Origin of the sequence: Gallibacter sp. Marseille-QA0791 (assembly GCF_965119705.1) — a bacterium.
Classification (GTDB): Bacteria; Bacillota; Clostridia; order Peptostreptococcales; family Anaerovoracaceae; genus Lentihominibacter; species Lentihominibacter excrementipullorum.
The window spans coordinates 1,094,645-1,325,330 of record NZ_CBCPMH010000001.1; the positions used below are offsets into that span (position 1 = coordinate 1,094,645).

Annotated in this window: 208 protein-coding genes, 20 tRNA genes, 2 pseudogenes and 1 riboswitch (1 of these 231 only partly in view); of the genes and pseudogenes, 47 read left to right on the forward strand and 183 right to left on the reverse strand. The window is 46.5% G+C overall.

Annotated features, from left to right (window positions below):
* The 15 genes from ACQY69_RS05015 to ACQY69_RS05085 all read right to left on the reverse strand — a co-directional run.
* Positions 1–379, reverse strand: partial view of an aminoglycoside 3'-phosphotransferase gene (locus tag ACQY69_RS05015; RefSeq protein WP_428259143.1) — the start only. 416 nt of this gene lie to the left of the window's left edge; only the first 379 of its 795 coding nucleotides appear in the window; its start codon is at positions 377–379; its stop codon lies beyond the left edge, outside the window.
* 81 nt (positions 380–460) lie between these two features.
* On the reverse strand, positions 461–1,414 hold the full coding sequence (locus tag ACQY69_RS05020; RefSeq protein ID WP_428259144.1) for a DUF4062 domain-containing protein: 954 nt from the start codon (positions 1,412–1,414) through the stop codon (positions 461–463).
* A gap of 27 nt (positions 1,415–1,441) precedes the next feature.
* On the reverse strand, positions 1,442–2,296 hold the full coding sequence (locus tag ACQY69_RS05025) for a KilA-N domain-containing protein (protein ID WP_428259146.1): 855 nt from the start codon (positions 2,294–2,296) through the stop codon (positions 1,442–1,444).
* Positions 2,280–2,570, reverse strand: coding sequence for a hypothetical protein (locus ACQY69_RS05030; RefSeq protein ID WP_428259147.1), 291 nt, complete (start codon positions 2,568–2,570; stop codon positions 2,280–2,282). The genes ACQY69_RS05025 and ACQY69_RS05030 overlap by 17 nt, the downstream gene beginning before the upstream one ends.
* Positions 2,571–2,933 (reverse strand): RNA methyltransferase, encoded by a 363-nt coding sequence (locus tag ACQY69_RS05035; protein ID WP_428259149.1) that lies wholly within the window; start codon positions 2,931–2,933, stop codon positions 2,571–2,573.
* 69 nt (positions 2,934–3,002) lie between these two features.
* On the reverse strand, positions 3,003–4,022 hold the full coding sequence (locus ACQY69_RS05040; protein WP_428259151.1) for a virulence RhuM family protein: 1,020 nt from the start codon (positions 4,020–4,022) through the stop codon (positions 3,003–3,005).
* A gap of 215 nt (positions 4,023–4,237) precedes the next feature.
* Positions 4,238–5,977 carry a UvrD-helicase domain-containing protein gene (locus ACQY69_RS05045; protein ID WP_428259152.1) on the reverse strand — a complete coding sequence of 580 codons (1,740 nt, stop codon included), beginning with the start codon at positions 5,975–5,977 and terminating at the stop codon, positions 4,238–4,240.
* A complete protein-coding gene (locus tag ACQY69_RS05050) occupies positions 5,977–8,139 on the reverse strand; it encodes an ATP-dependent nuclease (protein WP_428259154.1) in 2,163 nt (720 codons plus the stop codon). Before ACQY69_RS05050 ends, ACQY69_RS05045 begins: the two co-directional genes overlap by 1 nt.
* 95 nt (positions 8,140–8,234) lie before the next feature.
* A complete protein-coding gene (locus tag ACQY69_RS05055) occupies positions 8,235–10,238 on the reverse strand; it encodes a class I SAM-dependent RNA methyltransferase (protein ID WP_428259155.1) in 2,004 nt (667 codons plus the stop codon).
* A 2-nt stretch (positions 10,239–10,240) separates the two neighbouring features.
* Positions 10,241–11,104 (reverse strand): CorA family divalent cation transporter, encoded by an 864-nt coding sequence (locus ACQY69_RS05060; RefSeq protein ID WP_428259157.1) that lies wholly within the window; start codon positions 11,102–11,104, stop codon positions 10,241–10,243.
* A gap of 21 nt (positions 11,105–11,125) precedes the next feature.
* Positions 11,126–12,067, reverse strand: a complete 942-nt coding sequence (gene whiA, locus ACQY69_RS05065; protein ID WP_428259158.1) for a DNA-binding protein WhiA — start codon at positions 12,065–12,067, stop codon at positions 11,126–11,128.
* A 109-nt stretch (positions 12,068–12,176) separates the two neighbouring features.
* A complete protein-coding gene (rapZ, locus tag ACQY69_RS05070; protein ID WP_428259160.1) occupies positions 12,177–13,022 on the reverse strand; it encodes an RNase adapter RapZ in 846 nt (281 codons plus the stop codon).
* 51 nt (positions 13,023–13,073) lie between these two features.
* Complete coding sequence (locus tag ACQY69_RS05075; protein WP_428259162.1) at positions 13,074–13,823, reverse strand: PHP domain-containing protein; 750 nt, start codon at positions 13,821–13,823, stop codon at positions 13,074–13,076.
* Entirely contained in the window at positions 13,816–14,736 is a 921-nt protein-coding gene (murB, locus tag ACQY69_RS05080) for a UDP-N-acetylmuramate dehydrogenase (RefSeq protein ID WP_428259163.1), read from the reverse strand. Before murB ends, ACQY69_RS05075 begins: the two co-directional genes overlap by 8 nt.
* A complete protein-coding gene (locus ACQY69_RS05085; RefSeq protein WP_428259165.1) occupies positions 14,733–15,998 on the reverse strand; it encodes an AI-2E family transporter in 1,266 nt (421 codons plus the stop codon). The genes murB and ACQY69_RS05085 overlap by 4 nt, the downstream gene beginning before the upstream one ends.
* Positions 15,999–16,201: 203 nt before the next feature.
* Between ACQY69_RS05085 and ACQY69_RS05090 the strand changes: the two genes are divergently transcribed.
* The 6 genes from ACQY69_RS05090 to ACQY69_RS05115 all read left to right on the forward strand — a co-directional run bounded on the left by ACQY69_RS05090 (position 16,202) and on the right by ACQY69_RS05115 (position 22,251).
* Positions 16,202–17,470 carry an argininosuccinate synthase gene (locus ACQY69_RS05090; protein WP_428259166.1) on the forward strand — a complete coding sequence of 423 codons (1,269 nt, stop codon included), beginning with the start codon at positions 16,202–16,204 and terminating at the stop codon, positions 17,468–17,470.
* Positions 17,421–18,800, forward strand: a complete 1,380-nt coding sequence (gene argH, locus ACQY69_RS05095) for an argininosuccinate lyase (protein WP_428259168.1) — start codon at positions 17,421–17,423, stop codon at positions 18,798–18,800. The genes ACQY69_RS05090 and argH overlap by 50 nt, the downstream gene beginning before the upstream one ends.
* Position 18,801: 1 nt before the next feature.
* Positions 18,802–19,464, forward strand: coding sequence for a response regulator transcription factor (locus tag ACQY69_RS05100; protein ID WP_428261018.1), 663 nt, complete (start codon positions 18,802–18,804; stop codon positions 19,462–19,464).
* Between the two features lie 105 nt (positions 19,465–19,569).
* Positions 19,570–20,487 (forward strand): ABC transporter ATP-binding protein, encoded by a 918-nt coding sequence (locus tag ACQY69_RS05105; protein WP_428259169.1) that lies wholly within the window; start codon positions 19,570–19,572, stop codon positions 20,485–20,487.
* Positions 20,480–21,331 (forward strand): ABC transporter permease subunit, encoded by an 852-nt coding sequence (locus tag ACQY69_RS05110; RefSeq protein ID WP_428259171.1) that lies wholly within the window; start codon positions 20,480–20,482, stop codon positions 21,329–21,331. Before ACQY69_RS05105 ends, ACQY69_RS05110 begins: the two co-directional genes overlap by 8 nt.
* 11 nt (positions 21,332–21,342) lie before the next feature.
* The gene (locus ACQY69_RS05115; protein WP_428259173.1) at positions 21,343–22,251 is read left to right on the forward strand and encodes a sensor histidine kinase; all 909 of its coding nucleotides are present in this window, start codon (positions 21,343–21,345) and stop codon (positions 22,249–22,251) included.
* Here the strand turns inward: ACQY69_RS05115 and ACQY69_RS05120 are convergent.
* Both ACQY69_RS05120 and ACQY69_RS05125 read right to left on the reverse strand, forming a co-directional pair.
* A complete protein-coding gene (locus tag ACQY69_RS05120; RefSeq protein ID WP_428259174.1) occupies positions 22,233–22,979 on the reverse strand; it encodes a Fic family protein in 747 nt (248 codons plus the stop codon). The genes ACQY69_RS05115 and ACQY69_RS05120 overlap by 19 nt on opposite strands.
* An 11-nt stretch (positions 22,980–22,990) precedes the next feature.
* Entirely contained in the window at positions 22,991–23,419 is a 429-nt protein-coding gene (locus ACQY69_RS05125) for a hypothetical protein (RefSeq protein WP_428259176.1), read from the reverse strand.
* Positions 23,420–23,513: 94 nt separating this feature from the next.
* On the opposite strand from ACQY69_RS05125, the gene ACQY69_RS05130 reads away from it, so the two are divergent.
* The gene (locus ACQY69_RS05130) at positions 23,514–24,062 is read left to right on the forward strand and encodes a metallophosphoesterase family protein (protein WP_428259177.1); all 549 of its coding nucleotides are present in this window, start codon (positions 23,514–23,516) and stop codon (positions 24,060–24,062) included.
* Between the two features lie 136 nt (positions 24,063–24,198).
* Here the strand turns inward: ACQY69_RS05130 and ACQY69_RS05135 are convergent, their stop codons facing one another.
* From ACQY69_RS05135 to ACQY69_RS05155, 5 genes are all read right to left on the reverse strand, one after another.
* On the reverse strand, positions 24,199–25,821 hold the full coding sequence (locus ACQY69_RS05135) for an amidohydrolase (RefSeq protein WP_428259179.1): 1,623 nt from the start codon (positions 25,819–25,821) through the stop codon (positions 24,199–24,201).
* Between the two features lie 11 nt (positions 25,822–25,832).
* On the reverse strand, positions 25,833–27,254 hold the full coding sequence (locus ACQY69_RS05140) for an MFS transporter (RefSeq protein WP_428259180.1): 1,422 nt from the start codon (positions 27,252–27,254) through the stop codon (positions 25,833–25,835).
* Positions 27,255–27,389: 135 nt separating this feature from the next.
* Positions 27,390–28,157, reverse strand: coding sequence for a helix-turn-helix domain-containing protein (locus ACQY69_RS05145; protein ID WP_428259182.1), 768 nt, complete (start codon positions 28,155–28,157; stop codon positions 27,390–27,392).
* The gene (locus ACQY69_RS05150; RefSeq protein ID WP_428259183.1) at positions 28,129–28,494 is read right to left on the reverse strand and encodes an AraC family ligand binding domain-containing protein; all 366 of its coding nucleotides are present in this window, start codon (positions 28,492–28,494) and stop codon (positions 28,129–28,131) included. The genes ACQY69_RS05145 and ACQY69_RS05150 overlap by 29 nt, the downstream gene beginning before the upstream one ends.
* A 12-nt stretch (positions 28,495–28,506) precedes the next feature.
* Positions 28,507–29,946: a sigma-54 interaction domain-containing protein gene (locus ACQY69_RS05155; protein WP_428259184.1), complete on the reverse strand. Its 1,440-nt coding sequence runs from the start codon at positions 29,944–29,946 to the stop codon at positions 28,507–28,509.
* A gap of 221 nt (positions 29,947–30,167) precedes the next feature.
* Here ACQY69_RS05155 and ACQY69_RS05160 point away from each other — a divergent pair, with 221 nt between their 5' ends.
* The 3 genes from ACQY69_RS05160 to ACQY69_RS05170 all read left to right on the forward strand — a co-directional run bounded on the left by ACQY69_RS05160 (position 30,168) and on the right by ACQY69_RS05170 (position 32,964).
* The gene (locus ACQY69_RS05160; protein WP_428259186.1) at positions 30,168–30,614 is read left to right on the forward strand and encodes an SDR family NAD(P)-dependent oxidoreductase; all 447 of its coding nucleotides are present in this window, start codon (positions 30,168–30,170) and stop codon (positions 30,612–30,614) included.
* 37 nt (positions 30,615–30,651) lie between these two features.
* A complete protein-coding gene (locus ACQY69_RS05165) occupies positions 30,652–31,452 on the forward strand; it encodes an SDR family NAD(P)-dependent oxidoreductase (RefSeq protein ID WP_428259187.1) in 801 nt (266 codons plus the stop codon).
* A 108-nt stretch (positions 31,453–31,560) separates the two neighbouring features.
* Entirely contained in the window at positions 31,561–32,964 is a 1,404-nt protein-coding gene (locus tag ACQY69_RS05170; protein ID WP_428259188.1) for a transaminase, read from the forward strand.
* Positions 32,965–33,425: 461 nt separating this feature from the next.
* Here the strand turns inward: ACQY69_RS05170 and ACQY69_RS05175 are convergent, their stop codons facing one another.
* Positions 33,426–35,660 carry a M28 family peptidase gene (locus tag ACQY69_RS05175; protein ID WP_428259190.1) on the reverse strand — a complete coding sequence of 745 codons (2,235 nt, stop codon included), beginning with the start codon at positions 35,658–35,660 and terminating at the stop codon, positions 33,426–33,428.
* A gap of 303 nt (positions 35,661–35,963) precedes the next feature.
* Here ACQY69_RS05175 and ACQY69_RS05180 point away from each other — a divergent pair, with 303 nt between their 5' ends.
* Positions 35,964–37,481 (forward strand): hypothetical protein, encoded by a 1,518-nt coding sequence (locus tag ACQY69_RS05180; RefSeq protein ID WP_428259192.1) that lies wholly within the window; start codon positions 35,964–35,966, stop codon positions 37,479–37,481.
* A 109-nt stretch (positions 37,482–37,590) separates the two neighbouring features.
* Positions 37,591–38,352 carry a Na-translocating system protein MpsC family protein gene (locus ACQY69_RS05185; protein WP_428259194.1) on the forward strand — a complete coding sequence of 254 codons (762 nt, stop codon included), beginning with the start codon at positions 37,591–37,593 and terminating at the stop codon, positions 38,350–38,352.
* Here ACQY69_RS05185 and ACQY69_RS05190 read toward each other — a convergent pair.
* The 11 genes and pseudogenes from ACQY69_RS05190 to murC all read right to left on the reverse strand — a co-directional run.
* Positions 38,346–39,209: pseudogene (locus ACQY69_RS05190) on the reverse strand (TerC/Alx family metal homeostasis membrane protein); the annotation flags it as partial. The gene ACQY69_RS05185 and the pseudogene ACQY69_RS05190 sit on opposite strands and share 7 nt — an antisense overlap.
* A gap of 565 nt (positions 39,210–39,774) precedes the next feature.
* Positions 39,775–39,963, reverse strand: coding sequence for a hypothetical protein (locus tag ACQY69_RS05195; protein WP_428259195.1), 189 nt, complete (start codon positions 39,961–39,963; stop codon positions 39,775–39,777).
* 79 nt (positions 39,964–40,042) lie between these two features.
* Positions 40,043–43,243 carry a carbamoyl-phosphate synthase (glutamine-hydrolyzing) large subunit gene (gene carB / locus ACQY69_RS05200; protein WP_428259196.1) on the reverse strand — a complete coding sequence of 1,067 codons (3,201 nt, stop codon included), beginning with the start codon at positions 43,241–43,243 and terminating at the stop codon, positions 40,043–40,045.
* On the reverse strand, positions 43,236–44,375 hold the full coding sequence (gene carA, locus ACQY69_RS05205; RefSeq protein ID WP_428259197.1) for a glutamine-hydrolyzing carbamoyl-phosphate synthase small subunit: 1,140 nt from the start codon (positions 44,373–44,375) through the stop codon (positions 43,236–43,238). Before carA ends, carB begins: the two co-directional genes overlap by 8 nt.
* 124 nt (positions 44,376–44,499) lie before the next feature.
* Entirely contained in the window at positions 44,500–44,985 is a 486-nt protein-coding gene (locus ACQY69_RS05210) for a PaaI family thioesterase (protein WP_428259198.1), read from the reverse strand.
* A gap of 283 nt (positions 44,986–45,268) precedes the next feature.
* Positions 45,269–46,030, reverse strand: coding sequence for a 4-hydroxy-tetrahydrodipicolinate reductase (gene dapB, locus ACQY69_RS05215; RefSeq protein ID WP_428259200.1), 762 nt, complete (start codon positions 46,028–46,030; stop codon positions 45,269–45,271).
* Between the two features lie 20 nt (positions 46,031–46,050).
* Entirely contained in the window at positions 46,051–49,464 is a 3,414-nt protein-coding gene (gene mfd / locus ACQY69_RS05220; protein WP_428259201.1) for a transcription-repair coupling factor, read from the reverse strand.
* Positions 49,424–50,032 (reverse strand): aminoacyl-tRNA hydrolase, encoded by a 609-nt coding sequence (pth, locus tag ACQY69_RS05225; RefSeq protein WP_428259203.1) that lies wholly within the window; start codon positions 50,030–50,032, stop codon positions 49,424–49,426. The genes mfd and pth overlap by 41 nt, the downstream gene beginning before the upstream one ends.
* A 25-nt stretch (positions 50,033–50,057) precedes the next feature.
* The gene (locus tag ACQY69_RS05230) at positions 50,058–51,008 is read right to left on the reverse strand and encodes a ribose-phosphate diphosphokinase (RefSeq protein WP_428259204.1); all 951 of its coding nucleotides are present in this window, start codon (positions 51,006–51,008) and stop codon (positions 50,058–50,060) included.
* Between the two features lie 43 nt (positions 51,009–51,051).
* Entirely contained in the window at positions 51,052–51,744 is a 693-nt protein-coding gene (locus tag ACQY69_RS05235) for a DapH/DapD/GlmU-related protein (RefSeq protein ID WP_428259206.1), read from the reverse strand.
* A 37-nt stretch (positions 51,745–51,781) separates the two neighbouring features.
* Positions 51,782–53,170 (reverse strand): UDP-N-acetylmuramate--L-alanine ligase, encoded by a 1,389-nt coding sequence (gene murC, locus ACQY69_RS05240; RefSeq protein ID WP_428259208.1) that lies wholly within the window; start codon positions 53,168–53,170, stop codon positions 51,782–51,784.
* 178 nt (positions 53,171–53,348) lie between these two features.
* On the opposite strand from murC, the gene purR reads away from it, so the two are divergent.
* On the forward strand, positions 53,349–54,158 hold the full coding sequence (gene purR / locus ACQY69_RS05245) for a pur operon repressor (protein ID WP_428259210.1): 810 nt from the start codon (positions 53,349–53,351) through the stop codon (positions 54,156–54,158).
* Between the two features lie 102 nt (positions 54,159–54,260).
* Positions 54,261–54,557, forward strand: a complete 297-nt coding sequence (gene spoVG / locus ACQY69_RS05250) for a septation regulator SpoVG (RefSeq protein WP_428259212.1) — start codon at positions 54,261–54,263, stop codon at positions 54,555–54,557.
* Positions 54,558–54,678: 121 nt separating this feature from the next.
* Here the strand turns inward: spoVG and pyk are convergent, their stop codons facing one another.
* The 3 genes from pyk to ACQY69_RS05265 are packed head-to-tail and all read right to left on the reverse strand — an operon-like array spanning position 54,679 to position 58,273.
* A complete protein-coding gene (pyk, locus tag ACQY69_RS05255) occupies positions 54,679–56,100 on the reverse strand; it encodes a pyruvate kinase (RefSeq protein WP_428259214.1) in 1,422 nt (473 codons plus the stop codon).
* A gap of 35 nt (positions 56,101–56,135) precedes the next feature.
* Positions 56,136–56,897: a hypothetical protein gene (locus ACQY69_RS05260; RefSeq protein ID WP_428259216.1), complete on the reverse strand. Its 762-nt coding sequence runs from the start codon at positions 56,895–56,897 to the stop codon at positions 56,136–56,138.
* Complete coding sequence (locus ACQY69_RS05265) at positions 56,894–58,273, reverse strand: MurT ligase domain-containing protein (protein WP_428259218.1); 1,380 nt, start codon at positions 58,271–58,273, stop codon at positions 56,894–56,896. The genes ACQY69_RS05260 and ACQY69_RS05265 overlap by 4 nt, the downstream gene beginning before the upstream one ends.
* Before the next feature lie 183 nt (positions 58,274–58,456).
* On the opposite strand from ACQY69_RS05265, the gene ACQY69_RS05270 reads away from it, so the two are divergent.
* The gene (locus ACQY69_RS05270) at positions 58,457–59,449 is read left to right on the forward strand and encodes a sugar-transfer associated ATP-grasp domain-containing protein (protein WP_428259220.1); all 993 of its coding nucleotides are present in this window, start codon (positions 58,457–58,459) and stop codon (positions 59,447–59,449) included.
* A gap of 128 nt (positions 59,450–59,577) precedes the next feature.
* Here the strand turns inward: ACQY69_RS05270 and ACQY69_RS05275 are convergent, their stop codons facing one another.
* The 3 genes from ACQY69_RS05275 to ACQY69_RS05285 form a co-directional block, all read right to left on the reverse strand.
* The gene (locus ACQY69_RS05275) at positions 59,578–60,276 is read right to left on the reverse strand and encodes a hypothetical protein (RefSeq protein ID WP_428259221.1); all 699 of its coding nucleotides are present in this window, start codon (positions 60,274–60,276) and stop codon (positions 59,578–59,580) included.
* Complete coding sequence (locus ACQY69_RS05280; protein WP_428259223.1) at positions 60,273–61,655, reverse strand: MurT ligase domain-containing protein; 1,383 nt, start codon at positions 61,653–61,655, stop codon at positions 60,273–60,275. Before ACQY69_RS05280 ends, ACQY69_RS05275 begins: the two co-directional genes overlap by 4 nt.
* Positions 61,656–61,792: 137 nt before the next feature.
* On the reverse strand, positions 61,793–62,200 hold the full coding sequence (locus ACQY69_RS05285; protein ID WP_428259225.1) for a VOC family protein: 408 nt from the start codon (positions 62,198–62,200) through the stop codon (positions 61,793–61,795).
* Positions 62,201–62,519: 319 nt separating this feature from the next.
* Between ACQY69_RS05285 and ACQY69_RS05290 the strand changes: the two genes are divergently transcribed.
* Positions 62,520–63,077, forward strand: a complete 558-nt coding sequence (locus tag ACQY69_RS05290) for a DUF3793 family protein (protein WP_428259227.1) — start codon at positions 62,520–62,522, stop codon at positions 63,075–63,077.
* Positions 63,078–63,104: 27 nt separating this feature from the next.
* A complete protein-coding gene (locus ACQY69_RS05295; RefSeq protein WP_428259228.1) occupies positions 63,105–63,527 on the forward strand; it encodes a flavodoxin in 423 nt (140 codons plus the stop codon).
* On the opposite strand, the gene feoB is transcribed toward ACQY69_RS05295, so the two are convergent.
* Both feoB and ACQY69_RS05305 read right to left on the reverse strand, forming a co-directional pair.
* Positions 63,519–65,327, reverse strand: coding sequence for a ferrous iron transporter B (gene feoB, locus ACQY69_RS05300; RefSeq protein ID WP_428259229.1), 1,809 nt, complete (start codon positions 65,325–65,327; stop codon positions 63,519–63,521). The two genes, ACQY69_RS05295 and feoB, sit on opposite strands and share 9 nt — an antisense overlap.
* A 65-nt stretch (positions 65,328–65,392) precedes the next feature.
* A complete protein-coding gene (locus tag ACQY69_RS05305; protein ID WP_428259230.1) occupies positions 65,393–65,641 on the reverse strand; it encodes a FeoA family protein in 249 nt (82 codons plus the stop codon).
* Positions 65,642–65,798: 157 nt separating this feature from the next.
* On the opposite strand from ACQY69_RS05305, the gene ACQY69_RS05310 reads away from it, so the two are divergent.
* The 6 genes from ACQY69_RS05310 to ACQY69_RS05335 all read left to right on the forward strand — a co-directional run bounded on the left by ACQY69_RS05310 (position 65,799) and on the right by ACQY69_RS05335 (position 66,367).
* Positions 65,799–65,875 (forward strand) — tRNA-Met (locus ACQY69_RS05310).
* A gap of 23 nt (positions 65,876–65,898) precedes the next feature.
* Positions 65,899–65,974, forward strand: a tRNA-Val gene (locus ACQY69_RS05315).
* 7 nt (positions 65,975–65,981) lie between these two features.
* Positions 65,982–66,058 (forward strand) — tRNA-Asp (locus tag ACQY69_RS05320).
* Between the two features lie 28 nt (positions 66,059–66,086).
* Positions 66,087–66,161 (forward strand) — tRNA-Cys (locus tag ACQY69_RS05325).
* Between the two features lie 34 nt (positions 66,162–66,195).
* A tRNA-His gene (locus ACQY69_RS05330) sits at positions 66,196–66,271 on the forward strand.
* A gap of 21 nt (positions 66,272–66,292) precedes the next feature.
* A tRNA-Gln gene (locus ACQY69_RS05335) sits at positions 66,293–66,367 on the forward strand.
* A gap of 104 nt (positions 66,368–66,471) precedes the next feature.
* Here ACQY69_RS05335 and ACQY69_RS05340 read toward each other — a convergent pair.
* The 5 genes from ACQY69_RS05340 to ACQY69_RS05360 all read right to left on the reverse strand — a co-directional run bounded on the left by ACQY69_RS05340 (position 66,472) and on the right by ACQY69_RS05360 (position 70,969).
* Positions 66,472–68,544 carry a heavy metal translocating P-type ATPase gene (locus ACQY69_RS05340; RefSeq protein ID WP_428259232.1) on the reverse strand — a complete coding sequence of 691 codons (2,073 nt, stop codon included), beginning with the start codon at positions 68,542–68,544 and terminating at the stop codon, positions 66,472–66,474.
* A 62-nt stretch (positions 68,545–68,606) separates the two neighbouring features.
* A complete protein-coding gene (locus ACQY69_RS05345; RefSeq protein WP_428259234.1) occupies positions 68,607–68,918 on the reverse strand; it encodes a DUF6110 family protein in 312 nt (103 codons plus the stop codon).
* 198 nt (positions 68,919–69,116) lie between these two features.
* Positions 69,117–69,578, reverse strand: a complete 462-nt coding sequence (locus ACQY69_RS05350; protein ID WP_428259236.1) for a transcriptional repressor — start codon at positions 69,576–69,578, stop codon at positions 69,117–69,119.
* 213 nt (positions 69,579–69,791) lie between these two features.
* Complete coding sequence (locus tag ACQY69_RS05355; protein ID WP_428259237.1) at positions 69,792–70,304, reverse strand: hypothetical protein; 513 nt, start codon at positions 70,302–70,304, stop codon at positions 69,792–69,794.
* A gap of 104 nt (positions 70,305–70,408) precedes the next feature.
* A complete protein-coding gene (locus ACQY69_RS05360; RefSeq protein ID WP_428259239.1) occupies positions 70,409–70,969 on the reverse strand; it encodes a CarD family transcriptional regulator in 561 nt (186 codons plus the stop codon).
* Between the two features lie 810 nt (positions 70,970–71,779).
* On the opposite strand from ACQY69_RS05360, the gene ACQY69_RS05365 reads away from it, so the two are divergent.
* Positions 71,780–73,180, forward strand: a complete 1,401-nt coding sequence (locus ACQY69_RS05365) for an APC family permease (RefSeq protein ID WP_428259240.1) — start codon at positions 71,780–71,782, stop codon at positions 73,178–73,180.
* A 109-nt stretch (positions 73,181–73,289) separates the two neighbouring features.
* Here the strand turns inward: ACQY69_RS05365 and ACQY69_RS05370 are convergent.
* The 7 genes from ACQY69_RS05370 to rny form a co-directional block, all read right to left on the reverse strand.
* Positions 73,290–73,366: transfer RNA gene (locus ACQY69_RS05370), tRNA-Arg, on the reverse strand.
* A gap of 69 nt (positions 73,367–73,435) precedes the next feature.
* Complete coding sequence (locus tag ACQY69_RS05375; RefSeq protein ID WP_428259242.1) at positions 73,436–74,176, reverse strand: sigma-70 family RNA polymerase sigma factor; 741 nt, start codon at positions 74,174–74,176, stop codon at positions 73,436–73,438.
* Positions 74,166–74,612 carry an anti-sigma F factor gene (gene spoIIAB / locus ACQY69_RS05380; protein ID WP_428259244.1) on the reverse strand — a complete coding sequence of 149 codons (447 nt, stop codon included), beginning with the start codon at positions 74,610–74,612 and terminating at the stop codon, positions 74,166–74,168. Before spoIIAB ends, ACQY69_RS05375 begins: the two co-directional genes overlap by 11 nt.
* Positions 74,613–74,615: 3 nt before the next feature.
* Complete coding sequence (locus ACQY69_RS05385; RefSeq protein ID WP_428259246.1) at positions 74,616–74,981, reverse strand: STAS domain-containing protein; 366 nt, start codon at positions 74,979–74,981, stop codon at positions 74,616–74,618.
* Between the two features lie 101 nt (positions 74,982–75,082).
* Positions 75,083–76,267, reverse strand: a complete 1,185-nt coding sequence (gene thiI, locus ACQY69_RS05390; protein ID WP_428259248.1) for a tRNA uracil 4-sulfurtransferase ThiI — start codon at positions 76,265–76,267, stop codon at positions 75,083–75,085.
* 95 nt (positions 76,268–76,362) lie between these two features.
* Positions 76,363–77,526, reverse strand: a complete 1,164-nt coding sequence (locus tag ACQY69_RS05395) for a cysteine desulfurase family protein (protein WP_428259249.1) — start codon at positions 77,524–77,526, stop codon at positions 76,363–76,365.
* 107 nt (positions 77,527–77,633) lie between these two features.
* Positions 77,634–79,178, reverse strand: a complete 1,545-nt coding sequence (gene rny / locus ACQY69_RS05400; protein WP_428259251.1) for a ribonuclease Y — start codon at positions 79,176–79,178, stop codon at positions 77,634–77,636.
* Between the two features lie 159 nt (positions 79,179–79,337).
* Between rny and ACQY69_RS05405 the strand changes: the two genes are divergently transcribed.
* The gene (locus ACQY69_RS05405) at positions 79,338–80,438 is read left to right on the forward strand and encodes an FtsW/RodA/SpoVE family cell cycle protein (RefSeq protein ID WP_428259253.1); all 1,101 of its coding nucleotides are present in this window, start codon (positions 79,338–79,340) and stop codon (positions 80,436–80,438) included.
* A gap of 78 nt (positions 80,439–80,516) precedes the next feature.
* Here ACQY69_RS05405 and minD read toward each other — a convergent pair whose 3' ends face one another.
* From minD to radC, 3 genes are read right to left on the reverse strand one after another with little or no spacing between them, the layout of a single operon-like run.
* A complete protein-coding gene (gene minD, locus ACQY69_RS05410; protein WP_428259254.1) occupies positions 80,517–81,242 on the reverse strand; it encodes a septum site-determining protein MinD in 726 nt (241 codons plus the stop codon).
* Positions 81,224–83,566, reverse strand: a complete 2,343-nt coding sequence (locus tag ACQY69_RS05415; protein WP_428259255.1) for a peptidoglycan D,D-transpeptidase FtsI family protein — start codon at positions 83,564–83,566, stop codon at positions 81,224–81,226. The genes minD and ACQY69_RS05415 overlap by 19 nt, the downstream gene beginning before the upstream one ends.
* A gap of 24 nt (positions 83,567–83,590) precedes the next feature.
* Positions 83,591–84,268: a RadC family protein gene (gene radC / locus ACQY69_RS05420; RefSeq protein ID WP_428259257.1), complete on the reverse strand. Its 678-nt coding sequence runs from the start codon at positions 84,266–84,268 to the stop codon at positions 83,591–83,593.
* A 171-nt stretch (positions 84,269–84,439) separates the two neighbouring features.
* Here radC and ACQY69_RS05425 point away from each other — a divergent pair, with 171 nt between their 5' ends.
* Together ACQY69_RS05425 and sigK are read left to right on the forward strand one after the other, a co-directional pair.
* On the forward strand, positions 84,440–84,598 hold the full coding sequence (locus tag ACQY69_RS05425) for a DUF1540 domain-containing protein (protein ID WP_428259259.1): 159 nt from the start codon (positions 84,440–84,442) through the stop codon (positions 84,596–84,598).
* Between the two features lie 91 nt (positions 84,599–84,689).
* A complete protein-coding gene (gene sigK / locus ACQY69_RS05430) occupies positions 84,690–85,319 on the forward strand; it encodes an RNA polymerase sporulation sigma factor SigK (protein WP_428259261.1) in 630 nt (209 codons plus the stop codon).
* A 6-nt stretch (positions 85,320–85,325) separates the two neighbouring features.
* Here sigK and ACQY69_RS05435 read toward each other — a convergent pair whose 3' ends face one another.
* The 11 genes from ACQY69_RS05435 to ACQY69_RS05485 form a co-directional block, all read right to left on the reverse strand.
* The gene (locus ACQY69_RS05435) at positions 85,326–86,954 is read right to left on the reverse strand and encodes a peptidoglycan D,D-transpeptidase FtsI family protein (protein WP_428259262.1); all 1,629 of its coding nucleotides are present in this window, start codon (positions 86,952–86,954) and stop codon (positions 85,326–85,328) included.
* A 67-nt stretch (positions 86,955–87,021) separates the two neighbouring features.
* Positions 87,022–88,266 carry a DUF1015 domain-containing protein gene (locus ACQY69_RS05440; RefSeq protein WP_428259264.1) on the reverse strand — a complete coding sequence of 415 codons (1,245 nt, stop codon included), beginning with the start codon at positions 88,264–88,266 and terminating at the stop codon, positions 87,022–87,024.
* A complete protein-coding gene (gene cmk, locus ACQY69_RS05445) occupies positions 88,266–88,916 on the reverse strand; it encodes a (d)CMP kinase (RefSeq protein WP_428261019.1) in 651 nt (216 codons plus the stop codon). The genes ACQY69_RS05440 and cmk overlap by 1 nt, the downstream gene beginning before the upstream one ends.
* 11 nt (positions 88,917–88,927) lie before the next feature.
* Positions 88,928–89,395 carry a transcriptional regulator NrdR gene (gene nrdR / locus ACQY69_RS05450; protein ID WP_428259266.1) on the reverse strand — a complete coding sequence of 156 codons (468 nt, stop codon included), beginning with the start codon at positions 89,393–89,395 and terminating at the stop codon, positions 88,928–88,930.
* 72 nt (positions 89,396–89,467) lie between these two features.
* A complete protein-coding gene (locus tag ACQY69_RS05455) occupies positions 89,468–89,716 on the reverse strand; it encodes a YlmC/YmxH family sporulation protein (RefSeq protein ID WP_428259267.1) in 249 nt (82 codons plus the stop codon).
* Between the two features lie 150 nt (positions 89,717–89,866).
* The gene (locus ACQY69_RS05460; protein WP_428259269.1) at positions 89,867–91,297 is read right to left on the reverse strand and encodes an alanine/glycine:cation symporter family protein; all 1,431 of its coding nucleotides are present in this window, start codon (positions 91,295–91,297) and stop codon (positions 89,867–89,869) included.
* A 92-nt stretch (positions 91,298–91,389) separates the two neighbouring features.
* Positions 91,390–91,500, reverse strand: a riboswitch (glycine riboswitch).
* A 134-nt stretch (positions 91,501–91,634) separates the two neighbouring features.
* Positions 91,635–92,714 carry a trigger factor gene (gene tig / locus ACQY69_RS05465; protein WP_428259270.1) on the reverse strand — a complete coding sequence of 360 codons (1,080 nt, stop codon included), beginning with the start codon at positions 92,712–92,714 and terminating at the stop codon, positions 91,635–91,637.
* Between the two features lie 49 nt (positions 92,715–92,763).
* A complete protein-coding gene (locus ACQY69_RS05470) occupies positions 92,764–93,438 on the reverse strand; it encodes a GTP pyrophosphokinase (RefSeq protein ID WP_428259272.1) in 675 nt (224 codons plus the stop codon).
* Positions 93,439–93,632: 194 nt separating this feature from the next.
* Positions 93,633–95,135, reverse strand: coding sequence for an amino acid permease (locus ACQY69_RS05475; RefSeq protein ID WP_428259273.1), 1,503 nt, complete (start codon positions 95,133–95,135; stop codon positions 93,633–93,635).
* Positions 95,136–95,383: 248 nt separating this feature from the next.
* Positions 95,384–96,154: an RNA polymerase sporulation sigma factor SigG gene (gene sigG, locus ACQY69_RS05480; protein ID WP_428259275.1), complete on the reverse strand. Its 771-nt coding sequence runs from the start codon at positions 96,152–96,154 to the stop codon at positions 95,384–95,386.
* A 117-nt stretch (positions 96,155–96,271) separates the two neighbouring features.
* Positions 96,272–97,303 carry a YeiH family protein gene (locus tag ACQY69_RS05485; RefSeq protein WP_428259276.1) on the reverse strand — a complete coding sequence of 344 codons (1,032 nt, stop codon included), beginning with the start codon at positions 97,301–97,303 and terminating at the stop codon, positions 96,272–96,274.
* A 139-nt stretch (positions 97,304–97,442) separates the two neighbouring features.
* Between ACQY69_RS05485 and ACQY69_RS05490 the strand changes: the two genes are divergently transcribed.
* Entirely contained in the window at positions 97,443–98,321 is an 879-nt protein-coding gene (locus ACQY69_RS05490; protein WP_428259278.1) for a LysR family transcriptional regulator, read from the forward strand.
* Between the two features lie 116 nt (positions 98,322–98,437).
* On the opposite strand, the gene ACQY69_RS05495 is transcribed toward ACQY69_RS05490, so the two are convergent.
* From ACQY69_RS05495 to trxA, 11 genes are all read right to left on the reverse strand, one after another.
* Entirely contained in the window at positions 98,438–99,607 is a 1,170-nt protein-coding gene (locus ACQY69_RS05495) for an aspartate aminotransferase family protein (protein WP_428259280.1), read from the reverse strand.
* Positions 99,594–100,490 (reverse strand): acetylglutamate kinase, encoded by an 897-nt coding sequence (gene argB, locus ACQY69_RS05500; protein ID WP_428259282.1) that lies wholly within the window; start codon positions 100,488–100,490, stop codon positions 99,594–99,596. Before argB ends, ACQY69_RS05495 begins: the two co-directional genes overlap by 14 nt.
* 2 nt (positions 100,491–100,492) lie before the next feature.
* Positions 100,493–101,719 (reverse strand): bifunctional glutamate N-acetyltransferase/amino-acid acetyltransferase ArgJ, encoded by a 1,227-nt coding sequence (argJ, locus tag ACQY69_RS05505; RefSeq protein ID WP_428259284.1) that lies wholly within the window; start codon positions 101,717–101,719, stop codon positions 100,493–100,495.
* Positions 101,720–102,661, reverse strand: a complete 942-nt coding sequence (gene argC / locus ACQY69_RS05510; protein WP_428259285.1) for an N-acetyl-gamma-glutamyl-phosphate reductase — start codon at positions 102,659–102,661, stop codon at positions 101,720–101,722.
* Between the two features lie 114 nt (positions 102,662–102,775).
* Positions 102,776–103,480 carry an RNA polymerase sporulation sigma factor SigE gene (sigE, locus tag ACQY69_RS05515; RefSeq protein WP_428261020.1) on the reverse strand — a complete coding sequence of 235 codons (705 nt, stop codon included), beginning with the start codon at positions 103,478–103,480 and terminating at the stop codon, positions 102,776–102,778.
* A 10-nt stretch (positions 103,481–103,490) separates the two neighbouring features.
* Positions 103,491–104,336: a sigma-E processing peptidase SpoIIGA gene (locus ACQY69_RS05520; RefSeq protein ID WP_428259286.1), complete on the reverse strand. Its 846-nt coding sequence runs from the start codon at positions 104,334–104,336 to the stop codon at positions 103,491–103,493.
* A gap of 465 nt (positions 104,337–104,801) precedes the next feature.
* Complete coding sequence (gene rplT / locus ACQY69_RS05525; protein WP_428259287.1) at positions 104,802–105,155, reverse strand: 50S ribosomal protein L20; 354 nt, start codon at positions 105,153–105,155, stop codon at positions 104,802–104,804.
* A gap of 12 nt (positions 105,156–105,167) precedes the next feature.
* Positions 105,168–105,368: a 50S ribosomal protein L35 gene (gene rpmI, locus ACQY69_RS05530; protein WP_147593857.1), complete on the reverse strand. Its 201-nt coding sequence runs from the start codon at positions 105,366–105,368 to the stop codon at positions 105,168–105,170.
* A 29-nt stretch (positions 105,369–105,397) separates the two neighbouring features.
* Complete coding sequence (gene infC, locus ACQY69_RS05535; RefSeq protein ID WP_428259289.1) at positions 105,398–105,898, reverse strand: translation initiation factor IF-3; 501 nt, start codon at positions 105,896–105,898, stop codon at positions 105,398–105,400.
* 404 nt (positions 105,899–106,302) lie between these two features.
* Positions 106,303–106,695 carry a desulfoferrodoxin family protein gene (locus ACQY69_RS05540; RefSeq protein WP_428259290.1) on the reverse strand — a complete coding sequence of 131 codons (393 nt, stop codon included), beginning with the start codon at positions 106,693–106,695 and terminating at the stop codon, positions 106,303–106,305.
* A 109-nt stretch (positions 106,696–106,804) separates the two neighbouring features.
* Complete coding sequence (gene trxA / locus ACQY69_RS05545) at positions 106,805–107,116, reverse strand: thioredoxin (RefSeq protein ID WP_428261021.1); 312 nt, start codon at positions 107,114–107,116, stop codon at positions 106,805–106,807.
* Between the two features lie 199 nt (positions 107,117–107,315).
* On the opposite strand from trxA, the gene ACQY69_RS05550 reads away from it, so the two are divergent.
* The 3 genes from ACQY69_RS05550 (at position 107,316) to lexA (ending at position 111,354) form a co-directional block, all read left to right on the forward strand.
* Positions 107,316–108,743, forward strand: a complete 1,428-nt coding sequence (locus ACQY69_RS05550; protein WP_428259292.1) for an aldehyde dehydrogenase family protein — start codon at positions 107,316–107,318, stop codon at positions 108,741–108,743.
* A 36-nt stretch (positions 108,744–108,779) separates the two neighbouring features.
* Entirely contained in the window at positions 108,780–110,105 is a 1,326-nt protein-coding gene (locus ACQY69_RS05555) for an aminotransferase class III-fold pyridoxal phosphate-dependent enzyme (RefSeq protein WP_428259293.1), read from the forward strand.
* Positions 110,106–110,706: 601 nt separating this feature from the next.
* The gene (gene lexA / locus ACQY69_RS05560; RefSeq protein WP_428259295.1) at positions 110,707–111,354 is read left to right on the forward strand and encodes a transcriptional repressor LexA; all 648 of its coding nucleotides are present in this window, start codon (positions 110,707–110,709) and stop codon (positions 111,352–111,354) included.
* Between the two features lie 133 nt (positions 111,355–111,487).
* On the opposite strand, the gene yhbY is transcribed toward lexA, so the two are convergent.
* From yhbY to ACQY69_RS05590, 6 genes are all read right to left on the reverse strand, one after another.
* Complete coding sequence (yhbY, locus tag ACQY69_RS05565; RefSeq protein ID WP_428259297.1) at positions 111,488–111,784, reverse strand: ribosome assembly RNA-binding protein YhbY; 297 nt, start codon at positions 111,782–111,784, stop codon at positions 111,488–111,490.
* Between the two features lie 108 nt (positions 111,785–111,892).
* A complete protein-coding gene (locus ACQY69_RS05570) occupies positions 111,893–113,266 on the reverse strand; it encodes a PhoH family protein (RefSeq protein WP_428259299.1) in 1,374 nt (457 codons plus the stop codon).
* A 167-nt stretch (positions 113,267–113,433) separates the two neighbouring features.
* Complete coding sequence (locus tag ACQY69_RS05575) at positions 113,434–114,627, reverse strand: vWA domain-containing protein (RefSeq protein ID WP_428259301.1); 1,194 nt, start codon at positions 114,625–114,627, stop codon at positions 113,434–113,436.
* Between the two features lie 4 nt (positions 114,628–114,631).
* Positions 114,632–115,465 (reverse strand): AAA family ATPase, encoded by an 834-nt coding sequence (locus ACQY69_RS05580; protein ID WP_428261022.1) that lies wholly within the window; start codon positions 115,463–115,465, stop codon positions 114,632–114,634.
* An 85-nt stretch (positions 115,466–115,550) separates the two neighbouring features.
* Positions 115,551–116,177, reverse strand: coding sequence for a hypothetical protein (locus ACQY69_RS05585; protein WP_428259302.1), 627 nt, complete (start codon positions 116,175–116,177; stop codon positions 115,551–115,553).
* On the reverse strand, positions 116,170–117,288 hold the full coding sequence (locus ACQY69_RS05590; RefSeq protein WP_428259304.1) for a CDP-glycerol glycerophosphotransferase family protein: 1,119 nt from the start codon (positions 117,286–117,288) through the stop codon (positions 116,170–116,172). The genes ACQY69_RS05585 and ACQY69_RS05590 overlap by 8 nt, the downstream gene beginning before the upstream one ends.
* Before the next feature lie 282 nt (positions 117,289–117,570).
* Here ACQY69_RS05590 and ACQY69_RS05595 point away from each other — a divergent pair, with 282 nt between their 5' ends.
* Positions 117,571–117,906 (forward strand): hypothetical protein, encoded by a 336-nt coding sequence (locus ACQY69_RS05595; RefSeq protein ID WP_428259305.1) that lies wholly within the window; start codon positions 117,571–117,573, stop codon positions 117,904–117,906.
* Positions 117,903–118,271 (forward strand): sporulation initiation factor Spo0A C-terminal domain-containing protein, encoded by a 369-nt coding sequence (locus tag ACQY69_RS05600; protein ID WP_428259306.1) that lies wholly within the window; start codon positions 117,903–117,905, stop codon positions 118,269–118,271. Before ACQY69_RS05595 ends, ACQY69_RS05600 begins: the two co-directional genes overlap by 4 nt.
* 227 nt (positions 118,272–118,498) lie before the next feature.
* Here ACQY69_RS05600 and ACQY69_RS05605 read toward each other — a convergent pair whose 3' ends face one another.
* Together ACQY69_RS05605 and ACQY69_RS05610 are read right to left on the reverse strand one after the other, a co-directional pair.
* Positions 118,499–119,275: a hypothetical protein gene (locus ACQY69_RS05605; protein WP_428259308.1), complete on the reverse strand. Its 777-nt coding sequence runs from the start codon at positions 119,273–119,275 to the stop codon at positions 118,499–118,501.
* Between the two features lie 82 nt (positions 119,276–119,357).
* Positions 119,358–119,867, reverse strand: a complete 510-nt coding sequence (locus ACQY69_RS05610) for a hypothetical protein (protein WP_428259310.1) — start codon at positions 119,865–119,867, stop codon at positions 119,358–119,360.
* A 178-nt stretch (positions 119,868–120,045) separates the two neighbouring features.
* On the opposite strand from ACQY69_RS05610, the gene ACQY69_RS05615 reads away from it, so the two are divergent.
* Positions 120,046–120,252 carry a hypothetical protein gene (locus ACQY69_RS05615; protein WP_428259312.1) on the forward strand — a complete coding sequence of 69 codons (207 nt, stop codon included), beginning with the start codon at positions 120,046–120,048 and terminating at the stop codon, positions 120,250–120,252.
* A gap of 44 nt (positions 120,253–120,296) precedes the next feature.
* Here the strand turns inward: ACQY69_RS05615 and ACQY69_RS05620 are convergent, their stop codons facing one another.
* The 30 genes from ACQY69_RS05620 to ACQY69_RS05765 all read right to left on the reverse strand — a co-directional run bounded on the left by ACQY69_RS05620 (position 120,297) and on the right by ACQY69_RS05765 (position 156,687).
* A complete protein-coding gene (locus tag ACQY69_RS05620; RefSeq protein WP_428259314.1) occupies positions 120,297–122,018 on the reverse strand; it encodes a glycosyltransferase in 1,722 nt (573 codons plus the stop codon).
* 21 nt (positions 122,019–122,039) lie between these two features.
* Entirely contained in the window at positions 122,040–123,065 is a 1,026-nt protein-coding gene (locus tag ACQY69_RS05625; RefSeq protein ID WP_428259316.1) for an alcohol dehydrogenase catalytic domain-containing protein, read from the reverse strand.
* Position 123,066: 1 nt separating this feature from the next.
* The gene (locus ACQY69_RS05630) at positions 123,067–123,771 is read right to left on the reverse strand and encodes an IspD/TarI family cytidylyltransferase (RefSeq protein WP_428259318.1); all 705 of its coding nucleotides are present in this window, start codon (positions 123,769–123,771) and stop codon (positions 123,067–123,069) included.
* A 46-nt stretch (positions 123,772–123,817) separates the two neighbouring features.
* Positions 123,818–125,077: an ATP-binding protein gene (locus ACQY69_RS05635; protein ID WP_428259320.1), complete on the reverse strand. Its 1,260-nt coding sequence runs from the start codon at positions 125,075–125,077 to the stop codon at positions 123,818–123,820.
* A gap of 157 nt (positions 125,078–125,234) precedes the next feature.
* Complete coding sequence (locus ACQY69_RS05640) at positions 125,235–128,105, reverse strand: hypothetical protein (protein ID WP_428259322.1); 2,871 nt, start codon at positions 128,103–128,105, stop codon at positions 125,235–125,237.
* Positions 128,071–128,643, reverse strand: coding sequence for a hypothetical protein (locus ACQY69_RS05645; RefSeq protein WP_428259323.1), 573 nt, complete (start codon positions 128,641–128,643; stop codon positions 128,071–128,073). The genes ACQY69_RS05640 and ACQY69_RS05645 overlap by 35 nt, the downstream gene beginning before the upstream one ends.
* Before the next feature lie 2 nt (positions 128,644–128,645).
* The gene (locus tag ACQY69_RS05650; protein WP_428259324.1) at positions 128,646–129,215 is read right to left on the reverse strand and encodes an HIT domain-containing protein; all 570 of its coding nucleotides are present in this window, start codon (positions 129,213–129,215) and stop codon (positions 128,646–128,648) included.
* Positions 129,216–129,297: 82 nt separating this feature from the next.
* Complete coding sequence (locus ACQY69_RS05655; protein WP_428259325.1) at positions 129,298–130,164, reverse strand: DNA adenine methylase; 867 nt, start codon at positions 130,162–130,164, stop codon at positions 129,298–129,300.
* Between the two features lie 102 nt (positions 130,165–130,266).
* On the reverse strand, positions 130,267–131,208 hold the full coding sequence (locus tag ACQY69_RS05660) for a DDE-type integrase/transposase/recombinase (RefSeq protein ID WP_428258995.1): 942 nt from the start codon (positions 131,206–131,208) through the stop codon (positions 130,267–130,269).
* 211 nt (positions 131,209–131,419) lie between these two features.
* Positions 131,420–132,274, reverse strand: coding sequence for a polysaccharide deacetylase family protein (locus tag ACQY69_RS05665; protein ID WP_428259327.1), 855 nt, complete (start codon positions 132,272–132,274; stop codon positions 131,420–131,422).
* Positions 132,275–132,333: 59 nt separating this feature from the next.
* Positions 132,334–133,629 (reverse strand): O-antigen ligase family protein, encoded by a 1,296-nt coding sequence (locus tag ACQY69_RS05670; protein WP_428259329.1) that lies wholly within the window; start codon positions 133,627–133,629, stop codon positions 132,334–132,336.
* A gap of 352 nt (positions 133,630–133,981) precedes the next feature.
* Entirely contained in the window at positions 133,982–135,097 is a 1,116-nt protein-coding gene (locus tag ACQY69_RS05675) for a hypothetical protein (RefSeq protein ID WP_428259331.1), read from the reverse strand.
* A 56-nt stretch (positions 135,098–135,153) separates the two neighbouring features.
* Positions 135,154–135,447 carry a hypothetical protein gene (locus ACQY69_RS05680; RefSeq protein WP_428259332.1) on the reverse strand — a complete coding sequence of 98 codons (294 nt, stop codon included), beginning with the start codon at positions 135,445–135,447 and terminating at the stop codon, positions 135,154–135,156.
* Positions 135,448–135,515: 68 nt separating this feature from the next.
* Positions 135,516–136,937 carry a lipopolysaccharide biosynthesis protein gene (locus ACQY69_RS05685; protein WP_428259334.1) on the reverse strand — a complete coding sequence of 474 codons (1,422 nt, stop codon included), beginning with the start codon at positions 136,935–136,937 and terminating at the stop codon, positions 135,516–135,518.
* A gap of 12 nt (positions 136,938–136,949) precedes the next feature.
* A complete protein-coding gene (locus tag ACQY69_RS05690; RefSeq protein WP_428259335.1) occupies positions 136,950–138,065 on the reverse strand; it encodes a DegT/DnrJ/EryC1/StrS family aminotransferase in 1,116 nt (371 codons plus the stop codon).
* Between the two features lies 1 nt (position 138,066).
* Positions 138,067–139,050: a Gfo/Idh/MocA family protein gene (locus ACQY69_RS05695; RefSeq protein ID WP_428259337.1), complete on the reverse strand. Its 984-nt coding sequence runs from the start codon at positions 139,048–139,050 to the stop codon at positions 138,067–138,069.
* Between the two features lie 10 nt (positions 139,051–139,060).
* On the reverse strand, positions 139,061–140,104 hold the full coding sequence (locus tag ACQY69_RS05700) for a glycosyltransferase (RefSeq protein WP_428259339.1): 1,044 nt from the start codon (positions 140,102–140,104) through the stop codon (positions 139,061–139,063).
* A 2-nt stretch (positions 140,105–140,106) separates the two neighbouring features.
* Complete coding sequence (locus tag ACQY69_RS05705) at positions 140,107–141,180, reverse strand: Gfo/Idh/MocA family protein (protein ID WP_428259341.1); 1,074 nt, start codon at positions 141,178–141,180, stop codon at positions 140,107–140,109.
* Positions 141,181–141,204: 24 nt separating this feature from the next.
* A complete protein-coding gene (locus ACQY69_RS05710) occupies positions 141,205–142,305 on the reverse strand; it encodes a glycosyltransferase (protein WP_428259343.1) in 1,101 nt (366 codons plus the stop codon).
* The gene (locus tag ACQY69_RS05715) at positions 142,302–142,862 is read right to left on the reverse strand and encodes an acyltransferase (protein ID WP_428259344.1); all 561 of its coding nucleotides are present in this window, start codon (positions 142,860–142,862) and stop codon (positions 142,302–142,304) included. Before ACQY69_RS05715 ends, ACQY69_RS05710 begins: the two co-directional genes overlap by 4 nt.
* A 479-nt stretch (positions 142,863–143,341) precedes the next feature.
* Positions 143,342–144,424 (reverse strand): Gfo/Idh/MocA family protein, encoded by a 1,083-nt coding sequence (locus ACQY69_RS05720; protein ID WP_428259346.1) that lies wholly within the window; start codon positions 144,422–144,424, stop codon positions 143,342–143,344.
* A gap of 12 nt (positions 144,425–144,436) precedes the next feature.
* Entirely contained in the window at positions 144,437–145,000 is a 564-nt protein-coding gene (locus ACQY69_RS05725) for a DapH/DapD/GlmU-related protein (protein WP_428259347.1), read from the reverse strand.
* Positions 145,000–146,310: a nucleotide sugar dehydrogenase gene (locus ACQY69_RS05730; protein ID WP_428259349.1), complete on the reverse strand. Its 1,311-nt coding sequence runs from the start codon at positions 146,308–146,310 to the stop codon at positions 145,000–145,002. The genes ACQY69_RS05725 and ACQY69_RS05730 overlap by 1 nt, the downstream gene beginning before the upstream one ends.
* A complete protein-coding gene (gene wecB / locus ACQY69_RS05735; protein ID WP_428259350.1) occupies positions 146,307–147,395 on the reverse strand; it encodes a non-hydrolyzing UDP-N-acetylglucosamine 2-epimerase in 1,089 nt (362 codons plus the stop codon). Before wecB ends, ACQY69_RS05730 begins: the two co-directional genes overlap by 4 nt.
* 18 nt (positions 147,396–147,413) lie before the next feature.
* Positions 147,414–148,640 (reverse strand): glycosyltransferase family 4 protein, encoded by a 1,227-nt coding sequence (locus ACQY69_RS05740; RefSeq protein ID WP_428259352.1) that lies wholly within the window; start codon positions 148,638–148,640, stop codon positions 147,414–147,416.
* Positions 148,641–148,654: 14 nt separating this feature from the next.
* Complete coding sequence (locus tag ACQY69_RS05745; RefSeq protein WP_428259354.1) at positions 148,655–149,350, reverse strand: sugar transferase; 696 nt, start codon at positions 149,348–149,350, stop codon at positions 148,655–148,657.
* 2 nt (positions 149,351–149,352) lie between these two features.
* A complete protein-coding gene (locus tag ACQY69_RS05750) occupies positions 149,353–150,561 on the reverse strand; it encodes a DegT/DnrJ/EryC1/StrS family aminotransferase (RefSeq protein WP_428259355.1) in 1,209 nt (402 codons plus the stop codon).
* A 14-nt stretch (positions 150,562–150,575) separates the two neighbouring features.
* Complete coding sequence (locus ACQY69_RS05755; RefSeq protein ID WP_428259357.1) at positions 150,576–152,402, reverse strand: polysaccharide biosynthesis protein; 1,827 nt, start codon at positions 152,400–152,402, stop codon at positions 150,576–150,578.
* Between the two features lie 210 nt (positions 152,403–152,612).
* Positions 152,613–155,822, reverse strand: coding sequence for an N-acetylmuramoyl-L-alanine amidase (locus ACQY69_RS05760; RefSeq protein ID WP_428259359.1), 3,210 nt, complete (start codon positions 155,820–155,822; stop codon positions 152,613–152,615).
* A gap of 178 nt (positions 155,823–156,000) precedes the next feature.
* Complete coding sequence (locus tag ACQY69_RS05765) at positions 156,001–156,687, reverse strand: DUF4276 family protein (RefSeq protein ID WP_428261023.1); 687 nt, start codon at positions 156,685–156,687, stop codon at positions 156,001–156,003.
* 88 nt (positions 156,688–156,775) lie between these two features.
* Here ACQY69_RS05765 and ACQY69_RS05770 point away from each other — a divergent pair, with 88 nt between their 5' ends.
* Positions 156,776–157,192 carry an HTH domain-containing protein gene (locus ACQY69_RS05770; protein WP_428259360.1) on the forward strand — a complete coding sequence of 139 codons (417 nt, stop codon included), beginning with the start codon at positions 156,776–156,778 and terminating at the stop codon, positions 157,190–157,192.
* A gap of 2 nt (positions 157,193–157,194) precedes the next feature.
* The gene (locus ACQY69_RS05775; protein ID WP_428259361.1) at positions 157,195–158,121 is read left to right on the forward strand and encodes an IS3 family transposase; all 927 of its coding nucleotides are present in this window, start codon (positions 157,195–157,197) and stop codon (positions 158,119–158,121) included.
* Between the two features lie 180 nt (positions 158,122–158,301).
* Here ACQY69_RS05775 and ACQY69_RS05780 read toward each other — a convergent pair whose 3' ends face one another.
* From ACQY69_RS05780 to ACQY69_RS05830, 11 genes and pseudogenes are all read right to left on the reverse strand, one after another.
* Positions 158,302–159,522, reverse strand: a complete 1,221-nt coding sequence (locus ACQY69_RS05780) for an AAA family ATPase (protein WP_428259363.1) — start codon at positions 159,520–159,522, stop codon at positions 158,302–158,304.
* A 98-nt stretch (positions 159,523–159,620) separates the two neighbouring features.
* Positions 159,621–160,799 carry a CDP-glycerol glycerophosphotransferase family protein gene (locus ACQY69_RS05785; protein ID WP_428259365.1) on the reverse strand — a complete coding sequence of 393 codons (1,179 nt, stop codon included), beginning with the start codon at positions 160,797–160,799 and terminating at the stop codon, positions 159,621–159,623.
* 22 nt (positions 160,800–160,821) lie between these two features.
* On the reverse strand, positions 160,822–162,372 hold the full coding sequence (locus ACQY69_RS05790) for a lipopolysaccharide biosynthesis protein (protein ID WP_428259367.1): 1,551 nt from the start codon (positions 162,370–162,372) through the stop codon (positions 160,822–160,824).
* Between the two features lie 69 nt (positions 162,373–162,441).
* Positions 162,442–162,952: pseudogene (tnpA, locus tag ACQY69_RS05795) on the reverse strand (IS200/IS605 family transposase).
* Between the two features lie 184 nt (positions 162,953–163,136).
* Positions 163,137–163,961: a MetQ/NlpA family ABC transporter substrate-binding protein gene (locus ACQY69_RS05800; RefSeq protein ID WP_428259369.1), complete on the reverse strand. Its 825-nt coding sequence runs from the start codon at positions 163,959–163,961 to the stop codon at positions 163,137–163,139.
* 2 nt (positions 163,962–163,963) lie between these two features.
* The gene (locus ACQY69_RS05805) at positions 163,964–164,428 is read right to left on the reverse strand and encodes an OsmC family protein (RefSeq protein WP_428259371.1); all 465 of its coding nucleotides are present in this window, start codon (positions 164,426–164,428) and stop codon (positions 163,964–163,966) included.
* A 91-nt stretch (positions 164,429–164,519) separates the two neighbouring features.
* Positions 164,520–165,179 (reverse strand): methionine ABC transporter permease, encoded by a 660-nt coding sequence (locus tag ACQY69_RS05810; protein ID WP_428259373.1) that lies wholly within the window; start codon positions 165,177–165,179, stop codon positions 164,520–164,522.
* Complete coding sequence (locus ACQY69_RS05815; protein WP_428259375.1) at positions 165,169–166,140, reverse strand: methionine ABC transporter ATP-binding protein; 972 nt, start codon at positions 166,138–166,140, stop codon at positions 165,169–165,171. Before ACQY69_RS05815 ends, ACQY69_RS05810 begins: the two co-directional genes overlap by 11 nt.
* A gap of 253 nt (positions 166,141–166,393) precedes the next feature.
* Positions 166,394–167,686 carry a group II intron reverse transcriptase/maturase gene (gene ltrA, locus ACQY69_RS05820; RefSeq protein ID WP_428259376.1) on the reverse strand — a complete coding sequence of 431 codons (1,293 nt, stop codon included), beginning with the start codon at positions 167,684–167,686 and terminating at the stop codon, positions 166,394–166,396.
* 547 nt (positions 167,687–168,233) lie between these two features.
* Positions 168,234–168,327 (reverse strand) — tRNA-Sec (locus ACQY69_RS05825).
* 143 nt (positions 168,328–168,470) lie between these two features.
* Positions 168,471–169,352, reverse strand: coding sequence for a site-specific tyrosine recombinase (locus tag ACQY69_RS05830; protein WP_428259378.1), 882 nt, complete (start codon positions 169,350–169,352; stop codon positions 168,471–168,473).
* 509 nt (positions 169,353–169,861) lie between these two features.
* On the opposite strand from ACQY69_RS05830, the gene ACQY69_RS05835 reads away from it, so the two are divergent.
* Positions 169,862–170,398, forward strand: a complete 537-nt coding sequence (locus tag ACQY69_RS05835; RefSeq protein WP_428259380.1) for a stage II sporulation protein M — start codon at positions 169,862–169,864, stop codon at positions 170,396–170,398.
* Here the strand turns inward: ACQY69_RS05835 and ACQY69_RS05840 are convergent.
* From ACQY69_RS05840 to ACQY69_RS05860, 5 genes are all read right to left on the reverse strand, one after another.
* Positions 170,364–170,912, reverse strand: a complete 549-nt coding sequence (locus tag ACQY69_RS05840) for an NUDIX domain-containing protein (RefSeq protein WP_428259382.1) — start codon at positions 170,910–170,912, stop codon at positions 170,364–170,366. The two genes, ACQY69_RS05835 and ACQY69_RS05840, sit on opposite strands and share 35 nt — an antisense overlap.
* Positions 170,909–171,724, reverse strand: coding sequence for a pyrroline-5-carboxylate reductase (proC, locus tag ACQY69_RS05845; RefSeq protein ID WP_428259383.1), 816 nt, complete (start codon positions 171,722–171,724; stop codon positions 170,909–170,911). The genes ACQY69_RS05840 and proC overlap by 4 nt, the downstream gene beginning before the upstream one ends.
* A 49-nt stretch (positions 171,725–171,773) precedes the next feature.
* Complete coding sequence (gene proB, locus ACQY69_RS05850; protein WP_428259385.1) at positions 171,774–172,580, reverse strand: glutamate 5-kinase; 807 nt, start codon at positions 172,578–172,580, stop codon at positions 171,774–171,776.
* A gap of 89 nt (positions 172,581–172,669) precedes the next feature.
* Positions 172,670–173,611 carry a DDE-type integrase/transposase/recombinase gene (locus ACQY69_RS05855; RefSeq protein WP_428257935.1) on the reverse strand — a complete coding sequence of 314 codons (942 nt, stop codon included), beginning with the start codon at positions 173,609–173,611 and terminating at the stop codon, positions 172,670–172,672.
* 225 nt (positions 173,612–173,836) lie between these two features.
* Positions 173,837–174,097, reverse strand: coding sequence for a stage V sporulation protein S (locus ACQY69_RS05860; RefSeq protein WP_147593236.1), 261 nt, complete (start codon positions 174,095–174,097; stop codon positions 173,837–173,839).
* A gap of 346 nt (positions 174,098–174,443) precedes the next feature.
* Here ACQY69_RS05860 and ACQY69_RS05865 point away from each other — a divergent pair, with 346 nt between their 5' ends.
* On the forward strand, positions 174,444–175,415 hold the full coding sequence (locus ACQY69_RS05865; RefSeq protein ID WP_428259386.1) for a ribonuclease H-like domain-containing protein: 972 nt from the start codon (positions 174,444–174,446) through the stop codon (positions 175,413–175,415).
* 14 nt (positions 175,416–175,429) lie between these two features.
* A complete protein-coding gene (locus ACQY69_RS05870; RefSeq protein WP_428259387.1) occupies positions 175,430–176,707 on the forward strand; it encodes a glutamate-5-semialdehyde dehydrogenase in 1,278 nt (425 codons plus the stop codon).
* A gap of 143 nt (positions 176,708–176,850) precedes the next feature.
* Here ACQY69_RS05870 and ACQY69_RS05875 read toward each other — a convergent pair whose 3' ends face one another.
* Complete coding sequence (locus ACQY69_RS05875; RefSeq protein WP_428259389.1) at positions 176,851–178,239, reverse strand: sigma-54 interaction domain-containing protein; 1,389 nt, start codon at positions 178,237–178,239, stop codon at positions 176,851–176,853.
* Between the two features lie 482 nt (positions 178,240–178,721).
* Between ACQY69_RS05875 and ACQY69_RS05880 the strand changes: the two genes are divergently transcribed.
* The 6 genes from ACQY69_RS05880 (at position 178,722) to tnpA (ACQY69_RS05905) (ending at position 183,759) form a co-directional block, all read left to right on the forward strand.
* Positions 178,722–179,450 (forward strand): hypothetical protein, encoded by a 729-nt coding sequence (locus ACQY69_RS05880; RefSeq protein ID WP_428259390.1) that lies wholly within the window; start codon positions 178,722–178,724, stop codon positions 179,448–179,450.
* 2 nt (positions 179,451–179,452) lie between these two features.
* A complete protein-coding gene (locus tag ACQY69_RS05885) occupies positions 179,453–179,974 on the forward strand; it encodes an ester cyclase (protein ID WP_428259392.1) in 522 nt (173 codons plus the stop codon).
* A 38-nt stretch (positions 179,975–180,012) separates the two neighbouring features.
* Positions 180,013–181,221 (forward strand): MFS transporter, encoded by a 1,209-nt coding sequence (locus ACQY69_RS05890; RefSeq protein WP_428259394.1) that lies wholly within the window; start codon positions 180,013–180,015, stop codon positions 181,219–181,221.
* Positions 181,222–181,270: 49 nt separating this feature from the next.
* The gene (locus ACQY69_RS05895) at positions 181,271–182,491 is read left to right on the forward strand and encodes an MFS transporter (protein ID WP_428259395.1); all 1,221 of its coding nucleotides are present in this window, start codon (positions 181,271–181,273) and stop codon (positions 182,489–182,491) included.
* Between the two features lie 28 nt (positions 182,492–182,519).
* Positions 182,520–183,068, forward strand: coding sequence for a hypothetical protein (locus ACQY69_RS05900; protein ID WP_428259397.1), 549 nt, complete (start codon positions 182,520–182,522; stop codon positions 183,066–183,068).
* 220 nt (positions 183,069–183,288) lie between these two features.
* Positions 183,289–183,759 (forward strand): IS200/IS605 family transposase, encoded by a 471-nt coding sequence (tnpA, locus tag ACQY69_RS05905; protein ID WP_428259399.1) that lies wholly within the window; start codon positions 183,289–183,291, stop codon positions 183,757–183,759.
* 145 nt (positions 183,760–183,904) lie between these two features.
* On the opposite strand, the gene ACQY69_RS05910 is transcribed toward tnpA (ACQY69_RS05905), so the two are convergent.
* Genes ACQY69_RS05910 through ACQY69_RS05920 form a run of 3 tightly spaced genes read right to left on the reverse strand, consistent with a single transcriptional unit; the run spans position 183,905 to position 186,021 of the window.
* The gene (locus ACQY69_RS05910; RefSeq protein WP_428259400.1) at positions 183,905–184,336 is read right to left on the reverse strand and encodes a DUF3842 family protein; all 432 of its coding nucleotides are present in this window, start codon (positions 184,334–184,336) and stop codon (positions 183,905–183,907) included.
* A 49-nt stretch (positions 184,337–184,385) separates the two neighbouring features.
* Entirely contained in the window at positions 184,386–184,925 is a 540-nt protein-coding gene (locus ACQY69_RS05915; RefSeq protein WP_428259401.1) for an FmdE family protein, read from the reverse strand.
* 13 nt (positions 184,926–184,938) lie between these two features.
* On the reverse strand, positions 184,939–186,021 hold the full coding sequence (locus ACQY69_RS05920; RefSeq protein ID WP_428259402.1) for a PTS transporter subunit IIC: 1,083 nt from the start codon (positions 186,019–186,021) through the stop codon (positions 184,939–184,941).
* Positions 186,022–186,229: 208 nt separating this feature from the next.
* Here ACQY69_RS05920 and ACQY69_RS05925 point away from each other — a divergent pair, with 208 nt between their 5' ends.
* The gene (locus ACQY69_RS05925; protein ID WP_428259404.1) at positions 186,230–186,778 is read left to right on the forward strand and encodes a transcription repressor NadR; all 549 of its coding nucleotides are present in this window, start codon (positions 186,230–186,232) and stop codon (positions 186,776–186,778) included.
* Here ACQY69_RS05925 and ACQY69_RS05930 read toward each other — a convergent pair.
* The 32 genes from ACQY69_RS05930 to ACQY69_RS06085 form a co-directional block, all read right to left on the reverse strand.
* Positions 186,771–188,132 carry an MATE family efflux transporter gene (locus ACQY69_RS05930; RefSeq protein WP_428259405.1) on the reverse strand — a complete coding sequence of 454 codons (1,362 nt, stop codon included), beginning with the start codon at positions 188,130–188,132 and terminating at the stop codon, positions 186,771–186,773. The two genes, ACQY69_RS05925 and ACQY69_RS05930, sit on opposite strands and share 8 nt — an antisense overlap.
* A 145-nt stretch (positions 188,133–188,277) precedes the next feature.
* The gene (locus ACQY69_RS05935) at positions 188,278–189,633 is read right to left on the reverse strand and encodes an aspartate aminotransferase family protein (protein ID WP_428259407.1); all 1,356 of its coding nucleotides are present in this window, start codon (positions 189,631–189,633) and stop codon (positions 188,278–188,280) included.
* Positions 189,634–189,666: 33 nt separating this feature from the next.
* Positions 189,667–191,457, reverse strand: coding sequence for a sigma 54-interacting transcriptional regulator (locus ACQY69_RS05940; protein ID WP_428259409.1), 1,791 nt, complete (start codon positions 191,455–191,457; stop codon positions 189,667–189,669).
* A 128-nt stretch (positions 191,458–191,585) separates the two neighbouring features.
* Positions 191,586–193,277 carry an MBL fold metallo-hydrolase RNA specificity domain-containing protein gene (locus ACQY69_RS05945; protein WP_428259410.1) on the reverse strand — a complete coding sequence of 564 codons (1,692 nt, stop codon included), beginning with the start codon at positions 193,275–193,277 and terminating at the stop codon, positions 191,586–191,588.
* An 84-nt stretch (positions 193,278–193,361) separates the two neighbouring features.
* Positions 193,362–193,571 (reverse strand): hypothetical protein, encoded by a 210-nt coding sequence (locus ACQY69_RS05950; RefSeq protein WP_428259411.1) that lies wholly within the window; start codon positions 193,569–193,571, stop codon positions 193,362–193,364.
* A gap of 291 nt (positions 193,572–193,862) precedes the next feature.
* Positions 193,863–194,471, reverse strand: a complete 609-nt coding sequence (locus ACQY69_RS05955; protein WP_428259413.1) for a DUF3267 domain-containing protein — start codon at positions 194,469–194,471, stop codon at positions 193,863–193,865.
* A gap of 23 nt (positions 194,472–194,494) precedes the next feature.
* The gene (locus ACQY69_RS05960; protein WP_428259414.1) at positions 194,495–195,724 is read right to left on the reverse strand and encodes a saccharopine dehydrogenase family protein; all 1,230 of its coding nucleotides are present in this window, start codon (positions 195,722–195,724) and stop codon (positions 194,495–194,497) included.
* A gap of 63 nt (positions 195,725–195,787) precedes the next feature.
* Positions 195,788–197,152: a Na+/H+ antiporter NhaC family protein gene (locus ACQY69_RS05965; protein WP_428259416.1), complete on the reverse strand. Its 1,365-nt coding sequence runs from the start codon at positions 197,150–197,152 to the stop codon at positions 195,788–195,790.
* Between the two features lie 390 nt (positions 197,153–197,542).
* Positions 197,543–198,934 carry a sigma-54 interaction domain-containing protein gene (locus ACQY69_RS05970; protein ID WP_428259417.1) on the reverse strand — a complete coding sequence of 464 codons (1,392 nt, stop codon included), beginning with the start codon at positions 198,932–198,934 and terminating at the stop codon, positions 197,543–197,545.
* Positions 198,935–199,064: 130 nt separating this feature from the next.
* Positions 199,065–200,357, reverse strand: a complete 1,293-nt coding sequence (hisD, locus tag ACQY69_RS05975; RefSeq protein WP_428259419.1) for a histidinol dehydrogenase — start codon at positions 200,355–200,357, stop codon at positions 199,065–199,067.
* A gap of 177 nt (positions 200,358–200,534) precedes the next feature.
* Positions 200,535–202,016: an MFS transporter gene (locus ACQY69_RS05980; RefSeq protein ID WP_428259420.1), complete on the reverse strand. Its 1,482-nt coding sequence runs from the start codon at positions 202,014–202,016 to the stop codon at positions 200,535–200,537.
* On the reverse strand, positions 202,001–203,479 hold the full coding sequence (gene spoIVA / locus ACQY69_RS05985; protein WP_428259422.1) for a stage IV sporulation protein A: 1,479 nt from the start codon (positions 203,477–203,479) through the stop codon (positions 202,001–202,003). The genes ACQY69_RS05980 and spoIVA overlap by 16 nt, the downstream gene beginning before the upstream one ends.
* A 76-nt stretch (positions 203,480–203,555) precedes the next feature.
* On the reverse strand, positions 203,556–205,418 hold the full coding sequence (locus tag ACQY69_RS05990; protein ID WP_428259424.1) for a DUF975 family protein: 1,863 nt from the start codon (positions 205,416–205,418) through the stop codon (positions 203,556–203,558).
* A 33-nt stretch (positions 205,419–205,451) separates the two neighbouring features.
* Positions 205,452–206,810 carry a tRNA (N6-isopentenyl adenosine(37)-C2)-methylthiotransferase MiaB gene (miaB, locus tag ACQY69_RS05995; RefSeq protein WP_428259426.1) on the reverse strand — a complete coding sequence of 453 codons (1,359 nt, stop codon included), beginning with the start codon at positions 206,808–206,810 and terminating at the stop codon, positions 205,452–205,454.
* Entirely contained in the window at positions 206,797–207,792 is a 996-nt protein-coding gene (locus ACQY69_RS06000; protein WP_428259427.1) for an NAD(P)H-dependent glycerol-3-phosphate dehydrogenase, read from the reverse strand. The genes miaB and ACQY69_RS06000 overlap by 14 nt, the downstream gene beginning before the upstream one ends.
* Complete coding sequence (plsY, locus tag ACQY69_RS06005) at positions 207,793–208,416, reverse strand: glycerol-3-phosphate 1-O-acyltransferase PlsY (protein ID WP_428259428.1); 624 nt, start codon at positions 208,414–208,416, stop codon at positions 207,793–207,795. It lies immediately after the preceding gene.
* The gene (gene der / locus ACQY69_RS06010) at positions 208,409–209,734 is read right to left on the reverse strand and encodes a ribosome biogenesis GTPase Der (protein WP_428259430.1); all 1,326 of its coding nucleotides are present in this window, start codon (positions 209,732–209,734) and stop codon (positions 208,409–208,411) included. The genes plsY and der overlap by 8 nt, the downstream gene beginning before the upstream one ends.
* Positions 209,727–210,626 carry a signal recognition particle-docking protein FtsY gene (ftsY, locus tag ACQY69_RS06015; RefSeq protein WP_428259432.1) on the reverse strand — a complete coding sequence of 300 codons (900 nt, stop codon included), beginning with the start codon at positions 210,624–210,626 and terminating at the stop codon, positions 209,727–209,729. The genes der and ftsY overlap by 8 nt, the downstream gene beginning before the upstream one ends.
* A 16-nt stretch (positions 210,627–210,642) precedes the next feature.
* Positions 210,643–214,185: a chromosome segregation protein SMC gene (smc, locus tag ACQY69_RS06020; RefSeq protein WP_428259433.1), complete on the reverse strand. Its 3,543-nt coding sequence runs from the start codon at positions 214,183–214,185 to the stop codon at positions 210,643–210,645.
* A gap of 5 nt (positions 214,186–214,190) precedes the next feature.
* Entirely contained in the window at positions 214,191–214,877 is a 687-nt protein-coding gene (gene rnc / locus ACQY69_RS06025; protein WP_428259434.1) for a ribonuclease III, read from the reverse strand.
* 8 nt (positions 214,878–214,885) lie between these two features.
* Entirely contained in the window at positions 214,886–215,908 is a 1,023-nt protein-coding gene (gene plsX / locus ACQY69_RS06030; RefSeq protein ID WP_428259436.1) for a phosphate acyltransferase PlsX, read from the reverse strand.
* Between the two features lie 28 nt (positions 215,909–215,936).
* On the reverse strand, positions 215,937–216,596 hold the full coding sequence (gene rpe / locus ACQY69_RS06035; RefSeq protein ID WP_428259438.1) for a ribulose-phosphate 3-epimerase: 660 nt from the start codon (positions 216,594–216,596) through the stop codon (positions 215,937–215,939).
* Positions 216,597–216,649: 53 nt separating this feature from the next.
* A complete protein-coding gene (gene rsgA / locus ACQY69_RS06040) occupies positions 216,650–217,600 on the reverse strand; it encodes a ribosome small subunit-dependent GTPase A (RefSeq protein WP_428259440.1) in 951 nt (316 codons plus the stop codon).
* Positions 217,590–219,338 carry a Stk1 family PASTA domain-containing Ser/Thr kinase gene (gene pknB / locus ACQY69_RS06045; protein ID WP_428259442.1) on the reverse strand — a complete coding sequence of 583 codons (1,749 nt, stop codon included), beginning with the start codon at positions 219,336–219,338 and terminating at the stop codon, positions 217,590–217,592. The genes rsgA and pknB overlap by 11 nt, the downstream gene beginning before the upstream one ends.
* Before the next feature lie 19 nt (positions 219,339–219,357).
* Entirely contained in the window at positions 219,358–220,086 is a 729-nt protein-coding gene (locus tag ACQY69_RS06050; protein ID WP_428259444.1) for a Stp1/IreP family PP2C-type Ser/Thr phosphatase, read from the reverse strand.
* A 42-nt stretch (positions 220,087–220,128) separates the two neighbouring features.
* Complete coding sequence (gene rsmB, locus ACQY69_RS06055; RefSeq protein ID WP_428259445.1) at positions 220,129–221,421, reverse strand: 16S rRNA (cytosine(967)-C(5))-methyltransferase RsmB; 1,293 nt, start codon at positions 221,419–221,421, stop codon at positions 220,129–220,131.
* Positions 221,421–222,125, reverse strand: a complete 705-nt coding sequence (locus tag ACQY69_RS06060; protein WP_428259446.1) for a zinc metallopeptidase — start codon at positions 222,123–222,125, stop codon at positions 221,421–221,423. Before ACQY69_RS06060 ends, rsmB begins: the two co-directional genes overlap by 1 nt.
* A gap of 23 nt (positions 222,126–222,148) precedes the next feature.
* A complete protein-coding gene (gene fmt / locus ACQY69_RS06065; RefSeq protein ID WP_428259448.1) occupies positions 222,149–223,072 on the reverse strand; it encodes a methionyl-tRNA formyltransferase in 924 nt (307 codons plus the stop codon).
* Complete coding sequence (def, locus tag ACQY69_RS06070; protein WP_428259449.1) at positions 223,069–223,566, reverse strand: peptide deformylase; 498 nt, start codon at positions 223,564–223,566, stop codon at positions 223,069–223,071. Before def ends, fmt begins: the two co-directional genes overlap by 4 nt.
* A 12-nt stretch (positions 223,567–223,578) precedes the next feature.
* A complete protein-coding gene (priA, locus tag ACQY69_RS06075; RefSeq protein ID WP_428259451.1) occupies positions 223,579–225,603 on the reverse strand; it encodes a replication restart helicase PriA in 2,025 nt (674 codons plus the stop codon).
* A gap of 3 nt (positions 225,604–225,606) precedes the next feature.
* Positions 225,607–226,617, reverse strand: a complete 1,011-nt coding sequence (asnA, locus tag ACQY69_RS06080; RefSeq protein ID WP_428259452.1) for an aspartate--ammonia ligase — start codon at positions 226,615–226,617, stop codon at positions 225,607–225,609.
* 1 nt (position 226,618) lies between these two features.
* Complete coding sequence (locus ACQY69_RS06085) at positions 226,619–227,263, reverse strand: epoxyqueuosine reductase QueH (RefSeq protein ID WP_428259454.1); 645 nt, start codon at positions 227,261–227,263, stop codon at positions 226,619–226,621.
* Between the two features lie 74 nt (positions 227,264–227,337).
* Between ACQY69_RS06085 and ACQY69_RS06090 the strand changes: the two genes are divergently transcribed.
* Complete coding sequence (locus ACQY69_RS06090; protein WP_428259456.1) at positions 227,338–228,309, forward strand: TIGR01212 family radical SAM protein; 972 nt, start codon at positions 227,338–227,340, stop codon at positions 228,307–228,309.
* Here ACQY69_RS06090 and ACQY69_RS06095 read toward each other — a convergent pair.
* The 14 genes from ACQY69_RS06095 to ACQY69_RS06160 form a co-directional block, all read right to left on the reverse strand.
* On the reverse strand, positions 228,299–228,883 hold the full coding sequence (locus ACQY69_RS06095) for a thymidine kinase (protein ID WP_428259458.1): 585 nt from the start codon (positions 228,881–228,883) through the stop codon (positions 228,299–228,301). The two genes, ACQY69_RS06090 and ACQY69_RS06095, sit on opposite strands and share 11 nt — an antisense overlap.
* Positions 228,884–228,919: 36 nt before the next feature.
* The gene (locus ACQY69_RS06100; protein WP_428259459.1) at positions 228,920–229,315 is read right to left on the reverse strand and encodes a small multi-drug export protein; all 396 of its coding nucleotides are present in this window, start codon (positions 229,313–229,315) and stop codon (positions 228,920–228,922) included.
* 105 nt (positions 229,316–229,420) lie between these two features.
* Positions 229,421–229,496 (reverse strand) — tRNA-Phe (locus tag ACQY69_RS06105).
* Positions 229,497–229,517: 21 nt separating this feature from the next.
* A tRNA-Ile gene (locus tag ACQY69_RS06110) sits at positions 229,518–229,594 on the reverse strand.
* Positions 229,595–229,610: 16 nt separating this feature from the next.
* A tRNA-Pro gene (locus ACQY69_RS06115) sits at positions 229,611–229,687 on the reverse strand.
* Between the two features lie 17 nt (positions 229,688–229,704).
* Positions 229,705–229,780, reverse strand: a tRNA-Trp gene (locus ACQY69_RS06120).
* 42 nt (positions 229,781–229,822) lie between these two features.
* Positions 229,823–229,913 (reverse strand) — tRNA-Ser (locus tag ACQY69_RS06125).
* Between the two features lie 107 nt (positions 229,914–230,020).
* Positions 230,021–230,109 (reverse strand) — tRNA-Ser (locus tag ACQY69_RS06130).
* A 57-nt stretch (positions 230,110–230,166) separates the two neighbouring features.
* A tRNA-Lys gene (locus tag ACQY69_RS06135) sits at positions 230,167–230,242 on the reverse strand.
* Between the two features lie 4 nt (positions 230,243–230,246).
* A tRNA-Gln gene (locus tag ACQY69_RS06140) sits at positions 230,247–230,322 on the reverse strand.
* Between the two features lie 11 nt (positions 230,323–230,333).
* A tRNA-Arg gene (locus ACQY69_RS06145) sits at positions 230,334–230,410 on the reverse strand.
* A 9-nt stretch (positions 230,411–230,419) separates the two neighbouring features.
* Positions 230,420–230,493 (reverse strand) — tRNA-Gly (locus tag ACQY69_RS06150).
* Between the two features lie 5 nt (positions 230,494–230,498).
* Positions 230,499–230,573 (reverse strand) — tRNA-Gly (locus tag ACQY69_RS06155).
* Between the two features lie 6 nt (positions 230,574–230,579).
* Positions 230,580–230,664: transfer RNA gene (locus ACQY69_RS06160), tRNA-Tyr, on the reverse strand.
* Positions 230,665–230,686: the final 22 nt, after the last annotated feature.

Sequence of the window (230,686 nt, forward strand, 5' to 3'; positions counted from 1 at the left end):
AGCCGGCATAATCTGTTTCGTGCAATTTCCTCAATTCACACGCAATAGTATCACATAAACGTCTGGGATCCTTAAGATACTCTTCGTGTACGCAGTCCTCCCCTATAACAGCGGCTGTTAAAAGCCAATCGCGGTCATTTGAGATATAGCTCAATATCTCTGCGCCAAGTCCCTTTGAGTAAAAATACTCTGCCATTTCAGCTTCTTTTTCGAGCTCACCGCTGTCCGAACATTTTAAATAGTATCCATTCCCCTTGTCAATGAAATACACTCTTGCTTCGGGCGAACAAGAGCTATCGTAAATGCTTGCCCCTGACAAAAAACGCAAGATCTCCTGCGGCACATCGTTTGGGATCTGATACAACAATGTTTTTTTCATCCACCATTCTCCTGTTTGTGGGAAAGCAGTACAACCGTCTCGACGGTATTACCAGATTCCCACAAACCTCTACCTAGCTCTCTAAATTTTTTCTGATACTTCATAGCCCAATCTAGTAAGTTGAAATATTTCATTTTTATTTCCTACGGCCATTATCAATTGATTATTCTGAAGTTCGCTTACTGCTTTTTTCCATATAGTCGCAGATTTTCCTATTTTATCAGTATTCATTATCTTATTATTAGTTTGTATATCTACTCCTTCAAGTGAGTTTATTACCAGAATTTGACCGACAGCGTCTTTTGCCGCTTCTGTTAAAAGACATTTTGCTTCATCTGATAAAATTGGTATCTTCAATTCTTTCTTTTCTGAACTAAACATTGCATCTACTTCTTCTTTAGAAATAGGTTCCCATTTCATTTGTGTCTGCTCAACCTTCTCCAAAATTGTATTTTGTATCTTCTCTAATTGTCTTTGTAAATCTCGAATTCCATCGGTATCTCCTGCTGTCGCAATTGCTTTTTCTGCTTGATCAGCTCTTACCCAGCCCGGCATAGGGGCATCATTTATAATTTTAGGCATTGCCATAGCAATTTTATATTTTAATTCGTCTTCGTTAGAATAGAAATTCACTAATCTTCCTGCCTCTTTAACAGTATTATGAAAATTTTTTACTCTTTCTCTTTCTTCATCTGTTGCTCCCACTTTAATCGCAGGAAGCGAATCAATATTTTTATGCAAAAATGCTAATATAGGCATTTTTTTATGGATAGCATATCTATACTCTTTTTCCGTATAACTTATATTCTCCTCAGGATCAATAGAACCATATTTTCCTGCAACAATCAAAAGATAATAATCGCTCATATCAATCATCTTCTTAATGTATTCCCATTGGCTCAATGAACTTGCCGGAAATTGTTCCATTCCTACTGGAATACAATTCATATCAAGTAAGCAACTTATTGCTGCTTGTCTCTCCGTTTTCAAGTCTTCATATGTAGAACTTATGAAGACTTGATATTTTCTTTCCATGTACATCTCCCTTTTCCACTTGTATTATTAGTCTATTGTTTCATTTTCCAATTTCGGCAAATTATTTAAACTCACCTTCTCCAACGTTTGTAACTGCTGTACTGCTAACTGCCGCAACAATTCCATCCGTTCCTTCTGATTTTTACCCTGATTAATTAAAACGGCATTATAGCTTTCTAAATTCGCAAGTACCAGTAATTGATTCAGAGTTGCTACATCCCGCATATTCCCTTTAACAGTCGGATTTTCATCTTTCCATTGCTTAGCCGTCTTTCCAAACAAAACAACATTCAGCATATCTGCTTCATTTGCATAGGTATGCGCTACCTGTGCGGGTGTTAATTCTGGCGGTATCAAATTATCGTTAATCGCATCAGTATGTATCCTGTAATTCAACTTAGAAATCTCTCTGTTCAAATTCCAATTCAGAGATAGCCGACTATTCTCATCAGTCTTTAATCTCCTGTAGTCTTTCATGATATATAACTGGAACTCTGGAGAAATCCATGTTGCAAAAGACATGGCAATATCGCTATGAGCATATGTTCCTCCATAGCGTCCTGCTTTTGAAACAATACCGATAGCATTCATCTGCGTAATCCACTTTTTCGGTGTCATAACAAAACGATTTAATCCAGCCTCATTTTTAACCGTCTCGAATTGCACACGGTTAAAATCTGGATTATGCAATTCTTCCCATACGCCTAAAAACTCAATCGTATTTCTATTTCGCATCCAGTTTTGAATCACAAATCGCGGGTCGTCCTCATTTCGATATTTTGCAATATCCGTTAATGAAATAAATTCATTTTCGAAATTTGTAGTATAGATTCCTATGTCAATACCTTTTGCATGGATAGTCTCCTTAACAATTTTCGCCATAAGTATCCTCCTCTCCCCACATTTCCCGATATGCTTCAATATAATCCCTAATACAACCGGGATATACATCCAAATACTTTCTACATACCCTTTTGTACAATCCCAGGATTTTTTCATCACACGCAAAGTCCAGTAAATAATCTAACAAATGTGACAATTCATCTTCCGACACAGTTCTGCTGCACACATCTTCAACCAATGGAAAATAAACCTCATAGGCTTTCTGATGTAATTGGACTATCTGCTCTGCAATCTGGTAAATATTTTCATCCATTTAGATTACCTCAAAATGCTCAAGCGCCTCCATGATCGCTTCTGCCTTTTCTTTCGGCGGATGTTTCCTTGGCTGTTTCAATTCCTCTGCCGCATTAGGCGCATCATATGACAGTCCCAGAGACCTTTTCACCTCCGCAATATAAGCAGTATGTACCTTGAATCCATACTTCTTCTCTACATATTCCTGTATCATCTTATATGTGATTTTCGGTTTCGGCTGATACTTCTTCGCCCGTTCTGCAATCGTATCCAACGATATCTTATCGTCGCCTTCTCCAAATTCTACCTTTACGTTAATAACGCTATCTGGTGATTTGTAGGACAAAAGTACTACCGTCTCCACATGTTCTTCATTGTCCAAACTAATCTTTTCACTGTTCTTCCAAAAATCTCTTCAACTTTGATATTTGCATGGAAGCATCATGTTCTATTAGTTATTATCTTTTTTCTTTACTATGCTTTGAATATTTTTAATGCTTTCCAAATATTCCTCTTCAACCGGTGACAAATTCTGTACCTGATATTTTCTATACTCTTCTGTTGCCTTCTCAATTGCCTGCGCATGACTGATTGTACCGGCACCCTGCAGCACCTTTTCCCCGGTAGTCTTCAAAACATTATCAAGATGTTCCACATAATCTGACATATACATAGGATGATGACGCATAGCCTGAATTTCTGCAAAATCAAAATATCCCGATACAATATTATTCAATATTTTTAATTCTTCATCATTAAGGTAATTCTTTGCAATGCCTATATCCTTTAAAGTAGGAAAGTCACCAGAAAAACTCTTCAATCCCATAAAAGGCTGGCTTGCATCCGCACGCTCGTATATAACCTCCGCTGCTGTATGTCCATGCGCTGCATAATGCAATTTGTTCTGCACCATTTTAAAAAAGGCAATAGATTCACTGCTCTTGGGATCATAGTCAACACTCGTTGCATAAAGGTCAAGGACCTGTCGGTACATAACCTTTTCAGACGAACGTATATCCCGTATGCGGTCTAACAGTTCTTTCCAGTAATTACCACCGCCCAGATTTTTCAGGCGCTCATCATCCATTGTAAAGCCCTTTATCATGTACTCTTTTAATCGTTCGGTAGCCCAGCGACGAAAATTTGTGGCAATTTTTGATTTCACTCTATACCCAAGAGAAATGATCATATCAAGATTATAATGTATTGTATTATATTTTTTCCCGTCAGCAGCAGTTGTTCGGAATTTCCGAACAACTGAAGTTTCTTCCAGTTCGCCCTCTTCAAAAATGTGTTTAATATGCTCACTGATATTGGATTTACTGGTTTGATAGAGTTCGCATAATTGCGCCTGTGTAAGCCAAACTGTCTCTTCTTCGAATTTAACATCTATTTTCGTCTGTCCGTCTTCCGTTTGATAGATGAGAATTTCGTTCTCTACTATATGTAATCTATCTTCTGATTTCTTCATTTTTCACCGTCCTGTCATCCCAAACAATTAATTGATTTTTCTCTAAAAGAAATACGATTAATAAAGCAGTTATTTTCCATATATGATACTGCAATATTTTCTCTTACTGTTAAAAGTCCATATTTCCATAATCGGCATCTCATCCTGATTTATCAATGTCATAGTAATCTAAACAAAATTTCCTTTTTTCTTCCAACGACTCACTGTCTTGATATTTATATCAAACTGTCATACTCATAATCAATTGCTAATATCTCATCCGTTGATAGTAACGGAACTCCCTTTTGCGTAGTACGACCTTGTTCCGAAAATAAATATAGATTGTTCTTTGCTCGTGAACAAACAACATATAATAGCTTTTTTGTTTCAGCTTCTCGATAATCAAGTGATTCATTTTTTATAATATCCCAATGTGGAATATAGCCATTTAATATTCCAAACGCAATAACTGTAGTATATTCCTCACCCTTTACACCGTGAAATGTATTAATAACTACTCCCTCTTTTTCTTTAAAGCATTGTTTAAACACATCAATATCTGTAGATAAATGGTTATTTTTTACCCTATCTTTAACCTTTGCCATAAAATCCTCATATGCCTTATACAAAGATGCTTCTATACTTAAATCAATCCCAAGTTCCATAAGAAATCTTGTTATCACTTCCTCTAAATAGACAATTGCATTTTCATTAATTTTAGATACAGAATTAATAATTTTTAATACCCTGTATGAATCAATTTTTTCGGATAAACAGATCTTATATTCTTCTGTCAAAATTTCTATTATCTCATTTGCAACTCTCTTTCTTAACTTTATCCTTCGCCCTGACTCTGTAAAAAGTAATTTTGAAATAAGATAAAAGACATTCATGGGATCATATTTTATCGGTGTAATATCAGGTGCATCAAATTTTACATCTGGTAATAATTCCTTCATCTTTTTAGATAAAGGAAAAAGCAACCACCACTGAGGTGCAATAATGCATATTTCATTATCCGGAATTCCTTTGGAGAGTTCATCTTTTATAATATAAGCAATTTTTTCAAACAGTTCAGATTTATTTATGGTATTATCATAAACTAAGTGCCCTGTTTCATCCTTTATATCTGATACCGCTTGTATCATCATACTTTTTAATTGGAAGTTTGAATAATAATCAACTATCCGCTGAGTTGAACGATAACAGCCATCTAATTCTCTTTCTTGAAACTTTATTCCAAACTCCTTTTGCAATTCATCACACGTCTTTGCAACTCCGCCAAGCCCTCCATATATTGCCTGATCTGTATCCCCTACAAAAGTTACTTGTATCTTCTTATCAGCCATTACAACACTACTCAATATTTTATATTGAAGCTCATTTGTATCTTGATATTCATCTACAAGAATCGTTCTGATTATTCCAGAAAGATTCTCTGCAATAAATTTTTTATTATTTACCAAGTCAAATGATATACTTAAAATATCATTAAAATCTATTTCTTTTTCATCTAACAATTTTTTTTGATACTTCTCTAATATTTCCGGGTAATCAAAAGGTTTATTATATCCAATATAAATTCCAAGTTCTTCCATTATTTCTTCAATATATTGCTTGGTAACATATTCATCTATGATATGATATCCTTTTCGCAAACGTTCATGATACATCGTATATGGTCTAATAACAAATTCTAGGCAAAACTGATGTATAGTCCCTACCCAAACCTTATCCTCTGGAATTTCTAATTTTTCTAATCTCTCCCTAATTTCGTCTGCGGCTCTGTTTGTATATGTTATTGCAATATTAAGTTTTTTTGAAGAAATATATTTTTGCGCTAAATATGCTAATTTATAAGTCAACGTCCTTGTCTTTCCACTTCCCGGACACGCCTTGAGCAATATGTTTCTCTCATCAATACAAACTTGTTTTTGCTGTGGATTTAGTTTATTCAAAAAAGACATATTATCCATTATTTACACCAATCCCCACAATACCAATCAACTGCTTCCAAAAATTTTGTAACTACATCTTCTTCGTATTCTTTTCTAAATTGTTTAATGCAATTCCTCTTTTCCTCTTGTGTTATAGCTTTTTCAATTTTCTTTTCCAATTCACTATCATCTTTTTCTTCATATTCACTTATTGAATATTCTACCATCTTAAAAACAATATCTATTGAAATCACTTCTCTGCTCGCAAATGCAACTGCTTCCAAAATATATTGCGGAACGCTAACTGCCACATCAATATAATTTGAAAGAGTAGTAGCATACCACCCTTTTCCCATATCTCTGGCTAATGTTAGAACGGTTTTTGCACATGCTGCATCTGTTCCTTGTTTTAAATTTTCCTTATGTTTTTTAATAGTATTCGAATCAACATAATTCAAGTCTATTATTTCGCTAATATAATCACTATTCGCCCTCTCATCAACTAGGGCAAAGTCAACCTCTAAGGTATGTGGCGCATAAAATGATTCTACCCAAGGATTCTGGCCATATAAAGTTTCCAACTTTTTCTTTCTATTCTTTCCTCTCGCCTCTGCTTCTGCCTTATATAATTTACTATCTGCTTCTACAATCTGCACATCTTCATCCGTAACAATAGCACATGATCTCTGAATTCTTTCTTCACTAAACAAACTGGCAATATACTCAAATGAAACGCTACCCACATTAACCAGACCAATTCCCAGCTCATCCAAAGATACCCCTAGTGCAGTCTTAATAATATTGGGTATCAATATTTCTTCTCCGTCACCCTCTACCAATACTACTCCCTTTGAAAACAGCAACACAGAACGTTTGGAATCCAAATAACGTTCAACACAGTCAGATAATGTTAAATTCTTTAACTGCAAATTCTTCTTTCCAAATTCATCAAGCCCCTGACTTGGTTGCATTGAAATACTCTTACTTCCAATTGATTTAAGGATATTAACATTTCTTATCTCCGATACTTCTGCCAAATGAGTAGAATGAGTAGTTGTTATAATCTGTGTATAATCTTTGGTTATTTTTAATTTATCAAATAAAGTTCTCTGAATATGCGTGTGTATATGTGCTTCTGGTTCTTCAATTATCATAATATTTATCAATTCTCGTGTCCTATTCATCTCGTATTCAACAATTTTTAAAGCCATATAAATCATATTTAAATGGCCTAACCCTAAAGAATCAATATCATTCTGTTTTGACGGCTTCATAAATAAATATCGTGATAAAGAATTTATATCATCCTTCAATCCAGACTCTAAAATTATCTCTGGTGAATACACCATTCCTATCATATCAAGCAGTTTCTCATTAATTTTTTTCCCTACTAACTTGACCTGATCGACTTCTGATATAGATTTATTTAACTTTACAATTTCTGATTTAATTGCATCTATTTCTGATTCCTTTATTAAGGATTCTACTGATTCTATAATTCTTCTAATTGGATTTTTCGGCTTTCTTAATTCATTTGCTACATCACGCAATGCGTCAATAAATACTACTGAAATATGATCCTGCACATCAGCAATATTCAATTTACAGCCTAAAATTTCATCATCATCTTCATCAGGATTAGAACATTCCCCATTTTCCAAATCTCCAACAATGCTCTTATAAATATCTTTGTCGGTAAAATCAGTCTGTGATCTACTCGTATAATAAAATTCATAATCAGATAGCTTTATCTTATTTCTCTCTTTTTCAAACTCTACAACATCTGTAATTTCACTCAGTTTTTTCCGCACTTGTTTTTGTGGACGAATAAAAAGAGAAATTACACCAATATTATCTGCTCCACTCTTGATATAAGACTTTAAAAAATCTTCATTTTCTTTTTCTGGCACAATTCCAGCACATACCTCTGTTTCTTTGTCTTCAGAAGTAATCTTTCCAAATACTGCTGAAAGAATAATCCAGTGTCCCTTCCAATTACTTAACAAATCAGAAAAGTCATTTTCCTTTAACCTTTTAGTATTATAATAATATGTATCATCCAGCAAAATTCTCAAAGCCGTCATTGCATTAGATTTTCCCGAATCATTTTCGCCAATAACTGTATTCACACCTTCAGTAAAAGAAAAACGTGTAGAACTAAGATTTTTATAATTCACTATTTGTAAATAATTTAAAAACAAAGCTAATTCCTCCCATGAAAATTTCCCACAAAAATATATTATATAAAGGCTCAAATATATAAATTTTAGAAAAATAATCCACCTTTAAGATGTTATCAAATCATGCGAAAATGGGCTAATGCTTCCCTTATAACTGCCTCTTTCTCTGGCGGACATTTCGTCTGTCTGGAATTTTCCGATTTCGGCAGGTTATAATTTACCCTCTCAATAATGCCGTATTTCTGCTTTACTTGTGCAATATACACGTTACTGACTTTCAATCCGCTTTGCTTCAAAACATAATCCTTGATTTCCCCATAAGTGGCTTTACTTTCCGCAGTTGTTAAATCAAGCTCATCTATATCCAATTCCACATCGATATGTTTATCTGTTTTAAGTTTGGAAAGCAAACACACAGTTTCCACATGCCCTGTATGCGGAAACATGTCCACAGGAGTCCCCTCCACGAATTCATATCCCAAGTCCCCAAGCAGTCTCACATCCCGCGCCAAAGTAGCCGGGTCGCAGGACACGTAGATTATTTTTCCAACGCCTACGGAAGCCACTGCTTCCAAAAGCTCAGGCCTGCAGCCTGCTCTCGGCGGATCCAGTATAGCTATGTCGGCACGGCGTATCTGAGCCGCCAGTTCTTCATCGACAGCAGCCGTGTCGCCATCTGTTTTTCCTGCCGCCTTCACACAGGCCGGCAATACCTCCTCTGCTCTGCCGCATATATATCGCGCATTGACGATTCCATTGATGACGGCGTTCCTGTTGGCGTCGATAACGGCTTCCTTCACCGACTCTATGCCGACGACGGCCTCAGCCTCATCGGCGCAGTAAAGGCCTATGGTACCGACACCGCAATATATATCCAGTACCACGGGTTTACTGCCTCCCGGGGCCAAGTCGCCGTTCGGGGCCGTGGCGCTTGCGGCCGCCTCTGTCTCCGGCCCGGCCGCCGGATTGTCCGGGTCGGGGGCGGCCATATCCCGGAACTCGTCCGGGCGGCCGAACCCACAGTACTCCCTCACCTTATCGTATAGCCTCTTCATCTGTACCGGGTTCACCTGATAAAAACTGGCCGGCGATATCTCCAGTTCAAGGCTGCCCAGCCTGTCGTTTATCACCGGTTTCCCGGCTGCCACTACATTCTTATCGCCCATGATACTGCGATTGTCCCCGGAGCCGGAAATTTGAACATCGCCTATGCCTCTCATGCTTCCCATATCGCGACGGTCGCCGCGGCCCTTGCCGTTACCGGCCTTTTTTCCGCCTGGCGTAGTGATGCCTTTGCTCTTTTTGATACTGAGGACAACGCTCTCAAGAGAATATCCCACATCATATATAGCTTCATCCATCATCTCTATCAGCTTCTGGACGTTAGGTATCCCGTTGCCGTTGATGACCAGTATCACCATCACTTCTCCGCTGGAAAATCCGGTTTTCACGATAAGATGACGCATCAGACCTTTCTCCCATCTGGGATCCCACGCAGTGATGTTATCCTCCGCCATGAAACGCCTGAGAGCGTCGGCAGCCGCCATAGCTGGCAGCGACTGGAGGTAACAATCTCCGCAATCCACCACCAGGTGACTCCTGGCCTGGAAAAATCCAACAGCCGGCTCTCCCAGATTTTCCACGATACCGCCCTTCCTGGTGATTATGCCTCCCGTACTGATGGGAAATTGCGCCTTATTCCTGTATCTGAACGTCCCACTGCCATCGTTGTCGCTCTCATCCATGCCGATGATAGGCATCACAACCGGTTCTTTCAGCCCTGCCAGCCGCTGCAGCTTTTCCCGCACCTGGCGCTCCTTGAGTTTAAGCTGCTGAGGATACTCCAGTTTTCCATATGGACAGCCGCCGCACCCCTCATCGAAAAAAACGCAATCGAATTCACCGGACCGATACGGCGATGTCTCTACCATCTCCACCATATCTGCGAATCCATAGTTCTTCTTGACTCTGGTCATCTCCGCCTTCACCTTGTCCCCCACCACGGTTCCCGGGACAAACACTACGAATCCATCGGCCTTTCCTATACCCTGGCCTTCACCGCTCATATCCTCTATTACGATCTCGACGCTGTCACCCTTTTTCAAATCATTCCTCTCCATTTCTAAAACCACTTTTTCTTCTTGAATATAATTATCTCCACAATGACGACGATGACAGCCGCCGCGATGACGATGCCATACGCCCAAGGCATATCAAGCTCAGGCATATTGCGGAAGTTCATGCCATACCATCCCGTTATCAGTGTGAGCGGCATGAATATGGTCGTCACGATGGTCAGTATCTGCATCACCTTGTTCTGCTGGGCGTTGATCCTGGACTGATGGATATCCCTTATCTGCATCACGTATTCAGCCATCCCCATGACGTCCTGATAAAGCCTGTCTATCCTGTTGCCAAGGTAAGCGAAGAACTGCCGGTCTCTCTCGTTTCCTGTCCTCGACATGAACGCCTCCAGCTCATCCACCACATCGGCCAGCAATTTGTAATAGCTGGCCAGGTCCCGCAGATTCTTCCTGTGCTGCGACAGATATCCGTCAAAATCATCAGGTATCCCGCGACTACCGTCGGTCACCATGTCCTCCACCGCGTCCAGCTTTTTATCATATCCATCAAGGAACAACAGATCGTCCCTTATCACATATTCGATCAGAGAAAACATGATGAAGGCGGCTCCCGCCCCATCTATGCTGCCGCCATCCTGCACCTCTCTCATTATCTTTTCGGCCTGTCCGTCATCGTCTATTATCAGCAGCCTGTCCCCGTCCAGCCGGAATCCGCATCTGAGCCTGACCTTTTCCGTATCCTTCTTGTCAGGTATCAGCAGAGTTCCTGCTACGCAGTCACCAAACACGTTGGCGCTGCAGTGTTTCACGGCAGCAGGGCGCCCGAACATCAGTCTTTGTCCGGCCAATTCTCCGTATTTACTGAAGAAGTCGTCAGCCGACATGATCTCAAAGTTTTCCATATGTATAACAGCTCCTCTGTATCACAGCTCTTTCGCTATCTCCTCTATCCGCCTCAATCTGTTGTTCATCCCAGATTTGGAAAGCGGGGGCGTCATCATTTTCCCCAGCTCCTCTATCCCCACGTCAGGGTTTTCCAGCCGCAGCTCCGCCGCCTCCCGCAGCTTAGCCGACAGAAAGTCCAGCCCTCGCTCTTCTATTATTCTTCTTATACTGAGTATCTGCTTTTCGGCAGCCTTTATGGACTTGTCGATGTTGGCGTTGTCAATGTTGTTGAGCCTGTATGTCTGAGACCTGAGCCCCTTCATCATCATTATCTCGTCAAACTTGAAGAACTGGCTTGATGCCCCCATTATACCAATAGCGTCACGCACCTGTTCTCCTGCCTTGAGATATACGCCGTACCCCTTCTTTCGATTTACTATCTTCGCGTTTATATCGGCAAAGCTGTTCAGGAGCTTCCGCATATCCTTTGCAAGCGTTTCCGTACCAGTGCTTATCTCGAAGTGATACTCCTTCTCCGGATTGTTGACGGTGCCGGATCCAAGGAATGCCCCTCTGAGATACGACTTTCGGCAGCATTTCGTCCTTACAAGTCCGTCATATATGCCGTCACTGATGAAATTCATACCTTCCTTGACCATCAGTATCCCCGTTTCCCTGAGTATTTGTTCGCTGAGATTTTCCGGCCCTATGGAAAGCATATACGAATGTCCCTTCTTGGGTGAACTTTCCTGTCCCATGCCTACCGTCGTATCGACGGAAAAATATGTCTTTATCAATGTCTTGTAATGTCTGGCCACAGCCGGGTTGGATGTGGTCATCACTATCCTGAACTTGCCGCCCCCTGCCAGGTGTATACTCCCGGCAAAACGTATGAACCCTGCTATCTCGGCCAGCATACAACATTTCTTCTCCGGCATGATGCGTGCCAGCTCATTTTTAGTCTCCGATGAAAAAGACATACTTCACCATTCCTTTCTCCCCTTCCACATATTGAAAAGGCTGCCGCCCGGACGTCTCACCATCCCTCATGCGGCAGCCTGCCTGTCATCTCATCTATCGCCTCTTCGCCTATAAGTCTCTGTGTTCCAGCGTCGTACGTCTGCCGCTGTCCCGAAGCCGCCTGTGGAGCTCATTTGCCACCGCCACGGAGCGATGATGTCCTCCGGTACATCCGATGCAGACATTGAGGCTGTACTTCCCCTCTTTGATGTAAAACGGTATCAGCATATCTATCATATCCATGGCCTTTTCGATGAAATCGTTGGTGACCTTGTGCTTGAGCACATACTTGCTCACTTTGGCGTTGTTGCCTGTAAGTGGTCTCAGGGATTTCACGTAATACGGATTGGGGATGAAACGCATATCAAACACCATATCGGCAGCCATCGGAGTCCCTCTCTTGTATCCGAAGGACATGATATTGATGATAAACGTATCGCTGGTTTCCTCCGATGTGAGAAGGTGCTTTATCTCCGCCCACAGCTGGGCTGACTTCATGTTGGATGTATCGATGACATAATCAGCCTGCTTTCGCAATTCCTCCAGCATTTCACGCTCTCTGTGCAGCCCTACCGCCACCGGTCCGCCTTCCGAAAGAGGATGGCTCCTTCTGGTCTCATTATACCTTCTAAGCAACGTATCGTCCGATGCCTCCAGATACAATATCTTGAAATCCATCTCATCTTTCTTCATCTCTTCCAGTGATTCTTTCAGATCGTCAAAGAGCTTTCCGCCTCTGACATCTATGACAAAAGCTGCCTTATCTATACCTTTGCCGTTTCCCGCCAGGTCTATGAAACTCTTGATGAGAGCCGGCGGCATATTGTCCACACAGTAATACCCCATATCTTCCAGGCAGTCCACCGCCTGGGTCTTTCCCGCTCCCGAAAGTCCTGTAACTATTATCGCTTTCATTGCTCTTCCCCCTTGCACCGCCGGGTCTCCGCGGCCACACAGCTCATGCAGCTATATTTCCTCTATATTAACTATTCTTTTAAGATCCAGACCTGCCTCCGCGGCTCTCTCTATCCCTTCCTTATAATCCCCCACCCTGTCGGGAGTATGGGCGTCGCTGCTGATGATGAACTTCACATCTTCCACCTGCGCGGCTATCTTTATCTCCTCCACCGTCATATGACCGTGCCATGTGTTTATCTCCATCAGAGTATCAGTCTCCGCGCAGACTTCGGCGATTGCCCGTATATCAAAGGGGCCCTTGTCTCCTGGGTGGGTCAGGATGGCTATATCGTTTTCCTTCAGAGACCTTATCACCATATCCGTATTGATCTTTTTCAGCTTGTCCTCACCGCTCCTGAAGCCCTTGTTCCAGAGCCAGTTCCTGATGCAGTGACAGCCGAACAACCCGTAATGATATCCGGCTATGACGAAATCGAATTCCTCGAACTCCTCCGGCGTGATGTCCAGTCCATTGCCGCCTTCCACGATATTGGCTTCCACGCTCATCTTCACGTTGAGCTTGGGATACTTGACATTCATCCTCTCGATATCGTTTCTCATATTGACTATTTCGTTCCTGTTGATGCCGTAGAACAGATGACCCGGCCCGTGGTCAGAAATGGCGATGAACTCCAGCTTCCTGTTGAACGCCTCCCTGACGTTATCCTCTACAGACCCCTTCCCATGGGAATATGTGGTATGGGTATGTAGATCATAGACGAGTCTGTACCTGTCCGAAATCTTCTCATTGCTACCCAATTATCCTTACCTCCATCTCCAGTCTCACCCCGGATTCATCGTACACTCTGGCCTGGATGATCTCCGCCAACTGCAGGATGTCCGATGCCGTGGCTCCCCCTTTGTTTATTATAAATCCACTGTGAAGCTCCGATACCTGAGCTCCCCCTACGACGAGACCTTTAAGTCCCGCGTCCTGTATCAGCTTTCCGGCGAAATACCCTTCAGGCCTCTTGAAAAAGCTTCCTGCACTGGGAAAATTGACAGGCTGTTTCGAATTTCTCCGCTTCATCAGCTGACTCATCTCTTCCTTTATCTCTTTCTGATCGCCTTTCCTGAGCTTCAGCTCCGCTTCGACTACCACATCACCTGTTTCATGTAATATCGTATGCCTGTACCCCATATCCAGCTCACGTCCGGTCACATAGCGCTCGTTTTTTCCATCCTTGGAGATCAGTCTGGCTCCTGCCAGGATATCCCGCAGCTCTCCGCCATAGGCTCCGGCATTCATGAATACCGCCCCTCCAATAGAGCCCGGTATTCCCGACGCGAACTCGAACCCCGTGAGGCTTTCCTCCAGCGCCGCTCTGGCTACTGCCGACATCAGCGCACCGCTTCCGCAGATCAGGTTTTCCCCTTCCCGTCTGATATTATCCAGACCTTTTCCTATCCTGACCATGACACCGTCATATCCACTGTCCTTCACCAGTATATTGGAGCCGTTTCCGAATATCATATATCTGCAGCCTGATTCCGACAATACTCTCAGCATATCCTTGAGCTGCTCCGCATCACGCGGGCTTACCATAAGTCTGGCCTTCCCGCCTGCTCTGAATGACGTATACTCCGCCATAGGCGCATCTTCCACTATGATCTCAGCCGCGGCGTCCCCTGCCAAATCCGTCAGTGCCTTCTTCAATTCATCTATCTTCATCGTTTTTCCCGCCTTTTTCTCATCTTAAGTGGCCTCATTCTTTCCGTCTTCCGTCTTACCGTATAATTATCCACCTTGTATTCCGCCAGATCCGTAGCCAACCCTCGCTTTTCCAGTCTGTTGTTTATCGCTCTTGAAACATATGCGTAGATGACAGCGAACATAGGGATACCTATGACCATACCTATGAAGCCGAATAAGCCTCCTCCTACCAGCACAGCGAACAATACCCAGAAACTGGCCAGCCCCGTGCTGCTGCCCTGTATCTTAGGTATCAGTATGTTCCCGTCAAATTGCTGCAATATGATTATGAATATAACGAAGTATATGCACTGCCTCGTATCCACCATCAGGAGCAGTAACGCCGACGGTATTGCGCCGATGAACGGCCCGAAAAACGGGATTATATTAGTTATTCCTATTATACAACTTATAAGAAGAGTATATTCCCATCCGAACAAGGTCATCACGATAAAACATATGAGCCCTATTATGAACGAATCTATTATCTGCCCGTTTATGAATCCTCCGAATGTCCTGTTGGTGAAATGAGCGCCCTGGACGATCTCATCGGCTGCCTTCCTGCTGAATACGGCCATGATTATTTTCTTCATCTGCGCAGCGAAATTCTCCTTGCTGTTGAGGAAATACACGCATATTATTATCCCCAGGAAAAAGTTCTTCACCACATTGAAGACTCCCATAACACCCTCGGATATGCCTGCCGCTATGGAACTGTACTCCGGCAGCAGCCTCTCGGTGACGAACGCTATGGCGTTTTCAGTAAAGTTGTTTATCCATCCGTTCAGAACGGCCTGAGCTTCCGGCCATCCGACCAGCTTGACATCCAGCCAGCTCCTGAGAGAATCCATACTGTCAGGCAACAGCTGTATGATGTTGGCGATGCTCTCCACCAGGCCCGGGATGATCATCCACAATATCCCCGTTATGACCACCAGCAGCACTATGATAGAAACAAGACTGGCCACCGCTTTAGAAACCGTCAACGGCCTTGGGATATTGACATTTACCCGCTTTGTAAGAGCATATATGCTCCTCACGGTAAAATTGTATACAGGGCAAAGAAGATATGCCATCACCAGCCCATATATGAATGGAGTGAGTATAGCCAATATCACATTGATGACTTCACTGACGTCCCGCAATCTGTATATCGCAAAAAATACAATAATACTGCATAAAACGACCAGAAACGCAGTAAGCCCCCATTTTATATGTTTTTCCTCAAAACGGATCTTCATTTCCCCACCTCTATAGTTCTATTCTACAATAATTTATATGCAAAGTCTCCATATTTTTTAGCCATCACATAATTTTTATATTTTTTTCATCAATAGGGTTGAATTTACCATTTTCTAATGTATAATAATAACCAGTTGTAAATTTTTATTCATTCTTAGAGTAATAACATACAAATAAAAAACGTTTACAGGAGGAAAAGAAAATGGCTAAGGAAAAAGTTATACTGGCTTATTCGGGCGGACTGGACACATCGGTCCTGGCCTGCTGGCTCAAGGAGACTTACGACTACGACGTAATCGCCGTATGCTGCAACGCGGGACAGAAGGAAGACTTCGATGCCGTGGAAAAGAAAGCGCTGGCAACAGGTGCGGTAAAAGCGTACACTTTAGATATAAGAGAGGAATTCATAACCGATTACATATGGCCTACCCTGAAAGCAGGCGCCATCTACGAAGGCCAGTATATGCTGGGAACATCCATGGCAAGGCCTCTTATGGCTAAGAAACTGGTGGAGATCGCCGAAAAAGAGGAAGCCTTCTACATCGCTCATGGCTGTACAGGTAAAGGAAACGACCAGGTTCGTTTCGAGACCACCATCAAGGCCCTCAATCCTGCGATCAAGATCATCGCACCATGGAGATTCTGGGATTTCAGCTCCAGGGAAGATCTGATCGAATACGCCAAGGCTCACGACATTCCTATCAGCCAGACTACAGAAAAAATATACAGCCGTGACGAGAATATCTGGCACATCAGTCACGAAGGCGGCGAACTGGAAAACCCATGGAACGAGCATCTCGACACTATCCATGTGCTGAGTGTACCACCTGAAAAGGCTCCTGATAAGCCGACTTATGTAGACATAGATTTCGAGCAGGGCATCCCTGTCGCTCTCGATGGGAAAAAGATGGATCCCATCTCACTGCTGACGAAACTCAACGAACTGGGAAGCGCCAACGGTGTAGGAACCATCGACATCATAGAAAACCGTCTGGTCGGCATGAAGTCCAGAGGCGTATATGAGACTCCCGGAGGGACCATCCTCTTCGCAGCTCACTCAGGCCTGGAACAGCTGATCCTGGACAGGGATACGACTCAATACAAGAACATCGTGGCTCAGAAATTCGCTCAGCTGGTCTACGACGGCCTCTGGTTCACACCTGTAAGAGAAGCCATCAGCGCCTTCGTGGACGTAACCCAGAAGGAAGTGACCGGCACCGTCAAGATGAAGCTGTACAAAGGCAGCGCTACAGTAGCGGCGAGAAAGTCCCCTTATTCCCTCTACAACGAGGAATTCGCCACATTCAGCAAGGACGAGGTGTACGACCAGCACGATGCGGAAGGGTTCATAAACCTGTTCTCGCTGCCGCTTAAAATACGAGCTATTCAGAAACAGACCGTAGAAGGAGGAGCCAAGGAACATGAAGCTTTGGAAAGGAAGGTTCTCAAAGGCGGCGACTTCGTCCGCTGATGAATTCAACGCTTCCATTGAGTTCGACCAGAGACTGTACAGAGAAGATATAACGGGAAGCATCGCCCACGCCAGGATGCTGGGGAAGCAAGGCATCATAACGCCTGACGAATCCCTCCTGATAGTTGAAACGCTGCAGGATATCCTGAAAGACATCGAGGAGGGCAAGGTGGAGTTCACCATCGAATCTGAGGATATCCACATGAACATCGAGTCCATCCTCACAGAGAGGATAGGCGATGTCGGCAAGAAGCTCCACACGGCAAGGAGTCGTAACGATCAGGTCGCCGTTGACATACGCCTCTATCTCAAGAAAGAAACTGCCGCCGTCAGGTCCGTGCTTACAGAGCTGGAAGACGCGCTGGAAAAACTGGCGAAGGAACACACCGATACTGTAATGCCAGGCTATACCCATTTACAGCGTGCTCAGCCGGTGACCCTGGCCTACCATCTGTTGGCTTACTATCAGATGTTCTCCAGAGACATGGAAAGATTCGACGATTGTCTCCAAAGGATAGACAGGCTGCCTCTGGGCAGCGGCGCCCTTGCCGGCACCACTTACGATACCGACAGAGATTTTCTGGCAAAAGAGCTGGGTTTTGCCCAGGTGCTGCCCAATGGTATGGATGCGGTGGCCGACAGAGACTTCGCCATCGAATTCATAAATTGCTGCGCCATCACCATGATGCACCTTTCCCGTTTCTGCGAGGAGCTTATCCTGTGGAGCTCGGCCGAATTCGACTTTGTCGAGATCGACGATTCCTTCTCGACAGGGAGCAGCATCATGCCTCAGAAAAAGAATCCTGACATGGCAGAACTGATACGCGGCAAGACCGGCCGTGTATACGGCGATCTGATGAGTCTGCTGACCATATGCAAAGGTCTTCCAATGGCCTACAACAAAGACCTTCAGGAAGATAAAATACCGGTATTCGATGCAGCAGATACTCTCAAGGCTTCCGTCAGCATCTTCACCGAAATGATACTGACCATGAAGGTGAAGACCGGAAATATGGAAAAGGCGGCCAAGTACGGATACATGAACGCTACCGACGCGGCAGACTATCTGGTTTCCAAGGGACTTCCTTTCAGGGATTGTCATGAAATAATCGGCCGGATGGTCCTGTACTGCATCAACAAAGGCATCGCGCTGGACGAACTGACCATGGAGGAATTCAAGTCCTTCTCCGATAAGTTCGACGACGACATCTACGACAAGATAGCTGTCAGGAGCTGTATAAAGGCCAAGAGATCCAAGGGCTCCACGTCCTTTGAAAGTGTCGAGGCTCAACTGGCGGATATCGATGAAAAGAAAAACGAAAGAAGCTGAAATGAAAACCATAGCTATAATAGATGACGACCAATATATAGGCGATATGCTGGAAGAAATACTGAAGCGCGAAGGCTACGACTGCCTTCGCGCTTATTCCGGTACGGAAGCCGTCTACCTTCTCTCGGAAAACAGACCGGATCTGATACTTCTGGATCTGATGTTGCCCGGACTCACAGGCGAAGAGGTACTCAAACATATCACCGGTATCCCGGTGATCGTCGTCAGTGCCAAGGCGGCCATCGACGATAAAGTCAGCCTCCTGTCGGAAGGCGCAATAGATTACGTCACAAAACCCTTTGATATCAGAGAACTGCTGGCCAGGATAGCGGTCCATCTCCGCCCGTCAAAAAATATCCCATCATCGATATTATCAGTGAAAGACCTTAAGCTGGATATCCTTTCACACAGTGTATCCGCAGGTGGCAAAGAGATAAAGCTGACCAAGACCGAATACGCCATATTGAAGCTGTTGATGCTCAATCCCGGCCAAGTTATCTCCAAATCATCCATCCTGGACAGGATAAGCGCCGATACTCCAGATTGTACCGAGACCTCTCTCAAGATACATATCAGCAACATCCGCAAGAAACTTCGCCAGGTGTCGGATGACGAATATATCGAATCAGTATGGGGCATCGGTTTCAGAGCGATAGACGGCTGATCGCGCCTGCCCTCATATCTTTACCAATTCTTTACCTTTTTCTTTACCGCTGTCTTTACGGTCAGGTGCTAGACTGCATCTATCAAAGACAAGGAGGTAATACTTATGGAATACGTTCTGTCCGCCGATGGACTGAGCAAATCATACAGAGATTTCAAGGCTCTCAACGGACTTTCCATCCATGTCCCCAAGGGCTCTATCTACGGATTCGTAGGAAAAAACGGAGCAGGCAAGACGACGCTGATACGTCTCATATGTGGACTGCAGCAGCCGACTTCCGGCAGCTTTTCCCTCTACGGCGCCGGAAACAACTGCGTAAAAGATATGGAAATGGCCAGAAGGCGCATAGGCGCCGTTGTCGAAACGCCTTCTATCTATCCCGATATGGGAGCCATCGACAATCTGAAAATGCAGTACCGAGTCCTGGGAATACCGTCATACAGCACTATCCCGGAGCTTCTGGAACTGGTAGGTCTTGAGAACACCGGGAAAAAGAAAGCTAAACATTTTTCTCTTGGCATGCGTCAACGACTGGGGATAGCCATAGCCCTGGCAGGAGATCCGGATTTTCTCGTACTGGACGAACCTGTCAACGGCCTTGATCCTCAAGGTATCATCGAGATACGGGAACTGATACTCAAGCTCAACAGGGAACGGCAGATAACGGTCCTCATCTCCAGCCACATCCTGTCGGAACTGTCCCGGCTGGCCACTCACTATGGGTTCATCGACAGAGGACAGATGATCAAAGAGATAAGCGCCCGTGAACTGGAGGCGGCCTGCCGCAAGTGTGTCCGGGTAAAAGTATCCGACATACGGATCCTATGCCGGGTTCTCGATGATATGGATATCCAGTACAGCGTCCTGGAAAACTCACAGGCCGACATTTTCGCCCAGGTGAGCGTTTCCAGGCTGGACTCCGCTCTGGCGGAAAAAGGATGTGAATTGCTATCCATGCAGGAACGTGACGAAAGCCTGGAGAGCTACTACGTTAACCTGATAGGAGGTGGCCACGATGAATAAACTCTTATCCGCCGGATTTTTCCGCCTCAAGAAAAACCTACTGTTCTGGCTATCCATGGTTTTTATGGCCATTGCCGGCATATCCTTCCCACTGGCCGCCTATGCTGATTCCCAGAAATATGGACTGGTGTACACACTGGAAGGAAACTTCTTCACATCAGCCGTCTTCGCCGTGATATTATCATCGGTATTCTGCAGCCTGTTTATCGGCGCCGATTACAGCAGCGGGACTATCAGGAACAAGGTGATAGCCGGACACAACAGGGTCAGCCTTTATCTGGCCAATCTGGTGATCTGCATCGCTGCATGTCTGCTGATGACTGCTGCCTACTCGGCCGCCTATCTAGCCACAGGGCTGCCGCTCCTGGGAACATTCACCATATCGGCAAAAACGGTGATGACCTTCGTCGCGATACTGCTGTGCCTCATCATAGCTGCGTCAGCACTGTTCACAGTGATATCCATGCTCATCAGCAGCAAAGCATCATCGGCCGTCACATGTATTCTGCTGGCCTTCATCCTGCTCTTCGCCGGGACATATCTCAACGCCAGGCTGAACGAAGAAGAAATGTACCCTGTCTATGACTATGGAGAAGAATATGGATATTACAGCAGCGAAAACGGTCCGCCTGACGCGACTATGATAAAAAACCCTAATTACCTGGAAGGGACCGAACGCCAGGTCTATCAGTTCCTCTACGACTTCCTGCCGGGAGGTCAGATGATACAGTGCGCCTCCGGAGATGCTCTCCATCCGAAGAGGATGCCTGCCTATTCTCTCATCATCGCAGTAGCCTCCACAGGCATCGGCCTGTTTTTCTTCCGAAGGAAGGACATGAAATAAGGAGAAAAAACATGGAAATCCTGCTCTGGACCGCTATCGCAGTCCTGCTGTGCATCGTCGCAGCGCTCTCTTTGAAAATATTTCTCATGAAAAAATCCGTGCGTACAGTCAGCCGGGAATTTTCCCGGCGGCTTACCACGGATACAAATACCCTTATAGATATTCCCCATCAGGACAGCGCCGTCAGGGAGCTGGCCGGGAATATAAACGAACAGCTGCGCCTCCTTCGAAAAGAGCGGCGCAGGTTCCAACAGGGCGATATAGAGTTGAAAGAAGCTGTCACCGATATCTCACACGACCTGAGGACACCGCTGACAGCAATCTGCGGTTATCTGGAACTGTTGCGGCAGGAAGAGACCACGGTTGACGGGAAACGCTATCTAAATCAGGTGGAAAACAGAGTTGAGGCGATGAAAAAGCTTACGGAAGAGCTGTTCCGTTACTCTCTCATGTCCTCTTCACGACAGCTGCGTCCTGAAAAACTGGATATGAAAATCGCCCTGGAGGACAGTCTCCTGTCCTTTTACGGTACGATAAAACAGAAGGGCCTTGCGCCGGATATCTCATTTCCCGAAACACCCGTCTATCGCTTTCTCGACCCTTCTCTCCTCAATAGAATATTCGGCAATATAATAAGCAATGCGTTGAAATACAGCGACAGCGATCTTCATGTATATCTCGATGAAACCGGAACCGTTACCTTTTCCAATGAAGCGTCTGGTCTGGATCCCATTTCCGCCGGACGGCTCCTGGATCGTTTCTATACCGTGGAAAACGCCAGGGATTCCACAGGTCTGGGTCTTTCCATAGCAAAAATGCTGAGCCAGCAGATGGGAGGCTCTCTCAAATCAGAATACCACGACGGACGGCTTTTCATCATCCTGTCTTTTCCTGAAGACAGTCAGCGCTCTTCCGTCTGAGGATTTTTAAGATATTCCTCGCAGGCGTCGATAGTGCCCTGCATCTTGTCGTAGACGGCTCTGCACAGGAAATGATAGAATTCTTCCTGTCTCTGCCCCTTCAGGCAGTCGCCGACTATATTGAAGTAATCCTCTCTGGAGAGAGGCATATGTATAGGCGCCAGCCCGTTTTCCATGAGATAGTAATTCATGGCAAACACCGCCAACTCCCCGCTGTACTCGCTGAAAGGATATATCTCTATCAGTTTATTGTGGATGTACATGGCTTTGAGGATGACATTATTGCCTGCTTCGGGACTGTAGACCCGCCGCAGTGACTCATCCAGCTTCTCCTCCACGTCCAGCGAATAGGTCGGCACGTGGTTGAAGGAGTACACTACCGGATTAGTCTTTCTGAAATAGCCGTTTTCATCCTCCGCCAGTATCCTGTAGGCGCTTATCAGCAGATACTTGTCCAGATAATTGCCCATTTCGAGACAATTGTAGGCTACGTTTATCACCTTGCAAAAGTTCTCTATGAAGACGTAATCCTTTACCGGTACATCCCTCGGCAGCTCTCCTTTCAGGATCTCATCCACGGCTATCTCATCGTGCTTAGGGTTTCTCACTATCAGCGAACCCCTTATCATGTCTATCTTGTTCACTTCCTTCACCGCGGACCTGAGAAGTCTGTCGCTCCTGAGAAGGCCGGCCAACTCTTTTTTCATGTTGTACAGCTTTTCATGCATATATCATTCTCCTAATCCTTGATGAATCCGATGCGGCCTACAGCCATAGGGTATTTGTACATCTCCACTTCGCCAGAGGCCCCGTCTATCTTCCTGAGAGCGGGCATTTTTTCCTTCAATATCCCATAATCTATCGTCGGGAGAAATACGATATCACACCTGTGCTGCAGCGTAAGCTGAAGGAAATCCAACACCTCGTCATCGTTGAATCCCTCCGTTATGGCTACATCCAGCCTTACCGCCAGCTGCTGGTCTATCGCGCCGTTTATCCCGTCTATCACCGTCTGCAATGATTTTCCTTCGCTGATATCGTGATATCTTGTGTGATTGAGTGTATCCAGTCTCACTATCACGCCGGTGATCCCCGCTTCCCTGAACTCCGCGGCTTTTCCCGCCAGCTCCTGGCCGTCTATCTTTATTACTTTGCTTTTCTCTGACATATCCTGACCAATTCTTTCCTTTTTTTCGTTATTTTTAATTTTATATGAAAATATCGACCTAGTCAACGCCACTTAGTTGTGTTAAACTGATTTTATGAAAATTTTAGCCATAAGCGACACTCACGGAAAACTTGATAAGGTACGGGATATCTGGCCGAAGCTGACCGATATCGACATGATAATACATGCAGGGGATTTCATACGCGACGGAAAGGCTCTGTCCAAAGAGCTGAAGGTTCCCGTCGTCACCGTAAAAGGCAACTGTGACAACGGCTACAGCCATGATGATTTTGAGACGGTCGCCACTGAATATGGGGATATACTGGTGACCCACGGCCATATGGAAAACGTCAAATACCGGCTGGATAATCTGCTGTACAAGGCGCTGGAAAACGATTGCCGCGCCGTCGTCTTCGGCCACACTCACAGGGCCTTCGTCGGCGAGGACAAGGGGATACATCTGATCAATCCCGGCAGCCTCACCCTGCCGAGGGACGGCAGCGACGGCTCCTATGCCATCATCAGGACGTCAAAGGACAGCTTCGACGCCTCTATCGTCTATTACTCTACTATCATGGGTGGACGCAAACCGCCTCAGTCAGGTTTTCTGAGAAATCTCCTCAATTACAGCGACAGATTTTGATGACAGGATCTGCGGCGATTGCGCCGCCGGGCGGATTCGTGTCTTTCACCTGTTGGAATGTGCGCCCGGCAGACGCCCGTTCTGTAAAAATCCTGACAGAACGGGCTGCTCACATGCTGTATGTCTGCATAAGACTTTATTTCCGGCCGTCTTTTTCGTACACGATCTCTCCGTCTGAGATAGTCATATATACATTTGTCTCGAACAGCTTCTCGGGAGCTGTCTGGAATACATCCTGCTCCATCACCACTATGTCAGCGCATTTGCCTGCTTCCAGGCTTCCTGTAACATCGCTTATACCCATGGTCACGGCGCCGTTTAGCGTAAATGCGTCCAGCCCCTGCTCCAGCGTGATTTTCTCGGCAGCGCCGAGGACCTTTTCCGGATCGAGATGATCTTCCTCCGGAAGAGTCCTGAGCATGGCCAGCTGTATCCCTTCCATAGGATAAGGTCTAGGCGTTACCGCATAATCGCTTCCGGCCGATACGACAAGCCCCATATCGAAAAAGGACTTCATCGGATACTCTGTTTCAGCCCTCTTTCCCAGGAACGGAAGCTCGATATCCTCATAATATCCGGGAGCTTTCACGAACCAGTAAGGGTTTGACGATACCCTGATATCAAGTTCCTTCAACTTGTCGTAATCAGCAGGATCCACTATCTGCATATGGGCGGCCACAGTATTCCTGGCCCGGCTGCCGTTTTCCTGCTTCACATATTCCATAGCCTCGATCACCTGCTGTACCGCTGCGTCTCCGATGACATGGAAATGCAGATCATATCCCAGCCGATCGACTTCCGCACAGAAATCATTGAGCGTATCCTGGCTCCACAACGGTCTGCCGCAATAGCCCTCCTGATTGCAATAGTCTTCTTTAAGGCAAGCGGTCCCGCCTTCCACTACTCCGTCTATGAACACCTTGACGAAGGTCCCTTCCGTAAGCTTCCCGTTTTTTAACGGTCTTCCCTTCCGGTACCCCTCGAGGGACCCCTCAGGATCCTCCGGCATGCTGGAATATGCCAGAGCGAATTTCATTTTGAGTCTTCCCTCTTCGTTCATCCTCCTGTAAGCCTTGTTGAGATTACCATCAAAGGCTACCAACGGATCGAAGACAGCCGTATGACCGTAAGACACCATCATATCCTGGAAGCCTTCGATCGCTTCCATGAATTCTTCCACCGTGGGCTCTGGTATCAACGCCAGCATGATTTCCTGGGCCTGATCCCTGAATGTTCCGTGAGTGGAACCATCCTCGTTCCTCTCTATCGTGCCGCCGTCAGGATCAGGTGTTTCATCCGTTATCCCTGCCATCTCTATGGCCTTTGAATTGGCCCATACAGAATGGCCGTCTCCCGATCGCAATATCACAGGTCGGTCGTCACAGATCCTGTCCAATGACTCCTTATCCGGTCCCAATGCGTCAAAAGCAGGGTTGAGCCAGCCCATCCCTGAGTACATTCGTTTATCCGGATGAGCCTTTACAAAGTCTTCTACCGTCTTAAGGTACTCCTCTTTTGTTTCATCAGCATACAGATCTATGTTGCTCTTCTGCTCAAAGGACAAAGGTCCGTGAGCGTGAGAGTCTACGAAACCCGGCAATACCAGTCTGCCTTCCAGATCTATATACTTGTCCCCATGGCCTGCCATGGCTCTTATCTCTTCGTTACTGCCTGTAGCGACGATGTTTTTCCCATCTATGAGCAACGCCTGACAAAATCCGTCCTTTGAATAGATTTTTCCATTATACAATATCATCATATCTGTCACCTTTATACTATCCTTTCCAAACCTTCCTCGTCATTTTTCTCTCCGGCCCTTTTCTTCTCCAGCTCGCTCATCAGCTTTTCAAAAGTTTTTTTCGACATCGGATATATTATACAACATATGGCCGCCAGTATGAATACGATAACAGGTATTCCTATAACTATAGCGGATATACCACTTACTGTTCCTTCCGACTGCGCGGTGAGAGACGGATCGTATCCTGCCGCAATCATGGTCAGCGTCAGTACCTGAGTTCCCAGTGCCGTCGAAAGAGTGAATATGACTCCATAAAGGGACATCAGGGCGCCTTCCTTCCTCTTCCCATATTTATACTCATACAGTTCAGCCAGATCATAGACGATCGGATAGATGATCAGCCAGTAAGCGCCGTTTCCCAGACCGAATATCAGCAGCAGCACGATAAGCATGGCAAATGAGTGAACTCCCGTAAAGTACAACACTGTCATGCCCGCCGCGCTTATCAGGAAACAGAATGCCATCCCGTTCTTTTTATTCATCTTTGTCGCTATAAACGAGATCACTACCGTCCAGCCCATTCCTATGAACACATATATGAACATGGCCGTCGAATACTGAGCCTCCGTAAGTCCTGCACAATACAGCACATAGTATACCAATCCGGACTGGAACACCATATACCCTATAGCGAACAGCACCAGTATAGCGATTATGTATTTGAAAGGCTTCATTTTAAGTATCTGCCAGAAAGTCCTCAGCGGATTGATTTCCTTTCTCTCCTCTTCCAGTTTTTCCGGAGGCATCTCCTTGCCCTTTGTTGTCATAAATGTTATGAAAAGCGCCAGAAAACATGCCGCTCCAACGATGATGGCAAAGTAATTCCATGCTGACCCTTCAGACGAACCACGGCCCACGAATATTCCCACTACCGTAAGTGGCAATGATATCCCGATGATATTCCCGACACAATTCATGAACGTAGCCGGTGTTCTCAGCTTGGTACGCTCATCGTAATCATCGGTGAGCTCAGCTCCCAGCGCATTATACGGCACCAGAAACGCCCCGTACGCCAGGTTCACTATGATGAACATACACAGATAATACGCGAACTGCGCGCCTCCGGACAGATCGACAGGTCTGAAAAACAGCGTCAAGCCTATAAGCATCAGGATCCCTCCGGCTAATATATATGGCCTCCTTCTCCCGAGTCTGCTCTTGGTATTGTCGCTGAGCGGCCCTATGACCAATCCGAATACCGATGATATGACGGTAGCTGCCGAAATGATGATACCAGCCCTTCCGGCGCCCATGCCTGCTATAGTAGTCAGAAAATACAAGGCATACATGACATAAAAATTGTATGCGGCAGCATCTGCCATCGCGCCGAATCCATACCCCAGGATAGTCCCATTTGACAGTTTCCCGGTCTTTTCCTTTCTTTCTTCCATTTAACCGTCCTCCTTTTATTTATTCGCTCATTATAAATAAAAAAGAGGACTTTTGAAGTGGATTTCTTGCCCTCTTTTATCTGAAAATTGTCTCATTTCAGTTTTTCGTGCTTTTTTTTGCTTTTTCGATAACAATTATTGTTTTCTTATCACTATGATACACTCGTCGGACCGCAGATCTATCCGGATCTTCCCTTTTTCACCCAGATCATATCTCGTGACCGCGTCTTCATCTCCGGCGGACTCTATGACCGTCATGCTTCCTGCCCCATTCCCTAGTCGTATCTCCACCAGCTTTTCTTCCGCTCCCACTCTGAGCTTCCCCTCCATCAGTGAACTGATATCCTTGACAGGCGTTTCCGAAAACTCGCGATACACGACAGTCTCCTGCTTGTGCGCTTTACGATACATGTTTGGTATCATCCCGAACACGCTCTTGAACATCTCGTTAAAATACTGATTGGAGGAAAATGAGAAGTCTTCCCGTATCTCAGATATGGGCTTTTCTCCATCCAGCAGCGCGATCTCCGCCCTGTCGCATCGTATTATGTTCAGTGACTTCTGGAATCCGTTCCCTACCATCTTTTTGATGAAATGCGACAGATAGTACTTGTTCATGGCAAATTTTGCTGCCATGACTTCCAGTGACAATTTCTCGTCACAGTGGCGGTACAGATACATATATATCTCCCCTGCGCGCTTTATATCCATTTCACTTCCCTGTACTTTATCATGCTCTCCCACAAGCTGAAAATTTTCCAGTCTGAATGCCTTCCTGAAAAGCTGGAGGATGCGTTCGATGGTATTGTTTACTGATTTTTCCACATCGAACCGCTCATACTGTCTGATGAGCTGCCTTATGTTCTCTACCTGCTTAGCGAAGTTCTCCCTGTTGTGTTTCAATATATCTTCCCACCATATGATGAAGCCCTCCGCCGGATGGAAGCGTTCCTGACTTATATGTATGCACGAGATGACCGCCCCCCTCTGTTATCGCTTTCAGCTGATACAGATCATATGAATTGACAACGATGAAATCCCCTTCACGCAGCACATACCGCTCAAATGAAACATTACATTCCAATGCTCCTCTGAACACAAACACTATCTCCATACAGTCGTGCATATGTATCGGATGCTCCCGACAGACGGTATTCCTTATTACCACATCACTGTACCGTTCACCAAAATCGGGACGTACCAGCAATTTGCTTTTCATATAATAATCCTGACTTATCATGACCCCTCCTGTTTACCTTATCCCCAGCGCCCGCATCCTTCTGTACAAGGTGGATTCGCTTATCTCCAGCTCCTTTGCCGCCCTGCGCTTTCCTTCAAGAGACGAACCATTTCTTTTCAGGCTTTCCAGCAGTATATCACGCTCAACCGATTCCAGCTGTCCTTTGAGTGATCTGCTGTCCACATCCCTCCTGAGATGCTTTGCCCCTGTTATTTTATCAGGCAGACTACCTGCTCTTATCACACCGCTCTCCTCCATATTTATGGCATATTCTATGGCATTCTCCACTTCCCTGACATTTCCCGGCCACCGGTAAGAGAGCAATATATGCATCGCGTCCTTTTCTATCCCGTCTATGCGCTTTCCCATGGCTCTGCTGAATTTATCGATAACGCGTTCTATAATGAGCTCCAGATCCTCCGGCCGCTCTCTCAGAGGCGGGATGTGGATAGGGATGACGTTCAGCCTGAAATACAGATCCTCTCTGAACTGTTTTCTTCTTATCATTTCCTCCAGATCCTTATTGGTGGCTGCGATTATCCGCACGTCCACATCAACAGGCCTGATTGCTCCAATGGGATCCACCTGTCTGCTCTGAAGGCATGAAAGCAGCTTCACCTGAAGATGTATAGGCATGTCGCCTATCTCATCGAGGAACAGTGTCCCCTCGTCTGCCAGCTGGAACTTCCCCAGCTTACCATTACGAGCCGCTCCGGTAAAAGCCCCCTTCTCATATCCAAACAGCTCGCTTTCCAGCAGCATTTCAGGGATGGCCGCGCAGTTGACCGATACGAAAGGCTTTTCGCGCCTGACGCTCTCCTGATGGATGGATCTGGCCAGCAGATCCTTTCCCGTCCCGCTCTCTCCCGTGATCAGTATGGTGGAATTGCTGGAAGCCACCTGCTTGGCCCGTTTTCTGACTTCCTCCATGGCCCGGCTGCTCCCCAATATGTTCTCGAATGACGCCGTGTCCTGAGAGGCCAGCAGCGATGAAACAGTGTTCTGAAGGGATATATTGCTCTGTGACACGATGTACTTTCCGGCGATGAGATCCGCCATGCTCCGCAGGAAGGTACGAAGCTCCAGAGTCTTATGTATCATGACGTTCCGCTGTTCCTCCGTGAAAGCGATGAGCCCTATCAATCCCAGCACGCTGCCGTCGGCCTTGATGGGATAACATATCTCCGCCAGCTCCCCCTCCCTGGCATCGTAAAAATCGTCGTTTTCCGGCGAAAAATTTATATACTCGTTACCGTTTTTAAGACATTCGGAATAGACCAGATGACTTTCCATATCGCCATTCTCTTCATAGGAGCCTATCTTCTCCTTATAGCGCCCCGTACCGCCTATTATCATAAGACGTTCATCCACGATTTCCGTCTCCAGTTCCAGCGCCGCCGTAATGGCCACCGCCACCTGCTGGACCGTATCGCTTATTATCGTCAGTGACATATGCAACCCTCCCTCACTGTTGTCAATATATCAAATATTTTTAAAATTGACAATAATTATTTTCAATTTTGACAATTTTCATCTTCCAAATCTGCCCATTACCTCTGATATCGTTGAAAAACCATCGTTTTCATTTTTGGCACGATATTTGCTATATATATCGGCAGCAGTTGCTTCTTGCCAAAATACGCATTTCTATATAATAAAAAAAGGAGATAATCATGAAAAATTTCTCACTTGAAGGAAAGGTCGCCGTCATCACCGGCGCAGGCTCGGGCCTGGGGTACGCCACGGCCAGGAGATTTCACGACGCAGGGGCGATGGTCACGATGGCCGATATCAATGAAAATACGACAGCGGCGGCCGAAGAGATAGGCTGTTTCTTCGTCAGGACTGATGTCAGCAAAGAAGCCGACGTGGAGAACCTGATGAAAACGGCTTCGGAACACTACGGGCCGCTGGACATCGTCATCAACAACGCCGGGATCATCTGCGGCGAAGAGCTGCTGGAAAACGCCGATGCCGCGACTTATGAATCGCTGTTTCACGTCAACGTGATGGGCGCCGTATTCGGTATCAAATACGGCCAGAAATACATGAGAGACGGCGGCTTGAAAGCCGGTCCCGCCAATCAGATGATAGAAGCCATCTTAAAGAGTCTGCAGTGAAAATTCGCATCGTTCTTATCGTGACAGGGAGGAAAACATGAACAGAAAATTTATCGATTTTGATGCCCAGGTGTGCCTGGTGACAGGCGCCGGAAGCGGAAGCGGCATAGGATTCCAAACGGCGAAGATACTTGGAGAGCTGGGAGCCAGCATAGCTCTGGCCGCTACCACCGATAGGATATATGAACGTGCCCGTGAGCTGGAATGCCTGGGGATAACAGCCAGAGGCTATATCGCTGATTTGATGGACAGGAGCCAAACAGAAGCGATGGTGAGAAAAATAGCCGAGGATTTCGGCACTGTCCATGTACTGATAAATAACGCCGGGATGGCTCAGGTAGGACAGGAAGAAGACTTTTCCGACTTTATGAACGTCACATACGAAAGCTGGGATACTTCCATTACAAGGAACCTCACTCTCACTTTTAATGTAACAAAGCAGGTCCTTCCGCTCATGGCGGAAAACAACTACGGACGTATCGTCAACGTATCTTCAGTCACCGGACCTATTGTCAGTAATCCGGGAGAAGCCGCCTACAGCGCGGCAAAAGCCGGCATCATAGGCATGAGCCGCGCCCTGGCAATAGAGGTAGGCAAAAACAACATAACCGTCAATAACGTACTGCCGGGATGGATAGCCACCGCTTCCCAGACAGAAGGTGAAGCCCAGGGCGGTCTCAACACACCTCTCGGTCGAAGCGCCGATGCCACGGAAGTAGCCAATGCCATCGTATTTTTGGCTTCCAGAGAAGCTTCCTACATAACGGGAGAATCACTGGTGGTGGATGGAGGCAACACGATACAGGAATATAAAGGGGACTCGAAATTCTACTATTGAGCCACTTTTGCCCGCGCGCGTTACAGCAACGCCTACGCCTTAGACGGCGGTACCGCTGTTTTCCAAACACTAATTTACAGTTTATGAAAAAAATAAGGAGGAATTACAATGATCACAGACAAAAAAAGCCCTTACAGACTGGTTACAGACCAGCAGCTTGCCCAATTGAGAGCCAGAGAAGACGCCATCTTCAATGATAGGACAGCAAAAAGCAAGGCAGCCTTTGAAAAGGCCCATGAAAATCTGCTCAATGGGGTCCCGATGCCATGGATGGGTGACTGGGGAACAGAGCACCCTATATTCCTGGAACGAGCCAAAGGAGACAAATGCTGGGATATAGACGGAAACGAATACGTGGACTTCTGCCTCGGTGATACAGGTGCCATGTTCGGTCATTCTCCTGATGCTACAGCGGACACAGTAGCTCACCAGGTCCGCAATGGGATCACTACCATGATGCCGACGCTGGACAGCCTGGAAATCGGGAAAGAACTATCTAAAAGATTCGGACTTCCTACATGGCAGGTAGCCATGACCGCAACCGAAGCCAACAGATATACCATACGAAACGCCCGTGCTCTGACGGGCCGCCCTAAGATCATGGTAATGCAGGAGTGCTACCATGGCAGTCTCGACGAGACCCTTCCTCACATCAATGAAGAAGGTAAACTGGCTCTCAGGACTGATTACGATTCCAACCCTGGTCTTCCCAAGGATCAGTTGACACGCGTAGTGGAATTCAATGACCTTGAAGCCGCTGAAAGAGAACTGTCCCACATGGACTGCGCCGCCGTACTGTTGGAACCTGTAATGACTAACTGCGGTATGGTGCTCCCTGCCGAAGGATATCTGGAAGGTCTGCGTGAGCTTTGCACCAAATACGGCACATACCTCATCATCGATGAGACTCACACCCTCTCCAATGGCTACGGCGGATACACCCGGGCTCACGGACTGGAGCCGGACTTCATCACCCTGGGCAAATCCATCGCCGGAGGCATCCCTGTTGCCGTATACGGGTTCACAAAGGAAATAACCGATAAAATCAACGAAACATATGGAAATGCCGGCGTCTCCGACCCTATGGGAATAGGCGGCACTCTGGCTGCCAATCAGTTTGCCATTGCAGCCATGAAGACCACTCTGGAAAAAGTGGCTACAGAGGAAGCTTTCCGGAAGATGTTCAGGGGGCAGGAGCGCCTGTCGGACGGCCTGGAGGCAGTGCTGAAAAAGTACGATGTACCGTGGAGCCTGACCCGCTCAGGCGCCCGCTGCGAATTGCAGTTCATGCCGACCCTCCCGAAAAACGGAACGGAAGCAAAAAATAATTTCGACTGGCAGCTGATGTACTACACTCACCTTTACCTCTCCAACAGAGGCATCATCATCACACCGTTCCACAACATGATGCTCGTCTCACCTGTGACACCTGACGAAGATATCGATCGTCTCATCCAAGGATGGGATGACTGCATCAAGGAGTTAGCAGAAATCGGGACTTATAACCGATAGCTCCTTCATCCGGTAGCCAGCCTCCGGCATGTCTCCGCTGCCGACAGACAACGTTGGCAGTGGCAACGGAGGGCAGCGGCAGGACATGTCGCTGTCCGCCAATATCTCCGCTGCCGGATTTCAACGAATATCTTAAAATGCGGCATGACCACCAGGATCACTTGCCGCATTTTCTATTTTGATACAGAATCCGGCACGGCTGACACGCTCACTTGCCGAATTTCGCGCTTTAGCACAGAATCCGGCACAGCCGGACATGATCGCTTGCCGTATTTTCGTTTTTAAGCAACGATGCGGCAAGTATTTTGCATATATTTCCACTTGATTCATTTGGAACATGAAAAGCCGTGTTTTTCGTGCCGAATTTCTTTCAAACATTGAAAATCCGGCACAAGTCTGTGTTACGGCTGCCGGATTTCAACTTTCCCTGCGAAATCCGGCAAATAACACAGTAAAAGCTGTTACAGCATTTCCCGCAGCTCCTTCATAGCCGCAGTCTCACTGTCCACGTACTCCTGCAGGTCTGCCTTGAGTATGTCGATATATCCGTTGTACTCATCTACGTACTGCTGATACTCGCCAGCATCGGTCACACCCTCGTTCCACTGAGCATACATGTTCTTCGTAGTCTGCCACGAGTCCTTTATGGCAAGCGTCATCTTATCGGTGCCCCAGTTGCTGTCCACCTTGTCGTTCATCAACAGGCTGTTGGACAGTGCGCATACTTCATCGCTGAAGAGATATGCATAGTATTCATAGTAGCCGTTTATCTCCGAAGGCAACCATATGTCATCTTCAGTGACTTCACCGTCGCTGAGAGCGTCCACTACATTGGTGTATAAATCCAGATTGTTCTGAATCGCTTTATGATGTACTTCTATGGTTCCATAATCCGCCAGACCCATAAACTGATCCTGTACATATCTGAATGCAGCCAACACCTGCTGGTTGTGAGCAACGCCTTCGGCTCTGGCTTCAGCCATAGCCTTCTCATCTCCTGCCGCATAAGCTTCCTCATATTCAGCGTTGATTCCCTTGGCCGCTTCGAGGTTCTCAGCGGCAGCCGTCCTCAGATCTTCGAGGGCAGCTTTATACGCCTTTACCGACTCCTCTGTTGCATACTTCTTCGTTCCTTTTATCGCGTCTTCAAGGTCATCACACCTGCTGGTAAAATCCAGCTCCAGTGCAGGTGTCCCGTCGATATACATGGCGAGAGCCGAATATACCGACAGCTGATACTCCAGCAGTTCCTTGCTGTGTACTCCATCGCCCTTATCATCTTCCACGTTATTGTCATCCTTAGGCGTATGATACCTGTTCTGCGACCATTCCGTTTTATCCTCCTGCCTTGGCATGAAAGCAGGTACTCCGTTAAACTGATACGATATGCAATCGGTTCTAGGTAACTCGCCATCATCATTTTTTACTTCAACACCGTCAGCATAATAGGAATCCACTTGATTTATAAGTCCTGATGAAAACAACGTGTTTCCTATTTCCCCCAACTCGTACGATGTTCTCATTACTCCCACATCGTTAAAACTGTCCACGCTCGGCATCTCGAAGTTTATCAGCGCCAGCGTGCTCCCCTGCCATTCAGGGTGAGCAGTAGTTATCATCTCCCAAGACCCGATGGCCCAGTCGGTGGAAGTGTCAAAACGCCCCCATTCCTCTGCACCATGGGCGATGAATACGATATCATTGGCCGGCTGATAACCTGAATCGATGAGAGCCTTGGCGATTCCGGTCACGAGACCTACAGCAGTGCAGTCGTCTTCAAAGCCGTAGAAGTACTTATCGTAATGCCCTGCTACGATTATCCTCTGTCCGGTGTTTTCCGTACCCTTGATAGTCCCGGTAACGTTATAGCTGGTCCCGTTCTGGCTCCCCACCTCGTTGTCGACATACAGCTCAGCCGTTATATCCGTTCCGTTTTTAAGTATCTTCTGTATTCGTTCAGCGTCGTTTTTCGATATAGAAGTACACGGCATCTTCATATCAGGAGCGCATATGTCCTGGATATTTATAGTATCATCATCATATTGAGCATAACCGCCCATAGAATAGCTCACGATGGCCGCTGCATTCTGAGTAGCAGCTTCCATATACGGACCGTCTATCCACACTTCGTTCCACTGGTCCACTCCTACCAGGGCGATTTTCCCCGACATGTCGGTATTACCGCTATTCTCATAGTATTCCTGGTACTCGGCTTCCGTACCCATTCCCAGATCTACTATCTCCAGATTGCTGTAATCGCCGCCCAGCTGCACAGTTCCCTGAGCCGCATAGGAAACCATATCATCGATGTTCAGCTCCTGGCTTTCACCATCCTTATCGGTGTAATCGATGTTCATATAGGCCTCGTTGAACTGCCACTTGTCTACCGTCACAGCGTCCTTAGTCACATCCTCCAGTCCTATCTTCTCAAATTCCTCCACCAGGTAATCGGCAGCTCTGTGCTCTGCATCCGATCCGGCCGTCCTGAAGCCTGTAGAATCGTCAGCCAGCTCCATATCGTAAGCCAGCTTGTAAGCCACGTCCTCCGCTTCGTCGGTGGCTTCACCTGTCACCTCCAGCATCTTGTCCACATCCTCTTGCATGGAGAGGTCGCTGGTCTGCGAGCACGATGTCGCCAACACCATCACCAGCGCGATCAACGCTGCCAGCGGCAATGTCCTCAGTAGTTTCTTCATTTTTCCCTCCTTCATTAAAAAATAAATGATAACAAAAAAGATCAGCGCAAATAAATGCGTTGATCCATAAAAAGCAATATCTCAAAATTCCTCTTTAGTCTCTCAACTTTCCTGTTTTTCCACAGTTCATTGTCTCCTGAATAGCAGTCTACAAATCCCCATGTGCGTAGTATAATATACGCCTCAGTATTTGTCAACCAATTAAAAATTTTCAGCAAACTTATTATTGGAATCATTATCGAAAAGTGTTAATATTTAAAATGACATGTTGTAATTTTATGCAAGAAGTTTGATTATATCCTTATGAAAAACTTATTTAACCGAGTAGTGATTTTATTGACCTTAGTTATATTTCTACTGGCTCTTCCTGTGGAAATAGTGGGCCTTATACGCAACCAAAAAGCTTTTGAAGATGAAGCCGATGAAAAAATAGAATATGCTATACAAAGCGCCGCAACAGATTTGAACGTGGTCCTGAGCAACATGGAAAATCTCGTAACCATGCTTCATTCTACTGTACAAGCTACCTTTTCGGGAACCAACTATGTATATGACCCTGCCGTATTTTCGCAGCTCAAGCGACAGACCGGCAATATCATTAAGGATACCCTTAAAAAGACCGAACGTATTTCAGGACTGTATGTCACTTTTTCTCCTTCTCTTCACTCTGGGATGGAAGAAGTATGGTACGCATATAGAGATGGAAAAATCACTTTCATAGATGCGCGCCTTTACGCTCCAAGCTGGCTTTTGGAAGGAAACCCTCGTGTCGACTATTACTACGATGCAATCAAAAATGGAGAATACTGGGGTGCAGATGACTACGAGAGCTCTCTGGACGAATACATGGCTACACATACGCAATCGATATACGATAATGAAGGAAATCTTATCGGTATTGCCGGATCTGACATGTTAATGTCTGAACTTCGCAATATGCTCAGCTCCATAAAGATATACCGTGACAGTCAAATAGTACTTTTTGACTCCGATATGAATTACTGTGCTTCCAATATCGATATCAAAAAACCCGCAAAAGTGTATTCTGTGCTTATCAACGAAATCGGATCTCATCATGATAATACGACTTTTCATTATACCTCCAGCGATGGACAAGAGTATATTGCTGCTTATACGACGCTAAACAATGACTGGATCCTTGTCGCTACACAAACGACAGACGCAGCGATGGCTTCTGCTACCGAAACAAGAAACACATTGATCGCAACCATGATGCTAACTATTTTGATAATAGTCATTATCGTATTATTGCTTATAAAAAGATATTACGAGCCGGTAATAGAATCCGCTGAACAAAATGAAATACTGATGATCAATCAATCGAGACAAGCAAAGCTTGGAGAAATGGTGGGGAACATATCTCATCAATGCAAACAGCCACTGAATAACATCAACATAGACATTTCAAACATGCGTGACGATTATATGGCTGATGAACTGACCGAAAAACTTTTTAACGAATACGCACAAAGGATACGAGAAAATGTATCTGTGATGGCAAATACGATAACTGATTTCGCTGATTTTTTAAAGCCCGACCGTAATAAGGAGAATTTTTCCATACGAGACAGTGTAAATACTGCATTATCCATAATGAAGGAAAGTCTTGTGATCAATGAGATAATCATAATAAATAGCGTTGATGCAAATCTCACGATCACCAATTATAGAAATGAATTCATACAATGCGTATTCAACATTCTTGAGAACGCAAGAGATGCAGTGATCAGCTCAGGAGAAAAGCCTGGAAGGATAGTTATTTCTGCCGATGAAAAAAACAAAGGTGGTCAACAGGCATAGGTCTTTACATCGTTAAACAGATAATAGAACGTCATTTTCACGGTAATGTTTCCTTTGTGAATTGTAACGAAGGAGTCATCTTTACAATAACTGTAAAGGAGAAAGAAATATGAGTATTTTAGAAAATCTTAAAGTCATGTACGTAGAAGATAATGATAACACGCGATACAGCATCGAACGGTTTCTCAAAAGAAGATTCGGCAAAGTATTCTTGGCAGAAAACGCAGAAAAGGGTATCCAGCTGTTCCACGAAAAAGAGCCCGATATAGCTATCGTCGACATACTGCTCCCTGGAATGGGTGGACTGGAGATGATCAAAAAAATAAGGGAGACCAATTCTACATGCAGATTCCTTATCACATCATCGGTCAGCGATGTCGCCACAATATTAAAGGCGGTAGATCTCGATATCGCAAACTACATTGTGAAGCCGATCGATACAGATGATTTCGAAGAAAAACTTACAAGAATAGGCCAATCCATAATGGAAGAAAAAACTGCATCCGAGCCTACCCCGACATTTGACCTGACCCATAAGAAAGAAACAGAGGAAGAGATCCGCAAGGCCTTTATAAAAATCTTGAAAGAAAAATCAGGAAAAGGCCCCAGAGATGCCGCAGTATTCATATCCAGAGACACCATAGAGATTTCCGTCTACGGTGTCCTAAGCTTATCGGAAAAAGTGCTTCTTAAAAATGTAAAAAACATCGGTCATGTAGAAGAAACACATCGCCTTTTCTACCACGCCATAGAAAAGGAAATCACGGATATGATAAAAGATCTCACAGGAACCCCGGTTGAACTGGGAACCATAAAAGTCAATGCTTTTAAAGATAGAGAAGTTGCGCGGTTCAGGATCCTCCGCTATTGATCCTCCGTCTCTTCCGCCAATCCTTTCTTCTCCTGTTTCTTCGATATCACCAGCGATAATATAACGCTGATCAATATCACCGAGAAAATTATGATAATGGATGCCACTGTGGAAATATGAAAATCTAATATCAGCGAAAGGAGCTTGACTCCGGTGAACATCAGCAATACCCCTACACCATATTTCACATATTGGAAGCGCTCCTGGATATGCTCCAAAACGAAGTACATCTGCCTGAGTCCCAGTATTGCGAAGATGTTGGAAGAATATACGATTATCAGGTCAGTGGACACCGAGAATACGGCCGGTACCGAGTCTATGGCGAAGATTATATCGGATCCCTCCACCAGACAGAGTATGGCGAACAGCGGTGTAAACAGCCTCCTGCCGTTTTCATGGACCATGAACTTCTTGCCGCGGAACCCTTCCGTCATAGGCAGGACCTTGCTGACAGCCCTGATTATCCTGCTGTCCTCCGGCTTGGTCTCCTCGTCCTTTCCAACTATCATCTTTATGCCGTTTATTATCAGTATCGCCCCGAATATGTAAAGGATCCACTCGAAGGCCATAACCAGCTGTAAGCCAAAGAAAATGAAAATAAACCGAAGTATGATAGCGCCGATTATTCCCCAGTTGAGGACTCTGTGCTGCACTTCCTCCCTTATACCAAAGGCCAGGAATATGGACATGAACACGAACAGATTATCTACACTGAGACTGAGCTCGATGAGATATCCTGCCGCGAACTCGAGGCCGCTCTGACTTCCTTTGATGAACCATATAGCAATAAAGCATAAAAACGCCATGGCTATCCAAAAGCATACCCATTTTAACGAATGTTTGATTTCCTGCATCTGTTTTCCCCTTTGCCTTTTTTATACAGTATAAAACATATTTGTCATTTTAACCATACTTTTGACAAATATTTATACTGCGGATCGATAACTGCCGCAGCCTGACGGCGACCAATGCCTTCCGGCTGCACCGGGAGCCGTCTCGAAAGGACCCTGTGACCATACAGTCGGATAAACCAGAACGATATGCCAAAAGCCATTATCTGGCCGCTGTTTTAGGCATAATCAAAGCATTTTCAAAGCTTTATCAGAGAGCGATATGCCCAGTACCTCTAAAAAAAACTGAGTTATTAGCATACTCGCTGGCCAACTCCCATAAAAATATGCCAAAAGCCCTGATAAAATATTGCTTATAGGCATACTGCACTCTGAAAGAGCAGCCAACCAGCCTTGTTTATGCCAAATAAGATCAATATTTTTAGGTTTTAGGCAAAATTCGCAGCGACATAGATTTCACGTTTTCCTGCTTTGCCCCGAATACCGAAAGATAAAAGAAGAGGCTACCGCACCGGGACGATCCCGGGGCGGCGGCCTCCTTTCCTGCGTCAACAGATATATCCAAACTGTCTCACGCTGCCAGAGTCTTTATGAGGACTATAATGAATATTATTATAAACACTATCGCCTCGATACCGACTATGACTCTCAAGATGTTCAACAGTTTGCTGTTTCCTTTTTTCTTGTTCCTGACAATGCTGATGACCGAAAAGGCCAGCACTGCTATGCCGAATATCAATGCTAAGAAAAGTAATATCATGTTTTGCTCCTCCGATCGCTTTCGCTATCTAATGATACCAGAGAATTATGTTGATTTCCAGTAAAAATAGCGAAAATTATCAGTCCAGAGTATTATAATCCAGTCTGACGTTTCTCTGCTTCAGCTTGATAGCCTTGAGGAATACTTTCGCTGTATCCATGCATGTCATCACAGAGATCCCTCTCTCGATAGCTTTTCGCCTTACAGGGAAGCTGTCATTCTCCTTCCTGTTAGCTACCACAGGCATATTTATCACCAGCGAAAGCTTCTCGTCGCTGTCGCTTTCGTGATTCATGATCCACTTCTGAGCCGTATCGTAATCCATCAACTCGACATCGATATCGTGAGCTTTCATAAAATCGATGGTATCATCGGTAGCATACAGCTTGAATCCCGCTTCAGCGTAATCTTCCAATATCTCGGCAGTATAATTGTTCTGCTCGGATTCTCTGAGAGTCACAAACACATTGCCCTCTGTCGGTATGGCCATGCCTGCTCCCAGGAAGCCCTTGTACAGAGCCTTATCCAGATCCTTATCTATACCCAGCACTTCTCCTGTAGACTTCATCTCAGGTCCCAGTGCGATATCCATATCGGTCAGCTTGGCACTGGAGAACACAGGGACTTTCACAGCATATTCTTCTGTCTTTCTGTACAGCCCTGTCCCGTATCCACTGTCTTTCAGCTTGTGACCCAGCATGGCTGCTACTGCCAGCTTCACCATCGGCACTCTTGTCACCTTGCTGAGAATAGGCACTGTTCTGGAAGCTCTAGGGTTTACTTCTATTACATATATTTTCTTTCCATCATAAGCGTACTGGATGTTGACCAGTCCCACCACTTCAAGGGCTTTGGATATCCTTCTGGTGTAATCGAGGAGCGTATTTTCCACTTCTTCAGACAGCGAATAATTCGGATATACCGAAATACTGTCACCGGAGTGGACTCCGGCCCTTTCCACATGCTCCATGATGCCCGGGATCAGGATATCCTCACCATCGGCGATAGCGTCCACTTCGATCTCTTTGCCCTGTATGTACTGGTCGATCAACACAGGATGCTCCGTGGAAAGAGATACAGCTTCCTTCAAGTACCTCTTCAATTCCACATCATTGTATACTACCTGCATTGCTCGTCCTCCGATAACATAGGACGGTCTCACCACCAGCGGATATCCCAGCTTTCTCACAGCTTCGAAGGCTTCCTCCTGATTGGTCACCGCCACGCCTTCCGGCACGGCGATCTTCAGCTCATCCAACAGCTCGCAGAACTTTTCCCTGTCCTCGGCCAGGTCTATATTTCTGTATGAAGTACCCAGAATATTTATGCTCCTGCTGTTGAGCTGCTCTGCCAGGTTCAGCGATGTCTGCCCTCCAAACTGCAATATCACGCCGTAAGGTCTCTCTCTCTTGATAACATTCATGACATTGTCTATATGGAGCGACTCGAAATACAGTTTATCCGACGTATCAAAATCGGTGCTGACAGTCTCCGGATTATTGTTCATGATTATGGCTTCGTAGCCCAGCTCCTTTATTGCCCACACACCCTGTACACAGCAATAGTCGAACTCTATTCCCTGTCCGATCCTTATAGGCCCGGAACCGATGACCAATATCTTTTCTTCCGGACTTCTGATGCTCTCATCCTCCTCATCGTAGCAGGAATAGTAGTATGGAGTCAGCGCGTCGAATTCCCCACCGCATGTATCTACCATCTTATATACGGGATATATATCGTTATACACCCTGATATCCTGAAGAACGTCTCTGGAAACTCCTGACAGAGTGATTATATCTGTATCGGTGAAACCTCTCGACTCCGCCTCATAAACCATATCTTTGGTCAGCGGACCTTCCTGCAGCCGCTCTTCCAGATCTATGATCCCCTTGATCTTGTTCAGGAACCATCTGTCTATCTTCGTCAGACTGTAGAGATCCTCCACATCCATCAGCTTTCGCCTCATGACCTCCGCGATACAGAAGATCCTCTCATCATCGCAGGCTTTCAGCTTTTCCACCAGTCTCTCATCATCCAATCCTGTAACGAATGGGATATGGAGGCCGTCACACTTGATCTCGATGGAAGTGAGAGCTTTGAGAAGCGCGCTCTCGAATGTCCTGTCTATGGACATTACTTCCCCCGTCGCTTTCATCTGCGTCCCCAGTTTCCTGGATGCCGTTCTGAACTTATCGAAAGGCCACTTAGGGAATTTGACGACCACATAGTCCAGCGTCGGTTCAAAGCATGCGCTGGTAGTCTGGGTAACGTAGTTGTACAGTTCATCCAGATTATAGCCGATGGCGATCTTGGCGGCGATCTTCGCTATCGGATATCCGGCAGCTTTTGATGCCAGCGCCGACGAACGGCTTACTCTCGGATTCACCTCTATCACTATGTAATTGCCTGTATCGGGATCCAGCGCGAACTGAACGTTACATCCTCCTTCTATTTCCAGGTTCCTTATTATCTTTATGGAAGCATCGCGGAGCATCTGATACTCTGCGTCTCTCAATGTCTGGGTCGGCGCCACTACGATACTGTCGCCGGTATGTACTCCCACCGGATCCAGATTTTCCATGCTGCATATTATGATACAATTGTCTCGGCTGTCCCTTATGACCTCATACTCTATCTCCTTCCAGCCGGCGACGGATTTTTCCAGCAGTATCTGCCCGATAGCGCTGTTTTCCATACCCTTTATGCAAAGAAGCTCCAGCTCCCTCTCATTCTCGGCGATGCCCCCGCCAGTGCCTCCCAGAGTATAAGCAGGTCTTATGATGACAGGGAATCCTTCCTTCCTGACAAATTCATAGCATTCATCCATAGATGTGGCGATAACGCTGCTGGGTATCGGCTCTCCGATCTCCTGCATCAGCTTCTTGAATTCCTCCCTGTCTTCGGCTCGTTTTATGCTTTCCCTGTTGACACCTAAAAGCGCCGTGCCATATTTTTTCAGCACACCTTTTCGCTCCAGCTCCATAGCCAGATTCAGTCCCGTCTGCCCGCCGAAACCGGCCAGCATACCGTCGGGGCGTTCTTTTTCCAGTATCTGCTCCAGAGCCTCTTCCGTCAGAGGTTCCATGTACACCTTGTCAGCTATCCCCTTGTCTGTCATGATGGTTGCGGGATTGCTGTTGACCAGTATAGTCTCTATCCCTTCTTCCCTGATAGCTTTGCAGGCCTGAGTCCCCGCGTAATCGAACTCCGCAGCCTGTCCGATGACGATAGGACCGGAGCCTATTATGAGTATTTTTTTCAGATATGGTTTCTTAGGCATTTTCCCTGTCCTCCTTCATCATTCCAGTAAACTTATCGAAGAGATATCCTGTATCGTTAGGACCCGGCGACGCTTCCGGATGGAACTGTACCGAGAAAATCGGCAGATCCCTGTGCTCCATCCCTTCGACAGTACCGTCGTTAAGGTTAAGATGAGTTATCTCCATCCCTTTGAGGATGATGCTCTCATACTGGACTGCGTAACCATGGTTCTGAGACGTTATATATGAACGCTTCGTATTCTTATCAAATACACCGTGGTTTCCGCCTCTGTGACCGTATTTCAGTTTATACGTCTTGCCTCCCAGCGCTATGGCCAATATCTGATGACCCATACAAATACCAAACATCGGTATTTCCGAAAGCCTGATAAGGTTCCTCACTTCTTCGATGGCCTCTACCGCTTCCTCCGGATCTCCCGGACCATTGGTCAGGAAAATCCCATCGGGATCACTGGCCAGGATATTTGCCGCAGGCGTGCCATAAGGGTAGACAGTCAGCCGGCAATTCCTCCTCCGCAGGCAAGTCAATATGTTTCCCTTGACACCGAAATCTATCACCGCCACATCGAATGGCTCTCCTTCCGATCCCGGCAGAAACTGGTCAGCAAGCGGTTCCAGCACGGTCTTTTCCTTTACAGCCACTTCCTTCATCCAGTCGCCTCTCAACTGAGCTTTATCACATATCCCGGCGGCTTCACTGATAGATATGCCTTCGGTACTTATGACGCACTTGACCGTGCCTTTGCTCCTTATCTTCTTTGTTATCTGCCTGGTATCCACACCATAAACTCCCGGCACTTCCATATCTCTCAGCCACTTGTCTATCGTCATCACGCTGTTGCTGTTGGACGGCGTGTCGCATAGATCTTTGACAACCAGGCCAAAAGCGTGTATCTTCTCCGATTCGTTATCTATCTCACTGATACCGTAATTACCTATCAGCGGATATGTCATATTTATTATCTGACCCTTGTACGAAGGATCTGTCAGTATCTCCTGGTACCCAGTCATCGCTGTATTGAATACCAGTTCTCCAACGGCTGTTCCCTTAAAACCGAAACCTCTGCCTTTCAGCACAGTCCCGTCCTCCAGATAAATCAAACCTTCTGTTTTTTCAATCGTATTAATCATGATACTACGTCCATTCTCCTTAAACACTCAAGTAGACGGCAAATCTGCCATCGGTAAATAATTATACACCGTTATTCATGAATATTCAACATTATTGATCCGTTTTTTTACGCTTTTGTTCCGTTCATCCCGCGCCGTCTGACATCTCCTTAGAAGTATCCACATTGAGGTATACCGATGCCGCGGTCGCCGCCAGTTTCCCGGTTTCTCTGATATGCGCCTCTGCCGTCAACTGTGTCACCCGTCTTCCTTCAGATGTCGCTCTGGCTGTTACCAGCAGTGTCTCTCCTACCTTTACAGGCCTTATGTATCTGACGTCCAGACTGATCGTAGGAGCAAAATTCTCTCCTGCACAGAATCTGGCGAGAGCCGCTATGGTCAGATCGAAGGCTGTGCACATGATCCCTCCGTGAAGCATCCCTGCCCTGTTGACCTGCCACGACTGTATCGGAAACGCAAAGGTCAGTGTCCTGTCCTCATAGGAACATCCCGCCTTTTGGGAACGCATCATGCCATTGACACTGTCTTTCTGCCGCACATTGTTCTCATAAAGCGTCCTTTCGACATAGGCTTCCAGCCGAGCCTGCCCTTCAAGGATATTCTCGCTCATGTCCCTCCTCCTTCCGATGTTTTCCTGTGTATAATAATACTATAAAAGGCTCCGGATAACAATAGCGGCTTCCCTACAGAAAAACATCAAAAAAACATTGAAGTTCCAAAACTCTATTGCATTTTTCCTGTTTTTTGGTAAAATCTTAACAACAGCATTTTTTGAAACTAATTGATATGGCGTTACGAGAAACGTTATATCAATTTGGTAAAAGATTAAATTTTGCTCTACAACACAACGAACGAGGACTGCTTTCAGCAGTCCTCGTTCGTCTTTCACGTCATTATCCCTGTTCTGTCACCACATCTTCCATAGTATAGACGCCCTTTCCCTTTCCCTCCATAAATGCAGCCGCATCACAGGCTCCGGAAGCGTAGCATCTCCAGTCATAAGCATCGTGGGATATCTCCATCCTCTCTCCCATACAGCCGAAGATGACTCTGTGAGTGCTTGGCGTGTTCCCCACTCTGACGGAATGTATCTGGATATCCTCCATATCTTTATCCAGCGAACGCTGGACCATCTCCTCAGCCAGCTCTATAGCCGTTCCGCTGGGAGCGTCTTTCTTCGTTTCGCTGTGCATCTCGATGATCTCTATTCTACACTTGCTCCCCAATCTGGCCGCGGCCTCTCCCAGTATTTCCCTCATGACATTGACCACATAAGATGTATTGGCCGCCTTCATCACCGGGATATCCTTTCCCGCCTCAGTGAATTTCTCCGCCTGTTCCTGAGTAAACCCCGTAGTGCCACATATAAGACTCTTTCCATGGATCCTGCAGCTTTCCAGTACCTCCATAGAAAGCTCCACTGTAGAAAAATCCAGCACCAGGTCACACTCGTCTATGATTTTTTCGATATCATCGTAGACCACAGCTCCCACCGGGCCGTCAGCTCCTGCCACGACTCCTATGTCCTCTCCTATATAGCCTCTTCCCGGAGCTCCAACGCCTCCCACGATATGGATATCATCTCTCTTGTACGCTTCCTGCACTATCAAACTTCCCAGACCGCCTCTGGGCGCTGTTATCACTGTTTTTATCATCGTACCGCTCCTTTCTTCCATCAACTGTCCTTTTTTCCGCTGACGGCAACTCTCAGAAATGATTCTATCGCTTTCAGGGGATCCTCCCTGTTGACAGTCAGCCTTATGAACGGCTCCTTGCCACCATTTATGGCCATCTTGCCACCATATATATCCATAAGCCCTGACATGACTCCTGCTGTCAGCTTCACATTTTCCCACAACTTGAATATTATCTTGTATCCCTGTTGCAGTATCTCACTGACGCCCAGCTGCCCGGCCATGGCTCTTATCTTGGATATCTTTATCAGATTCATGGTATCCTTTGGTATATCCCCGAACCTGTCCAGCAGTTCATCTACGATCTCGCCTTCATCATCGTCGTTCTCTATCATAGCTATCTTCTTGTACATCTGAAGCCGCAGCACTTCATTTTCTATATACCATTCAGGTATAAGAGCCGGTATGGAAAGACTGAATGCCGTTTCCTCCGCGGGCGGGATGACATCTCTTCCCCTGGCAGCTTCAACGGCCTCCTCGAGCATCTTGCAGTAAAGCTCATATCCTACGTTCATCATGTGGCCTGACTGCTCGGTGCCCAACAGATTTCCCGCTCCTCTCAGCTCCAGATCCTTCATGGCTATCTTGAATCCGGAGCCAAATTCTGTGAACTCCTTTATTGCTCTGAGCCGCTTCTCGGCAACCTCGCTCAGAGTCTTATCCTTCCTGTACATCAGGTAAGCATAGGCCATCCTGCCGGACCGGCCGACCCTTCCCCTCAGCTGATGGAGCTGTGCCAGTCCGAACCGGTCGGCGTCCAGGACTATCATAGTATTGACATTGGGGATATCGGTTCCCGACTCTATTATAGTAGTGGCCACCAATACGTTGTACTCGCCTTCCGCGAAATCCATGATAACATTTTCCAGCTTGCTTTCTCTCATCTTCCCATGACCTACTATCACAGATGCCTCCGGGACCAGCGCTTCTATATCGCTGGCCACCCGCTCAATGGATTCCACCCTGTTGTAAAGCACATAGACTTGCCCGCCGCGGGCCAGTTCCTTTTCGATGGCGTCGCGTATCACAAAATCATCCTGCTCCATCACATATGTCTGGACTGGATACCTGTCCTCCGGCGGCTCTTCTATAATGCTCATATCCTTGACGCCGGACAGAGACATGTGGAGCGTCCTGGGTATCGGTGTGGCCGAAAGAGTCAGGACATCCACGTTGGTCTTAAGCTGTTTGAGCTTTTCCTTATGCTTCACACCGAACCGCTGCTCCTCATCTATCACCAACAGCCCCAGATCCTTGAACTCCATGTCCTCCGACAGCAGACGATGAGTCCCTATCACCAGGTCTATGCGTCCTTTTTTCAGTTCCTCGGCGATGTGTTTCTGCTGTGCGGCATTTCTGAACCTGGATAACATCTCGACTTTGAAGGGAAATTCCTCGAACCGGTCCTTCAGAGTGTAATAATGCTGATTAGCCAGTAGCGTAGTGGGCACCAGTACGGCTGCCTGTTTTCCATCAGCGACACATTTGAACAGAGCCCTGGCCGCTACTTCGGTCTTGCCGAATCCCACATCGCCGCAAAGCAATCTGTCCATGGGGCTTTCCTTTTCCATATCGGCTTTTATCTCCTCGACACACCTCAGTTGATCATCGGTCTCCGTATACGGGAAACTGTCTTCGAATTCCTTCTGCCATACCGTATCCGGAGAAAAAGCGTGACCCTTTTCTTTCATCCTGGCCGCCGATACTCTTATCAGTTCCTGAGCCATATCGTCGACAGCCTTTCGTGCCCTGGCCTTGGTCTGTTTCCATTCGTTTCCCGAAAGCCTGTTGAGCTTCGGCGTCACACCGTCGCCTCCCACATATTTCTGGAGCATCCCCAACTGATCCACAGGGATATACAGCGAATCCTCCCCTGCATACTTCACTTTCAGATAATCCTTCTTCACTCCCTGGACTACCAGCTGTTCTATACCGATGAACTTGCCGATACCGTGACTTTCATGGACAACGTAATCACCTGCCTGTACGTCGGCAAAATTTTTTATGGCCGCGCCTGAAGACCGCTTTTTCCTTTTACGGCTCTTCCTGCTTCCCCCAAATATATCGCCTTCCCATATATAGCAGACTTTCCTGTCGCTGAATTCCATACCGGCCGTAAGAGTTCCCCTCTTCACCGTTACTTTTCCCGCCAGTTCTTCTCTCTCCAGAAAGTCTTCCATGTTCCTCATCCGCTCATCACTGCTGCATACGATGGTCACATGGTATCCACGCCTCACATAGCTGTCCAGCTCTCCTTTCAGCACATCCATCCTTCCATTGAATGCCGGTGTCTGTCTGCACTCGACGTTTATCAGTTTGGAAAGAGGCGGTGCGTTCCTGATGGTGCTGACAAAAGGCGTGAAGATATATCCATCCTGTTGATACAAACGGAAATAATCCTGCTGCCCCGACATGGACCTGAAGTCATCGCCTATGCCTCGTCCGGCTTCCAGTATGGCGTCTATATCGTCAGCCCGTTCCTTTTCATAAACATCCAGAGTCTCAAGTATCCTGGCCGGATCATCTATGAAGATCTGCGGCTCGGTCATATAATCCCATATATACACGGTCTCATCATAAAAATAGCTGATAAACTTCTCCAGGTACTGGAGATTCATCATGCTGTCGGTGTATTCCAGCAGTTGCTCTTTCCTCTGTCTGAGGTTATAGACTCTTTCGCTGTTCCCTTCTTTTTTCTCCAGCGCTTTTATCCGCCTGTCATAGGCAGTCTTTATCCTTTTTTCCGCATCTTCAAATACCTGAGCGTCTCTTACCAGCTGGGAGCATTGATACACGGTGATGGAATCGAGCGGATCTATGGATCGCTGAGTGTCTATGTCGAAGGTCCTTATGGAATCCACCTCAGTGTCGAACAGCTCCACTCTGTACGGGTCGTCACTGTCGGGAGTGAATATATCTATTATTCCTCCTCTTATGCTGAATTCTCCACGGTTTTCAATGACAGACATCCGCTCATATCCCATAGCCGTGAGCTTCTCCTTTATCTGTTCAGTATCCACCTCGCTGCCCAATCCTATTTCTATGGTGTTCTCCGCGAAGATCTCACGTGGAGGCAGCTTCTTTATAGCCCCCGTGACCGGCGCTATCACTACGCATTCCCTGCCACTGGAAACTGCCCTCAGCACCTTCATACGTTCCAGAAGTTCGTCATTGCTCTTGGCCTCATACTGTATGATGGTTTCCTCCTCCTGAGGCAGCACGTATATATCCCGCTCACTAAAAAAAGAAAGGTCTGTCGCCAGTCGTCTCGCCCTGTTGATGGTCGAAACCACGATCAAACTCTGACCTTTTTCTTCACGGATGATATCTGCGATTATCGGCGCGACTCTCCCTTCAGCCGCGCCCGTTATGTTGATCATTCCCTTTTTCGTCACTTGTGTCCCTTCTCACATTGTATCGATTCATAGCGCGATCTATTCCTTCCTCCAGAATAGATATGACAGCATCTGCCGCTCTGTCTACCGCATCCTTCAGGATATCCTGCTCTTTTTTTCCTACTCTGCCTATGACAAAATCCTTCCAGTCACGGTCTCCACTGCTTCCGATTCCTACTCTCACCCTTGGGAAATCCTGGCTTCCCACATGTGCTATCACCGATTTCATACCATTGTGGCTCCCTGCGCTGCCCTTCTTCCTTATTCGCAGCGACCCCATGTCGATATCGAAATCATCATATATCACGATCAGGTTTTCCGGCTCCACGTGATAATATCCCATTATTTCCCCGATGGATTCGCCGCTGAGGTTCATATACGTCTGAGGCTTTACCAGCAGGACTTTCCGGCCGGAAATGATACCATCCCCGACCAGCGCTCTGTGCTTTATTCTGCTGACATCTATCCCACATTTCTCCGCGATCCGGTCTATCACCAGGAACCCCATGTTATGTCGCGTCTTCTCATACTTTTTCCCCGGGTTTCCCAGTCCCGCGATCACAAACATTTTTTCATATCCTTTCACGCTGCCATCAGTCAAAAAGCTTACTGATGGAACCATTGGTAAATACTCTCGTCATAGCTTCGGCAAAAAGAGGAGCAACAGAAAGTATCTTCATCTTCTCTATTCTCTTTTCCTCAGGAACAGGTATGGTATTGAGCAGCACCAGTTCCTCTATGGCTGAATTTTCTATCCTCTCTATAGCCGGGCCTGAGAGGACTCCGTGGGTAGCGCACGCTCTTACACTGGTTGCGCCCATCTCCCTGAGGGCATTGGCGGCATTGGTTATGGTACCTGCGGTATCTATCATATCATCTACCAGGATACAGTTCTTTCCTTCGATATCACCGATGATATGCATGATCTCGCTCTTGTTGGGTTCCGGTCTTCTCTTATCGACAATAGCTATCGGTGCTCCGAGAGGCTGTGCCATATTTCTGGCTCTCGTTACGCTTCCGTGGTCAGGAGAAACGATAACTACATTTTCCAGATCCTGATCCGTAAAATATTTGGCCAGGATAGGCATACCCACCAGATGATCGACAGGGATATCAAAATAGCCCTGTATCTGAGAGGCATGAAGATCCATCGTAAGAACTCTGTCCGCCCCAGCGGCCACCAGGAGATTCGCAACCAGCTTGGCTGTGATAGGATCTCTGGCCTTGGCCTTCCTGTCCTGTCTGGCATAGCCATAATAAGGTATTATAGCATTTATCCTGCCTGCGGACGCCCTTTTCATAGCATCTATCATTATCAGCAGCTCCATCAGGTTATCATTGACCGGGTCACTGGTAGACTGCACTATGTAACAGTCAGAACCTCTGACTGTCTCCCACAGATTCACCGAGATCTCTCCGTCACTGAACTTGTTCACAGTCGCCCTTCCGAGAGGCTTCCCCATTATGGACGCTATCTCCTCCGCCAGCTCCGTATGGGAATTTCCCGCAAATACCTTGTAGTTTGAAAATACGCTGTTTTTCATTTTGTTTCTCCTACCTCTACTTTCCTGTTCATTCAACGAGTTGTTATTTCTTCAAGATGCCTCTCTTCTCTACCCAGCCTTCCAGCGACCTTCCTCTGGCCCTTGCCACATAAAGAGCGCCATCCGGTACATCACTGGTTATGGTGCTCCCTGCTGCCACATAAGCGTCTTTGCCCACATGCACCGGAGAGACCAGGTTCACATTACATCCTATGAATGCTCCATCCTCCACGACAGAACGATATTTTCTGCTCCCATCATAATTTACGAAGACCACACCACAGCCCAGGTTCACCCGTTCTCCAACGTCAGAATCCCCAACGTATGTCAGATGAGCCGCTTTGGCTCCGTCTCCCAGCTTGGAATTCTTGATCTCCACGAAATCTCCCACCTTACAGCCGTTCCCGACCTGGCTTCCCGGCCGCAGATAGGCGAAAGGACCTACCGACGTGTCTTTTCCTATAGTGCTGTCCAGTACCACTGAGCTCTGCACCGATGTCCCCGAACCTATGACTGAATCTTTTATCCTGCTGTTCTGTCCTATGACGCAGTTTTCTCCGATCTCAACATCTCCTTCGATAACGACGCAGGGGTATATGACAGTGCCTGCGCCTATCCTTACACCCTCATCGATATATGCCGTCCTGGCATCGATGAACGTCACGCCTTTCTCCATATACGCCAGGTTCCTTTCAAGACGTGCCCTTTCCAGCTTTTCGTATTCCTTTATATCCATACTGCTTTCTCCTTGAATCCTTACTCGTACGGTGCTCCTAGAACCTCTTGTCTTTTTCCAGGATCATCTCACCCACCTTATATATATCTCCGGCACCCATGGTTATCACCAGATCGCCTTCTTCGGCATTGTTATACACGAAATTGGCTATCTCTTCGAAATCCTTGAAAAAGTACACATCCTTTTCGGGATCTTTCTCCTTTATCTTGTTCATGAGTGTCTTAGAGCTCACTTTATATATATTCTTCTCCCTGGCCGCATATATCTCCGCCAGCACCACCTTATCGGCATCACCGAAGGACTGGGCGAAATCGTCCATCAGGGCCATCGTCCTGGTATAAGTGTGAGGCTGGAAAAGACACCACAGATCATTGTGCTTCATGTTCCTCACTGCCGCCAGCGTAGCCTTTATCTCTGTCGGGTGGTGAGCGTAGTCATCTATTATCTTGATACCATTCATGGTCTTCCCAAGCACATCGAAACGACGCTGTATCCCCGTGAATCCTTCCAGTGTCCTGACGATGTCATCCACGTCTACACCCAGTATATGACCGCAGGCGAAAGCCGCCAGCGCATTGAGGATATTATGCTCTCCCGGGATACTGAGAGCTACCCGGCACAACTCTTTCCCACCGTGGTTCACCGTAAATCTCGGCATCCCCTCATTGTCAAAATCTATATCAGTAGCGAAATAGTCACAGCTTCCACTGAGCCCGAAGGTCACTGCGTTAGGTATGTCCTCGATAACGCTCTTGACAAAAGGATTAGCGTCATAGGCGATGACAGCCCCATCCGACGGTACCAGCTTGGCGAATTTGTCAAAGGAGCTGGCGATATGCTCCACATCCTTAAAATAATCGAGATGATCGGAATCTATGTTGAGTATTATCTCTATTTTCGGCTTCAGATTGAGGAAGCTGTCCATATACTCACACGCTTCAGTAACGAAATAATCATTCTTTCCTATATATACGTTGCCGTTTATCTCCGACAAATTGCCGCCTACCAGTATGGTCGGCTCCTTTCCCGCATCCTTTAACATCAAAGAAACCATAGAGGTAGTCGTGGTCTTGCCGTGAGTCCCCGATATGGCTATACTGTTGTCGTATTCGTCCATCAACAGTCCGAGAGCCTGTGCCCTCGTTATCGCCGGTATCCCCATCTCATCAGCTTTCATAAGCTCCGGGTTATCCTTCCCCACCGCCGAAGAATAGATGACCAGGTCGGCCTTTTCCACGTTTTTCGCTCTATGGCCCAGGTATATATCAGCTCCTTCTTCTATGAGCCTCTCCGTTATTTCACTTTCCCTCATATCTGAACCGGATACGTCGTAGCCTCTGGATATGAGTATCTCGGCTATGGCTGACAATCCTATGCCGCCTATGCCGATACAGTGGATCCTCTTGTAATCAGGCAAATTAATCATCCATGCGCCTCCCAAATCATAGTTACAACGATTATATCATATTTGTCTTTAAAAATGCGTCCTATTTGCGAAAAAACGGATTTGACAAAAAATACGGATAATATTACTATATTTATTAAAAATAGTTCGCCTTATCATCATTGCCATCGATAGATAATACGCACAGGAGGAAGTACCCATGAAACGAAGTCACAGAGTCGGGGCCATATGTCAACTGCTTACCGAATCTCCCCACAAAGTCTTCAATCTCAAATATTTCTGCGATAAATTCTCAGCGGCCAAATCAAGCATAAGCGAGGACATAAGCGCCGTAGCTGCCGCAGTCCGCGCCAACGGGCTCGGATACATAGAGACAATGCCCGGCGCTGCAGGAGGAGTGAAGTACGTTCCCGACATTTCCCTGGAAAAAGTACGCCAGATACAGGAGGATCTGTGCCGCCTCCTCCGCGAAAAAAACCGCATCCTGGGCGGCGGCTTCCTCTACACATCGGACATCATGTACAACCCGACCATCGTAAAGGGCATGGCTCAGATATTCGCCAAGAAGTTCAGATCCTCAGGAGCCAATTATGTGGCAACTATCGAAACTAAAGGCATCCCGGTCGCCTTCATGACGGCTCAGCTCCTCAATATCCCAGTCATCGTCGTCAGACGTGAGACGAAAATATCAGAAGGCGCCACCGTCAGCATAAACTATTTCCCCGGCTCCTCCGAGCGTCTCCAGAAGATGTCCATCTCCAAACGGGCAGCGGTACCCGGATCCAAAGCCCTCATCATAGACGACTTTATGCGCGGAGGAGGCAGTATAAAGGGTATCGCAGAAATACTGTCAGAGGTAGATATAGAAGTGGCTGGCGTAGGAGTCGCCATCGTTAACGTTGAGCCCAGGAACAAAAAAGTCAGCGATTACGTTCCTATCGTCTACCTGGGAACCGTAGATGAATATGACAGAACTGTGGAAGTGACAACGAATTTTCAGATTTTTTAAAAAAATACTTGTTTACGTTATTATTCTATTATATAATAAGGTTATTATTATTGCGAAAAGCAATGATAACATATTACTACGGCACGAAAGGCGGTACTACAAATGAATATTACTGACGTAAGAATTCGAAAAATCAATGACGAGAGCAAGATGAAGGCAGTGGTCTCCATAACCTTTGACGATGAGTTCGTTGTACACGACATCAAGATCATCGAAGGTCAGAACGGACTTTTCATCGCTATGCCAAGCAGGAAAATGGGTGAAGGAGATTTCAGGGACATCGCGCATCCACTTGTTTCCGAGACTAGAAACAAGATCAGGGATGCTATTTTTGAAGAGTACGAAAAAGTCCTGGCTCAGAAAGTTGCCGAAGCGGAAACTGCCGTTGATGAAGAGTAGAATAACAATCTCACGTCAAACTTATTGTTTATAGCACGATCAAAAATCAGCAAAGGTCTGCCGCGATAGATGTCTATCGCGACAGACCTTTTTTCTTTCTTGTGGACACTGCACCGAATGATCACTGCACGACTTTGACTACTATCAGATTAGTAGTTCCCGAAACCTGCAGCGGCATCCCCGCACTGAAGACTACCGTGTCGCCTTTCTTTATGAGACCTGCGCTCTCGGCCTCCGCCGTCACCTTATCCATCAGATCATCCCAATCGTTGCTGAACTCGGTCAGAAGCGGGATCACGCCTCTGGTGAGAGCCTGCTGATGATAAGTTTTCAACCTTGGAGTCGCGGCGATTATCGGCTCAACAGGTTTGTATTTCGCCATCATTTCCGCCGTATAGCCTGACGTCGTCACGGCGATTATAGCGCTGGCCTTTATATCTTTCGCGGTGGTGCATGCCGCATGGCCTATAGCATTCGCTATATCCTTTTCATCGGATTCCACCTCGAGGAATTTATACTGGTTCACGTCCTCGGCGTCCTGCTCAGCCCGGCAGACTATTTTTGCCATAGCCTCAACGGTCTCCACCGGGTATTTCCCGGCCGCGCTCTCTCCCGAAAGCATTACCGCTGAAGTCCCATCGAACACGGCGTTGGCCACATCGGTTATCTCAGCCCTGGTAGGAGACGTACTGAAAGTCATAGATTCCAGCATCTGAGTGGCCGTTATCACCAGTTTTCCTTCCCGGCAACATTCCTTGATGAATTTCTTCTGTATGCCCGGCAGCTTTTCAAAATCCACTTCGACACCCATATCGCCTCTGGCTACCATTATCCCGTCTGACAGCCGCAATATATCATGAAAGTTGCTGATGCCTTCCATGTTCTCTATCTTGGAGATTATCTTTATCTTTTTCCCGCCATTGTCATTGAGCAGCGTTCTCAGTTCTTCCACATCTCTGCCGCTCCGCACGAAGGACGCCGCCACATAATCCACATCCATCTCGATACCAAAGAGGATATCATTCCTGTCAGCTTCGCTGATATATTCCAGATCCAGAGATTTGTTCGGTATATTGACTCCCTTCCTGCTCTTTATCCTTCCGCCTTCCAGGACACGGCACACAACTTCCGTATCTGTAGTAGCTACGACCTCCATCTTTATCCTGCCGTCGTCTATCAATATCCTTGTCCCTTTTTCAACTTGAGTCGGAAGCGCTTTGTATGTGGTGCTGACCTTCTCTTTCGTGCCTTCACAGCTCTCAGAAGTGAGCGTGAACATATCGCCTTCCTTCAGATCCGCGCCGCCGTCGGTGAAATCGCCGATCCTTATCTCAGGTCCTTTGGTATCCAGCAGAACGGCCGCCGGGATGCCCAGCTCATCTCTTACCTTTCTGAATGTCTCTATAGTCTCTCTGTGCTGCTGGTGAGTCCCATGGGAAAAATTCAGCCTGGCCACATTCATACCGGCCTTCAGCATCGCTCTCATGGTTTCTTCATCTTTGCTCGCAGGGCCCAGAGTGCATACTATCTTGGTTTTTTTCATCATTGTCCACCTGCCTTTCTTCGTTGTTTCTTCTGTCAATAGTAAAATCCTGTGTTCGGATCGGAATACTCCTTTACTCTGTCTTCATAAGCATCCATCGCGGCTTCCTCAAAAGCTAATGTCTGATCCTCCACGCCGCATCGTTGCAGGATATACCGGGCGAACGGCGGATTGAGTACCAGGAGAGGCCCTATCACATATGTGGCCATGAAATTGTTGAGCCTGATACCCTCTTCTTTTATCTCCGGATTGAGTCCCGGCCCCCGTTCTGTCATAAACAGCGGCGATGCCTCTGTGCCGTCTTCCCAATAGGAATGAGTGAACTGGCTCTTGAAGCCCACTATCTTCATCGGATCCGCACCCCCGGCCGCATCGCCGCTCTGCTGCTTTCCGCTGTCGAAAGTACCGATGTACAGCGAGTTGAACCTGTTCATCATATCTCTCTTCGTCGTTATGTCAACCAGTCCCAGCCCGTCTACGATCGTTCCATCCACGTCTTCTATCCGCTTGCCAAATACCTCCAGAGCATTACCGGTGATGAGGAAATTGGCTCCGTCTTTCATCAACTCCTCTATTCGCTGCCTGTATCCCGATAATTGCCGGATAGCCAATTGCTGAGAGCTTTCGGTCATAGTTCCCATGTATATCAGGTCAGGCGTCTCCGATACCAGCAGCGGCCTGTCGTTTATGGCCGTTTCGATGACTTCTATATGAGGACATGACTTCTTCAGATATTTGATATTTTCCAACTCCCCGTACAGGTTGCATATTTCCGGGAAGAGTACTTCCACCTTCATATTCTGTCTTCCTCTCTTTCTTCGATGATCTTCTTGACTTTGTCGGCCACCTTTTTCCCCAGCTGTATGGAATCGGTCCCATACAAGACATATATATGACTGCCGGTAAGCTTCAGCTTATCAGGCGCGTCCAGTTCATCCTCCGTGTATGATATTTTCTCATCAGGGATCCCGGCCATCAACAGCCTCAGCCTGTAATCCTTTCCTCTGGGACCGCACACCACTATATTCTCTATATCATCGTTATCGAGGAGTTCAAAATCGCAGTCGTACATCCAGCATATATTCTCAGACCACGTCCTGGCGTCGCCCCGACAGCTGTTCATGATGATTATCTCTTTTTTCCCTTCGCATCCGGAAATATAATCAAAAACTCTGGAAGTGGCAAAAGCGTTTTTATCCTTTGCTAACATTCTGCATATAGTATAGCTGTAGACTTTGTCCTCATCGTATCGCGAACCTACTATATCGATATTTTTCAGGAAGCCTTGTATCTGCCGGTGCGAATATCCCAGTTCCGATAACAGCGCCACCACCGAAATCACGTTGTAGATATTATATACGCTGTCGTTGAGCAGCCTGTAGCGAACATCGCCGTTTCTGTCCCTGATGGCGATAGTCATATCTGACAGATCCACATCATGACCGGCATAATCATACTCAGGAGCTTTGAATCCACACTGAGGGCAATAAGCTCTGCCTATATGGCTGTATCTGACGTACTCGTATTTCAGCCTGCTGTGACACTTGGGACATATCTGAAAATCGTTTATCAGATTGTGGCATTCCGTCTCATCACCGTCCATCTTCTCTATGCCGAAATAGACTCTCTGGTTTTCAGGCGATACGCCGGAACAGATCATATCATCTGCGTTGAGTATCAGCTTGGTGCTTTCGGGAATGTATCTGGTAAGAATGCCCGAAATATACTCAGGATGTCCGTTCCTCATGATAGAATCTCTTGACAGGTTGGTCACGACCATATATTCGGGCTTTATATACGGATATATCAGTCTGGCAGAACGCTCATCTATCTCAAAGATACCCATCTCTTTGGTGCATCCTCCTCCTATGCCGCAATTCTGTATCAGACTGGTTGCCAGCCCCGTATTGATATTGGAACCGGCTCTGTTGTCGACTACCTTCCTACCGTCCAGCGCAAGAGCGTCTATCATCATATTGGTAACGGTAGTCTTTCCGTTGGTTCCCGTAATAGCGATGATCCTCTTCGGTTTCCCTATATATCTCAGAAACTGAGGACAGATCTTTATAGCTATGACACCCGGAAAATTGGTGCCGTTATGTCCCGTTATCTTAAGGGCGACTATGGACAGCTTGGCTACCCACAGCGCTATCAGAAATCTTAATCTTCCCATATTTTCCCGTTTTCCTTTCATCTGTCTGCAATCCTGTTATTATATCACGAGTCGGTTGATGGCGCCATATCAAACGTATTATTTCCGGCAAAGGCACCTTAAATAACGAAAGCCTTTGTTTTTTCTCCGTATTATGTTAATATTAATTAACAAATCAATGAGGAAGGCAGTGTTTAGTGTAATATGAAAAAATTGAAATTCCTAATAGGCCGTATATTTGAGATTGATTACAGGCAGCTGTTCGATACAGTCAAAAAAGTGCATAAGATCTCCGGGAAAAACAGCATCGCTTTGTTCTTCGACATCATCTACTGCGGATTCAGATATCAGGCCGGCTATATAGACTACCTGAACGCCAGGATGGACAGGCTCAACAAAAAAGAGCGCCTGGATGTGGTGACCCGAGGCGTCAATAACCAGTACGTGGTCAAATACAATGATTTTGACTACGTCCACTATTTTCTCAATAAAGCTGATTTCAACGAAAAGTTTGGCAAGTTCCTGGGCCGCGACTGGCTGCTGGTCGAAGGAGAAGATCAGCGCAGCCAGTTTGCCGATTTCATCAAGGGAAAAGATGATTTCATACTGAAGCCTACCGATGGTACACATGGGGACGGTGTCGCAAAGCTTCCGGCCGAAATGGCTTCCTTCGATGCCAGTATGGACAAATGCCCTTACCTGGCTGAAGAACGGATCATCCAGGTGGATGAAATGGCTTCTCTCAATCCAAGCAGCGTAAATACCATCAGGGCTATCACCTTCCTCGACAAGGAGGGTAAAGCAAACCTTCTGGCGGCATATATGCGCATCGGGAGAGGCGGTATCGTCGATAACTTTTGCAACGGCGGTATGCTGACACCCGTCGACCTGGAAACGGGAACTCTGATGTACCCTGCTGTGGATGGAGAAAACGTAGCCTACGAGACCCATCCTGTCACTCACAAATCCATAGTCGGTTTCAAAATCCCTCAATGGGAAAAAGTTAAAGCAATGGCGCTTGAAGCCGCCCTCGTCGTTCCGCAGGTCCGTTACGTAGGGTGGGACATAGGAATATCCGAAAAAGGTCCGTGTCTGATAGAGGGCAACGAATATCCCGGCCACGTCTTCTACGTGTTCGCCGAACATCACCCTGATAAAAAAGGGTGCCGACATGTTTTCGAATCTGTAATGGATTGATGGAAACAAACCGAAAGAAAAGTGCGCCGGCGTGTCAGAACAATTCTGACACGCCGGCGCACTTTTTCATGATACAAGGAATATCATGATCAGCAAGCCGACTTTATTCTCTTAAAGCTTACGTCTTGTCATATGGTTCTTCTCAGTTCCGCAAGTCTGTATTCGTATGCCTCTGTTATTTCTTTCTCAAAACACAGCGAATCGCCTAACCCCATTATCCGCAAAAGCTTCTTAGCAAACAACGGATTCAATATGAGGAACGGGCCGAGAGAATAGGTACCGAAGAAATTCCCTCGATGGATCCCTTCCAGCTTCGTATCGGGATTCATTCCTATTCCCTTTTCTATCGTTATGAAGCTTTCCTGGAAATCACCATAAGCGAAAGAAAACTGGCTCCTGTGGCCCAGGACTGTAAGGTCATCGTATGTCCCGATAAACTGTGAATTATGACGTTCTCTTTTCATATATCTTACAGAATGGAAATCGAAAAGGCCTAGCCCTTCTATCTTCCTGTCGCCATCTTCGATATGCTTCCCGAAGATCTCCACTCCATTGCCTGTCACCAGAAATATGGTCCCCTTTTCTATCAATTCCGAGATCCTGTCACGGTGGGGTCTCAGCATCTCTATTATCTGTTCCTGCTTCCTTTCCGTGGTACAGCCAAGATATATCATCGATATATCATCTTCCTCGACAAAAGCAGGCGTTTCCTTATGAGATGTGGCGACGACTTCTATCTCCGGATTACATCGCCGCAAATACTCCACATTATAACTTTCACCATAGATATTGCACAACTTCGGGAAAAGAAGTTCTATCTTCTTCATCTCGCTGCCACCTCCCTCGCTCTTTCCACGATCCTGTCTCTCATATTCTTCGCCTTGGTGACATAGTCTATTTCAAACAATACATAGACCTTCTCTATCCCGGATGTATCCACATGCTCTACGATATCCGCTTCATCTTCTACGCACACGATCCGGCTCTCATCTATACCGGCAAGCAATAGCCTGAGCTTATGATTGAGATACATGTGACCGCCCACTATGATTTTCTTTATATTAGGGCTGTTGAGAAATTCGTAATCGGTTTCATAGAGCCACGTAAGTGTTTCTGATGGATGATTCCTGTCCTGCAGCTCATCAAGCAGAAGCACCAGCTCCTTTTCCGAAGGCTCCTTGGCCATATACTCGAATACCGTGGATGCCGCACTGACATTCTGACTCTTAGCGGCATATGTGATATACTCTATCCCGTTGAATTCCACGCTGGTCTCCCGTATTTCCGTGACCTTCTGGGTCTTGAGAAAATCCACCAGCTCCTGTTTGCCCGTTCCCAGTTCACGCATCAGCGCGATATACGACAAGACGTTGAAGGCATTGAACACCGTGTCCGAAATCAGCGGATACGCCGTTTTCTCACCATCCTCATCTATAATTATCTCCTCGTTCTCATGGTCTATAGATTCTGCAAAATACTTAGCTTTCGGGCTTCTGAAATCACAATCCTCGCAGTAAAAATCCCCCAGATGCCTGTAGAATCTGTAGTTGTAATGTATATCGCCGCCGCAATACGGACATACGGCTATATCTTTTACCACATTTTCGAAAGGATCTGCGCCTATATCAGCCATACCATAAAATATCCTCTTCGCTCCGGAATCGACAGCCAGCTGCGAGCTTATAGGATCATCGGCGTTTAATATGGCGACAGTTTTGTCTCCCAATACATCGAAGGTCCTCTCCACATGATCAAATATATATTCCGGGTGTCCGTTCCTTCTCAATGAATCCTTGCTTATATTGGTCACCAGTATATAGTGAGGCCCCACCAGTGTCATCGTATCATCTAAGGTCTTTTCATCAGCCTCCAATACAGAAACGTCCATTTTTACCGGTCTGTTGAGAAAATCCACACATCGCATCAGATTGAGCCCATAGCCGGCCTGAAGGTTGGCTCCCCAGTCATTGAAACTGACTCTGAGTCCATCAGCCATGAATTTGTTGGCAATAAGCGCAGATGTGGTAGTTTTCCCGTTGGTTCCGGTGATAGCTATCACGAGAGGCGGCTTGCTTATATATTTAAGAAAATCGGGACACAGCTTATACGCCAGAAGTCCCGGCCAGTCGTTGCGTTCGCTTCCTTTCAGCTTGAATATGAACATCACGACTTTTGAAATCCAAAGAGCAATAAAAAATCTGATCATCCTTCTTCTCTCCCTACATATCGCTTAGCATGAACACATTGCTAAATTTTATGGTAACCAAGCTTGTTTATTTTAACATGTTTATCTCGACATTACCACCTGTACGAACATTATTAAGGAATTCTTAAAGGATGATCTCAAAGCTTGCTCTCTTCTCCTGTACCATTGCCTGATATCCCTCTCCCGCTATTTTGCGAAATGAACTGGATATTCACTCCGTTAGGATCCTTCACAAAGAAAAAGGCTGTTCCCGGTATCGGCTCCACCAGCGGAGTCGTTTCCATCCCCTTGTTCCACAGCGCCTCGTGATATCCCTCGGCATCCTCCACTTCAAAACCGATGGATATCCCTTCCCCGCTGTATGCCTCGTCCTCGTTACCTATCAGCTCTATACAAGTGCCTCCCTTCTCATCAGCGAGAAAAACTATGTTGAGAGGTCCCTTTCCCCGCATATCCCTTATTATCTCAAGACCGGCGATATTCTGATAAAACTTTATAGATTCTTCCAGCTTTCCGCTGTTTATCGTAACGTGTCCTATTCTCATCTTTTGCTCCTTTCCGCCTGACGGCAGTGCATGATCGTTTTTTTCACCAAACATACATCATATGTCGCCATTATATGCCACTATTATTATACTACCGCCGTTACTGCCGTCAAGGATACCTTTTTCCATATGTCGCATGTCTTCTCCCGCGCTTTCGGAGCTTCTGTCTCAGGACAGGAGCCGGCCGCTTCACGAAGCACACCTGCCAATGGAAATTTAAGTATTGACATGGGGATCGAGTTAGTTTATACTAATCAATGTAAGTTAGATTTAACTAACCTATGTGCTTGAAATATGTTTCTATTGTCGGGAGTATGTTATGAAATTACTGGAAGCATTTCTGATAAGACACTGTTCACCTACGCTGGCAGCGCTGAAAACGGCAAGCCTCTTCAATTGCTCCTATTCAACGGAAAAAGAGCTGATCGAGGATATAGAGTATTGGAACGAGACGATGATGATCAAAGGGATAGGCCTGTTCATGCTCAGAAAAGGAAACGGACGGGCTCTGATATATGTCTGTCGCCTTCCCGATTTGGAAAAGGAGTTCGCAAAACCGCAGACCATGGCTTTCCTGAAAAGGTACGGCTACGAAGATATGGATGTGCTGAGCGCTATCAGACGTCTTAGCGCCAGGCTTCAGGCCACCGGAGAGTTCCCCCATGAAATAGGAGTGTTCCTTGGATATCCGCTGGAGGATGTGACAGGATTCATCGATAACAGGGGCAAAGGTTTTCTTCGTTCGGGAACATGGAAAGTCTACAGCAATATCGCTGAAGCGGAAAAGACTTTCTACAAGTACAAGAAATGTACCGATATATATACCAATTTGTGGGAGGGCGGAAAAAGCATATGGCAGCTTACAGTAGCTGCCTGATCTATTCCATTCGACAGGAGGTATATGATGAAAAAAGTAGCTGTAGTATATTGGAGCGGAACAGGGAATACCGAAGCGATGGCAATGTCCGTAGCCGATGGTGTCAGGGCCAAAGGGGCTGAGGTCGATCTCTTTACCAGCGGTGATTTCACAGCTGATATGGTGAAGGATTATGATTCTATTGCTTTCGGCTGCCCTTCCATGGGAGACGAGGTGTTGGAGGAAAGCGAATTCCAGCCCATGTTCGACGCGTGCAAAGGCAAACTGAGCGGCAAGAGGATAGCACTGTTCGGATCCTATGGCTGGGGAGACGGGGAATGGATGCGCAACTGGGAAGCTGAATGCACGGATCTGGGCGTCGATATGGCGTGCGCTCCTGTCATTTGCAACGAAATGCCTGATGCTTCGGGCAAATCTGACTGTGAGGCGCTGGGCTCGTCTTTAGCTTAGCAGCATCCATAACATATTCATGATGAAACAAATAGAAACACCGGTGACGGTAGGTAAAAAGAACGCCAGGGCAGTCCATTTGAGACTGCCTGTTTCTTTTTTCACAGTAAGGCACGTAGTGCCGCAAGGAAAGTGGAACAAACACAATATCACCACTGACATCGCCGTCTGAAGCGACCATCCGCAGGAGCTCAAAATCTCATGCAATTCTGCAAGACCGCTATAATCGGTCAGGGTGCCAGCAGACATATAGCACATCAACATTACAGGTATGACTATTTCGTTAGCGGGAAATCCCAGGATAAATGCCATCACGATAACGCCGTCCACACCTATGAGACGGCCGAAGGGATCGAGCGCTTCCGTACATCTGTCAAGCAGCGACATATCGCCCGTCTCTATATTGGCCAGCAGCCATATGACGACTCCAAAAGGAGCAGAAATCATGACAGCTCTCCCCAGGACAAAGACAGTTCGATCCAGCATCGAACGAACGATGATACTTATTATTTTCGGTTTTCTGTAAGGCGGCAGTTCCAACACAAAAGAAGAGGGAACGCCTTTCAGCACGGTCGCGGAAAGTATCCTGGAAATGATCAGAGTGATGAAAATGCTGAAAACTATAAAAAACGCGAGGATAGCTCCGGCTGCCAACGATGACATATACGAAGCGCCGGGAACAAAGAAGATGAGTATTATAGCTATGAGAGCCGGGAACCGGCCGTTGCAGGGCACAAAGCTATTGGTGAGCACTGCTATAAGCCGTTCACGGGGAGATTCTATTATCCTGCAGCCTGTCACCCCACAGGCATTGCAGCCGAAGCCCATACACATGGTAAGAGACTGTTTGCCATGCGCGCCGCAACACCTGAAAGCGTGATCCAGGTTGAACGCTATCCTGGGAAGATATCCGAAATCCTCCAGTAACGTAAACAACGGGAAGAAGATAGCCATCGGAGGAAGCATCACAGATATCACCCATGTGAGTGTGGTATAGAGGCCATCCATGAGGACCGAGATCAAAACAGCGGGCACAGAAAGCTCATCCAGGACTTCTCTGATGTGCTCGCCAAGGAATGAAAAAAGAGAAGACAAAGCCGCTGACGGATAATTGGCTCCAGCCATGGTCAGCCAGAATATCAAAAGCAGCAGGAGAAACATAATAGGAAAACCAAGACTTCTGGAGGTCACTATCCTGTCCAGCTTCCTGTCAAAGCTGTGAGGCTCATCCTTTGTCAATGATACGCAATGACTATATATATCCTCCGCGGAAGGAAGTGAGACGCGACGATGCGGCCGACTCTCCCTAAGTGTGGCGCTGTACAAAGTCTCCAGGATATCTTTCATTCCCTCACCCGAGCGGGCCGCAGCGGCGACGACAGGTATACCGAGCAGACGGCTCAGCTTCTCCACATCTACGCGGATCCCTTTCTTCTCCGCTTCATCCATGAGATTGACACAGAGAACGGCATCAGACGTAATGTCGAGGATATCGCGTACCAATATCAGATTTCTCATCAAACATGTGGCATCAGCTACGATGAGTACGATATCAGCCTTCTTTGAACGTATGTAACTGCCGGTGACCTTCTCATCAGGCGAAGAAGAATCCAGCGAATAAGCGCCGGGCAGATCCACCAGTTCAAAAGTAACGTTCTTATATGTCGTATGTCCGACAGCGTTGGTTACAGTCTTCCCCGGCCAGTTGCCGGTATGCTGCCTCATGCCTGTAAGCGCATTGAAGACAGTACTCTTTCCTACGTTTGGATTTCCCGCGAGGGCAATGGTTTTCTCTTTCATAAAAACACCTCTCTGGGAAGTATATGATGGGACTCTCAGAGAGGTGAACATCGTTTTTCATGACATCACGCGCCTGTTGCCGGAGACACGAGTATCTTCTCTGAGTCTTCATGTCTCAGAGCCAGGACAGCGCCCATGACCTCATAGGCGGAAGGATCCTTTGCAGGGCTGTCAAATAGATGTCTTATCAACGCGCCGGGAATGATACCATATCCGCGGAAAACACCGTTGTTTTTTCCGCCGAGGTCTATGGAGCGTATTATATACTCTTGTCCTGTGATGGTATCAGGCAGAGAAATCAATGGATCGTTCATAGTTGACCTCCATGGGAAAATGTTGTATCATTATTATATATCGTCTTGTAGCCAAAATATTGGGCGACCGCCAATATTATCATATAAAATCTCTTGACAATGGGTTACTAAAATGGTAAGATAATTTTCGCAGCGATTGAAAGATGTGCTGTTGTGTGGCGGTGTAGCTTAGTTGGCTAGAGCGTCCGGTTCATACCCGGAAGGTCGGTGGTTCGACTCCACTCGCCGCTACCATTTTAGAAACGACAGATTCATATGGGCGCTTAGCTCAGCTGGGAGAGCACCTGCCTTACAAGCAGGGGGTCATAGGTTCGAGCCCTATAGCGCCCACCAATTATGTGGTCCGGTAGTTCAGTTGGTTAGAATGCCAGCCTGTCACGCTGGAGGTCGACGGTTCGAGCCCGTTCCGGATCGCCAAATATCATTGGGAGGAAACTCCCATCAAGGCGACATAGCCAAGTGGTAAGGCAGAGGTCTGCAAAACCTTTATTCCCCGGTTCAAATCCGGGTGTCGCCTCCAATTTTTTCAGAGCGGAAGCCCCGCTCGCGATGTGGTGGGTATAGTCAAGTGGTTAAGACAGCGGGTTGTGGCTCCGTTATGCGTGGGTTCGAATCCCACTATCCACCCCATTTATATGAATGAGAGAACGTTGGGGTATCGCCAAGCGGTAAGGCAATGGATTCTGATTCCATCATGCGCAGGTTCGAATCCTGCTACCCTAGCCAAAAATAAAAACTGCCGAAAGGCAGTTTTTATTTTATCCGGAAAAACCATCAAATAGTTCACCGTCTCCTTATCCCTTTTATCCTTTACAGCAGCCTTTTATCCTTTACAGCAGATCGTTCATGCTTTTAAGGCTTATAGCCAGCGTAGAAGCATTGTGCATCAGCGCCGACGTAGTCGGCTGTATCACACCGAGTACGCCCAGCAGTATCAGGCTTCCATTGATACCTACTATACTCTTGTAATTCTTCTGTATCCTTTCCATCAGACTGTTGCTGAGCTTTTTCAGGACTACCAGCTCCCTGAGGTCATCTGCCGCTATGGTGACATCAGCTATCTCCCTGGCTATCTCCGCCCCGTCGCTTATAGCTACGCCTACATCTGCCGCCGACAATGCCGGCGAATCGTTGATACCATCCCCTATCATCACTACCTTGCTGCCGGCAGCTTTTTCCACTTCCACGAAACGCGCTTTATCTTCAGGAAGCACTTCGGAGTAATACTCGTCTACCCCGGCTTTTTTCGCGATATCTCTGGCTGTTCTCTCGCTGTCCCCTGTCATCATCACGACTTTTTTGATCCCCAGCTCCTTCAATTCCGCTATGACGCCGGCTACTTCCTCTCGCAGCGGATCATGGATGCATATGACAGCGGCCAGCTTCCCCTCTATCGCCATATAAAGATGCGAGCACTCAGGAGGAAGGTTTTCAAATCTGCTCCTGTATTCTTCAGCCACAGTACAATGCTCATCATCAAATATGAAATGATGACTTCCTATCACAGCCTTCCTGCCATCCACGGCCGAAGATATACCGTGAGCTACGATGTATTCCACTTCCGAATGGAGGCCTTCATGGTCTAAGTTTTTCTCCTTTGCAGCATCAACTACCGCTTTCGCCATGGAATGAGGGAAATGCTCCTCCAAGCATGCAGCCACTCTCAGCAACTCATCAGGTTCACTCCCGTTGAAAGAGATCACATCAGATACTACCGGCGTCGCTTTGGTCAGAGTCCCCGTCTTATCGAATATCACTGTATCCGCCTCCGCCATAGCCTCCAGATATTTCCCGCCTTTGACGGTTATTCTGTGACCACCCGCTTCTCTCATGGCCGACAGCACCGATATAGGCATAGCAAGCTTGAGCGCACAGGAAAAATCGACCATCAATACCGCCAACGCTTTAGTCACATTTCTGGTCAAAAGCCATACAAGAACCGTCCCCGCCAGCGTGTACGGCACCAGCTTATCAGCCAGATGCTCAGCCTTGCTTTCGAGAGATGATTTAAGCTTTTCCGTCTCTTCTATCATCGTCACTATCTTCTCGAACTTGCTGCCTCCACTGGTTTCCTTCACCCGGACCGTCAATTCCCCTTCTTCCACTACCGTTCCGGCATATACGGAAGAGCCTTTAGCTCTCCTCACCGGCATGGCTTCTCCGGTAAGAGACGCTTGATTGACCATAGCCTCACCGCCTGTGACCATACCGTCAAATGGTATCACATTGCCCATATATACCCGTACTATATCACCTTCCTGCACCTCTGACGCCGGGACGAGAACATCGTCATCATCCTTACACAGCCATACGCTGCTCACATTGAGTGCCATACTCCTGGCCAGATCATCCACAGATTTTTTGTGAGTCCATTCCTCAAGGATCTCCCCTATTCCCAACAGGAACATAATAGAACCGGCAGTTTTGAAATCCCCCCGTATCATCGAGACTCCTATGGCGGTAGCATCCAGCACAGGCACCTCGATTTTGCCGCTCATAAGCACCTGTAACCCCAATCTGATATATTTGATCGACTTCAGTACAGCCATAACGGCTCTGAGCTGATAAGGAAGAAATAATCTGTTGACACACTTTCGCAAAATATGTGTCAACAGCTTGTCCCGGTACTGCCGGTTCAGTTGCCTGCCCGAATTACGCAGGTAATCCTCCGGCACGTGAGCTTCGCCGTAGCTGAATTTTTCCAGCGCGGATATTATATCGTCCCGCTTCCCGCTGTAATATATCACCACACTCTGCGACCTCTCCTGTATTCTGATCGATGTCACAGACGATATCTTCTCAAGGTGATATTGCAGTATATCCGCCTCAGTGCAAGTCATTCTCCTTTGCAGCGTACAAATCCTCATACGCCCGTCGATCTCATGCTTTATAATAAATTTCATTTCACACTCTCTATCACACCAGAAAACACCTGCAGTTTCCCACAGGTGTCCATCGACTTATCCTAATTCTCCGATTTTTCCTCTGAGCCGCTGTTTCCCTCAGGCTTCTCCTCAGCCTGCCCGTATGTATCTTCTTCAGCCGCCCGTTTCTCATTTATCTGCTGAGCCTCAGCATATATATCTCCCGCGTTATCCTGTGCTTTCGCCGCGATGTTCATGACACATTCCTTGGCTCTGAGCGCCGCAGCTGTACAATTAGTGTATACTTTTTTCGCATCTTTGCTCGTCAGGATCTTTATCCCGGCAGTGCCAAAAAGAACTCCGGCCGCAAAGATACCGGATTTCTTGGCGTCGATATTCTTCAGATATTTCATGATGTTGATACCTCCTATTTGTGTTTATAACCGGTGTATATAGTCATTGCCAGGCAGGCGACCATCGCAAACGTCCAGAATTTATGCCTTTTCATAAAATCATCCTCCTTTTCCCGGCATCCGCCAATCTTGCATAACGTTATCTTATATCAAACTATCCGCAGTTTCTATTTCTTTTTAACTTAGTGAAAATTTTTTTCACTTTCTCGTGCTCCCCGTCTGACGCTTCTGCTCATCCGACTCATGCGGTATAAGGGTGATCTTCTTTATCCTCTGCTCCCTGACATATCCGCCGGCTTGCAGACCGGCCGCTATCACCACATCAAGAGAGCTTTCCGACAATGTCCGAAATGTCCCGTCCGTCAGCTCTATAGTACAAACTACATCGGCCTCCTCATCCGTATCACATTTTATCCGATAGAGATCGCTCCTGCTGATAGCGCCTATCTCTTCCAGGGAATTCACCAGCCTGTATACAGTGGAGATCCCTATGTCAGGATTCTTTTCCGTCGCTTTGTAATATATCTCCTTACAGCACGAACACTCCTCATTGAGAATGATATCCAAAAGGACCATCCTCTGTTTAGTGATCCTGTGCCCTCGCTCTTTCAATTTTCGGAGAACGATGTCCTTTCGCATCTCCGTCCTAGTATAATCCATACCTCAACTCTGCCCCATATCGGCTCTTCAAGCCATCGACAACTTTCGTTCACTGTAGTTAGCTTATACTAATCTCGAGTTATTGTCAACAAACTTCTTGAAAATAGCATAAAAAAAATGGGAACAGCGAGACGATATAGTCTCTCTGTTCCCGCATGCTGATCTCAAACTCCAGCACATTCAGGATCCTTTTTTGCAGCAACTATGACACATCTATATCCACTGTTCCGGTATCGCTACGGTGTTCTCCAACAGCCGGAATGCTTCCACGCCATTTTCGGCATCCGAAGGTAACCAGGCTTCATCCAGCGCTTCTACTCTGAGACTGAACCCTTCGTTGCCATTCTCCGTCATATTCTCATTTCCAATGAGGAATCTGTCCACCAACGGCTCTGTCGTCTCCTCCGGCCCTACTGACCGAAAGTAATAATACCAGCCTTCTTCCGAGCCCTCCCACTGACCGCGCTCCACAGCGGCCGATATCGCGCGGCCATCGATTTCACTATCATATATCGGTCTGACACGTATCCACAATCTTTTATCTGAGTTGTTTTTTATGGAGGTATCGTCGTTGAAGATCAGTTCCTCCATCGTCTCCGCCGAAACGGCAGTTGTCTTTGTCTCACGGACATGCTTGTCCGCAAACCACATGTCATATGCCATAACTCCGCTTATCAATACGAGCGCTGCAATAGCAGTCATCAGTGCTGCGGAAATCTTGTCCATGACTTCTCCCTCCCCTTCAGGAAAAGAGTATCACGTCTGCAGCCGCAAAACAACGCCATAAGCTCCCTATTATCCGTCAAATTTCCACATTTTACGCTTGTTCATCATTCCCCTTGCAGAGTTCCGGCTTCTGTTACTCCCAGCAGAGACCTTATGTAACCGGTCACTTCTTCTCTCGGGATATGAAGCGCGTATGAAAATTCCTCCTCCACCAGCTTTTCAGCTGATTTAAGGGTATTCTCGTCCGTGGCGGAAAGTGCTTTCCCTACCAGGACAAGCTCACGTTTTTTCATATATATGCATCGTATCATCAGCAACAGTTTCTGTGTAACGCCGCCTACCAGTATATCATGGAAGCGTTCCGTCCTGTTTCTCCTGTCTCCATCCCATATTATCTCCTTATCCTTCATACCGAGAAGCAGCGAGTCTATCTCTTTCTTCGTCATGACAGGCCTCAGTTTTCCCATGAGTTTTTCGTTATTGAGCGGAACATATATGGTCGAAGAATCGCTGCTGGCCGGTTTGAGGATACAATAAGGATTTTTCTCCGTGTCCAGCGCAAACTTCATCATCCGGACATCCTCCACCAGGCAGATCCCATTAGTCCCATAAACAACGTACTGACCTTTTGTGATCATGCTGCTCTCGATCAAACTGTCGTCCATTAAAATACACCTTCTTTTCCTTATAAACGAGCAGTACAGGCACATAACTCACTTATCCACCGGATCCATGAGAAATACGCTACATATATATTATAGCGAAAAACACCGTTTTTTTCAAAAGTTATTTAGATGGCGACCACGGCGAGTCCGCCAGGACATGAGAGGCTCGCGCATAACGAAAAAAACGGCAAACCAACAGTTTGCCGAAAAAATATATCCATATTTATTTTTTAAGTCGAAATGCACGACCTGCGTTTTTTATCAAAGCTGGCCACGCATCACTACTTCGTCGATCAGGAACGCGCAATCTTCAAAAGTCTTTTTGAAGGCCCTGACCACTTTCTTAGCAGCAGTGCTCATGATATCCCTCTTTTCTGTCTAAATTCTTTCTGCTACATCTATAGTATACAGCTTGATTTGCTGTTTGTCAACACTTTTTTTGATTCATTTGCTGTTTTAGTTGTTTTTAACAAATATTTTTTGATTTTTTCGACATTCTACTACGCATTCTCCCACATTCTAAGCACAGTTGAAATTTTTTTCACAATCATTGGTGCTCGGGAAATTATTTTCACGGCTTTCAGGAAAAAAATTTCCGTGAAATTGTTTGACAATTTTGCCGCTGTTTTTTGTTTTTTTCTACTAAAAATTTTTAAAAGGCCCGAACTTTTCTATTTTCAAAGGGCAAAGCCATCCCGTTATTTTTCTTTGTCAAAAAAATATTTTTTGGTCCTTTGTGGCACAATAATTGCTGTTCTATAGGGTATCAACTTTTAGGAATTTTAGGAGTTTATTAGGAGGAAAAAGTCTATGTCAGAAAATCAAAACTTACAGAAGTCTTTTAAGACACGTGACGTCCTGGCTATGGCCTTCGGTTCCATGATCGGCTGGGGCTGGATAATGCTGGCCGGCGAATGGGCCGATCAAGCCGGAATGCTGGGCGCGATACTGGCCTACGGTGTGGGTGCGATACTGTGTATCGTAGTAGGTCTGGCTTATGCGGAGCTTACACCTGCGATCCCGTTTACCGGCGGCGGCGTAGTATTCGCCTACAAAGGTATGGGATACTGGCCATCGGTATTCACAGGTATCGCTACTGTACTGGCTTACCTGGGCGTTGCCGCATGGGAAGGACCTGGATTCTCGACAGCTGTGAATTACCTCGTTGAGATTCCTAGGATCGGATATCTGTGGACTGTTCAAGGATCGGATGTATACATTTCCGTATGCCTCGTAGCCATCATCATGTCCGTGATCATCACAGCCATCAACTATTTTGGCGCAAGCGCCACTGCGGCTTTCCAGACGATCGCCACAGTTTGCCTGATCGTTGTCGGCCTCATATTCCTCGGCGGCGGAGTATTCCTCGGAGACACCGAGTACACGAAACCGCTCTTCACTGACTTCGGCGGATTCGCTGCCGTACTGCTGATGGTACCTAGCATGTTCGTTGGATTCGACGTTATACCTCAGTCGGCAAGCGAGATGGATGTTCCTTTAAAGAAAATCCCTAGCATATTGATCATTTCCATATGCATGGCCGCCGCATGGTATATGCTGATGATCCTGGCCACATGTCTGTCTGCGCCGTCTGACCTCAGAGCTGAAGCAGCCATACCTGTTGCGGATGCCATGGCCAATGCTTTCGGCAGCCCTGTTTGGGGCAAGGTCTGCATCGTAGGCGCTATCTGTGGTATACTGACAAGCTGGAACGGATTCCTCTATGGAAGCGCTCGTTGCCTGTACTCGCTGGCTAACGCCAAGATGATGCCTGCTTTCCTCGGAAAGATCCATCCGAAACACAAGACTCCAAGCAACGCTGTCCTGTTCGTTGGATTCATCTCCACCTTCGCATGCCTGCTTGGTTCTGGAGCTCTTACCTGGCTCGTGAATGCAGCTGCATTCGGAACTGTACTCACATACTTCATGGTTGTTCTGTCATTTGTATTCCTGAGAAAGAACATGCCTAATCTGGAGAGACCTTACAGAGTCCCTGCAGCGAAATTCATCGGCACACTGGCAGTACTGATCTCCATCTTCTTCATCTGCCTCTACCTGCCGTTTGGACCTAGCCCTCTCATCGGGATCGAATGGGCAATGGTTCTTGGATGGATAGTACTGGGATTCATCCTGGCTTTCTACGCATACTTCAAGTACAAAGATGTTACTCCGGAGGAACGTGCAAGCCTTATGTTCAGGAAAGAAGAGTAAGCAAGGAAACTTCCTTTTATCAAAACGACCGCCATGGAAAACCAGGCGGTCGTTTTTTTACGCAAACCGCAAACAAAAATATCTCTCCTTCTGGAGAGATATTTTTGTTTGGCGCGCCACAAGGGACTCGAACCCCTAACCTTCGCATTCGTAGTGCGCGACTCTATCCAATTGAGCTAGTGGCGCTTATCAGCCATATCCTTCGACCGTACTAGGAAATTATACACTATTACACCTCTCCATGTCAAAATATATTTACTCTGTTTTTTCCATGGTTTCACGCATCCTGGCCAGCACCTTCTTTTCTATCCTGGAAACTTGCACCTGTGATATTCCCAGTACTCCGGCTATCTGCTGCTGAGTCATATCCTTGAAGTATCTGAGAACGATTATCTGCCGTTCTCTGTCCCCCAAGCTGCCTATGGCCTCTTTGAGATCTATCATCTCCACATTCTGCTGTTCTTCATCGACATAGTATCCGCCGTGCATCCCTTCAGGTATGAATTCATTATCCAGGCTTTCTATGTTGGCCATGGAGTCGATAGCCCCGAGGATCTCCATCACATGTTCCTTGGAAACCCCCATTTTTTCAGCCAGATAGCTTATTTTAGGGCTCTTTCCGTTTTTGTTGTAATATCCCTGCTGTAAAGACTTGAGTGTCTTCATCTCATTTTTGAGCTGTCGGCTTACTTTTATCTTTCCGTCATCCCTCAAAAACCTCTTTATCTCACCTAATATCATGGGAACCGCATAGGTGGAGAACATCACGTCAAACTTGGGGTCGAATCTGTCTATAGCCTTTACCAGCCCCACGAAACCGACCTGCATCAGATCATCAGCTTCATAATAGCCTGACGCATACTTCATCGCTAAGTTTTTTACAAGCCCGATGTTTTGTGTGACTACCAGCTCCCGCGCCCTGCGGTCCCCGTTCTGTGCTTCCTCTATTAGTCTGTATGTATCCTCCTTAGCTACAGGTTCATATTTATATGCCACTTACAACATCCAGATATTTGGTCATGATCACAGTGGTTCCCTTGCCTGTCTCCGACCGTACCGCCAGCCTGTCTGTAAAGCTTTCCATCACGGTGAATCCCATTCCGGAGCGTTCCTCATCCTTTGCTGTGGAAAACATAGGCTCCATGGCTTTCTCCACATCTTCTATACCCACGCCTTTATCCTCCACTACTATCACCAGTTTGCCACTGGTCGACACGGAACATTCCAGCCTTATCTTCGCTTCGTCTTTATCCGGAAAAACGCTGTATCCGTGTATTATACTGTTGCTGACCGCTTCAGATACCGCCGTCTTGATCTCTGTCAGCTCCTCCACAGTGGGATCCAGCGGCATGACGAAAGCAGCAGCTACAGCTCTGGCAAAAGCTTCGTTTTCCGGCAGCGCACTGAATTCCATACTCATCCTGTTGTCCATATATCAAACCTCCATACTCATCTGCTCCTGGCCGTTTATCATCGCAGCCGCGCTTTCAAAATCCTTGGCTTTCGGGACTATGGAAAACACTCCCGCCATATCCAGCAGCTTTTCTATATAATTGCTGCATCCCGATATATATATTTTCCCGCCGCTCTTCTGAAGTTTCTTATATCTGCCGAGGACGACGCCTATCCCTGAACTGTCCATAAACTCAACACCGCTGAAATCAAGGACAAGATCGCTGCATCCGAATGCCTTCATGGACTTATCTATAGCCTGCCTCAATGGCATAGCGCTGTGATGATCTACTTCACCTTTAATACATGAGATCAGGATATCCCCGGAAACTCTGAAGATTACTTCCACTAAAAAACCCCCTTCGTTCAAAAGACTACAATACAATTATAATCTCTTGACGAGGGGGTTGTCCTTAGGAGAAAATGCATGAATATCACTAATTTTGTCGATTATTTCGGAAAGATATCGACGACTTCCTCCGATTGAACAGCCGCCTTTATCAGCCCTTCGCAATCCAGCTTGCTTTCCGACTCCAATATCCTGTCCAGCTTTGGCTTCGTTACCGGGTGCTTTGGTAAAAATACAGTGCAGCAGTCCTCATACGGCTGGATCGACGTCTCATATGTGCCTATCTCCTGGGCTTTATCCATGATGTCTACCTTGTCCATAGCGATCAGCGGCCTCATTACGGGCATCGTTACGGAAGCATCAGTCACGACCAGCGCCTCCGCTGTCTGACTGGCCACCTGTCCCAGGTTCTCACCCGTTATCAACATTCCACACCCTGTATTTTCAGCTATCCGCTGAGCTATCCGCATCATGAATCTCCTTACGAGAATAGTCGTCTCTTCCTCAGGACAATTCTGAACTATCTGTTCCTGTATCGGCAAAAGGTTTATTACGTGCATCTTGAAGCGGCCGCAATACGTTGCCACGATAGATGCCAATTCCTCCACCTTTTCACGGGCTCTCTGGCTCGTATATGGATACGAATGGAAATGCACAGCTTCTATCATCATTCCACGCTTAGCCATCATCCACGTAGCTACAGGAGAGTCTATCCCGCCTGACAACAGGGACATCCCCTTGCCATTGGTCCCCAGCGGCAACCCTCCGAATCCCGATATCTTGTCCTGATATATATACGATTTATCATGTCTGACATCCACAAACAGCAGACAGTCAGGATCATGGACATCTACCTTGAGGACCTTACAGCCTTTCAGAACAGCCGCGCCTATCTGCCTTCCTATATCAGGAGACTTGACAGGGAATGTCTTGTCAGCTCTCTTCGCCTCTACCTTGAATGTCTTCACACCCCTCTCCTCGATAGCTTCCAGCATATATGCCACCGCCGCTTCTCCTATGGCCTCCATCGTACTTTCACATTCTACCGCCGGACTGATGGATGCCACTCCAAACACCTTGGATATTTCCTTTATTATCGCTTGCTTATCCAGGTTTCCGTCGGCCCTGACGAATATCAGTCCCTCATGGCGCTTGACGCTGACGCCATCGAATTTTTTCAGCAGCTTCTTTATACGTTCCACCAGCATCCGCTCAAAATACGGCTTGTTCATCCCTTTGAGCGCCACTTCTCCACACCTTACTATGAAAATATGTTCACCGTTCACTTCTCTGTTCACCTCTGTCATAAACTTTATACAAATCCATTGGCGTATCGTCATGTAGCTGACACAGCCTTTTGGCCCTCTCCAACTCGCGGCTGCTACCTGAAGCTTCCCAACTTCCTGAATCGTTTCACCGCAGCGGCCACCTTCTCCGTTACCACATCTATCTCATCGATATCGTTCATCTGACCGAAACTGAAACGTAGCGTGCCCTCTATTTCTCTGTCCGTAAGCCCCATGGCTTTCAGGACATGACTTTGACCTTTTTTGTTGGAAGAACAGGCTGAGCCCGTGGAAACATATATACCGTCCTGCTCCAGGGTGTGGAGCAGCACCTCGCCTCTCGTTCCCGGAAAGGAGACATTCAAAATATATGGACAGCACATCCCTTCCCTTTCTCCTGTCTGTTCCGGGCTGTTGATGACCATATCGCTGATTTTCGCTCTGAGGCCTTCTGCCAAGCGGTCACGTATTTTCGATGCTGCTGCCATGCTTTCTTTCATGGTGATCTCCGATATCTCCGCAGCCACACCAAACCCCGCTATGGCAGGAACATTTTCCGTCCCGGAACGCTTTCCCGATTCCTGTCCGCCGCCGCAGATGAAAGCCGGCAAGTTCGTCCCCTCTCCTACGTACACCGCTCCTGTTCCCTTAGGTCCATGTATCTTGTGACCGCTTACAGTTATCACGTCCGCGTCATTGCAAAGATTCAGTTTCCCAAAGCTCTGTACCGAATCGCAGTGGAATATCCCCGGAGCATTTTTCGCTTTCATGATCTCTTTTATCCTGTTCACCGGCATTACAGTGCCGACTTCATTATTGACATGCATCACCGACACCAGTATAGTCTTATCATCTATGGCGTCTTCCAACGCCGCCGTATCCAGTCTGCAATTCCTGTCGACACCTATGTATTCGACATCAAATCCCTGTTCCTGTAATGCTTTACAGCATTCCAGGACAGCCGGATGCTCCACGGCAGTCGTTACGATCTTATTACCTCGCCGTCTGAGAGCCTTTACCGCTCCAAACACCGCCATATTATCGCCTTCCGTTCCTCCGGAAGTAAAATAGACACGCCCGTCCCCAAGCCCCATCGCCTCGAGGACGCGGCGGCGTGCCGTTTTTATAGCCTTTTCACTGTCGACTCCCAGCTGATACAGGGATGATGGATTCCCAAAATACTCCTCCATGTACTTTATCATGGTTTCCGTGACTTCCGGGAACTGTCTGGTCGTCGCGCTGTTATCCAAATAAATCATACAACTCTCCTATACCCATCGGTATGCCGCTCGGCCGCGGTGTACCGCTCAGCCGCTATTACGGCATAAAAGAGGCGGATCAAATCCGCCTCCACTTTCACATTCTCTTATTTCGCATAATCTATGGCTCTCGTCTCTCTTACGACGTTGACCTTTATCTGCCCCGGATATTCCAGCTCGGATTCTATCTTCTTGGATATGTCCCTGGCCAGGAGCACAATATCGTCGTCACTCACTTCATCAGGCTTGGCGATGATCCTTATTTCCCTTCCGGCCTGGATAGCATATGACCTTTCCACACCCTCGGTAGTATTTGCGATCTCTTCCAGCTTCTGAAGTCTCTTGATATAAGATTCCAGCGTCTCTCTCCTGGCTCCCGGTCTGGCTGCCGATAAGGCATCCGCCGCCGCTATAAGTACAGCTTCTATGGATTTAGGCTCATAATCTCCGTGGTGAGCCGCCATCCCGTTTATGACAGCCTCCGATTCTTTATACTTTCTCAGCACCTCGATACCGATATCCACATGGGTACCTTCCCGCTCGTGATCCAGCGCCTTCCCTATGTCGTGGAGGAGTCCCGCTCGCTTGGCCAGCGTAACATCAAGCCCCAGTTCGCCCGCCATAAGGCCTGCCAGATGCGCCACCTCGATGGAATGCTTAAGTACGTTCTGTCCGTAAGATGTCCTGTACTTCAGTCTTCCGAGAAGCTTCACCAATTCAGGATGCAGGTTGTGTATACCCACCTCGAAGGTGGCTTGTTCGCCTTCTTCCTTGATTATAGCTTTTACCTCCCGCTCGGATTTCTGTACCATTTCTTCTATCCTCGCCGGGTGTATCCTTCCATCGACGATAAGCTTCTCGAGGGCCAGTCTGGCCACTTCCCTTCTCACAGGATCGAATCCTGAAAGTATAACAGCCTCCGGAGTATCATCTATTATCAGATCTATGCCCGTAAGAGTCTCTATCGCTCTGATATTCCTGCCCTCACGTCCTATGATCCTGCCCTTCATCTCATCGTTAGGCAGCGGCACTACCGATACGGTCGATTCCGCCACATGGTCGGCAGCACATCTCTGTATCGCGCCTGTGATTATCTCCTTTGCCTTCTTGTCCGCCTCATCCTTGGCTTTGCTCTCTATCTCCTTATACAGCAGCGCAGCGTCGCTTCTGGCCTCCTTTTCGACCTTCTGGAGTATTATCTCCCGAGCCTGTTCTACCGAATAGCCTGATATCTTCTCAAGCTCTTCCATCTGCTGTTTTCGCAGCTTCTCCATCTCCTGCTGCTTGTTAGAGATGCTCTTTTCCTTGTTTGTGATGCTTTCTTCTTTCTTTTCAATATTTTCAAGTTTTCTGTCTATCGCTTCTTCTTTCTGAACGAGTCTCCTCTCGGACTTCTGTATCTCGTTCCTCCTCTCCCTGATCTCCCTTTCGGCATCGTTTCTCTGCCTGTGTACCTCTTCTTTGGCTTCCAGTATCTTCTCTTTTTTCAGCGTCTCCGCTCTGTTCTCGGCGTCGAGTATAAGGTTTTTCGCCTTTTGTTCAGCATTTCCTATGGTCTTTTCGCCGATAGATTTTCTCAGTATATATCCAACCAGCAGCCCTACTATCAGGGCAGCCAGTCCAACAATAACCGCCGCAACAACTCCCGTCATCGATCATCCTCCTTTTTATTCGCATTTTCAAGTCTATAATCAACTCAAAGTCACTTGATAAATATCAATTAATTACATGAAAAGTAATAATAATTAATGAAAAGCACACAATATCATTATAGACTTTTTTGGCTACCTAGTCAAGGTTGGAGGCGTGCAATGAACAACAAATTCATTCTCAGATTAAGACAGTGCGATCATTACATCATCGCCGCCTCGCTGCTGCTCTTCCTGACAGGAATGGCAGGCCTGATAAGTGTGAGCCGCGATGATCAGACCTTCCTTTCCAGGGAAGTTTTGATACAGTCTGTAGCCCTGATACTGGGGCTGATAGCAGCTTCGGCGATATTGACTCTGGGCTACAGATACTTTCTTGACCTGGAAAAGATCATATATATAGCTGGTATAATATTTCTCCTTTCAGTATACATTCCCGGCCTGGGGACCTCATTTTACGGTTCCCGTTCATGGCTGGATCTGGGTTTCGTGACGTTCCAGCCTTCAGAGCCGGTGAAGATCGCCTTTGTCATATTGATGGCATCCTATCTTTCAAGAACAGGGAAATCCCTTTCCAGCGCCAGGGGCATCGTTATGGCAGCACTCTATGGACTGCCATTCATCCTGATAGTATCTAAAGAGGATTTTGGCAGCGGATGCGTTTTCTGTGCCATATGGATATTCATGGTATTCTGCTCCGGTCTCGATCTTAAAGTGATAGTCCGGCTGGCTCTTGCGTTCATCGCTCTCATTCCGTTGTTCTATTTCTTCATGGCAGGCTATCAGAAGGACAGGATAGACGCCTTTCTGAACCCCGGCGATCTGAGCCTTCCCGGGAATTACCAGGTCTGGAATTCCAAAGCAGCCATAGGCTCCGGAGGCTTCCTGGGCAAGGGTTTCCTGCAAGGCACCCAAGGCCATCTCGGTTTTCTGCCTGTGCCCGAATCCGACTTCATCTTCGCCTCCATAACAGAAGAATTCGGTTTCATCGGCGGCATATCCACAATAGCGTTGTTCGCTCTCCTGATGTACCGTTCTCTCAAAACAGCAAAATACGCCAGTGATCTCTCAGGTACCCTCATCGCCGCGGGACTTTCCGGGATGTTCTTCTTTCAGGCTTTCGAAAACATAGCGATGAATATGGGTATCATGCCTGTGACAGGCATAACGCTTCCATTCGTAAGCTACGGCGGTTCATCTCTCATCTCCTCCATGATGGGTATAGGTCTGTTGCTGAGCGTAAGCTGCAGGCAAAAGCTGTGAACCTCTGCATCAACAGGTATTTAAAAAGCTGCCGCGTCATTATGCTTTTGACACGACAGCATCTTATCCGATCAGCTCCTACATCAGCTCTGTTATTTTATCCACTATGTCCTGGAAATTTTTTTCTATGTATGTTCCTTTCTTGCATACTATCGGCAACCCTTTGTTTGTCGATATATGTATATTATCATCGTCCTGTATGATACCGACCACCGGACTGTTGAACATGTTAAGTATAGTCATCAAATCAGGGACCAGTCCGGAACGCATAAGCTCTACCTTGACTTTATTTATTATAAAACATGTTCCGCCTATTCCTTTATCACGAAGATATCGCTCCGTCACATCGGCATCCCTGAGGGACGCCGCTTCAGGCTCAGTGACGATGACTACCTCGTCTGCCGCCGCGGCACCTACGTCCAGCATATCGCCAATGCCTGCGGGACAGTCCACTATTATATAATCGAAATATCTCGCAAGCTTTTCGCAGAGGACCTTCATGTGAAGCGGCGTTATATCCCGATCGTCTTTCATCGGGGAAGCTGCCATAAAATAGAGATCATCGAAGCCATCCACTCTGATCATCGCCTTCTTGATGCGACAGATCCCTGAGATCACGTCCATTATATTATATACGACCTTGCTCTCCATACCCAGGTAGATGTCCAGGTTCCTCATGCCCATATCCAGATCCATCAGCATGACACGGTTCCCCCTCTGAGCCAATACCGCGCCCAGATTCACGGTAACCATCGTCTTTCCTGTTCCTCCTTTTCCTGATGCGATTAAGATGACTTTTCCCATTCCAAAATTTCTCCGTACTTTCCTATTATTTCTCTCGCCACCGGCGCCGCGTTCGATGACGTCTTTCCCTGGACCAGCATGACGGCCACCGCTATCTGAGGTTCATCGGCCGGGGCCAGCGCCACCGTCCACGCAAAGCTATCATAGTCCTCTTTATAACGGTCTATGTCTTCAGACGTTATTTCCATGCCACTTTCATTTATGACAGCCCTTCTCAGTGCAGCACTGTCTTCCTCGTATATGTCGGGGTATTCATCTTTAAGACGCTCAGCTTCTTCTTCCACCTGTTCCATCGTAACGTCCGATGCTATCAGATGCAGGTGCCTTTTCAAATATTCCCTCTCGTCCTCATCGCTTTTCTTGCCCGCTCGCTGCGCGGTGCCTGTCTTGGCAGCCACTGTATACGGAAAAGAAGCGAACTGACTGTAGAGAGAACCATCCTGATCCTCCGTAACGCCTGTCATCGCCTCGATCACGCATTTCACATCGTCTTCATCGACAGTTTCGATCATTTCAGATCGTTTCCCGACAGCTTTCTCTCCTGCTGTCAACGTCACATCATTCCTGCTGCCTCCGTTAGCTAAAGATGCCATGTAATTGGCCATCTGAAGAGTAGTATAGGCATTATCCCCCTGCCCGATAGCAATATTGAACGTATCCCCTTTAGTCCACTCCATCTGTCCGAAGTAAGTATACTTGCATACAGATGCCAGCTCGTCTGCTTTATCTTTCCTGATAAAATTCTCTTTAGTTAGTTTGCCTATAATTTCATCCAAAGTCAAGTCCTTATCGGCCAATTTCACGATTTTTTCTATGTTTTTTCGTGTCTTTTTCCTGTTTTTCAATGTGCTTTTTATGAAATAGCTCTCCTCTTCCGCCAGAAGATAATTTCTCAAACTGTTCTTTATCCCTTCGGCCTTCAGCTTCTCAGAAGGGGTGCTCCCGGCGCTTTCACTTATCTCGATACCGGTCTTTTCCCCTAATCCCAGCATCTTCGCGTACTTCGTTATCATATCGTTATCCATCGTCTCATCGTACCCCAGCCCTTTTCCCGACGCCAGATCCTCACCCGAAGCTATATCATAGAAATAGTAGTTGCATGACACCTTCATGGCTTCTTTAAGACTCACATAACCATGAGTCTGCCCCGTATCATTCCACAGGGAGCATCCATAAGATCTGCCGCCCAGTGTCACCGCTCCATCATCGTACAGATATCTCTTTTCATCCAATCCGCAGCTCATGGCGGCGAGAGCTGTCACAGGCTTGAATGCAGAGCCAGGCTGTACCGCAGTCATAGTAGCCGTATTGTACAGCGGAGCCGGGCTCATCGGATCATACGGATTCTCCTGCTGTAAAGCTTCCCATTTCTCTTCCGAAATACCTGTCGCGAAATCGTTGGGATCAAAATCAGGATAACTGGCCATGGCTAACACCTCTCCAGTATCCACATCGAGAGCTACAGCAGCCCCTGACGCCGCGTTTTCCGCATATGACATGATCACCTCCCCATAATCGCTTTCGAATGTCCCGCCTTCCGAAGCCTTCACCACAGCCTGTTCCAACGCGTCTTCCGTTACTTTCTGGAGCCGCGCATCTATCGTCAACGTCAAGTCTTGTCCCTTTTCCGCTTTGCTTTCGCTTATCACGTCCTCAACATTCCCCGATGCGTCCACCCGGAATCTCGTCACCCCATCGCAGCCCTTCAACTGCTCTTCATAAACTTTCTCCACTCCATCTTTTCCTATGAGAGCATCCTTCCTATAGCTTCGCTCATCGACGAATTCCTCTTCTTCGCCGGCCGTTATCCGGCCCATATATCCCAGGATATGAGACGCCAACGCTCCATTGGGATATTCTCTCACATGATCCACAGCTACTGTTATACCGGCGTATCCTCCTTTCTCGATGAGCCCGGCCGTTTCCTCCGAAACATCCTCAGACAACGTCAAAGGAGTATAAGCGTTACATCTTCCGTCTTCGACAGCCTGCCTCAACTCGTCCAAAGTCACCTCTACATCCTCGCCGGCCTCTTCCAGCAGCGTCATGACTGCTGCCGCTGTTTCCAGCGGCTCCTCGTCTGTCCCGTTCATCTCAACAGAATAGACCTTCCTGCTGGTAGCTATGATATCGCCATTCCTGTCCAGTATATCTCCTCTGGGAGCTGTTTCGTAAACTGCCCTCACCGACATATCTTCAACAGCACTTCGCCACTTACCGGCTTCAGCCACAGTCAGGACAAAAAGCCTGGATACCAGCACCAGCCCTGCCGCAGCCATAAAAATACTCATCAGAGAATGTTTTGACTTCCTCTCTCCTTTCACTGTACCCCTCCACTCTCTCAGACATCATATCATCCCCTGAGCTCTCATGCTTACATAACATCCGTCTCCAATGACAATGTGATCCAGCACCGGTATCCCTAATATGTTTCCCGCTTCTATCAGCCTTCTGGTAGTCTCTATATCGGCTTCACTGGGCTTCGGGTCTCCACTGGGATGATTATGTATGAAAATCACTGAACCTGCGCTGCGGCGTACAGCATCCGTGAACACTTCCCGCGGATGAGTAGTGCTGGAACACAAATCGCCGACGGAGACTTCGACTTCTTCGATTATCTCGCCTTTGACGTTGATAAGCAGGCTGATGAAGTGCTCTTTCCTGTGATACCTCATTTTCTCCATGAATATGTCCGCCACATCGGATGACCGTTCTATCCTTACCAGTTCTTCACGCGGAATGGCAGCTATGCGTTTCCCCAGCTCCGCCGCTGCCAAAATAGCACAAGCTCTGGCCTCGCCTATCCCCTTGACTTTTCTTATCTCCTCAGGCCTGCAATCCGCCAGGAACTTTATCCCTCCCGTGTCCAACGCTATCACTTCGGAAGCCAGTTCCAACGATGATTTACCTCCCGTGCCGCTTCCTATCAATATGGCCAGTATCTCTGTGTTGGAAAGGCTCTCTTTCCCCTCTTTCATCAGCTTTTCCCTGGGTTTTTCGCCGTCCGGCAATCTCCTTATGTTCATTTTCCCCTTTTCCCTCCTGAATTATGTGATATTCGGCGCATGTCACGCCCAACATTATTTTACCATATTTTTACATTTAATCCATGTTTTTTTGATAGATCATTAAATATTTTGATATCATCGCGGAAATAATAATAAATGAAAACCATATTTATTCAGGAGGTAGATATCATGAATTTCAACAAAAGCATCAAATGTACCGTAGAGAACTGCAGGAACCACGCCAATACGGCCAATTACTGCTCCCTCGACTGCATCACAGTAGGTACTCACGAAGCGAACCCTGCGATGGATCAGTGTACAGACTGCCTTTCCTTCAAGAAAAAGTAATGCTAAATAGGAGCATGCTCTTTTTCTGAGGTCAGGCACTTCCCCTCTGCTTTTCGCATATAGTTAAAATCAACAGAGGGGGATACATAGAATGAGTGTTTCATTTCCGAAACCACTGACTGATAAAGAGGAGAAGTATTACATCTCACTTTGGGAAAAAGGCGACGAAAAAGCCAAGGATGTGCTCATAGAGCGCAATCTGCGTCTTGTAGCGCACATAGCTAAAAAGTATACATCTAACGTCTACACGATGGATGATTTCATTTCAATAGGGACCATAGGCCTCATCAAAGCGATAAACACCTACAGCAGCGGCAAAGCTGCCAGACTGGCCACCTACGCCGCCAGATGTATAGAGAACGAGATACTGATGAGTATGCGAGCATCGAAAAAGAATTCATCCGAGGTCTCCATAAATCTTCCTATAGGCACAGATAAAGATGGGAACGAAATAAGCCTCAATGATATCCTTGGTACTGAACCTGATGCCGTCGCCTGCGACATAAGCACCAGGCTCCAGGTGCAGGATATGATAAAGGCTATAGACCGGGTCCTCACAGACAGGGAAAAGAAAGTCATCATCTACAGATACGGAGTGCTTGGCGCTGTTCCCCGTACTCAACGGGAGGTGGCCGCCCGTCTCCATATAAGCAGATCCTACGTTTCACGTATCGAAAAGAAAGCGCTGGAAAAGCTCAAAAATGCTCTGGAGTACCGGTAAAACCGCCTATGCCAGCGCAGGTCTGCTGTAGCTTCCCGACTTGCGCAAATACTCGACAATTTCTTCAAATACGGGTCCTGCGGATGATGAACCGGATGAGCCTCCTTCAACGAGCACCGTGATCACATATTCAGGTTCGTCACATGGAGTATATCCTGTCACCCATCCGTGGGTCCCCACCGAATCTTCACTGCCATATTCAGCTGTCCCTGTCTTTATGGCTGCCTCCGGCCCACCTCCCTCATTTGACAGATCCAGGCCGGCACCTGTCCCTGTCTCCGTCACCGATTCCATCATTTCCCCTATAGTACGAGCCGTTTCTTTCGAGATCACCAGCTCATCATCTGCTTCATCTTCCACCAACAGATGGACGCCCCTGTCCATTCCTTCTGAAGCGATGATATTAGTCATCCGGGCCACCTGGACAGGCGTCACCAGGGTCTCTCCCTGACCGATGGACAGATTTCCTATGGCATCTCCGCTCCTTTCCTGCTTCGTCATGAGATGACCGCTGCTTTCCTGCGGATAGCCGTCGATGGCCTTTCTTCCGAGTCCCAGCTTCTCAGCCATCTCCACTATTTCATCAGCGCCTGTTTGCTGGCCCAGCTTTATGAAAAAGCTGTTGCACGATTGAGCGAACGCGTCTTCGAACCCTATAGTCCCATGTCCCGCATCGCCTCCTGTCTCACATCCTATAGTAAGACTTCCTGCCTTCACACTGCCGCTGCACTCGTATTCCTGCCCGATATCTATGCCTTTTTCCAGAGCCGCTGCCGCTACCGCTATCTTAAATACAGAACCGGGGGCGTATTCCCCCTGAGTCGCCCTGTTCATCAACTCATCTCCCTGACTCGCTATATGAGAATCTATATGATCAGGATCAAATCCCGGTGTAGATGCCATGGCTGTCACACCGCCTGTCCTGGAATCCAGCACCACAACCGCGCAGTTGTTCTCCATCTCATCGATGATATCCTCCACAGCCTGTTGTATGCCTTTATCGACAGTGGTCCTTATCCCGTCCTTCACATAAGAATCTTCCTTATCATCGGCAGTTATCATCAATCCCCTGCCCGGCAGGATATTGCCCTTCACATCGGCAACAGCATAGATACGCTTATTCAGCCCAGACAACACCTCGTCGTACATCAATTCCAGACCTGCCGCTCCTGACGCGTCTCTTCTGTTGACATAACCGATCAGATGAGCGGCAGTCTGGCTGTCGCTGTATCTGGCCGAGGCCTGAAGGATATATGCTCCGGTCTCCTCTATCAGCCTTTTCCCCATTTCTCTGTCATAACTTTCAGAGGATGAAACCACATAATTGTCATTATTCCCATCTACCTCTTCCGCTCCCAGCTCCTTCAGCAAAGCTTCCGCTCTGTCAGTGAATCGATCTGCCTTTATTATATAGATATACTTCTCATCATCAGCTACCAGAGGGCTTCCGTTCCTGTCATATATGATACCTCTTGTATTGCTTCCTTCCAGCGCTATCATCGACTGAGCTCTTGTAGCCTCCGCCAGTTCATCCCCTCCGACCAGCTGGATATACGCCAGTCTGCACACCAGCAGCACTATCACCACAGCAGTCATGAAGACTATCTTCTTAAGATTTACGGCCATTTCACCCATAAAAAAACTCCCCTGCAGGTATTTTCCCCATGCAGAGGAGTGTTATACGATTGTTATACGATGATTTTTATTTAAGGCTGTGAAGGAATAATCCGCTGGCCAGTTTAGGCTCGAACCATGTAGATTTAGGCGGCATCACCATCCCGTTGTCGGAGACCTCCATCAGATCCTTCACATCTACCGGGTAGACGGCAAAAGCCACTTTCATATCACTTGTCGCTCGCCTTTCCAGTTCCTGCAGACCACGTATACCTCCTACGAAATCTATTCTCTTATCGGTCCTCGGATCGCTGATACCCAGTATCGGCTCGAAGATATTGTTCTGCAATATAGCCACATCCAGTGAATCTATCACATGATCCGGGATTATCTCGCTCTTTGCCGTCAGTTTGTACCACTTGCCGTCCAGATACATGGCAAATACGTGCTTGGCATCAGGTCTGTATGGTTCAGCCCCCATTTCCTCGACGTCAAACCCGGAAGCCTTCACCCTATCGATGAATCCGTCTTCCGTCAGTCCATTCAGATCCTTTATTACTCTGTTGTAATCGAATATCTTCAGATCGCTGTCAGGGAATATAGCTGCCATGAAGAAATTGAACTCCTCGTCGCCTTTATATCCCGGATTTTCCTTCCTGCGCTTCAATCCCACCTTGCAGGCCGACGCGCTCCTGTGGTGTCCATCGGCGATATACAGAGCAGGCACTTCTCCGAACAGGGCGACGAGCTCCGCCACCATCCCTTCATCATCTACGACCCAGAGCATATGGCGTATACCGTCATCTGCCGTGATATCATAAACAGGCTCATGGTTGTCGGCAAAATCAGCGATCATGCTCCTTATCTTACCATCGTCCCTGTAAGTGAGAAACACAGGCTCGGTATCCGTATCGCATACATCGAAGTGATTGATTCTGTCCTGCTCCTTCTCAAGCCTTGTGAATTCATGTTTTTTTATGGTGTTATTCTGATATTCGTCCACTGATACACAGCCTACTATGCCGGTCTGCACCCGACCATCCATGATCTCCCTGTATATGTAGATGGCAGGCTTGTCCTCCTGTATGAACACACCTTCTCTCAGGTTCTTCCCGATGTTCTCCTTCGCCTTCTCGTACACCGATCTGTCGTATGGGTCCTCCTGGTCCGGCAGATCTATCTCGGACCTGCATATGTGCAGAAAACTGTACGGATTCCCTTCCGCCATCTGCGCAGCTTCTTTCCTGTTCATTACATCGTACGGAAGCGATATGACTCTGGCAGCGTATTCGCCGGCTGGCCTTATCGCTCTAAACGGTCTTACTGTAGCCATTACCTGATCTCCTTTAATATCATTTCTGTTACTTCATCTATCGAAAGCCCTGTCGAATCTATCTCAAGGGCATCTTCGGCTTTCCTCAGCGGATTCAGCTTCCTGGTCGAGTCTCTGTGATCGCGTTCCTGTATATCATTCAACACCTGATCGAAGGAAACATCCTCTCCTCTGGCCTTGAGCTCCTTATATCTCCTTCCTGCCCGTTCTTCGGCGGACGCCGTGAGGAAAAACTTGTGCTCGGCGTCTTTCAGCACATTATTGCCTATATCACGCCCATCCATGATGACGCTCTTCTTGGCCCCCATGTCCCGCTGTATGTCGACCAGTTTTTCTCTCACCTGTGGCAGCGCCGAACAGACCGATGCCGCCTCCGACATTTCCGGCGTGCGTATCTTGTCGCTGACCACTTCTCCATCCAGTATGATGTCGCCCTTCACGAAATCTATATCGGTAGAAGCCAGCATCTTCTCCAGCCGCCCGATATCGTCAGCCTCTATACCTTCCCGCTTCATCTTATATCCTATAGCTCTGTACATGGCTCCTGTGTCCACATAATCGATCCCCAGCTTTTCCGCAACTGCCTTCGCTATAGTGCTCTTGCCCGCGCCGCTGGGTCCATCGACAGCTATCCTCATCAATCCGCCCATATCCTTCTTACTCACCCCTTTTTCTTTCTGTTGGTCTGCAGCTTCTCTATCTCCGATACGAACGTGTTGATATCGGTGAACTGCCTGTACACTGACGCGAAACGGACATAGGCCACCTCATCCAGATCCTTGAGTCGCTCCATCACCAGCTCCCCGATGAAGGTGCTCTCCACTTCCTTCTCCATCATATTGTTGAGGCCTCTCTCTATATCGTCCACTATCTTTTCCATATCCGCTATGGATACAGGGCGTTTTTCACAGGCTCTGATTATCCCGTTGAGGAGCTTGCTCCTGTCGAAGGCCTGCCGGCTCCCGTCCTTTTTGATAACCATCAAAATGACTTCCTCCACCTTCTCGTATGTGGTGAATCGCCTGCCGCATGCTTCGCATTCCCGCCTTCTCCTTATGGCACGTCCATCTTCCGTATGTCTGGAATCTATGACCCTGCTGTCTTCATTTTCACAATAAGGGCATTTCATTTCGGAACCTCCTTTACCGGATGTCTCTCGCAAAAGCTCTCATATGATTTTACTACATCTTGTGGTCTTTGTCTAATCTATTATGGGCGGGACATCTACCAGTATCACATCTTCTCCAATAGTTTTTACATGTTTCCACTTTATCACGTAGTCGCTCGTTTCCTTGCCGAACATCTTCAGAAAGCCTCTGTCACCAGGCAGGACAATACCGTCTATCCTGCCTTCCTTGAGATTTATCTCTATATCACAGACAAACCCCATGCTCTTTCCGTCATAGATGTTGATCACCTCTTTATTCCTTATATCTTCCGTATTAAGCATGATCGCTCCCCCTTTTCTGCCGTTTGTAAATTTATATGCGACAGTTGTCCAAACTATGCAGGCGCGATGGCGGAAAGAGAAAAAAATACCGCGGAGATTTCCTCTGCCGGCCGTTCCTGCGCCGTACAGCTGTTTCTCCGCGGTATCTTTCTAATATTCTCTTATCCTGCCGCTGTCGAGCCTGTGGAAATAGCTCCTTGTCTCGGCCGCTATGACGCCGCTCAGCGTCACGAGAGCGATCAGATTAGGTATTGCCATGAGCCCATTGAATATGTCTGCCAGCGTCCATACGGCGGAAACCGTCAGGAACGGTCCGATGAGCACCGCCAGTATGTAGAACCACCTGTAGACCTTGACTATGCCCATCTTTCCTCCCGTAAGATACTCAAGACATCGCTCGCTGTAGTAATCCCATCCTATAATGGTCGTGAAAGCGAAGAGCGCCAGGCACACCATCAGTATCCCCGAGCCCACCTGATCAGACCACGGAAGGCCGTTGGAAAAGGCATACGACGTCACTTCCGAGCCTTCCAGTCCGTTGGCTGCAGCGTAATCATAAGCCCCTGTGACCATGATGGTGGTCCCTGTCATCGTGCAGACGATTATCGTATCGATGAATGTACCCGTCATGGAAACCAGGCCCTGTCTGACAGGTTCTTTCGTCTTTGCCGCTGCCGCAGCTATAGGAGCGCTTCCCAGCCCGGCTTCATTGGAGAAAATGCCTCTGGCGACACCCATCTGCATAGCCATCATCAATGAGCCCAGCGCACCGCCTGCCACCGCATCCAGGCCAAAGGCGCTCCTTACCACCATCACGATGGATTCAGGCACCCTTTCGATATTATACACCAATATGCAGAGGCATACGATTACATATGCTATAGCCATGAATGGGACTATTATGGACGTTACACTGGCTATCCTCTGAAGACCTCCTATCACGACCAAAGCCGTTATAAAAGCCACTATCAACGCGGTCACGACGATAGTCACAGTATAGTCCGTACCAAATACGCTCACGAGATTTTCCTTATTGGGATCGAAGAATGTCTCCGCAGCGGAAGCGATACCATTGACCTGTGTTATAGTACCGATGCCAAGAAGTCCGGCTCCTACGCCAAATATAGCAAACAGCTTCGCCAGCCATTTCCACCTGGGCCCCATTCCCTGTTCGATATATCTGAAAGGTCCTCCCAGAAATCTTCCGTTACCTCTGTTCTCTCTGAATTTAACGGCCAACAGTCCTTCCGAGTACTTGGTCGCCATCCCCAGACAGGCCGCCACTATCATCCAGAAGAGGGCCCCCGGGCCTCCCGCCAATACTGCCGTAGCCACACCTACGATGTTTCCCGTACCGATAGTAGCTGCCATGGCCGTACAGAGAGCTCCAAAGCTGGTGACTTCTCCTATACCGTCTTCCTCGTTCTTGACCATATACTTGAAAGCCTTGCCCAGCTTCCTGAACTGGAGCACCTTTATCCTGACGGTAAGGAATATCCCCGTACCCATGATAAGCACGATGAGAGGGACTCCCCAGACGACGCCGTCTATGGCCTCAAGAATTTCAGTAAATTTTTCCATTTTCTTTCTCCTTCTCCTAAAAAAAGTAAATCAAAAAGCCGATACAGATGCGATCGACTTTCCGGAGAGGACTCAAATAATTTTTTACAAAAACTATCTGCTCTGTCCTTTTGCCTGAGAGATTACGCACATCGCTTAACGACATTTCGCTCTGCGCGCGTACACCTTCGGCGCTCGTATCGAGACTCTCCAGAGAATCATAGTTTCTTTCCCGCCCTTTGAAATCAAAAGCCGTACGGGCGTGATCGATAAACTAACGTTACGATTTTAACATACCGTACGGCTGCTTTCAACTCTAAAGTATTTCTTCAACCAGTTTCATAATATTCGTAATATTTTACTCGGAAGCCTCATCGTCTGCCGCTTCCGTTATTTTCGCATTATCCAGCAGATAATCCAGTACCTTCTGATAGAGCAGCTCTATGTGTACATAATCCTCCATGTTACGCCCTGTCTGCAGCTCTATGGACTTATCGTCATACCCTGCATCTTCGTAAGCCTTTATGGCCTCTTCCTTCTCTTTATCGGTATACGATAATCCTTCCTTCTCAGCAAGATATTCTATGAGCATTTCCTGCTTGACTCTCAGCTTGCTGCTGTCCTCATTGACGGCAGCAAACTCGTCTTCATCGCCGAAATCGTATGAAGCCAGCAGTTCATCACGGCTCATTCCGTACTCCTCCGCCATCGTATCCATCTGACTGCTGTTGAAATCGATATAATAATTGAGGATATCCTCAGGATATTCCTTCACCTCGGTATCCTCCAGCAGCTCAGACCAGAGAGTTGTCTTCTGATTGTCTATTTCAGTCTGTTCCTTCTGTTCGTAGAGCTGCTTCTCCACATCGGCCTCATACTCCTCCAGTGTATCAAAGTCGGTCGTATTCTGGACAAAATCAAGACTGTACTCAGGCACCTCCTGTCTTGTCGCTGAATTTATCGTGACGTTGAACACCACGTCCTTTCCCTGAAGCTCCTCACTGCTGTAATCATCCGGGAACGTCAGCTCCAGATCTGTCGTATCTCCTACATGTTTCCCCACAAGGCCCGACTCGAATCCATCGATGAACGATCCGCTCCCCAGCGTAAGATCATATCCTTCCGCGGAACCCCCGTCAAACTCCTTGCCATCTATCGTTCCCACGTAATCTATGTTCACAGTATCGCCGTCTGCCAGCGCTGTCTCCTTATCCAGCTCCTGAGTAGTCGCCGCCGCTTCCAGCGTGCTCTGGATTTGTGTCTGCACCTCATCATCCGTAACTGAAACCGTATAATCCGACACCGGCAGTCCCTTGTATTCACCTACTTTGAGATATTCTCCCAGATCATAGCTGTCATACGAGACCGATGAACCACACGATGCCAGGCCAAAAACCATCATCAGGCAAATAAATGACGCTGTTGCTTTCTTCTTCATCTGAAATTCTCCCTTTTTCAAATCTTATCGATCTTTCAGCTCACGCTGTCTATAACATCTTATGTATCCGCTCCATGGAAGCATCCAGCTCCGCCATGGATCTGGCACAGTTGCGGAGTTCCTGGACCACATATCCCGGAAGCTCTTTCTTGCTCTTATACTTGAGTTCGTGCTCAAGACTTGCCCATGTATCCATCGCAATAGTCCTTATCTGTATCTCCACCGGCATATGGTATGTCCTGTCAGAAAGAAATATAGGCACCTCTACTACCAGATGCAGGCTTCTGTATCCGCTCTCCTTCGGCTTCTTTATATAATCCTTTCTCTTCAGGAGCTTTATATCATCCTGCCTCAGCAGACTTTCTTCCACAGTATATATATCATCTATATAATTGCATACGACCCTCACACCGGCAAAGTCCATGACCTTATAGACCGACTCTATCTCTTTGGGCCATCCCTTTCTCTCTATTTTATCCATAATGCTCTCGATGCTCTTGATACGGCACTGCATGTGATGGATAGGATTATAATCATATCTGACGCTGTATTCGTTATCCAGTACTTCCAGCTTAGTGCTGACCTCTTTTATGGCCGCCTGATATCTCATCCTCAGATCACTGAAAACTTTTACGATCTCCTTGGCGTGGTCTATCGTAACACTCATGTCCGCGGGGATCATATCCTCATTTATAACAAACTTCTCTTTCTTCTCCAATATCATGATCAGTCTCCTTTGTATTCAGTTTATCATATTTTTTTGTGGATTCGGTGAGAAAGGCGAAACTTCTTTTCACAGACGTTCCTACGAAAGCACCGTGGACAAAAAGGAGCTGCCAGTCCGCAGGATATTACGGCCGACAGCTCCTTTTCAAAAAATCTCAATCAACAGCGCGCATCTCATTCATCAGTTCCCGCTTAATTACGCGGAGGGAACAGCTCCTCAAATTTCGTCTCATTGGTAGACGCGATCTCCGAGGAATCTCTCAGTTTTCCTGCCTTCTTCGCGATCTGATATCCGATCATCGGCAGGATGATCGCTCCACACGCGATAGCGAAAATAAATACGTCTTCGAATACCAGCATGATCAGACATATGAGCTGCGCGATAACAGCGAATACAGGGACCCAACTCTGTCCCTTCTTTACCCTCGCCTTCAGGCACGTTTCCGGATCATATCCGTTCTTCTTCAGCTTCTTTCTGAAGGATATCTGAGACAGTATTATTCCTACCCAGGCCAGCGTTCCTGTGAATCCGGACAGCGACAACAGGCTCGTGTACAGGCTTGTCATGAAGCCCGTAACTTCTGAGATCAGGCCGAGCACCAGAACTATCCACATGAACAGCAGCGTCCACAATACAGAAGCTCTAGGATTTCCTGACTTGGTGACTTTGCTGAGGAACTTAGGAGCCAGTCCTTCGATGGAAAGGCCGTACATACACCTTACCGTGCCATAGAAACCTGTGTTGGCACAACTGAAGGCAGCTACCAGTACGACCGCCGAGAATACGAATCCCAGCCATTCTATTCCATAAAAGTTCATGATATCGGCGAATACCGGATTCGCATCACTTGCCAGCTCGTATGGATAAACCAGGATAACCAGGATGAGCGGCAGTATGTACAGCAGTGCGATACGATATGTAACGCTCTTGCAGGCCTTAGGAACCGATTCCTCCGGATTCTGCGACTCTGCCGCCGCCAGACCTACGATCTCCGTACCCTGGAAGGTTACCAGCACTACCGTCATGTTTACGAGGATAGCCATAATACCAAGAGGGAATACCTTAGCTCCGAAGGACATCGTCCCCGAGAAGTTAACAACGCCTGCCAGGAATCCTGTGTATTCATCACTCTGACCCCAGAGACCTACCCAGATACCAAATGCCGCGATCACAAATGCTATGATGACGATGACCTTTGTAATCGCCAGACCTGCCTCTATCTTCGCGAAAATATCTACTGCGCAAAGGTTTATTATCGTGATGGCAGCCATAGCGCCCAGCGCGATAGCTATATAAGTCACGGAACTGTCCGTCCCCATCAGCGATGTCAATACTGTAGATACCGCGATAGCTTCAGACGGTACATAGCATACCCAGTTGAACCAGAAAGCCCAGCCAAATCCCGTCGAAATGGTCGGAGTGAGGAATTCGCTGGTATAGGCGACGAAGGATCCCGTTCTAGGAACATTGACCAATAATTCCGAATAAGAAATCATAGTGCCGTAAACGATGACACCAGTTACTAAGAATGCGATAATTACTCCGGGACCCATACTGGAAAGGCAAGAGCCTATCCCCAGAAAATAACATGATCCGATTACGCCACCGATACCGATGAACGCCACCTGCCAGCCTCTGATCCCACGTTTCAGTTCCTGCTTTTCAGAAGTAGCGACCTTTTTTTCTTCCGACATAACACCCTCCTTTTCTACTTTTAATAAGATACAAAGATATCCAGAATCGACAATCGGTTTCGTAGATACACGCTATGATAGTAAAAATAGATTTTTATGAAATTACTGTCAATTCTGATAATTGAATTATAGACTTATATTTATTCAATGTCAACTTATTCACAATAGTTTTTACAATACACGTCGTTCCGTCCGGCAATAAAAAGCAGGCTTCATTGTTGAAAATAAAGCCTGCGTCCCTGTTTGAGCTATACATATTTTTTCATATAATTCAATGCGTTTTTCTCCAGTCTGGACACCTGCGCCTGGCTTATGGAGATCTCATCTGCCACCTCCATCTGAGTCTTTCCTTCAAAGAATCTCATGGTCAGGATATGCTGTTCCCGCGGCGAAAGCTTTTTCATCGCCTCCGACAGAGACAGATTCTCTATCCATCGCGCGTCGGTATTTTTCATATCCCGTATCTGATCCATCACGCATATGGGATCTCCGTCATCATTGAAAACAGGGTCGAACAGAGATACAGGATCCTGTATGGAATCAAGGGCAAGCACCACATCCTCCCTTTTTACATCAATCCTGCGGGCCACCTCGTCGACAGTTGGCTCCCGCTGCAATTCACGGCCGAGCGCTTCTCTTGCCGTCAAGGCTCTGTATGCCAGATCCCGCATGGAGCGGGATACCCTTATGCTATTGTTGTCACGAAGATATCTTCTTATCTCCCCTATTATCATGGGAACGGCATAAGTGCTGAATTTCACTCCATGAGCCATATCAAAATTGTCCAACGCCTTTATCAGGCCCACACATCCTACCTGAAACAGATCGTCGGGATTTTCCCCACGTCCTGAAAACTTCTGAATGATGCTCAGTACAAGTCTGAGATTCCCCCTTATGAACTCGTCTCTGACCTTTGCGTCCCCAGCTTTTACGGCGATCAGCATATCGTGCATTTCCTTGTCCTTATACCTGGGCAGGCTCGCTGTATTGACGCCACAGATCTCAACCTTGTTGGCCATAAAATATTACCCTCACATCTCCTTTGCTCCCCTTAAAGCAACTTTCGATGCCGTAATATATTTATGTGCAGATCAGGATCCTTTTATTCCGAGTACGCCCCTTTTAAGGATATTCCGCTACCATATCCCCATAACGTGCTGCAATATCAGTGATACCACGGTGATCCCCACCCAGCAGGAGAATCCCAGCAGTATAGGCTTTGCCCCGCTCTTTACAAGCTTTACCACATCAGTATTGAAGCCGATAGCGCCCATGGCCATGATTATGAAAAACTTAGATAGCTCCTTCAGCGGAGCAAAAGCATCAGCCGAAACACCTGCGGACATCGCGACAGTTGTTATCAGGCTTGCGCCGATGAAAAAGAGGATAAAAAACGGGAAGCTCTGCCTGACAGACACTCTTTCTCCGTTCGTTCCTTCAGCTTTCCGGCTCCTGAACAAAGCCAGAGCCAGCGTTATCGGGATGATAGCCAGTGTTCGTGTCAGCTTTACAGTCACGGCCTTGTCAAGAGTCTGGCTCCCCAGATGATATATGCTGTCCCAGGTGGATGCCGCCGCCGTAACAGACGACGTATCGTTGACAGCCGTTCCGGCAAATATCCCAAAGGCCTCTCCCGTCTCACCCGAAAAACCTATAGCTGTTCCGAAAGCAGGGAATATCAGAGCCGCCAGTATATTAAAGAGGAATATCACCGATATGGCCTGAGCCACTTCATCGTCATCGGCAGCTATGACAGGAGCCGTTGCCGCGATAGCCGATCCTCCGCATATGGACGATCCGACACCGATCAGAGTCGATATCTTCCCGGGAATATTTGCCGCCCGATGAAGCGCGTAGGCTATGACCAGCGATGTCGCGATAGTGCATACGATGATAGGGAGAGACTGAGCTCCTGTTTCCATTACGACCTTGAGATTCATGCCAAATCCCAGCAACACCACGGCATACTGCAAGATTTTTTTCGACGTATACTTTATTCCCGGAGCGAAAGATGCCTGCCTTTTTACCAGGGGAGCCAGCAGCATCCCGGCTATGATAGCCAGCACTGGTCCGCCAATGACAGGGAACATCTTCCCGACTACAGCCGCCGGAACTGCCAGAGCTCCGCACAGCAACACCCCACTCATATTTTTTCTGATAAGATCCATATTTACCCTCCCGAAGACAACTGTTGTATCTATCCATAATATACCGCCTCTCAATCATTTTGTAAAATTATAATAATTGATATAATAATAAATATATGTTATCATTATTCGCAGATACAGCTCTATAAAGGAGGAGGCCATGCTGGATTTCAGAATGAAAACGTTTCTGACGGTATGCAGATATATGAATTTCACACGGGCTGCCGACTCTCTCGGGCTGACACAGCCTGCCGTATCGCAACATATCGGATATCTCGAAAAGGAGTACGGAGTCCCGCTCTTTAAACGCGAACACAAAAAACTGACTCTGACACCTGCCGGAGAGATCCTGCGTTCCGCGCTTGAGACCATGCGTAACGACGAAAACACCGTAAAAAAACGTATGACCGAAAGCCTCGCTTCAAAAAAGACACTGACATTCGGAGTGACCATGACAATTGGTGAATACGCCATACTTCCTCGCCTTTCGGGATTTATCAAGGATCACTGCGATACGGACTTTCACATTCGCTACGGCAACACTCGCACTCTCCTTTCCTATCTTCAGGAGGGAAGCATAGATTTCGCCATCGTAGAAGGTAATATCAACAGCGACGATTATGAAACACGTATATACAGATCCGAAGAATACATCCCCGTTGCGTCCAGGGAACACACTTTTTCGAAGCCTGTCAGCTTCCTCCGAGATCTGACCGAAGAACGCCTCCTCATCAGAGAGCACGGATCAGGCACCAGAGAAATACTGTCGAAAGCTCTAGATCTGAAAAACATGTCCATCTCTGACTTCAGTCATATCGTGGAAGTGGAAAACATACATACCATCGTATCGCTGCTGACTGCCGACTGCGGCATATCGTTCCTCTACAAAACAGCCGTGGAAGAAGAGCTGTCAAAAGGAACGCTCGTCAGGATACCATTATCGGACTTTTCCATGACCCATGACTTCACCTTCATCTGGAATAAGGACAGTATTTTCTCGAAAGAATATGAGAACATTTTCAAGGAACTCAGAAATTAGCATTTTTCGCAACAGCAAAACGCGCGCTTTCAGATCTTTCAGCTGCAAGCGCGCGTTTCATTCCACTGTCTGAGAGCATCCGAACGTAAGCTCAAGCGGAAGCGTGACAGATATGCTTATGCCAGCACATCCTTCAATATCTTAAGGCCTTCGTCCAGCTCCTCGTAAGTTATGGTCAGCGGAGGAAGGAGTCTCACCCTGTCCTTCGCAGTAAGGATCATGAGACCTTTTTCAAGGGCATCGCTGACTGCCTGACCTGCTTCCTTTCCCTCTATCTCGACGCCCAGCATCAGCCCCATTCCCGATACACTCTTGACTTGAGGTATATCCAGCAGTTTTTCCCTTATGTACTCGCCTTTCGCGGCCACATCCCCGAGGAACGCGTCATCTATGCGCGACAGCACCTCCACGGCACCGGCGCAGGCTACAGGATTCCCGCCATATGTGGTCCCGTGATTGCCCGGCTCCAGCACATCGCAACATTTTTTCCCGAATATCGCGCCTCCGATAGGAAGCCCGCCTCCAATACCTTTGGCGAAAGTCACGATGTCCGGAACGACACCAAAATGTTCGTATGCGAACAGCTTGCCGCTTCTGCCTATCCCGGTCTGTACCTCGTCTGCGATAAAGAGGATGTCCTTTTCGGCACAGATCCTTTCAGCGGCTTTTACGAAAGCCTCATCCAGATTGAGGACACCGCCCTCTCCCTGTATCATCTCCATCATGACAGCACAGGTGTTTTCATCCACCAGCTTCTCCAGCTGCTGGATATCATTGGCATCACAATAATCAAAACCGTCCAGGAATGGTGTGAAATATTTGTGGTATCCTTCCTGACCTGTAGCCGTAATTGTAGCCATGGTCCTTCCATGGAATGAATTGTTGAGAGTTATGATCTTGTTCTTCTCTATGCCCTTGCTGACCGAGCCGTATTTCCTGGCCGTTTTGATGGCCGCTTCATTGGCCTCCGCACCCGAATTGCCGAAAAAAACCTTTTCAAGTCCGGTCCTCTCAGTCAGCATCTTCGCCACCTTCACCTGAGGTTCAGTGTAATACAGATTTGACACGTGCTGCAGCCTGCCAAGCTGCTCCGTCACCGCTTTCACCCATCCGTCGTCGCAAAAGCCCAGCGAATTCACACCAATACCCGCTGTAAAATCTATATACTCCTTACCGTCAACAGAAATACAGCGAGCGCCTTTGCCGCTGCCTGCCACCATATCATATCTGTTATATGTTGCTACTATCTTTTCTTTATCCAGTTTTTTTATCTCATTGCTGTTCATTCCAATATTTCTCCTCATTATCCTTTATTATAGCTGTTCCTATACCTTTATTAGTAAATATCTCAAGAAGAAGACTGTGAGGTATCCTTCCATCCATGATATGCACTCTCGAAACACCTTTGTCTATAGCTTCTATGCAATTCTGTATCTTAGGCAGCATACCACCTGATATAACGCCATTTTCTATAAGCTCCCTGGCTTCTCCCGTGTAAAGCTCCGGTATGACCGATTCCGGATCTTCAGGGTCCATCCGCACACCTTCCACATCCGATAGATACGCCAGTTTCTCAGCTTTAAGAGCCGTCGCTATAGCGCTGGCGGCCTCATCAGCATTGATATTATACGATATGCCGTCCCTGTCCATCCCTATAGGGAACACCACCGGCAGGAAATCCTTTTCAATGAGATCCTTCAGTATCTTAGGATCCACCCTTGTGACATCGCCTACGAAGCCTATGTCCTGGCCGTCCGAATATTTCTTCTCCACCGTCAGCAAACCACCGTCCTGACCGCTGATACCTGCCGCTTTTATGCCCATGGCCTGTATCTTCGTGACCAGTTCTTTGTTGACTTTAGCCAATACCATCTCAGCCAGCTCCATGGTCTCCGCGTCAGTGACACGAAGGCCATTGACGAACCTTGTCTCCATTCCTACCTTATCGACCCATCTGCTTATCTCTTTGCCGCCGCCGTGCACTATTATGGGCTTGAATCCTATCAGTTTCAGCAGCACCACGTCCTCGATGACATACTCCTTCAATTCATCGTCTATCATGGCGCTCCCACCGTATTTCACTACTATCACTTTCTTGCTGAAGCGCTGTATATACGGCAGCGCCTCTATCAAAACCTCTGCTTTATCCAAGTATTTCTGATTTACCATCGTCAGCTCCTGTAATCTCCGTTTATCTTCACGTAATCATAAGTCAGATCGCAGCCCCATGCTACAGCGCTGCCGCTTCCCTGGTGCATGTCCACCGATATGATTATCTCCTCTTCCGCCAATATCTTCGATGCCTCTTCTTCACTGTACTCCTTATGTCTCGATCCCTGGCACACCCGGACGCACCCCGCAGCGGAACTCATCTCCACATCTATATCGTCGGTGGAAAAATCCCCCGGCGCATAACCTATGGCGCACAGCACCCGTCCCCAGTTGGCATCCGCGCCGAACATGGCTGCTTTCAACAGATCGGATGCTATCACCGACTTGCTGACAGCTCTGGCCTGCTTATCGCTTGTAGCTCCTTTCACACGGCATTCTATCAGCTTGGTAGCTCCTTCACCGTCCCTTGCCAGCTTTTTCGCCAGAGATATCGTCACCTTGGACAGCGCCTCTTTAAAAGCTGCCAGTGCCTCTCCGTCTTCATCGATAGTCTCATTGCCTGCAAGGCCGTTGGCCAGCACAACCACCATGTCGTTAGTCGACGTGTCGCCGTCGACACATATCTGATTATAGCTTGTCTTCACAGTCTCCTTAAGGGCTCCGTCCAGTATCTCCGGAGAGATTTTCACATCTGTCGTTATGAAGGAAAGCATGGTGGCCATATTAGGGTTTATCATTCCGCTTCCCTTAGCTATACCACCGATCCTGCATATCTTGCCGCCCAGAGAAAATTCCACAGCCACTTCCTTAGGCACCGTGTCGGTAGTCATGATGGCTTCCGCCGCTTCAGCAGAGCCTTCATAGCTGAGCTTGTCCGTCAGCTCTGGGATGCCTTCCTCGAATGGTTTTATGTAAAGCTCCTGCCCTATCACACCTGTAGAGCATACCGCGATATCTCCAGGCTTCACACCCAGGTTCTCCGCAGTGATCCTGCACGTCTCCCTTGCTATGTTCTCACCGTTGGGAGCACATGTATTGGCATTGCCACTGTTGCATATCACAGCTATGGCCTTTCCATCGGCGATGTTGTCCCTGGTGACCTTCAGTGGTGCTCCCTTTACTTTATTAGTAGTATATACAGCTGCGGCGCTGCACATGACATCGCTGACTATCAGCGCCAGATCCTTCTTATCTTTCGTGCCCTTGATACCGCAGGCCGTTCCCGCGGCTTTGAATCCGGCAGGAGCACAAACTCCGCCATCTGTAAATTTTACATCGAGATCCATCTATATCAATCCTTTCGTTTCTTCTATCCCCAGCATTATGTTCATATTCTGCACTGCCGCACCCGATGCTCCCTTCCCCAGGTTGTCGTACGTGGCTATCAGCAGTATGTTTTCATCATTTCCCTCGATGGCTATCTCCAGTTCATTAGTACCGGAAAGCCTCCCTGCCGCGATAAAGCCACCGTCGTCTACAGAATCTTTGACTCTGACGAGAGGCTGCCCCGCGTAATATTCACCTATTACATGCTCTACAGTCTGTTTTTCCAGACCTTGAACCCTGACAGGTATCGTCACTTCCATGCCGCTGTAATAATCTGCTACCACAGGTATAAAAGCAGGCGCTGATGAGATCCCGGCAGCCGCCATTATCTCAGGAAGATGCTTATGGGTCTGAGTCAACCCGTACTGTCTCGGACTGCACAGCATGTCCTGCTGCCCCATGTTGCCTCTTTGCCGCTCCGGTCCTTCATACTGGGCTATCATCTTCTTCCCGCCTCCGCTATATCCCGTGAGGGAAAATGCGCAGAAATGATGATCCCGCGGTAAAAGGCCGGCTTCAAGAAGAGGTTTTATCAACAGGATGACCCCTGTGGCATGGCACCCTGGAACAGCCACTCTGTTGCTTTCCTTTATCAGCCTCCGCTGCTCCCCCGAAAGCTCCGGCATCCCATATACCCACGAATCATCTGTCCGGTGAGCCGTCGACGTATCCAATATCCTGCAATCCTCTGGAGCTGCAGCTGCAATTTCCCTGGCAGCCGCATCCGGCAGACACAAAAAGGAGACATCTGCCTTTTTTATCATGGAAAGTCTTTCTTCCATATCTTTACGCTTTTCCTGTTCTATTCCCAGCACTTCTATGTCATCGCGTTTTTGGAAATACTGATGTATCTTGAGACCCGTAGTTCCCTCCGCGCCGTCGATGAAAACTCTGTATTTCATTTATGCCTCCCTCGTGTTTTTCCTTTGAATTTTTATTAATTATTCAGCATATTTATTCACCATAAAGTTTATAATACACCAGTATACTACTGATTTCAATATCTTTTTACCACTTTAGCCCAATTTTTTTATTTCGCTCTGAAGCCTCCCTATTATCTTCTTTTCAAGCCTGGAAATATAAGACTGGGATATTCCCATCTTATCAGCCACCTCTTTCTGGGTAAATTCTCTGCTGCCGGCCAGTCCGAACCGCATTTCCACGATTTCCCGTTCCCGCCCTGAAAGTTTATCCATGGCGTACCCCAGCAGACTCCTGTTCACCTCTTCTTCCAGATGACCGTAGACCTCATCGCTTTCAGTTCCCAGAATATCCGAAAGTAACAGCTCGTTACCGTCCCAGTCCACATTGAGAGGTTCGTCTAACGAGACCTCGCCTTTTATCTTGTTGTTCCTTCTCAGATACATCAGTATCTCGTTTTCAATGCATCTTGATGCGTAAGTAGCCAGTTTTATGTTCTTTTCTATCTTGAATGTATTGACCGCCTTTATAAGTCCAATGGTACCGATAGAGATCAGATCCTCAACATTGATGCCGGCGCTTTCGAATTTCTTCGCTATATATACCACCAGTCTCAGGTTATGCTCTATCAGTCTGTCTCTGTCCACTTTGTTTCCTGCCAGCGCTCCCATTATGGCCTTATGCTCCTCTTCGCCGGAAAGTGGCGGCGGCAGCGTATCGCTCCCACCTATGTAGAACAGCTTGTTTTTCCTGTTGAAAAACCTGAGTCGCAGTTTCCATATGATCCTTTTTAACATCATCCCTCTCCCTTCACCCATTCCTTTCCCACATATCTCTGGGAAGAAGCAGTTCACATCCGGATGCTCCTTCTCCATATATCTCCAGTTCTCTTCCACCTTTAGCGATGATACTGTCTTTCACGACCCTTTCTCCGGCTTCTATCCAGTCGACACGCAGCGTTTCCAACAGTCCACGGTTTCCTACCGTCTCATAAGGCACGACGCCTGCCCTCTCCGGTCTCAGCACATCTTGTTCCTCCAACCGTTTCCATAAGCTTTCGCCTGCGACAGCCACAGGCTTTCCGCTGACAGGATCCCTAAGCTGGTTTCCCGTATCGAAAAAGCCTTGAGCTTCAAAAACTTCTCTGCCGATGCATATCCTCACAGCGAAAACATGCTCCCCATAAAACTTCCTGGCTCTTACAGTCTTTACGACCTGCCTGACCGTGAATGAGCACACCGCTATGAAGAGCGCCAGAAGAGCCGCCTTCATGTCTCCCGTATATATCCCTGCCGCCGTATAGATACCCGTGTTGTCGGTGATCAGCAGGAGTCCCATTGTCAGTCCGCCCATGAAATACGTTACCAGTATCATCACCAGACCTTTTTTCCATATTTTTTCCCTTCCCAGAACTACCAGACACACAGCGAAAGCGAAGGCCACTTCCGCGATGAGTGTAACCGGTGCGGCCACAGGAAGGAATATCGCCATGGAAAAGACACCGCACATGACTCCTCCGACCGCCAGCCTCATCTTTTGCCTGATTCCGGAAAAGCTTCTGCCGAATATCTCGCCGGTTATGTACAATATCACGCAGCCTATTATGAAATTCTCTATGAAAAGTATTTCCCCGTATACTATCAATTTCCTCTCCAATCACAGCGCTCTCCGCTCCGTTCTTTGCTCAGCGCTCCTCTGGCCCAAGTGTCGACATCAGCGCCGATAACAAGGATTATAGCCTCCTTTGTCAGCGAAATCTGTCGAAAGGAAGGGTTTCGGGAAATAAAACCTTGAGAAGCCGTTCCCGGATAAGTATACAAGTGATAGACATGTCTTTACTTCAGCCGCCTGGATCAGGGATACCTCAGAAATTGATTTTGGAAATAATTCTGGCCGGGAGATATTTCTCAGGCACTTGCCCCAGGCTGAAAAGAAGCAGCGGAGCATCCCCTGGATCAAGCAGGTGAGACTTGACATATGGGCCAAAGATAAGGACGATGTCATTTACGCTACTGAAAGCCAGAAGCGAAACACCTATTTTCACATAAAAAGCTGCCTACTGACAATCACTCATGTCAATGCGGCAGCTCTTTTCTTCTGCGATAATATTTTTCTCTTATTTTACAGCGCTTTCTTCGCGGTATCGCAAAGTGTCGCGAAAGCAGCAGGATCATGGATGGCCATTTCCGAAAGCATCTTCCTGTTGATTTCGATGTTTGACTTCTTGAGGCCGTTCATCAGTCTGCTGTACGAAATATCGTTCATCCTCGCAGCAGCGTTGATCCTGGCGATCCACAGCTTTCTATATTCTCTCTTCTTGTTCTTTCTTCCAACATATGCGGAACGAAGAGCTCTCATAGTGGCCGGCTTGGCAGCTCTGAAGGTCTTGCTCTTAGCGCCGTAATAGCCCTTGGCCATCTTTAAAACTTTTTTATGTCTCTTATGTGCGTTTAAACCTTTCTTAACTCTTGCCATTTTTCTACCTCCTTATTTGCTCAGTACCGCTTTAATTCTCTTAAGGTCAGCGCTCGTCAAAGTGGTGGCCTTTCTCAGACCTCTCTTCCTCTTCTGGCTCTTCTTGGTAAGAATATGGCTCTTGTATGCTTTATTCCTCTTTACTTTACCGGAACCCGTTATCTTGAATCTTTTCGACGCGCCTCTGTGAGACTTCATTTTCTGCTTTGCCATGATGTATCTTCCTCCTGTTTCATATTTTGTTATTTGTCGCTTTTGGGCGTAAGTATCATCGTCAGGCTCCGACCTTCAAAGCTCGGTTTCTTGTCGATGTCACCTACTTCCGAAACGGCCTCGGCGAATTTGTTCATTACCTCCATGCCTCTGGCGACATAATCTCGCTCTCTCCCCCTGAATCGCAAGCTTACTTTCAGTTTGTCGCCGTCTTTGAGAAATTTAGATCCAGTCTTAGCCTTCACCATTATGTCGTGATCCTCTATGAACGTCGACAGCCTGATTTCTTTGACCTGCGTGGTCTTCTGCTTTTTCTTGGCTTCCTTTTCCTTTTTCTGAAGTTCGTATTTATACTTTCCGTAATCGAGAATCTTGCAGACAGGCGGGTTTGCCTTAGGTGAAACGCATACCAGATCAAGTTTTCTCTCCTCTGAGATGTCCAGCGCTTCCTGTCTGCTCATTATTCCCAACTGACTGCCATCGGTATCAATAACTCTCAGTTCCTTCGCACGAATTTCTTCGTTTATCATAGCTTCTCTGCTAATTTTACCGTACCTCCAAAAAAACCTTTCCGACGAAGCCGCTGCTGTCCTTTGCAGACCGCGGCGCTTGTCTATCAAACTACCTCGCCATTTTCAAGCAACAAAAAAGCGGATAACAAGTATCCGCTTCACTCACGCATTATCTCCGATCCTGCCTGAATGCGTAAACACACAGCAAAATCAAACCCTGCCGATATTGACCCAAGTAGCTTTCGCCCTTAGGTGAGAAGCGGACGACTTCTTCTTTCTACCTGCATTACTATACCATATGCTGTCATATGATGCAAGGCTTTTTATAGGGATACGACAAAAAAACGTCTCCCCTGCACTGCCTGAAAAATACAGAGCCCGCTGAATACCGCTGTTTCCGGCTCCGCGTCTGCGACTCAGCCTTACAACAAGTCCGTCTTCCACAATCCATGCTTGTTACAATAGGAAAACACTGCCACCGGCGCGTCTCCCGGGGCTTCCGCCGACACGCCGAAAGTGGCCCTAGGTTCTTCCCCGGCCCGCAGTCTGACAAACTGGCCGCCTCTTTCGGTCTGAAGATAGATCCACTCTATCAAATGATCATCTTCCATAGGATGGCTGATCTCGCCTACATCCACTCTTACAGTTCCTTCACGGCGATCCACCTTAGGCAGATGTTTTTCTCTGGCGCCGTCGGTCTCCATGGCTTTCAGCAATGTCAGTTCTCCACCGCAGCAGCCTGGCTTTTCGTCTCCATCGGTCAGAAAAGTCAATACAGCTCCACATTTTTCGCACATCAAAAATTTCGGTTCCATACACAATACCCCTTTCTTTTTCTGACGAAAAACCTGCCGCACAGCCATCATTTCAAAACGCCTGCCGACTCTGGCGTACCGACAAATCCGCAGATATTCGCATCTGGGATCACAGTCCCAGTTCCTGTACTATCTGCTCCTTCGAACGCAGACCGACCAGCGTGTTCACAGCCTGTCCGTCTTTGAAATACATGAGAGTAGGGATGCTCATGACACCGAACTTGACGGCAAGCGCCTGTTCTTCGTCAACATTGATCTTTCCCACTTTTATGCTGTCATATTCCTCCGCGATCTCATCCAGGACAGGACCCTGCATCATACACGGGCCGCACCACGACGCCCAGAAATCCACCAGCACCGGCTTCTCTGAGGCTTTTACTTCACTGTCGAAATTTCCCTGTGTTATCTTGATTATCTCCATATTTTTCACATTCCTTTCCTGTCATATTTTGCACGATATCATTCATATTTATACTATACCACGTCCAATGTGGACTATCAAGGTGAAATATCACCTTTTTCCTTTTCCTTGTAAAGGATATTTCGTTAAAGTATAATGTAACATGTTGAAAGAAATAATCTATACACATCGTTTACAGATAATAAGGAGGCTTTAAAAAATGGCAATGAATGCGCATGACTATGTAGCGGAACTGGTGAAAAGAGGACGGGCAGCCCAGGCCGTGGCAAACGGTTTCACTCAGGAAGACGTGGATCTTCTCACAGCTGCTGTCACTTACAATCTCACCAAACCGGAAAAAGCAGCTATGTTCGCTGATATGCTGGTAGAAGAATCCGGAATGGGTATCGCCGAGGACAAGGTAGCCAAGATATATGGAAAGGTCTGGGGCGCCTACATACAGATGAAGGACAAGAGATCCGTAGGACTCATCGATGACAACAAGGAAACAGGGATACAGCAATGGGCCAAGCCTATGGGTGTCGTAGCCGGGATCATGCCGGTAACAAATGGTGAAGCGACTCCTATCGTGAAAGCCAACATGGCCCTCAAAACGAGGAACGCCATCATCCTGGCTCCTCATCCAAAATGCAGAAAGCTTAACGTAGCCATCGTCAATGAAATAAGAGCCACACTGAAAAAGCTGGGCTATCCTGAGGATCTGGTCCAGACATGCGACCCGGAATGGGTAAAGCTGGAGGTGTCCCAGGAATTGATGAAGCAATGCGATTTCATACTGGCAACCGGCGGTGAAGCTCTGGTAGAAGCGGCTTATTCCTCCGGGACTCCGGCCATTGGCGTAGGCGTCGGCAACTGCGTTTCCATCGTCACAGGAAAGACGCCTATGGATAAAGTAGCCGAAATGATATGCGTATCTAAAGCTTACGACAATTCCACCTCCTGCTCCACCGAAAACAACATCATCGTCTTTGAGAGCTGTTACGACGAATTCATAAAGGAGATGGAAGCTCACGGCGCCTATCTGTGCAGGGAAGTCTCTGAGGAAAAGGCGAAGCTCCAGAAAACATTATGGCCAAATACGCCTGACGACCATGTCCTCAACAGAGCCATCGTAGCTCAGAACGCTGAGCATATCGCTCACCTGGCCGGCCTGGATGTACCTGAAGGTACAAGGGTCATCATGGCAGAGGAGTTCAATGGTTTCGGCTTGGAACATCCTTTCACGGGAGAAAAGCTGTCACCTGTATCTGGGATCCAGAAAGCAAAAGACCTGGACGACGCCATCGAGAAAATGCTGGCCACGCTGGAATACCAGGGCAAAGGCCACAGCTGCGGTATCCATACTGATGATCCGGCCGACGTGGACAAGCTGGCGGCCGTCGCTCCTGTAACGAAGGTAGTCGTCAATCAGCCACAGTGTCTGACCAATTCCGGCGGCTGGAACTGCGGATATCCCGTTTCCATGACTCTGGGATGCGGAACATGGGGCGGCAACAGCGTTTCCCACAACGCGACTTACAAAGATCTCCTCAATTACACCTATGTTTCAAGGCAGATACCTAACTGGAAGCCGGAAGCGGTAACGGATTTTATCGATGCCGATGTCATCGCGAAGGTCGATGCCTGATAGCTGTCGTTTTTACTGGATATCATGGAGGAACCAATGTCATCAATAAAGAAAAAAGATCTTAAATACAATCTTCACTCGTGGTCAGCCCAGGGCAAGCTGGACCCTATCGTGATAACGAAGGCGGAAGGGATATATTTCTGGGACGAGGAAGGCAAACGATACGCTGACATGTCGTCTCAGCTGGTAAATTCCAATCTGGGGCATGGCAACAAGGCTATTGCCGATGCTATTGCCAAGCAGGCCCATGAGCTTTCATTCATCGGGCCATCCTTTGCGCTGGGATGCAAATCGGACGCGGCCGAAGCCATCGTAAAGGCCACGGGATTCGCCGATGGCGCAAAGGTGTTCTTCGCCAACGCCGGAGCCGAGGCCAATGAAAACGCTATAAAGATAGCCAGACAGTACACCGGGAAATACAAGATATTTTCCCAATACAGGAGCTATCATGGCTCGTCGGCAGGTTCTGGCATGCTGACAGGTGAGCCGAGAAGGTTTTTCAACGAACCCGGTAATGTTGGTTTTATCAAATACGACGTACCTTATCCTTACAGAGTCCCTAAGGCATGTCATTTCGAAAACGACGATGAGATCGCCGACTTTTACCTTGAATTGCTGGAAAATCAGATATTATATGAAGGCCCTGATACTATAGCCGCCGTCTGGTTCGAATCGGTGGTCGGCTCCAACGGCGTCATCATCGCCCCTGTAAAATGGTATCAGGGAGTGAGGGCCCTTTGCGACAAATACGACATCCTGATGGTAGCCGATGAAGTCATGGCCGGCTGGTACAGGACCGGCAAATGCTTCGCATTCATGAACTTCGGATATGAACCGGACATGATCACTTTTGCCAAAGGCTCCACCTGCGGATATGTACCGCTGGGAGGTGTCGTAGTGCAGCAAAAGATCGCCGGATTCTTCGATGATCACGTCCTTGGCTGCGGCCTCACCTATTCAGGTCATCCTGTAGGATGTGCTGCCGCTGTGGCTACGCTGGACCAGTACAGGGAGCTGGACATCGAGAACAGAATGAAGCCAACGTCAAAATTGCTGGCTCAGACTCTAGACAGCTTCGCCTGCACCCACCCTTGCGTCGGTGAGGTAAGACATATAGGCCTCTTTTCCGCCGTAGAACTGGTCAAAAACAAAGAAGAGCGCCAACCGCTCGTACCTTTCGGCAGCGATCCGGACAACATCATGGGAAAAATCTTCACTCTTCTGAGAGACAGGGGGTTCTGGACTTATACCCATGAGAATATGATAATCGTCGCACCGCCCCTCATCATCACGGAGGATGAGCTGAGAGCTCAACTGGCCATTCTGGATGATGTGCTTAGCCAGGTCGATGAAATGATATAGACATGACAGCATGCCCCTTCGCATCACAAGGCGCCTGTAATGGTACAGGCGCCTTGTTTTCGCAAAAAAATGCTGATTTTCCCATACTTTTTTGACATAAAATCGACACTTATTTACGCACACTTCAAAGAATCCCGTCATTTCAATGGTCTTATGGCTTCCAAAAACAGCAAACATGTACAGATATAAGCATTGAATGCAGCAAATATAACATATATAATATATACAGGATGAAGCCTGTGAAATGATGCAGGCCTCTAAAATACAAACAGCGAGGTGAAAGCAATGAAAGGATTTGCAGCATTCTGGGAAAGCATGAAACAGTATGTGAATCTGTATGCAGACGTAACGCGCTCATTCCGTTAATCAGACAGACATGTACTGTATCGGAGCATCATTAAAATAATAACGCAGATATTGTGTTTTTTCGCCGGTGGGAGTCATCCTGCCGTTTTTTCTTTTTGTCTTGCCGTATACTGCACATCCGGCCATTCTTCCGGACATGCTCCCGCAAGGAAGCGCTCGCTCCCGCACATCGAAAACATGTGTTTACTTTTTGTTCTTTTTATGATATCATGTTCTCATAAAGGAGGGTGTGCTTATGTTAAAAGAAAGAGAACAGAAGATCCTGGATTATATGAGGGAAGAAATAAGAAAAAAAGGATATCCTCCTACTGTGCGCGAGATATGTTCCGCGCTGAACATCAAATCCACATCTACGGCTCATAAAGACATATCCAATCTGGTAAAAGCCGGTTATATAAAAAAAGACCCTTCGAAACCCAGGGCGCTGATGCTCGTTGAAACGGACACATCCGGTCAGACGACATATGAGACCGGCAATGATGACGGTATTTCCCATACAGAAGTCATCGACATCCCCGTCGTAGGCAGGATAGCGGCAGGAACACCTATTCTGGCGGAACAGAACATCGAAGACAGCTTTCCCGTTCCCGCTCGGTTCGTTGGTACCAACCCAAACTTCATGCTGACCGTCAGAGGCGAAAGCATGATAGAAGCCGGCATCATGGACGGCGACTACATCTTAGTCGAGCAGCAGAACACAGCCCGCAACGGCGATATCGTCGTCGCGATGGTAGACGGATTTGAAAGTGAAGCCACGGTAAAAACCTTTTACCGCGAAGGGGATCACATACGGCTCCAGCCTGAAAATTCAACTATGAGTCCCATTATCGTAAACGATGTGAAGATACTCGGTAAAGTACGCGGCGTATTCCGATACTTCTAAAAACCTTTAACAAACTTTTTAAAAGCACTTGAAAACGTCCGGGCAAATGCTGTCCCGAACGTTTTTTCTTTTCTGCTTTTACATTGCGTTCGCCTGCCGAACATACCCGTAAAGAGCGCCTCTGTCAGAGCCATCATTTGCGAGGCAGTTCTATTTTCCTGTTTTCCTTTGACGGTCTGTAGAGCACGAATTTGCGGCCGATAGCCTGGACGAACTCAGCATCAAGTTCTTCAGCCAGTCGGTTCGCCACATCTGCCGGCTTCATATCGCAGCCTTCCTGTAATTTTACCTTGACCAGCTCCCTGGACTCGAATCCCGTCTCCATCTCCTTTTTTATATTGTCAGTGACGCCGGCTTTCCCGATATATACCGTAGGATCAAGCTGATGAGCCAGCTTCTTCAGATATATCCTCTGCTTTCCTGTTATCATGTACGCATACTCCTTTTAGGCTCTTTATTATTTTGCTCAAACAGCCTTCGCGGCTGCCAGTCGTTCGAGTATACTATATTTCTATCGGATTTTCAAGACCCTCTCCGGCTACAATCGCTGTATAGCGTCCATGGCCAGCTCAGAGCGCTCGCATTCGGAAGCTGAGAACGTCAGCTGCCAGCACAACGGGCTCCCCTTCATGTGCTCCGATGCATAGCTGAGGCCGTTGGTACGCTCATCGAGAAATGGTCTGTCTATTTGATTAGGATCTCCCAGAAGGATTATCTTGGTATCCTTACCCGCTCTCGTTATTATCCCCTTTACCTGCTCAGGCGTCATATTCTGAGCCTCGTCTATCATCAGATATGTCTTGGCGATGGAACGGCCTCTGATGAAGTTCATCGCTTCCGCCTGGATGATGCCTCGATCGAATATCTCGTCTATCTTCCCCCGCAGCTCGGCTTCGTTGGCGTATCGTTCCTTTTCATCTGAATCTATCAGCTGCTCCAGATTATCTATAACAGGACGCAGCAGCGGCGATATCTTTTCCTGCTCATCGCCCGGAAGGAATCCTATCTCGGAATCGAACTGGGCGTTAGGTCTGCATATGAGTATGCGCCTGTATTCTCCGCTTTGCTGGTTCAGCACCTTTTCCAGGCCCACCGCCAGGGAATAAAATGTCTTGCTGGTACCCGCAAGTCCCTTCACGATCACCAATGGTGCCTTTGCCGCCGGCTGCATCAGCGCCTCCTGGATGAAATACTGCCCGGAATTTCTGGGCGAAATGCCGTAAGGCTTCGACTTCTGATATTCCAGCTTCTTTATCATACCTTTTTCCACACGGCCCAAGTGAGTTTTCTTAGCCGACTGGTCAGCCTTGAGCACGATAAACTGGTTCTCGTAAAGCTCTGGCTGATATGTATTTCCCTCATCATCGATACAGTATATCTTATCAACCGACACACCCTTTTTCTTGAAATCCTTAAAGGCGTCTTCAGGCACATAGACCTCGGCCCGTCCCCTGTATTGGATCTCTTCCTCGGCCACCTGTTCAGTGGTGAAGTCTTCAGCTGCAAGGCCCAACAGCTGTGCCTTTATCCTCAGCAGCATATCCTTCGTTACCAGGATCACCGGCTGGGACAGATCTTCCGCCAGCCCTTTACACACCTTCAATATCCTGTTGTCTTGTTTGTGTTCATGGAAATCCTGGGGCAACTGGACGTCTACATAGTTCTTTTCTACCCGGAGAAGCCCTCCGTTTTCCATCTCCACTCCATCGGTCAACAGTCCTCTCACTCTCAGCTGCTCCAACGCCCTTATAGCTTTCCTGGCATTGATCCCTCGTTCTCCGTCGTCCCTTTTCAGGTTATCCAGCTCTTCCAGAACTGTTACGGGGATCACGACCGTGTTCTCCTCAAAACACCTGAAAGCCCCCGGGGCCTGAATAAGCACATTAGTGTCCAATACATATACTTTACTCATAACTATCCCTTCTCGTTTGACTTTGTTTCTACGATATGGCTATCGTATACTTTTCTTTAATATACAACGTTGCTGTATAATCTGAGAGGAGGTTGCAGTAAAATCTTTGTAAAAAGGCAAAAGGAAAGACCTGCTCCGACCTCAGGTCAGGCGCAGGCCCTCATTTGCTATTTGACTAACAGCTTTTTTATACCAGCTTCCAGCCCGTCCAGCGACAGCTCGAACATCGGGAATATCCCTGATATGGCGCTTATAGTCTTGGCGCCGTATATCCAGTCCCACGAACTCTGGCTGATAGGGTTCAGCCATATCTGCTTCTTATATCTCTTTTTGAACTTATCGAGCCATATTATGCCCGGTTCCTCATTCCACAGGCCAATATACGAATTGCCACCTCTTTTGTAGAGCTCCGACGGCGCCATCGCCGCGTCTCCTACAAAGATAACCTTGTATTCGCTGTCCAGATTCCTCAACACCCAGTTGGTCTCTATCCAATCACCCCTCTTGCAGTAAGGCGTCGTATAGAGGTGGTCGTAGATGCAGTTATGGAAATAATATACCTTCAGGTCCTTGAAATGATTGGCCTGACTGACAGCCTGGAAAAGCCTGTTGCACAGCCTGCTGTACGGCAGCATCGACCCATCTGAATCGATCAGCAACAATACTTTTACGGTATTCTTTCTCGGCTTGTCATACACGATCTTCAGCATCCCGGCATTTTCACATGTCTCATCTATCGTCTTATCTATGTTCAGCTCAGTTTCCTGAGCGTCAACTCTCGATGAATACTGCCTCAACCGCCTGAATGCCATCTGGAACTGCCTTATATCCAGTATCTTGTTCTGCCTGAAATCCTGAAAGTTTCGTTCTCCTGCCACCTGAACAGCCGATTTATGGCGGCCCTGTCCGCCCGTCCTGATACCTGTCGTATGAAACCCGCCGCGTCCCATGACTGACGTACCGCCGGTGCCGATCCAGTAACAGCCTCCGTCATGCTTTTCTTTCTGCTCTTTTATACGTTCCTCGAACATCTCCAGCAGCTCCTCCAGCTCCTTGGGGAACTCATTGCCAGTCCCCTTATCGTCAAGCGGACGCTCATGGTCGCTCTCGTTGAGCCAGTCCCAGAACTCCTGGGGCAGATCATCCGGAGTCTGGACGTTCTTGAAATATTCAGCAAAGACAGCATCAAATTTATCATATTCCGACTCAGTTTTTATCAGGATGCTCCGGCACAGGTGATAGAATTCCATCAGTGATGAATGGGCCATTCCCTTGTTCAGGGCTTCCTCCAGGATCATCCATTCGTTTATGGAAACCTCCAGGCCTCTTGCTCTAAGCAGGTAAAAAAAATCTAAAAACATATTTCTACCATCTCTTAAGCGAGTACCCTTTCTCTTTTATTTCATTCATCACGTCTATATCCTGGTTTTTCTTCAGAAGCACGCCGATGAACGGCATCTCTTCTTTCAGATTCTTGATGTTCACACCGCTGATCATCAATGCCTGTATCCAGTCGAGAAGCTCCGATGTGCTCGGCTTCTTCTGAAGGTCGTCCATCTCTCTTATCTCATAGAATGCCTCCAGCGCCTTTTCGCTGAGCTTTTTATCGATATCGCCGAAGTGGACATTTATGATCTCTTCCATCTTTTCCTTGTTTGGGAATTCGATATAGTGGAAGATACATCTTCTCAGAAACGCGTCAGGCAGCTCCTTTTCCGCGTTAGAAGTGATAATGACTATCGGTCTGTGCTTCGTCCTGATCGTCTCCTTCGTTTCATTGATATAAAATTCCATCTTATCCAGTTCCCAAAGCAGGTCGTTAGGAAACTCCAGATCCGCCTTATCGATCTCATCTATCAGCAGCACCACCTGCTTGTCGGAAGAAAAGGCCTCGCCCAGCTTTCCCAGCTTGATATACTGTTTGATATCGGCCACATTTCCTTCACCGAACTGGCTGTCATAAAGTCTCTGTACCGTATCATAAACGTACAATCCTTCCTGCGCCTTAGTGGTGGACTTTATCCCCCATATGATCAACTCCATGCCGAGAGAATCGGCAATAGCTTCCGCCAGCATGGTCTTTCCGGTCCCCGGTTCTCCTTTGATGAGGAGAGGCTTTTCCAGGGCAATAGCCACGTTGACCGCGTTCATGAGCTCCTTGGTAACGACGTAATTATCGCTGCCTTTAAAAACATTCATTTCCATTTTTTCTATTCATCTCCTTGATCTCGTCTTTACTCCATTGCAAACTTTTTTTGCCACATCTGTTATGATATATTAAAAATCAGCCTTTTTCAAGATGTTTATGGCGGTATTGTCTTTCATATACACACGATCCGAAGACCCAGACGATACAGTACAGCAAGGCCCCGCCATTGCCTGCGATGATATCCGTCACCGTATCCTCCATACCTCGCTGCATCCCGCCTCCCAGCAACTTATCAGAGGTGAACTCGAATATTTCCCATATCCCCGCGCAGGCCGACGAAAAGAAAAAAGCAAAGATCATTCGGGAAATTTTCAGAGCCTTACGGTTTCCTTCATCCGAGGACGTTGACAAGCCTTCCTCATCCGGAAAAGCTCTCTTCAACAGACACGATATCATCATACCAAACCCTGCCAGCAGCATACCGCTTATGAAGTGTATGATCTTATCATACGGCCCGAAACGAGTATACATATCAAGTACTGAACCTATAGGTGAAGCAAAGTATACGAATCCACACCCCAGGAAATACAGTATATCGTCCATCTTCAAGATCACCGATACTGCCAGCAACGCCGCAATAGCAGCGAAAGAGCCCGCCACATCCGTGGCAGGCGGTTCTGTACCTGTCACAAAGGCTGCCCATACAGTGACCGCCGACATTGCTGTCAGGATCGTCGTGGCTGCAGATTTCTTTCTATTCATACGCCTTCACCTGATCCGCGATAAATTCAGCCAGCTTTTCGGTACACCCTTCCTGATTTTCCACGTATTTTCTCCCAAAAGCCCTCACCTTGCGCAGGTCATAATCATCTGACGCAACAGCTGCCGCCAGCTTTTCCGGATCTTCCGATATGACTCCCGGCATCTCAGCCTTATAATCGATGTAAAAATCTCTCTCCACTCCGTATCGATCATAGTCAAAAGCATAGAAAAACAGCGGCTTTCCTATTACCGCGGCCTCAAATATCACTGCTGAGTAATCACAGATGACGTAATCGGCCGCAAACAGCATTTCCAATGTCGTGAACTTCTCGTCCATGACAGCTGCATCGCAACGGATATCCATGAGAGGATGCTTTTTCACGACTACGATATACTCATCCCTTGAAAAGGCTTCCGCCAGCCTTTCCGTCTCCCTGGAAATATCCCGGTCAACTCTCTGCGTCGGCGCGTAGACTACCACTTTTTTCTTCCTGAATTCCGGGTATGTCTCATAGATACGCCTGAGAGCCCCTTCCTTGAAATCCCAGCCGGTCAGCTTATCGACCCGTGGAAGAGACATGACGACTATCCTATCCTCATCATAACCGAAAGCCTCCGCAAAATTGTGTATACACTGATGGCCGCTGGTAAGGATATAGGTGTAATTCCTGTGCATGGAAAAGGCGTCAGCCAACTCTCTGTCACGGCCTTCTCCTTCTCCCACTATGCTCAGTCCGAATTTTTTCAGAGAGCCGAGGGCGTGCCACATCTGGATGACCACCAGCGAATCCCGTTGCTTCAGAGCGCTCACGCTTATACAGTATGAATCCAACACCACGACTTTCGATGTGGCAATGTGGCGCATCTGCTTCAGAATATGGAAACAGTAGCTCACTCTTGCGGGAATACCATCCCCGAGTTTTTTACACAGAAAAACCTGCTCTATGCCAGGATATTTCTTTCTGATGACCTTCTCCAGCATTTCCATATCCTCGGACTTTTCGTCTGCCTGACGGCTTATAAAGGTCACTTTGTCCCTGACACGAGACAGCTTCATCACCCCATATATCAGATTCAAAACACCGATGATCGGCTTTACTATTTTCTTCATTTCTTTCCCCAATTCCTTTTATAGCTCTGTATTTTCTCGCCCGCTCATAAATAATATTTTACCATAAACGTATCAAAGTACAAAGGCCTGCCGGAAATTCTCACCATTTTCTCATAATTTCTCCACCCGTGCCGCTCCGCGCAGCCCCAAAGCTTCGACTGCTTTTCCGTGGAGCCTGGCTCTTCCGTTTTTCCGTACGAAAACCTGTCTTCAAATGTCAAAGCCTGCCCCTATTTCACCGGATTTTTTCCTCTATTATATAGTAAGGAGGAGATGAAGAATATGGAGAAATGTAATAATTTGTCGAAGAACTTAAAGGCATATCAAAATATACGCAGCCTTTCCCTCGTGGAGTTCTCTAAGGAACTGGATATCCCGATGTCCACACTGAAGGCCATATTGAAAGACGGCAACACGACACTGGCCACAGCTATACGCATTTCAAACAGCCTGGATATCGGACTCGACATGCTCATATACGACAAACACTTTCCTGAGAAATTATTTATCCTGCATTATATCGATAATTGCAACAACTGGTATTCCTCTTTCCCTGATGAAAAGAAAGATCAGATATCCGGCTTGTTGGAAGAGCTCTGGGAGGTGATCGATAAATGACGATTTCCGAAGAATTTCGCAGCGCGGGCCGCCTTCTGGCTTCATTAGGCATTACTGCCAATTATATGGGATTCTACTATGCTTCATATGCTGTGAGCCTGGCTGCCCACGACCCTGAGCGCCTGCTGTTCGTGACAAAAAGCCTTTATCCCGATGTTGCGAAGCATTACAGAACAAGCTGGAAATGTGTAGAACGCAACATTCGAACTGTCACGCGGATCTCCTGGGAGAAGAACCCCGCTCTTCTCGCCAAGCTGGCCGGCCATCCCCTGGATACGAGGCCCGGCGCAGCGATGTTCCTCGCGATACTGACTGCCGGTATATCTCGTCGCCTCCCGGATGACGAGCAGGTGTCATCCTTTTGATGCGATGAGCCTCTGTACGCTTACGGATAAAATCCGTCGGCGCGCAGGGGCCGGTCAGAGTGCGCCATTTACAGAATACTTGTCAGCATTATGACATATCTTTTTCAGCAAGGAACTGTTTCCCCTGTCTGGAAATAGTAATCCGTCGCAAGCCCTCGACCGTGGGAAGGATTTATTGCTGCAATGGTAGCAAGGTATTTACCTTCTCTATGTTTCTCTTTCCTTATTCACAGCTTATCCATCTCGTCCATCATCGCCGGTCGCTGTTTGTACTTTCCCCTCAGTTCCTTCTCCAGTTCTATCACTACGGCTATTCCTCCATCGAACTTTCTCATCTTCCTCATCAGCTTCACGATGTTTCTGTAATGGCTGCGCGTTCCGGAATGCTCGGCTTCTTTCAGTATCGCAGCCCTGTACATTTCCAGTATCGCCTCGGGGCATCGTGATTCCAGCACTTGCCTATACTCGTCAATCAGGGAGAGATCCTTGCTTTTGACTATGTATTCAGTGAGCCTGTCGTACATTTTCTCTTCATTGAAAAGGCGATCTGCGCCCCTGCACTTTCCAACAGCATAGAAAATACCTTTTCTCACAGACTCCCATTCTTCCGTATCGCAGATTTTCTTAAGCTCCTTAAAAGCATCAAGATCGCACTTATTATGCTTAGTGATAAGGCATATCAGCTCTTCTTTTCGTTTTTTCTCATCGCCGGTTATTTCATACAGTCTTACTAACCGCTGAGAGTAATCTTTCACAAGTCCCGGATAGCTTTTCTCCATGGTCTTGCTTTTCTCCAGGATATCGATGCCCTCTGCCATCTGTCCCATGAAAATTAACCGCTCCACCGCATGCATTCTGGCCTTAGGAGTTTTCCAGTGTTTTCGTTCTATTTTTTCGACTTCCTCTGCAGCTTCTTCCGACGTATCCAGCCCATCTGCCGCCTCAAAGTAGATATCGAGCCATCTGGATAATCGGTACTCTTCTGACTTACCGGCGTTTTTCACAGTACTCCATCCCTCGCCTGAGGATGTGTGTTTCAAATTTATTCTGCCAGCTGTTCATTAGTATTCCTCATGCCGCAATGCGCTACATAGCCTCCAGCTTACCGCTGTGCTCCTTCAATACATCCTTGACGACATCCATATCGAGTTTGAGGCTATCCATCTCTTCCATTTTTACAACGTACCGCCTGTACGTATCCACATAACAGGACTCGATGTTCTGCAGTCTGGGCAAGACATCGTTTTCCATCAGCAGGTTCATGTGGTCGAGCTGATTCTGCATCTGGTCGAATCGCAAGTCCATGGTCCCCTGCATTTCAGCAAGTCTTGTATCCATGGTCCCCTGCATTTCGACAAATCTCGAATCCACGGTCCCCTGCATTTGAACAAATCTTGAATCCATCTGACCCTGCATTTCAGCAAATCTCGTATCCATCTGACCCTGCATTTCAGCAAATCTCGTATCCATCTGACCCTGCATCAAATTGAATCTCAGATCCATCTGCTCCTGCATCTGATCGAATCGCGTTTCTATCGGCTTCAGCTTCTTATCCATCAGCTCCGATATCATCAATATGTCATCGTTGGCCAACATCAGCACAGCCTCCTTTCAGAAGTTCGTATAGTACTGTGATTATACCACGGTTCGCATGTTTTGGGAAGCATCTTTATGGTTATTTTTTACATTTTTTTATTTTTTTGTAATTTGAAATGTGTGATTTCTCACTTTTTAAGTATAATCCAAAATATGAAAATAAACATGGAGAAAATTTATGCTTAAAGAAATGAAATGGGATGTTGCATATAAACTCTGGAAAGAGTGCTCTTACTCCCTTCCCAACACACTTAATGAACCTTTATCTGTAAAGACAATCTTTACGGAATACAATCAAGATGGTATCGATGAAATCCGCTCTGCAAAATCAACTGCTCAACTGCTGCCAAAAAATCTCAAGTCTTTTCCAATATCATCGTTTTAATCTATCTATTATCCAAAATCTTTAGACATCAATCATAAAATCATCTATCTCCCCAGCTTCTCCTTTATCTTATCTATATCCTCCCGCGTAATATGACGCTTCATCTTCTCCGTCAGATTCCTTATAGCTTCGTTTTTCCTGAAACCGACTTTTACGGAAAGAGGCGCTGCTTTCATTCCGGATCTTCGGATGATATCCTCATCCGAAAGATCTGTTATCATCACGCCTTTTCGCAGCTTTTCAAAATTCAGCGACTGATACATCTTGTTTACATCCTTCGCGGCATCATCGCCGAAGCTGAAGCCTGACAGCACCGCCTTTCTGAAGAGCTTGTTGGAAAAAAAGGTGTCATATCCCGTCAGTTTGCCGTTGCTCCTTCGCCCGCGCTTGGTATATCCGTAAGACGCACTCAGAACAGGTATCTGTTCGTACTTTTCCCCGTCAAATCGCTTCATGAGCATGGAAACGAAATCGATGCTGCCGTCCCTCATCAGAGAGAGTACCATCTGCCGCAGAGAATTCTTCGTAAACAGAACGAATTCGTTCAAAAGCATCACGTATTCGCCCTTTGCCGCCGCCAACGCCTCGTTTTTAAAAGGTGAGCCTATCCTGCTGTCTATCACCCGCAAGTTCATTTTCCTGCGATAGAGGTCGTCTATCTTTCCATAGGCTTCGACCGGTACGAGCACTTCGAATCGCGGGAAAAGCTGACTGTATATGCTTCCCAGCATCAGATTCAGATCCCTCGACGGCCTTTCTGCCGCCAGTATCAGCGACACTTTAGGGGAGGCAACCATCTCCGCAGCCGTCATGAAGGTACCATCGAAGCCGATATCCTTATGGCGGCCCACCAGCCGCTCCCATTCTCCTTTGCTTATATGCTCTCTATACTGTGCCGTTCTCGCCGACATGCTTCCTATAAGGTCTTCCGTCGCCCGCCATATGCCCCTGTAATATCCATTTATCATCTCGCCCTCTACGAAGCGAACATACAGCGGTTCCAGATAATCCGCTCTCTCTTCGGAGCTCAGCTGATGCCGGTCGGCCAGCCTCTCAGCTTCCTGCAATATCCTGTCGTGGGAATCCAGCAATCCCCCGAGATACTGACTGCTGATTATCTGGGTGGCCGAAGGATTCTCCCAGAAGGGTCTTTTGATATATTCATATGCTATCGCATCGCATCCGCATATCCTGCCGGCATGATTGAGGGCGCAAAAGGTGAATACGCCATCCTCTGCATTGGACATCTTCTCCACTCTCAATTTGTATTTTCGCAGGAATTCCAAGGAAAACATCTTGTTGCAGATGGACCACGCCCCGAAGAAATGCCTGTCGAGGGGGTCTATGTTTTTCTGCTTGGCCAGCTTCTGGGAATGCATGTATATGAGCCGTTCCCCAAGGCTGTACTCAGCCATCACGCCGACCACTATGTCAGCCTTCCCCCCACACGCTGCCCCATACATTTTCTCAAGGCTATCGTGAGGAATGATGTCATCCGGATCATAAAAAACCACGTATTCTCCTGACGCTTTTTCAATGCCCATATTCCGGGCGGAAGCAACTCCTCCGTTGGCCTTCACGAAAGAGTGAAATCGCTCGTCTTCCCTGCAGAAGCTGTCTATTATACGCTGTGATCCGTCAGTAGAGCCGTCGTTCACTACGATGACCTCAAAATCGGTCATCGTCTGATACTGCACCGACATCAGCATATCCTCTATATACTTCTCAACGTTGTACACAGGTACTATGATAGATACCTTACACATACTTCCTCTTCCCCTGTTCTTCTATACGTTCCACAGCATTATGGTCTTTCCACCGGCCTTGGCCATATCCTTCCTGAAAGCGACATGCATATCGTCTACAGTCCTTACATTCACCACGTCTCCCACGATATGCTTCATCAGCTCGTTCATCTCCGGGTGCTTTTCGAACATCTCTATGGTGTTGAGGAAATCAGCTCTTCCGGAGCGGCTGCTGCCAAACACTCTGAGTCCCTTTTCCAATATCATCCTGGTGTTCATCGGGACAGGGTTTTCCGAAACCCCCAGAAGGCCGATGGTCGCTTCCGGCCTTATATAGTCGATGATCTGGTCGATGGCCTTCGGCGCGCCGTTTCCGCCCACGCATTCAAAGGCGTGATCTATGATCATATCGTCAGGGATCGCTCTCACATCGAAGGTCCCGTCGGCAAATGAAAATCCGGAGAGCTTTTCGCGGCTGACGCCCATTATGTAGATCCTGGCGTCGGGATATCTGTACCGTAAGAGCAAGGCCGTGATATATCCCATATTTCCGTCGCCCCAGACGGCGATATTCTCCCGGCGGCCATGAGAAAATCTGTCGAACCGCCCTACGGCGTGATTGCTGACGGATATGATCTCCATAAAAGCCGCCACTTCTCTGTCGATGCTGTCAGGCAGCCTCACCACTCTGTCCCGTCCCATGGCGACGTTGTCCTGCATGAACCCGTCAAATCCGCTGGCCCTGAACCTGCTGGATCTGAGATAATTTTCCGCTATGAACTCATCGCTTTCGACCGGAGTGTTTGGTATCATCACCACCGCTTCTCCCGGTTTGAATTCTCCGCGATTGTCCAGCACTACCGTGCCTATCCCCTCGTGGATGAGAGCCATCGGCAGCTTCTTCGCCAGCACCTCCGGCGCCCTGGTTCCCTGGTAATACCGCTGATCTGCGTTGCAGATGGAAAGGTGGGTCGGCCTTACTATGACGCTGTCGGCCTTCGTATCTATTTCATTGAATTCCACTTCGATTTTTCTGGGCTCCGTGAGCCTGTAGATCGTATTGAGCATTTTACACACCTTTCAGCAGGCTTTCCGCTACGGTAAGATCATAAGGATAAGTTATCTTTATATTTGAATTCTCTCCCTTTACAAGCCGTACCTGCTCTCCCTTGATAACAAAGATCTTGGCCGCGTCGGTAAGAACGGCTTTTTCCTCCTCCGTCAGGCTCTCATACAGAGCCCGCAGCTTCATTGCGTTGAAGCTCTGAGGCGTCTGTCCCTGGTAAAGCACTGCCCTGTTGGGGATGTCGGAAATGACACTGCCTTCTCTGCTCTCGACGATAGTGTCCGTTGCCGGAATCACCGTATCGCAGGCGCCGCACCTTCTCGCCGCTTGGATGTTTTCCTCTATTATCCTGTACGTCACGAATGGGCGGACCGCGTCGTGGGTGACGATCAGCGTATCTTCATCAAGCTCGCCTTCCCTCTCTATATAGGCGATGGCGTTCATGATGGTCTCATTCCTCGTCTCCCCGCCTTCTATGACCTTGATCTTCTCAGTCTCCGAAACGTATTTTTTCACAAGTCCCTTGGTATACTCTATCCAGTCCTTTGGACAGAGGAGCAGTATCTCCTCGAATTCACTGCATAGACAGAACTTCTCTATCGTGTGGACTATTATAGGCTTGTCCCCTATGTTTATGTACTGTTTCGGTTTTTCTCTGTTTCCCATGCGGCTGCCGACGCCACCCGCCAGGATCACTCCGTAGATCATTTTTTCTTTCCTTCCTGTTACTGATACTGAACGCAGGCTATGCGTCTTAAATATACCATACCGGTATCTGCAAAATGTTATCTCTCAGTGCGCCCGGCTGCGGACACAGACACACTATCGCTCCCATGCCTCTCTTTTTATCAGGCACTTTATCCAGCACGGTAAAGGCAGCGGTCTGATCCGCAGATACAGACGTTCCTTTTTTTATCTCTATAGGATAGAGCACTCCGTTTTCCTCTATTATCAAATCGATCTCGCTCTCTACGGCTATCTCTTCTCCACCGCTTTTTATCTTCTTTTTATCTTTGCCGCGGTAGTAAGAGACGCAATATCTGTAATCGATGCCATTATTGGCATACGATTTGAGGATCTCCGATATGACAAAAGTCTCGAAGAAAGCTCCGCTCATGGCTCCACTTGCCAGCGTCTCGGGAGTCAGCCATCTCGTAAGATAAGCGGCCAGTCCCGTGTCCCTGAAATATATTTTAGGCGACTTTATGGCGCGTTTCAATACCGATGATGTAAAAGGCTCCAGAAGATATATTATCCCTGAGGCTTCCAGTATCGACACCCACCGTCTCACAGTTCCCTGGTCTTTCCCTATCTCATCGGCTATGTTGGTATAATTCAGCATCTGCCCGGTCCTCGCCGCAACCGCTACCATAAATTTTCTAAAATCGTCAAGATTGTGAACAGCTGAAAGCTTCCTGACATCCCTTTCGATGTATGTCTTTATATAACTTGAAAAAAAGGCGCCCCAATCCACATCCTTATCCTGAAGTTCAGGATAACTCCCGCGATGTATGATCTCCCATATATTATCTATCGGCTCGGCTGTTCCGCTCCTTTTTTCTATATATTCCATAGTGGGAACGAAAGGCTCGTGGAAAGAGCTCCCCTGTATTTCTCTCATGGAAAGGCCCGAGAGTTCAACAACGCTTACCCTTCCCGATAAGGATTCAGAAATCCCTTCCATAAGTTCTAACGCCTGTGAACCTGACAAACAGAACAGGCCCTTCGAATCACTCTCATCGCATTTGACCTTGATATATCGAAAGAGTTCCGGGCTTCTCTGTATCTCATCGAAAATAACCGGCGGCTGATTGAGCATCATAAACATATTGGGCTGTTCCCTGGCCTGTTCTTCGATAAATGGGTCGTCTAATGACACGTATTTTCTATCCGGAAACAGCTTTTTCAGCATGGTGGATTTTCCGGTCTGTCTGGCGCCCGTCACAAGAACACATTTAAAGGTCCTGTCCGATCTGAGCACGATATCTTCTATGCTCCGCTCAATATATTTCACTACGCACCCCTCCGTTTTTGACTAATACAGATTTATTTTCCGTATTAGTCATATTATATCCTCACCTAATTGATGTGTCAATATTATCCCCTGATACTTCCCCGAAGCTCTGCCCCAAGGAAGTTTATTTCAGCATTATTTGAATGATTTAAAACTTTTAAAAAACCCATTCCAATTGTTCTCCTTCTTGTTCTATAATCTCTATACCAAACAAAATTGAAGTTTCATCAATTTGCTTTTTTATCTTCAATTTAACATTTCTCCCAAAGTACTCATTTACCTTATTCCGAACAATTATCCATTCTGATCTATCATTATAAATAGGAAATTTTAATCTTATCAGTAATCTATCATAATTAATATAATCCACATCAATATAATCCATTTCTTTTAACTCATATATTCTATTCGGTTCCCCCAAATCAACATCTGTTAATAAATTCCTATCTTCATTATACCCTCTAAATGTTTTCAACAAGATATACCCTTTATCAAAACCGCCTTTTTTTTCTTTCTTGTTAGCCCTGATTTTCTCAAAATCCTCATCAGCAAATGCTTCGCGCTTTCGAATTTCACTACTTGCCTTTCTAATTTTTCCAATAAGTAATTTATTTTCACTTATCGACGATGTTTTAGCAATTTTTAGCGAGGCATTTAAGATTGTAAGTTTTTCTAAATCATCACATTTTTCAACACTTCTTTCTTCTTGCAATAAATCCTCCTTACCAAAAATAAATATTACTTGAATATTGCTCTTAATTCGTTCCATAGTTCCATAAACATATAATTTTTCAATTCGTGAAACAAGTGACTGTTTTTGTCCCAATGGTATAGCAATATCAAACCCACACAAAAAATCATTTATCGCATAATTTGAATTCCTTAAAAATAACTCTGGTGCATTTTCATTATGCTCTAACGCTCTACAGGCCTCTTCCAAATCTGCAAGTTCTTCAATGATTTCAGTTCTATCAAAAGCGTCAAAAACTTCATATGCCTCCTCTATCAGTTTATTTTTTATAGCCTTTTTTAACCCGCCTCCAATAATTTTTACAGTATTTATATTCTCCCCATTTTTTTTGATAATCTCGGGTATTCGATCTCTTACTAATTTATTAAATTCTACCGTTTCTCCTGGTGCTTTAAAATCATATGTAGTTAATACATTTACCCCAGTACTCGCTAATTGATAAAATAAATGCGCTAAACTTGCTCCTTCTAATAAGATATTTACATTCTTTTCTTTACAAATAGAAGCTATTTCACCAATAAATTTTTTACTCCTTAATAATTTATCATCGATAGGCTGGATTTTTACTATTCCTATTTCCGCCTGATCAAGTTGTTTGATCTTTTCTATGTCCTTCTCATCTACAACAGTAACATCCTTTTCATAGAAATACTTTTTTTTATACTTTATTTTTTTATAAGATAAAAAACTATAGCTATCATAAGTTTCATGATACCAAGGCAAACTATGTGTTCCATAATAAGATTGATCAATACCAACAAACCACATGATACTTACCTCTTCATTTAAGTACTCAGCAATTTTTCTTGATCTATATGCAATATCCCGTATAATTTCATTACTTGTAATTGTACATTTCCAATCATAAGGGGCGGTAAGTTTTTTCATAACCCACGCACCATTCTCATCTGGAGCTATATAGTGTTCCTTATATACAGGATGCAACTCAATATCAAACTCACTCTTACTCATCTTTTCAACATTTATTGCTCTTGTATCTACCTTTATGACATCATGTGAGTTATAATATAGTCCCTCTGGTAATCCCCATAACGCTTGTATTTCTACAAATTCATTCATCGGTTGCGCATTCACAAATGCAGCGGCTTTTGCAGGAATGAAATTATGAAAAATAAAAACATACTCCTTAATTTTACATTCTCGCAACTCAATGCATGCTTCCTTCAAAAAAGAAATTGCTTCTTCGTAAGACCTCACTTCATTACTTCGTTTTGATAACTGCGATTCTCGGATATCCTCACTCTCAACATTTGTTCTAATAATCAAAGAGCCTTTAAGTAATTCTTTCAAATCACGCTTTAATTTATCTGGAATAATCCCTTTAATTAAATTATCGAATATTTTTTTATTATCTAAAATATATAACGCAGGCATTTTCTCACCCACTTCTTGATATATAATAACGTTATCAATTTTCTTATACTTGCCTTTATCTTCAGGAGTTATACACCTCAAAATTTCCGGACAAAAATTTCTATCATAATCTACTTCTATATTATATTTTTCAGGATTAATTGCATCACAATTTTCTGACGCATAATCACATTGCACTAAATACAAAACACTCTTTGAATATACAAATTCAACATGGACTCTTTTTTTCTTGTAATAATAATACGCACTTACTATTCTTAAAGCTTCATCCATTTCTTTTATAGCTAATTGATTTTTTTCATAATTGGTTAGATCATACTTTTTTCTCCAATTCCGCAAATGTATAGTTTCCGTTTCAATTCCCATCAACATATTTGACTCATATTCATAAATAAAATCTCTATTTTCCTTTGCAATACGCCTTTCATTAGAAAGATGTCCCTTTATGTCGGGTATTATATACTTCTGTACTACTAAAGGGATCCCGTCTTTTTTAACCTCCATATTCTCACTTAAACGAATTATAAGCTGCTTTATTCCTTCATTTAAATTTCCCACATCACAGATTTCCGAATCATATTTTCCTCTTTCCATCATGCCTTCTTCATATCCAGATGAACGAATAATAACTTGATTCCCTAAAGATTCAATAGTAATAGCCTCTAATATTCTAGAAATATGTTCATTAAACTTAAATTCACAATCCTTTATGCTTAATAATGTTAAATACAATTCACTGCTTATAACAAAAAAAGGAGGTGTCCATGCAACTGGCATTTGACATAACCCCCAAGCCTTTTGACCCACATCTTGAATATTTATTTTGCTCCTATCAACATACTCGCTATTATGTTCTTTTATTATCCTTATCATTTCCCTCATATTCCGAATCTTCCAATGTGTCGTCTTTACAAGCAGCCTTTTCTGTCTTTGTAAACAAAACACAAGCTATTTCATACATTTTCCCAACAGCCTCATCCGAAAAATACCCTGTAAAGAATCCTATTATAATCGCCATTCCTCCACTTGAATTGATATCATTAAACATTATGGCTGCCATAACTAAGGATAAAGGGATTGCTATTAATGGAGAAAATATTCTCCAAAATACTCGATCTTCAGACCAAAGCCCATGAGCAACTACTCTATAGAAATATTTCATACCAAAAGTCGCACCGCCTAACAAACCAGAAGATACACAATATACTGTATTATGAAAAATAACCTGTTTTTCTTCAGTCAGCAAAATTTGTTTTTCGAACACCTCAAGGAAATTTAAGAAAATTACCACTAAAGCAATAGTCATTAAAACTACAATGTAAATGGCATCTCTAATAATCTTACTCTTACATTCAGGATACCTTGTTTTATAATCGCCAACTTGTCTACCATCTTTAGGTAATAAATCTTTCTTATCCATTTTTATCTCTTTATTTTTTCATATGTTCGCTGCACAATACTAGTATGCCCGTATTCTTTATAATTGAACTTTTCAAGACAATTTTCTTGCTTAGCCAAAATCTTTCTAAAATATTGTGACTCTACCTTTTTAATTAAATGAACCATTCCTGTTACTGTTTCTATATTAGTCACATTTTCAGCATAAAACCAATACTCATTTTCTTGAACAACTTCCTCAATTGTATCTATGGTACATTCAATCCATTTTTTATCCTTTGATTTCATTTCTTCAATTAAAGACCTGTTATAAGGCACAACATGTAAATGTGCATGATTCGTACTACATGCAATTAACGAGCCCTCATGATTTGCTCCATGCTCAAAAATAATAAATCCCGTATCATATACCTTTCTTAAGAGGTTCATTGTTTTATTTACAAATAATTTAAACTCTATATCTTTATAGAAATTTTTCATAGAAACCATATGTTCTTTAGGGATTATTAATGTCCATCCTTCAATAAATCCTCCTAAACTCAGAACTGCCATATATTTGTCATTTTCTAGAATGGGTGTATCTATTATTCCCAACTCATATTTTCCTCCTGCAATTTTGCAAAAGCGACATTGTTGATTACAAACAATTTTTTTAGTCATAATTAACACTACTTTCTTAGTCAACAAAATTAATTTTAATATCTTTATCATCAATCATTGGACATATATTCTTATTTTTAAATATTATAATTTCCTTTTTCTTATTGCTTTTTGTAATGCTATATAAGAATTCATAAGTCCTAAAATATTTATCACGATAAAGTGCTTTTATTTCATCAACACTATCATATGTCACGATCCAATCACATAAAACATTTTCTTCAATACACTCTAAAATCTCTTTATGATCTTTAAATGTTAAACTATTCTTATATAGTCTATTGCCTTTTACAAAATATGGTGGATCAAAATATACAAAGGCATTTTCACCATGCTTTGATATTACTTGATTTATAAAAGCCCTCACTTCCTTATTATATACCTTTATACGTTTTTTTTGTTCTGAAATTCGTTTAATTCTTTTAATAAGGCCTTCTTTATTATATCTGGCATTAATCAAATAATTTCCTTTTTGCTTTTGTCCACCTATCGGTCCTGCGTTCAATATTCCCGAACGATTAGTTCTATTTAAAAAAAAAGTTGCGAACGCTAAATCTACAGAATACTTGTTAGATTTATTCACATATATTGCTTTTTGACGTTTCCATTCTTCAAACGTCACTTCGGTTTCTAAAATTCTATTAATTAACTCACTTGTATCTTCAATTAACGCTCTCCAAAACGAATAAATTGCTTTATCATAATCGTTGATTATAATATTCCTTACCTTATTAGACAATAACAAATCTAATGCAACCCCAGCACCGCCAGCAAAAGGTTCAATATAAGTATCTATATCTCTTTCAGAGCACTCAATAATATGACTAATATATGGAGCAAGTTTTGCTTTTCCTCCTGGATATCTCAACGGGGAATAATTCAAAATATTACCTTCCTGTTAATGTAACAGAATACATTTTCTATATTATACTATAACATTAAAATTCCCGTCAATATTTAACGAACTTATTAAGGATTATCTGTCTTAACTGTCAAGACATTTGTTACACTTTGAGAAATACTCTGCTACTACCTGATCGGGACTTTTGAAGTCCAATACCGTCTTTGCTGTGCTGTTATATTTCTTCTCGTGTCTCGCTACTTTCTTCTTAAGCTCTTTCTCACTTGTGAATACTTCTCTGCCATACAGGATCTTCCCGTCTTCTCTGTGACTTCTCTCTACCTTCCCATTCTGCCATGGCGAATACGGTCTCGTTCTCTTAAGCTCCATATTCAGCTTTTTTACCGCTTTTTCAAACGCACTGTCCTTTTCCGTCTTATCATCGTCATTTACGAATTCCGGTCCGTTGTCTACCTGGATAGTCTCTATCTTGAATCCCATTCTTTTTCTCAGGCTCTTTATGAATTCCTTTGTCTCGTATGTGCTCTTCTCTTTTACTATCTTCAGCACTCGCTTCCGGCTATATTCATCTATCGCCGTTATCTGATAATACTTATCTCCGTAACATGGAAACCTTATACATTCCTGAGGTACATATTTGATATCTACCTGCACCTTCTCTCCCGGATATGTCCCCTGCATGTTCTCATATTTCGTATAGCTTTTCTTCTTTCTCTCTACTTTTCTGTATCCCCTGTTTCTTATCTGTCTGCACATACTTTCAAAACTTCGGCTATATCCTCTGCTTTGACATCTTACATATACTTCTGCAAGACCATACCTCCCGTTTCTCCTAAGCATGTTCTTTATCAGCTTCAGTTCTTCTTCCGTATGCGCGTTCGGGCTGCGCTGAGGCCTCCTAGACCTCAGCGCAAGGCTCTGAACGCTTCCATCGTACTTTTCCAGTTGTCTATATACAAACTGCCTGTAGGTATGATATCTCCTTGCAGCCTTTGTTACGCCATGTTTTAAAGCATATTCACATAAACGCTGGCGAAATCTCATTTCTTCGGTTATACTTTTCATGAGAGATACTCCTTACTGATACTTGTTTTTTTGGTCGAAAACTATTGTATCAAAGTATCTCTCTTTTTTTATTTATTTCTGTAACATATGTCTTAGCATATTACATAACGAACTTATTAAGGATTATCTGTAACTGCTTAAACTTCCATTCAAATATTCAATGTTTACCATATAGCTTTCATTTTAATCTATCACATTAATTTTCGTAATGCTAATAAATCACCTTTTCCAATATCTCCACAAACTCTTCATATGTAGTCTCAGCGGTCACCTTCTGCCGCGGAATCTCGTATACAGGATAATGCCTCGTGGCATATCCAGGCTCTTTGAACGTAAAAGCCATCTTTATCTTTGACTTGCCTATGGCCTCCAGCATCAAATCATTGTATCCGCCGTAAGGATATGCCATATACCTGAATCCATACTCATCCATCTTTTGGAAATCCTCTTCCAGCATTTTCTCCGTGGCAGTGACCCATGGCTCATTGCCATCCTCATCGAAGCCATGAAGGTCATAAGAATGGCTCTCGAACTGAAAGCCAGGATATTCTTTCTTCACCTCGTTTATCTTGTCCCATCCGATCTTCGCTCTCACATGAGGGTCATACGGGGCAGTTTGTTCCGGCGTATATGTGCCTATGACAAAGACCGTAGCATTAAACCCGTATTTTTTGAGGATCGGATAAACTTCATAATACATTTCATAATACCCGTCGTCAAAGGTGATCATGCAGCTCTTTTCAGGAACATCTGACTGCCCTTCGTGCCAATCATAAAACTCATCAGCTGTAAGAGTCCGCCAATGATTGTCATGCAGATATTCCATCTGCTTCTCAAAGCCTTCAATATCATCTATCCATTTGTTATCCCGGAAAAGCTCCTTTTTCACTTTTTCAGGCACAAATCCGTGATATGCCAGAACAGGAACGCATTCACTCATGAGATCTCTCCGTTCCCGTACAAAATGCATGACGCCCTTCCTGTGGGCTATACCATAAACAGATAAACAGGCCAAAATAAAGACCATAACTATAACGATCCACTTCTTCTCTCTCAACACGTTCATATCAAGCACTCCTTATGCTGTCCAAACCATATCCCTCGGTCTCTACTCCCGCCCGCCTTTTATTTATCTGTCTTTATATTATCGAGATACGTTTCATCCCCTTTCTCCCAGTCGGATTCCAATATCAGAAACATGTAGAAACATATGAAAAACCTGTTGAGTATGAACAGACTCTCAAAACAGTTTATAGCAAAGAAAAAGATGAGGAGCAGATACCAGTTCCCTGACTCCAGGCTCTTTGACCGCCTGATACGCTGTATCAAGATAGCGATGAATACCAGGAACCCTAACCAGCCGGTGCCGGAAATCATGCCGATGTAGCCATTGTGAGGGCCGAGTTCGGTAGCAGCATAAAATCTAGTACTTTCCATAGGCTTCACTTTATCAATTAGTTCTTTCCTCGCTTCCTGCTCTAATTTCAAGTTTCCCTTCCCAAATAACAAGTTATCCTGTTGTATTAAAAAACTTTCCTTCCAAATAATATATCTACTACTGCTTAACGAGCTTAATTTATCCTCAATACTCTCATATGACAGAGTTTGTTTGCTTTCATAATATCCTACCATCCCATAAATCGGAATCAAAGTAAGAACCATCAAGCATAAAGCAATGATAGTAAATCGCTTAAGATTCCCTGATTTACTGATATACTTTATTCCGATAAAAAGTAACACTACTATGATTCCTATATCAGCTGATCTCGCCCCGAAGAAAATAAGAGCAATGACATTGTAACATCCAAAAGCTATTACAAATTTTCCAGACAATATGTTCTTTTTATATATTGCTACGGCTAATACGATGGAAAAGCCCGCCATTATCCCTGCGGTGTTGACATTACTGAAAAGAGATGCCGTAGCAGCTTTTTCGTAGTATGTACATGCTGCTACGAGCTCCTGCATGCCAGCGCTTAAATGAGGAATGATAAAAAACAATATGATACACAGTATCGATATTATCAGCTCAAACAAAATGAAAAATTTGATATAAAAATTTCTTTTATTTGCTGCATTTATCGTATATCCGCAAATCCCGATGAGAAAAAACATCTCAAAGAATATGGTTCTTATCACACTATAATCAAATCCACACTGCCACAGAGAAATCAGTCTGATTATAAAATACGCGACTACGAGTACATTGTTTTTAAGCCACGGTATTAAATTGTTCCGAGGGGAAGAAAGCAGGTTAACAGCTACGATAAACAAAACCACTATCACCAAGAGATTCTGTATCGTTTCTATTCTCTCATCTATCCACAGATTCAATACTGTATTAGTACATATGAAAAGTATCGCCATTATCGGCATCAGGATTTTACCAACTAAAACATTAAGCCTATTTACAGAATCCATTTCGTCCCCTTACTTCTTTAATTTTCTTACCTCAAGGAAATGCCGTTTCAGCGAATAGGAAACCGACATCCCAGATATCGAAAACTGACTTAGATCTGCTTAGGTGACCTACTCTTGTATTTGTGCTATTTGTTCAACCCTTGCCGCATTAGCGGTGCGAAACAGGTTTGACTAATGATAGCAAATACAAATACCATTTTCGTAACAGAATCAAGTTACATTTCAAACAATTTCTTTATACCGGACCGCAGATATAACGTCATCGAAAATATACACTTTTCTTTTCCCTAATCTTACAGTTATGCCCCCATGCAGAGAGCTTTGATAAAAAATAATATTTCTTTTTCATCAATTACAAACTTCGCGAGCTTATACCATTTCCGTTAACAAGTAACCCCAAAGCTAATCCTATCGGCAGCCAATAATATGGATTTGTCAAATAGCTACTTGGAGCAAAACTTGCAAAAATAAAGGCTGTCCCCATTGCGATAATAACTGCATAAATTTTGCTATCTTCTTTTATGATTTTCATAATTAACTTACCAAATATAACAACCAATATTGCAACAAATAGCATAAAAATAACTACCCCATATTGCACCAATATTTCTACCCAAAAGGAATGGGGATTGCTCATCATATTCTTTTGCTCCGCGATACCGCCAAAATAGCTTGCAAAGCTTCCTGCTCCCAAGCCCAAGCCTTTGCTTTGAATAAACATTTCACTAATACTTTCCAAATATGTGTTTATTCTAAAAAACAAAGATCCCTGGTCTTGCACCATATTATCGACTTGTGTAATAACAGCGGTTTCAACTTCGGAAACTCTAACCATATGATTAAATATATCATATTTAAAAATTCTATATAAACATGCTGATACTCCCTCTATTAAATACCCACCCCCGTACCTTGCACAAATAAATACTCCCGCTATCGATAAATATTTACCAACGCTTGCTTTAACAGCAAGAAAATATACAATAATTCCCAAAAGAAGTGCAACTATACAAATCCATGCATCATCAATTATGAATATTGTAAATACGAAAAAAAGTACTGTGTAGTTGCCTACGATTGTTTTGGTATCTTCACTTTTATGAAATAAAAATACTGGGCTGAACACACTAAGAAAAGCACAATAATCATTTGGATTATAAAAAATTCCTGTTGCAATATATCGAGCCTCTTTCGGTATCATATCCCCCTTGTATATCTCTTGTAAACGATCAATGTAGTCAGAGTCATTCCACATTGAGGCGCCTAAATGTTTCCCTGTAATAGTCTCGACAAACCCTATTATTAAAAGGACTATAACCGCTATCTTTATTACAGTTATAATATCATAAAAACATTCTTTTTTTACTAAAAAAGATACAACATATACGCTCATAGCCGCCAATACCAGCGCCAAAATTTCTCTTGCCCCAATGTTAAATGCACTCCATGGAGACTGATACTTATACACACCTGACGCTGCCGACGAAGAGGATAGTGTAGATCTCGGTGGTCGCCTTCTTTTTTTTAAAAAATATCTTTTTCTTTCTTCTTCTCTTTTTTTTTTTTTTTTTTTTTTTTTTTCTTTTTTCTTTTTTTTTTTTTTTTTTTTTTCTTTTTTTTTTTTTTTTTTTTTTTTTTTCCTCTTTCTCTTTTAAGAATCACAAATATAAACAGGACCGGGATCATAACTCTATAATAAGTAGGTACCACTCCTAAAATATGAATGTCTACTATTGCATAATTACCAAAGATGACTGTAAAAACAAAAATGAAAGACATCACTTTATACTTGTTAAAATTTTTCGCAATAAAGGTCATTTTTTCTCCTAAGCTCAAATCTAAGTTACCGATTCCCATTTCAAATGAGGCCTAATATCCATTTATACTTAAAATCTTTTTGTTAAAACGTTATACAATAATTTAACCGTATCTTTATAGCTATATATTAATCCTGCCAATACAATACAACATATTACTATCCTATATACTAACGATAAATAATTTAATGAAAATAGAACTATTGCAAGTATAATTAAATTCATGACTATTATTTTCTTTACTTTATATGGACACTTATACACCTTTTGTGAAAAATAATTTGTCATTATTAACATCACTCCATACCCTGCCCATGTTGTGAGCGATGCTGCCAGCCCTCCATATTTCGGTATAAAAATAAAGTTCAAAACAACGCTGACTATCGCCGCTATAGTAACACAAAGCAATGACAGATCCGATCTTTTTTCAAATGCTAGCCCATAACCAACTATCGTATTTGCCGCATAGAACAACTGTGCAAACAGCAAACCCGGCAGCAAGATAAATGCCTGATAATATTGCGGATCTACAAAAATATCTAAAATTTCTATGGAAAAAATGCATACGAAAAACACAACCGCAGTTAAAAAGAAATTCATTACATCCAAAATAATCGAGTAGACTTCTCTGTTATTTTCCTCGTCTTTGCTGCTAAAGGCAAATGTCGTATAAGCCATATATATGCTATTTGAGAAGACATTTACGATATTTACAAACCTTGTACCTATTCCGTATATTCCCACGCTTTCTTCGCCGCAAAAATGTAATAATATCATTCTGCTTGCTGTGGTCAATATCCAAGTTGATACTACCATAGGAACAAGCGGAACGGAATATTTAAGCATTTGCTTATTTAATGCAAGATCAACAGCATTAGGAGACGGAAGTTTCTTTGAGCATCCGGCATAAAGTATCAACATTATCATGTTTGTAACCAATGTACTTACAATAAGAGCCGCTGCCCCTAATGTTATTACTGTAACAGTAATAACATTAGATACTATCATTACAAGAGAGGATACAACGCTAATGACAGCAAATGCTGTCATTTTATTTTCCACCCTCAAATAGAGGGAGAACGGCAAATACCACAGATTGCAAACCATTCCTAAAAGTGCAATTATTACTATCCAGCCATATTCTTCCGTACCAAATAAAATCAAAGCAATCTGCTTAGAAAAAAAGATTCCGATACATGGCACTACGCTTGTCAAAACTAAAGTGAAAGATGTGGTAGAAAACACTTTATTTTTGTATACATCTGTTTTTTCATCAAAATAGAACGCGCTATATGCTGAGTCTAATCCTAAAACGAGTATAGGAAAAAACAGGCTGGTCATTGTCGTGATTGAATCGGACACTCCCAGTTGTTCAGGAGACAGATATTTTGTGTACAAAGGCAATAAGAAAAAATTTATTGCCTTTGTACATAAATTTGCAATCAGCAAAGCGGCACTTCCCTTAAGAAATATTATAATCTTCTCTTTCAAATGTCTATCCTTTTATTTTGTGCTTATAAGAGTATCACAAATCAAACCAATCTCTTCATCACTTAAATATGGATGCATCGGAATGCTAAACACTTTATTGCTTATTTCCTCAGTATTTGACAGCTCCCAAGATTCAATGTCTGAAAATGCCTCTGACTTATGAATCGGTATTGGATAATAAATCATCACCGGAATACTTTTTTTGGACATCTCACGAATAACTCTATCTCTATGTTCACTATTTTCAGCTTTCAACGTATATTGGGCCCATGATGATGTATACCCATTTAATACTCTCGGAATTTCAAAATAATCAGCCAATCTCCTACTATATTGGGAAGCGACTTCATTTCTCTTAACCAATTCTTCATCAAAAATAGACAATTTTTCAAGTAAAACGGCAGCCTGTATTGAATCCAGCCGACTATTTAAGCCTATTCTTATGTTGTTGTATTTATCCTTTCCCTGTCCATGTATATGAATAGAGCGAATTTTCTCTGCCAAATCATCATCATTAGTAAAAATTGCCCCGCCATCTCCATAGCACCCCAGAGGTTTAGCAGGAAAGAACGATGTACCAGCAATATCTCCGAACGAACACGCCTTTCTTCCGTCATATGTTCCTCCAAAGCCCTGGGCTGCATCCTCTAATATAAATAGACCATATTTCTTCGCAATTTTTCTTATGCCATTAAAATTTGCAGGCATGCCAAACAAATCTACTGCCACGATACCTTTTGGGTTCAAGTTTCCTTCTTTTATAACATGCTCTATCTTTTTTTCTAAATCAACAGAATCCATATTGAAAGTTTCTGGATCTATATCTACAAAAACCGGTGTTCCTCCTGCCAGCCTTATGCTTTCCGCAGATGCGAAAAATGTAAATGATGGCACGAAAACAGCATCACTCTTATTTATTTCGTATGCCATGAGTGGAATAGTAAGTGCATCCGTACCGCTGGCACACCCAATTACATATTTAACACCAACATACTCCGCTAATTTTTCTTCTAACTCTTTTACCTCAGGACCGCCGATAAAAGCCTTATGTTCTAATATCTTATTCCATCTTTTTTGAACTCCACCAGCAATCTGATCATATTGCCTGTGCAAATCTATAAACTGCATCTCATACCTCCAATTCTTTATCTGCTTTTTCCAATATTTTTATTATTCTAATTGCAGCATCAGCATTTGTTGCTGATTCCTTCCTTGTGATTATCGACTGTCTAAATTGTTCCAAGCTATTATATAAAGCATCAGACTGTTCCAGTTTAGGAATTACGCCATCGCCGCTTCTGGTTTTGATAACATAATCTGCATATTCTATATCTTCAATCTTATCAAACCCTTTATCATATATTATCAGCTTATTCAAAACATCCACATCATCATAAACAAGCATTTTTTTAGTTCCAGCGATTAATATCCGGCGTTCTTTTATAGGTGAAAGCCAGCTAGCCGTTATATTCGCTAAAAAATACCCGTAGTCTAATGAAAGAAATGTGACAGATTCTTTTTCCGAATACGCTTTCGTACCGACAGCCTTTACTTTAACCGGTTCAGCACCATCGGTCAAATAATCTATAATGGATAGGTCATGTACGCTAAGATCCCACATGACGCTGACATCATTTTTCAATTGCCCTAGATTGATTCTTGAACAATTGAAATAAATAATATCCCCCAGCTCTCCACGAGCTATTAATTCTTTTATTTTTTTGATTACCGGGTGATAAACCATTATATGGTCCACATGTATTATTCGTCCGTTTTCCTGCGCCAGTTTCCGTAGTTCAACCGCCTGTTCTACATTATCTGTAAATGGTTTTTCTACATAAACATCCTTACCAGCTAATAGCGCTTGTTTTGCAAGATCATAATGGGCGCTTGTCTCTACAGCAAGAGCCACGGCATTAATGCTACGATTTGCGATAACATCATTAAAATCCAAAGTATAACTCACTGATTCAGCATATAAAGTTTTTGCTTTTTCCAGTCTTGTCGGCTTTTTATCACAAATTATGCTGAAGTTGTACTCTTTGTTTGCATAAAGCTGCTTTGCAACATTGGGCCCCCAATATCCATATCCTACTAAAGCTATATTTATCATACTTCCTCCATTACAATATCTTAAACAAATCCCTATTTTCTACTGTTCCTTCGTATATTTGCTTAAGATATTTTGTCACTTTAACATTATCATGATATCTCATAGCATATTTTCTGCCTTGTATACCAAGATTGCGCCTTTTTTCCCCATCTTGAAGCAAATCGTCTATAGTTTCTGCCAGATTTTCAAATCCGGCGCTCACTATCGGCAGTGATTCAGGAAATGACTTCCTTAGCTCATCCGAAATATATGTGATTACAGGCTTTCCCAATGCCATGGATTCTATAGCAAACACCCCGTAAGTCCCCAGTGATATTTGATCTATAATTATATCAGCTTTTTTGTATATTTCGAGAGCCTCTTTCTGTGTTTTCCCCTCTACCAAAATCAACTCATAATCATGCTTTACTTTTTTTAATTCATTTAATATTTCGTTTGTACCTTTCGTACTTCTTTTGCTTGGCGCATGGACAATAACAGGCTTTTTCTTCAAGGATTCAGGATATATCGGTACAAATTTGGTTAAATCCAGACGCAATGGAACGATATATATCGGAATATTTATCTTTGGCAGATGCGGAATCAATTCTATATCATGTAAAATCACTCCGTCTGCTGCCTTAAGCAACCGTAAGCGACGGTGCTGTACTTTTTCTCTGTTCCTTTGATTTGTTTTTTCAAAATGAATATATTTATAAGGCACTTCATTAAAAGCGTTTCTTATGTCTGACCCATGAAATTCAACAAAAATCTTTTTATTTTTTTTCTTCAGTATATTTACATCCATATTATAAGGCAGCAATGAATATCCATAATGTGAATGCAAAATGTCATATTTTTTTGCCGCATTCCATGCGAACGCTTCCATTTTCAAGGCATACAGCGGGAACATATATTTTTTCGTCTTATCAATTTTCAAGTCAATGTCAATCGGATACTCCGACGGGTTTTTACTCCATACTGCCATATGCGCATCAACACCGTTTTTTCTAAGACCCATGACGGTATATATGCCTTGCCCGGCCACTTCTGACATGCCGTGTATGACTCTCATAGTCAAAATTCACCTTTCATATCTATGCTTGCAAAGTTTCGCAGAGGAAGCTTCACCGGTTTTCCTTCCTTTTGGCTTTTATATATCGAAAGTACCACTTCCAGTGCATTTCTTCCTGCAACAGCATCTACATACGGCTGTCTATCTTTTTCTATGGCATCGATCACATCAGCAAACAAACTTGTATGCCCATTACCATATACATTACTTGTAGCTTCCTTAAGGTCTTTTTTCTTAAGATCATCGGCTGTTTCATCAGCAAAGTCCCAAACATCGATATTGTTAGTTGATGTACCGCCTATTTTGACAGTACCGTTTTCTCCAAACACATAAAGAGTTTCCTCTAAATTTTTAGGATATACATTCGTAGTTCCTTCTATGGTGCCAATTGCTCCGTTTTTGAACTTTACTACAGCCATTCCAACATCCTCTGTCTCTAAATAATTATGGAATTGCTGTCTTGTAGCACCGTACACTTCCTCTATCTCGTCACCCATCATCCATCTGAGCAAATCTATTCCGTGTATACACTGATTCATTAGTGCTCCGCCATCCTGAGCCCATGTTCCTCTCCATGACGCCTGGTCATAGTATCCATGATCTCTATTCCATCTCACATGAATGGAACCATGTGATAATTTACCGAATCGTCCAGTCTCTACGGCTTTTCTAAGCTCCTGAATCGCAACATTGAAGCGGTTCTGGTGACAAGCAGATACTTTAATATTGTTGGCCTTAGCAGCTTCAATAATTTTATCGGCATCTTCCATGCTCATCGCCATAGGTTTCTCTATAATTACATTTATTTTATTGTTGATACAATAGAGGGCGATTCCGGCATGTATTCCACTCTCTGTAGCTATGCTGACCAGTTCAGGTTTTTCTGCCTCTATCATCTCTTTATAATCGGCATATCTTGTAATGGATTTATCGTTCTGCAAATCATATTTAGCAAGCAGAGATTCCATTTTTTCCGGTAAAATATCACATACAGCGACAATGTTTAATTCATTATTTAAGGCTGCTTTTATGTGATTTACGGCAATCCTTCCACATCCTATAAGTGCGTATTTCATTTTTCCCTCCTGAAAATTTTAATTTTATTTTGTGAGTTCCTCAGCTACTTTTTCGGCTCTCTTTTGCCAGGTATTGTCCCTAGACACATTGATAGTATTTTCTGTTTTAGTTCGAATTTCTTTATAATTTTTTTTAAGCTTTGTCAACAGTTCTTTAATGCACAACTCACTATATTCTGTCGTCCATCCAATATCGTTTTGTTCAACAAAGTCTGCTATAGCTACTCCTTTAGTTGAGATAATTGGTATTCCATAACTTATAGCTTCAAATGCCTTTATTGGCATTGCGATTTCTCTATACTCACTTTTTTCAATACAAAGTGAAGCTACATCTGCTTCCTCATAGAAAGTCTTTAGTTCTTTGTTTTTTTTATGAACTACATTTATTCGATCACATAAGTATGGCTCGTATAAATTTACTGCTTCGTCCCATTGATCTTTCGGAGTACATAATGTAAGAAAAATATCGTCACTTTCTTTTATTGCCTTGCAAAATGTTCTTATATCATACAGCCCTGTGACTCCTCCTACATAAAAAATTTTTAATGCATTGGTGTTTTTTGTCGCATCTAATCTTTTTTCAAAAACATCATAGTGCAGCTGTCCTCCCGGCGGAAGTTCTGAAAGGTCAAATTGATACGGTAAATATTTTTCAAAATACTTTGTGGGCACATATAACTTATCAACAAGCTTTTTGTACATATACAAATCATACTTAAACATTGGTACTAAGATAGACCGCTTCAAAAGATTTGTGTTGTTTTTAATTATATCAAACTTCCAATATATGTCTCGGTAAAAAAGGCCTATTTTAATACCATTGTTTTTGCAGAACTTGAAAAATGAGAAATCTAATTTAGGATATCTGGGCAAATGATTCTTTTCAGATAGCAATGTAGGAATATTTCTGCTTTCCGAATATAAGAAATCATATTTTTCTCCTTTATTTATTCTATACTTAACTTTCTCTATCTTCTCTTTTCTTTCAGCTCCATATCCTGTTATTTCTGTAACCTCATATCCGTTCTCTTTAAACGCATCCAACATCATCTTGGGTCTTAAATCTGAGCCAGCTGATGGAGTATTGGCAATTTCACCCGGATAATGGAACAAACATTTTTTCATTCTTCTAAGCCTTTCATTTCGCCATCGCTTAATATATATTTTTTATTGCATGATGGACATCTATGATCATCATTTAAAATATTACCGCACACACACACCCAACCAGTCTGCTTTGCCGGAACGCCCATTACAAGCGCATGTGGCTTCACATTTCTTGTAACAACAGAACCTGCCGCTACCATTGCATATTCCCCTACTTCATTACCACATACAATAGTCGCATTAGCTCCAATGGAACATCCTTTTCTTAATATAGTTTTTTTGTATTCTCTTCTTATACTGGCACGAGGTGTTAAATCGTTAGTAAAAACCATAGAAGGGCCACAAAAGACATCGTCTTCGATTTCAACTCCCTCATATACGGATACATTGTTTTGAATTTTGCAATTATTGCCTATCTTTACATTGTTAGCAATGTTTACATTTTGTCCTATATTACAATTCTTTCCTATTGTCGCATTAGATTGCACATGACAAAAATACCAAATTTTAGTTCCTTCTCCAATTGTTACATTTCCGTCAATGTAACTGGATGCATGAACAAAATAGTTAAGCATTTTTTATCTCCTTTTCCATATTTCTTTATATTTATTTAAATCATACCTCATTCTATAATATCATATCTATCTCTTACATATTATTCAACCCATAATTACATTTATTTTTTTCATAATTGCATAATTTAATTTCATATATTTTCACATACTATATATTCTCTATACATTTGCTGTAGCTATAAATATTACAACAACTAAACGCTTGATATCCTCAACATTCTTAATTAGTATGTCTTCCTAAAAATACATTCCAAACAACCAGTTACCTCCCCAATTAGACATCAACCTTTTACATAGCAAAACAGGCTAATCAAACATAGAAATATTATTTATTATACCATACCAAATTTGTATTTCTACCTGTGATAAATGTGACTCACTCATCATGTTTCGCAACTCTGCAATTAATAAAAAACATTTGATGAAGATTCCGATTTCTAGTCCACTTTCTTTATTCTAAATGAACATTCCTTTAATTCTTAGTTATCCCAAAACTCACCCTTCATATCTGTACTTGCAAAATCCTTCAGCGGCAGTTTGACTGGCGTTCCAGTCTTCTGGCTCTTGTATATGGAAAGTACCACTTCGAGGGCGTTTCTCCCTGCGACTGCATCAACGTATGGTTTTCTGTCGTTTTCTATAGCATCCATTACGTCGGCAAAGAGACTCGTATGCCCATTACCGTAAACGTTGCTGGTTTCCTCCTTAAGTCCTTTATTTTTGTTGTCAGCTTCTGTCTCATCGGCAAAATCCCAGACATCTATATTGTTAGTGGATGTTCCGCCGATTTTTACAGTTCCATTTTCACCAAAGATATACAGCGTTTCTTCAAGATTCTTCGGATACACATTGGTAGTCCCTTCAACAGTTCCAATCGCCCCGTTTTTGAATTTGATGACAGCCATTCCCACATCTTCCGCTTCAAGGTAGTCGTGGAACTGCTGTCTTGTCGCCCCGTAGATTTCCTCTATCTCGTCTCCCATCATCCATCTGAGAAGATCTATCCCATGTATGCACTGATTCATGAGGGCACCGCCATCCTGGGCCCATGTACCTCTCCATGGAGCCTGGGTATAATATCCTTTATTACGATTCCATCTAACATGAATGGAGCCATGGGACAGCTTGCCGAATCTTCCGGCTTCCATAGCCTGTCTGAGCTGCTGGATCGCTACATTGAAACGATTCTGATGGCATGCTGAAACCTTCACGCCTTTTTCTTCCGAAAGCCTGATTATTTTATCCGCGTCTTCTATACTCATAGCCATAGGTTTCTCTATTATGAGATTCACGCCTTTTTCTATGCAGTACAGAGCGATTTCCGCATGTAAACCGCTCTCCGTAGCTATACTTATTAGTTCAGGCTTTTCTTCCTCTATCATCTTCTTATAATCTTCGTATCTCTTTATGGAAGCATCGCCCTGAAGCTCGTGCTTTGCCAACAATTCTTCCATCTTTTCCGGGATCACGTCACATACGGCAATGATTTCAAGTTTGTTATTTATCGCTGCTTTCATGTGATTCGTAGCAATCCTTCCGCAACCTATCAATGCGTATTTCATCATTTTCCTCCACTATTTTTCTACAAGTCCGTTGTCTGCTTCCGTATACTCACGCCCGCACTTAGGACAAGTCAAGCCGTTCCGCAATACCTCTCCGCATTCACATACCCAACCTATCTGCCTTGCCGGTACCCCAGCCATCAAAGCATGATCCAGAACATCCTTTGTTACGACCGCTCCTGACGCGATCATCGACCACTTTCCAAGGGTATTGCCGCATACGATAGTCGCGTTAGCACCTACTGTCGCGCCCATTTTCAGCAGTGTTTTTTTGTATCCGGCGCTACCTTTGGGATATTTCGCTCTTGGGGTAAGATCATTGGTAAACACCATAGAAGGCCCGCAGAAAACATAGTCTTCCATTTCAACACCTTCGTAAACTGAAACATTGTTCTGCAGTTTGCATCCGTTGCCTATTTTAACGTTATTAGAAACATTTACGTTTTGGCCAAAAGAACATTTCTCGCCGATCACTGCCCCTGTTTGGATATGACAAAAATGCCATATCTTTGTTCCTTTACCAATTTTTACGTCATCATCTATATAGCTGGATTCGTGTGCAAAATAATCACTCATTACAACACCTCGATATTTTCTCTATTTTCTATATCTTTCATTGCATTTCTCGTATCGAAAATCGCTTGGGCGTTTTTCTGTATCATATCGTAATCGACGTTTGTGTGGGCTGCCGTAATGACTATGAGATCATAATCTGAAATTATTTTCGCATCTATTTCGTCAATCCCCTTGAACACTTGTCCGTTATCCTTGTATTCAGCGATCCATGGATCATAGAATTCAGTCCTAGCGCCTGCTGCTTTTAATTTTTCGATAACTCTAATGGCTGGACTCTCCCTGTAATCGTCAATATCATTTTTATAAGCTACCCCCAGCACTAATACCTTCGACCCGTTGAGCGCCTTTTTCCGCCTGTTCAAAATAGTCATCGCCCTCTCGACACAGTATTCAGGCATTTTATCATTTACCATCATAGAGTTTTCTATCATCGACGTATGGAATCCATATTCGCGTGCCTTCCATGAAAGATAGTATGGATCCAGAGGAATACAGTGTCCTCCGAGCCCTGGCCCCGGATAGAAAGCCTGGAAGCCATATGGTTTGGTCTTTGCCGCATCAACTACCTCCCAGTAATCGATACCCAATTTGTTACAAAGCATTACCATCTCATTGGCAAGACCGATATTTATATTCCTATAGGTGTTTTCAAGTATCTTCTCCATTTCCGCTACAGCCGGTGAAGATACTTCATATACATCCCCTTCGAGCACAGCTCTGTACATGGCTGCGATCACCTCTCGCGCGTCATCTCCAATGGCCCCCACTACCTTAGGAGTGTTTTTCGTTTTAAACTGTTTATTACCCGGATCGACTCTTTCCGGAGAAAAGCCCAGATAAAAATCTTCTCCACATTTCAACCCGGATGACTCAAGTATCGGTTTGAGAAGTTCCTCTGTCGTCCCAGGATATGTAGTGGATTCCAAGACCACCATAGTTCCTTTCGTCATGTATTTCGCGATTTTCTCTGCCGAAGACCTGACGTAACTGATGTCTGGCTGCTGATGCTTATCGAGTGGCGTCGGAACGCAGATAGCGATAAAATCCACATCTTTAACAAAACTGAAATCACTTGTAGCCTGTAGCATCCCCGCCTCTACGATTCGTTTTAAATCGTCATCGACTACATCGCCGATATAGTTTGTCCCGGCGTTCACCATATCGACTTTCTTTTTCTGGACATCGAATCCGATAGTCTTAAAACCCGCTTTTGCCTTTTCCACGGCAAGAGGAAGACCTACATAACCGAGGCCCACAACACCAACGATGACATCTTTATTTTTTATTTTATTCAGCAACTGTTCCCTCATCTTTTGCTCCTCCCGATATATTCATCAATATGTTTGATTATCTTAACAGCAGACTGACCATCTCCAAAAGCATCGTTCTCCTTTATTTTCTGTTTTTTTGCAAGTTTTCTAAGGATATCTTCCTTATCAGCTTTCGCCAACTGATTTCGATCATCTATCATCGTTTCCGGCCATACAACATAATCAAAGATTGTAACACATTGCTTTTCAGCAAAAAACGCTTCCCGCTGCAATCCCCCTGAATCTGTTATGACCTTCTTGCTATGGTTAACAAGATAAACTGACATAAGATAGCCTACTGGCTCACAGACGATCGTATTTGTATATCCTTTCTCCTCCATCAGCTTTTTCACCCTGTTCTTATTTCTCGGATGGACAGGGTAGATGCATTTTTTATCTAAAGTTTCCATTGCATCGAGGATTTCTGTCAAAACCTCATCAGTTCCGGTATTTTCTTCCCGGTGACAGGTCATATAATAAAATTCCTGCGGAAGCTCTATCGTCTCTCCATCAAATCCGACTAGCTTTTCAGGGATGTCATCCCCTACCTTCTCGCTATAATATTTGAATGCATCATACATGGGATCTCCCACTACATACGCGTTTTGAGAAATGCCTTCTTTTTTCAAAAATTCCAATGCAGATTCAGTACAACAGAGCTTCAAAGATGACACATGGTCCGTCACGATCCTGTTTACTTCTTCCGGATTGTCGAGCGTCCCAAGCCTGTTACCTGCTTCAACATGTACCACAGGGATATGCAGCTTGACTGCCGCCAAAGCTCCTGCCATAGTAGAATTGGTATCTCCATAGAGAAGCACTGCATCCGGTTGCTCCTTCAAAAGGACATCTTCAATAGCAATGAGCATCTCGCCGGTCATCTTGCCGTGCGAACCGCCTGAAATCCCAAGGTTGTAATCCGGATCAGGAATGTCCAATTCTTTAAAAAATACATCCGACATATTGTAATCGTAATGCTGCCCCGTATGAACGAGGATTTCCTCATATTCTTTTCTCAGTTCTCGGGAGACAACTGCCGCTTTTATAAATTGGGGACGAGCACCCACTATGGTCAATACTTTCATCAAAGTTTTCCTTTCCACCTATTCCATGACACTTTCAAATTTCTTGGATAAGCTTCGGTAGTTAAAAAACTCTTTCGCAGCTTTAACTCCATTTTCACCCATCCTTTTCCTTGTTTCTTCGTCCAAATGTATCAATTCTTTTATTCCCATTTCTAAAGCATCTATATCGTCTCCGTCTACCGAAATGCCGCAATCATACTCTTTTACATAATTGTTGGGAGCATCCACCATATAAAGTATCGGTTTTCCACCCATCATCGCATCAAACAATTTATTCATGGAAATACCAAACCTGAATATTTTCTGGCTTTTTGCTCCTACAAATGAAGCATCTATATAATTAAACAAGTCGGGGATGGCTTTTTTGGGTATCGGGTCAAAAAAGGTGAACTTATCTTCATGTCCAGCAGTCATCGCTTTTAATTCATCCTTATCCAGCCCCGATCCGATGAAGGTAACTGTAAGATCCTTACAATCCATTTTTATAACAGCTTCTATCAAAACATCTAAATTGTATGTTTTATGAATGCTCCCGAAAAAGCATAAGTTGAATTTCCCATTTTCTCTGTTCTTGTTAAAATGATTCGCGATATTTTGGGGGAGCTTACTGCTGTGATCCCATTCTTCCAACACCACTCCGTTAGGTATATGCACGAACTTCTCTGGCGCCATTCCATGTTCAATAAAATATGCTTTCGCAGAAGGCAATAGAGATACGATAAAATCCGATTTCGCACAAAAAGAATCTTCGCCCCTTTGCATCACACGTATGAATGGATGTTTAGGTGACATGCCACCGATTTCTATCGGACTTATCGGCCACATATCATGCACTTCATGTATCAGTTTCACCTTTTTCCCGGACTTTCGGCGGATGCGTTGACCTACATAGGTATCAAGCGGATATGTGGACGAGCAGATGACCACATCGGGATCCATCTCCCGTATGATCTTCCCCGCATGCAGCCACAGCTTGGTAACGAACTTGGCCATCGTCACAGCTCGTTTAACACCGTTTCCTTCATATTCCCCCGTCTTTATCCAATGATAGTGTATCCCGTCTATCATTTCTTCCTGAAAATCCTTCGATATGTCAGGATTTATACGGCGCAGGTGGGAATAGTCGGCAGCGATTATATCCACCCGGTGCCCCATCTTTATCCATTCTCTCGCGAAATAGTAAGGCCTGAACTCCATTCCCATCTCGGGAGAGCCTGCATAGTGATTTATCAACAATATATTCATTTACCCTCTGCCTCTCATCTTATGACGCTCACCGCAGTCTTCAGCATGAGTTTAATGTCATATAAAAAACTGAATTTCTCGATATACTCCAGGTTGTACCGCATCTTATCCGGCAGGACCTCATCCACGTAGGCTTCATCCACCGTCATCCCTTTGGCCGTATATTCGTCAATGATATCATCCTCGTCCTTATAACATATGCTGGCGAGGGATGTGATCCCTGCCGGCATCAATAGTGTGGCCATCATCTCTTCAGTATAAGCGTCCACATATTTTCTCACTTCCGGCCTCGTTCCTACGAAGGTCATCTCCCCTTTGAGCACATTGATAAGCTGCGGTATTTCGTCGAGCCTGCATTTCCTTATCTTGGAACCAACCTTCGTTATCCTCATATCGCTCCCGGTCGTGACCAGAGAGCCCATTTTGTCGGCGTTATCGACCATGGTACGGAATTTGAATATCCTGAAGTCCCGGTTGCCGGTCGTGACTCTCGTCTGTCTGAAAAATACAGGTCCTTTTGAGTCAGCCTTTATCATCACCGCCAGGATAAGGAAGAGCCAGGACAGCAATATCAACATGATCAGCGATACGATAACATCAAAAGCCCTTTTGACCAAAAGGCTAAAGCGCCTTCTGGCCAGCATATCGTAATATTTTCTGACGCTGCTCGTCTTCATCTCCTGAGGCAGGTTTTTCCATGATATAAACATATCTATTCGTATTCCCTCATCACGCCTTTGACTCCCTCTATGATATAATCTACCTGCTCATCCGTCAACCTGCTGTACAAAGGCAATGTTATCTCATTTCTGTAATAGTTATATGAATTCGGGTAATCTTCGATATCAAATCCCATATTTTTATAAGCCGTAAGCATAGGCAGTGGCTTATAGTGAACATTGCTGGCGATCCCTTTTTCCGCAAGCTTCTTTATCATATCGTTTCTCGCATCCTCTGATATGCCCACCGGTCTGATGAAATACAGGTGCCCACTGGAACGGTAGTTTTCGCCCGCATGTTCCAGCACGCTCATATTCTCATTTTTAAAAGCATCATCGTATCTCGATATGATCTCATGCCGCCTCTTCAGCATGCTCTGGTAACGCATAAGCTGTGCAAGGCCCATAGCCGCCTGTATATCGGTCATGTTGCACTTATACGCAGGTGAAACTATATCGTATTCCCAAGAGCCTGCTTTCGTCTTATCCAGCGCGTCCTTCGTCTGCCCATGGAGCGACAGATCCATATACTCCTTATATATTCTTTCATCGTCTACACCTTCAATCCCCTTCCAGGTGATCGCCCCGCCTTCCGCAGTCGTCAGGTTCTTTACGGCATGGAAAGAAAAGCAGGTGAAATCGGCAAATCCGCCTGATCTTTTGCCATTTTTCTCAGCGCCCAGCCCGTGGGAGGAGTCGGCAATGACGATTATCCTTCCAAGCTTTTTCTGAATATCATTGGCCTCGTTGGCAGTGAACTTACCCCGATTTTTTTCCACGATCTCATAAACCCTGCCGTAATCGCAGATTATCCCGGCCAGATCGACAGCGATTATGGCCTTGGTCTTCTCCGTTATGGCCTTCTCCATAAGCTCGTAATCCATCACCGGCGCATCTTCCTGTATATCCACCATGACGGGCGTCGCTCCCACATGACAGATGGGGCTGCAGCTTGCCGTATAAGTATATGCCGGAACTATCACCTCATCCCCCGGCCCGACCCCAAGGAGCCTCAATGTCATTTCAATGGCAGCCGTCGCCGAACCGAGGCAGACGGTCTTTTCTGTACCCATATATTCCGATAACTGTCTTTCAAACTCCTTCGTCTTCGGCCCTGTGGTTATCCATCCCGACTTCAACGTATCTACCACAGCATCGATTTCCGCCTGAGAAATATCCGGCGGTGAGAACGGTATGTTCATTCTTTCTCTCCCCTTTAATTGTTCGTGATGGTGTACGTATCGCACACTTTCTCTATCTCTTCTTTTATATGATCGCTGTTAGTCTCCGCGACAGCGATCAGCCCATCCAACTGGTTCAGGAACTCCTCCTGGTCTATATCTATCGGTTTGCCGATGAAGATGAGATCGTTCGGTGTACTTTCCAGGCCTTCCTCAGCCATCAACAGCTCCTCGTACAGCTTTTCACCCGGCCGAAGGCCGACTATCTCGATTTTTATATCCCTGTCGGGGACGAATCCTTTCATCTTTATCAGGTTCACCGCCAGATCATATATCTTGACTGGCTGCCCCATATCCAGAACGAATATCTCTCCGCCTTTCGCCATGAGGCCTGCCTGAAGGACCAGCGAAACAGCTTCGCTGACGGTCATGAAAAATCTGGTTATTTCTCTGTGGGTAAGGGTAACCGGTCCGCCTGCTTCTATCTGCTTGAGAAAAAGAGGTATCACAGAGCCGTTGCTTCCCAGCACGTTGCCGAATCGCACAGCGACAAACTCCGTCTTGGACCTTCGGCTGTAAGTCTGTACGATCATCTCGCATATCCTCTTCGTCGCACCCATCACGTTGGTAGGTCTGACAGCTTTGTCCGTGGAGATCAGTACGAATCGCTTGACGCCGCACTTGTCCGCCAGCTTTACCATATTGAGAGTTCCCTTGCAGTTATTCTTGACAGCTTCGTTAGGCGAATATTCCATCAGCGGCACATGTTTGTGGGCCGCCGCGTGATATATCACATCAGGGCTGTATTTTTTGAAAATACACTCCAGCCTGTCGTAATCTCTTACCGAAGCGATCAGAACTCTCACATCAGCTTCCGGATAATACCTGTTGAGCTCCATCTGAAGCTCGTAGGCCCCGTTTTCGTAGATATCTACGATGAGGAGCTTTCCCGGCTTATTGGCCACGATCTGCCTGCACAGCTCCGAGCCTATGGTCCCTCCGCCGCCGGTAACCATTATTGTTTTGCCCGCGACAAAATCCGCCAGCTCAGGATTCTCTATGACCACAGCGTCTCTTCCGAGGAGGTCCTCGTAATTCACATCTCTCACTGTCTGGCTGAGAGATGAGGTGAGACTCGCAGCGATAGCAGGAAGCCGTCTGAGTCTGGCGTCTGTTTTCTGACATATTGAAAGGATATCCCTGATGGTTGTCGGCGGAGCTGACGGGATCGCGATGATTATCTCATCCACACTGTACTTATCTGCCATTCGTGGTATATCATCACGATCACCTACGATAGGAAGACCGTGTATATATTTTCCCTTCTTAGCCGGGTTATCATCTATGATGCATACGATCCTTGACGCTCCCGGGCCATACTGCAGTTCTTTGATGAGCAAAGATGCCGCCGCTCCTGCGCCGACGATCATGATGTTGCGCCTTTCGCCTACGTTCTGATATTTTTTCCTGAACTGCTTGAATAATCTTACGGAGAGCCTCGCTCCTGCCAGCAGGATGAACAGGCACACCCAGTTGAACACATAAAAACTGCGTGGCATGGCGATGCTCCAAAGGAGTCTGTACACGACATACAACGCTTCTATAACCAACGATGCTTTGAATACTGCGATCATGTCATCGACACCAGCATATGTCCATACTCTATTATAGAGTTTGAACAGCGCCAATACGGCAATAGCAATGGTGATGTCTACAGGCAGATAATCGATGGTCGGAATGAGATACTGGATATCCATGGTGAAGATACCGAATCTCAACGCTAATGGAGCAAAATCGCTGAAGACCACGATGATCGCATCTATTATGATCAAAATTATTATTCTTATTATCTTCGAACGCATAATTTTATTTCCCTGATCATTAATTTATAGCATGCAATATAGACATGCATTTTGAGCATGCATTTTAATGCTACCATAAATGTGTGATGATTTCAAGGAATACAGGAAGATTACCCATATTGTCATTCTATAAATTTATAGCATATATTGCAAAATAAGCAAGCTGTTATTGCTGAGGGTATCAGCCTATTTAATACTTTCAAAATAATATCATATTGCCAACAAATTTTTCATCATAGAAACTATGCTCTTTCCATAGCCCTTTGCCGTTGCCCATCCTTTACCACTAGGATTTTCTTTCTGTCCAAGCCACTCAACGTAAGGTGCACACCCTCTGTCTACATATCCAAATCTCGGATCAACAAGTTTATTATTTAAAGGTTCATCATTCGCATACGCTTTAAGGTGCTGAATATGCGCTCTGATTCCTGTCCGCACGTCCTTGAAAGTCGCACCTGCGACACCTCCCCCAGTTGCACCTAAGCCAGCAAAATTAAACTGACTTATTTTAACGTCGCCACTAAATTGAAGCCATCCAGTCTCCTTCATTGCTTGGCAAAAGGCAACTTCAACTTTTATATCTTCCGCTTCTGCTTCTTCTATGTATATTTGGCAAAATTCTTTCAAAGAAATATCTTCCTTTTCCACATAATATTTAGGGAAAGTTTTTCCGCTTTCATTGAAATATTTAACTAATTTATCAGAAGATATATTTACAAATCCTTCGATTATAGTTTTGTTTTCAACCGATAAATCAATAGCTCCCCCTTTTGTAACGTAATATTTTTTCCCATTCCAATCCACAAATCCTGCTGTTACTTTTATTTTCCCAGTGTCTTTATCCGCATAATACCATATTCCATTCTTCACATTCTTATATATTCCCTTTACCATCTTACATGTTGCATCAAAATAGTATGCTCCATTGTTCGTGTTCACCTGTTCGTTACAGGCTACTGCCCCACCTTTTTTCACATAATATCTTTCTCCATCCCAATCTACAAATCCTGCTGTTACTTTTATTTTCCCCGTATCTTTATCCGCATAATACCATATTCCATTCTTCACATTCTTATATATTCCCTTTACCATCTTACATGTTGCATCAAAATAGTATGCTCCTTCATTTGTATTCACTTGTTGATTACTTATAGGGTTGCCATTTGACTCAACAGCTCCGCCTTTTGTGACATAATATCTTTCTCCATCCCAATCTACAAATCCTGCTGTTACTTTTATTTTCCCAGTGTCTTTATCCGCATAATACCATATTCCATTCTTCACATTCTTATATATTCCCTTTACCATCTTACATGTTGCATCAAAATAGTATGCTCCATTGTTCGTGTTCACCTGTTCATTACAGGCTACTGCCCCACCTTTTTTCACATAATATCTTTCTCCATCCCAATCTACAAATCCTGCTGTTACTTTTATTTTCCCCGTATCTTTATCCGCATAGTACCATATTCCATTCTTTGCATTCTTGTATATGCCCTTTACTATATTTCCATTGGAATCAAAATAATATGCTCCTTCATTTGTATTCACTTGTTGATTACTTATAGGGTTGCCATTTGACTCAACAGCTCCGCCTTTTGTGACATAATATTTTTTCCCATTCCAATCCACAAATCCTGCTGTTACTTTTATTTTCCCAGTGTCTTTATCCGCATAATACCATATTCCATTCTTCACATTCTTATATATTCCCTTTACCATCTTACATGTTGCATCAAAATAGTATGCTCCATTGTTCGTGTTCACCTGTTCATTACAGGCTACTGCCCCACCTTTTTTCACATAATATCTTTCTCCATCCCAATCTACAAATCCTGCTGTTACTTTTATTTTCCCAGTGTCTTTATCCGCATAGTACCATATTCCATTCTTTGCATTCTTATATATGCCCTTTACTATATTTCCATTGGAATCAAAATAATATGCTCCTTCATTTGTATTTACTTGTTGATTACGAGCAAAAGTTCCATCGCCAAATTGGTATTTAGGTCCATCTTCCGTCTCTACCCATTTCCCTTTTGATAGCCCAAAATACTTCGCTATCCCTGTCGCATCGGCGACACCCAGCTTTTTCAGGTTTGCTTCTGACTTCAAAAATGCAGCATCGTTTTTATTATCTATAAATGCATGCTCTACTATAAGTCCCGGAAAACCGGCAAGTTTACTCATCCTGATTATTCCGTAATAATCTGCTGCTGAACCATTTGGATACTTATCATTTACAGCATTCCTGATCTTTGTTCCCCTATTATATAAACCCAATGCAGTAAGCTCTGCCTGTATTTTAGTCGCAGCAGAGCCCCCCTGCGATCCTATGGAAGAATTATAATTATTATTAGGATAGTAAACTTCCGCACCTGTTCCACCGCCGGCGTTGATATGTATGCTAATCAGAAGATCAGCACCGTATTTCTTTCCCACATTGACCCTGTTCTGCAATTCCTGAGTCGCTGTACTTCCACCGACGTCACTATCCCTATCGCGAGTCATATAAACCTCGATACCGCTGTATTGTTCAAGTTCCGCTTTACAGTACTGGGCAATTTTCAACGTAAGATTCTTCTCATATAGACCATTAGCAACTGCTCCCGGATCACCACCGCCGTGGCCCGGATCTAACACCACTACGACATTACCGCTCTTAGCGCTTCTTGAGGCCTTGAGCGGTGCACTGATACTCGCCGTAGCAAGGGCAGCATCGATATCATTGGATATTTCCTTTTTATTTATCGTTCCATTTTCGTTGACTTCAACATCTACGACATTTTCTTCACTTTCTTCTGGAGCTGTTACTGCAAAAGTCGCATCAATTTCCACGTTATCGAATTCAAAATAATACTCCTCGTCATCTATAAAGTATTTAACGCCTTTTATAGTATAAGTTCCCTGTTCGGAGGCTTTGAAATCCCTTGTAAACAGCACGGAACTGTCCGTCCTGTTAGCTTCTTTAAGACTCAGTTCCTCACCTGACGGACCCTCATATATCAGCTGCATCTCTTCGATCTCATTGAGGCTGCTGTCCCACGAAACGGCGATGTTCTGAGTTCCCGGCGCGGCCAGTTCACGGTTATCTATATACAGAAACTTCATTTCCTCCGTCACGTTTTCCGCTACTGCTTCTCCACTGCCTTTAGTTAAATCTCCCGCGGAAGGCTCTTCTGAAACTTCACTGCTGCTTACAGCTTCTTTTTCTGATTTCTGAGACGAGTCAGTAGGTTCTTCCTCTGTTCCGTCTTCAGGTGTAACAGCATCGCTTCCCGTAGTCACCTTATCCGGCTCCTGTGATTCGATACCTGTTCCCTGCTGAGATGCCGTCTCTGCAAAGCTGTAATTCACCGTTGGAATGACCATTACAGCAATCATAACCGCGATCAAGATCTTAGAAAGTTTCTTTTTCATAATAACCAGACTCAGCGCCGCTGAGTACGCCCCTCCTTCTCAAATGACAATTTACATGTATATGTCTAATATTTTAATTTTATAGTATAGAATATTCCTTTTCAAGTTTTTACTCAAAATTTTTGTTAAATCTTGTCACACCTTCGCCACAAATCATGAAATATTCTCATCAAACTATTTACTCTTTAATTCTGATTTCTAATTCACTTACAAAGTGTCTGAAGCTCGGAGATTCGTTTCTGTCCAGTTCCATTGCTGCACCAATACGATCTGCCCATTCGCATTTTGCTTTTCCGATTTCCGTATATGCTGTATTAGCCTTTTTCTTCAGTTTTATAAGACCACCAGGATATAGCATATTGGCAAGCACTTCCCACGTCTCACATATCCCATCCTGCTCATAAGACTGTAACACTTTTTTTCTGGCATTTGGATACACTTCAAAGATCGCTTCACTATCTCCAAGAATCCAAGCCTCCATCTCTTTTACCGCTATACAAAAAACATGATCCGTTCTGAGCATCATATCATCTGCGAACTTTTTCAACTGGCTATAAAATTCATCCGTATTTCTATTGTCATTGTCAAGAACAACAACGATAGCCGCGTCAGGCATGCTTGCTAATGCCTTATCAAAACCCGTCATATATGAGACAAGAGAGTTGAGCAGATTGCCTCTTTTCCTTTCTTCCAAACTCCCTTGTGTTTTTAAATGCCCCAATCCTTTAAATGATTTAATTGCATGTGTAATGCTTTGTTTTTGATATTTTTTCTTAATTTTGTTGATTACGTGTCCTACCAAAAGTTCCGTCGATTGATCCTCTAAACTGTACCCATAAAACTGGACACAGAATTTGGGATACAGCTTGAAGGAAAATGAGTTTTAATCCACCTCCAAGCAGTAAAATACGATATAATCTATGTATCTTCACGGAGGTGATGAAATGAAATCTTTGTTTACAAAGGAACAGATTGATGAACTCAGGTTAAACCCATACACCTATCATGTCAGCAATACGACCATAAAGTTCACAGAAGAGTTCAAAGATGCATTCTGGCGTCTGTATCTGCAGGATATGCCCCTGCGTGACATCGTCAGGACTTTAGGCTATGATTACGACGTCCTTGGCGAAAAACGTGTTGGAGGTTTCATTTACAACCTCAGAAAGAACCGCCTGACACCGGAGCAAAGGGTCGCCTCCTCATCTCCGCAGCGAATTACACGTCCGCCTGCCAATACTGATTATACACATATGTATGCCAGCGAAGCCATTAAAAACATGTCTGCCGAACTTACATATCTTCGTCAGGAAGTTGAGTTTTTAAAAAAACTTTCGCAGCTGGAGATAAAAAAGGATTCAGAGGATTGATTATGGATACAAGCTCATCTAAATTCCAGCTCATACATGAGCTTGTCAGCCGGGAAGATAATGTTCTTACGATCACTGAACTCTGCTCGATTGCCCGTGTTTCCAGATCCGGATATTACAACTGGGTCAACAGCAAAGATAAGCGGGATGAACAGGAGCGGAAAGACCGCCATGACTTTGAATTGATCTTGGAAGCCTTCTCTCACCGGGGATATGATAAAGGAGTTCGAGGGATCCACATGCGGCTTCTGCACATGGATCCGCCGATTCTCATGAATGTCAAAAAAATCAGTCGGTTGATGCATAAATACAACTTGATCTGTCCCATACGGCAGGCAAACCCGTACCGGAGAATGGCCGCAGCATTAAAAACCAATAATGTTGCCGACAACCTTGTAAACCGTGAGTTTGAGGAACACGGACCACGAAGCATCCTTCTGACTGATATTACATATATTCCTTACAATGGCACATTTGCATATTTATCGACCATAATTGATGCTTTTACCAAGCAGGTGCTGTCATACGCCATCAGCGATAATTTAAAGCTGGATTTTGTACTTCTCACGGTTGAACAGCTAATCAGGAACCATAGGATTTCTTTGGATGAAGAAACAATTATCCATTCCGACCGGGGAGTCCATTATACAAGTTACAAATTCATCGAAATTGTAAAAGACAGCAATCTCAGGCAGTCTATGTCCAGAAGAGCCAATTGCTGGGATAATGCTCCTCAGGAGAGTTTCTTCGGACATATGAAAGATGAGATTGATGTCAGCAACTGCACTGACTTCTGCGAAGTAAAGGACATCATAGATGATTGGATCGACTATTACAACAATGAGCGTTATCAATGGGATCTGGCAAAACTTTCGCCCAATGAATATTACTCATATATCACGACGGGGATTTATCCGTTAAAGAAATAGAAGGTCAGCATATCAGTCTAACCTTCTATATATTTCAGTCTAACAATTAGAGATGTCCAGTATCATGGGCAAATCTATTTGGGCATGTCCAGTTTACAGGGTCAACCCCTAATTATTTGTCCTTGACATGGGGTACAGTTTACTCGATCAAAAATTGAAAATGCATCAAACCACCCTTATTTAACCAAAATATCTACTATACCACATATCTCCTAATGTTACCCCTTCTTCTGATAATTCTTTTACAAACGGATAATCTGAAGCTCTTTTTATAGTCGAATATCCGTCGTCACCTTTAGTTAGCACCCAAACATTCCCTGGAGCCAATGAGTTCACAAAAAATGGGCTATGCGTTGTAATGAACAGCTGCTTTGAGAAGCCGCTCCCCACATTATTAACCATTTCATCTGCCAACTGAGCTAAATATCGATGATATAGTCCATTTTCAGGTTCTTCTATACATACCAATTGACGTGGATTTTTTTCATGCAACAAAAGGTAATAGGCGAATAATTTCAATGTGCCATCTGACATTTTTGAGGAATAGAATGCATTTTCAAATCCCTTTTCCCAAAACTTAAGCATCATTTGACCATTATCAAATCGAATCGGCTCTATTTTTTCAATCCCCGGTAATTTAGTCTGAATTTCCTGCAACACTTTTTCAAACGCCTTATAATTTTCCCGGTACATATACTGTGCAACATTATTTATATTGCTGCCGGTACGATTTAAATAAGGTTGTGGAGCCGCATTTTGAATGTTTCTTGCTGAGTCAGGTGAGAAATAGCAAAGATACCAGCTCCTCAGGAATGTAAGAAACCGCCCGATACGGTCATATTGCTTCATTGCACCCAATGTTACAATTCCAAGCTTACGAACATCCCGCAGTTCAACATTTTCCTTTTGCCCAAATAAAATGCTACCGTCATCTTCCTGTCCACCTTCATTCCCCTCAAAGGCATATCCCTTTCCATTTTGAAGATAGAGAAACGATAGTGGCCTACCTCTTTTCTTCACTCTCTGCCGCAACCGTTCTTCTTTTACGTATGGGCGCATATCATCATCCAAATCTATAACCAATTCGTACGTTATAGGCCGTGTAGTACTGGTTTCACGATAATACAATTCAAAAGAAATAGGCCCATCACTTCCTTGAGAACGGATTTGTTCAAATCCCCCTCTATTCTTAGCATCACATGCTTCTTCAATCCCTAGTTCCAGACAATCAGCAATAAACCCGAAGGCGTCAGACAATGTACTTTTTCCTGCTCCACTCGGCCCGATAATGGCTGTAACATTTCCTAAAGCTTTTGCAGCTTGATTAGACAAAGTTTTTCCCATTACCATATCTTTCAATGGGCCATAATTCTGAATTTTGATTCCTTCAATTTTCCCCATTTATCCTCTCCTAAATGCCACTTCATAAAATACAATTTCATGCGTATTCTTTTTTTATTTTACTTTACTTATACCTGCCATTGCAACTAATTTCATTTTCATCCTTCCATCCCCGCCCACTCCAGTATCCTGTCGGTGGCCTTCCCGTCACAGGCGGACATGAATCTGCCGGCGAAGGCTCTGACCTCCGCTGCATCGAAGATCTTCTCAAACTTCTCTATATCCCTGACCAGCTCCTCAGTAGTCTTCACCACCGGCCCTGGTGTCAGCTCATCATAATCATAATAGAAGCCCCGCCAGTCGTCGTACGAATCGATGTCATAGGCGAAGAAGATCATGGGCCGCTCAAAGAGGGCGTATTCGAATACCAGCGACGAATAATCTGATATGCACATATCGGCAGCGCATATCAGCTCGTCTATGGCGAGGCTATCCGTCACATCGAAGAGAAAATTCCTGCAGCTTTCCGGTACCGCAGGCCTGTTTTTCACGAAGGGATGCTGTTTCATCAACACGACATATCTGCCCGCCAGCCTGCTTCTCATGTATTCCATATCCGGCATCCGGGGAGCTTGAGCCCTCGACACGTCGCCACGAAAGGTCGGCGCATAAAGCAGGATCTTTCTTTCCCCGATGGCCGGCACGGCCTCTTTGACCTTTTTTACCGCCGCCTTTACATATTCATCGTCAAAGAACACGTCGGTCCGGCTTATCCCCGTTGCTCTTATTATCCCTTCGTCCACTCCCATGGCTTCACGATAGGCCCATATCACCTCAGGGCTGCTTACGGTCACCAGGTCTAGATTGTGATAGAGGGGATATTTTTCCTGCTGTCTGCAGCTGCTGCCGAATCTCAGCCCGGCAGTGCTGAATCCGAATTTCTTGAATGCCCCGCAGCCATGCCATAACTGTATCACCTTCGTCTCGGGACGCTTCTCAAAACGTGAGAATGCGTTGTTGGCTTCGCTGAGGAAGACATACCCTGCCGTGGCCACATCCTTCAGCATTTCCATCGTACGCCTTAGATTTTCCTTTCGCGATCCTACGCCTTCCCTGAGGAAATGACATCTGATATTCCATGAACCATCAGCCGCCACCCTGTCGAAGACCTGCCTCATGCTGGCCCCCACGAAGCCCTCTTCACCTCTGACTTCCACAAACACGACCTTTTTTCGTTCCAGCGGCAGACTGCTGTATTTCCTGTACTGATACGGATATATCAAACCCAGTATCACGAATTTTCCTATGCTTTTTACAAATCCCCTCATACTGCTCATTCACCATGCCCTGTTCTATCTATCACTTCTCAGCACGACCGTTTCCCTTATGCCCTGATTCTCTGCGGACTGTCTTTTTCATCCTATCCAGTAGCACCTGGAACTCACGTTTTTCAAAGGCAGCATTAACTGCCGCAAATACGACCATGGATACGATCGCGACGATGACTGCACAGATGAACCATTGCAGATATCCCTCCACTGCCAGATCCGTCACAGCCCTTCCTGCCGCCATCAGGATCACGAGAGTGAGCAGATTTCGGACGATCCGTTTGAGGGTCCTCTTCCACGAGCCCAGCATTATTCTGGTAGTATTGTAATATACGATATCTATCCCTCTGTAAAGGAACGAACAGAAGCTGCCGATAAGTACCCCCAGCATCCCATAAGGCTTTACGAGGATCAAAGACACGCCAACTATTATAGCCACCTCTATGGCGGCCCTCCAGCGAGTCTGCTTGTAATGGCCCGCCGCGCTGATGAGAGTTATGGACGGGATCCTTATGTTCTGCGCGATCCCCACCAGAACGAACATGAATGCTATTTCATCTCTGACATAGACAGCATCAGTGAAAGATCTGGTGTAAAGCTGTATGAAAGGCATGATGAGAAGTCCCATACACGTGTACGCCCAGAAGACCACCATATACGTCAGATACTCGTAGTTGGAATATGCCTTATCCAGCGCCTTCCTGTCGCCTCTGGAAAGCAGTTCCCCGAATCCGGACTGAAGTCCGCTGTTGAAAGACCCCACCAGCAGGCTGACCGCATTTCCCACCATGTTGTAGACATTGTAGACACTGATTTCCACCAGCGCTTTCACACCCATGAATAAAGTCATCACCACCACAGACGTATTGTTTACGATGACAGCCGTCACCTGATGGAACAGCGCCGCCCACCGCTGATTTATAGCCCGGTAATTAGGCTTCTCATTGAAGCTCACATACTTGTAATGCTTTCTCACGTAGCACCATACGATTATGAATCTCAGTATATATATAACCGTGGCTACCAGCTTTACCAGCAGCACATTACACCCCTGCAATATCAGGATCACCGTAATGACAGCATTAAGTGCGGTCCCCAGAGTCTGGGCCAACATGATGACGTATCCCTTCTGATTTGCCATCAGCAGCACCTTGTACTTTCCCAGGAAAAAATAATCGACGATATTACTGGAGGCCAGTATTATTATCATGAATCTGGTAAGACCTTCGTCTATTTGATTTTTAACCAGCAGAGGATAGACAGCTACCAGTATCACTAAAAGAACGATATAGAAAATCCCGGATCTGTAATAGAACCGCTTAGTGGCAGATAGTATCCTGTTGACCTCAACTATATTATTGTCAGCCAGGGGTTTGTAAAGCCCCACTATCGACGCCGCGCTGACTCCGGCCTCCACCAGCGCCATATAGGATATGAACTGGGTGACCGATACGATCATACCGTTCATCGTCGAGCCGTAAGCGATGATAAAAAAGCGCGGCAAAATAAGCCCCGATATCGCAGCCGTGATCTGCAGTATTAAATTGGCCAATATGTTCTTGAGGGCGCTTTTGCTTCTCATGATCGCTCCGCTCTTTAAAATTCAGAATTTGCAACGATTATTTATTATATATCTAAAACGATGGGAAAATCAAGAGGCTGGCGAGTCTACAGGCGATTTTACCCCCTCCCATAATGCAAAATCCCGGCAGTTTCTCTTTTTGTCAGTCATGGAAATTCTTAATTGTTCTCCCAATTTATCTTCCTCGAGTTGATACTTGATATACTCCGCAATTCTCCCTTCATTTGTCCCAACCGTATCAACGTAGTAGCCTTTGCACCAAAACGCTCTGTTTCTGTACTTATACTTTAGCTCGGGAAATTGCTCGCATATCATCGTTGTGCTCCTTCCTTTCAAATACCCCATGAAACTTGACACTGCTATCTTCGGAGAGATCTCTACAAGCATATGTACGTGGTCAGGGCAAAACTCCGCAGTAACTATCTTTACATCTTTCCACTCACAAAACTGTCTAAATACTTTTCTTAAGGCTATTTTTTCTCACCATAAAAAAACATTCTCCTGTATTTCGGTGCAAAGACTATGTGATATTGCAATTCTATTTTGAATGCGCTAAACTATTGATGTCGTTAAGACTCATTTAATTTTCCTCCCGTTAAACTTTATTGCAGTTGCCAGACCGCAATTTTAGTTTAACAGGAGGAAAGTTACTGTTCAAATGCATAACTTCAACGAACCCCGTGTCTAACACGGGGTTTTCTTTATACAAAAAATCTCTCTGTCGCAAACTTACCGACAGAGAGATCATATTTTGACAATCAATATTAAAACAATGGTTCTACCACATTATCATATTTTTCTTTAAGAACATCTTTTACTTCCTGACTCTTAAATGCCTCATATACTTTTTCCGTCAATTCTGTATCTACGTTTTCTGCTTTCGTAACCAAAACTATTCCTAAAGACGGATCTGAATACGTTTCTAATGCAGTATTAGGGTCTATCCCTCTCTTCACGATTGAAGATTGGCTACACGTCCCAAGATCTATATCATCAAGAGAACGCACAATACTTGGAGTATCCATTTCTACGAAGTTAAAATTATGAGGATTTTCTTTTATATCCGACAAGTCCACGACTTCAGACTCACTATCATTTAAAGTTATCAACCCCAGGCGATCCAAAAATTTCAAATGCATCGTCCTGTTGGAGCTATCATTGGGAATCCCTACTGTCGCACCATCTGTTATTTCATCGATACTGCTGAATTTATTTGAATACAAACCCTCTATACCGACCGTCAATGGCTCTCCTACGACAACTAAATCTCCCCCTTTATCCGACTCGTTGAAAGCATCAAGGAAAGGAACATGTTCAAAGAAATTATAGTCTACGCTTCCCTCCATCGTCGCTACATTAGGGGTAACATTATCTGCAAATGTTACGATTTCTACGGATATTCCTTCTTTTTCTAAGGCCGTTTTTGCAGCCTCCACAACATCCTTAAAATAGAATTCCTCCATCGTTGCGATTTTTACACTTTCTTTTGCACTGTCATCACTGCCACCTGAATCTGTTCCTCCACATCCCGTAAACAGTAAGCAGCCCGCAAGAAACGAACCAATCAATAATTTTCCATATTTCTTCATGATTATTCTCCTAACTTATTCTTCTCTTTCGGCCCTTTGACAAGCTTTGTTATTTCTTCCCCAGCATGCTTGATATTATATTGCACTCGCACCTCATATTCCGTAAGATGCCTGTTCACCCAACAATCTTCTGTCGTCTCTTGCAGCATCTCGCTTATCCTCTCTCTGGGGAAACTTTCGGGCAAATTATCTTCTATAATAAAATCTGTATACTTCCCCTCTCTTTCTTCATCTTCAATAATATCCATTGTCAATTTGATGTCCTTATAAGGAATACTATTTTCAGCACACCAAGTTAAAACGTGGATTCCATGGCAAGAGGCAACTGAAGCTAAAAACAGATCCCAGGGTTTTGCAAACTCATTATCACCACCTTCCTCTATGGGATAATCTGTAATCAACTCGAAACCATCAATGGCGATTTTAGTCTTATATCGCCCTGGGAACGTTAACTCTAGACATTTCATTGCTAAATTCCTCCTTCTCTTTGCTAACTATTGATAATTATTGCACCCTGTTTTCCATTTGCCAATCAGAATGGGCTGCATAATAAACACATTATTTTACAGTTTTGGAAACCTTATTCCCAGCAACCTGTATTATCTGAACTATCACAATTAATACGATTACTGTTCCATACATAATTACAGAATCAAAATTCTGATACCCATACATTATTGCTACAGCTCCCAACCCTCCAGCTCCAATAGCTCCGGCTGCAGCCGTTATTCCGAGCATTTCTATTGTTCCCGTCGTTATATTTTGGACAATAGATGGCATTGCCTCTTTCACTACAACTCTTCTAATGATTTGCAGTTTTGATGCCCCCATCGATCTGGCAGCTTCTATTGTTTCCATGTTTACCGTATAAAAGCTCGTTTCAAAAAGTCTGGAAAAAAAGCATGCACCAACAATCGTAAGCGGTACCAATGCCGCAACTTTTCCTATACTTGTACCCACAATCAATCTCGTAAGTGGAATTACCGATACCATCAAAATCAAAAATGGAAATGAACGTATAATATTAACTATAACATTGATCGTGCTATAAACAAATTTATTAGGACTCAGGCCGTTTTTATCAGTTAAATAGAGTATTATCGCCAATACGAGTGCAATCGCAATAGATATGCATGACGATAATGCCACCATAAAAACAGTATCAAAAATTGCCTGTATAAACACTTCTTTAAAAATATAAGAATAATCATATCCCATCGTTTATCACCTCGTAATCAATTCCTGTGATATCCAGGAAATTTAAAACTTTCTTTATATTTCCATGTTCTACAGATATCATTCCTAAAAATGCTGGTCCTTCCCGAAAAAGCTTTATTCCACCAGCTTCCAAACAAAACTCTACTCCTGTCTCCCTCGCTAGCTTATAGAAAAAAACACTATATTCTTCCTTTTCAGGAACATATACTCTTAAAAACACCTTTCCAGGTACATATTTTGCATCTGTATCACCCATCAGTTGTTTTAACTCCGTAGGTTGTCTTAAAAATACATTTTTAACGGTATCGTTAACTGAAATCTTGCCACCCTTTAAAATAGCCATTCGATCACATGTTTGTCGTATCACTTCCATTTGATGGGCAACAATTAAAATAGTAATATTTAGCTCTTTATTTATCTTCTTAAGAAGATATAAGATCGACTGAGCCGTATTAGGGTCTAATGCCGATGTTGATTCATCACTTAAAATATATTTAGGATTCATTACAAGCGATCTGGCGATAGCAACACGTTGTTTCTGCCCTCCAGACAATTCCCTCGGATAATTATTTGCTTTATCAGTTAACCCAACAAGTTCTATCATTGACCAGACTTTATCAGAAATTGTTTTTTCGTCAAAATTCCATATTTTCATAGGAAAAGCTACATTATCAAAAACATTCGACCTTTCCAACAGCGAATATGTCTGAAAAATCATTCCCACATTTCGCCTAAATTTTCTAAGCTCCTTCTCTTTATACGAACAAACTTCTATTCCATCAACTTTTAAGGAACCTCCATCATAACCTACAAGGCCGTTGATGCATCTTAACAATGTGGACTTTCCCTGCCCACTCTCTCCCACAAGCCCATAAATCAGTCCATTTTCTATTTCCAAATCGACACCATTTAAAACCGGTAACGAGCCAAACTTCTTTTTTAGACCATTAATTGAAATCATAATTTTATTTTATTACACCTCTACGTTCCACTAAACTATCTGAGAAAAATTATGCACCTTGGCTATGAAATCAGTCAAATCAAAATTTTCTATTATTTCAAACACTTCTATTGTCTTTCTATATATTATCCACCTTGTGATGCTACTGAAGGTTTACCATTCTCCCTACTACAATCGAGTAGGAGGAAATTCCTCTGATTGAGGAATTTCCGACCTCTCACACCACCGCTCATGCGGTTCCGCAAGCGGCGGTTCAATCAACTTCACATATGACACGCCCCTCGGCGTAGTAGTTGCTCATGGAGACTAGCCCAAATGCGGCTAGTCTTTCGTTGCTTATTGCTTTATGTACCCAGCCGTTATGAGCAAGCCGCGCATATCGGTTTCCGCAGTAGGCGATTTTATATGCCGCCCAACGGGGTACATCCAGCTTCATCAGGTTCTTTGCCCTATTCTGCGGTGTTTTCCAATGCTTCCAAATACACATCCGCAGACGGTAGCGTATGTTTCTGTCCAAACGCTCACATAATCCCTTCATGCTCCCGATTTTGAAGTAGTTTATCCATCCTCGGATAAGCTGGTTCAGTTTCTGCACTTTGTAACTGTTGCTCACTCCCCAGCTCCTGCATGTCAGCTTCTTCATCTGTGCTTTGAATTTCGCTACTGCTTTCGGGTGCGGTCTGGCTTTATATCCTTTGGCTAATGTGTCATAGTAAAATCCAAATCCGAGATACTTGATTCCTTTGGGCTTGTCCACCTTGCTCTTTTCAGCATTTACTTTCAATCCCAGCTTTTCCTCAATAAATCGGGTAGCACTTTTCATTACCCTCTCCGCCGCCTGCTTACTTCCTACCATGATAATCAGATCGTCCGCATAGCGCACGAAATCCAACCCTCTTGCCTCAAGCTCTTTATCCAACTCGTTCAGCATGACATTTGCCAACAGCGGCGATATATTCCCTCCCTGTGGTGTGCCGACAACTGTATCTTCATACTCGTCATCGATCATCACTCCACTGGCCAGAAATTTCCTTACCACTGAGATAACGTCTCCGTCCTTTATTGTCCGTCCGAAAATCGTCATCAACTTGTCATGGTTTACCGTGTCGAAGAACTTTGCAAGGTCGATATCCACTATCCAGCTATGCCCATCGTTCATCATCTCTAATGCTTTCAGCACTGCCTGTTGCGCACACCGATTCGGTCGGAATCCATAACTATGGTCATGGAACTGCTCCTCAAAGATTGGCGTGAGTACTTGTGCGACTGCCTGTTGCACAAAGCGGTCAACTACTGTTGGTACTCCAAGGTTTCTTGTCCCGCCATCCGGTTTGGGTATCTCCACTCGTCTGACTGGCTGCGGTTTATACTTCCTTGTCCGCAGCTGTTCCCTGATGTTTTCGCCGTTTTTCGAAAGGTATGCGCCAAGCTCTTCTACAGTCATCCCGTCTACACCTGCCGCTCCTTTGTTTCTGACGACTTGCAGATACGCCGCATTGAGGTTATCGTTGCTCAGTATCTGCTCCATGAGACTTCTTGTGTCCATGCGTTGTTTCCTTTCTGCCCCTTTTGCCTTTGCCGCCTTTGAAGTCATCGACAGGCGTTTGCTCCAGCTACGAAGTGGAACGTACTTCAACTGATTGATTGTTCGGTCCTTCGCTCCATTCCCATTACAGGAACTTCTTCGCTACTATGACCTCTGCTGACTTCTCACAGTTCGTTGTTACTACGGCTAATGAAACCGCCTGTGAGACCTCCCCGCTTAAGGTGCGGACTCTTTCCCTCCATGTACCTGCCACATTTACTGGTACTTCCAGCAACTTTTGGACTTCAGCGTTTCTTGCCGCCTTATCCGTATTTCCCAGCCTTATATGTGATTTCTGTCCGTCAGGTCAGAGGTTTGCCTGCAGCTTCCTCCAGATTCCACCTTGCGATGGACACCCTTGCTGTTCAGCTATGTGCTTCGTCGTTGCCTACGCGCACTCGGGACTTTCACCCGTTAGAGCCCGCCCATGGCGGGCGAACAAGAAAAAAGCTGAAATGATATGTTTAAAAATCATCTCAGCTTTTCCAAATATATTTTCCCTTATTAGCGGGAATATGTAGGAATCGAACTCACCCGAAGAGATCTTACCTTCCCAAATCGGTTTTGAAGATTGAAAGGCGCACCAGCACCCAGCTACTCCCAAAATAATAATTTCCTCTTTACTATTTTAGTATAATTCCTGCTATTTCTAAATCTATAATTATAAAAAATTTCTATCACAGCGCAGTCTATCTCTCCCATTTTTTCATATAAATCAAAAAGAGCCGCATCGCGACTCTTCCCCCTACGCCCTCGGATGGGACTTATCATACACATCCTTTATCCTGTTCTTCGTCACCGACAGATACACCTGGGTGGCGGTGATGTCCTCGTGGCCCATCAGCTCCTGAAGAGACTTGAGGTCGGCGCCGTTCTGCAGCATGTGGACAGCGAAAGACGTACGTATCAGGTTTGGCGTCAGCTTGTGTTTCAATCCGGCCTTCTCGCCGTACTCCTTCAGGATCTTCCAGAGCCCCTGCCTGGTGATACGCCTGCCGTTGTAATTGACAAACAGCGCAGTCTCATCCGTATTCTCCTTAACCAGCTTCTTCCTGCCATCGTATATGTAATCCTCCAGAGCAGCCCTGGCCGGCCGCCCCAGCGGCACTATCCTCGGATTGCTGTGCTCCCCGGTGCAGGTTATGAAACCCATCCTCAGATTGATATCCTCCACGTTGGCATCTATCAACTCGCTGACCCTGATGCCCGTAGCATAGAGAACCTCCAGTATGGCCCTGTCCCTGACACCCTTGACGGAATCGTCAGGCGTCGCCAGCAGCTTCTCGACTTCCGCTATTTCCAGATAATCTATTTCCTTTCGCTCTATTCTGGGCGATTTTATGTTGGCCGTAGGATTGTTCTTCATCAAGCCCGCTTCGATGAGATAATTGAAAAATGCCCTCACCGACGCCAGCTTCCTGTTGACGGTAGCCGCCGACTTTCCCGAGATCTTCAGATTGTGCAGGAAAGCGATGACCTCGGTGCTGGACGTCTCCAGGATATCGCTCATGCCCCTGGACCCTTCGAAAGCCACAAACTCCAGCACATCCCGGCTGTAAGCCTCCAGCGTGTTCTTGGACATTTTCCGTTCTTTCTGAAGGTATTCTATGAAATCCTTCGTATACATACACGTTCCCCCTGTAGCGAAAAACTAAACAATTATATTATCAGCCATTATACCGCTTATTCATCGGACTTACAATATCCGATAATCCATTTTAACATAAAGCCTCTATTCCTTCAATACTGAATATCTCCAGTTTGACACCGGCAACATCAGGCCGGAGCTTTCCCGGTCTCCACCCCCCGTCCGCTAAAATCCTTTTGTCATAACAACTGCATGTCCGTCATATCCTTTAGATGTATCATGGAAACCTCGGGGCTGACTGTTTCCCTTACTTTATCGCGAAGAGGCCGGGGGCAGTTGCTGACCGCACTTTATTATGGAAAAACCGGGGCAGTCGCTGACCGCGCTTTATTATGGAAAAGCTAGGGTCGGCTGCCGTCCGAACTTTAATGGAAAAAAAGGCTCAGCGTCGCCAGGTCCTGAAGCCGGGCGATGCGCAGCCGCCATCTCAACGCAGAAGACAAGGGGCCATCCGCCGCCCCGATAACTCATCGAAAGGAGTCACACTTATGAAAAAACTGGCATCCGTATTCATATTCATCCTCATGACAGGACTGTTTTCCGGCGTCTTTTTCAGCACCAACCTGTCCTACGAGAACAACGAATACCTTTCCTCACTGCTGATATCCGGATTCGAAAGCGGCTCCCCGGGATTCATCAGCAGCCTGCTCTCCGCCCTTTCCTCCAACTTCATACTGGCGGCGCTGATGCTCCCGGCATTGGTGGCGAAACCACTCTGCCCGCTTCCTCCCGCCATGCTGTGGTTCAAAAGCTTTGCCATAGGCTTCTGCAGCGGCCTTCTCTACCTCAATTCGGAAAAGGCCATCACCATGTCCCTGCTGAAGATATTCCCACAGAACATCTTCCTGCTGCCGGCATTCCTTATCATGTCCATCACCCTGTTTTGCATCTCCATTTCCGGCGGCATCAAAAAAAGCAGACCTGTCCAGGAAAAGAAAGGTCTGCTGCTGATCTCCGCCGCGTCCTGCATCCTGCTGCTCACAGGGTGCGTCATCGAGGCAATATGTCACTCAGCTGCTCTTTAGCCATGAAGAGAGCGGCCACCGTCTTGGCATCTATCAGCTTTCCGCCTGACGCCATCCTGCAGGCCTCCTCGAAAGGCATCTCCACCACATTTATAGCTTCGTCGTCATCAAGATCCTGCTGACCGGCCGAAAGGCCCGTCATAGCATAGATGTGAATGACCTCCTCCGAATAAGCCACACTGGTATTTATCTTTCCCAGGTACTTCACATTTTCGGCGCTGTAACCAGTCTCCTCCCTCAGCTCTCTGGCCGCCACCTGTGCCGGATCCGTTTCCCCCTCATCTATCTTGCCTGCTGGTATCTCCAGCACCGTCTGTCCGCAGGCATAGCGATACTGCTCCACCATCACCACGTTCCCGTCATCCTTGACAGGCACTATGGCCACAGCACCGTTATGCTCTATTATCTCGCGAAAAGCCTGACCCTTGACAGCCGTGACCCTGTCTCGCCTGACATTGAGTATGGCTCCCTCGTATATACGCTGACTGTCTATCTTCTTTTCCTCAAAAATCATCGTTTTTCCTTTCCCATCTCTATGGACCTGTCTACCGCCGCCTGGAACCCTTCCTTCACGTCGTCCATGAAACCGTTCTCAAAAAGCTTGTTGACAGCCTCTATGGTAGTGCCGTTAGGAGAGCACACGTTTATCCTCAATTGCTCCACCGACTGGTCGCTTTCAAGCACCATCTTTGCCGCGCCCAGCACCGACTGAGCCGCGAATACGCGAGCCTTTTCCGCATCCATACCATTGGCCACAGCCGCATCTATGAGCGCTTCTATATACATATACGTATATGCCGGACTGCTGCCGCTGACGCCTATGACGCAATCTATCAGGCTTTCATCCACGTGCTCCGCCCTGCCTATGCCGGAAAATATCTCCGTGGCTTCGTCGAAGAGCCCATCGTCCACATTGCCGTTCCTGCACATGGCTATCATCCCTTCTCCCACCTTAGCCGGCGTGTTAGGCATTATCCTGATGATTCTCGCATCCTTTCCCAGATAACGCTCTATCACACTGATATCCACGCCTGCCGCCATGGAGATGACAGTCTTGTCAGCCCTGTAAGCATCCTTTATTTCCTGAAGCACTGTTTCTATCACCTGAGGCTTCACGCCCAGTATCACAGTATCTGCAGCCTCGCAAAGAGCCTTCCCGTTCTCGCAGATGACAAGTTCCGGTATATTGGATACCGTCTTCCGACAGAGATCCTCATTCATATCAAACGCCAGCAGCTCCTTACCGTCAGCCTTGCCTGAAGACGCATATCCTGCCAGTATGGCTCCGCCCATGTTTCCTATCCCTATGAATCCTATTTTTCTCATGATATCCTCCATATACACCTGTCAGCCCGATTTCCAGTCCGGACCGTTTCTATTTTCCCGTTTTCCCGAGGAACAGCGTCCCTCTTCCCGTGCCTTCTATACAATCTCTTATTATATTCTCATTGGCTCCGTTGAGGAGGATCATCGGTATGCCGAACTTGTTGACCTTGGCAGCCGACTCGATCTTCGTCTCGATACCGCCCGTCCCGAAGGAGCTCTTTTCGCCTATGCTGATGGATGATATCAGATCTTCGGCGCTTTTCACCGTCTCTATAAGTCGGGCATCGTCGTTGGCTTTAGGATCTTTGTCGAAGACGCCGTCTATATCGCTGAGGATTATCAGCAGATCCGCGTTCCACAATATGGCCGTGGAAGCCGCCAGCGTATCGTTGTCCCCTATCTTTATCTCCTCCACGCAGACTGTATCGTTTTCATTTATGATAGGAACGACACCCTCGTCTATAAGCGTGAACATGGTGTTCCTGATATTGAGAGTCCTGTGATGATCGTTGAAATCGTCCCTGGTGAGAAGCATCTGAGCCACATGGACCCCGTAATCACCAAAGTATTCCTTATAGGCCATCATCAGCTCCACCTGCCCTATGGCGCACAACGCCTGCTTGTAATTCATATCCCCGCGTCTGCTCCATTTGTTTATGGCACCGACGCCGCAGATGCCCGCTCCCGATGAGACCAGGATCACCTGCTTGCCCATGGACAGCAGAGCATTGACCTGATCCACGATGTTGTGAGTCACCTTTCTGTTGACAGTGCCATTGCTGTCCGAGAGCACATTGCTCCCGATTTTTATCACGATTTTTCTGCTGCCGAGAATGCAGTCCTTCAGCTGTTCCATTTTATCCAACGCCTCCTGTTAACTAGAAAATTATACAACAAAGAGGCCACGTCGGCAAGTGAGGACGCCAAAGATAGACAAAAGAAATCTTAGTTGTCAAGACATATGTTACACTTTGAGAAATACTCTGCTACTACCTGATCGGGACTTTTGAAATCTAATACTGTCTTCGCTGTCCTGTTATATCTCTTCTCGTGTTTCGCTACTTTTGCCTTAAGTTCCTTTTCGCTTCTAAACACTTCTTTGCTATATAGGATCTTTCCGTCTTCTCTATGGCTTCTCTCTACCTTGCCATTCTGCCACGGTGAATACGGTCTCGTCCTCCTTATTTCCATTTCCTCTTCTTTTACTGCTTTCTCAAATGCGCTGTCTTTGTCTGTCTTATCGCCATCGTTTACAAATTCTGTTCCGTTATCCACTTGGATAATCTTTATCTTGAATCCCATCCTCTTTTCCAGCTCTTTTATGAATTTCTTCGTCTCATGGGTGCTCTTCTCTTTCACTATCTTCAGTACTCTTTTCCTGCTGTATTCATCTATCGCCGTTATCTGGTAATACTTATCTCCATAGCACGGAAATCTGATGCATTCCTGCGGTACATACTTGATATCTACCTGTACCTTCTCTCCCGGATATATCCCTTGCATGTTCTCATATCTCGTATAGCTTTTCTTCTTACTCTTTACTTTTTTGTATCCTTTTTTTCTTATCTGTCTGCACATGCTGCCAAAACTTCGGGTATACCCTTTGCTTTGACATCTTACATATACTTCCGCAAGCCCATATTTCCCGTTTCTTCGCAGCATATTTTTTATCAGTTTCAGTTCATCTTCTGTATGCGCGTTCGGGCTGCGCTGAGGCTTCCTTGACCTCAGCGCAAGACTCCGAGCGCTTCCATCATATTTTTCAAGCTGTCTGTAAACAAACTGTCTATATGTGTGATATCTTTTTGCTGCCTTTGTTACTCCATACTTTATCGCATATTCACATAAACGCTGGCGATATTTCATTTCTTCTGTTACAATAGCCATGAGAGGATACTCCTTTTGATATGTTTTTTTGTGGTGAATTAATTATATCAGAGTATTCCTCTCTTTTCTTATTTCTTTTGTCACATATGTCTTATCACATTACAGGACGCCAAAGATAGACAAAAGAAAAAAGAGCCTTGCTCCAGCTTCGATCAGCATCAGAGACTCCGGCTCTCCTCACCTGGGACTTTTTGTCCCATCACTCGGACTCGTCATCCAGGCTTTTTATCTCGGCTCCACGATGAGCTTTATCGCAGTTCGTTCCTCTCCTTCGATCTCTATATCGGTGAACGCCGGCACCGATACAAGATCTATCCCTCCGGGCGCCACAAACCCTCGTGCGATAGCTATGGCTTTCACCGCCTGATTGAGAGCTCCCGCACCGATGGCCTGTATCTCGGCCCCGCCTTTCTCCCTTAAAACTCCGGCTAAAGCGCCTGCTACTGAATTAGGATTCGACCTTGCTGATACTTTCAAAACTTCCATTTTTAATTCCTCCATAAACTATTACAGTATTTTGTTGTTTCCCGGGGTTTCCCCTTCGATAAATAAATTATATATTCGCAAACGGTCATTTCACATCTGTTTCATTCGACATTTACGAGCAAAAACGGTCATAATACAGTATTATTGAATTTTTTTCGACTTTTGCTTGCTTTTTTCACGAAATTAACTTATAATTCAATTGAGGTTATCCCCCTGATAGCCTCATTAATCTCTAATCCCAATACCCCTTTTAACAAGAGAGACCGTTCAGGTCTCTTTTGTTTTGCGGTGATAACTCTTTATTTTATCCCCTGCCCTTGTTATAATACTAAGTATTATGAGACATTTGACTGAATCATACGATGAAGAGCTGTATTCCGGCAGCGCCTTCAAGTTCTATTTTGATAAACTTAAAATCGGCGTGCTGGATATAGAGACGACTGGGCTGAACCCGGCCCGGAACAAGTTTATTCTTGGAGGTCTGCTGGACATGGAGAGCAGGACTCTCCACCAATATTTCGCAGAGACGCGCAGCGAAGAGGAGGATGCCCTCAGATCTTTTTCAACCTGCATCGCTGAACTTGACATGGTCATCACATACAACGGCAGGCATTTCGATATGCCTTTCATAAACAGACGCATGAAGACCTTCGCCATGGGCAGCTGCTCACCTTACAATCTGGACATCTATCTCATCCTCAACGGACACTCGCCCATAAAGAAGTTTCTCCCCAATCTGAAGCAGAAATCCGTGGAAAACTATATGGGACTGTGGCAGACCAGGACTGACGAGATTTCCGGACTGGAAAGCGTTGAACTGTACAATAGATATGAAAAAAGCGGCGACGAGGACCTGGCCCGCAAGATACTCCTTCACAACAGCGACGACGTGGTACAGCTGACGAGACTTCTGACAGTCTTGGGCAAGGCCGACCTCCATAAGGCCATGTTCCACCTGGGATTTCCTGCAGGGCCTCTCACCGTGGAGAAGATCCGAATGGATTCCGACTCCATGACGGTGACCGGCACCCAACGTAGAGATCCGAAAAATTATACAGGCTACACTTTCGGTGGATTTGCCGCCGAGATACATATGGACAGGAACACAGCCTCCTTTTCCATGAAATTTCCGCTGATACGGGAATCAGGACTGGCCGTAGCCGACTTGGAAGCTGCAGGCCTGGACACCGGTCAGTTCCAGATGTATCCGTCTTATGGCAGCGGTTTTCTGGTGCTGGAAGATCACGGGAACAGAAAGTACATGGAAATAAACCACTTTATCAAAGCGTTCATTACATCGTTTATAAACAATATATAAGAAAGGATAACAATATGGATTTTATCGACAGTATCAGTAAAGTCAAGGGTGATAGCTTCACCATGGCATCTCTGCCGGAAGAGACGAGAAACGGCGCGTTGGAAGCCGTCGCCAAAGCTCTGACGGAAAACAAAGCGGCCATATTTGAGGCCAATGGCAGAGACATGAAGGCAGCGGAGGAAAGTTCTCTGGCTCAGCCCATAATCAATCGCCTCAAATTCGATGAAAAGAAACTGGCCACATGTATATCGGGTATCTACGATCTGATCGACTTGGAAGATCCTCTCTTCAAGGATTTGCTGAAGCGCCAGCTGGACGATGACCTCATCCTCACCAAGACCACCTGCCCTATCGGCGTCATCGGTGTCATCTTTGAATCCAGACCCGATGCCCTGGTACAGATCGCATCCCTGTGCATCAAGAGCGGCAACTGCATCATACTTAAGGGAGGCAGCGAAGCCAGGAACACCAACAGAGCTCTCTTCGATGTCATCTATAAAGCCTGCATCGAAGCCGGTCTTCCTGAACACTTCGCAGTACTCATCGAAGACAGGGCAGAGATAAGCGAACTTCTCAAATGCCATGACTACGTGGATCTGCTGATACCAAGAGGTTCCAACCAGTTCGTCCAGTACATCATGGACAATTCAAAGATACCGGTTATGGGCCATGCCGACGGAATATGTCACATCTACGTCGATGGTGCTGCCAGTATAGAGAAGGCCATCCCTATCATCATCGACTCCAAGACCCAGTACGTGGCTGCCTGCAACGCTGCCGAAACACTGCTGGTCCACAAGGACATCGCCGACGTACTGCTGCCGCTGCTGGCTGACGCGTCGGGAAGCAGGATACAGTACAGATGCGACGACAGGGCCGGTCAGCTGATGCCTTCGGAACCTGCCACCGATGAGGACTTTTCCACGGAATACCTGGACTACATCCTGTCGGTGAAAATAGTCGATGATATAGATGAAGCCATCGACCACATCAACAGATACGGCTCCCACCACACCGACTGCATCATAACAGAAGACAAGGATTCCGCTGACAAATTCATGTCCCTGGTGGATTCCGCCGGAGTGTATCTCAACTGCTCGACCAGGTTTGCCGACGGCTTCAGATACGGATTCGGTGCCGAAGTAGGTATCAGCACAGGAAAGATACACGCCAGAGGACCTGTAGGTCTCGACGGGCTCGTTACATATAAATACAAGCTTGAGGGCAACGGCCAGATAGTGGCAGATTATTCCAGCGGGAAATCACAGTTCCACTTCCGCGATCTGATATGAGTCCGATGACGACCCTATCCACAGCCTGATGGCTATCGATACGGCAAGGGGCTATCGCACCAACGCGAGATAACAGTTGAGGCGATAGCCCCTTTCATTTTGTCCCAGACAGGGCGCCAGATCATATCATCTCGCGCTCTGCGTCACAGCAGTCCCATATCCTGATATCTGTGGTATTTTCTGGAGAAGGTCGGCTGACTTATTTTGAGGAGCTTCGCGGCTTCGCTGGCATATCGGCACTTCGTCAGAGCCGCTTTGATCAGCGACGCTTCCAGGGAAGCTACCGCTCTGTTCATATCGAAAGAATCCGCATCGGCCTCTGCGCCTGTGATCCCCCGCTCCTCCTGTCTTTTCATCTCATCCGCGTACACAGTGGAAAGGATATCCGATTCATTCAGTATGAACTGTCTTTCTATAAAATTGGAAAGCTCGCGTATGTTTCCCGGCCAGTCCATCGAGACCAGTTCCATAAGGAACTCGCTGGTCGCCTGCTTGTGATAACCGTATTTTTCATTGAGTCGGCTTATGAAAAGCTCCGCCAGGGCAGGGATATCCTCCCGCCGCTCCCTGAGAGGAGGCACCTCTATCGACATCACGTTAAGCCGGTAATACAAGTCCGCCCTGAAAGTCTTCTCCTTTATCATCTTCTTCAGATTCCTGTTGGAGGCCGCTATTATCCGTACATTCACCTTTACAGGCTCCGTACTCCCTATCCTTATGATCTCGCCGTCCTGGAGCACTCTCAGCAGCGCTGCCTGGAGCTCGACAGGTATCTCGCTTATATTATCCAGAAACAAAGTCCCGTTATTGACTTTTTCGAACACTCCCGGCCTTCCCTCGGGATCGGCTCCCGCAAAGGAACCTCCCACATATCCGAAAAGCTGCTTTTCCAGCAGATGTTCGGGGATAGCTCCGCAGTCCACTTTGAAATAATTGCTATCCTTCCGCAGACTTTTCCTGTGTATATACTGGGCCACGACTTCCTTTCCTACTCCCGTCTCTCCTGTTATGAGCACGGTGGAATCCCTGGGCGAAACCTTTAGCGCGGTCCTGAATACCGACTCCGTGTTGGAGCTTTCACATATTATGGGCCCCAGACTAGGCTCGCTGAGATATTCCTCCTTGTACAGAGACAGTATCTCCTCCGCGACCCGCGACTCTTTCTCGAGAGAAATTATCTCCGATATATCCCGTATATTGCTGACCACAGCCACCACCTCGTTTTTATCGCTGAATACAGGGCTTCCCGTTATTATCACCTTTTTTCCGGAAACCAGCTCTTCCGTCAGCGTTATGGCCTTCCTCGTCGTCACTACCTCCTCGGAAATGTGCGTCTTCACAAGCCCCAGCTCCAGCAACTCGTCCATGGTTTTTCCCACATACTCCGAACGGCTCCTTCCCGTCATCTTTTCATATGCCTTGTTCACATAGATCGTCATCGTATTCCTGTCGGTTATGTAGATGCCGTCATAGGAGCTTTCCATGATAGATGTCATGAATTCCTTGTAATCAAAAGAAGTTCTTTTTTCCATGCTCCTCGTACCCATCCTTTACATTGAGATTTTTCCAATATATTAATTAGCAAGACATGTGCCACATGCCAGCCTGTTCCGCAGCCCGCCGGCGCCTTTCCTTCCACCGCCTTTGCCGTCTTCCCTCCAGCCTTCGATCCTTACGTATTCACATTTGAATCCGGCGTTTTAAAAATGAATCAAAGTCGATTTCAATTCATTTTTGGATTATATAAATGAATCATCCCTGCCTCGATAATGAGATTTTTTCTATAATGAATATATCTGAAAATTAAATTTCATAATTGAATTTTCTCTTTTTATCCCCCTAAGAATCGTTGATATTTAAAGCTTTTTGCGATGAATTTCATCTCTTTTCGATTTGTTTTTTAACACTTTTTTATCAAATCCGTCACTTTTTGCACGTTTTTTGCTGGTAGCATATATGTGTTTTTTCATAATTCGCTGGATCTAAATTTCATTTTTGAATAGGAGGATAAACGATGTTAGATTTAAGCAAATCACCGGTAGTCCCTACCAGTGAAAAAGACCAGACAGAAAAGAGAAAAAAGCTCGAGGATTACGTGAGAAGCTGTTGTCTGGAGCTTCCGGAAGAAGTCGCGGAGCTGTTCATCAACTACACGCGATGGATATGGGAATACAAATGCATAGGCGCCATAAACAAATTTTACAATGATGACACCATATGCTATACGGAAAACGGAGGCTGTACGGTTGGCGCTGACCCTGTCATTGCCGGAAGCCTTCAGTCCATCTGCTCATACCCTGACAAGATCAACGATTTCGTAGACATAATCGTCGAAGGAAATGAAGAGGACGGCTACAATTTCGGTCAGTCTTCCAAGCTCGGAAACTTCAACCTGGGATGGAGCAAATACGGCCCTCCTACAGGCAAATGGCTGGGAGTTGACGATATCCCGCTCTACTCCATATGCGAACTCACTTTGAGAAAAATTGACGGAAGATGGAGAGTGACGGAGGAATGGGTCGTTGAAGGAACGGAAGTAAAGCGAATGACTCTCAACGCGGAAGACAGAGCCGAAGTGGAGAGAAACATCGGCATCGACCCTGACGGCGAGGACATCGACATGCTGGCAGCAGCCACAAAAGTGGCGGCAGAAGCAGCAGAGGCGGCGTCAAAAGCAGCGGAAGCGGCATCAGCTCTCGCAGCAGCAATAAACAGATTGAACAGCGAAAAGGAGGAACAGTAACAATGTACAAGGCAATGAAAAGCGATGTCTATATGGACACCATCGAAAAATTATGCGATCAGGTATACAACAATCCTATGAAGGACAAGGAAGACGCCAGACAGTATGTCAAAGATATGACAGCTCTCATCTACGACTACAAAATGCTGGGTATGATCTACGACTTTTACGCTGATGATGCCGAAGTCATCAAACAGAACTGCGAAAAGCTCATCGGACCTGATGACTTTTTCAAGAACGCATCGCCTTTCGTCGCAGCATTCCCGGATCTGGTAGCGGATGTTGAAAACATAATAGTAAACAAGGTCGACGACAATTTCTTCAAAGTTTTCCGACGCCTCAGATACAAGGGAACGAATACAGGGCTCAGCAAATACGGTCCTGCGACAGGAAAGTCTCTTCAGAACAAGTGTCTCAATCTCACGCTCATGTATCTGAAGAAAATTGACGGAAAATGGAAGGTAACTTTCGCCGTCGACTCCGATAGCGAAGACTGCATCAGAGATGCTCAGATATCCGGCTAACATCTTCGGCTAAAAAAGAAAGAGAGAGGGTTTTCATCATGTCTGACACTGTTACAAAAACAGAAAACTATAACAGGATGGTCCAGATCGTTCTGTTTTTCATAATAAGTACGTTGTTCTTCGTATCTATCTCAACGTACTCATCATACATAACTCCCCTGGCCAACGACCTGGGCATAACTCCGACGGTCATCGGCGTGATACTGGGAGCTACCGGTATGGTCTCAATGTTCGTAAGGTTTCCCATAGGTATCCTTTCGCAGATGTTCAGCAGGAGAAAGCTGGTCATACAGCTGGGTCTCCTCGTTACGGTTATCGCATTTTTCATCGCCTTCCTGGCGCCTAACGCGGTAACGCTGTTCATCGCCAAAGGCGTGGGCGGCCTCACCGGTGCTACATGGGTAATGTACACAGTGCTGTTCTCGACCTACTTCACCGCAGAGGAAATACCTAAATCTATCGGCGTGATAAATCTCGCCTCCTCCATCGGACCTATTATCGGTGCCAGCGTGGGAGGTTTCGTATCGTCGCTGTTCAGCTACAAGTTTTCACTGCTGGCGGCAGTAGTTGCCGCAGCCATCACCATAATCCTGGTCTTCTTCCTGAAGGAGCCCAAAGTCGGCGCAGCGGCAACACCTAAGGACGCGCTCCACATGGCCAAATTGCAGCTGCTGGACAAAAACGTGTGGAGAATAGGTATCATCGATACCATCGCGATGATGGCGACCTATGCCTATATGGACTATCTGACGCCTACCATCGTGGAGAACCTGGGAGGCGGCGCCGCTGAGATAGCTATAACTGCCAACTGCTTCAGAGTATTCTGCATCATATCCTCGCCGCTTACGGGGACTATAATCTACAAGAAGCTGGGAGTTACTCCTACGATAGTCATCGGTACGCTGGGCCTCGCCCTTTCGTGTATCCTGATGCCGCTGGCGCCTAACCTCATGATGGTCTACGTGCTCCACTGCTGCATCGGTTTCTTCTTCACCATGGACTGCACGATGATGCTGGCCCTCATAATCATGGGAGTACCGCACAAATACCAGACCATAAGGATGGGCTTCCTTCAGAGCATATATTCCATAGGACTCTCCATAGGACCTATGCTCTCAGGTATACTTACCGCCCATATGAGCATCAGGAACTGTGCCTTCATCATGGGAGGAGTAGTTCTGATACTGGCCATCATCTGCAAATGGCTTGTCCCTAAAGGGCTGGACAAGGTGGTCGTCGACGAATAGACGCGCGCTTCGTTCCAATGATGTGGCTATTGACAGGAAGGAAAAGAACATGGATAAAAATACTGTTTTCACAACAAGGAATATACAGATATCGCTGTTTCTCATAGTCAGCGTGCTGTTCTTCATAAGTATTTCCGCCTTCGACCCTTATATCACTCCATATGCCACTCAGCTGGGAATACCGGTCTCACAGATAGGAATCATCCTGTCTGTGGCCGGATTCTCTTCAATTATCGTGAGATTCCCCATCGGAATATTCGCCGAAATGTTCAGCAAAAAGAAGATCATGATACAGATGGGGCTTCTTCTCACTTTAATCGTGTGGCTCATCGTCTTCCTCTTCCCTTCAGTGAGCAGTCTCACCGTCGGAAAGCTGGCAGACGGGATCACCGGAGCGACCTGGGTGCTGTATACAGTTCTCTTTTCGATGTACTTTAAGGATGAGGACATCCCCAAGGCCATAGGTATAGTGCAGCTCGCTTCCACCATTGGCCCCTTCATAGGCATGAACATAGGAGGTACCGTTTCCGAGCTTCTGGGTTACCAGTATTCGTTCATAATAGCGGTCCTGGCCGCTGCCCTGGGCATCGTTGTCCTCTTCTTCATCAAGGAACCTGTCGTGTCCTCAGCCGTGAAGGCGGGGAAGGCATGGCAGCTGGGGAAAGAACAGCTCTTCGACAAAAACGTATGGATATTGGGCCTTTTCGCCAGCATAGCAATGATGACCACATATGCGGGCCGCGATCTGCTGACCCCAGTTATGGCAGGAGATCTGGGCGGCGGTGCAATCGCTCTCACCATACTGCCAAACCTCTTCATGATATTCAACAGCATCTCTTCTCTGCTCTCCGGGACCTTTTTTCCTAAGCGTCTGGGGCTGGTGAAGACAGTGACGATAGGCGCCCTCGGACAAGGGGCGATCTCCATCGCGATGCCTTTTTCGTCCAACCTGATGACACTCTACATACTTCAGTCGCTGGGCGGATTTTTCTTCGGTATGACCGTGACCATCTTGTTGGCCATGGCACTGATGGGTGTCAGCCACGATGCTCAGACCTCCAGGATGGGACTTTACCAGAGCATCTACTCCATCGGCCTTACCATAGGCCCTAGCATATCAGGCTTCATCCTGGAAGAAACAGACCTGAAAATAGCTTATCTGATAATGGGTATCGCTGTAATCATAATAGGTTTTCTTTCAAAGAAGCTCCTGCCCGCCCACCTTCTGGAAAGCGGCCAGTCTCAACGTCATTTACCGGACGACAACTAATAAACTTTAATTACAAGGAGGACAAGCAATGCTGGATTTAAGCAGACCTAAAGGGGTCCCTACTCTGGATCCCGACCGCACGGAAAAGAGAAAAAAATTCGAAGAATTCGTCAGAAACTGTAAGCTCAATCTTCCTGAAGAGGTGGCAGAGCTCTTCATAGACTACACACGCTGGATATGGGAGTACAAATGCGTCGGAGCCGTCAGCAAATTCTACTGCGATCAGACGATTTTCCACGGTGAAAACGGATTCACTTCGGTAGGATTCCAAGCTACCATCGCCTCTACGCTGGGCGCCGTCTGCGCTTATCCCGATCAGGTAAACGAATTCGTCGACATAATAGTGGAAGGCAGCGAAGAAGAGGGATATCATTTCGGACAGTCTTCCATCATCGGCCTGGAAAATTCAGGCTGGAGCAAGGATGGCCCGCCTACCGGCAAATGGCTGGGCAAAGACGGCGTTCCCGCCTATTCCATATGTGAACTGACCCTCAAAAAGATAGACGGCCGCTGGCGTGTCTATGAAGAATGGGTAGTTGAGGGAACGGAAGTCCGCAGGATGACCCAGCAGTCCTGATATCACAAAGTGTATGATAATAACAATGAAGAGAGCCTTGAAGGAACAGCAGCCGCATCGCTGCCGTCCCCGCAAGGCTCTTTATTGTATAAGGAAAACCACGTGATAGTCACGTGGTTCAAAGGAGCTTAAGCGATATATTCAGGAAGAAAAACTCCTAATGTGTATAATAAAAACGTGACCTGCCAGTTACGTAAAAACACATTAGGAGGACAGTAAAATGACAAAGCAAAATACTGACGTAAAAAGTTTAGCACATACAAAATGGAACTGCAAATATCATGTAGTGTTTGCGCCAAAGTATAGGAGAAAAGTATTTTACAATGAGAAAAGGGAAGATATAAGAGATATCATAAGGACATTATGCCAATGGAAGGGAGTAGAAATCATAGAAGGAGAAATATGTCCGGACCATATACATTTGTTGCTAAGTATACCACCAAAGATGAGCGTTTCAGGATTTATGGGATATCTCAAGGGAAAAAGTTCATTGATGATATTTCAGAAGTATGGAAATATGAAATTTGCATATAGAAATCGAGAGTTTTGGTGCAAGGGATATTATGTAGATACAGTAGGGAAAAATACAAAAGCGATAAAAGAATATATAACCGGGCAACTAAAAAGAGATAGAGAAAGTGATCAGTTAAGTATTTTTGACCCAAGAGACCCTTTTAAGGGTGGCAAATAATTGATGCGTGGCTGGCAGGCCAATGAAAGGCACACTTGTGTGCTGCCAGTAGTATTAGGGCTATGCCCGAAACTGAAATACCCCCTGCTATGCAGGGGGATTATTATTTTTCCGCTTCTCCTCCGGATCACCACCTGCCCGTGACTTACCGGGACATCGCTTCACTCTCCATCTTTATGTACTCTCCCAGCGCTTTCACAGCATTGTCCACATGTTCGCTCACCGAGAGATTTTCCACGCTGACAACCTGGATATGACACCTGTTGATAGGAAGCAGTATCTTGTATGTATGGCTGCCTCCGATGGCCGATGCCATAGCCGGCGACAACTCCCCCATCATGGAATTGGCATTGAGGATGCCGATGACTCCCATGACTACATCAACGTGATTCATGTTGTGGACTATGGCGTTCTCTCCTGTGGCCCCTTCATCGGCTCCGGCTTTCAGCATCTGACCCGTAGCCGTCGAATTGGTGCCCAGAGCGATGACCGTAAGGTCCGGGAAGGCTCGCTTCACCTTATCGACGATAGCCCTGCCTATTCCGCCGCCCTGTCCGTCCACGACCGCTATATTCATATCTCGCTCCTTTCTCCACAGCCTTTCCGCATTCCCGCACTGCATCAGTCTACCAGCCTCTGTCGTATCCGCCGCCTTTCTCCTGGAAGCAGTCGATACACACCGGCTTTCCGTCCAGCACTCTCATCTTCGTCTCCGCTGCAGCTTCGCCGCACAGGTGACACTTGACCGAATTCAGCCCTCTCGCCGGCTCCGGAAGCTCTGCGCGAGGCTTCCCTTCGGCAAAGATTTCTCCTATTGGTGCTGTCAGCACATATTCTATATACTGGGCGCCGCGTAGTCCTTCCTTTTTATCCCTGGCCATCAGTCTGAAGCTTTCACCGGTCTTCCTGTTGAAGAAACTGAAGGCAAACTTTCCCGTACCGCGATATATGAGATTTCCCTTTCCCAAGGTACAGCCTAAGACGAATTGTATGCCGTCTACTCCGCAGGCATCGTTCTCCGTAACGCAGACGATCTCCTCGTCCTCTGCCCTTTCCACGCCGAAACGGCGCTGCGCTTCCATAGCAGCCCTCACTCCCAGGGCCAATCCTCCGCACGTGTGTCCGTGAAACGCCACGGCCTTTTCCCATATCTCCATGTTCATCATGTCAATGCTCCAATCACAGCTCCAGCTTGTAATCTCCGTCCTTTATCTTTCCCATTTTCCTCAGGGCCCTGTCTATTATCAGCGTCAGGATCGCCGGAAGGAATATCTGCAAAAGCAAGACCTTCCACAGTGTATCCAATGAAAATCCCATGTCGGTAAACGTCCCTATCTGACCTACAAGTCCCGACGTTCCCATCCCGGCGCCTACAGCAATATTAGTCATCTTGAATATGCAGGTGGAAATGGGGCCGATGATAGCTCCCGCCAGTGTAGCCGGTACCAGTATCCACGGGTTCTTTATGATATTCGATACCTGCAGCATAGACGTCCCCAGGCCTTGCGCCACCAGTCCTCCCGCGCCGTTCTCTCTGTAACTCGCCACTGCGAATCCCACCATCTGAGCACAGCATCCTACGGTAGCCGCTCCTGCCGCCAGTCCGCTCAGATCCAGCATGATACACAGCGCCGCGCTGGATATGGGCGCCGTCAGCACCAGCCCCACTATCACTGATATCACTATTCCGAAGATGAAAGGCTGCCATTCGGTTGCTGTCATGATCACATCCCCAAGACGCATCATGCACCAGCCTATAGCCGGTCCCGCCAGTTTGGCAACGATAGCTCCTGTTATCAATGTTACAGCAGGAGTCACCAGAATGTCAACTTTTGTTTCTTTCGACACCATCTTTCCGAACTCGGCTCCTACCGCCACTGCCAGGAAAGCTCCCGCCGGGCCTCCTGACACCTCTATCCCGAATCCCAGCATAGTCGCACCCATCATTCCCGTCACGACACTGGTGAACAGCACCAGCGGCGGCGCCTTGAGGCTCCATGCCACAGCCACGCCGATGGCCGCGCCCATGTACTGCTGGGCGATACCGCCTACTTCAACGAAAAACGATGACACCATATTCTCTCCGAACAGATTCGCCGTCTGCTCTCCAATGGTGTTGAATATGACTCCTATCAGCAGCGACGCAAACAGCCCCAGCGCCATGGCCGACAGCGCGTCCTGCAGATATCGCTTCACCGATATCTCTATATCCTTCCGTTTGAAAAAGCTCTCCTTCTCCTGTACGCTTCCCTTTGTCTCCATATCGACTTTCTCCTGTAATGATTTTCTCTCGCGAAAGGCTTCCCGACACCTGACCGGCCGCCGCCTTTCGCAAACGATACATAAACTTACCGTATGATTTTACCAGAGTATATATACATATATCAAGACACTTATATACATTTAACATTTGATTGCTTTGCTCCATTATGGTATCATCATCTTATCTTGGAAATGAGGAGGGGTCATCATGAAAAACAACAACGTCGGTGAAAGGACAGCCGCCGACAGAAGAGAATATATAAAAAAGATGCTCAATGGCTCTGATGAGCCTATAACAGCCGCCAGATTCGCCCGCGAGCTTTCCGTCAGCAGACAGATAATCGTCGGTGACGTAGCCCTTCTGCGGGCCTCAGGCCTGGATATACTGGCCACTCCCAGAGGATATATCATGAACGGACCTGACAGCGCTCCCGATTTCCCATTTATGGGTATCATCGCCTGCAAACACAGCCCGCAGCAGCTCCGAGATGAGCTGTATACTATCGTGGACTTCGGCGCCACTGTCATAGATGTCTCCATAGAGCACGCCATATATGGCGAGATCTCTGCAAAGCTGGGTCTTTCCTCCAGATACGACGTCGACCAGTTCATCTCCAAGGTTGAGATGGAAAAGAATTCGGCGCCGATCAGTTCCCTGACAGACGGCATCCATATCCATGCCATCGGATGCAGAGACAGAGCCACCTTCGACCGTATCAAAGGCGCTTTATCAGAAAAAGGCATCCTCATCAGCTGACAGCTTCCCGCCCCTGCTTTCCGGACACGATCCGCTTTCCTGCCGCCATGTAATATATCACCCCAGTCAGATCTGCCAATATCCAGCCTATTGGAACGGACCACCATATTCCAACGACCCCTATGGCCGGTATCGCCGAAAGGATATAGGCCAGGCAAACGCGAGTCCCCAGGGATATCACCGTCAACATCAGAGACATTCCGGCCCTGTTGAAGGCTCTGTAAAGGCCATACAGCATGAACAGTCCGCCTATCCCAAAATAAAACACGCAGACTATCCGTAAATACGATACGCCTGTCTCCACGATATCAGGCTCCCCGTCTCCCACGAACAGTTCCATCAGCTGTCCGGCGAATATGAGCAGCACCATTGATATAATGACAGAAAATGCGACCATCATCATTACAGCGACTCGCATCCCGCGCCTTATCCGCTCTTTCTCCTGCGCACCGTAATTCTGGGCGATGAATGTAGAAAAAGCATTGCCGAAATCCTGCAGCGGCATATAGGCAAAAGCGTCTATCTTAGCGGCTGCCGCAAAAGCCGCCATTACCACCGCTCCAAAGCTGTTGACAAGTCCCTGGACCATCAGGATTCCAAAATTCATTACCGACTGTTGCATACACGTCAAAAATGAAGCCCCTGAGATCTCCCTCAACCCGGCGCCTGTTATCTTCAGGTGCCGCCTCTGTGGCATCATCTGCGGACACTTTCTTATCGTGTATACCATGCATCCTATGCCGGAAAACCATTGGGAGATTATCGTCGCCAGCGCGGCGCCTTCCACTCCCCACAGGAACACGATAACGAACACAAGATCCAGCACTATGTTCACCACCGCGGCAATACCGAGGAAAATCAGCGGCGTCATGGAGTTCCCCACAGCTCTCAGCAGCGACGCAAAAAAGTTGTACAGGAATGTTGCCATGATGCCGGCGAATATCACCAGCAGGTAACTTTTCATCGCGCCATACACTTGATCCGGCACCGACAGCAGTCCCATTATCTCATCCGCCAGAAGGTAGACCAGGATGTTTATCAACGCTGAAAAAACGAAGATCATTGCGAAAGATGTGAAAATGTTCTCTTTAAGCCTGTCCCATCTCTTTTCACCGTATCTTATGGAAAAAATGGCGCCGCTCCCCATAGACATTCCCAACAATATGGACGTGAGAAATGTCATCAGCGTATATGAGGAGCCTACCGCTGCCAGAGCGTCCACACCCAGAAAGCGACCCACTATCAGTGTATCTACAACGTTATACAACTGCTGAAGCATGTTGCCGCATATCATGGGGAACGCAAATAACAATATTCCTTTTGTAACAGAGCCTCTTGTAAGATCCAGCTGCATTTTTCTCCCTCTGAAATATATCTGTCTGTCAGAAAGACGCGCGTAACCGGACGCGCGCCCAAAAAATAGCGGTGTGGAATTTCCGCACCGCTATTTTAAACGCTTTACTCAACTTTGCTTTTTTGCTTTAGTTAATATACTTGGCTTATTTCGCGCAAGCCTTGATGGAGTTCTCCAGGATCTCCAGTCCAGCGTTCAGCTGTTCATCAGTTACGCACAGAGGGCAGAGGAATCTGATAACGTTATTATACGTACCAGCAGCTTCCAGCATAAGTCCGTGGTTCATAGCGTCCTGAACGATAGCGCCAACCAGTTCAGCGTCAGGAGTCTTGGATGCCTTGTCCTTTACGAACTCGATACCCATCATAGCGCCCATACCTCTTACGTCGCCTACGCACTCATACTTATCCTTCCACTCGTTGAACTTCTTCATTGCGATGTCAGCGATGTGCATAGCCTTTGCAGGGTAGTCATCTCTTTCCATAACTTCAACAACCTTCAGAGCCGATGCAGCCGATACAGCGTTAGCACCGAAAGTACCGCCGATAGTGCCGCCGGTTACAGCGTCCATGATCTCAGCTCTTGCAGTTACAGCCGACAGAGGCAGGCCTGCAGCGATGGACTTAGCAGTAGTCATGATGTCAGGAGCGCATCCTGCGTCAGCGAAGTACTGGGAAGCGAACATCTTACCGCTTCTTGCCCATCCGCACTGTACTTCGTCGCATACCATGAGGATTCCGTGCTTGTCACAGATCTCTCTTACAGCCTTTACCCATTCGATAGGTGCAGGGATGAATCCGCCCTCGCCCTGTACAGGCTCGAATACGATAGCAGCGCAGGAATCATATGGAGTAGCTTCTATGAATACTTCTTCCAGTTTGCCGATGTAGTATTTGATAGCTTCCTCTTCAGTCATGTTACCAGGAGCTCTGTAGAGGTTCGGGAACTCAGCTCTGTAAACACCATCAGGGAAAGGACCCATGCCTATGGAATAAGCCTTCTTAGCCGTCATGGTCATTGTAAGAGCAGTTCTTCCGTGGAACGCGCCTGTGAATACGATGATGTTAGGTCTTCCAGTGTAATTTCTGGCGATCTTTACAGCGTTCTCGTCAGCCTCGGAACCGGAGCAAACGAACATAGTCTTCTTGTCGTCGCCCTTAACCGGTACGATCCTGTTCATCTCCTCAGCCAGCTTTACATAGCCTTCATGAGTCGTGATGTTGAACATGGAGTGGAAGAACTTGTCAGCCTGTTCTTTAACAGCTGCGATGCACTCAGGGTTGCTGTATCCGATGTTGAGTACGCCAACTCCTCCTACCCAGTCGAGGAAGATGTTTCCGTCTACGTCTTCGAACATAGCGCCTTCGCCTCTTTCGATAACAGCTTTGTAAGCCGTTCCGATCCCGTTAGGAACTGCCTTAGCTCTTCTGTCCAGGATAGCCTTAGCCTTAGGACCAGGTAATGTTCCGGTAACGATTTTAGGTAATGCTTCTCTTAACATAACAAACCTCCATAAAATAAAATTATATAAAAATTAATTTATATCGAGTTCTGCGAGCTTTCTGTACAATGTAGCTCGTGACAATCCCAGTTCTTTTGCGACGGTTTCCTTCACTCCATTATGTTGTTTAAGTTTTTTCGTTATTATCTCCTTCTCGTAGAGCTTTACCTGCTCAGCGAGGGGTCTGTCCAGATTCCTGAATCTGTCCATCTCCTCTTCTTTTCTCAGGATACGAGCCGGAACTTCTTCCATGGTTATGACATTGCCAAAAGCCATGTTGGTGCCGTATTCAACAGCATTTTCCAGTTCTCTGACGTTTCCCGGCCAGTCGTGATTCATATAAAGTTCCTCCACCTCAGGAGAAAATTTTTCTATATTTTTATTCATAAAGCTGTTGTACTTTTTCAGGAAATGGTACATCAGCAGCTTTATATCGTCTTTTCTTTCACGAAGAGGCGGTATGGAAAGCGGTATGACGCTCAGCCTGTAGTACAGGTCTTCCCTGAACCTTCCTTCTTCTATCAGCTTCTCCAGATCCTTGTTAGTGGCGGCGATGACCCGCACATCCACCAATATGCTCTTGCTGCCTCCGACCCGGTCGAATCTCATGTTCTGAAGCACATGAAGTATCTTGACCTGGAGATGGAGAGGCATGTCTCCTATTTCATCGAGGAATATAGTCCCTCCGTCGGCAAGCTCGAACTTGCCTTCCTTTCCCTTTTCGCTGGCACCTGTAAAAGCTCCCTTCTCATATCCGAACAGCTCACTTTCCAGCAGATTCTCCGGTATAGCTCCGCAATTGACCGTCACGAAAGGCTTATCCTCTCTGGCGCTGGCATAATGTATCGCCTTGGCGAACATTTCTTTTCCGGTGCCGCTCTCCCCTGTTATCAGCACAGTGGAATTGCTCCTGGCCGTTATCAGAGCCTGCTTCTTGGCCAGCATTATATTCTCGCTTATTCCTATGATATCATCTACGGTGTTCTTTATCTTCCTCGTATTGAAATTATACACGAGTTTTTGCGCTTCTTCAATATCTCTGAAAGAAATTACCACACCGTCTATCTCATCGCCCGACATGAAAGGTTTCACCGTCACGATGAAATGATGTTGTTTACCATCTACCTTGAAGATCTCTTCATTCTCTATGTATCCTCTTCCGGTATCCAGCACCTTTATAGCCGGACTTCCCGGCATTATGCTGCTTATATGTCTTTCGATAAGGTCTCCCTTGTTTGTGCCGAACAGAGCCGCAGCTCTGTTGTTGCAGTGCTTCACATAGCCCTTTCGATCCAGTGCGAATATCCCCTCGTGAGCCGTCTCCAGCACCGTGGACATCTCGTCCCTGATCACTTCGGCGTTTTCCAGGCTCGCTTGCTGATCAGCTTTGGCTGCCAGCAGATCAGCCATCTTTTCGACAAAGACTGTCATGCTCTCACGCTTATAAAGGATGATGTGCCTCTGCTCCTCTGTAAAGGCCACCAGACCTATTATCCCGATGATATCTCCCTTGAGGATTATGGGAGTGCAGATTTCGGCAAGTTCTCCCAGCCTCGTATTCCCTACGACGGGCATATCATATCCCTTATAGTTCTGCGCGTCTTCAACATACTGAGTCTTCCCCGTACGCAGTACGCTGGCATACAGGTAATTACCCTCCAGATTCCCGTCTTCCTCTTCTTTTCCTATCCGTCCGTGGTAATAACCTGTACCTCCCAGGATCCTCAGTTTGTTATCAACGATTTCAACTTCAAGACCTACAGCTATACTGATGGCCTCGGCAACCTGCTGCACACTTTCCTTAATGCCGCTCAAAACAGACATTCATATCACCTTATCAAATATAATATTTCTAAATACCTGTCTCTATTTTAACACATTCAGCGAGCGTTTCAAAAGGATTTAACGGGTTTTGAGTATACTTTTTCTCATTTTCGATACTTTTGTTGCCATTACGTCATATCATTTTGCTGTCCCGTCTGGCTTCCTGTCTTTTCATCCTCCAGATCGCTGACTGCCGCGCCCAGATTGATAGTCGACTTTTCCAGTTCGAGAACCATGTTGTTTATCTCCGTAAGCTCCTTCGGCGACATATCTTCTCCCACGGCCAGCTTCGTATTGTAGAGAATATCCTCTATTCGCCTGTGGATATCGAACAGGTTTGTCCTGAGGCTGCCAAGCATCTCCTCGTCCACCTCTTCCTCCATGGCCTGATCCATGCTGACTATCTCGTCCTTTTCCAGCACGTACTCGGAATTTCCCTTCACCACTATCGGATGATAGCCCAGCTCTTTTTCCACTGTTTCGGCGAAGGCTTCCTTGGCTTCAGGCTCGCCGTGTACCAGGAAGATATGCTTCGGCTCCTTCTGGAAACCCTTCAGCCACGCCAGCAGCCCGTTCTTGTCGGCATGGCCCGAAAAACCTTCCAGATTGTATATCTTGGCGTTGACCTGGACCTTTTCGCCAAAGAGGGTCACTTCTTTGGCTCCATCCAGTATCATCCTTCCCAGGGTCCCCTCAGCCTGATATCCGACGAAGACGATGCTGGACTTCCTGTTCCACAGGTTATGCTTCAGATGGTGTCTTATCCTTCCCGCGTCGCACATGCCGCTGGCCGATATTATCACCTTCGGCTCCGGGTTGGTATTGAGCCATATGGATTCCTGACTTGTCCTGGTGAACCTGAGGTTCTTGAAGTCGAGTGGATTGTCGCCTTTTGCTATGTATTCCTTCGTCTCATTGTCGAAAACCTGGGCGTTCCTCTTGAAAACCTCTGTGGCCGTGGTAGCCATAGGGCTGTCCACGTAAACCATTATATTCTCAAAGGCCTGACGATATCCATTGTCGGTCTCATAGACTCTGTTGAGCTCGTATATCAGCTCCTGAGTCCTTCCCACCGCAAAGGACGGTATCACCGTCGTGCCTCCCTTTGCAGCCGTGTCCCTGATGATGTCCATCAGCGCCTTGACATTCATTGAATTTTCCGGATGCACCCTGTTGCCGTAAGTTGTCTCCATGATGACGTAGTCGGCCTTCTTTATGATAGTCGGATTGCGCAGTATAGGTCTTTCCATGACACCCAGGTCTCCCGAGAAGACTATCTTGGAAACGTTGTCGTTTTCCGTCACCCACAGCTCCGTTATAGCCGAGCCCAGTATGTGTCCGGCATCGTTGAAGACTATCTTCATCTCCTCATTGAGCTCTATAAGCTGGTCATACAGCACCGGCTTCACATAGGTGAGGGAATCAACCGCATCGTTGAAGGTATACAGCGGCTCCACCTTTGGCCTGCCGGCTCTTTCATTTTTCTTGTTCTTCCACTCAGCTTCCTTCTCGTGTATGTACCCGCTGTCCTTCAGCATCACATCCAACAGATCCGCTGTAGCGTCAGTACAGTATATGGACCCCTTGAATCCACGTTTTATCAGCAATGGGATCCTGCCACAGTGATCTATGTGAGCGTGACTCAATATCACATAATCTATCTCCGCCGGATCGAACGGGAAATCCTCATAATTGAGCGCTTCCTGTGCCTTTCCTCCCTGGAACTGGCCGCAGTCCAGCAGCACCTTGTGATTCTCCGTCGTTATCAGATGACAGGAGCCTGTCACACCCGTGGATGCCCCGCAAAACTGTATCTTCATATGTTATCCTCCTTCAAGTACGGTCGTTATCGCATCATCCGCCCGGACCGTTCAAAAGCCCGCTTCCTATCTGCCATTATTATACTACCCGCTGCGGATAATTACCATGAAAATTATCCAAAAGGGCTGCCGGGATATGGAAAGCTCCAGGATGTCAGACACACCGCTCAGCATCTGACAGATATCAGGCATGACGCCACGTCGGATCTTAAATATGCCTAAAACACTGCTTTCTGACGCGCTTTTGGCATATTCACTCCATCTCACCACTCCTGCCGCCAGATGATATGCCAAACTCCCGAAACGGACACAGGCCTTTTGGCATTCCCGCCGCCTGTTTTCCATGAAAATATGCCAATTCCCCGCTGCGAAAAAGGACTTATAAGCATATCATCCTCGAAACAGAAGGGAAAAACTTCCCTTTATGCCTATAAACCCTTTCGGCAACCGTATTTTTGGCATATCTGACCGCAGTCAGCCATTCCTAAATCCGCCACATTTCTGCGCCACCACGGAAATATGCCAAAGAGCCGCCCGCCAGACTTCTTCTGACGCGCGGCTCTCTGCTGTTCATCGCGGATACGATCATTTATCTGCCTGTTGGAAAGGCGGAATGCAATACACTTTCGCTCCTGACATCTGTACTCTGTAAAAGGGAGGAACATTTCCCAATGTCTTCATCACATTCATAAAATCCTTCCCTGCAGTTATCATTCCAATGAACCCAATGGAAAACAAAGTTTTTGCCAAATATGTATAAGGAGAAATGTACAGCCATATGAGAAGAGGCAGCAGCCCCAGTACCAGGCTCGGGAAAAGACTCATGAAAATGAATCTTCCTCTGCTCATGGACTTGTCACTGGTGACGAACATCTTGGCCGGTTTCATCATCTGATACAGCTCCACCCGGCTTCCTTTCGGGAAGCAGATACCGTGAAGCAGCTCATGGGGCAACAGAAGCATGCAGCCTATCACTATGCCAAGTATACTGAACATCATCGGGGTGTCTTTTATTGTCACGTATTTTATGGAAAAGATGACGATAGGCACTATCATAGCCATTATACAATAGAAGGCTGTAGATTTTCCTTCCTTTTCCATCACTTCCGGATCTATGTACTTTACCGCTCCGTGCGGGACATTACCCGTGATTTCTCCGTAGTTCTCTATAATACCCTTATTACATATCCTCATATGGCTTCTCCTATCTGATTCTCCTATTTAGGCTTATACATCTCACGTCTCAGCTGCGTGAAATCACTGCCGGAAAGCGGAGTCTTCTCCACGCAATACACCGGCATCTGACGCCTGGACAGTTCTTTGAAGTAAGGGATCGCCGGGATTCCTTTTTCCGCGCCGAATGCCCCTCTTTCTGTTATCTGTCCATTGTATATCATCTGAGCTACTATCGAAGGCGGTACGCCTGTATCCAGAGCACCGGCCATGAACCCCCACTTTTCGCTGGTCCTGATGACGCATTCAACCATTATCTCCTTCTCGATACCATCCTTTGTACCAGTCACTACTGCCCTCAGAACATCGCAGTCGTTCAGTTCTCCGTCCTGACTTCCATCGTAATTTTCCAGGTACTTGTTCACTACCGCTATCATTGTCCTGAGAGGGTTCACATCCTGGCCCTGTACGGAGACAGGATCCTCCGTCGCGAATCCCAGACCTGCCAGGAAGCTTATCCTTTCCTCAAAATCCTCCGAAAGCGAGAGTTTGAAGCTGGCGTTCTTTATACCTTTTTCCTTGAAGGAGCTGGCAAACTGAACAGGCTCGGAGTGGATGCAATAGAATGCTTCTGCAGGGCCGATCGGCTCAGTGAAGTCTATGATCTCTCTTCCGCTGCCTGCAGGAACCGGTTGCAGGACTCCATCTTTGAGTATCCATGGTTCCAGCGTATGTTCTTCCATTACCGTAAGCAGAGAGTAAGGGATACCGATTATGGCGTTGGTCCTGGTGAAATCCCCGCAGGCACAGATGGCCTTGGCTTCTTCTATGGTATCCAGCTTGCTGGCCGCGTATCCTGCCATGACATTCATGGTACCCGGTGTGCTGCCCATTCCCAAAACAGCTGTGAGGCCGGCTGCCTTGAATTCTTCATCCAGTTCCAGCTGCTTCTTGGTAACGTGGAACAAACCACCCAGGTCGATATAGTGAGCCTTTACTTCCAGACACGCCTTCATTATATCTATGTTCCAGTTATACTGTACGCAGTTGAGAACGATATCAGCACCCTTTATCACCTCGACCAGTCTGTCATGATCGCGGACGTCCAGCTGTACGGCCTTAAGACCGAATTTCTTAGCTACGTCCTCAGCCTTTTTCAAATCGTAATCGGCGATAATGATCTCCTTTTCACCCGGGCTCAGCTCCGCGTCGCACAGATCCGTGCAGCAGATATTTCCCTGTAACCCCGCTCCCAGAATAACTAATTTCATCATGATGATTCTCCTTTCTATTATCAGCTTTCATTTACAGCCTTTATTCGATATAAGTTGATATTTTTAACATGTAAGGAACCCTGCTATCAGGTATCCTATGATGGCAAATCCTGCACATATCAGCGCATATGGCAATTGAGTCAACGCGTGATCCATGTTTTCTATGCCTGATGCCGAAGAAGACAGTACCGCAGCATCGGAGTAGAAACAGCCGTGTGCTCCGAATGTAGCCGAAGACAGTATCGCCGCTACAGTGATCAGCGGATCAGCGCCTACCGCAGCTCCCAGCGGAACTATGATAGGTATAGTAACTGCCGGCACTCCCCAGCAGCTTCCCGTTACGAAGGAGAGCAACGCTACGAGCACGAACGCTACAGCCGGCAGTATAGCCGGTGAAACATACGGTGCAACCGAATCTATTATAAAATCAGACATTCCTATATGTTCGAGCACTTTCTGCAAAGTCAGCGCGGAAACGATTATCCCGAACATCAGCATCATATCCCCGAAACCGCCGATAAACGCATCGGAAAATTCTGAGAAAGTCAGCCTTCTCTTTATCATGTACATGGCTGAAGCCACTACCGTACCGATAACGACTCCTACCAGAAGATCGACATCAAAATACAGTGTACCTGCTATCAGAGCCAACATCGGAATGACGAAATCCCATACGCTTGCAGCGTTGTCAGGATCGTAATCCTCATTGAGATTAAACTTCCTGCTTCCCTCGTTATATGTCATCCCGGTCTCTGCGGTTCTCTTGTATGCCTTCTTCATGGCTCCAAGCTTAGGCACTATCCCCAGGATAACAAACGGAACGATGATCGTGGATGCAATAGCGTAAAACGAGAACGGTATCGTGCTAACGAATATATCCATACCCCCCCCCAGGTATTCCAGGGTAGGCTCCTGTTCCAGCATTCCCGCCCAGTATACTGCCTGAGTCGAAATCGGTATCAGCATACATACCGGTACGCCGGTTGAGTCTATGATGTACGCCAGCATCTCCCTCGGCGTTTTCTGCTGGTCGCAGACTGTCCTCATGGCATTGCCGATGGTCAGTACGTTCAGGTATTCGTCTACGAAAATTATCAGTCCCAGGATCCACGCAATAAACATGGATTTCTTTTCCGAATCGGAATATTTAAGCACCAATCTGGTGAAGCCGGATGTGGCCTTCGCCTTTCGCATTATGGCGATAAACGAACCGAAAAGACCTACGGTGAGTATCATCCATATGTTCCCGGTGTCCGATAATACTTCATACATGAAATCCAGATATCCCCAGAAGAATCCCGTACCATATGCGATGACAGAACCTATCAAACCGCCCAGCAACAGCGCTTCCAATGTTTTCTTGGTTACAAGCGCGAATATTATTATAAATACAGGCGGCAGCAATGTAATGATTCCATAGCTATCCATTTTTCCCTCCTTCACAATTCCTATTATCCGAATAATACTTCATTTTCAACGCGCACTATTATCTAACGCAAAAAAGCTGCCAACATGGCAGCTTTTTTCTTCCACTTGTCGCCCAAAACCAACACAACCATTGATTTTATGCGGTTTTCAGAAACAGACATTTTTTAATTTTCAGAAAACATTCGACCGGTCCATTTTCACATTCTGCGATTTTCTCACATTATAAAGCGTATATTTTATAACTATGTTGCGTTTAATTTACTTTTAACGCATATTTGCGTCGCTTTTGCAATATTTTCGCACTATTTGCCTGTTTTTAACGCAATTTTGCGTTAATCGTTACGCAGAATTGCGTCGCGCAAAATATCACATTAAAGTCAAAAAACTTTTTTATCTGATCCCATATCTGGCAAGCTTCCTGTTAATGGTACTTCTGGTCGTCTGAAGACGCTTTGCCATTTCCCCGGTATTCCCACAATCGGCATATACTTTTCTCAGCAATTCAGCCTCAAAATCCCTGACCATCTCATCTATCGACCCGGTGATCTTATAGTCCGCATCCGGACCGGCCCCGCGCTCTTCAAATATATAACTGCTCACGTCATTGGCCGTTATCACATTCCCATCTCCCACAACTATCAGGCTCTCTATCATATTTTCCAACTCCCGCACATTTCCCGGCCAGGAATAAGCCAGCATTTTTTTCTGCGCCTTCGGATCTATCCATTTATGTGTTTTGTATTTTCTGTTGAATTTATCCACAAAATCCTTCGTCAGCTGTACGATATCTTCTTTCCGCTCCCTGAGAGGCGGTATGTTTATCGATACCACACCTATCCTGTAATACAGATCCTGTCGGAACTTCCCCTGAGCCGCCATTTCTTTCAAGTCACTGTTGGATGCGGCGATTATCCTTATATCCAGCTTCACAGGCTTATCGCTTCCTACCGGCATCATTTCCCTCTCCTGTATGACCCTCAGCAACTTCACCTGCAAATTGAAAGGGATAGAATTTATCTCGTCAAGAAATATAGTCCCGCCATTAGCCATGCCGAAATATCCGCTTTTCCCCTCTTTGCGAGCTCCTGTAAACGCTCCCTCCACATATCCGAACATTTCTGATTCCAACAAATTGTCCGGTATCGCTCCACAGTTGACTTTTATAAAGGGGCTGTCCGCGCGGGAGCTCTCCCTGTGTATCATATCGGCCAACACTTCCTTACCGGTGCCCGATTCGCCCTGTATCAGGACAGTGGTATTGAGTCTGGCTACTTTATGAGCCATTTCCACCGACTGCTTCATGTTCTGTGACACGGCCGTTATTTTCCTCGAAAATCCGCTGGCTTGTCTCAAGCGTTCCAGTTCCTGCTCATATTTTTGATTCAGTTTCTTTACTCGCATGAGCCGCTCTCTCGTCTTTGCCAACTCCGTCACGTCGCGCTCACAGGCTATCACCAGCTTGAGCCGTCCATCCTCATAATATGGGACCCCGGTCACCAACAGCTCCCTGTTATCGCCGGTCTTCTGCACCAACACTTCTTCTCTTCCGCTCATCAACACTCTGCTGCTTACGAATTCGCTGCAATAGCCTTCCTTCACCAGATCGTCTATATTCCTTCCGATCAGCTCATCCATCTTTTTTCCGCCGTTCTTCTCCACCGCTTTGTTGACTTCCAGAATAATGCCTTTCGTATCGACGACAAAAATACCATCGTCAATATTGTCGAGCACCGCTTTATAGTCTTCTGTTTTTAATTTCGTACGTCTGTCACTGCTGTTCATAAAGACCTCCTGCATCTGCCACATATACTGCAACGTCATGTACTTCTGCCGGTATCAGCATCATCTATACATCCATTCCATCAAAACGAAATGGATGTATTTTCCGGTAAAAGCCCCGGTTCGTTCATCTTCACTTGTCTTTTCTTCCCGAATGCTTCTCCATCCGTATCTCCGCCGCTCTGGCATGACCAACCAGACCTTCACCTCTGGCCAGGCTGGATACCAGAGGGGCTATCTTCATCATCGCATCAGCGCTCATCGTCTGATATGTACATATTTTCAGGAAGGTGCCTGTCCATACGCCTCCTGTATACCTGGCCGCGCCCAGAGTAGGCAAGGTATGATTAGGTCCTGAAGCATAATCGCCGAACACTTCGGCAGTATTACCGCCGATGAACAGAGAGCCATAATTTCTCAACCGACTGACTACGGCATCTTCCTCCTCTTTTCTCACGTTCACTTCCAGGTGTTCGGGAGCGTATCCATTGGCATACTCCACAGCTTCATCAAGTGAATCTGCCAGCAGCACTTCACCGAAATCATTCCACGAACTGGCTGCGATATCCTTCGTATCGAGCTCAGGAAGTTGTTTTTCAACAGCTTCCATCACTGCTGTCCCAAGCTTTTCATCAGTGGTGACCAGGATCCCCTTAGCCTCTTTATCGTGTTCCGACTGAGCCAGCAGATCTGCAGCGATGATATCCGGATCTGCTCCGCCATCAGCTATTACCAGCACCTCGCTGGGGCCTGCCACGAAATCTATCCCCACTTTACCATAGCACTGCCGTTTTGCTTCGGTCACAAAGCTATTGCCGGGCCCCACGATAAGGTTCACCGGCCGGATCTGTTCAGTTCCATATGAAAATGCCGCGATAGCCTGAGCTCCGCCCACAGCATAGATTTCGTCCACACCGGCGATATCCATGGCTACCAGCGTCTTCGGATGTACTTTGTCCGTCCCCTTTATCACCGGAGAACAAGCTGTGATACGTTCTACACCGGCTATCTTGGCCGGTATCCCCAGCATCAGCGCGGTGGAGTACAACGGATACCCGCCGCCAGGCACATAACAGCAACATGATTCCACCGGTATGACCTTATGCCCGAGCTCCATACCCGGCTCGGGAGAAAAGCCATCCAACACCCCTATAGTCTCACGTTGAGCCTCAGCGAACGCTCTTATATTGGCCGCCGCCCGACGTATATCATCTATCTCCACATCAGGCACCGTCTTATACGCCTCCTCTATTTCTTCTTTCGAGATCCTCAGCGCCGTCCTGTTACAGCTGTCGAATCTGCGGTTGTACTGAAGGAGCGCCGCGTCACCATGCGTTCTCACTTCATCTATTATTCCTTTCACCGTTTCAGTGAGCTTCGACCTGTCCTGTTCTGTTCTCTTTTTGGAAGCTTTCAATTCTTTCATCTTATTTTTCCTTCCTCGTTCGATTCATCGCTTTATCATAATAATATATAAAAAATCCGGCGATTGTCAAGTGGTGCCAGGCATGACAGACAGCTCTGAGTCTTAACTGTCAAGACAGACAGCCCTGAGATAATCCCAACAACAATCGCCTGCATCTGAAGTAAATAACACTCCCCCTTATTTCCGCTTCAGAGAAACGAAGACACCTCCTGCACAGATGCCCGTAAATATGATAAACGATATCCTTATGACCTTTATCAATGTTTCTGCCGGAGCCGCTGCCAGAGCCATCTCTCCCGCCAGTGCCGACACTGTCACCGTCACGATGACCATGCTGAGAGTATGGCCTATCGATCTCATGGTAGCCAGTACCGACGATGCCACACCATACTCCGCTCTGTCCACACATGACATGACCGCATTGGTATTTGGCGATGAGAACAGTGAAAACCCTACACCGGTGATCACCAGAGCCGTGATGACGAGCGCCAAATGAGTCTCCTCGCTCAGGAAGATGAATATAAACGTACCCGCCGCACAAAATGCCATCCCTGCCGACGACATCTTGAACGGTGAGAACCTGTCGGAAAATCTCCCCATGACAGGTGAAAGCGCTGCCATAATGGCAGGTTGGAATATCATGATGAATCCGGCTGTCTGCGATGAGTAATCCATCACTACCTGCAGATATATGGAGACCAGATAACTTATGGCAAATGTCGCTCCGTAATTGAGCATCGCCGCCAGGTTAGAAAATCCATATCCCTTATTCTCACGAAACAGCCTCACGTCCACTATCGGAGAGCTTGCGTTCAGCTCGTGGACCACAAATACAACACCCAGTATGACACCCGCCACAGTCAGAAGTACGGGAACTGCTCCACTTCCTATTTCAGACAGCCCATACATCATCAATACGATAAATGCCACATATATGACATTCCCGGCAAGGTCAGCTCTGCCGCCCTTTCGTATCTTCATTCCGTCTCCGGCCTGCTTGTCCCCGGCCAGGCCGGCCACACGCCTTTCGCGAGGCAGCTTCAGCAAAGCGGTAAAAAAAGCCACCGCGCCCAGGGTTCCTGTCAGCACGAATATGGACTGCCACCCCAGATTATGATTCAACAGTCCTCCTACTACAGGTCCCGCCGAAAGTCCCACATACGTCGATGCCAACGAATATCCAAGGACCCGTCCTCGCTGATCTCCGGGGAAGGCATCCACCAGGATAGCCGTATTGGTGCTGAATATCATAGACGCTCCTATGCCCTGCACTATCCTTGAAGCCAGCAGCATAGCCATAGATGTGGAAAAAGCAGCCGCGCCGCAGCAGATAACAAATACGACGATACCGACGACCAGAACTGTTTTCCTGCACGTCATGTCTGCCAGCCTCCCAAGCGGCACCGAAAAAGCGGCTACCGAAAGTGTATATCCCGTTATGAGCCAACCTACCGAGCCTGCGCTCACTCCAAACTGCTGACCTATATCCGGTACCGAAAGATTCAAAGCGCTGCCTGTAAAGGTGGTGATAAAAGCTGTTATCACCACCACCATTATTATCGCTCTCTGTTGATTCTTTTCCATGGTATTATTATATACCACGAAAGGCTCAAATACTAATATTTCCTCCGCCGGACGGCACGTCAGATCACGATACATATGAAATACTCTTTGCCTTCATCGCTTATCTTCTGAAGAGAACGCTGCATCTTGACTCTGATGTTATCCGGAACGCCGGCTATCTTGGTCTCCATCTGTTCCGCCACCATCTCGTAAAGGGATTTTCCGAAGATATTGGTGTCCCATATCCCATTAGGCGAGTTCTCCATCTCCTCTTTCAGACTGGCCACCAGATCCTCTGACTGCTTCTCGCTTCCCACCACCGGAGATATCTCCGTCGTTATATCCGTCCTGATGATATGAAGCGTAGGAGCCTTTGCCGTTATCTTTATCCCGTACTTGCTTCCCTGCTTGAAGACCTCCGGCTCATCCAGCACCATTTCATTCAGCTTCGGCTCCACGATGCCATAGCCTCTTTCTTCCACCTGCTCCATGGCGCCCTTCAGCTTATCGTAAGCCCGCTTGGCCTCTGCGAACTCCTTCAACAGTCCGAAAAACTGGTAATCATCACTGACACGGGTACCCATCAGCTCGGTCACTATCCTGTAGTAGAGGTCACCAGCCATGTTGAGCCGCAGCTCTATTTCCCCGGTTCCCATGTCTATATTCCTTATCTCGGTGCTCTCTATGGTATCGCCGTCGGCCAGCTCATCGGCGGCGCTCCTGAACTCCTCTATGGTATCAAAGCTATCAGCCCAGCTCCTGATGCTCTCCGTCACCTGCTCTTTCAGCCAGTGATCCGGCTCAAGCCCCTCCATATATCCCGGGATACCAAAGACCACTTCTCTGACCGGGAACCTTCCCAGTATTTCTGTCATGATCCCATTTATTTCGTTCTCCGTGGCCCTGGCACAGTCCACTCTGGTCACAGGCACCCCGTATTTCCGCTCCATGGCCTCCGCTATCTCCCTGGTGGATTCCGATGAAGGATGAGTGGAATTGAGCAGCACGGCAAAAGGCTTATTGAGCTCTCTCAGCTGTTCTATGACCCGCGCTTCAGCTTCCTCATAGCTGCCTCGCTCCATAGTGCCTATCGACCCGTCGGTAGTGACGACAATGCCTACCGTGGAATGATCCTTTATCACCTTTTCAGTCCCCAGTTCAGCTGCTTCTTCAAAGGGGATACGCTCGTCGCTCCACGGCGTCGACACCATTCTGGCCTCCCCATCCTCCATATGCCCCATAGCTCCCGGTACCATGTATCCTACACAGTCGACCATCCTTATCTTGAGGCTCACATTCTCTTCCGGTTCCAGCCTGACTGCTTCCGCCGGGATGAATTTGGGCTCCGTCGTCGTTATGGTCCGCCCTGTGCCGCTCTGTGGCATTTCGTCCAGTATCCTCTGCCTTTCATATGTATTATTTACATTGGGGATGACCATCAAATCCATGAACCGCTTTATGAACGTGGATTTTCCCGCCCTCACAGGCCCCACCACTCCTATGTAAATGTCGCCGCCTGTTCGCTTGCCTATGTTCTCGTAAATGCTTATATTTTCCAAAACAAATACCTCCCCATGTACTCCACTGTAAATCAATACAGTATATGAGGAGGCATCGTTTTTATTCTCCATTATTTCATGATTTGTCGAAGGCCTCAGCCGCTATTTCCTCCACGACAGCTGCCTTGTCCCTGTAATTGGTGATACCCTTCCCTTCATTAGGGTGACTGGAAGAATATATCTGATCTGTGATGAAAGCACATACCAGCACCAGGCAAACCGGGATCAGCACCTTGAGCTTTATCTTCCTTATGATATTATCCAGGGCCGGAGCCAGCAGATAAACTATGGCCATGCCGCCCATACCGAAGGTCAGCAGACCTTCTCCGCATATCCGTCCGTTGAGATTGAGAAAATATCCGCTGTAGTCCCACCATCGCTGTCCGAATATCATCTCCAGGAAAAATGAAGTGAAATACTCCACGAAGCCGCACAGCACGATGGCCGCCACGAACTCCGCCAGAGGATTCCTCCTGAACTTATTCAGCAATACCAGTATCATGACGCCGCCCGCTCCATATATAGGCAGCCACGGCCCGTGAAGAACCCCTCTGTTGACAAAGACTCCGTCTTTGACCAGATGAAGGCTCACCTCCCACATCCATCCTATCAGTGAAAAGATGAAGAACAGCAATATCAGCGAAAGTATGGAATAATTCCTTATGTAATGAGGTGTATCCAGGCTTATCCTCCCGGCCAGTTCTGCTGACGGGAACAATCGTTCCGGATACTGCTCCCCTCTGAATATACTCTTGAGGCGTCTGATATTGTCGTTCCTGGCCTGCAGCTTCTCATACTCCAGATCACGCTCCGTGCCCAGCAGCATCACGCCCAGCCAGTTTTCCAGAAAACCTCTCAATCCTGTCGGCTTCTGCACCTCCGGAACCGGCTCGCTGATATACTTCATCACATCTCCGTAGCTTTCGGCCATCTCATACACCTCAGGCCTGCGGAACAGATATGTATCGTCCAGTAACTGAGCTCCGGGTATGCCGTTCTCCTTGGCCAGCCATCTCAATTCCGTATAATACTCGCAATACACAGCCGTCCTGTAGGCATTGGTGTAGAATACTGATGCCAGGCCCAACGTCACATAGTCAAGCAGGAACCATGGGAGGAAACTGAGGAATATCTTGAAACACTCCCACTTATGTCCCTTCATCATCCTTCTGGAAAGGGTTATGGCTTCATTTGCCTTGATATCAGGGTTTTCCGCCACTATATAAGGCACCAGGAAATACGAATAATGCTTGATAGGTATCCCGATTATGGTAAATGCCCACAATGTCCTGTAGACACTCAGCAGGAACATGGTGAAAGCCGACTTTGTCCATTTTCGCGACCGAGGCAGATACCCCAGCCTCGTCAGCGGTATCTTCTCGTATATCCGTCCTTCGAGGAAAAAGCGCCGCGACGTCACAACAAAACAATCTTTCACAAAAAACAGCAGGCATGCGTGAAACATCATAGACAGCACGATGAACATTATAGCGACAAAGCTCTTGGAGCCAAACACATGGTCGGCCTTTTCGAATATCTCCACGTATATTTTCCCTGAGCTTACGGAGTTGGCGATATCTGAAAAGACACCCTTGTCGCGCCCCAATATCTTGCTGTCGTCGTTTTCCTTTATCTCAGTTTCCAGCTGGCGGGACATCTCGCGCCCCTCACGTATCTGCCCCATGAGTAGCTCATCGATGATGCCTTCCACCACGTCGCTGTTAGCCATACTCAATCCCAGACCTATTCCCGACACCGACACATTGAGGGTCTCATATCCTTCGTCTTCGCTACTTCCGCCATTAGATCGCAATATGTCCAATGACGAGCCGAATTCAGCTCCTATGAACACCGCGAAAAGGCATATGGCCACGAACAGCCAGTAATGCTTTTTCAATGACTGCTTCGCGCTTTTCTTCAGTTCTTTTCTCTCTATCATATTATCTCCCGTCCTCCGGATATCACCGTCATGCTATCGCGCCAGCCTCCCCTTCAGACTGAAAGTTTTTCCTTCTGTGATCTCTACGTCCACCATAGTTCCCGTCAATTCCGGGCTGCCGGGAAAATCCACCAGCTTGAATCCCTCCGTCCTTCCTGTCATGGTCTTCGGATCTTTCTTGCTGGGACCATCCACCAGTACCTTCTCTATCCTTCCCTTATATGCCGCGTTTTTCTTCGCGCTTCCGGCATTGATGAGATCCACCAGACGGTCGAATCGTTCATGCTTGACATCTTCCGGTACTTGATCCTCATATCCGGCCGCAGGAGTCCCCTGTCTTATAGAATAGAGGAAGGTGAAGGCCGAATCATACCCCACCTTTCTCACCAGATCCAGAGTATCCTGAAAATCTTTCTCGGTCTCTCCCGGAAAGCCCACTATTATATCAGTGCTTATGGTTATATCCGGGACTGCTCTCCTCAGCTTCCCGACCAGCTCAAGATAACGCGTCCTGTTGTACTTCCTGTTCATCCGCATCAGCACGTCGTCGCTTCCCGACTGAACGGGCAGATGTATGTAATTGCACAGTTTATCACAGTCCACGTAAGCCTGTATCAGCTTGTCAGACAAGTCCTTTGGATGGGATGTCATGAACCTTATCCGCTGGATGCCCGATATATCGTCTATCCCGTATATGAGGTCGGCAAAATCCCACTGACGTCCCGTCCCGTCTATCCCTCTGTATGAATTCACGTTCTGCCCCAGCAGCGTTACTTCCTTGACTCCATCGGCCGCCAGCCCGGCTATCTCATCCAGGATATCCTCCGGATGTCTGCTCTTTTCCCTGCCCCTGGTATATGGCACGATACAGTAAGTGCAGAAGTTGTTGCAGCCGTACATGATGTTGACGAAGGACTTGTGGGGATAAAGTCTTTTAGCCGGCAAGCCTTCCACGATATCCGCGCTGTCCTCGAAAACTTCAGCTATCTTCATCTTCTCCCCGTAAACTTTGGACAGAAGCTCCGGGAACCTGTGTATATTATGGGTGCCGAAAATTATATCCACCCACGGGTACTTGCTTTTGACCGTATCGATGATGTGCTGCTGCTGCATCATACAGCCACAGACACAGGCCACATATCCCGGGTTCCGCTCTTTTATCTTCTTCAATTGTCCCAGGGTGCCGAAAAACCGCTTATCCGCGTTTTCCCTTATGCTGCATGTATTTATTATGGTTATGTCCGACTCCGCGGGAGTCGGCACCTCCGCGCAGCCACGCTCCTGCAGCATTCCCGCGATGGTCTCAGAATCGTGTTCGTTCATCTGACACCCGAATGTTATGATATTGTATTTCTTGCCGTCAAGCAGTCCCATTTCCTTATCCTTGTTCATGTTTCCTTGTCCGTCCCATGAGAAGCCCTACAGCTTCCGCTGCCGTTATCTCACCCTTTATCGCTCTGTATATGGCTTCGGTGATTGGCATCTCCACATTCTCACGTCTGGCCAGTTCATAGGCGGCTTCGGTGGTGAACATCCCTTCTACCACCATACCGACTTTTTTCGTAGCCTCTTCAGGGCTCATCCCTTCACCTATCATGATACCGCACCGCCTGTTTCTGGAGTGCATACTGGTACACGTCACGATAAGATCGCCTGTACCGGTAAGTCCCGCAAAGGTCTCCGGTCTGGCTCCCAGCTTGATTCCCAGCCTGGTTATCTCTGCCAGCCCTCTCGTCATCAATGCAGCCTTGGCGTTGTCTCCAAAGCCCATTCCATCCGATATACCGGCTCCCAGGGCGATGATGTTCTTGAGAGCACCTCCCAATTCCACACCTACTACATCCTCGGTGGTATAGACCCGGAATCTGTCTGTCATGAACAGATCCTGCACTGCTTCAGCGGCTTTCAGGTCATAGGAAGCCGCAGCTACGGTGGTCGGCAGTCTCCTTCCCACTTCTTCCGCATGTGACGGTCCCGACAACACCACATACCGATCCAGATCCAGATGCTCCGCAGCTATCTCTGACATCCTCTTCAGACTCTTCTGCTCTATCCCTTTGGCCACGTTTATCACAATAGCGGCATTGCCTATATACTCCAGCGCCGAAGTCAACGCTTCCCTGAAATGCTGAGCCGGAGCGGAAAAAAGGACCACATCGGCATCCTTGAGCGCAGCTTCCGTAGTATATGTTATCTCTATGTTATCGTCAAGCGGCACCCCCGGAAGATAATCCACGTTCTCACGATGTTCCTCCATGGATCTGAGATGTCTCTCGTCTATATCCCATATCCTTACTCTATGGCCCTTTCCGGCCAGCACCGTAGCCAGAGCTGTCCCCCAGCTCCCGGCTCCTGTTATTCCTATGGTCTTCATCTACTTTCCCTCCTGCTCACGCGAATCGTCCTTCTTCTCGAATATGCTCATGATCGGTTCTTCCCCTCTGATGAGCCGTCCTATGTTGGATCTGTGCTTGACAAGCACTATCACCGCCACGATTATCCCCAGATGCACGAAATCAGGCTCCATGAAATATGACAGCACCGGGAAGCATATAGCTCCCAGTATAGACCCTACCGACATCCTCCTGGTTATCAATACACCTATCACTACGATAGCCAGCGTAGCCAGCGCCATGAGAGGATTGAGCCCCAGCAGCGCGCCGAATGCCGTAGCTACGCCCTTCCCTCCTCTGAATCCGAAGAAAACCGGCCACACATGGCCGCAGAATACGGCTACCACACACCACATGGCTCCTGTGTTCCCTGCCAGCAAGTATCCCAGCACCACGGCACAGGTCCCCTTCAGTATATCCACTACCAGCGTTATGGCTCCCGCCTTTTTTCCCATCACCCTCAGAGCATTGGTGGTGCCGGCGTTTCCGCTCCCCTCTTTCCGTATATCTATCCCTCTGGCCTTCGCCATCAGTATGGACGGCGAGATATTTCCGATAAAATAAGCTATCACAGCGGCCAGCACCGCCATCCATATATCATTCATCTTCCTTGTCTCCCTTTTCTCTGAATACGAATTTCAGTGACGTCCCCTCGAACCCGAAAGCTTCCCTTATCTTGTTCTCCATATACCTGGAATATGAGAAATGCATCAGATCCCGGGAATTGACTTTGAAGGAAAAGAGCGGCGGCTTGACTCCCACCTGGGTCACATAGTATATCTTTAGCCGTTTTCCTTTGTCGGACGGCGGTTGCTTCATCATCATGGCATCGGATATCAGGCTGTTGAGCTGGCCCGTAGGCACCCTCATAGCCCTGTTCTCGGCCACATATTTAGCCATTTCCACCACATTGTCCACACGCTGGCCCGTCAACACCGATATGAACACCGACGGAGCGTATGACATGAAAGAAAGCTCCCTGGCCATCTCCTTTTTGAATTCGCTCATGGTATTGGTATCCTTGTCGATAAGGTCCCACTTGTTGACCACCACAACGATGCCCTTTCCTGCTTCATGGGCCATGCCGGCTATCTTCTTGTCCTGCTCCGTTATACCATCCCTGGCGTCTATCATCAGCAGACACACATCACACCGCTCTATGGCCGCTACCGCCCTGATAACGCTGAATCGTTCTATATCCTCGTCCACCTTGCTCTTTCGCCTTATTCCGGCGGTATCTATCAGAAGGTACTTCTCTCCGTCCTTCTCAAAAGGCGTATCTATAGAATCCCTGGTAGTGCCCGCTATAGGCGATACGATGACTCGATTCTCTCCCAGCAGCCTGTTGACAAGAGACGATTTCCCCACGTTGGGCTTGCCTATCATGGCTATCTTGATAGTGTCCTCATCCTCGTCTCCTGCCCCTTCCGGGAAGCTTTCGATTATTCTGTCGAGAAGATCTCCCAGATTGAGCATGTTGGCCGCGGAAACAGGTATCGGCTCGCCCAGTCCCAGCTCGTAAAAATCGTAAAAGTCATCCGGCAGCCTGGAAGTATCCACCTTGTTGACGGCCAATACCACTTCCTTGCCCGTCTTCATCAACATGGATGCCACCTCCCTGTCGGAAGCTGTTACTCCATCTTTCCCGTCCGTCATGAAAAGTATCACGTCGCACGTGTCCATGGCCAGCTGAGCCTGTTCCCTCATCTGCGAGAGGATGATATCCTTGCTGTCAGGTTCGATACCACCCGTATCTATCAGAGCAAAATGCTTGCCGGACCACTCGGCCTCAGCGTATATCCTGTCCCTGGTAACACCAGGAGTATCCTCCACGATGGAGACCCTCCTGCCTACCACCTTATTGAAAAATGTGGATTTTCCCACGTTAGGCCGCCCTACCACGGCCACTAAAGGCTTACTCATAAGTTATCCCTTCCGCAAATTCTGCCGGTTCAAACTCTTTCAGGTCGTCAATTCCCTCTCCTACTCCTATGAACTTGACAGGCATGTCGAATTCATCCGCTATGGTTATGACGATGCCTCCTTTTGCTGTCCCATCCATCTTGGTCAATACGATTCCCGTTATATCTGCCGCCTCGCCAAACTCCTTCACCTGCGAAACAGCATTTTTCCCTGTAGTGGCGTCCAGCACCAGCAGATTCTCTCTGGCCGCCTCCGGAAACTCCCTTCCGATCACCCGATTCATTTTCTCCAGCTCATCCATCAGATTCTTTTTGTTCTGGAGTCTTCCTGCCGTATCGCAGATGAGCACGTCTATACCCTTTGCCTTGGCCGACTGGATGGCGTCATATATGACGGCTGACGGGTCAGCTCCTTCCCCGTGCCTGATGACGTTTATACCGGCCCTCTCGCCCCATATGGAAAGCTGCTCCGCAGCGGCCGCTCTGAATGTATCTGCTGCAGCCAGCATCACGGTCTTCCCCCGGTTCCTCAGTCTGTGGGCCAGTTTCCCTATGGTGGTAGTCTTACCGCCTCCATTTATGCCTATCATCAGAATGACCAGTGGCGTCTCCTGGCAGAGCGTATGAGCCGCGCCCTTGTCGATAAGCCGTTCTATTATTCCGCTGAGACATTTCTTTATATCCTCCGGCGCCGACAGGTTACTGCTCCTTATCTCCTCCCGCAGCATCTCCACGATCTTCATGGTAGTGTCCATGCCCACGTCGGACGTTATCAGTATCTCCTCCAGCTCTTCCAGGAACTCTTCATCCACAGCAGCCCTTCCCATGAGGGCATCGCCGATCTTCCGCGACAGCTTTCCCAGAAATGAGCGTTTCTTTCCTTCAGTTAACATATGATCTTCCTCCCGGTCAAATTTCAAAATCGTCATCCAGACTCAGAGACAGCACCTTGGAAACGCCCTTTTCCGGCATAGTTATGCCGTACAGCACATCGGCGTGCTCCATAGTTGCTTTCTGATGAGTCACCAGCGCGAACTGGACTCCCGTGAATTCCCTGAGACAATTTATGAACCTGTCTATATTCACATCGTCAAGAGCCGCCTCCACCTCGTCCAGAATGCAGAAAGGTGTGGGCTTTGCCTCCAGTACCGCGAACATCAACGCGATGGCTGTCAGGGTCTTCTCACCGCCCGACAGCAGATTGATATTCTGAAGCCGCTTTCCTGGAGGTTGCGCTATGATATCTATATCCGATCCCAGCGGGTCGTTCTCGTCAGATAGCCTCAGTTCGGCATGACCGCCTCCGAACAGCTCCTTGAATTTCCTCTCGAAATTATCTACGATCCTGTCGAAGCTCTCCTTGAACCTGGTCTTTATGGTCTTGTCCATATCGCCTATCATCTTGCTGAGGCCGTCTGCGGCTTCCCTTATGTCCTCCCGCTGACTCACCAGGAAATCATATCGCTCCCTGACAGTCTCATATTCCTCGATGGCGCCTATATTGACTTCTCCCAGCTCACCCAGCCTGTTCTTTATCTGTCTGTTCTCTTTTACGGCCGCCGACATGACAAACTCGTCGCTCTTGAACTCAACAGCCTGCACATATGAGACCTCAAAATCATCCCATAGCTTATTTTTATATGTATCCAGCTGCGTCTCGTTTTTTGCCTTCTTTATCTCCAGCTCATACTTTCTGTTCCTCAGCTCCGAAAGTTTGACGTTCAGCGCTTCCTTCTCCGAAGCCGCTTCTTCAGACGCCCTGGCTGCCTGAGTCTTCTCCTCCGAAAGCTCTGCGATATATTCCTCCAGCCGTTTCTTTTCCTCTTCCTTCTGTCGAATGATATCGGCAGCCGAACCGCTGCTGGAGATCATCCGCTCCTTCTCACCATCCAAATCGGCCAGTTCCTGTTCCTTAGCCTCCATATCGCGCCTTATTTCCTCAATGGCTGTCTCCACCCTTGCTGCCATAGCCGCTGCGTGTTCCTTTTCACGCTCCAGCTCCGTCACCGATATCCGAGCCTTCGTTATCTCCTCACTGGCCATGTCAAACTGGGCTTTTCGTGTCTCATGAAGCTCCTTATATCCATCTCCCAGACGTTCGGCTTCCTTGACCTCGATATAAGCGTTTTCTATCTTTTCTTTTATCTCGCGGATCATATTGCCGGATTTTTCTTTTTCCTTGTCTATGTTTTCCAGCTCACGATCCAGCTTATCGCTTCCTGACCTCATATCGGCCAGCGCTGATTCCGCCAGCTTCATTTCGTTTTCCGCAGCCATCAGTCTGCCATTTTTGCCGGAGATCTCCTCCTCCAGCCGGGATGAATTTTTCTCCAGTCCGGATATCTCAGATCTTATTTTCTCCAGCTCCGCCGTCATAGTCCTTATCTCATCCTCCGACGAAGCTACTTTCTGACGCAGTTCCGCTGTTTCAGCCTTTCTGTCCAGAATATTAGCCGTCCTGTTCTTATAACGGCCTCCTGTTATTGCTCCTCCGGCGTTTATCACATCCCCGTCCAGCGTTACAAATCTCAGGTTTGATACTATCTTGGACATCTTCAACGCGTTGTCCATCTCGTCTACGATAACGACTCTTCCCAGCAGATATTCCATGATGCCCCTGTATCTGTCGTCGCAGCTGAGACAGTCAGGTCCGAAGCCTATGAATCCGGTCACCTTTTCCAGCTTCCTGTCCCTGATGGCCCGACCTCTGACGGAACTGACCGGCAGGAAAGTCATCCTTCCGGCTCTGCTCTCTTTGAGAGATCTGATGGCAGCCTTGGCGCTGCCGTCATCTTCACAGACGATGTTCTGCAATGATGCTCCCAGCGCGGTTTCCATAGCTGTCTCATACCCCCTGGGTACCTCTATCAGATCCGCCACCACTCCGTCTATCCCCTTGATACCTGACTTCATCACATGGCGTACCGCGTGATTGTATCCCTCGTAATTACTCTCCATTTCTTCTATAGTCTTCAATCTGGCGGAGAGTTTTCCCGAAGATATCTTCAGCTCTTCCAGCCGGCCGTCCACTTGCCTTTCCCGTTTCCGGCTCTCATCCAGCTGCTGTCTGCTGTCTGTCAACCGTTCTCTGGTCTCGTCCAGCTCCTGTAAGATCTGATCCCTCTGGTTCCTCAATCTCCCCAGCCGGTCCAGAGTCTCTTTATTATTATCTTCTCCTGATATCTTTTCCTTTATCAGCAGCTCCCGTCTGGCTTCCAGCTGTTCCTGCAGACGCTGCAGGCTGTTTATCTCTGCCTTTCCCGAATTTATCGTTCCTGAAAGCTCGTATATGTCGTTCTTGCAGTCGTCCATCTGCCTGGTCAGTGAATCCAGTTCACCGGACGCCGCTTCATAGCCCAGCTTTTTTTCCCTCAGGGTCTCCAGGGCTCTCGACAGTTGTACTTCTGTTTCCGCCGACTTCTCGCTGTATTTACCTGCCAGGGCTTGTTCTCTCGCCTTCCTCTCGCCGAGAGATTCCATCTCGCCTCTGAGACGCACCTGGTTTTCCTCTATGGATGTCAGCTTCTCCCTGTCCAGCTGTTCCCTGTTGACAGATTCGTTGAGCTGCTCTATCACGGTCATCAGCTTTTCCCTGGCCTCCGTCGAGAGCTCTTCCAGCTCCCGATGACGGTCACTGCTCTCAGCTGATCTCTTTTCCAGCTGGCGGCTTTTTTCATCGCAGCTTTCGATAGAACTTGTCAGCTCTGCGATATCGTCGATGATATACTCGTTTTTCAGTTCTATGTTTTCTATATTCTTCAGGGTTATGTTTATTTCCAGCTCCCGGTGACGGTCACGCAGGCCGATATACTCCCTGGCCTTGGCGCTCTCTTTCCTGAGAGTCCCTATACGGCCTTCCAGCTCACCGATGATATCATTGACACGTTCCATATTGGCGCTGGTGGATTCCAGCTTCCTTTCCGATTCAGACTTCTTGGTCCTGTACATCACTATTCCCGCAGCCTCTTCAAAGATCTCTCTTCTGCTGTCAGTTTTAGTGCTCAATATGTCCGATATCTTTCCCTGCCCTATTATGGAGTATCCGTCGACACCTATCCCTGTATCCATTATCAGATCCCGTATGTCCCGAAGCCTGCACTGGTTGCCGTTGATACGATACTCACTCTCACCTGTCCTGAACATACGCCTCGTCAGAGCCACTTCCTTATAATCTATAGGCAAGCTGCCGTTTTCGTTGTCGATGACCAGCGTGACCTCAGCCATTCCCCTGGATTTCCTGCTGTCAGTTCCCGAGAAGATGACTTCTTCCATCTTCCCGCCTCTCAGCGTCTTGGGGCTCTGCTCTCCCAGCACCCACCTTACAGCGTCGCTTATATTGCTCTTGCCGCTGCCGTTAGGCCCCACGATACAGGTCAGTCCCCTGTCGAACTCTATAGTCACAGGTTCGGCAAAGGACTTGAACCCATGCATCTCTATCCGCTTAAAATACATCTATACTATATCTCCTTCTCCAGCATGGCCCTGGCAGCCCGTTGCTCGGCCTGCTTCTTGCTCTTGCCCGTCCCTCTGGCAACAGCCTTTCCGTTGACTTCAAGCTGTACCTGGAATGTCTTATCATGATCCGGTCCGCTTTCTTTCAACAGCACGTATTTTATCCTGGCAGCTCCGTCATTCTGTATTTTTTCCTGCAGCGTTGTCTTATAGTCAACGATGATGAACTTGCCATGTCTCGCGTCCTCAATGACCGCCGCAAAAAGTCTGAGCACCAGCTCTTTGACCGCTTCGAATCCGCCATCGAGATACACGGCGCCTATTATGGCCTCCATGGCATCCGCCAGGATAGATTCTCGTTTTCGTCCTCCATTGTGAGCTTCTCCGTTGCCCAGCAGTATATAATTTCCCAGTCCTAACTTCCTCGCTTCATTGGCCAGCGATTTCTCGCACACCAGCGTCGCTCTTGTCCTGGAAAGGAAGCCTTCCTCTTCTTTTGGAAAGCTCCTGTACAGCTCTTCCCCTATCACAGCATCGAAGAACGCGTCTCCCAGAAACTCCAGCCGTTCGTTACTCTGCCCGTTCCTGTCGTGCTCCTTGACGTATGAGCTGTGAGTAACGGCTTTTTTCAGAAGGCTCCTGTCCTTGAAACGGTATCCCAACTTTTTCTCAAGCTGCCTGATATCCTCCATCTCCCGCTTTACTCCTCTTCATCTTTTTCTATGATCTCTTCCAGATCCAACATAGACTGTCTGATGATCTCCACAACGTTTTCCCTGCTGTACGGTATCCCCTTCAATATGGCGTTCTTCACTGCGTTTGCTCCCGATGAACCGTGTATCTTTATCACCGGCCCGTTGATCCCCAGTATCGGAGCTCCGCCATATTCCTCATAATCGAACTCCTTCTTCATAGCATTCAGATCTGATCTCATCATCAGTGCCGCCAGCTTATTTTTGATATTCTTCATCATTTTGTTCCTGATCAGCTTGAGGATATTCCAGGCCACTCCTTCAGTGAGCTTGAGAATGACGTTGCCCACAAAACCGTCGCATACGATCACTTCACACGCTCCCACCGGCAGTTCCCTGGCCTCCACATTGCCTACAAAATTCACAGGAGACGCCTTCAGCTTCTGATAAGCGTCCTTGATGACGCTGGTACCCTTGCTCTCTTCTGTTCCCAGATTCACCAAACCGACTCTTGGGTTTTCACGACCCCAGACCTTCTCCATGTATATGCTGCCCATGAGGCCTGACTCCAGAAGATTTTGAGCCTTTGCTTCAGAGCTGGCTCCCGCGTCCACCAGCAGCGACGGTTCACCGCCCAGGCACGGGTATATACTGGCTAACGCAGGTCTGTCGATCCCCTCTATCCTGCCAAGTATCATTCTGGCACCCACTACCAGAGCCCCGGTATTTCCCCCCGAAATAAATATGTCTCCCTGTCCGTCCCGGACCATCGTCAGCCCGATGACCATGGACGACTCGGTCTTTCTTCTGATAGCCTTGACCGGACTGTCTTCCATGGTTATCACCTCTCTGGCGTCCACTATCTTTATGTTCTTTCCTTTGAACCGGGTTTTATTCAGTTCGGCTTCTATTTCCTCTCTGCGTCCTACTATGTATATATCATCCTTTATCAGCGCGGCAGCTTCGACCGCTCCCTTGACGATAGCCTCCGGCGCGTTGTCGCCGCCCATTCCGTCCAGTACTATCTTCATGTTATCCTCCTTAAACAGCAAATTCCCCTTACTTCTGCCCGGTCTTCGCCAGGAACTCTCTGACGTTTCTCTCCACGTCGCCTGCACCGAACACCGACGAGCCGGCCACCACGATCTCGACACCCGCATCCGTGACCGTTTTCACGTTGTCCAGGTTTATCCCTCCGTCTATCTCTATCTTAAGCCGCGGGTTCCTCTCCATTTTCAGCGTCCGCAGCTCCTTCACCTTTTCTATGGCTGAAGGGATGAACTTCTGTCCTCCGAATCCGGGGTTCACTGACATCACCAATACCATATCCGCGTCTTCTATGGAAAAATCCAAGGTCGAAAGAGATGTAGCCGGATTGAGAGCCACTCCCGCTTTCACGCCCATAGACTTTATATGCTGTATAGTCCTGTTGAGATGGACGCAGGCTTCCTGATGAACTGTTATATATTCCGTCTGTTCTGTGACGAAATCTTCCAGATATCTGTCAGGGTCCTCTATCATCAAATGCACATCAAAGGGCAGTGTCGTCTTGCCCGAAAGGCTTTTCATCACCGCTGCCCCAAAGCTTATGTTGGGGACAAAGTGTCCGTCCATCACATCCACATGTATCAAATGGGCTCCTGCCCTCTCTATCATCGCCACACTGTCTCCCAGCCTTGAAAAGTCTGCGGACAGTATGGATGGCGCCAGTCGTATCATTTTTCGCCACCTCCTGTCTCTGGATCCGGCCTCTGTCGGTCAGCCATATTGTATCAGTATTGTTTCGATTTTCTTATATCTTCCATCATCATTTTATACGAATCATATCTGCTGGTGCTTATTTCGCCTTTCTCCAACGCTTCCAGCACACAGCATCCCGGCTCCGCCAGATGTCTGCAATCGTTATATCTGCATCCGCCGGCTCTTTCCCGTATCTCCGGGAACATATGCTGCAATTCCTCCTCGTCAGCTGTCAACACATCAAAGGATGTGAATCCCGGTGTATCGAATATCATCGTGCCGCGCTCTTCATCTATGACGAACAGCTCCGAATGTCTTGTGGTATGCTTTCCCCGCTGGGACTTCTCGCTCACACTTCCCGTCTCCGCACCTGCTCGCGGTATCAGTCTGTTGAGTATGGTCGATTTACCTACTCCTGAAGGGCCAGCCAGTGCTGCGTGCTTCCCCTCTATGAGTCTCTTCAATTCATGAAAGCCCGCGCCGCCTATACTGTCGAGACATACTACCGGATACATCGGCTCATATACTTCCCGTATCATCGCTATGCTTTTTACGGCTTTCTCATGGGTTTTCCCCGCCTTCCCTGAAACGGACGACTCCGCCAGGTCGCATTTGTTCACGCATATGACGATGTCCGTTCCGGCCTTTTCCGCCATCACCAGGAACCTGTCCATTACTGTCAGCACTGGCTGTGGCTTTGCTGCCGCCATCACCACGATGAAGCAGTCCACATTAGCGATAAAAGGTCTTATGAAGCTGTTTTTTCTGGGCAATATCTCTGTAATGAGGCTGTCGTCATTTCCCTCGATGATCTCCATCATTACCATGTCCCCCACAGCCGGCTTTATATCCCGCTGCTTGAAAACACCTCTGGCTTTACACCTATAGACTGATTCGCCGGATTTTACATAATAAAATCCGGCGATGCCCTTTACGATAGTACCCTTCAGGTAATCGTTCCTGGTGTTATCACTATTGTTCATCGGAATCCTCGTTGCCCTGACTAGGAGCTGTCGTCGACGGCTCGTCAGGCTCCTCTCCCCTGCTGACTCTGAGCCTTACTGCCGTTCCTCTCTCCAGCTGGGCGTTGGCGTCATACTGCTGCCACATGACCTCGCCTTCGGCATAAGTGTTGCTGTAGTCATAGCTGATGCTCCCCACCGTGAGTCCGGCGTTAAGCAAGGCTGCCTGAGCGTCACTGAGGCTCTGCCCTACAAGATAAGGCACTATGGCTTTGGCCAGAGAACCGTCACTGACAACTACATTGATAGCGCTTCCCTTTTCAGCAGTGGATCCCGGTTCAGGATCCTGACTTATTACAGTCCCTTCTTCCTCTTCGCTGGCTTCCGTCGTCACTGTTCCTAAAGTGAATCCGGCCGCCTCCAGATAATCAGACAGCTCATCCTGCTGCTTTCCTCTCAGATCAGGTACCGATCCGTCTCCAAGCCCGTTGCTTATATTTACCGTGACCGTGCTTCCCGTCTTTATCGTCGAGCCGGCTTCCGGATCCTGTGAAACTATCAGCCCCTTCTCCACGTCTTCACTGATGACCTGATCTCCTTCTCTTATGTTAAGGTCGTACTCCTTAGCCGCTTCCCTTGCTTCCTGCAACGTCATGTTCCTGAAATCAGGTGTTTCTATCTCCTCGCCTCCAAAGGCTCCCAGGGCAAAGGCTATGGCCAGCCCTGCCACGATGGCTGCCGCTGCAGCGGCGATGATTATGATGAGACGCTTTTTCTTCTTGTCCATGCCTTTCTTCTTGCCGTTCTTATCGTCTTCATCCTCATCGTCGTAATCTTCACCGTCATCGTAATCGGTCTCGGCTATAGGGCCATTGCCCGCCGCATTGTTCATAGTCCCTGTAGCTCCTCCCATCAGGACTGAATCTCCTACGACGCTGCCGACAAATTCCAGATTATTGAGCGCCTCTATCAGTTCATCGGCAGAAGCGTATCTGTTTATCGGATACTTATCCGTACATTTCATGATTATGTGCTCCAATGCCGGAGGGACGCCATCGACCAGCTTCGATGGAGGGATCATCTCGCCGTTTATATGCATCAGCGCGATATTGACCGGATTATCGCCGTCAAACGGCACCTGGCCTGTCAACATCTCATACATGACGATGCCCAGGGAATATATATCGGATTTCTCGTCCACATATCCTCCCCTGGCCTGCTCCGGCGAAAAGTAATGGACGGAGCCTATGATACCGTCGGTATTATCCACGATAGTGGCCGCGTTGACAGCCTTGGCGATACCAAAGTCGGTTATCTTAGCCGTACCATTAGGCGTTATCATGATGTTATGAGGCTTCACATCCCTGTGTATTATATGATTCTTATGTGCAAAGGACAGCGCGGCCGCTATCTGTTTGGACAGCGCGATGACCTTCGGATAGGACATGGCTCCCTGCTCCTTTATATAATCGCTGAGAGTCTTTCCCTCTATAAGCTCCATCACTATGTAGTGGATGTTCCCTTCTCTTCCCACATCGTAAATGTTGACGATGTTGGGATGGGACAGGCTGGCCGCTGCCTGCGACTCCCTTCTGAAGCTGTCTATGAACTTACTGTCGTTGATAAACTGTGGTTTGAGTATTTTTATCGCCACAAAACGATTCAGCAGCTTGTCTTTGGCCTTATATACCACCGACATGCCACCTTCTCCTATCCGCTCGAACAGTTCATATCTGCCTGCCAGAACTTTATTGCTCATAACTTCCTCCTATAATACTCTATATTTTTAAACAAATCACTGTAATGTTGTCTCTTCCGCCAAGTCTCAACGCTTCATCCACCAGTGCGGTGCAGGCGTCGTTCATGTTGTCGTGATCATCCAGGATATCCGCTATCCGCTCCGGAGGGACCTCTCCGTAAAGTCCGTCGGAACACAGGATCAGCATATCGTCTCTGGAGACCTCCAGCCTGTAAAAATCAGGCTCTACCGATATGTCAGCGCCTAAAGCCTTGGTTATCACGTTTTTCTGCTTGTGGTTTTCCGCTTCCTCTTCAGTTATGAGTCCTTTGTCTATCAGCTCGTTGACATATGTATGGTCTTTCGTTATCCTGCTCAGAACTCCTGCCCTGAACAGATATGCTCTGCTGTCGCCTATATTGGCTATATAAGCGGCTCCTTTGAAAATATAGGCCAGCACTATAGTTGTCGCCATTCCCCGGTTATCTCTGTTGACTGTTCCCATGGAATATATCTTCCTGTTGGCGCTGTCTATAGCCTCCGCAAAAAAACCGAATATTTCATCCGGTTCCTTATACTTCTCCAGCCCGTTGTTGTTGACATAGCTGGCTATCTCGCTGACGGCTGTTCTGCTGGCCACCTCTCCGGAGTTGTTGCCGCCTACACCGTCAGCTACTATATATACATCGTGACTCGGTATGACGAAGCACGCGTCTTCGTTCTTTTCACGAACTATTCCCTTGTTACATTTGAATCCGATCTGTACCATCGAGTCTCTGCCCTTTCCGTCCTTTCCACGCTTTTCCGAAGCCTACAGGATGCTTGCTTTTCTGTCCATGACGCATATGAAGAATCCATCCGTCCCGTTAACGTTAGGCAGCAGGAGAGTCCTCTCCACCTTGACGAATTCCGGATGCTTCTTCAGGAACGTATCGGTCACCTTCTCATTTTCCGCCGGGTTTATGGTACATGTGCTGTAGACCAGCCTTCCGCCCGGTTTCACATAATGAGACGAAGCCGAAAGTATGGCCAGTTGCTTCTTCGGCAACAGCGCCATATCTTCAGAAAACGCTTTGTACTTTATCTCCGGCTTCCTTCTGGTGACGCCCAGCCCTGAACATGGCGCGTCTACCAGGACTCTGTCAGCCTTGTATATCATCGATGAGTCCACCCTTGTGGCATCCCATGATCTTGTCTCTATATTGGTTATTCCCAGTCTTTTAGCTTCCTTGTCCACGATATCCAGCTTTCTCCTGTAGATATCCGAAGCTATTATCTTTCCGGAATTGTTCATCCTTTCCCCTATGGCTGTAGTCTTTCCTCCCGGTGCGGCGCATACGTCCATCACCACATCGCCATGCTTAGGGTCTACCTTCTCAGCCACAAGCATAGAGCTTTCATCCTGAGGTGTGAACATCCCCAGCTTATACATCTCCGTGTCCAGAAGGCCACTGCCTCTGACGTTCAGCGCGTTCTGACACAGCTTTCCCTCTTCTGCTTCGAAGCCCTGGCTTTCCAGCTTGGATATCAGATCCTTCTTCATCACCTTGAGCCAGTTCATCCTCACGGTAACGGGAGGAGTCTCATTGCCCGCTCTCAGCAGTTCTTCCACGAAATCGGTACTGTAGTATTCCAGCCACATTTCCACTATCCACGGCGCGTAGGAATACTTGACCGACAGATATTTCACCTCATCGTCAGCTCTGTCAGGAAGTCTCAGCTGCATTTTCTTGTTCAGATATTCACGAAGGACTCCGTTGACCAGCCCGCTCTTGCCCCGGCAATATTTCTTCGCCAACATGACACTCTCGTTCACGGCGGCGTATTCCGGCACTGAATTCATGCACCCCAGCTGATAAATACCCATTCTTATTATCGTCAGCTCCGGAAGCCTGACGCTGTCTATACCGTCTGTAAGCAGCTGATCTATATAATAATCCAGCGTCAGTTTGCTCTCCAGCACCCCGTATACCAGTTCACGCACGAATCCCTGTGAGTTCGGCCTGTTGACTATTATCTGATGATTGATAGCCAGATTTGAATACGCCTTTCTCGACTCCACATCCATAAGAGCCAGATAGGCGGTCTTTCGGTTTGCGTCCATTAATTGCGCCCCCTAATCATTAATATCCTGATCAAATTAGCCACCGACGTAGCCAACGCGGCCACATAAGTCATAGCTGCCGCCGACAGCACCTTTTTCGCGCCTCTCATCTCCGCTTCGTCTATTATCCCGAGAGACACCAGTTGTTTTATCGCTCTGCTGCTGGCGTTGAATTCCACCGGCAGCGTTACGGTGTGAAACAGCACTACCGCGGAGAAAAATATGATCCCCAGATCGAACAAAAAATTTCCCGTGGCGGCATTTCCCTGCCAGATTATTATCAATCCTATCAGAAGCAGCGGCCATGATGCCGTGGAAATCAGACTCACCACCGGCGCGATAGCATTCCTGAACCTCAAAAATCCATAGGATGTCCCGTCCTGTATCGCATGACCCGATTCATGAGCCGCGATGCTGACCGATGCTATGGATGTCCCGTTATATACCTGCGATGAGAGTCTCATGACGTCTCTGGACGGATCGTAGTGGTCCGTAAGTCTGCCCGCGACTATCTCTACAGGCACATGGGCCAGTCCGTTGCTGTCAAGGATCATCCTCGCTGCCTGATATCCCGTCATCCCTCTTCTGTTGGCTATCCTTGAATACTTCCTGTATGCCCTGCTCACCTTGGACTGCGCGTAGACAGCGAAAATAATAGCAGGGATCAGTATTATTATCGTAGGATCAAACATACCAAAATACATATATTACCCCTTAGTCTATAATTTTATCTTAAAACCGTTCCAATTTCAATAGAATTGCCTTTTAAATATTCTTTGACGGCAACTCTTTTTTTACCGGGCATCTGTATCTGTGTCACCCTCAGCACGCCGCCTCCGGCAGCCACATCTATACCGTCGCCGCCGACAGCGAGTATGGTTCCCGGCGCGGCGTTGGTGGGATCCTCCCTGTCTTCCGCCTGCCATATCTTCATCATCTTCTCGCCCAGGTAAGCATACGTCCCCGGCCATGGGTCGAAGGCTCTGACGCTCCTCTCTATCCTGTCCGGGCTCTGAGAAAAATCTATATGTCCTTCTTTTTTGGAAATCATAGGCGCATAAGTAGCTCTGGCCTCATCCTGCTTTTCCGCCTTTATCTGACCAAGCTGCGGTATCGTCTCCGCCAGCAGCTCCGCTCCCATGACAGCCAGCTCGTCGTGGAGTTGCTGTCCTGTCTTATGATCCACAGGCGTAGAGCGTTTCGCCAGCATATCGCCCGTATCGATACCCTCCGCCATGTACATGATGGTTATCCCGGTCTCCCGATCACCTTCCATGATGGCGCGCTGTACAGGCGCCGCCCCTCTGAAACGCGGGAGCAACGAACCATGTATATTCACACATCCCATGACCGGTATTTCCAGCACTTCCTTCGGGAGTATCTGTCCATACGCCGCCACAGCTATCAAGTCAGGGGCCGTATCCTTCAGCAACCTGAGGAACTCCTGATCCTTTCTCAGCTTCTGAGGCTGTTCCACGCGAAGACCCAGCTCCAGTGCCTTCTCCTTCACCGGCGAGAACTTCACCTTTTTCCCTCTGTCCCTGACTGCATCCGGCTGGGTCACGACGAAAGGTATCTCATATCCCTCCCGGTAGAGCTTTTCCAGAGCCGGGACGGCAAAATCAGGCGTTCCCATATACACTATCCTCATCGATCGTCCTCCGTCTCTTCGTCGTCCTCAGTTATGAGACGCACATCCCTGGCCTTCTGCGTATAAAGTATGCCATCCAGATGATCATACTCGTGACACATGACTGTCGCCGCAAAGCCTTCGAATTCCATTTCCTGCATTTTACCGTTCCTGTCCAATCCCCGAATGGTTATCTTCTCAGGGCGATCTACGATGCCGACATATCCCGGCACAGAAAGGCATCCCTCCTGGCTTTCCTGACTCCCCTCCGTCTTTACGATTTCCGGATTGACGAAGTAATATACCTCGTCAGGCTCCGGTTCGGCTACGAAGAGCCGCCTCAATATCCCCACCTGGGGAGCTGCCAGCCCTACACCTCCGGCCTGCCGCATAGTTTCCACCATATCGTCCAGCATGACCCTTATCCTGTCATTGACATCGTCCACCGGCCTGCATCTCTTATAAAGAGTCTCACTATCCACACCGTCTCTCTCCACTATATTTCTCAACGCCATCGCTTGCACCTCCTAAACAAAACTGTATGGATTGACATCCACAACTGCCGTATACTTTTTCTTCCTGTTCTTCCGGTCCTCCTCCTTGAGCATGCTTATCATTGCCGAATATTCCCTGCGCTTGCCCCTGGCGCACTTTATCAGCATGGAATACCTGTAGGTATCATTTATTTTCTTCATATAGGCTTCCTGAGGCGGGAACACGCTGCCCCGTTCATCAGGATCCATGACAGCTCTGAGCCTGCCGTACCAGCTCTCCGCTCCCCGCAGGGCCGTTTCCTTGTCTTTCGAGGAGAACACCACCTGGAACATATCGCTGAAAGGCGGATACCCCATATACATCCTCAGTGTTATTTCAGTTTCGAAAAAGCCCTTGTAATCCTGGGCCGCGGCAAAAGTCACCGCATAATGCTCCGGGCTGTACGTCTGTATTATCACCCGGCCCTTCTCATCACCTCTGCCCGCTCTGCCTGCCGCCTGTATTATCAGCTGCAGTGTCCGCTCGGGAGATCTGAAGTCAGGGATATTAAGCGACACATCCGCCGAGATGATACCCACCAGTCCTACATTCCTGAAATCCAGACCCTTGGCTATCAGCTGGGTGCCTATCAGGATATGAGTCTTTCCTTTCCCGAATTCCTTCAGCTTCCGCTCCAGTTCTCCCTTTTTCCTGACCGAATCCAAATCTATTCTCTCCGTCACATATCCCGGGAACAGCTGGGTTATGGTCTCTTCCACTTTTTCCGTACCACTGCCGAAATACTTTATATACTTGCTGCCGCATTCCGGGCACTGATGCGGCGCCTGACAACTGTAGCCGCAGTAATGGCAAACAGTCCGTCCGCTTTCTTTATGGTAAGTCAGTGACAGGCCGCAGGACGGGCATCTGGCTACATATCCGCACTCTCTACACGAAATGAAAGTGGAATATCCCCGTCTGTTGAGAAACAGCATCACTTGCTTGCCTCTCTCCAGCTCCTCCTTCATAGCCACATACAATTCCCTGCTGATCATCGACCTGTTGCCGGACTTCAATTCGCTCCTCATATCCACCACGCTGACTTCAGGCATGCATACTTTATTATATCGCTCTGTCAGCTCCAACAGCTGATATATCCCGTCTCTGGCCCTGCTGTAGGTGACCACCGACGGCGTAGCGCTTCCCAATATCAGGACTCCGCCGTTGTCCCTGTCCTGGAGTCGTTTGATCGCCACTTCCACAGTATCGTATTTTGGAGTCTGATCAGACTTGTATGTAGCTTCATGTTCCTCATCCATAACTATCAGGCCGATATCCTCAAGAGGAGCAAAAACGGCCGAGCGAGCTCCTATGACGATGTCCACCCTGCCGTCCCTTATCTTCTTCCACTGGTCATATCTTTCTCCCGGAGTCATACGACTGTGGAGTACAGCCATCCTCCCGCTGCCGAACCTGCCGGTGAACCTGTCGATAGTCTGGGTCGTGAGAGAGATCTCGGGGACAAGCACGATGACGTTCTTTCCCTGAGCCAGCGTCTTCTCTGCCGCCCTTATGTAGATCTCCGTCTTGCCGCTTCCCGTCACGCCATGTATGAGGAATCTGGCGTGCTTTCCTTCTTCTATGGCCCGCGTTATCTTCTCCAGAGCTTCAGTCTGCTGCTCCGTCAGTTTTTTCACCGGATCCGTTTTATCTTCACGGCCCGCAAAAGGATCTTTTTTTTCTCTTCGTTTAGCCTTTTCTCCCGCCGGCGTAAAGCACCTGACAGCGTCTATATACCGGCACAGATATCTGTTTCTGAGCCACACGGCCGTCCTCATCATCTCCGGTGTGAGAGACACCTCTTCATCCACTTCTTCCACGAATTTCAGTTTTGCCTTCATGTCATCGGCCACGTTGTCCATGACGGAAGCCACGTACCCTTTTCTCAGCCTGTTCCCGTTGGCGAAGGGTACCAACACCCGGCTGCCAACGGAAACACTGTCGTCTTCACACCCGTAGGTATATGGGTTATCAGTGCTGTCACTCCTGTTGTCTACTATAAGATCTATGTATTTCATCCGTTAAAGCAGGAAAATATCGTTTTCCCTGCACTCCTTAACCATCTCCTCAGGCCATATGGATGCCTGGACCTCTCCTATATGAGCTTTTCGCAGGAAGTACATACAAAGCCTGCTCTGCCCTATACCGCCACCTATGGTATATGGCAGCTGTCTGTCCAATATCATCCTGTGAAATTCCATGCTTCTTCTATCGTCAGCGCCCGCCTCTTTCAATTGTCTGTCCATGGCCTTTTCGTCCACCCGTATCCCCATGGAAGATATCTCAAAAGCCCTCTCCAGCACGTCATTCCAGAGGATTATGTCACCGTTCAGCTCCCAGTCGTCGTAATCAGGAGCTCTGCCGTCATGCTTCTTACCGGACTTCAACAGTCCGCCTATCTTCTTGATGAATACCGCACGCTTTTCCTTCGTTATAGCGTCCTCTCTCTCTTTAGGCGTCTTGTCGGGATACATATCCTCCAGCTCCTGGGAAGTTATGAAAAATATCTCGTTTGGAAGCTCAGTCTTCAGTTCATTGTAGAGCCTGTTGACGTAGTCGTTGAGATTCTTGATGGCATTGTAGAGGGTGACCACTGTATCCTCCAGGTATTCCTCGGTCCTGTCCTCCTTATTGATGACCTTTTCCCAGTCCCACTGGTCCACGTATATGGAATGGAGATTGTCCAGCTCCTCGTCGCGCCTTATGGCGTTCATATCGGTGTAGAGTCCGGTTCCCGGCTTGAAGTTGTATTTTCCCAGAGCCATCCTCTTCCATTTAGCCAGAGACTGGACGATCTCCACCTTTTTTTCTCCCATGTCCTTTACTGTGAAGCTGACGGTCCGCTCGACGCCGTTGAGGTTATCATTGAGCCCCGTCTCCGGAGCCACGAACAGCGGAGCCGATACTCTTCTCAGCCTCAGGCCGTAAGCCAGCTCCTGCTGGAAAAAATCCTTTATCTTTTTTATTGCCCGCTGACTCTCCATGTAGTCTATAAACGGCGTGTAATTCTTAGGTATTATGAGTTCGTGCATATCAGTCCTCCCCTTCACGTTTTGAATATATACAACCGCAGTAATTCTGCCTGTACAGTCCGTATTTTCTCGAAAGCTCCACAGAGCGTCTGAATCCATCCTTTTTCTTGAAATCCCTGTCGAGAAACGAAAGATCGTATCGAAGCGCCAGCTCTCTTCCCAGCGCGGATATCTGCTTGTAATCCTTGTGGGGGCTTACCGTAAGAGTCGTGCCAAAATAATCGAAGCCCATCATGCTGGCGGTCTCCGCCGTCTTTTCCAGACGCTGTCTGAAACAGACTCTGCACCTGGTCCCTCCTTCCGGCTCTCCTTCCAGTCCCTTTACCTCAACAAAGAAATCCTTTGGCCTGTGCGCGCCTTCCATAAACCATATCCGCGTCCTGCCGATGTTTTCCCTGTTGAACTTTTCTATGAATTCCATCTGAGCAGCAAGCCTCTTCTGGTACTCATCCTCTTCCGTTATACATGGATTATAGAAAAATACGGTAACATCGAACTCATCCACCAGTCTCTCCACTACGGCAGTGCTGCACGGTCCGCAGCAGCTGTGCAGCAGAAGCTTCGGCTTATCGGAAAACTCCTTCAGATCATCTCTGAGTATGAATTTTTCCTCGATTTCAAAGAAACACTTGTTACATACAATCATAATGGTTTATTATATCATATAATCAAATCGTTGAAAATGTAGATATCACGAAAAATCGGGAAGGGCAGGCTGCCATGGATAAGGACCGCAAGCCCCTGATCTTCGACACTTCCGACGGTCAGGAGCTGAGGATAAATACCATAAACACATATTTGAAAAAAAGGTTCGGCAAAAAGGTCGTCAAATTGTCGCTGGATGGCGGCTTCACATGTCCTAACCGTGATGGCAGCAAAGGGACAGGCGGCTGTCTGTTCTGTTCCGCCAGTGGTTCCGGCGACATGGCCTCCGGCTCGGGACATATCATGACCGATCTGGATCAGCAGATAGAGCTGCTGTCGGACAAATGGCCCAAGGCCCGATATATAGCGTATTTCCAGAGCCACACCAATACATATGCTCCTGTAAACGAACTGAGGAAAAAATTTTATGCTGCCCTGGATCATCCCAACGTCATAGGCATCGCCATCGCCACACGGCCAGACTGCCTTCCTGAAGATGTGCTGGAACTGTTGTCAGAAATCAACGACAGCACCTTCATGTGGGTGGAATTGGGGCTCCAGACCACTTTTCGCCATACCATGGAGAGGATGAATTTGTGCTACAGCCTGGACGATTACGACAACGCGGTGGAAAAATTGGCATCAAAGGGGATCCGGACAGTTACTCATCTGATACTTGGGCTGCCCAGAGAAACGGAAGAAATGATGTTGGATTCCATCAGATATGTCTGCAAGAAAAAAATATTCGGGATCAAGCTCCACATGCTGAACCTGGTTAAAGGCTCACAGATGGAATACCTGTATCCCGATTATGTTTCCTTTGAGACTATAGATGATTATGTGGATCTGGTCATATCCGCCCTGGAACTGATACCCAGCGAGATGACTGTCCACAGGCTCTCCGCCGATGCGCCTCGTTCCACTCTCATCTCTCCTGCCTGGAGCTACAAAAAACGAACTGTCCTCAACCAGATACACAGAGAGCTGCGTCTGCGAAACACATGGCAAGGCAGATGCATCAGCCGGGACGCCGCCGTCACTCCTTAGGGCCTATACGCCCCTCATTGTAATGCTTCCTGCACAACGAGACATACATGTCGTTGCCTCCTACCATTATCTGTTCCCCACTTTTAGTGAACTTTCCATCTATGACACGTGCCACCATGGTGGCCTTTCTGCCGCACCAGCAGATAGTCTTTATCTCCTCTATCTTATCGGCGTATATCAGCATATAATACGACCCCTCGAAGAGCTCATTTTTAAAATCGTTCTTGAGTCCGTAAGCCAGGACCGGTATGTTGAAGCTATCAACTATCTCCACCAGTTCCTCCACATGATGCTTTTTAAGGAACTGACACTCGTCGACCACCACGCAGTCTATGGTCTTTTTATCGTTTTCCTTCATGAATAGTTCCAGGATATTGGTGTCATCATTGACCACCGTAGCTTCTCTGCTGAGTCCGACTCTCGACGTTATCCTGCCTCTGCCATATCTGGTATCAGTGCTGGGTACCAACGCCAGCACCCTTTTCCCTCTTTCCTCATAGTTATACGCAACCTTTATGACTTCTATGGATTTACCGGCGTTCATCGTGCTGTATCTGTAATATAACTGTGCCATTTTCCTTCTCCTTACACTGACATCATATCATGTTCATCATCCGTACATCTGTATCCCGACTGCGATCCCCGCAGATATCACGCTTCCCAGACAGATAATCGCCAGAGCTTTAGGAAATGACATCCCCAGCGTCGCGGCTGCCGCCGAGCTGATCCACGGAGCTGCCGGCAAAAAAGGTATCATCGCGATGACCAGTACTATGATCCCGCTCAAAATACCTCTGACCTTTTTCTCTACCTTTTCGGCGATGCCCAGACGTCTGGAGAGTGCGCCCAGGACCAACAGGAGAAAAGGCACAGGCAGCAGCCCGCCTATAAGTGTCGCGCCACAGCTCTGCCACACAGACAGCTCCAGCTGACTGCCCAGCTCCACGCCGCCTCCGATACTGCTTATGGGCATGATCGAATAGCAGAACACATCAAAAATCTCCATTTCCATATCCTCCCCCTGTAACTTTTCCTGTCTCTATTATTTATCGCTCAAAGAAAAAATAATCCCTCGGACATAGTCAGCAAGAGATTATCTTTATTAAGTAAGTGGTGCCCAGACTCGGAATCGAACCAAGGACACGGGGATTTTCAGTCCCCTGCTCTACCAACTGAGCTATCTGGGCAAACTACTTATCAATATTATATGGTGGGCCATCAGGGACTTGAACCCCGGACCTGCCGGTTATGAGCCGGACGCTCTGACCAACTGAGCTAATGGCCCAACTATTGTCGGATAATGGTCGGGGTGGCAGGATTTGAACCCGCGGCCCACTGGTCCCAAACCAGTTGCGCTACCAAACTGCGCTACACCCCGTTATCGGTTTAGTTACTTGGCAGGGGCAGTAGGATTCGAACCCACGGCACGTGGTTTTGGAGACCACTGCTCTACCAACTGAGCTATACCCCTACACGACTGCGAATGCGATCTGCTCAATCACTTCGCAATAAATGGCGGAGAAGATGGGATTCGAACCCATGCGGCCCTTGCGAACCCTAACGATTTAGCAAACCGTCCTCTTCAGCCTCTTGAGTACTTCTCCAGGCTAAAACTAAACTCTTTATCTTATACTCTATTGATTCCGCGGCAACCGCCAGTCAGTTCTGACGCGTGAGGCGAAGCTGCGTCCCGACCCTCTCGTTTCCTATGTGGCGGAGAGGGTGGGATTCGAACCCACGGCCCCTTTCGGAGTCACTGGTTTTCAAGACCAGCTCCTTAAACCACTCGGACACCTCTCCTCATGCTCTTCGGTAAGTCCGTGTTCCGCTTTTCCAGATGACCCCATGCCTTTCAAATGGTGACCCATCGGAGATTCGAACTCCGGACACCTTGATTAAAAGTCAAGTGCTCTGCCGACTGAGCTAATGGGTCATGTTGGCTGGGGTAGCAGGACTCGAACCTACGCATGACGGAGTCAAAGTCCGCTGCCTTACCGACTTGGCTATACCCCATCTTAAAAAATTGGCGAGCCCACAGGGATTCGAACCCCGGACACACGGCTTAGAAGGCCGTTGCTCTATCCAGCTGAGCTATGAGCCCTTAAAAAATTGGAGCGGATGATGAGAATCGAACTCACGCCATCAGCTTGGAAGGCTGAGGTTCTACCATTGAACTACATCCGCACATTTGGAGCGGAAGACGAGATTCGAACTCGCGACCCTCGCCTTGGCAAGGCGATGCTCTACCCCTGAGCCACTTCCGCATATATTGGTCGAGGGAGGTGGATTCGAACCACCGAAAGCTCAGCTAACGGATTTACAGTCCGCCCCCTTTGGCCACTCGGGAATCCCTCGATAAAGTCTGCTTTGCTATTAT

Coding starts and splice junctions, on each gene's coding strand:
- ACQY69_RS05020 (WP_428259144.1), bottom strand. CDS start 1,414: ATGGAAAGAAAATATCAAGTCTTCATAAGTTCTACATATGAAGACTTG.
- ACQY69_RS05025 (WP_428259146.1), bottom strand. CDS start 2,296: ATGGCGAAAATTGTTAAGGAGACTATCCATGCAAAAGGTATTGACATA.
- ACQY69_RS05030 (WP_428259147.1), bottom strand. CDS start 2,570: ATGGATGAAAATATTTACCAGATTGCAGAGCAGATAGTCCAATTACAT.
- ACQY69_RS05040 (WP_428259151.1), bottom strand. CDS start 4,022: ATGAAGAAATCAGAAGATAGATTACATATAGTAGAGAACGAAATTCTC.
- ACQY69_RS05045 (WP_428259152.1), bottom strand. CDS start 5,977: ATGGATAATATGTCTTTTTTGAATAAACTAAATCCACAGCAAAAACAA.
- ACQY69_RS05055 (WP_428259155.1), bottom strand. CDS start 10,238: ATGGAGAGGAATGATTTGAAAAAGGGTGACAGCGTCGAGATCGTAATA.
- ACQY69_RS05060 (WP_428259157.1), bottom strand. CDS start 11,104: ATGGAAAACTTTGAGATCATGTCGGCTGACGACTTCTTCAGTAAATAC.
- whiA (WP_428259158.1), bottom strand. CDS start 12,067: ATGTCTTTTTCATCGGAGACTAAAAATGAGCTGGCACGCATCATGCCG.
- rapZ (WP_428259160.1), bottom strand. CDS start 13,022: ATGAAAGCGATAATAGTTACAGGACTTTCGGGAGCGGGAAAGACCCAG.
- murB (WP_428259163.1), bottom strand. CDS start 14,736: ATGAAGATAGATGAATTGAAGAAGGCACTGACGGATTTGGCAGGGGAC.
- ACQY69_RS05085 (WP_428259165.1), bottom strand. CDS start 15,998: ATGAAGATCCGTTTTGAGGAAAAACATATAAAATGGGGGCTTACTGCG.
- ACQY69_RS05090 (WP_428259166.1), top strand. CDS start 16,202: ATGGCTAAGGAAAAAGTTATACTGGCTTATTCGGGCGGACTGGACACA.
- argH (WP_428259168.1), top strand. CDS start 17,421: ATGAAGCTTTGGAAAGGAAGGTTCTCAAAGGCGGCGACTTCGTCCGCT.
- ACQY69_RS05100 (WP_428261018.1), top strand. CDS start 18,802: ATGAAAACCATAGCTATAATAGATGACGACCAATATATAGGCGATATG.
- ACQY69_RS05105 (WP_428259169.1), top strand. CDS start 19,570: ATGGAATACGTTCTGTCCGCCGATGGACTGAGCAAATCATACAGAGAT.
- ACQY69_RS05110 (WP_428259171.1), top strand. CDS start 20,480: ATGAATAAACTCTTATCCGCCGGATTTTTCCGCCTCAAGAAAAACCTA.
- ACQY69_RS05115 (WP_428259173.1), top strand. CDS start 21,343: ATGGAAATCCTGCTCTGGACCGCTATCGCAGTCCTGCTGTGCATCGTC.
- ACQY69_RS05120 (WP_428259174.1), bottom strand. CDS start 22,979: ATGCATGAAAAGCTGTACAACATGAAAAAAGAGTTGGCCGGCCTTCTC.
- ACQY69_RS05125 (WP_428259176.1), bottom strand. CDS start 23,419: ATGTCAGAGAAAAGCAAAGTAATAAAGATAGACGGCCAGGAGCTGGCG.
- ACQY69_RS05130 (WP_428259177.1), top strand. CDS start 23,514: ATGAAAATTTTAGCCATAAGCGACACTCACGGAAAACTTGATAAGGTA.
- ACQY69_RS05135 (WP_428259179.1), bottom strand. CDS start 25,821: ATGATGATATTGTATAATGGAAAAATCTATTCAAAGGACGGATTTTGT.
- ACQY69_RS05140 (WP_428259180.1), bottom strand. CDS start 27,254: ATGGAAGAAAGAAAGGAAAAGACCGGGAAACTGTCAAATGGGACTATC.
- ACQY69_RS05150 (WP_428259183.1), bottom strand. CDS start 28,494: ATGATAAGTCAGGATTATTATATGAAAAGCAAATTGCTGGTACGTCCC.
- ACQY69_RS05155 (WP_428259184.1), bottom strand. CDS start 29,946: ATGTCACTGACGATAATAAGCGATACGGTCCAGCAGGTGGCGGTGGCC.
- ACQY69_RS05160 (WP_428259186.1), top strand. CDS start 30,168: ATGAAAAATTTCTCACTTGAAGGAAAGGTCGCCGTCATCACCGGCGCA.
- ACQY69_RS05165 (WP_428259187.1), top strand. CDS start 30,652: ATGAACAGAAAATTTATCGATTTTGATGCCCAGGTGTGCCTGGTGACA.
- ACQY69_RS05170 (WP_428259188.1), top strand. CDS start 31,561: ATGATCACAGACAAAAAAAGCCCTTACAGACTGGTTACAGACCAGCAG.
- ACQY69_RS05175 (WP_428259190.1), bottom strand. CDS start 35,660: ATGAAGAAACTACTGAGGACATTGCCGCTGGCAGCGTTGATCGCGCTG.
- ACQY69_RS05180 (WP_428259192.1), top strand. CDS start 35,964: ATGAAAAACTTATTTAACCGAGTAGTGATTTTATTGACCTTAGTTATA.
- ACQY69_RS05185 (WP_428259194.1), top strand. CDS start 37,591: ATGAGTATTTTAGAAAATCTTAAAGTCATGTACGTAGAAGATAATGAT.
- ACQY69_RS05195 (WP_428259195.1), bottom strand. CDS start 39,963: ATGATATTACTTTTCTTAGCATTGATATTCGGCATAGCAGTGCTGGCC.
- carB (WP_428259196.1), bottom strand. CDS start 43,243: ATGCCTAAGAAACCATATCTGAAAAAAATACTCATAATAGGCTCCGGT.
- carA (WP_428259197.1), bottom strand. CDS start 44,375: ATGATTAATACGATTGAAAAAACAGAAGGTTTGATTTATCTGGAGGAC.
- ACQY69_RS05210 (WP_428259198.1), bottom strand. CDS start 44,985: ATGAGCGAGAATATCCTTGAAGGGCAGGCTCGGCTGGAAGCCTATGTC.
- dapB (WP_428259200.1), bottom strand. CDS start 46,030: ATGATAAAAACAGTGATAACAGCGCCCAGAGGCGGTCTGGGAAGTTTG.
- pth (WP_428259203.1), bottom strand. CDS start 50,032: ATGTTTGTGATCGCGGGACTGGGAAACCCGGGGAAAAAGTATGAGAAG.
- ACQY69_RS05230 (WP_428259204.1), bottom strand. CDS start 51,008: ATGAAAAACAGCGTATTTTCAAACTACAAGGTATTTGCGGGAAATTCC.
- ACQY69_RS05235 (WP_428259206.1), bottom strand. CDS start 51,744: ATGGATATAAAGGAATACGAAAAGCTGGAAAGGGCACGTCTTGAAAGG.
- murC (WP_428259208.1), bottom strand. CDS start 53,170: ATGATTAATTTGCCTGATTACAAGAGGATCCACTGTATCGGCATAGGC.
- purR (WP_428259210.1), top strand. CDS start 53,349: ATGAAACGAAGTCACAGAGTCGGGGCCATATGTCAACTGCTTACCGAA.
- spoVG (WP_428259212.1), top strand. CDS start 54,261: ATGAATATTACTGACGTAAGAATTCGAAAAATCAATGACGAGAGCAAG.
- pyk (WP_428259214.1), bottom strand. CDS start 56,100: ATGAAAAAAACCAAGATAGTATGCACTCTGGGCCCTGCGAGCAAAGAT.
- ACQY69_RS05260 (WP_428259216.1), bottom strand. CDS start 56,897: ATGAAGGTGGAAGTACTCTTCCCGGAAATATGCAACCTGTACGGGGAG.
- ACQY69_RS05265 (WP_428259218.1), bottom strand. CDS start 58,273: ATGGGAAGATTAAGATTTCTGATAGCGCTGTGGGTAGCCAAGCTGTCC.
- ACQY69_RS05270 (WP_428259220.1), top strand. CDS start 58,457: ATGAAAAAATTGAAATTCCTAATAGGCCGTATATTTGAGATTGATTAC.
- ACQY69_RS05275 (WP_428259221.1), bottom strand. CDS start 60,276: ATGAAGAAGATAGAACTTCTTTTCCCGAAGTTGTGCAATATCTATGGT.
- ACQY69_RS05280 (WP_428259223.1), bottom strand. CDS start 61,655: ATGATCAGATTTTTTATTGCTCTTTGGATTTCAAAAGTCGTGATGTTC.
- ACQY69_RS05285 (WP_428259225.1), bottom strand. CDS start 62,200: ATGAGAATAGGACACGTTACGATAAACAGCGGAAAGCTGGAAGAATCT.
- ACQY69_RS05290 (WP_428259227.1), top strand. CDS start 62,520: ATGAAATTACTGGAAGCATTTCTGATAAGACACTGTTCACCTACGCTG.
- ACQY69_RS05295 (WP_428259228.1), top strand. CDS start 63,105: ATGAAAAAAGTAGCTGTAGTATATTGGAGCGGAACAGGGAATACCGAA.
- feoB (WP_428259229.1), bottom strand. CDS start 65,327: ATGAAAGAGAAAACCATTGCCCTCGCGGGAAATCCAAACGTAGGAAAG.
- ACQY69_RS05305 (WP_428259230.1), bottom strand. CDS start 65,641: ATGAACGATCCATTGATTTCTCTGCCTGATACCATCACAGGACAAGAG.
- ACQY69_RS05340 (WP_428259232.1), bottom strand. CDS start 68,544: ATGAAATTTATTATAAAGCATGAGATCGACGGGCGTATGAGGATTTGT.
- ACQY69_RS05345 (WP_428259234.1), bottom strand. CDS start 68,918: ATGAAATATCTGAAGAATATCGACGCCAAGAAATCCGGTATCTTTGCG.
- ACQY69_RS05350 (WP_428259236.1), bottom strand. CDS start 69,578: ATGGATTATACTAGGACGGAGATGCGAAAGGACATCGTTCTCCGAAAA.
- ACQY69_RS05355 (WP_428259237.1), bottom strand. CDS start 70,304: ATGGACAAGATTTCCGCAGCACTGATGACTGCTATTGCAGCGCTCGTA.
- ACQY69_RS05360 (WP_428259239.1), bottom strand. CDS start 70,969: ATGGACGACAGTTTGATCGAGAGCAGCATGATCACAAAAGGTCAGTAC.
- ACQY69_RS05365 (WP_428259240.1), top strand. CDS start 71,780: ATGTCAGAAAATCAAAACTTACAGAAGTCTTTTAAGACACGTGACGTC.
- spoIIAB (WP_428259244.1), bottom strand. CDS start 74,612: ATGGACAACAGGATGAGTATGGAATTCAGTGCGCTGCCGGAAAACGAA.
- ACQY69_RS05395 (WP_428259249.1), bottom strand. CDS start 77,526: ATGATTTATTTGGATAACAGCGCGACGACCAGACAGTTCCCGGAAGTC.
- rny (WP_428259251.1), bottom strand. CDS start 79,178: ATGACGGGAGTTGTTGCGGCGGTTATTGTTGGACTGGCTGCCCTGATA.
- ACQY69_RS05405 (WP_428259253.1), top strand. CDS start 79,338: ATGAACAACAAATTCATTCTCAGATTAAGACAGTGCGATCATTACATC.
- minD (WP_428259254.1), bottom strand. CDS start 81,242: ATGGGAAAAGTCATCTTAATCGCATCAGGAAAAGGAGGAACAGGAAAG.
- radC (WP_428259257.1), bottom strand. CDS start 84,268: ATGAACATAAGGAGATTGCCGGACGGCGAAAAACCCAGGGAAAAGCTG.
- ACQY69_RS05425 (WP_428259259.1), top strand. CDS start 84,440: ATGAATTTCAACAAAAGCATCAAATGTACCGTAGAGAACTGCAGGAAC.
- sigK (WP_428259261.1), top strand. CDS start 84,690: ATGAGTGTTTCATTTCCGAAACCACTGACTGATAAAGAGGAGAAGTAT.
- ACQY69_RS05435 (WP_428259262.1), bottom strand. CDS start 86,954: ATGGGTGAAATGGCCGTAAATCTTAAGAAGATAGTCTTCATGACTGCT.
- ACQY69_RS05440 (WP_428259264.1), bottom strand. CDS start 88,266: ATGGCTACAGTAAGACCGTTTAGAGCGATAAGGCCAGCCGGCGAATAC.
- cmk (WP_428261019.1), bottom strand. CDS start 88,916: ATGGGCGGATTGATGAGGATAGCTGTCGATGGACCCAGCGGCGCGGGC.
- nrdR (WP_428259266.1), bottom strand. CDS start 89,395: ATGAAATGCCCTTATTGTGAAAATGAAGACAGCAGGGTCATAGATTCC.
- ACQY69_RS05455 (WP_428259267.1), bottom strand. CDS start 89,716: ATGCTTAATACGGAAGATATAAGGAATAAAGAGGTGATCAACATCTAT.
- ACQY69_RS05460 (WP_428259269.1), bottom strand. CDS start 91,297: ATGGAAAAATTTACTGAAATTCTTGAGGCCATAGACGGCGTCGTCTGG.
- tig (WP_428259270.1), bottom strand. CDS start 92,714: ATGAAGAAGAAAGCAACAGCGTCATTTATTTGCCTGATGATGGTTTTT.
- ACQY69_RS05470 (WP_428259272.1), bottom strand. CDS start 93,438: ATGATATTGGAGAAGAAAGAGAAGTTTGTTATAAATGAGGATATGATC.
- ACQY69_RS05475 (WP_428259273.1), bottom strand. CDS start 95,135: ATGTCGGAAGAAAAAAAGGTCGCTACTTCTGAAAAGCAGGAACTGAAA.
- sigG (WP_428259275.1), bottom strand. CDS start 96,154: ATGGCCAACAAGGTTGAGATCTGTGGCGTCAATACAGCGAGCCTGCCC.
- ACQY69_RS05485 (WP_428259276.1), bottom strand. CDS start 97,303: ATGGATCTTATCAGAAAAAATATGAGTGGGGTGTTGCTGTGCGGAGCT.
- ACQY69_RS05490 (WP_428259278.1), top strand. CDS start 97,443: ATGCTGGATTTCAGAATGAAAACGTTTCTGACGGTATGCAGATATATG.
- ACQY69_RS05495 (WP_428259280.1), bottom strand. CDS start 99,607: ATGAACAGCAATGAGATAAAAAAACTGGATAAAGAAAAGATAGTAGCA.
- argB (WP_428259282.1), bottom strand. CDS start 100,490: ATGGTAAATCAGAAATACTTGGATAAAGCAGAGGTTTTGATAGAGGCG.
- argJ (WP_428259284.1), bottom strand. CDS start 101,719: ATGGATCTCGATGTAAAATTTACAGATGGCGGAGTTTGTGCTCCTGCC.
- argC (WP_428259285.1), bottom strand. CDS start 102,661: ATGAAATACAGAGTTTTCATCGACGGCGCGGAGGGAACTACGGGTCTC.
- sigE (WP_428261020.1), bottom strand. CDS start 103,480: ATGATGTTAAAAAGGATCATATGGAAACTGCGACTCAGGTTTTTCAAC.
- rplT (WP_428259287.1), bottom strand. CDS start 105,155: ATGGCAAGAGTTAAGAAAGGTTTAAACGCACATAAGAGACATAAAAAA.
- rpmI (WP_147593857.1), bottom strand. CDS start 105,368: ATGGCAAAGCAGAAAATGAAGTCTCACAGAGGCGCGTCGAAAAGATTC.
- infC (WP_428259289.1), bottom strand. CDS start 105,898: ATGATAAACGAAGAAATTCGTGCGAAGGAACTGAGAGTTATTGATACC.
- ACQY69_RS05540 (WP_428259290.1), bottom strand. CDS start 106,695: ATGGAACCGAAATTTTTGATGTGCGAAAAATGTGGAGCTGTATTGACT.
- trxA (WP_428261021.1), bottom strand. CDS start 107,116: ATGGAGATAATCAAGATAACACAGGGAAATTTCGACAGTGAAGTAAAA.
- ACQY69_RS05550 (WP_428259292.1), top strand. CDS start 107,316: ATGGCAATGAATGCGCATGACTATGTAGCGGAACTGGTGAAAAGAGGA.
- ACQY69_RS05555 (WP_428259293.1), top strand. CDS start 108,780: ATGTCATCAATAAAGAAAAAAGATCTTAAATACAATCTTCACTCGTGG.
- lexA (WP_428259295.1), top strand. CDS start 110,707: ATGTTAAAAGAAAGAGAACAGAAGATCCTGGATTATATGAGGGAAGAA.
- yhbY (WP_428259297.1), bottom strand. CDS start 111,784: ATGATAACAGGAAAGCAGAGGATATATCTGAAGAAGCTGGCTCATCAG.
- ACQY69_RS05570 (WP_428259299.1), bottom strand. CDS start 113,266: ATGAGTAAAGTATATGTATTGGACACTAATGTGCTTATTCAGGCCCCG.
- ACQY69_RS05575 (WP_428259301.1), bottom strand. CDS start 114,627: ATGTTTTTAGATTTTTTTTACCTGCTTAGAGCAAGAGGCCTGGAGGTT.
- ACQY69_RS05580 (WP_428261022.1), bottom strand. CDS start 115,465: ATGAATGTTTTTAAAGGCAGCGATAATTACGTCGTTACCAAGGAGCTC.
- ACQY69_RS05585 (WP_428259302.1), bottom strand. CDS start 116,177: ATGAATAGAAAGAAATCTGCAGCCACGACGATCCTGACAGCAATGTCG.
- ACQY69_RS05590 (WP_428259304.1), bottom strand. CDS start 117,288: ATGAAGAAAATAGTAAAGCCGATCATCGGTGTTTTGAATCTGATATAT.
- ACQY69_RS05595 (WP_428259305.1), top strand. CDS start 117,571: ATGGAGAAATGTAATAATTTGTCGAAGAACTTAAAGGCATATCAAAAT.
- ACQY69_RS05600 (WP_428259306.1), top strand. CDS start 117,903: ATGACGATTTCCGAAGAATTTCGCAGCGCGGGCCGCCTTCTGGCTTCA.
- ACQY69_RS05610 (WP_428259310.1), bottom strand. CDS start 119,867: ATGTTGGCCAACGATGACATATTGATGATATCGGAGCTGATGGATAAG.
- ACQY69_RS05615 (WP_428259312.1), top strand. CDS start 120,046: ATGCTTAAAGAAATGAAATGGGATGTTGCATATAAACTCTGGAAAGAG.
- ACQY69_RS05620 (WP_428259314.1), bottom strand. CDS start 122,018: ATGTGTAAGGTATCTATCATAGTACCTGTGTACAACGTTGAGAAGTAT.
- ACQY69_RS05625 (WP_428259316.1), bottom strand. CDS start 123,065: ATGCTCAATACGATCTACAGGCTCACGGAGCCCAGAAAAATCGAAGTG.
- ACQY69_RS05630 (WP_428259318.1), bottom strand. CDS start 123,771: ATGATCTACGGAGTGATCCTGGCGGGTGGCGTCGGCAGCCGCATGGGA.
- ACQY69_RS05640 (WP_428259322.1), bottom strand. CDS start 128,105: ATGAGGGAAATGATAAGGATAATAAAAGAACATAATAGCGAGTATGTT.
- ACQY69_RS05645 (WP_428259323.1), bottom strand. CDS start 128,643: ATGGATAAGAAAGATTTATTACCTAAAGATGGTAGACAAGTTGGCGAT.
- ACQY69_RS05660 (WP_428258995.1), bottom strand. CDS start 131,208: ATGAAAAGTATAACCGAAGAAATGAGATTTCGCCAGCGTTTATGTGAA.
- ACQY69_RS05665 (WP_428259327.1), bottom strand. CDS start 132,274: ATGAACGTGTTGAGAGAGAAGAAGTGGATCGTTATAGTTATGGTCTTT.
- ACQY69_RS05670 (WP_428259329.1), bottom strand. CDS start 133,629: ATGGATTCTGTAAATAGGCTTAATGTTTTAGTTGGTAAAATCCTGATG.
- ACQY69_RS05680 (WP_428259332.1), bottom strand. CDS start 135,447: ATGACCTTTATTGCGAAAAATTTTAACAAGTATAAAGTGATGTCTTTC.
- ACQY69_RS05690 (WP_428259335.1), bottom strand. CDS start 138,065: ATGCAGTTTATAGATTTGCACAGGCAATATGATCAGATTGCTGGTGGA.
- ACQY69_RS05695 (WP_428259337.1), bottom strand. CDS start 139,050: ATGATAAATATAGCTTTAGTAGGATATGGATATTGGGGGCCCAATGTT.
- ACQY69_RS05700 (WP_428259339.1), bottom strand. CDS start 140,104: ATGAGAGTCATACACGGCATGTCAGAAGTGGCCGGGCAAGGCATATAT.
- ACQY69_RS05705 (WP_428259341.1), bottom strand. CDS start 141,180: ATGAAATACGCACTTATAGGATGTGGAAGGATTGCCGTAAATCACATA.
- ACQY69_RS05710 (WP_428259343.1), bottom strand. CDS start 142,305: ATGAAAAAATGTTTGTTCCATTATCCGGGTGAAATTGCCAATACTCCA.
- ACQY69_RS05715 (WP_428259344.1), bottom strand. CDS start 142,862: ATGCTTAACTATTTTGTTCATGCATCCAGTTACATTGACGGAAATGTA.
- ACQY69_RS05720 (WP_428259346.1), bottom strand. CDS start 144,424: ATGAAATACGCATTGATAGGTTGCGGAAGGATTGCTACGAATCACATG.
- ACQY69_RS05725 (WP_428259347.1), bottom strand. CDS start 145,000: ATGAGTGATTATTTTGCACACGAATCCAGCTATATAGATGATGACGTA.
- ACQY69_RS05730 (WP_428259349.1), bottom strand. CDS start 146,310: ATGAGGGAACAGTTGCTGAATAAAATAAAAAATAAAGATGTCATCGTT.
- wecB (WP_428259350.1), bottom strand. CDS start 147,395: ATGAAAGTATTGACCATAGTGGGTGCTCGTCCCCAATTTATAAAAGCG.
- ACQY69_RS05740 (WP_428259352.1), bottom strand. CDS start 148,640: ATGAATATATTGTTGATAAATCACTATGCAGGCTCTCCCGAGATGGGA.
- ACQY69_RS05745 (WP_428259354.1), bottom strand. CDS start 149,350: ATGTTTATATCATGGAAAAACCTGCCTCAGGAGATGAAGACGAGCAGC.
- ACQY69_RS05750 (WP_428259355.1), bottom strand. CDS start 150,561: ATGAACATACCGTTCTCACCGCCGGATATTTCTCAGGCGGAAATCGAT.
- ACQY69_RS05755 (WP_428259357.1), bottom strand. CDS start 152,402: ATGCGTTCGAAGATAATAAGAATAATAATTTTGATCATAATAGATGCG.
- ACQY69_RS05760 (WP_428259359.1), bottom strand. CDS start 155,822: ATGAAAAAGAAACTTTCTAAGATCTTGATCGCGGTTATGATTGCTGTA.
- ACQY69_RS05775 (WP_428259361.1), top strand. CDS start 157,195: ATGGATACAAGCTCATCTAAATTCCAGCTCATACATGAGCTTGTCAGC.
- ACQY69_RS05780 (WP_428259363.1), bottom strand. CDS start 159,522: ATGGGGAAAATTGAAGGAATCAAAATTCAGAATTATGGCCCATTGAAA.
- ACQY69_RS05785 (WP_428259365.1), bottom strand. CDS start 160,799: ATGAGCAGTATGAGGGGATTTGTAAAAAGCATAGGAAAATTCGTGATA.
- ACQY69_RS05790 (WP_428259367.1), bottom strand. CDS start 162,372: ATGAGAAGCAAAAGCGCCCTCAAGAACATATTGGCCAATTTAATACTG.
- ACQY69_RS05800 (WP_428259369.1), bottom strand. CDS start 163,961: ATGAAGAAATATGGAAAATTATTGATTGGTTCGTTTCTTGCGGGCTGC.
- ACQY69_RS05805 (WP_428259371.1), bottom strand. CDS start 164,428: ATGAAATGTCTAGAGTTAACGTTCCCAGGGCGATATAAGACTAAAATC.
- ACQY69_RS05810 (WP_428259373.1), bottom strand. CDS start 165,179: ATGGGATATGATTATTCTTATATTTTTAAAGAAGTGTTTATACAGGCA.
- ACQY69_RS05815 (WP_428259375.1), bottom strand. CDS start 166,140: ATGATTTCAATTAATGGTCTAAAAAAGAAGTTTGGCTCGTTACCGGTT.
- ltrA (WP_428259376.1), bottom strand. CDS start 167,686: ATGGACACAAGAAGTCTCATGGAGCAGATACTGAGCAACGATAACCTC.
- ACQY69_RS05830 (WP_428259378.1), bottom strand. CDS start 169,352: ATGTATACGAAGGATTTCATAGAATACCTTCAGAAAGAACGGAAAATG.
- ACQY69_RS05835 (WP_428259380.1), top strand. CDS start 169,862: ATGAAAAAACTGGCATCCGTATTCATATTCATCCTCATGACAGGACTG.
- ACQY69_RS05840 (WP_428259382.1), bottom strand. CDS start 170,912: ATGATTTTTGAGGAAAAGAAGATAGACAGTCAGCGTATATACGAGGGA.
- proC (WP_428259383.1), bottom strand. CDS start 171,724: ATGAGAAAAATAGGATTCATAGGGATAGGAAACATGGGCGGAGCCATA.
- proB (WP_428259385.1), bottom strand. CDS start 172,580: ATGGAACAGCTGAAGGACTGCATTCTCGGCAGCAGAAAAATCGTGATA.
- ACQY69_RS05855 (WP_428257935.1), bottom strand. CDS start 173,611: ATGGCTATTGTAACAGAAGAAATGAAATATCGCCAGCGTTTATGTGAA.
- ACQY69_RS05860 (WP_147593236.1), bottom strand. CDS start 174,097: ATGGAAGTTTTGAAAGTATCAGCAAGGTCGAATCCTAATTCAGTAGCA.
- ACQY69_RS05870 (WP_428259387.1), top strand. CDS start 175,430: ATGGATTTTATCGACAGTATCAGTAAAGTCAAGGGTGATAGCTTCACC.
- ACQY69_RS05875 (WP_428259389.1), bottom strand. CDS start 178,239: ATGGAAAAAAGAACTTCTTTTGATTACAAGGAATTCATGACATCTATC.
- ACQY69_RS05880 (WP_428259390.1), top strand. CDS start 178,722: ATGTTAGATTTAAGCAAATCACCGGTAGTCCCTACCAGTGAAAAAGAC.
- ACQY69_RS05885 (WP_428259392.1), top strand. CDS start 179,453: ATGTACAAGGCAATGAAAAGCGATGTCTATATGGACACCATCGAAAAA.
- ACQY69_RS05890 (WP_428259394.1), top strand. CDS start 180,013: ATGTCTGACACTGTTACAAAAACAGAAAACTATAACAGGATGGTCCAG.
- ACQY69_RS05895 (WP_428259395.1), top strand. CDS start 181,271: ATGGATAAAAATACTGTTTTCACAACAAGGAATATACAGATATCGCTG.
- ACQY69_RS05900 (WP_428259397.1), top strand. CDS start 182,520: ATGCTGGATTTAAGCAGACCTAAAGGGGTCCCTACTCTGGATCCCGAC.
- tnpA (WP_428259399.1), top strand. CDS start 183,289: ATGACAAAGCAAAATACTGACGTAAAAAGTTTAGCACATACAAAATGG.
- ACQY69_RS05910 (WP_428259400.1), bottom strand. CDS start 184,336: ATGAATATAGCGGTCGTGGACGGACAGGGCGGCGGAATAGGCAGGGCT.
- ACQY69_RS05915 (WP_428259401.1), bottom strand. CDS start 184,925: ATGATGAACATGGAGATATGGGAAAAGGCCGTGGCGTTTCACGGACAC.
- ACQY69_RS05920 (WP_428259402.1), bottom strand. CDS start 186,021: ATGGAGACAAAGGGAAGCGTACAGGAGAAGGAGAGCTTTTTCAAACGG.
- ACQY69_RS05925 (WP_428259404.1), top strand. CDS start 186,230: ATGAAAAACAACAACGTCGGTGAAAGGACAGCCGCCGACAGAAGAGAA.
- ACQY69_RS05930 (WP_428259405.1), bottom strand. CDS start 188,132: ATGCAGCTGGATCTTACAAGAGGCTCTGTTACAAAAGGAATATTGTTA.
- ACQY69_RS05935 (WP_428259407.1), bottom strand. CDS start 189,633: ATGTTAAGAGAAGCATTACCTAAAATCGTTACCGGAACATTACCTGGT.
- ACQY69_RS05940 (WP_428259409.1), bottom strand. CDS start 191,457: ATGTCTGTTTTGAGCGGCATTAAGGAAAGTGTGCAGCAGGTTGCCGAG.
- ACQY69_RS05945 (WP_428259410.1), bottom strand. CDS start 193,277: ATGAAGATACAGTTTTGCGGGGCATCCACGGGTGTGACAGGCTCCTGT.
- ACQY69_RS05955 (WP_428259413.1), bottom strand. CDS start 194,471: ATGAGGATATGTAATAAGGGTATTATAGAGAACTACGGAGAAATCACG.
- ACQY69_RS05960 (WP_428259414.1), bottom strand. CDS start 195,724: ATGATGAAATTAGTTATTCTGGGAGCGGGGTTACAGGGAAATATCTGC.
- ACQY69_RS05965 (WP_428259416.1), bottom strand. CDS start 197,152: ATGGATAGCTATGGAATCATTACATTGCTGCCGCCTGTATTTATAATA.
- ACQY69_RS05970 (WP_428259417.1), bottom strand. CDS start 198,934: ATGAACAGCAGTGACAGACGTACGAAATTAAAAACAGAAGACTATAAA.
- hisD (WP_428259419.1), bottom strand. CDS start 200,357: ATGAAAGAATTGAAAGCTTCCAAAAAGAGAACAGAACAGGACAGGTCG.
- ACQY69_RS05980 (WP_428259420.1), bottom strand. CDS start 202,016: ATGTATCGTGATCTGACGTGCCGTCCGGCGGAGGAAATATTAGTATTT.
- ACQY69_RS05990 (WP_428259424.1), bottom strand. CDS start 205,418: ATGATAGAGAGAAAAGAACTGAAGAAAAGCGCGAAGCAGTCATTGAAA.
- miaB (WP_428259426.1), bottom strand. CDS start 206,810: ATGAACAAGGATAAGGAAATGGGACTGCTTGACGGCAAGAAATACAAT.
- ACQY69_RS06000 (WP_428259427.1), bottom strand. CDS start 207,792: ATGAAGACCATAGGAATAACAGGAGCCGGGAGCTGGGGGACAGCTCTG.
- plsY (WP_428259428.1), bottom strand. CDS start 208,416: ATGAATGATATATGGATGGCGGTGCTGGCCGCTGTGATAGCTTATTTT.
- der (WP_428259430.1), bottom strand. CDS start 209,734: ATGAGTAAGCCTTTAGTGGCCGTGGTAGGGCGGCCTAACGTGGGAAAA.
- ftsY (WP_428259432.1), bottom strand. CDS start 210,626: ATGTTAACTGAAGGAAAGAAACGCTCATTTCTGGGAAAGCTGTCGCGG.
- smc (WP_428259433.1), bottom strand. CDS start 214,185: ATGTATTTTAAGCGGATAGAGATGCATGGGTTCAAGTCCTTTGCCGAA.
- rnc (WP_428259434.1), bottom strand. CDS start 214,877: ATGGAGGATATCAGGCAGCTTGAGAAAAAGTTGGGATACCGTTTCAAG.
- plsX (WP_428259436.1), bottom strand. CDS start 215,908: ATGAAGATAGTACTGGACGGAATGGGCGGCGACAACGCGCCGGAGGCT.
- rpe (WP_428259438.1), bottom strand. CDS start 216,596: ATGATACGACTGGCGCCATCCATACTGTCCGCAGACTTTTCAAGGCTG.
- rsgA (WP_428259440.1), bottom strand. CDS start 217,600: ATGAACAATAGTGATAACACCAGGAACGATTACCTGAAGGGTACTATC.
- pknB (WP_428259442.1), bottom strand. CDS start 219,338: ATGAGCAATAAAGTTCTGGCAGGCAGATATGAACTGTTCGAGCGGATA.
- ACQY69_RS06050 (WP_428259444.1), bottom strand. CDS start 220,086: ATGGTACAGATCGGATTCAAATGTAACAAGGGAATAGTTCGTGAAAAG.
- rsmB (WP_428259445.1), bottom strand. CDS start 221,421: ATGGACGCAAACCGAAAGACCGCCTATCTGGCTCTTATGGATGTGGAG.
- ACQY69_RS06060 (WP_428259446.1), bottom strand. CDS start 222,125: ATGTATTTTGGTATGTTTGATCCTACGATAATAATACTGATCCCTGCT.
- fmt (WP_428259448.1), bottom strand. CDS start 223,072: ATGAGGATAGTGTATATGGGAACGCCTGATTTTGCCGTCCCGGCTCTG.
- def (WP_428259449.1), bottom strand. CDS start 223,566: ATGGCGTTGAGAAATATAGTGGAGAGAGACGGTGTGGATAGTGAGACT.
- priA (WP_428259451.1), bottom strand. CDS start 225,603: ATGAAATACATAGATCTTATAGTAGACAACAGGAGTGACAGCACTGAT.
- asnA (WP_428259452.1), bottom strand. CDS start 226,617: ATGCACGAACTCATAATACCTAAGAATTACACGCCGTTTATAGACTAC.
- ACQY69_RS06085 (WP_428259454.1), bottom strand. CDS start 227,263: ATGATTGTATGTAACAAGTGTTTCTTTGAAATCGAGGAAAAATTCATA.
- ACQY69_RS06090 (WP_428259456.1), top strand. CDS start 227,338: ATGGATAAGGACCGCAAGCCCCTGATCTTCGACACTTCCGACGGTCAG.
- ACQY69_RS06095 (WP_428259458.1), bottom strand. CDS start 228,883: ATGGCACAGTTATATTACAGATACAGCACGATGAACGCCGGTAAATCC.
- ACQY69_RS06100 (WP_428259459.1), bottom strand. CDS start 229,315: ATGGAGATTTTTGATGTGTTCTGCTATTCGATCATGCCCATAAGCAGT.